This is a genomic window from Phycisphaerae bacterium, from assembly GCA_024102815.1.
GTDB lineage: Bacteria > Planctomycetota > Phycisphaerae > UBA1845 > UBA1845 > JAGFJJ01.
Genome location: JAGFJJ010000076.1, coordinates 57,672 through 283,375, shown reverse-complemented (window position 1 = coordinate 283,375; position 225,704 = coordinate 57,672). Strand labels below are relative to the sequence as shown.

Annotated in this window: 174 protein-coding genes, 3 tRNA genes and 1 pseudogene (1 of these 178 only partly in view); 107 read left to right on the top strand and 71 right to left on the bottom strand. The window is 63.3% G+C overall.

What is annotated here, in order from left to right:
• Positions 1-289: 289 nt before the first annotated feature.
• The 5 genes from J5J06_19755 (at position 290) to J5J06_19735 (ending at position 7,308) form a co-directional block, all read left to right on the top strand.
• Positions 290-676, top strand: a complete 387-nt coding sequence (locus tag J5J06_19755; GenBank protein MCO6439331.1) for a hypothetical protein — start codon at positions 290-292, stop codon at positions 674-676.
• A 234-nt stretch (positions 677-910) separates the two neighbouring features.
• Positions 911-2,506: a VWA domain-containing protein gene (locus tag J5J06_19750; GenBank protein ID MCO6439330.1), complete on the top strand. Its 1,596-nt coding sequence runs from the start codon at positions 911-913 to the stop codon at positions 2,504-2,506.
• A 110-nt stretch (positions 2,507-2,616) separates the two neighbouring features.
• A complete protein-coding gene (locus tag J5J06_19745) occupies positions 2,617-3,936 on the top strand; it encodes an MFS transporter (protein ID MCO6439329.1) in 1,320 nt (439 codons plus the stop codon).
• A 98-nt stretch (positions 3,937-4,034) separates the two neighbouring features.
• Positions 4,035-6,725 (top strand): pyruvate dehydrogenase (acetyl-transferring), homodimeric type, encoded by a 2,691-nt coding sequence (gene aceE, locus J5J06_19740; protein ID MCO6439328.1) that lies wholly within the window; start codon positions 4,035-4,037, stop codon positions 6,723-6,725.
• Between the two features lie 43 nt (positions 6,726-6,768).
• The gene (locus tag J5J06_19735; GenBank protein MCO6439327.1) at positions 6,769-7,308 is read left to right on the top strand and encodes a cob(I)yrinic acid a,c-diamide adenosyltransferase; all 540 of its coding nucleotides are present in this window, start codon (positions 6,769-6,771) and stop codon (positions 7,306-7,308) included.
• 66 nt (positions 7,309-7,374) lie between these two features.
• Here the strand turns inward: J5J06_19735 and J5J06_19730 are convergent, their stop codons facing one another.
• A complete protein-coding gene (locus tag J5J06_19730) occupies positions 7,375-8,349 on the bottom strand; it encodes an alpha/beta hydrolase (protein MCO6439326.1) in 975 nt (324 codons plus the stop codon).
• A 260-nt stretch (positions 8,350-8,609) separates the two neighbouring features.
• Between J5J06_19730 and J5J06_19725 the strand changes: the two genes are divergently transcribed.
• Positions 8,610-11,846, top strand: coding sequence for an O-antigen ligase family protein (locus tag J5J06_19725; protein ID MCO6439325.1), 3,237 nt, complete (start codon positions 8,610-8,612; stop codon positions 11,844-11,846).
• A gap of 2 nt (positions 11,847-11,848) precedes the next feature.
• Here the strand turns inward: J5J06_19725 and J5J06_19720 are convergent, their stop codons facing one another.
• From J5J06_19720 to J5J06_19700, 5 genes are all read right to left on the bottom strand, one after another.
• Positions 11,849-13,051 carry a tetratricopeptide repeat protein gene (locus J5J06_19720; protein MCO6439324.1) on the bottom strand — a complete coding sequence of 401 codons (1,203 nt, stop codon included), beginning with the start codon at positions 13,049-13,051 and terminating at the stop codon, positions 11,849-11,851.
• Positions 13,029-14,915 (bottom strand): hypothetical protein, encoded by a 1,887-nt coding sequence (locus tag J5J06_19715; protein ID MCO6439323.1) that lies wholly within the window; start codon positions 14,913-14,915, stop codon positions 13,029-13,031. The genes J5J06_19720 and J5J06_19715 overlap by 23 nt, the downstream gene beginning before the upstream one ends.
• Positions 14,916-15,066: 151 nt before the next feature.
• Complete coding sequence (locus J5J06_19710; protein MCO6439322.1) at positions 15,067-15,342, bottom strand: hypothetical protein; 276 nt, start codon at positions 15,340-15,342, stop codon at positions 15,067-15,069.
• 78 nt (positions 15,343-15,420) lie between these two features.
• Entirely contained in the window at positions 15,421-17,004 is a 1,584-nt protein-coding gene (locus tag J5J06_19705) for a hypothetical protein (protein MCO6439321.1), read from the bottom strand.
• Between the two features lie 138 nt (positions 17,005-17,142).
• Entirely contained in the window at positions 17,143-18,891 is a 1,749-nt protein-coding gene (locus J5J06_19700) for a glycosyltransferase family 39 protein (GenBank protein ID MCO6439320.1), read from the bottom strand.
• 106 nt (positions 18,892-18,997) lie between these two features.
• Between J5J06_19700 and J5J06_19695 the strand changes: the two genes are divergently transcribed.
• On the top strand, positions 18,998-19,759 hold the full coding sequence (locus tag J5J06_19695) for an MBL fold metallo-hydrolase (GenBank protein MCO6439319.1): 762 nt from the start codon (positions 18,998-19,000) through the stop codon (positions 19,757-19,759).
• A gap of 39 nt (positions 19,760-19,798) precedes the next feature.
• Here J5J06_19695 and J5J06_19690 read toward each other — a convergent pair whose 3' ends face one another.
• On the bottom strand, positions 19,799-20,107 hold the full coding sequence (locus J5J06_19690; GenBank protein MCO6439318.1) for a hypothetical protein: 309 nt from the start codon (positions 20,105-20,107) through the stop codon (positions 19,799-19,801).
• 547 nt (positions 20,108-20,654) lie between these two features.
• Between J5J06_19690 and rimO the strand changes: the two genes are divergently transcribed.
• From rimO to J5J06_19655, 7 genes and pseudogenes are all read left to right on the top strand, one after another.
• Positions 20,655-22,079 (top strand): 30S ribosomal protein S12 methylthiotransferase RimO, encoded by a 1,425-nt coding sequence (rimO, locus tag J5J06_19685; GenBank protein ID MCO6439317.1) that lies wholly within the window; start codon positions 20,655-20,657, stop codon positions 22,077-22,079.
• Positions 22,076-22,696, top strand: coding sequence for a CDP-diacylglycerol--glycerol-3-phosphate 3-phosphatidyltransferase (gene pgsA / locus J5J06_19680; protein MCO6439316.1), 621 nt, complete (start codon positions 22,076-22,078; stop codon positions 22,694-22,696). Before rimO ends, pgsA begins: the two co-directional genes overlap by 4 nt.
• On the top strand, positions 22,693-23,541 hold the full coding sequence (locus J5J06_19675) for an undecaprenyl-diphosphate phosphatase (GenBank protein ID MCO6439315.1): 849 nt from the start codon (positions 22,693-22,695) through the stop codon (positions 23,539-23,541). Before pgsA ends, J5J06_19675 begins: the two co-directional genes overlap by 4 nt.
• 134 nt (positions 23,542-23,675) lie before the next feature.
• Entirely contained in the window at positions 23,676-25,799 is a 2,124-nt protein-coding gene (locus J5J06_19670; GenBank protein MCO6439314.1) for a chloride channel protein, read from the top strand.
• Positions 25,800-25,927: 128 nt separating this feature from the next.
• A complete protein-coding gene (locus tag J5J06_19665) occupies positions 25,928-26,524 on the top strand; it encodes a SurA N-terminal domain-containing protein (GenBank protein MCO6439313.1) in 597 nt (198 codons plus the stop codon).
• A 6-nt stretch (positions 26,525-26,530) separates the two neighbouring features.
• Positions 26,531-26,959: pseudogene (locus tag J5J06_19660) on the top strand (thioredoxin domain-containing protein).
• A 196-nt stretch (positions 26,960-27,155) separates the two neighbouring features.
• Entirely contained in the window at positions 27,156-28,184 is a 1,029-nt protein-coding gene (locus tag J5J06_19655; GenBank protein MCO6439312.1) for a thioredoxin domain-containing protein, read from the top strand.
• A gap of 89 nt (positions 28,185-28,273) precedes the next feature.
• Here J5J06_19655 and J5J06_19650 read toward each other — a convergent pair whose 3' ends face one another.
• The 4 genes from J5J06_19650 to J5J06_19635 all read right to left on the bottom strand — a co-directional run bounded on the left by J5J06_19650 (position 28,274) and on the right by J5J06_19635 (position 32,928).
• Entirely contained in the window at positions 28,274-29,230 is a 957-nt protein-coding gene (locus J5J06_19650; protein ID MCO6439311.1) for a prepilin-type N-terminal cleavage/methylation domain-containing protein, read from the bottom strand.
• A 206-nt stretch (positions 29,231-29,436) separates the two neighbouring features.
• Positions 29,437-30,870, bottom strand: coding sequence for a hypothetical protein (locus J5J06_19645; GenBank protein MCO6439310.1), 1,434 nt, complete (start codon positions 30,868-30,870; stop codon positions 29,437-29,439).
• Positions 30,871-30,996: 126 nt separating this feature from the next.
• A complete protein-coding gene (locus J5J06_19640; protein ID MCO6439309.1) occupies positions 30,997-31,404 on the bottom strand; it encodes a helix-hairpin-helix domain-containing protein in 408 nt (135 codons plus the stop codon).
• 3 nt (positions 31,405-31,407) lie between these two features.
• Positions 31,408-32,928, bottom strand: coding sequence for an endo-1,4-beta-xylanase (locus J5J06_19635; GenBank protein MCO6439308.1), 1,521 nt, complete (start codon positions 32,926-32,928; stop codon positions 31,408-31,410).
• Between the two features lie 118 nt (positions 32,929-33,046).
• Between J5J06_19635 and J5J06_19630 the strand changes: the two genes are divergently transcribed.
• Both J5J06_19630 and J5J06_19625 read left to right on the top strand, forming a co-directional pair.
• Positions 33,047-34,114 (top strand): phosphoribosylaminoimidazolesuccinocarboxamide synthase, encoded by a 1,068-nt coding sequence (locus J5J06_19630; protein ID MCO6439307.1) that lies wholly within the window; start codon positions 33,047-33,049, stop codon positions 34,112-34,114.
• A 91-nt stretch (positions 34,115-34,205) separates the two neighbouring features.
• Positions 34,206-34,586 (top strand): CoA-binding protein, encoded by a 381-nt coding sequence (locus J5J06_19625; GenBank protein ID MCO6439306.1) that lies wholly within the window; start codon positions 34,206-34,208, stop codon positions 34,584-34,586.
• A gap of 37 nt (positions 34,587-34,623) precedes the next feature.
• On the opposite strand, the gene J5J06_19620 is transcribed toward J5J06_19625, so the two are convergent.
• The 10 genes from J5J06_19620 to J5J06_19575 form a co-directional block, all read right to left on the bottom strand.
• Positions 34,624-35,568, bottom strand: a complete 945-nt coding sequence (locus J5J06_19620; protein MCO6439305.1) for a PKD domain-containing protein — start codon at positions 35,566-35,568, stop codon at positions 34,624-34,626.
• Positions 35,569-35,663: 95 nt separating this feature from the next.
• Positions 35,664-38,066 (bottom strand): phenylalanine--tRNA ligase subunit beta, encoded by a 2,403-nt coding sequence (gene pheT, locus J5J06_19615; protein MCO6439304.1) that lies wholly within the window; start codon positions 38,064-38,066, stop codon positions 35,664-35,666.
• Positions 38,067-38,082: 16 nt separating this feature from the next.
• A complete protein-coding gene (pheS, locus tag J5J06_19610) occupies positions 38,083-39,222 on the bottom strand; it encodes a phenylalanine--tRNA ligase subunit alpha (protein ID MCO6439303.1) in 1,140 nt (379 codons plus the stop codon).
• 131 nt (positions 39,223-39,353) lie between these two features.
• Entirely contained in the window at positions 39,354-40,505 is a 1,152-nt protein-coding gene (locus J5J06_19605; GenBank protein MCO6439302.1) for an iron-containing alcohol dehydrogenase, read from the bottom strand.
• On the bottom strand, positions 40,502-41,923 hold the full coding sequence (locus J5J06_19600) for an aldehyde dehydrogenase (protein ID MCO6439301.1): 1,422 nt from the start codon (positions 41,921-41,923) through the stop codon (positions 40,502-40,504). Before J5J06_19600 ends, J5J06_19605 begins: the two co-directional genes overlap by 4 nt.
• 93 nt (positions 41,924-42,016) lie before the next feature.
• Entirely contained in the window at positions 42,017-43,087 is a 1,071-nt protein-coding gene (locus J5J06_19595; GenBank protein MCO6439300.1) for a hypothetical protein, read from the bottom strand.
• A 110-nt stretch (positions 43,088-43,197) separates the two neighbouring features.
• On the bottom strand, positions 43,198-44,667 hold the full coding sequence (locus J5J06_19590; protein ID MCO6439299.1) for a PQQ-binding-like beta-propeller repeat protein: 1,470 nt from the start codon (positions 44,665-44,667) through the stop codon (positions 43,198-43,200).
• Positions 44,664-46,925, bottom strand: a complete 2,262-nt coding sequence (locus tag J5J06_19585) for a PQQ-binding-like beta-propeller repeat protein (GenBank protein ID MCO6439298.1) — start codon at positions 46,923-46,925, stop codon at positions 44,664-44,666. Before J5J06_19585 ends, J5J06_19590 begins: the two co-directional genes overlap by 4 nt.
• A gap of 66 nt (positions 46,926-46,991) precedes the next feature.
• Positions 46,992-48,284 (bottom strand): AMP-binding protein, encoded by a 1,293-nt coding sequence (locus J5J06_19580; GenBank protein ID MCO6439297.1) that lies wholly within the window; start codon positions 48,282-48,284, stop codon positions 46,992-46,994.
• Positions 48,285-48,440: 156 nt separating this feature from the next.
• Complete coding sequence (locus J5J06_19575; protein MCO6439296.1) at positions 48,441-49,586, bottom strand: hypothetical protein; 1,146 nt, start codon at positions 49,584-49,586, stop codon at positions 48,441-48,443.
• Between the two features lie 500 nt (positions 49,587-50,086).
• Here J5J06_19575 and J5J06_19570 point away from each other — a divergent pair, with 500 nt between their 5' ends.
• A complete protein-coding gene (locus tag J5J06_19570) occupies positions 50,087-51,382 on the top strand; it encodes a glycosyltransferase family 4 protein (GenBank protein ID MCO6439295.1) in 1,296 nt (431 codons plus the stop codon).
• Positions 51,379-52,641, top strand: a complete 1,263-nt coding sequence (locus tag J5J06_19565) for a diguanylate cyclase (GenBank protein ID MCO6439294.1) — start codon at positions 51,379-51,381, stop codon at positions 52,639-52,641. The genes J5J06_19570 and J5J06_19565 overlap by 4 nt, the downstream gene beginning before the upstream one ends.
• A gap of 89 nt (positions 52,642-52,730) precedes the next feature.
• Here the strand turns inward: J5J06_19565 and J5J06_19560 are convergent, their stop codons facing one another.
• The gene (locus J5J06_19560; GenBank protein MCO6439293.1) at positions 52,731-54,218 is read right to left on the bottom strand and encodes a hypothetical protein; all 1,488 of its coding nucleotides are present in this window, start codon (positions 54,216-54,218) and stop codon (positions 52,731-52,733) included.
• Positions 54,219-54,721: 503 nt separating this feature from the next.
• On the opposite strand from J5J06_19560, the gene J5J06_19555 reads away from it, so the two are divergent.
• The 8 genes from J5J06_19555 to J5J06_19520 all read left to right on the top strand — a co-directional run bounded on the left by J5J06_19555 (position 54,722) and on the right by J5J06_19520 (position 59,530).
• The gene (locus J5J06_19555) at positions 54,722-55,336 is read left to right on the top strand and encodes a hypothetical protein (GenBank protein MCO6439292.1); all 615 of its coding nucleotides are present in this window, start codon (positions 54,722-54,724) and stop codon (positions 55,334-55,336) included.
• A gap of 95 nt (positions 55,337-55,431) precedes the next feature.
• The gene (gene rsgA, locus J5J06_19550) at positions 55,432-56,574 is read left to right on the top strand and encodes a ribosome small subunit-dependent GTPase A (GenBank protein ID MCO6439291.1); all 1,143 of its coding nucleotides are present in this window, start codon (positions 55,432-55,434) and stop codon (positions 56,572-56,574) included.
• Positions 56,575-57,154: 580 nt separating this feature from the next.
• Positions 57,155-57,979: a hypothetical protein gene (locus tag J5J06_19545; protein ID MCO6439290.1), complete on the top strand. Its 825-nt coding sequence runs from the start codon at positions 57,155-57,157 to the stop codon at positions 57,977-57,979.
• Positions 57,979-58,188 carry a hypothetical protein gene (locus J5J06_19540; protein ID MCO6439289.1) on the top strand — a complete coding sequence of 70 codons (210 nt, stop codon included), beginning with the start codon at positions 57,979-57,981 and terminating at the stop codon, positions 58,186-58,188. The genes J5J06_19545 and J5J06_19540 overlap by 1 nt, the downstream gene beginning before the upstream one ends.
• A gap of 70 nt (positions 58,189-58,258) precedes the next feature.
• Positions 58,259-58,331: transfer RNA gene (locus J5J06_19535), tRNA-Gln, on the top strand.
• A 96-nt stretch (positions 58,332-58,427) separates the two neighbouring features.
• The gene (locus J5J06_19530; protein ID MCO6439288.1) at positions 58,428-58,850 is read left to right on the top strand and encodes a hypothetical protein; all 423 of its coding nucleotides are present in this window, start codon (positions 58,428-58,430) and stop codon (positions 58,848-58,850) included.
• A complete protein-coding gene (locus J5J06_19525) occupies positions 58,851-59,213 on the top strand; it encodes a redoxin domain-containing protein (GenBank protein MCO6439287.1) in 363 nt (120 codons plus the stop codon). It begins immediately after the preceding gene.
• 230 nt (positions 59,214-59,443) lie between these two features.
• Positions 59,444-59,530: transfer RNA gene (locus J5J06_19520), tRNA-Ser, on the top strand.
• 90 nt (positions 59,531-59,620) lie between these two features.
• Here J5J06_19520 and J5J06_19515 read toward each other — a convergent pair.
• The 12 genes from J5J06_19515 to J5J06_19460 all read right to left on the bottom strand — a co-directional run bounded on the left by J5J06_19515 (position 59,621) and on the right by J5J06_19460 (position 72,840).
• Positions 59,621-60,316 carry a DNA alkylation repair protein gene (locus tag J5J06_19515; protein ID MCO6439286.1) on the bottom strand — a complete coding sequence of 232 codons (696 nt, stop codon included), beginning with the start codon at positions 60,314-60,316 and terminating at the stop codon, positions 59,621-59,623.
• A 62-nt stretch (positions 60,317-60,378) separates the two neighbouring features.
• Positions 60,379-61,428, bottom strand: coding sequence for a tRNA-dihydrouridine synthase (locus tag J5J06_19510; GenBank protein MCO6439285.1), 1,050 nt, complete (start codon positions 61,426-61,428; stop codon positions 60,379-60,381).
• A gap of 48 nt (positions 61,429-61,476) precedes the next feature.
• The gene (rpoN, locus tag J5J06_19505; GenBank protein MCO6439284.1) at positions 61,477-62,934 is read right to left on the bottom strand and encodes an RNA polymerase factor sigma-54; all 1,458 of its coding nucleotides are present in this window, start codon (positions 62,932-62,934) and stop codon (positions 61,477-61,479) included.
• 206 nt (positions 62,935-63,140) lie between these two features.
• Positions 63,141-63,743, bottom strand: coding sequence for a recombination protein RecR (recR, locus tag J5J06_19500; protein MCO6439283.1), 603 nt, complete (start codon positions 63,741-63,743; stop codon positions 63,141-63,143).
• A gap of 11 nt (positions 63,744-63,754) precedes the next feature.
• Positions 63,755-64,096 (bottom strand): YbaB/EbfC family nucleoid-associated protein, encoded by a 342-nt coding sequence (locus J5J06_19495; protein MCO6439282.1) that lies wholly within the window; start codon positions 64,094-64,096, stop codon positions 63,755-63,757.
• A 27-nt stretch (positions 64,097-64,123) separates the two neighbouring features.
• A complete protein-coding gene (dnaX, locus tag J5J06_19490; protein ID MCO6439281.1) occupies positions 64,124-65,659 on the bottom strand; it encodes a DNA polymerase III subunit gamma/tau in 1,536 nt (511 codons plus the stop codon).
• Positions 65,660-66,072: 413 nt separating this feature from the next.
• Entirely contained in the window at positions 66,073-67,725 is a 1,653-nt protein-coding gene (locus J5J06_19485) for an SPASM domain-containing protein (GenBank protein MCO6439280.1), read from the bottom strand.
• The gene (locus J5J06_19480) at positions 67,716-69,638 is read right to left on the bottom strand and encodes a motility associated factor glycosyltransferase family protein (GenBank protein MCO6439279.1); all 1,923 of its coding nucleotides are present in this window, start codon (positions 69,636-69,638) and stop codon (positions 67,716-67,718) included. Before J5J06_19480 ends, J5J06_19485 begins: the two co-directional genes overlap by 10 nt.
• A 3-nt stretch (positions 69,639-69,641) precedes the next feature.
• Positions 69,642-70,271, bottom strand: coding sequence for a leucyl/phenylalanyl-tRNA--protein transferase (locus tag J5J06_19475; protein ID MCO6439278.1), 630 nt, complete (start codon positions 70,269-70,271; stop codon positions 69,642-69,644).
• 15 nt (positions 70,272-70,286) lie between these two features.
• Entirely contained in the window at positions 70,287-71,342 is a 1,056-nt protein-coding gene (locus tag J5J06_19470; protein ID MCO6439277.1) for a radical SAM protein, read from the bottom strand.
• 306 nt (positions 71,343-71,648) lie between these two features.
• Positions 71,649-72,071, bottom strand: coding sequence for an NADPH-dependent 7-cyano-7-deazaguanine reductase QueF (gene queF, locus J5J06_19465; protein MCO6439276.1), 423 nt, complete (start codon positions 72,069-72,071; stop codon positions 71,649-71,651).
• Between the two features lie 157 nt (positions 72,072-72,228).
• A complete protein-coding gene (locus tag J5J06_19460) occupies positions 72,229-72,840 on the bottom strand; it encodes a hypothetical protein (protein ID MCO6439275.1) in 612 nt (203 codons plus the stop codon).
• A 327-nt stretch (positions 72,841-73,167) separates the two neighbouring features.
• Here J5J06_19460 and J5J06_19455 point away from each other — a divergent pair, with 327 nt between their 5' ends.
• Positions 73,168-74,154 (top strand): radical SAM protein, encoded by a 987-nt coding sequence (locus J5J06_19455; GenBank protein ID MCO6439274.1) that lies wholly within the window; start codon positions 73,168-73,170, stop codon positions 74,152-74,154.
• An 88-nt stretch (positions 74,155-74,242) separates the two neighbouring features.
• Here J5J06_19455 and xerD read toward each other — a convergent pair whose 3' ends face one another.
• On the bottom strand, positions 74,243-75,169 hold the full coding sequence (xerD, locus tag J5J06_19450; GenBank protein MCO6439273.1) for a site-specific tyrosine recombinase XerD: 927 nt from the start codon (positions 75,167-75,169) through the stop codon (positions 74,243-74,245).
• 567 nt (positions 75,170-75,736) lie between these two features.
• Here xerD and J5J06_19445 point away from each other — a divergent pair.
• The 6 genes from J5J06_19445 to paaJ all read left to right on the top strand — a co-directional run bounded on the left by J5J06_19445 (position 75,737) and on the right by paaJ (position 80,256).
• Entirely contained in the window at positions 75,737-76,324 is a 588-nt protein-coding gene (locus J5J06_19445; protein MCO6439272.1) for a TetR family transcriptional regulator, read from the top strand.
• Positions 76,325-76,416: 92 nt separating this feature from the next.
• Positions 76,417-77,385: a 1,2-phenylacetyl-CoA epoxidase subunit A gene (gene paaA, locus J5J06_19440; protein MCO6439271.1), complete on the top strand. Its 969-nt coding sequence runs from the start codon at positions 76,417-76,419 to the stop codon at positions 77,383-77,385.
• A 107-nt stretch (positions 77,386-77,492) separates the two neighbouring features.
• Positions 77,493-78,386: a retropepsin-like domain-containing protein gene (locus J5J06_19435; GenBank protein ID MCO6439270.1), complete on the top strand. Its 894-nt coding sequence runs from the start codon at positions 77,493-77,495 to the stop codon at positions 78,384-78,386.
• A gap of 72 nt (positions 78,387-78,458) precedes the next feature.
• A complete protein-coding gene (paaB, locus tag J5J06_19430; GenBank protein MCO6439269.1) occupies positions 78,459-78,842 on the top strand; it encodes a 1,2-phenylacetyl-CoA epoxidase subunit B in 384 nt (127 codons plus the stop codon).
• A 126-nt stretch (positions 78,843-78,968) separates the two neighbouring features.
• Positions 78,969-79,721 carry a phenylacetate-CoA oxygenase subunit PaaC gene (gene paaC, locus J5J06_19425; GenBank protein ID MCO6439268.1) on the top strand — a complete coding sequence of 251 codons (753 nt, stop codon included), beginning with the start codon at positions 78,969-78,971 and terminating at the stop codon, positions 79,719-79,721.
• Positions 79,722-79,725: 4 nt separating this feature from the next.
• A complete protein-coding gene (gene paaJ, locus J5J06_19420) occupies positions 79,726-80,256 on the top strand; it encodes a phenylacetate-CoA oxygenase subunit PaaJ (protein ID MCO6439267.1) in 531 nt (176 codons plus the stop codon).
• Between the two features lie 32 nt (positions 80,257-80,288).
• On the opposite strand, the gene J5J06_19415 is transcribed toward paaJ, so the two are convergent.
• The 3 genes from J5J06_19415 to J5J06_19405 form a co-directional block, all read right to left on the bottom strand.
• Positions 80,289-81,452, bottom strand: coding sequence for a hypothetical protein (locus J5J06_19415; protein ID MCO6439266.1), 1,164 nt, complete (start codon positions 81,450-81,452; stop codon positions 80,289-80,291).
• A gap of 77 nt (positions 81,453-81,529) precedes the next feature.
• Positions 81,530-82,201 carry a hypothetical protein gene (locus tag J5J06_19410; GenBank protein MCO6439265.1) on the bottom strand — a complete coding sequence of 224 codons (672 nt, stop codon included), beginning with the start codon at positions 82,199-82,201 and terminating at the stop codon, positions 81,530-81,532.
• Between the two features lie 257 nt (positions 82,202-82,458).
• The gene (locus J5J06_19405; GenBank protein ID MCO6439264.1) at positions 82,459-83,766 is read right to left on the bottom strand and encodes an AI-2E family transporter; all 1,308 of its coding nucleotides are present in this window, start codon (positions 83,764-83,766) and stop codon (positions 82,459-82,461) included.
• Between the two features lie 156 nt (positions 83,767-83,922).
• On the opposite strand from J5J06_19405, the gene J5J06_19400 reads away from it, so the two are divergent.
• The 6 genes from J5J06_19400 to J5J06_19375 all read left to right on the top strand — a co-directional run bounded on the left by J5J06_19400 (position 83,923) and on the right by J5J06_19375 (position 88,518).
• Positions 83,923-84,990, top strand: a complete 1,068-nt coding sequence (locus J5J06_19400) for a transglutaminase domain-containing protein (GenBank protein ID MCO6439263.1) — start codon at positions 83,923-83,925, stop codon at positions 84,988-84,990.
• Positions 84,991-85,185: 195 nt separating this feature from the next.
• Positions 85,186-86,988 (top strand): elongation factor 4, encoded by a 1,803-nt coding sequence (gene lepA, locus J5J06_19395; protein MCO6439262.1) that lies wholly within the window; start codon positions 85,186-85,188, stop codon positions 86,986-86,988.
• 71 nt (positions 86,989-87,059) lie between these two features.
• The gene (locus J5J06_19390; GenBank protein MCO6439261.1) at positions 87,060-87,467 is read left to right on the top strand and encodes a hypothetical protein; all 408 of its coding nucleotides are present in this window, start codon (positions 87,060-87,062) and stop codon (positions 87,465-87,467) included.
• Positions 87,468-87,510: 43 nt separating this feature from the next.
• Positions 87,511-87,735 (top strand): hypothetical protein, encoded by a 225-nt coding sequence (locus J5J06_19385; GenBank protein MCO6439260.1) that lies wholly within the window; start codon positions 87,511-87,513, stop codon positions 87,733-87,735.
• Positions 87,736-87,858: 123 nt separating this feature from the next.
• Positions 87,859-88,188 carry a hypothetical protein gene (locus J5J06_19380; GenBank protein MCO6439259.1) on the top strand — a complete coding sequence of 110 codons (330 nt, stop codon included), beginning with the start codon at positions 87,859-87,861 and terminating at the stop codon, positions 88,186-88,188.
• Positions 88,189-88,230: 42 nt separating this feature from the next.
• A complete protein-coding gene (locus J5J06_19375; GenBank protein ID MCO6439258.1) occupies positions 88,231-88,518 on the top strand; it encodes a hypothetical protein in 288 nt (95 codons plus the stop codon).
• 60 nt (positions 88,519-88,578) lie between these two features.
• Here J5J06_19375 and J5J06_19370 read toward each other — a convergent pair.
• The 4 genes from J5J06_19370 to J5J06_19355 form a co-directional block, all read right to left on the bottom strand.
• Positions 88,579-88,674 (bottom strand) — tRNA-Sec (locus tag J5J06_19370).
• Between the two features lie 229 nt (positions 88,675-88,903).
• A complete protein-coding gene (gene rpoD / locus J5J06_19365; GenBank protein ID MCO6439257.1) occupies positions 88,904-90,646 on the bottom strand; it encodes an RNA polymerase sigma factor RpoD in 1,743 nt (580 codons plus the stop codon).
• Complete coding sequence (dnaG, locus tag J5J06_19360; protein ID MCO6439256.1) at positions 90,643-92,532, bottom strand: DNA primase; 1,890 nt, start codon at positions 92,530-92,532, stop codon at positions 90,643-90,645. Before dnaG ends, rpoD begins: the two co-directional genes overlap by 4 nt.
• 220 nt (positions 92,533-92,752) lie before the next feature.
• On the bottom strand, positions 92,753-94,168 hold the full coding sequence (locus J5J06_19355; GenBank protein MCO6439255.1) for a hypothetical protein: 1,416 nt from the start codon (positions 94,166-94,168) through the stop codon (positions 92,753-92,755).
• 538 nt (positions 94,169-94,706) lie between these two features.
• On the opposite strand from J5J06_19355, the gene J5J06_19350 reads away from it, so the two are divergent.
• From J5J06_19350 to J5J06_19340, 3 genes are all read left to right on the top strand, one after another.
• The gene (locus J5J06_19350) at positions 94,707-95,405 is read left to right on the top strand and encodes a hypothetical protein (protein MCO6439254.1); all 699 of its coding nucleotides are present in this window, start codon (positions 94,707-94,709) and stop codon (positions 95,403-95,405) included.
• Positions 95,402-96,184, top strand: a complete 783-nt coding sequence (locus J5J06_19345) for a hypothetical protein (GenBank protein MCO6439253.1) — start codon at positions 95,402-95,404, stop codon at positions 96,182-96,184. The genes J5J06_19350 and J5J06_19345 overlap by 4 nt, the downstream gene beginning before the upstream one ends.
• Positions 96,185-96,350: 166 nt before the next feature.
• Positions 96,351-97,238: an SGNH/GDSL hydrolase family protein gene (locus J5J06_19340; protein ID MCO6439252.1), complete on the top strand. Its 888-nt coding sequence runs from the start codon at positions 96,351-96,353 to the stop codon at positions 97,236-97,238.
• A 98-nt stretch (positions 97,239-97,336) separates the two neighbouring features.
• Here the strand turns inward: J5J06_19340 and J5J06_19335 are convergent, their stop codons facing one another.
• From J5J06_19335 to J5J06_19320, 4 genes are read right to left on the bottom strand one after another with little or no spacing between them, the layout of a single operon-like run.
• Positions 97,337-98,233, bottom strand: coding sequence for an ATP-binding cassette domain-containing protein (locus J5J06_19335; GenBank protein MCO6439251.1), 897 nt, complete (start codon positions 98,231-98,233; stop codon positions 97,337-97,339).
• A gap of 59 nt (positions 98,234-98,292) precedes the next feature.
• Complete coding sequence (locus J5J06_19330; protein ID MCO6439250.1) at positions 98,293-99,162, bottom strand: ABC transporter permease; 870 nt, start codon at positions 99,160-99,162, stop codon at positions 98,293-98,295.
• The gene (locus J5J06_19325; protein MCO6439249.1) at positions 99,159-99,497 is read right to left on the bottom strand and encodes an STAS domain-containing protein; all 339 of its coding nucleotides are present in this window, start codon (positions 99,495-99,497) and stop codon (positions 99,159-99,161) included. The genes J5J06_19330 and J5J06_19325 overlap by 4 nt, the downstream gene beginning before the upstream one ends.
• Positions 99,498-99,528: 31 nt before the next feature.
• Positions 99,529-99,987: a HEAT repeat domain-containing protein gene (locus J5J06_19320; protein ID MCO6439248.1), complete on the bottom strand. Its 459-nt coding sequence runs from the start codon at positions 99,985-99,987 to the stop codon at positions 99,529-99,531.
• Between the two features lie 230 nt (positions 99,988-100,217).
• Between J5J06_19320 and tadA (J5J06_19315) the strand changes: the two genes are divergently transcribed.
• The 12 genes from tadA (J5J06_19315) (at position 100,218) to J5J06_19260 (ending at position 123,955) form a co-directional block, all read left to right on the top strand.
• Positions 100,218-101,933, top strand: coding sequence for a Flp pilus assembly complex ATPase component TadA (gene tadA, locus J5J06_19315; GenBank protein MCO6439247.1), 1,716 nt, complete (start codon positions 100,218-100,220; stop codon positions 101,931-101,933).
• A gap of 107 nt (positions 101,934-102,040) precedes the next feature.
• Positions 102,041-103,174: a type IV pilus twitching motility protein PilT gene (locus tag J5J06_19310; protein MCO6439246.1), complete on the top strand. Its 1,134-nt coding sequence runs from the start codon at positions 102,041-102,043 to the stop codon at positions 103,172-103,174.
• Positions 103,175-103,185: 11 nt separating this feature from the next.
• The gene (gene tadA, locus J5J06_19305) at positions 103,186-104,991 is read left to right on the top strand and encodes a Flp pilus assembly complex ATPase component TadA (GenBank protein ID MCO6439245.1); all 1,806 of its coding nucleotides are present in this window, start codon (positions 103,186-103,188) and stop codon (positions 104,989-104,991) included.
• Between the two features lie 58 nt (positions 104,992-105,049).
• Positions 105,050-106,294, top strand: coding sequence for a type II secretion system F family protein (locus J5J06_19300; protein MCO6439244.1), 1,245 nt, complete (start codon positions 105,050-105,052; stop codon positions 106,292-106,294).
• Positions 106,295-106,427: 133 nt separating this feature from the next.
• A complete protein-coding gene (locus J5J06_19295; protein ID MCO6439243.1) occupies positions 106,428-107,555 on the top strand; it encodes a prepilin-type N-terminal cleavage/methylation domain-containing protein in 1,128 nt (375 codons plus the stop codon).
• 45 nt (positions 107,556-107,600) lie between these two features.
• The gene (locus J5J06_19290) at positions 107,601-108,647 is read left to right on the top strand and encodes a prepilin-type N-terminal cleavage/methylation domain-containing protein (protein MCO6439242.1); all 1,047 of its coding nucleotides are present in this window, start codon (positions 107,601-107,603) and stop codon (positions 108,645-108,647) included.
• Between the two features lie 72 nt (positions 108,648-108,719).
• Complete coding sequence (locus J5J06_19285; GenBank protein ID MCO6439241.1) at positions 108,720-109,730, top strand: type II secretion system protein; 1,011 nt, start codon at positions 108,720-108,722, stop codon at positions 109,728-109,730.
• Positions 109,731-109,743: 13 nt separating this feature from the next.
• Entirely contained in the window at positions 109,744-110,769 is a 1,026-nt protein-coding gene (locus tag J5J06_19280; protein ID MCO6439240.1) for a prepilin-type N-terminal cleavage/methylation domain-containing protein, read from the top strand.
• A gap of 201 nt (positions 110,770-110,970) precedes the next feature.
• The gene (locus J5J06_19275) at positions 110,971-112,308 is read left to right on the top strand and encodes a hypothetical protein (GenBank protein ID MCO6439239.1); all 1,338 of its coding nucleotides are present in this window, start codon (positions 110,971-110,973) and stop codon (positions 112,306-112,308) included.
• A 195-nt stretch (positions 112,309-112,503) separates the two neighbouring features.
• Entirely contained in the window at positions 112,504-114,066 is a 1,563-nt protein-coding gene (locus J5J06_19270) for a prepilin-type N-terminal cleavage/methylation domain-containing protein (protein ID MCO6439238.1), read from the top strand.
• A 190-nt stretch (positions 114,067-114,256) separates the two neighbouring features.
• Positions 114,257-117,757, top strand: a complete 3,501-nt coding sequence (locus J5J06_19265) for a hypothetical protein (protein MCO6439237.1) — start codon at positions 114,257-114,259, stop codon at positions 117,755-117,757.
• 282 nt (positions 117,758-118,039) lie between these two features.
• Complete coding sequence (locus tag J5J06_19260; protein ID MCO6439236.1) at positions 118,040-123,955, top strand: hypothetical protein; 5,916 nt, start codon at positions 118,040-118,042, stop codon at positions 123,953-123,955.
• A gap of 239 nt (positions 123,956-124,194) precedes the next feature.
• On the opposite strand, the gene J5J06_19255 is transcribed toward J5J06_19260, so the two are convergent.
• The 8 genes from J5J06_19255 to J5J06_19220 form a co-directional block, all read right to left on the bottom strand.
• Positions 124,195-124,878, bottom strand: coding sequence for a DUF1579 domain-containing protein (locus J5J06_19255; GenBank protein MCO6439235.1), 684 nt, complete (start codon positions 124,876-124,878; stop codon positions 124,195-124,197).
• Between the two features lie 140 nt (positions 124,879-125,018).
• The gene (locus J5J06_19250) at positions 125,019-127,058 is read right to left on the bottom strand and encodes a S8 family serine peptidase (GenBank protein ID MCO6439234.1); all 2,040 of its coding nucleotides are present in this window, start codon (positions 127,056-127,058) and stop codon (positions 125,019-125,021) included.
• A 213-nt stretch (positions 127,059-127,271) separates the two neighbouring features.
• A complete protein-coding gene (locus tag J5J06_19245) occupies positions 127,272-127,859 on the bottom strand; it encodes a hypothetical protein (protein ID MCO6439233.1) in 588 nt (195 codons plus the stop codon).
• A 243-nt stretch (positions 127,860-128,102) separates the two neighbouring features.
• A complete protein-coding gene (locus J5J06_19240) occupies positions 128,103-128,909 on the bottom strand; it encodes an acetyl-CoA carboxylase carboxyltransferase subunit beta (protein ID MCO6439232.1) in 807 nt (268 codons plus the stop codon).
• Between the two features lie 39 nt (positions 128,910-128,948).
• Positions 128,949-129,641, bottom strand: a complete 693-nt coding sequence (rpe, locus tag J5J06_19235; GenBank protein MCO6439231.1) for a ribulose-phosphate 3-epimerase — start codon at positions 129,639-129,641, stop codon at positions 128,949-128,951.
• A gap of 94 nt (positions 129,642-129,735) precedes the next feature.
• On the bottom strand, positions 129,736-131,202 hold the full coding sequence (gcvPB, locus tag J5J06_19230; protein ID MCO6439230.1) for an aminomethyl-transferring glycine dehydrogenase subunit GcvPB: 1,467 nt from the start codon (positions 131,200-131,202) through the stop codon (positions 129,736-129,738).
• A gap of 80 nt (positions 131,203-131,282) precedes the next feature.
• Positions 131,283-132,623, bottom strand: a complete 1,341-nt coding sequence (gene gcvPA, locus J5J06_19225) for an aminomethyl-transferring glycine dehydrogenase subunit GcvPA (GenBank protein ID MCO6439229.1) — start codon at positions 132,621-132,623, stop codon at positions 131,283-131,285.
• 96 nt (positions 132,624-132,719) lie between these two features.
• On the bottom strand, positions 132,720-133,706 hold the full coding sequence (locus tag J5J06_19220) for an HD domain-containing protein (GenBank protein MCO6439228.1): 987 nt from the start codon (positions 133,704-133,706) through the stop codon (positions 132,720-132,722).
• 389 nt (positions 133,707-134,095) lie between these two features.
• Here J5J06_19220 and J5J06_19215 point away from each other — a divergent pair, with 389 nt between their 5' ends.
• From J5J06_19215 to J5J06_19205, 3 genes are all read left to right on the top strand, one after another.
• Positions 134,096-136,195, top strand: a complete 2,100-nt coding sequence (locus J5J06_19215) for a thioredoxin domain-containing protein (GenBank protein MCO6439227.1) — start codon at positions 134,096-134,098, stop codon at positions 136,193-136,195.
• A gap of 136 nt (positions 136,196-136,331) precedes the next feature.
• Entirely contained in the window at positions 136,332-137,429 is a 1,098-nt protein-coding gene (locus tag J5J06_19210; protein MCO6439226.1) for a hypothetical protein, read from the top strand.
• Positions 137,430-137,471: 42 nt separating this feature from the next.
• Entirely contained in the window at positions 137,472-137,813 is a 342-nt protein-coding gene (locus tag J5J06_19205) for an STAS domain-containing protein (GenBank protein ID MCO6439225.1), read from the top strand.
• Here J5J06_19205 and J5J06_19200 read toward each other — a convergent pair.
• Together J5J06_19200 and J5J06_19195 are read right to left on the bottom strand one after the other, a co-directional pair.
• On the bottom strand, positions 137,753-138,370 hold the full coding sequence (locus tag J5J06_19200; protein ID MCO6439224.1) for an NAD-binding protein: 618 nt from the start codon (positions 138,368-138,370) through the stop codon (positions 137,753-137,755). The genes J5J06_19205 and J5J06_19200 overlap by 61 nt on opposite strands.
• Positions 138,371-138,442: 72 nt before the next feature.
• Entirely contained in the window at positions 138,443-139,882 is a 1,440-nt protein-coding gene (locus tag J5J06_19195) for a bifunctional folylpolyglutamate synthase/dihydrofolate synthase (GenBank protein MCO6439223.1), read from the bottom strand.
• A gap of 272 nt (positions 139,883-140,154) precedes the next feature.
• Between J5J06_19195 and aroB the strand changes: the two genes are divergently transcribed.
• Together aroB and J5J06_19185 are read left to right on the top strand one after the other, a co-directional pair.
• Complete coding sequence (gene aroB, locus J5J06_19190; GenBank protein ID MCO6439222.1) at positions 140,155-141,255, top strand: 3-dehydroquinate synthase; 1,101 nt, start codon at positions 140,155-140,157, stop codon at positions 141,253-141,255.
• 210 nt (positions 141,256-141,465) lie between these two features.
• Complete coding sequence (locus J5J06_19185) at positions 141,466-143,343, top strand: glycosyltransferase family 39 protein (protein MCO6439221.1); 1,878 nt, start codon at positions 141,466-141,468, stop codon at positions 143,341-143,343.
• A 22-nt stretch (positions 143,344-143,365) separates the two neighbouring features.
• Here J5J06_19185 and J5J06_19180 read toward each other — a convergent pair whose 3' ends face one another.
• From J5J06_19180 to J5J06_19165, 4 genes are all read right to left on the bottom strand, one after another.
• Positions 143,366-144,493, bottom strand: coding sequence for a glycosyltransferase family 2 protein (locus J5J06_19180; protein ID MCO6439220.1), 1,128 nt, complete (start codon positions 144,491-144,493; stop codon positions 143,366-143,368).
• A gap of 45 nt (positions 144,494-144,538) precedes the next feature.
• A complete protein-coding gene (locus tag J5J06_19175; protein ID MCO6439219.1) occupies positions 144,539-145,621 on the bottom strand; it encodes a flippase-like domain-containing protein in 1,083 nt (360 codons plus the stop codon).
• 258 nt (positions 145,622-145,879) lie between these two features.
• Positions 145,880-148,483: an SMP-30/gluconolactonase/LRE family protein gene (locus J5J06_19170; protein ID MCO6439218.1), complete on the bottom strand. Its 2,604-nt coding sequence runs from the start codon at positions 148,481-148,483 to the stop codon at positions 145,880-145,882.
• 376 nt (positions 148,484-148,859) lie between these two features.
• Positions 148,860-149,726 (bottom strand): hypothetical protein, encoded by an 867-nt coding sequence (locus J5J06_19165; GenBank protein ID MCO6439217.1) that lies wholly within the window; start codon positions 149,724-149,726, stop codon positions 148,860-148,862.
• A gap of 337 nt (positions 149,727-150,063) precedes the next feature.
• Here J5J06_19165 and J5J06_19160 point away from each other — a divergent pair, with 337 nt between their 5' ends.
• Positions 150,064-150,852, top strand: coding sequence for a cytochrome c3 family protein (locus tag J5J06_19160; protein MCO6439216.1), 789 nt, complete (start codon positions 150,064-150,066; stop codon positions 150,850-150,852).
• 127 nt (positions 150,853-150,979) lie between these two features.
• On the opposite strand, the gene J5J06_19155 is transcribed toward J5J06_19160, so the two are convergent.
• Positions 150,980-151,183 carry a hypothetical protein gene (locus J5J06_19155; protein ID MCO6439215.1) on the bottom strand — a complete coding sequence of 68 codons (204 nt, stop codon included), beginning with the start codon at positions 151,181-151,183 and terminating at the stop codon, positions 150,980-150,982.
• A gap of 311 nt (positions 151,184-151,494) precedes the next feature.
• Here J5J06_19155 and J5J06_19150 point away from each other — a divergent pair, with 311 nt between their 5' ends.
• From J5J06_19150 to J5J06_19105, 10 genes are all read left to right on the top strand, one after another.
• Positions 151,495-152,982, top strand: a complete 1,488-nt coding sequence (locus J5J06_19150) for a hypothetical protein (GenBank protein MCO6439214.1) — start codon at positions 151,495-151,497, stop codon at positions 152,980-152,982.
• A gap of 5 nt (positions 152,983-152,987) precedes the next feature.
• A complete protein-coding gene (locus J5J06_19145; protein MCO6439213.1) occupies positions 152,988-154,373 on the top strand; it encodes a sigma-54-dependent Fis family transcriptional regulator in 1,386 nt (461 codons plus the stop codon).
• A gap of 32 nt (positions 154,374-154,405) precedes the next feature.
• Positions 154,406-155,587, top strand: a complete 1,182-nt coding sequence (locus J5J06_19140; protein MCO6439212.1) for a hypothetical protein — start codon at positions 154,406-154,408, stop codon at positions 155,585-155,587.
• A complete protein-coding gene (locus J5J06_19135; GenBank protein MCO6439211.1) occupies positions 155,584-156,933 on the top strand; it encodes a cytochrome c3 family protein in 1,350 nt (449 codons plus the stop codon). The genes J5J06_19140 and J5J06_19135 overlap by 4 nt, the downstream gene beginning before the upstream one ends.
• A gap of 347 nt (positions 156,934-157,280) precedes the next feature.
• Positions 157,281-157,928, top strand: a complete 648-nt coding sequence (locus J5J06_19130) for a hypothetical protein (GenBank protein ID MCO6439210.1) — start codon at positions 157,281-157,283, stop codon at positions 157,926-157,928.
• Positions 157,929-158,198: 270 nt separating this feature from the next.
• Complete coding sequence (locus J5J06_19125; GenBank protein ID MCO6439209.1) at positions 158,199-159,446, top strand: hypothetical protein; 1,248 nt, start codon at positions 158,199-158,201, stop codon at positions 159,444-159,446.
• Between the two features lie 20 nt (positions 159,447-159,466).
• Positions 159,467-160,060, top strand: a complete 594-nt coding sequence (locus tag J5J06_19120) for a hypothetical protein (GenBank protein MCO6439208.1) — start codon at positions 159,467-159,469, stop codon at positions 160,058-160,060.
• Between the two features lie 14 nt (positions 160,061-160,074).
• Positions 160,075-162,156, top strand: coding sequence for a hypothetical protein (locus J5J06_19115; GenBank protein ID MCO6439207.1), 2,082 nt, complete (start codon positions 160,075-160,077; stop codon positions 162,154-162,156).
• 2 nt (positions 162,157-162,158) lie between these two features.
• On the top strand, positions 162,159-163,253 hold the full coding sequence (locus J5J06_19110; GenBank protein MCO6439206.1) for a hypothetical protein: 1,095 nt from the start codon (positions 162,159-162,161) through the stop codon (positions 163,251-163,253).
• 35 nt (positions 163,254-163,288) lie between these two features.
• Positions 163,289-165,013: a hypothetical protein gene (locus J5J06_19105; GenBank protein ID MCO6439205.1), complete on the top strand. Its 1,725-nt coding sequence runs from the start codon at positions 163,289-163,291 to the stop codon at positions 165,011-165,013.
• 94 nt (positions 165,014-165,107) lie between these two features.
• Here the strand turns inward: J5J06_19105 and hcp are convergent, their stop codons facing one another.
• Positions 165,108-166,418, bottom strand: a complete 1,311-nt coding sequence (hcp, locus tag J5J06_19100; GenBank protein ID MCO6439204.1) for a hydroxylamine reductase — start codon at positions 166,416-166,418, stop codon at positions 165,108-165,110.
• A gap of 876 nt (positions 166,419-167,294) precedes the next feature.
• Positions 167,295-168,119: an abortive infection family protein gene (locus J5J06_19095; protein ID MCO6439203.1), complete on the bottom strand. Its 825-nt coding sequence runs from the start codon at positions 168,117-168,119 to the stop codon at positions 167,295-167,297.
• A gap of 165 nt (positions 168,120-168,284) precedes the next feature.
• Here J5J06_19095 and J5J06_19090 point away from each other — a divergent pair, with 165 nt between their 5' ends.
• The 4 genes from J5J06_19090 (at position 168,285) to J5J06_19075 (ending at position 174,544) form a co-directional block, all read left to right on the top strand.
• Complete coding sequence (locus tag J5J06_19090) at positions 168,285-169,472, top strand: hypothetical protein (protein MCO6439202.1); 1,188 nt, start codon at positions 168,285-168,287, stop codon at positions 169,470-169,472.
• Positions 169,473-169,658: 186 nt separating this feature from the next.
• Positions 169,659-170,891 (top strand): hypothetical protein, encoded by a 1,233-nt coding sequence (locus J5J06_19085; GenBank protein ID MCO6439201.1) that lies wholly within the window; start codon positions 169,659-169,661, stop codon positions 170,889-170,891.
• 118 nt (positions 170,892-171,009) lie between these two features.
• Complete coding sequence (locus tag J5J06_19080; protein MCO6439200.1) at positions 171,010-173,067, top strand: polysaccharide biosynthesis protein; 2,058 nt, start codon at positions 171,010-171,012, stop codon at positions 173,065-173,067.
• A 328-nt stretch (positions 173,068-173,395) separates the two neighbouring features.
• The gene (locus J5J06_19075; protein MCO6439199.1) at positions 173,396-174,544 is read left to right on the top strand and encodes a hypothetical protein; all 1,149 of its coding nucleotides are present in this window, start codon (positions 173,396-173,398) and stop codon (positions 174,542-174,544) included.
• A gap of 108 nt (positions 174,545-174,652) precedes the next feature.
• Here the strand turns inward: J5J06_19075 and J5J06_19070 are convergent, their stop codons facing one another.
• Positions 174,653-176,209: a VCBS repeat-containing protein gene (locus J5J06_19070; protein MCO6439198.1), complete on the bottom strand. Its 1,557-nt coding sequence runs from the start codon at positions 176,207-176,209 to the stop codon at positions 174,653-174,655.
• Positions 176,210-176,662: 453 nt separating this feature from the next.
• On the opposite strand from J5J06_19070, the gene J5J06_19065 reads away from it, so the two are divergent.
• Complete coding sequence (locus J5J06_19065) at positions 176,663-176,956, top strand: nucleotide pyrophosphohydrolase (protein MCO6439197.1); 294 nt, start codon at positions 176,663-176,665, stop codon at positions 176,954-176,956.
• A 606-nt stretch (positions 176,957-177,562) separates the two neighbouring features.
• Positions 177,563-178,108 carry a HEAT repeat domain-containing protein gene (locus J5J06_19060; GenBank protein ID MCO6439196.1) on the top strand — a complete coding sequence of 182 codons (546 nt, stop codon included), beginning with the start codon at positions 177,563-177,565 and terminating at the stop codon, positions 178,106-178,108.
• A gap of 604 nt (positions 178,109-178,712) precedes the next feature.
• On the opposite strand, the gene J5J06_19055 is transcribed toward J5J06_19060, so the two are convergent.
• Positions 178,713-179,240, bottom strand: coding sequence for a hypothetical protein (locus tag J5J06_19055; protein ID MCO6439195.1), 528 nt, complete (start codon positions 179,238-179,240; stop codon positions 178,713-178,715).
• A 207-nt stretch (positions 179,241-179,447) separates the two neighbouring features.
• Positions 179,448-180,404: a tRNA epoxyqueuosine(34) reductase QueG gene (gene queG, locus J5J06_19050; GenBank protein ID MCO6439194.1), complete on the bottom strand. Its 957-nt coding sequence runs from the start codon at positions 180,402-180,404 to the stop codon at positions 179,448-179,450.
• A gap of 195 nt (positions 180,405-180,599) precedes the next feature.
• On the opposite strand from queG, the gene J5J06_19045 reads away from it, so the two are divergent.
• From J5J06_19045 to J5J06_19000, 10 genes are all read left to right on the top strand, one after another.
• Positions 180,600-181,049 carry a hypothetical protein gene (locus J5J06_19045; GenBank protein MCO6439193.1) on the top strand — a complete coding sequence of 150 codons (450 nt, stop codon included), beginning with the start codon at positions 180,600-180,602 and terminating at the stop codon, positions 181,047-181,049.
• Between the two features lie 54 nt (positions 181,050-181,103).
• Positions 181,104-183,416: a primosomal protein N' gene (priA, locus tag J5J06_19040; protein ID MCO6439192.1), complete on the top strand. Its 2,313-nt coding sequence runs from the start codon at positions 181,104-181,106 to the stop codon at positions 183,414-183,416.
• Between the two features lie 79 nt (positions 183,417-183,495).
• Positions 183,496-184,686, top strand: coding sequence for a cofactor-independent phosphoglycerate mutase (locus J5J06_19035; GenBank protein ID MCO6439191.1), 1,191 nt, complete (start codon positions 183,496-183,498; stop codon positions 184,684-184,686).
• Between the two features lie 56 nt (positions 184,687-184,742).
• Positions 184,743-184,970, top strand: coding sequence for a hypothetical protein (locus tag J5J06_19030; protein MCO6439190.1), 228 nt, complete (start codon positions 184,743-184,745; stop codon positions 184,968-184,970).
• A gap of 83 nt (positions 184,971-185,053) precedes the next feature.
• A complete protein-coding gene (locus J5J06_19025; protein MCO6439189.1) occupies positions 185,054-185,362 on the top strand; it encodes a CPBP family intramembrane metalloprotease in 309 nt (102 codons plus the stop codon).
• Between the two features lie 206 nt (positions 185,363-185,568).
• Positions 185,569-186,189 (top strand): Fe(2+)-trafficking protein, encoded by a 621-nt coding sequence (locus tag J5J06_19020; GenBank protein ID MCO6439188.1) that lies wholly within the window; start codon positions 185,569-185,571, stop codon positions 186,187-186,189.
• A gap of 186 nt (positions 186,190-186,375) precedes the next feature.
• Positions 186,376-187,221, top strand: a complete 846-nt coding sequence (locus tag J5J06_19015; protein MCO6439187.1) for an FHA domain-containing protein — start codon at positions 186,376-186,378, stop codon at positions 187,219-187,221.
• A 207-nt stretch (positions 187,222-187,428) separates the two neighbouring features.
• Positions 187,429-189,105 carry a urocanate hydratase gene (gene hutU, locus J5J06_19010; GenBank protein ID MCO6439186.1) on the top strand — a complete coding sequence of 559 codons (1,677 nt, stop codon included), beginning with the start codon at positions 187,429-187,431 and terminating at the stop codon, positions 189,103-189,105.
• 86 nt (positions 189,106-189,191) lie between these two features.
• Positions 189,192-189,452: a DUF4160 domain-containing protein gene (locus J5J06_19005; protein ID MCO6439185.1), complete on the top strand. Its 261-nt coding sequence runs from the start codon at positions 189,192-189,194 to the stop codon at positions 189,450-189,452.
• A gap of 6 nt (positions 189,453-189,458) precedes the next feature.
• Positions 189,459-189,728, top strand: a complete 270-nt coding sequence (locus J5J06_19000; GenBank protein MCO6439184.1) for a DUF2442 domain-containing protein — start codon at positions 189,459-189,461, stop codon at positions 189,726-189,728.
• Positions 189,729-189,731: 3 nt separating this feature from the next.
• Here the strand turns inward: J5J06_19000 and J5J06_18995 are convergent, their stop codons facing one another.
• Together J5J06_18995 and J5J06_18990 are read right to left on the bottom strand one after the other, a co-directional pair.
• Complete coding sequence (locus J5J06_18995; GenBank protein ID MCO6439183.1) at positions 189,732-191,141, bottom strand: hypothetical protein; 1,410 nt, start codon at positions 191,139-191,141, stop codon at positions 189,732-189,734.
• A gap of 90 nt (positions 191,142-191,231) precedes the next feature.
• Complete coding sequence (locus J5J06_18990) at positions 191,232-192,632, bottom strand: hypothetical protein (GenBank protein ID MCO6439182.1); 1,401 nt, start codon at positions 192,630-192,632, stop codon at positions 191,232-191,234.
• A gap of 350 nt (positions 192,633-192,982) precedes the next feature.
• Between J5J06_18990 and J5J06_18985 the strand changes: the two genes are divergently transcribed.
• The 6 genes from J5J06_18985 to J5J06_18960 all read left to right on the top strand — a co-directional run bounded on the left by J5J06_18985 (position 192,983) and on the right by J5J06_18960 (position 200,451).
• The gene (locus J5J06_18985) at positions 192,983-194,380 is read left to right on the top strand and encodes a class II fumarate hydratase (protein ID MCO6439181.1); all 1,398 of its coding nucleotides are present in this window, start codon (positions 192,983-192,985) and stop codon (positions 194,378-194,380) included.
• A gap of 321 nt (positions 194,381-194,701) precedes the next feature.
• The gene (locus tag J5J06_18980; GenBank protein ID MCO6439180.1) at positions 194,702-196,126 is read left to right on the top strand and encodes a hypothetical protein; all 1,425 of its coding nucleotides are present in this window, start codon (positions 194,702-194,704) and stop codon (positions 196,124-196,126) included.
• Positions 196,127-196,162: 36 nt separating this feature from the next.
• Entirely contained in the window at positions 196,163-196,702 is a 540-nt protein-coding gene (locus tag J5J06_18975) for a ClbS/DfsB family four-helix bundle protein (protein ID MCO6439179.1), read from the top strand.
• 85 nt (positions 196,703-196,787) lie between these two features.
• Complete coding sequence (locus J5J06_18970) at positions 196,788-198,119, top strand: hypothetical protein (GenBank protein MCO6439178.1); 1,332 nt, start codon at positions 196,788-196,790, stop codon at positions 198,117-198,119.
• Positions 198,120-198,350: 231 nt separating this feature from the next.
• On the top strand, positions 198,351-199,226 hold the full coding sequence (locus J5J06_18965; protein ID MCO6439177.1) for a hypothetical protein: 876 nt from the start codon (positions 198,351-198,353) through the stop codon (positions 199,224-199,226).
• Between the two features lie 259 nt (positions 199,227-199,485).
• A complete protein-coding gene (locus J5J06_18960) occupies positions 199,486-200,451 on the top strand; it encodes a hypothetical protein (protein ID MCO6439176.1) in 966 nt (321 codons plus the stop codon).
• A 53-nt stretch (positions 200,452-200,504) separates the two neighbouring features.
• Here J5J06_18960 and mutS read toward each other — a convergent pair whose 3' ends face one another.
• On the bottom strand, positions 200,505-203,111 hold the full coding sequence (mutS, locus tag J5J06_18955; GenBank protein ID MCO6439175.1) for a DNA mismatch repair protein MutS: 2,607 nt from the start codon (positions 203,109-203,111) through the stop codon (positions 200,505-200,507).
• Between the two features lie 176 nt (positions 203,112-203,287).
• Here mutS and mnmA point away from each other — a divergent pair, with 176 nt between their 5' ends.
• The 11 genes from mnmA (at position 203,288) to J5J06_18900 (ending at position 220,259) form a co-directional block, all read left to right on the top strand.
• Positions 203,288-204,553: a tRNA 2-thiouridine(34) synthase MnmA gene (mnmA, locus tag J5J06_18950; protein MCO6439174.1), complete on the top strand. Its 1,266-nt coding sequence runs from the start codon at positions 203,288-203,290 to the stop codon at positions 204,551-204,553.
• A 240-nt stretch (positions 204,554-204,793) separates the two neighbouring features.
• Entirely contained in the window at positions 204,794-207,814 is a 3,021-nt protein-coding gene (locus J5J06_18945; GenBank protein MCO6439173.1) for a hypothetical protein, read from the top strand.
• Between the two features lie 64 nt (positions 207,815-207,878).
• Complete coding sequence (locus J5J06_18940; GenBank protein ID MCO6439172.1) at positions 207,879-209,801, top strand: peptide ABC transporter substrate-binding protein; 1,923 nt, start codon at positions 207,879-207,881, stop codon at positions 209,799-209,801.
• A gap of 8 nt (positions 209,802-209,809) precedes the next feature.
• The gene (locus J5J06_18935) at positions 209,810-210,718 is read left to right on the top strand and encodes an ABC transporter permease (protein MCO6439171.1); all 909 of its coding nucleotides are present in this window, start codon (positions 209,810-209,812) and stop codon (positions 210,716-210,718) included.
• Positions 210,718-211,722 carry an ABC transporter permease gene (locus J5J06_18930; GenBank protein ID MCO6439170.1) on the top strand — a complete coding sequence of 335 codons (1,005 nt, stop codon included), beginning with the start codon at positions 210,718-210,720 and terminating at the stop codon, positions 211,720-211,722. Before J5J06_18935 ends, J5J06_18930 begins: the two co-directional genes overlap by 1 nt.
• A gap of 196 nt (positions 211,723-211,918) precedes the next feature.
• Positions 211,919-212,260: a transposase gene (locus J5J06_18925; GenBank protein ID MCO6439169.1), complete on the top strand. Its 342-nt coding sequence runs from the start codon at positions 211,919-211,921 to the stop codon at positions 212,258-212,260.
• Positions 212,261-212,468: 208 nt separating this feature from the next.
• The gene (locus tag J5J06_18920) at positions 212,469-213,914 is read left to right on the top strand and encodes a hypothetical protein (GenBank protein ID MCO6439168.1); all 1,446 of its coding nucleotides are present in this window, start codon (positions 212,469-212,471) and stop codon (positions 213,912-213,914) included.
• A gap of 1,036 nt (positions 213,915-214,950) precedes the next feature.
• Positions 214,951-216,225 carry an ABC transporter ATP-binding protein gene (locus J5J06_18915; GenBank protein ID MCO6439167.1) on the top strand — a complete coding sequence of 425 codons (1,275 nt, stop codon included), beginning with the start codon at positions 214,951-214,953 and terminating at the stop codon, positions 216,223-216,225.
• 384 nt (positions 216,226-216,609) lie between these two features.
• A complete protein-coding gene (locus J5J06_18910; protein MCO6439166.1) occupies positions 216,610-218,040 on the top strand; it encodes an AAA family ATPase in 1,431 nt (476 codons plus the stop codon).
• 307 nt (positions 218,041-218,347) lie between these two features.
• Positions 218,348-219,565, top strand: coding sequence for a PQQ-binding-like beta-propeller repeat protein (locus J5J06_18905; protein ID MCO6439165.1), 1,218 nt, complete (start codon positions 218,348-218,350; stop codon positions 219,563-219,565).
• A 73-nt stretch (positions 219,566-219,638) separates the two neighbouring features.
• Positions 219,639-220,259 (top strand): hypothetical protein, encoded by a 621-nt coding sequence (locus tag J5J06_18900; protein MCO6439164.1) that lies wholly within the window; start codon positions 219,639-219,641, stop codon positions 220,257-220,259.
• A gap of 60 nt (positions 220,260-220,319) precedes the next feature.
• Here the strand turns inward: J5J06_18900 and J5J06_18895 are convergent, their stop codons facing one another.
• Both J5J06_18895 and J5J06_18890 read right to left on the bottom strand, forming a co-directional pair.
• The gene (locus tag J5J06_18895) at positions 220,320-222,122 is read right to left on the bottom strand and encodes an NF038122 family metalloprotease (GenBank protein MCO6439163.1); all 1,803 of its coding nucleotides are present in this window, start codon (positions 222,120-222,122) and stop codon (positions 220,320-220,322) included.
• A 192-nt stretch (positions 222,123-222,314) separates the two neighbouring features.
• Positions 222,315-222,929: a toxin-antitoxin system YwqK family antitoxin gene (locus J5J06_18890; GenBank protein MCO6439162.1), complete on the bottom strand. Its 615-nt coding sequence runs from the start codon at positions 222,927-222,929 to the stop codon at positions 222,315-222,317.
• 309 nt (positions 222,930-223,238) lie between these two features.
• Between J5J06_18890 and J5J06_18885 the strand changes: the two genes are divergently transcribed.
• The 4 genes from J5J06_18885 to J5J06_18870 form a co-directional block, all read left to right on the top strand.
• Positions 223,239-224,477 carry a DUF1015 domain-containing protein gene (locus J5J06_18885; protein MCO6439161.1) on the top strand — a complete coding sequence of 413 codons (1,239 nt, stop codon included), beginning with the start codon at positions 223,239-223,241 and terminating at the stop codon, positions 224,475-224,477.
• A 7-nt stretch (positions 224,478-224,484) separates the two neighbouring features.
• Positions 224,485-224,883, top strand: coding sequence for a nuclear transport factor 2 family protein (locus J5J06_18880; protein ID MCO6439160.1), 399 nt, complete (start codon positions 224,485-224,487; stop codon positions 224,881-224,883).
• A 134-nt stretch (positions 224,884-225,017) separates the two neighbouring features.
• The gene (locus J5J06_18875; protein MCO6439159.1) at positions 225,018-225,614 is read left to right on the top strand and encodes a TetR/AcrR family transcriptional regulator; all 597 of its coding nucleotides are present in this window, start codon (positions 225,018-225,020) and stop codon (positions 225,612-225,614) included.
• 71 nt (positions 225,615-225,685) lie between these two features.
• A protein-coding gene (locus J5J06_18870; GenBank protein MCO6439158.1) for a hypothetical protein crosses the window boundary here: on the top strand, positions 225,686-225,704 show its start. Its footprint extends 548 nt past the window's final position; only the first 19 of its 567 coding nucleotides appear in the window; its start codon is at positions 225,686-225,688; its stop codon lies off the right edge, out of view.

Sequence of the window (225,704 nt, the reverse complement as noted above, 5' to 3'; positions counted from 1 at the left end):
CCATCCGTAACCGACAATCGAAATCAGCACGGGGGAAAGGGGGCGGTGTGTCCCCGGCCCGCTCGCACGCCCGACCACAACGAATCAGCCCGTCTCATTCGACAACTCATGAAATATGGCGGCTAAGTTCAGGATCGTCTGGTCAATCGTCACATGGACAGTTGGAACTGGCCTCGCCATTTCTTCATGCGCGATGCTGGTCGCTTCTCATACGGGGTGGTTCGGTATGGGGTTTCACGTACCTGGAACCTGCAACACTCGCGCATCTGGCTCCAACGGAATACTCCTCTTGAGTTTCGAGTCGATGGAGCCTGCCGATCTGCTTGCGGTAGAATGGTCACTTATCAGGGCCCGCGCCCACAAGGGCAGATACTACTACTTCTCGTACGACCGTAGTATCACCACGCCCCCTGGATTGCCTAGATTCAGTTGGAACTACGGCAACCGCTTCATCCAATTCGGGCTTGGTCAATCTGGAAAGGTTCGCAGTTGGTCGGCAACCGTGCCGACCTGGCTACCTGCATTCCTCGGCGTGCTTCCGCTGCTCTTTCTCGCATTTAGTGCAATCCGCCGCCGCCGGATCCCCCCCGGCCACTGCCGCAAATGCCGCTACGACCTCACCGGCAACACGTCCGGCATCTGCCCGGAATGTGGCACGCCGATCCGGCCGGTTTAGGGGCGCTCACATTACGACGCCATTTGGCGCGATCACCCTGCGCGTTATTACCTATGGAGGGACCGGCAGCGCTTGCCGCCCCCGGACCCCGTTTGACCGTCGCACCCTCTGCCGTGGCACGGAACGCGACGGGAACCGCGTCTCTGGATCGGACAGTCTCAACGACGTAGCATTTTCCGGCGCGTCGTTCTTGCTGTGTGAGGATCATTCCATCCACAAATCGGGAGGCACTCCATGCTTGCGGCGAGAGGACGGTTCACTCTTCACCATGCCCAGCGCGATACGCACTGCTTTTTGAGCGGTTGTTCGATGCGGTATTTCGTCGCACCCGCGTCCCTGGTCGCGGTTTCGTGTTTTCTCATGTTCCTTTCGGGTTGTCCGGCCGCGCCGTTCAGCGACCTCGGCGTGACCGGCGGCGGACAGCAGGACCTCGCCTCGGCGCGGCTGGCCATCGAAGCAGGCGAGGTGCCCGATCCCGATGCCATTACCGTCGAGGGACTGATCTCCGAGCACAGCGTCCCGCTCGAACCGCCGGCCGACGCGGGCCTGCTCTACGCCACCGTGGGCACCGCCTGGAACCGCGACTTCGACGCCTTCACTCCGCTGGTCACCGTGCAGATCGGATTCGGCTCCACGCTCGACCTCGAGGACTTCCAGCGCCCGGACCTCAACCTCTGCATCGTGATCGACCGCAGCGGCTCGATGGGAGACGACATCGAGAGGCGCACCGACGCCACAAAGCTCGACGCCGTTAAGATTGCCATCGACCGGCTGCTCCCCCACCTGACCGCCGACGACCGCGTGAGCATCGTCGCGTTCGACACGGGATCGCGTCTGGCTCTGGAAGCCGCCCGCGGAAACGACTACGACGCGATCAAGGCCGCGCTCGACACCATTACCGCCGGTGGCGGTACGGACCTTGTCCCCGGTCTGGCCCGCGGCTACCAGACCGTTCTCGCCCACGCCAACGACTCCCGCAGCGACCGCGTCCTGCTCTTCACCGATGCCCAGTTGCGGTTCCGCCAGGAACTCGCCGCGCGGTCCTTCATCAACGAGATCAGCGACTATGCGGACCGCGGCATTGGCACGACGGTTTTCGGCGTGGGCAGCGACTTCGGTGATGAGATCGTCTACGACATTTCCCAGGTCCGCGGCGGCAACTACTTCTTCCTCGGAAGCTACGAGCGTATCGTCTCCGTGTTCGACGAGGACTTTGACCTGCTCGTCACACCCGTCGCCTACGACGTGGAGATGACCGTGACGATCCCGGCCGCGTTCGACCTGGCCGGCGTGTACGGACTCCCCGAAGAATTCCAGGCCGCCCGCGAATTGACGTTGAACCTGCCGACGTTGTTCTTCAGCCGCCGCCAGGGCGGGGGCATCGTGTTCGTCCGGCTTCGTGGTGGATCGCTGGTGGACTTCACGCAACCGATCACGGCCGCGACGGTCGCTCTCTCCTACAAGACACCGGATGGCAACACGGTCACGCCCGCGCCGCTCGCGGCCGAGTTACCTGGGGAACTGAGCGAGGACGCCGATCCGCCGTACTTTTCCAGCAGCGGCGTGCAGCGCGGTGTATTGCTCCTCAATACGGCCCTTGTGCTGAAGGGAGCTTGCGAGGACATCTGGGGCGACTACTACTCCGGCAGCTACTACTGGTACTACTACGGCGATCCCGACCGGGCGGCTGAACGAATCAGCGAATTCCTGCCCTATTTCGACACACTGGCCGAGGGGCTCGACGACCGCGCCGACGAAACCTCCCGGGGATTGTCCGATGAGCGTGCCCTGCTCGAGCGGCTGCTGCAGAACGTGAGTCGCTACCGCTGACGCGGACTTATGGAATTGGCAGCCGAATCCATGCAGCGATCGCAAGGCCACCTTGCGCGGTCGGCGCGAACGTTGCCACGAAACCGGCAGGCGACTATCACCCATGACATATGAACTTCGCCTTCGCATTCCGCGCCCTCCGGCATCGCAACTACCGCCTCTTCTTCGCCGGGCAGGCGATCTCCTTGATCGGCACGTGGATCACGCGCGTCGCCCTCGGATGGCTGGTGTATCGCCTCACGGGCTCGGCGTTCATGCTCGGACTGGTGAGCTTCGTGAGCCTCGTGCCCACACTCCTGTTTACCCCGGCGGGAGGCATTGCCGCCGATCGCTGGAACCGCCATCGCGTGCTGATCTGCACCCAGCTCGGCCTCATGACCACCTCGCTGGCGCTGGCCTTCTTCGCCCTTCGGGAGACGATCACCGTGTACCACATCGTGGTGCTCGGCGCACTCCAGGGGCTGGGCAACGCCTTCGACATTCCCGCCCGCCAGGCGTTTGTCGTGGAAATGGTCGAGGGGCGCGACGATCTGAGCAGCGCCATCGCCATGAACTCCATGATCTTCAACAGCGCCCGGTTGATCGGCCCCTCCATCGCCGGTGTGCTGGTCGCGCTGTTCGGCGAGGGTCTTTGCTTTCTGATCGACGGGATAAGCTTCCTCGCGGTGGTATCGGCGCTGGGAGCGATGCGCGTCCCGCCGCGGGAGGCGCCGGAAACGCACCCGCATGTTCTGCATGACCTGCGCGAAGGGCTCTCGGCCGCATTCGGTTTCGCCCCCATTCGGTCGATTCTGCTGCTCACCGCGCTGACCAGCCTGGTGGGCATGCCCTACGCGGTGCTGATGCCGGTTTTTGCCGACCGCATCCTGGGCGGTGGTGCCGTGACACTGGGATTTCTCATGGCGGCCTCGGGCGTTGGAGCGCTGCTCGGAGCGCTGGCGCTGGCCATGCGCAAGAGCGTGCTCGGATTGGGCCGAATCATCGCCGCCTGCTCCTGTCTGTTCGGTGTTTCGCTGATCCTGTTCGGGCTGTCGCGCGTTCTCTGGCTATCGCTGGCGCTACTGGTTCTGGCGGGATTCGGCATGATGGTGCAGACCGCAGCAAGCAACACGGTGGTGCAGACCATTGTCGATGACAAGATGCGCGGCCGTGTCATGGGGTTCTTTGCGATGGCGTTCATGGGCACGATGCCGTTCGGCAGCCTGATCGCCGGCACACTTGCCCGCCACTTCGGCGCACCGGCGACGGTTATGCTGGGGGGCGTGCTGTGCATCCTGGCGGGACTGCGCTTCGGAAGCCTCCTTGGACGTTTGAGGCCGCTGGTTCGACCCATTTACGCGGCGCAGGGGATTTTGCCGCCGCTGGCGGAGGGTGTGGGGAGCACGGCCGGTATCGCGGCGGAGCAGGCGCCTTCCGGCCAACCCGGATAAACAGAAATTGTCACTGCCTTATCAGCGTCTTAAGGTCGGCGCGTTGCAGTGCTGCTGACCGTAGCAAGAGAATAGGTCCTGGAGTAAGCTGCCCCGCTATGGCCGAACAACCGATTCAGGATATCGACAGCGTCGAAACCCGGGAGTGGATCGAGTCGCTGAAGTCCGTCGTCGAGACGTCGGGGCGACAGCGGGCCCGGTTCCTGCTGGGAAAGCTGATTGACTGGGGGAAGCACCACGATGTGATCGCCCCCTTTACCGCGAACACGCCCTACGTCAACACGATCCACGCTTCACGGCAGCCGGAGTATCCCGGCGATCGAGCCATCGAGCGACGGATCAAGAGCCTCATGCGCTGGAACGCGATGGCCATGGTCGTGCGCGCCAACCGCAAGTCGGCGGGGATCGGCGGGCACATCTCGACGTATGCGTCGAGCGCGACACTGTATGAAGTCGGCTTCAATCACTTTTTCCGGGCGAGCACCGAGGATCACGCCGGCGACCAGATCTTCTTCCAGGGTCATGCGTCGCCGGGCATTTACGCGCGGGCCTACCTGGAACGCCGGATATCAAAACACTACCTGCACAATTTCCGCCGGGAACGGGCCGAAGGCGGCGGGCTCTCCTCCTATCCGCACCCCTGGCTGATGCCGGATTTCTGGCAGTTTCCCACGGTCTCGATGGGACTGGGTCCGCTGACGGCCATCTACCAGGCGCGTTTCAACAAGTATCTTCAGGACCGCGGCCTGGCGGACACGAGCGGCTGCCACGTCTGGGCATTTCTCGGCGACGGCGAAATGGACGAACCGGAGGCGCTTGGTGCCATCACCCTGGCATCCCGCGCCCAGCTCGACAACCTCATCTTCGTGGTCAACTGCAATCTTCAGCGCCTGGACGGCCCCGTCCGCGGAAACGGAAACATCATCCAGGAACTGGAGGGAACGTTCCGCGGTGCGGGATGGAATGTCGTCAAGGTGCTCTGGGGGGAGGACTGGGACCCGCTGTTCGAGGCCGACACCGAAGGCGCGCTCGTCGACCGCATGAATGAGACGATCGACGGCGAATGGCAGAAATACACCGTCGAGCCGGGGGCCTACTCGCGAGAAAGGTTTTTCGGCAAGGATCCCCGCCTCACCAAGTTGGTCGAAGATTACACGGACGAGCAGATTCGCAAGATGCGCCTTGGCGGTCACGATCCGGTCAAGGTTCATGCCGCATATCGCGCGGCCGTGGACCACCAGGGAAGACCGACGGTCATCCTCGCCCGGACGATCAAAGGCTACGGGCTGGGCGAAGCGGGCGAGGGACGCAACGTTTCGCACCAGCAGAAGAAGCTGGACATCGAAGAACTGCGGCACTTCCGCGACCGCTTTGACATTCCCATTCCCGACGTGGAACTGGAGGAAGCGCCGTTCTATCGCCCGAAGGAGGACTCGGAGGAGACGCAGTACCTGCTGGAGCGGCGCGAGGCACTGGGTGGTTTTGTTCCGCGCAGGCGCGCGCCGGCCCCGCCGGTGACGGTGCCGGCGCCGGAGACCTTTGACGAGTTCCTGAAAGGCACCGGCGACCGCGAGGCGGCCACGACCATGGCCATGGTGCGGATGATCACGCGCCTGCTGGACGACAAGGAGATCGGCAAGCTCGTGGTCCCTATCGTTCCCGACGAAGCCCGCACCTTCGGCATGGACGCACTGTTCCGCAAGTACGGCATCTATTCGCACGTCGGGCAGCGCTACGAGCCGGTCGATTCCCACCTGTTTCTCTACTATCGCGAGAGTCAGGACGGGCAGATTCTGGAAGAGGGTATCACCGAGGCGGGGTCGATGGCCTCGATGAATGCGGCGGGGACGGCCAACGTCACCTTCGGCATCAACACCATTCCCTTCTTCCTGTTCTATTCCATGTTCGGCTTTCAACGGATCGGCGATTCGATCTGGGCGTTTGCGGATGCGCGCGGGCGGGGGTTCCTCATCGGCTGCACGTCCGGCCGGACGACGCTGGCGGGCGAGGGCTTACAGCACCAGGACGGGCACAGCCATGTTCTGGCGAGCACGGTGCCCAACGTGCAGTGCTATGACCCGGCGTGGGCGTACGAACTGGCGGTCATCGTGCGCGACGGCATCCGCCGCATGTACCATGAATGTGAGCCGGTGTTCTATTACATCACCGTGGGCAACGAGGTCTACACGCATCCGCCCATGCCTGAGGGCGTGGAGGAGGGCATTCTCAAGGGTCTCTACAAGTTTCGTCCGCACGAGAATCCCGGGGACAGGCCGCGCGTACATCTGTTCGGCAGCGGGGCGATCCTCCGCGAGGCACTGGCCGCACAGACCTTGCTGGATGAGAAATTCGGTGTCGCCGCGGACGTATGGAGCGCGACCAGCTACCATCAGTTGCGTCGCGATGCCCTGGCGTGCGAGCGGTGGAACCTGCTGCACCCGGACGAGCCCGCCAAGGTTCCGTACGTCATTCGTCTGTTGAGCGACGAGCCCTGGCCGGTCGTCGCCACAAGCGATTACCTGAAGCTTCAGCCGGACATGATCGCCCGATGGATACCGAGCGGGCTGCACTCGCTGGGAACGGACGGTTTCGGCCGCAGCGAAGCCCGCAAGGAACTGCGTGATCTCTTCGAGATTGACGCCCGCTATGTCGCCCTGGCGGCGCTTCAGGCGCTGGCGCGAAAGGGCAAGTATGACACGAACAAACTGAAGGAGGCGTTCAAGACGCTGGAGCTTGATCCGAACAAGGTCGATCCGCTCGAACCGCCCGGCCCGGCGATCCGGGAGTAGCCTGGAGTCGGTCCTTCCGCGGCGGAGGGCACGTTGGTCAGGAATGAAACTCTACACACGACAGGGTGACGACGGAACAACGGGCCTGTTCGGCGGCACGCGCGTGGGCAAGGATCATCACCGCGTGTGTGCGTACGGCGAGGTGGATGAGCTGAATTGCTCGCTGGGCCTGGCCGGGGCGGTCTGTCGCGACCCGCAGCTTCTGGAGAAGCTGCGGCGTTTGCAAGCCGACCTCTTCGTCGTGGGAAGCGAACTGGCCAATCCACAGGGGCAGGGCGCGACGGTGGCGATCACCGAAGCCGACATTCAGCAGCTCGAACGCTGGATCGATTCGTGCAGCGAGGCGGTCGAGCCGCTGCGCAGTTTCATCCTTCCGGGCGGAGGGGCGCTGGCGGCGCGATTGCACTATTCGCGCGCGACGTGCCGGCGCGCCGAGCGGGCCGTGGTCGTCCTGACTCACACCGAGCCCGTGCGCAAGGAAGTGCTCATCTACCTGAACCGGCTCGGCGATCTGCTCTTCGCGATGGCCCGCCTGGCCAACAAGCTCGAGTCGATCGGGGATATTCCCTGGCAGCCGCGATAGCAGGTCATCCATTCGCAAGACGCGCATAGGCACGTGGCACGCGGACGTTCTTGCATTCGACGTGGCTCAACTCGCTCCTCGGGCCGAAATCCAGTCGGCCAGCAATGCGATCTCGTCATCGCGGAAAAGGGCGTGTCCGTTTCGGCCGAAAACGAGGATCGTGTAGTTGGATTTCTCCGGATCGAGCCGCTGCTGAATCCGCTGTACGCTCTTGGCAACGCGGATCTGCGTGTCGTTGCCGCCGTAGATGAACATGACGGGGATGTGGAGGCGTTCCCAATAGGGCATGGGGTCGTAGTCTCCGATGGCGCGGAGGAAGCGCCAGGCAGACGAATCGGGATTGGACGGAAATCCCTCCACGACGCGTTTGCCCGCCAGCGGTCCGGATCGGGCGTCACGTAACGCGGAATCATAGGCGCTCCAGCCTTCGGAGGTCTTCGCGTAGCGAAAGCCGAGATCATTGATCTTCCTGACCAACGCCTGCTCTTCCGATGAGAGCCCCTCGCGCTCCGCCATGAGCATGACCTCGTCTTCGATCTGTTCGACGATGGGCACGGAGGAGCCGGAAACGCTCACCGCGAAGGCGATGCGCTTGGAGCGGGCGGCAGCAGCGGGGACGATGTGTCCTCCCTGGCTGAATCCCATGAGTCCAATGTTCGTCTTGTCCGTTTTGGCGTGTTTGGAAAGAACGTCGGCGGCCGCGACCGCATCGTCGGCAAGTTCCAGAAAGCTCGCGGTGTGCCAATCGCCACCCGAGTCGCCGGACCCGCGCTTGTCCGGGTGGAGAACGGCAATTCCTTTTGCAACCAACGCTTCGGCGTACGCGGAGGTCCAGGGATTGGAACGGTCGCTCGTGCCGGATCCATGCACGAGCACGACACCGGGAAATGGCCCGTCGCCGGGGGGCAGCAATATGGTCCCCGCCAGTTGGATCGAACCGCTCGCAAATGAGATGTTTTCGACGATCGGCTCCGCGGCAGCCGCGGCACCCGACACCCATCCGACAACCAAGCTGAGGAGGATCGCGTTCTCTCGCATCATGACCTGTTTCCCGTGGAATTGGACAAATCGATTTGCCCGATCCGGTTGACCGGCGGCCCGATGACCCGACGGTCCGTCATGGGCGACGCAGAGTCAATTCCACAAGTTTCGCAAGATGTCGGAAATTGCAGGCGTCTGGGCGTAATGGAGCCGGCCCAAGTGGATTTGATTTTGGTGAACCTTGGGCGATGATGAGGCGTCTGAGACCTCGCAGGGTGCGTTGCGGTGTCTGCTGCGGTAACCGGACCTGAGTCGAGCCCATGATGGAAGCCCCCAGACCCAACATTGACTCCGCGCGAAAACCACGTTTTCGCCCGTTGACACCGCTTTCGGTCGTGCTGATTGCACTGGTCCTGGCCGTGGTGGGCGGCGGCTCCTTCCTGCTCAGTGCGGCGGAGTCCACGACGCTCGTGGATGGCGCGGTTGCATGGAAGGTTACGTCTCCCCTCCGGGCCGTCGTGCAATTGCTTTGCCTGAATTACGCCGTGCCCACGCTCAACGCCGGCGACGTGAAGATGCTGATCCTCGGCGTGGGTGCGGGCGTGGCGGCACTGGTGCTTGCGGTCGGCGCGCTGGCGCGATCGAGTGAGAGCCTCAGTCCGGCGCTCCCGGTGGCGCAGCCGTCCGACCGTGCACGTGGCGGGCAGCCGTGGCTCGGTATCGCCCAGGGACTGGTCCTCGGTTACCTGGCGTGGTCGCTGCTGAGCGGTCGATGGTCGGACGCGCCGGAACTCGCCCTGGGGACGAGCCTGCTGCTCGCGATCCAGTTTCTGTGGGCGTTCGCGCTGGGATGGGGACTGAGTGCCCGCGGAGCCCGGATTGCGACCCGCCTGCTCGTTCCCATCGGGGTCATCACGGCGCTGCTGGCGGTGTGGTACTTCTACGGGCGGAATCCGAACCTTCGCGCCAAATTCCCGTTTGGCAATCCGACGTTCCTGGCGGCGTGCCTGATCCCCGGCATCGTGATCGGCCTGGCGGTGGCGATGGAAGGCGTGCAACGTGCCCGCCGGGTGCATGCCGCGGGCGGATTGGGAATGGCCATCGCTTCGCTGGCCGGCGTGGGCCTGATGCTGTGGGCTTTTTTATTGGCGCAATCGCGCGGGGCGATGCTCGGATTGGGCGCCGCACTGGCCGCGATTGTCGTATTCAGCGCGCGCGGCGCGTGGCGCTGGATCGCATCCGCAGGTGCGATCGGACTGGTGGTCGCCGGTGGATTGTACTTTGCCAGCGCAGGCGGCGATCTCCACGGCCGCAGCGCCTCGACCCGTCTTCGATTGCACGCGTGGGAGTACGCACTGGCGATGTTCGAAGAGCATCCCGTGCTCGGGTACGGCCAGGGGGGGTTTGTCCTGAAGGGCGACTCTTTCGTTCCGCAGGACATCCTGACGGATCCGGAGGCATTTCAGGGTCGTCTGGCCCATGTGCACAACGAGTGGCTGGAGGTTCTGGCCGATCTGGGAATCATCGGTTTGCTGCTGATCGGCATGTCGCTGGTGTTCAGCTTAATTGCGGGCCTGCGTACGGCGGATGCGTCGCGGCAAGGGAAGGCGACGAATCGCCGGTCGCCTCTTGCTGACAATACTGTGGCACCGGAGAGCCCCGACGCTGCTGCTGAGGCAGCTTCCGCGGGGGCCGCATCTACTGCCGCCGCCCGACACGTCGTGAATGGCCCGGCGTTGGACTGGCCGATGATCGCAGCGATGGCGGCGCTGGTGGGTCTGATCGTTGACGCCGCATTCGGCGTGGGCCTGCGCGTGTCCGGCGTGCCGGTCTGGTTCTACACGCTGCTGGGACTGATCTGGGGGATGAGCAGTGGCGGTTCCGCAACGATGCTCGATCGCCTTGCGTCGCGCAGCGGAGCGCGGCTGGCGACCGCGGCCGTCGGAGGTGTGGCGGGGCTCCTGGCGATGGTCCTGAGTCAGCAGGATTTCGCCGCCGCGCGGAAGAGCTATGAAGTCGAGCAGCGCCTTGACGAAGGCAACTTCGAGGAAGCCGTCGAGCTTGCCGCCGGGGCCGTGTATCGCCTCAATGCGCAGCGCGGATTGACGGCGCTCTACCGACTGGCGGAGGCGCACATGCTCGTGGCCCGCAAGCTCCAAGGGCGTGCCGTCGATCGGGAGTCCCGCGCTCAGGACGCGGGGGCGCTGGAGGCTTCGCGGCTGCTGCAACTGGCGGGCGGAGATCGGGACGCTGCGGCATTCCATTGCGCAGAGGCCAGCGCGGCGCTGATCGAGCTCGTGGCGCGGGCGCCGGGGTTCCTCAACCAGGGGCGGGTGGAGTATGAAATCAACCTGATCCTGGCCGACAACGCCGCAGCGCGAGGCGATCGCAAGCAATTCGCACTCGCGATGGAAAACGCGCATGCCGCCATCGAGCGCGAGCTGCGCCGCCAGCCTTTCAACCCCGAAGTGGCCTATGACTTCGTGCGCAGCAGCGATCAGGACACGCCGCCGCTGGAGGTAGCCGTCGTTCTGGCCCGCCCGCTTCGTTACAACATGATCGGTCCGGACCACGTCGACGCGATTAACGGGCTCAGCGGGCAGACCGAGTTTGAGAAGGAAATGACGGAATTGGCGGGGCGGGCGGTCACACACGTGGAGGAGTTGGTGCAAACGCCGTCCGGAGAGACCGTGCAGGAGTCGCCCGCGGAAACGGAGGCCCCCGACACGGAGGCTGGTGCGGAGGGATCGCGTCTGGCCCGGAGTTGGCCGCGGTGGACGCCGGAAATCCTGCGCTTCGTGGCGGCGATGAAGTTCTTCAAGGGTGAGTACGACGTCGCAGCCTCGCTCCAGCGATCCGCGTTGGAGGCGTATGCCAAGCTCGGTCTGACCACGCTCGGTCGCGCGGCCGGATTTGCCGAGCTGGCCGACAGCCTGTTCTTCAGCAACCCGCTCGAGATCGGTCCGGTGCTCGAGGCGGCGCAACAAGCGGAGGAGAGCGCTCCGCCGTCGCTGCCGGGACGAAACCTGGTCAAGGCTGTCGAGGAGCGACGTATCACGTACGAACTGGCGGGAGGCAACGAAGACCGGGGCATGGCCTCCCTTCGCGGACTGGCTCCGCCCGGCGTACCCGAGGCGGCCCTCAAGCAGGAACTGGGGCGGCGTTATCGGATGATGTGCGAGTCGATTCTGCGCCGGCGGGAGGCGGTGATGCTTCGCCGGCCTGCCAACGAGCTGATCCCGCGCATGAAACAGTGGATCGCGCGATCGCTCGAACTGTCACCGGACGATCCGGTCACGTATTACCTTGCGGCGGACCTGGCGTTTCATGAGGGCGAAGATGAGGTCGCGGCGGATAACCTCATGCGCAGCATGGATCGGGGGCTCGCGCCGGAAGCGGCACTGCAATTCATCGATGTTGCCCTGGAGCGGAAGCCCGACAGCGCTGCGATGAAGTCCCTGAAGGATGTTCTGGTGAAGCGGCTGTCCCCGCCCGAGGAGGAGCCGCTGCCCGAAGCGCAGAGGCCCGCGGCACCGAAACTGACGCCGCCTGGATGAGGCTATCCGAGCGAATGCAGGGCGTCGGCCGCCCAGACGCACCGGGGATCAAGTTCCAGTGCCTGCTCGAACTGCCGTCGCGCGGCATCGGTGTCGCCGAGCTTGATGAGCACTTCGCCGAGCAGGCAGCGGACGTCCACGTCCTCGGGCCTTTCCACGGCGAGGTCCTTCAGCAGGCGTGCGGCCGAGTCGTTCTCGCCGCGCTTCCAGCGCACCACGGCACGGACGAAGCGGACCTCGGGGCGATGGCCGTCGTAGCGCTCGGCGGTGGTCACGGCTTCGAGTGCCGTCACCATGTCATTTGTGGCCAGGGCCGCCTTGGCCAGAAGGAGCTGCGCGGCGGTGTCGGAGGGCTCCCCGCGAACCTGATCCTCGAGAACCTCCTTGGCCCGTGCCGGATCCTTCAGCTCCAGGTAGCAGGCAGCCAGCCCGCGCCGCGCCGACGATTGGAGAGACTCTTTCGGCCCGGCATCGAGCGCTTGCGTCAGATAGGGAATGGCCTCCGCACAGCGCCCGGCGCGAGCGAGCAGCAACCCGAAGTTCTCGGCCAGCAGGGCGTCGTCCTTCACGGAGATCCCCGCCCGGCGGTATCGATCCAGGGCCCCGTCACGATCACCGAGCAACAGGGCGATCTGCGCGGCGAGCGATCCCACGGCCGTGCGATCGTCCAGCTTGTCGATCGCGCTGTCGAGAGCGTCCAGAGCCTCGCGCTCCTGCCCGACGGCCACGAGGCATTCCGCCCAGGCAATGAGGTACTCCTCGTTATGCGGCTCCATCTGTGCCGCGGACTCATAGTGCGGTAGTGCCTCCTTGATGTCACCACGTTGTTCCAGGATGACGCCGCGCGTGTAGCTGAGCGCCGGCGACGCGAGCCCGGCGTTCTCCGCGATGGAGACGGTCCGCTCCGCCGAGACGAGCCGGCCGAGCTCCAGTTGTGCCCTGGCGAGCAGGACGTACGTGGCCACGTGGGACGGATCGAGGGCGAGCGACTCCGTCGCGGTGCGCTCCGCATCGGCGAAGCGGCCGCCGTCAAACTGCTTTTCGGCAAGCTGCAACTGGATGCGCCCGCGGACGCGGTCCCAGCGCTCCTCGGCCTTTGCGGCATTCTTGTTGAAGGCCGCGCAGCCGTGGAGTACGCCGAAGCATCCAATCAGCGAAAGAAGCACGAGTGCATGGCCGATGCTACGGCCCGACATCGCCGTCATGGCTTTCCTCCCTGGGGGTACCGGCGGTGACCGGGGGTCGGCCGAACATCGCCGGGGGTTCCCCGCGCTCGTCGCGAATCAGTTGGTAGAGGAAGCTGCGCGTGGCGGTTCCCTCGGCGTCCCAGTCGCGTTCACAAAGGATGCGTTCGCGCAATTCAATGGCGGGCAGGTATCGATTGCTATTGGAGAGGGAGAGATTCGCATACCAGAGGGCACGATCCTTCTTGCCTGCGTCGAAGGCCTCCACGGCGAGGTTATACCAGGCGTGTGCCATGCGATCGCGCCCGTGCCACATGAGCCCGCGGCGCTGGCCGATGCGCATGCGCTCGATGTCCTCTCCCTGGCGGCGTGAGGCCTCGGCGTACGCATCCTGGTCGTGAATAACGTTGATGGTCAGCAGGATGATGACCTCTTCCCGCGCGGAAGAATCGTTGTTGGAGCGAAAGAGCTGGCCCAGGATGGGAATACTGCCCAGGAGCGGCACCTGATTGCGGGCATCGGTGGTCACCTCGCGGAAGAGCCCGCCGATGAGGATGGTCTCCTTGTCGCGAACGAGAACGTTCGTGGTTACTTCGGTGGTCTGTTCGGTGGGCAGCCCCTGCGCGTTGACAAACCCGACACTGTCTTCGGGGTGGAGCTCGACGCGGATCCAGCCGTCGTCGCCGATAAAAGGCCGAAACACCAACTGCGTACCGGTCTCAAGGAACTCGACCGTCTGGATGGCTTGGGTTTGCGTGACCGTGGTGGTGAGGTAGCCGTCACGCCGTCCGACGATGACCTGGGCCTTCTGCTTGTTCAAGGCCAGCACCTTGGGATTGGCCAGAACGGTGGTGTCGGTGTACTGCTCGAGGGCCCTTACGAACACGGCCACCTGATCCTTCAGGATGCCCACGGAGATGCCGCCGGAGGGAACGTCGCCGGCGAAATCGGTGCTGACGTTGCTGTTGAATTTCTCGAATCGGGCCGTGGGCAGTTGCCCAAGGGTCAGGTTCTGAATCCCGCGAGACGTCGCGCCGAGCAGCTCGAGGTCGACGCCGCCGAGCATGGTAAAGTCGATGCCCAAGGCGTTCTCGTCACTGAGGTTGGCGCGCAGGATCGTCGCCTCCACGAGCACTTGCCGCGGGCGAACATCGAGCTGGTGGATCAGCGATTCGACCTGCTCCATCACGGAGGGCGGCGCGGTCACGACCACAAGGTCCGCTTCCGCCCAGGCGTTGCCCTCGGTGGAGCTGCCGCCGCCACCGGCCACGCCCGCGGAGGAGGGCGGCGAATTGACGACCGAGCCGGTTTTTTCCAGGAGGGGGTCCAGGTATGCCTTGGCGTCGGACGCGGATAGGTAGCTTAACCGGAAGACGCGGGTCACGGGCGGTTCTGTCCTGGCGGCGTTCATCGCCTCGAATTCGGACTTCGTGTAGACATAGACGAAGTTCCCGCGCGTGGCGTAGGTAGCGCCGTTCGGGCTGAGCACGGCCTCCAGGGCCTCGTCAAAGGTTACATCGAAGAGATTGGCCGTAACCGTCCCCTTGACGTTGGGTGAGGCGATGATGTTTCGACGGCTTTGCACGGAGAGCAGTTGAAGGACGGTGGAGAGCGGGACGCCGGCGACGTGGAGTTGAACATTGCCGCGATCGTTGATCGAGACCTCGGGAACCGATCCCGGAATGGGACTGTCGTCGTTCGACGCATGCCGGTCAGCCGCGGCGGAAACGCCCGGCTGAAGGATTGCCTGGAGCAAATCGCCGCTCAATCCAAGCGGGTTGTCCGGGCGATCCGTCTGGGCCGGGGCGGACGTCGCAGCCAGGACGACGGCCAGCGCGCAGGTCGAAAGCTGCCTGCGCGGCGGAAGGAACGGTAATCGGTGCACGTGCATGTTCGCCATGCTTGCTCAGCGGCGCCTCAAGACGAATCCCGACTCGCTGGCGACGAGGATCGCCGTGGCACGCTTCGGCTGCCACGAGGATCGGCTCGCGCCGGGACCTGCGGCAGCGGCGCCGTCGTAAGCATGGCGCATGCCGCTAGTTATCGGTACCGGTGTTATCGGCACCCGCAGCACGCACGTTGAACGTGTGCGTCAGGAGGATTTGTCGAATCTCGGTAAGGAGCTGGTTCGTCTTCCGGGTCTCCTCGAGGAGCTGCATGCGTTGGGCCCCGGCATCGGGAATCTGTGCCACGGCCGTGGGAGCCGAGATTATCGGTCCCAGCCAGACCCGGATTAGCGTGGCCAGGACGAATCCGACGAGTAACATCCGCGGCCACCCGCGCAGCGAGAAGGCATTCCGTCCGGTTTCCATTTCTTCTTCTCCAGAAAGGAATAATGCGTCGTGCGATGCCCCCAGTTCCATTAACCGGCCCGGTCCGGCGGTGCTCTCTCAAGCCCGGCGCCAGTGCAGGAGCCTGGCGCGGGCTCGCAGCGCTGCGATCCGCGCCGGCCAGGCGGACTCGGAGCGCACCAATGCTGCGATCACGCCCGCGATCGACATCAACATCACGGGAGGGAGCATGAGTTCCAGGCGCGTATTCGCCACGCGAGCCCAGAGCGGCTCCAGCACGCCAATCACCAGCGCGGTCAGAAGGAAACCCCGGACGAGCATTCGGCGATCGACGGCATCGGAGTGGGCCGCGCCCGAAAGGAAAGAGCGGCGCATTTGCAGGAGGTCGATGCCTGCCGCGGAGAGGCCTGCGGCAATCAGTGCAACGAGGGCGCCGGACATCGTGCCCGAGGCGTGAGCCGCCCGACCCGATATGAGCGCCGCGAGAATCGCCAGGGCCGCGCCCACTCCGCATCCCCACCCGCAACGCACCGGCGCGTTACCGATCGCGTCATCTCGCCCAAGCAAGACGAATTGGCAGGTCAGAACCGCAAGCAGCGCGGCGCCCACCGAGAGAATCAGGATCTCGCCGGGCACCGGCCAGCGCGTCATTGTGGCGATCATCCACACCGCGGCGCACGGGGGTCCGACGATTCCGACGGTCAGCCACCGGCGCCGTCCCTCGCTGTAGGCGGGCAGCGCGATCCGGGCAAACGTGGACTGTTTGTCGTTGGCTTCAAGGGCAGGTCCTGATGCCACGCCCGCGGATACGATGGCTCCAAGAAGCAGAACCGCCGCCGCGGCCAACGGGAAGATACCTGTATCGGCCGAGACCAGGGACATGGAAAGAACGCCCACAAGCGCCCCGACCAGGAACAGCCACAATGTTGCACCGCGGCGCTGATCCAACAAGCGATGCACGAGTGAAATGAGCGTTCCAACCAACAGGCCCTGCGGCAGCAGCATGACGATCGCCAGCACGATGTGAAGCATGTACAGCGGCAATGACGACCAGACGAAGTGCGTATGCAACGACGTGTAGACCGGCAGCGCCAGCCGGAGTTGCGAACGAACGAGCAGCATGCCCAAACCAGCAAGAAGCAGAACGACGGAAAGCGACGTCCACAACAAACGGGCATCGGGCGCGTTGACGCGAAGCATGAGTCGGGTCACGCCCCTGGACGCGCGATCCGGCGCCTGGGCCCTCCAGATGCGCCGAAATCCCCACAGGATCGTCCGCCCCGGGATGCGCATGCCCAGGGCCAGCGCAACCAGAATACCTACCGCAACCAGGCGCGGTGCAAACGGTCGAGGTGCCACCAGCGCGGGCAACAGACCGCCGGCGGCCAGAACCAGGCAGGCCGTCGCGGCGCCGACGAGCAAGGCGATCCCCATCGCAAGATAATCGTGCAGCGAAGCGATGCGCTGACCTGAGCGCGCGGCCGTGACCGCACGGAAATCTTCGGAAACTCGGGGCGGATCCGGCTCAAAGCGCCGCGGGGCAATGGTGCCAGTGCCGGGCGCCAGCCTTTCGGACGGTGCGGGGCTCCCCGCGCGTGGCGAGCCGGGAGCTCGACGCGGTCGATTCGGACGAACGCGGCGCTTTCGCCGGCCAGTGCTGCGCGTATTGGGGCGTCGGGACATGTCACGGGCCTCCTGCCCGTTCGCCGCAGGCGTCTCCAAAGACCATGGTTTGCGGGACCGGAGCGTACGCCTCCATGCCAAGCGGTTCAGAGGCGATTACAGGCGATCAAGGCGTCGCGGTCAAGATTGCCGGCAGAATCACTGCCGCGGAATTGGAGGAAGCTTGACGCACCAGCCGCCGATGCTGCGGCGGTCCCAGTTCCAGTCGATGTCGGCGATAGGCTCCGTGGGCAGCCCCCTGGGGGGCAATACGAGCATGATCACTTCGCCAGTGCAGTCGCCCAGATCGTAGCCAACGGGCTCGCCGTAATGCTCTTTCAGGAACTCGGGCCAGCCCGGTCCCGGGGCGAAATCGAACAGCAGGAGGATCAGGCGAGGTGGATCGGCCCGGAGTTCATCGAGGAGGATTCGCCAGCGGCCGGGGGCACCCTCGCGGTTGATGTCCAGTCCTGTGGCCATCGTGTAGCGCGAGGCACAGCGGCGGTCGGAATAGTAGTAGATGCACGCGTCGTTGCTGAAAACGAAGATCTTGTCATCGGGCAGTGTTGCCCGGGCCGCGTTTTCCCCCTGGGCCCGGCTCCAGAAATCCCGCGAGTTGTACCGCTTGAAGGTGATGCCGTAGAGCGACTGGCTTAGATAATGGTTGTATTGGGTGGTCAGCGCCCAGGCGGGAATCACCACGTAGAGCGCCATCGCGATCCGATGCCAGGGTCCCGCGAGCTTGCGCAGGGCGCTCTGAAGCGCAACGACCCCACGATCGGAGATCAGACCGGCCGCGATCGCCCCCACCGGAATCATCAGATAATAGTAATGGGGCCAGAACTTGCCGGGCATGCACACCGCCACAAAAGACGAAACTGCCAGCAACAACAACGCGCCGTAACCGCGCCTCCGGCCGGAGGCGACCGCGATCCCGATCCAGATGACTGCCGCCACCAGCGCGGCCCACACGGGTAAAGCGCTTTGAAAAGTGAATGGATGAGGGGGGTGGAAGAACGTCGCGAATCGCGAGAGGAGTCCGCCGCTGTCGTCGCTGTAACTGAGGTTGAATAGGAAAACGGCGTCGATGAATTCCTCCCACCGGCCGGTAAGACCAAAGTACGCTCCGGTGAGGATCCAGATGGCCAGGGGACCTAGACCGAAGAGCAGGATGGATGAGACGACGTTCGTGACGTTCGCGCCGTCGCGTTGTTCTCGGGTTCCGCGCCCGCGAAACGCGGCCACACCGCCGACCCAGAACGCCAATGCCAGCCATTGCGCCGCGACGACGGTCTTGATCGTGGACGCCAATCCGAGCGACACCCCTGCGGCAAGCAACAGCGCGGCACCACCCGCGTTCTTCGAGCCCCACCGCAGCGCCAGATACCATGCCGCGAGAATCAGGGCGTTCATGTAGATTTCGCGGTTGCAGCCCTCGCCGGCCGTCCCCGGGTCAGAAGAGACGATGGCGAACACCAGCGCCGCAATCACCGCCGCCCACGACGAAGCTACGCGGCGCGTCACGCCGAAAACCAGAACCATTGTCGCCAGGGAAAAAATCAGGGATAGCGATCGAAAGACCTCGGGATGATCGCCGAACAAAGCGATGGTGCCCGCCACCAGGGCGAACACGCCCCACGGCTGGTGGTCCCAGACATCGACGTATAACTGTTTGCCCTCCAGCAGGCGGGCGCCGATGTAAGCGTAATTGCATTCGTCAGCTTCGAGGGGGAGCAGCCAGGCGTGCAGGCGGAACGCAACCAGCACCGCTGCAACGACGACGAGGACGACGTACTCCCACCCCCGGACTCGCGGAGCACGCGGCTCGCAAAGCGGTACATCCGGTTCCTGCGGCGCGGGCTGCGCGGCGGTGGGCGGCAGGGCAGATGATGCGTCGGACGGATCCATTACGGATCATCGTATCGCTGATCGGGCTGCCGCGTCAGGTGCGGCAGAGCACGTCGATTCCCGCCGCGACTGGCAAGCACACGCCAAGGCCTTACAATGCCCGGCCGTGCTGACCTTCTCACTCCAATCGGGCTCCAACGGCAACGCCATCTACGTCGAGGCGGGCGGCGTGCGCCTGCTGTTCGATGCGGGCATCGCCGGGAATACGGCCGAGCGTCGCATGGCCGCCCACGGGCGGGACATCCGCGAAGTCGATGCCCTCATTATTTCCCACGATCATACGGATCACATCCGATGCGCGGGCATTTACCAGCGGAAATTCGGCCTGCCGATCTACATTACACCGCAGACGCAGCGCGCAACCTGGTGCAGATTGGGGCGGCTGTCCGACGTGCGTTACTTTCAATCGGGCGACGTGCTGGAGTTCGGTGACGTCCGCGTGCACACGATTCCCACCGCACACGATGCCGCCGACGGTGTCGCATTCGTCATCGAGCATGAGAACCGTCGTTTGGGAATCCTCACCGATCTGGGGCACGTGTTTCCGGGGCTTCAGGCGATCCTGGAGTCCGTACACGGCGCATACCTGGAAAGCAACTATGACTGGGACATGCTCGAATACGGGAGTTATCCGTGGGCGCTGAAGGAGCGCATTCGCGGAGGCCGCGGGCACTTGTCCAATGACCAGGCGGCCACGATGCTCCGTGCCTGCGGGCGGCGTCTTCCGGCGTGGGTGGCCGTCGCTCACCTCAGCGCCGACAACAATCACCCGGACCTGGCCATGGGCGCCCAGCACGCGGCCATCGGACGCTCGTACCCGGTGCATCACGCTTCACGCTACGAAGTCTCGCCGATATTCGACGTATGATAACGCGGCGGGCTGGGGCTTGGGGTTCTCCCGCAGTGCCTACACGCGAAAGGGATCATCCCGATCGTCCTCGTCATCGGGGTCGTCGGCGTCGTATTTCCACCGGTCGGCGTCCTCGGCGTCTTCGATCTCGCGTTCGACATGACGGAATAGCTTCTCTTGAAGCGGCGCGAATCGGCGATACATGGCCAGGGTGGCCTCGTGGGAATCGGCAATGGACTGCAGTCGAACAAGCTGCCATTTGGCAAGACATTCAGGTTCTTTGATGGTGGCGAATGGGTCGCACATCAGGCGCGGCTTGCCGTCCGCTCCGCGATGGAAATATTCACATGTTTCACACTGGATCACGGTCGGTGAACCTCCCGCCCTGCCGGGACGTAGAAGAAAATAGGGAGACGAGATGTCCTGGACATTTCACAGCCTAGGAGCCGGAAACGAACTCGGCAACATTTGATGCGCAGTTTTTGCCGAATGCGTTTTTTGCAAAGATTACACTTGATTCACGACGCAATCGCGGGCATGATCTCGTCTTAACAACCAACGTCCACTTACCGACCCGTCCCCCCATGGGTCGGTTTCCCCCAAGGCCCGGTCCACCCCACCGGGCCTGCTTTTTTGGGCGACACCGGGAAAGCTGATCAGGTGCGCAGGGCCGTTATCAGGTGCGGGAGTAATGCCACTGTCCTGTCACCGCGACGGGCGCACACCGGCCGGTCGTCGAATCGTGTGGTATCGCCCTCCGTTGCGGCACCGACCGTTTCCATGCTGAAAAAGGCGTTGGGCGTGGTCGCCATCGGAATCCGCAGTTGCCCCGCCGCCGGACGCCCGTTGCGCGCCTCCGGACGCGTTTCCCCCCGGAGGGGGCATCGGTTACACTGGTCGGCCGGGAAATTACATGGCGAAACACCGCAGAAAATCAGATCTTCCCCCCCGCGTGGCCTTTGTCTCGCTGGGTTGCGCCAAGAACCTCGTCGACTCCGAGAAGATGCTCGGGCAGCTCGTCGAGGCCGGCTGCCTGCTCACCGGCGACGAGAGCGAAGCGGACGTGCTCGTGGTGAACACCTGTGGATTCCTGGACGCCTCACGCGTCGAAGCCGACGAGGTCATTGCCGAGGCACTGGCCCGGAAAACCGATGGGAGCCTGCGGCGGGTGGTCGTCGCGGGGTGCCTAGTGCAGCGTGACCAGCAGGCAATCCTCGACCGGCTGCCGGGAGTCGATGCCCTCGTGGGCGTGAACAACCGGGATGACATCGTTCGGGCGGTTCTGGGGCATAATGCTGACGGCTCCCCCGGCAACGGGCGACGGCAGAAGCGGCGTGGCGCATCGACTCCCGACGTATTCCTGTCCGACTACCATCCGTTCGTGCAGTTGGATACCGCCCGGCTGCGACTCACCCCGCAACACTATGCGTATCTGCGGATCAGCGAGGGCTGCGACCAGAAATGCACCTTCTGCACGATCCCCGCCATCCGCGGGCGGATGCACTGCAAGCCGCCTGAAGTCGTCCTGCACGAAGCCCGGGAGCTGGTCAGCGACGGCGTCGTAGAAATCAGCCTGATCGGGCAGGACACCACCAGCTATGGTCTTGGCGAGGACGCCATCGAAGGAGGGTTGGCCGGGCTGCTACGGCGCCTGAACGACGTCGACGGGCTGGCCTGGATCCGCCTGATGTACGTGTACCCGTCGGTGTTCACGGACGAAATGATCGACGCCATCGCCGAATGCGAGCGCGTCTGCAAGTACATCGATATCCCCCTTCAGCACATCAACGATCGGGTACTCAAGGGGATGCACCGCCGGGTGGACCGGCGGACGACGGAATCACTGCTGGAGCGCATCCGCGAGCGGATTCCCGGGGTGTCCGTCCGTACGACCATGATCGCCGGATTCCCCGGGGAAACCGAGGCCGAGTTCCGGGAGCTCGTGGATTTCATCCGCGACTTCCGCTTCGATGCGTTGGGCGTCTTTCCGTATTCGCTGGAGCCGGACACACCGGCCGGTCGAATGAAGGAGCAGATATCGGACAGCGTCAAGCAGGATCGCGTCGAGGCGTTGATGCTCGCCCAGCAGGAGGTTGCATTCGCCCTCGCGGAGGAGAGAATCGGGCGGGAATTCCCCGTGCTGGTCGATGAGTGTTTGCCGGACGGGGCGTCGATCGCCCGGCATGAGGGTCAGGCACCCGGGGTGGACAGCATCACCCGCCTCGTGGACAGTGACGCCCGGCCCGGCGAGTTTGTCGAGGTTCGATGCCTGAGGCGAGCGGATTACGATCTGGTTGCCCGGCCGCTGCAGGTTAAATTGCCCGTCCTGAGCTCATGAGCGCTTCGCTGAACCTGCCCAATCGCATCACGCTCGCCCGCCTCGTGCTGGCCATCGTCTTCTTCATACTTCTGGCGCAATACAACCACCGTGAACCGAATCCGTGGATCCTCGACATCGCCACGGCGCTCTTCATCGTGGCCGCCGCGACCGATTTCCTTGATGGTTACCTCGCCCGCTCGCGCGGGGAGGTAACACCACTGGGTCGCGTGCTCGACCCCTTCGTGGACAAGGTGCTCATCTGCGGCGCGTTCATCTTCTTTATCGGGAGCAATTTCGTCGGGGTCGATGGCCGCAACGTGACGGAAATGGCACCGTGGATGGTCGTGGTCATCGTCGGTCGAGAACTGCTCGTCACCGGTTTGCGGGGCTTCAGCGAATCCATGGGCAAGTCCTTCGCCGCCTCGCTCCACGGCAAAATCAAGATGTGGATGCAGAGCATCGCCGCGCCGACCGTTCTCCTGCTGGTGGCTCATGAGCAGACGTGGTCCGCCGGCGAATGGGCCACATGGGTCAAGCGCATCGTGGTTTGGCTGACGGTGCTGGTTACGGCGCTGTCCACACTCCAATACCTCGCCCGGTCCCGCGAGTTTCTCACGCAGGGCCAGTCCCGGTGACCGAGCTCACCTTTACGCACGCGCTCATCCTGGGTGTCGTCCAGGGTCTGACCGAGTTTCTGCCGGTCAGCAGCAGCGCCCATCTGGCCATCACCCAGCGGTGGATGGGACTCGACCCGGATTCGCCCGGATTGCTCCTTTTTGACGTCCTGGCCCATCTGGGCACGCTCGCGGCCGTTCTGATTGTGTTTCGACGTCCCATCCGCCTGTTCCTCCGCGCTGCGATTTCGGGCAATTCGACGCCCGACACGCCCGATCGCCCCCGGCGTTCGAAGATTGCGTTGCGCCTGTTGACTCTGGGAATTGTTGCGTCGATTCCGACGGCGATCATCGGATTGGTTTTCAAGGACGATCTTGAAGCGGCGTTCGGCAAACCGTCCTGGATCGGCGGGGCGCTGCTGGCAACCGCAGTGTTGTTGGCGCTCACCGCAGTCGCTCCCCGTCCGCGCCGAGGATGGCGGTCCTTTCGCGGCTGGCAGGCGGGAGCAGTGGGTGTCGCCCAAGGGGTGGCCATTCTGCCGGGTATTTCCAGAAGCGGGGCAACGATCTGCACGGCGCTGTTGCTGGGCCTGCGTCCTCGCTGGGCTGCGGAGTTCAGCTTTCTGATCGCCGTGCCGGCCATTGCTGGGGCGTCGCTCATCAAATTCAAAGATACCGTCAGGTTACCGGCCGAGGAGCTCGAGGCCCTTGCATGGAATCCGATTCTGCTGGGCGCGGGCGTCTCATTTCTGGTCGGTCTGGGAGCGCTGCTCCTGCTCCTGGCGGTCGTCCGCCGGGCGAAGCTTCATTATTTCGCCCCGTACTGCTTTCTTCTGGGCTTGTTGATTCTGATGGGTATCCTCTAGCCGGCAGTCAGTGCCCCAGCGGCAGCGCCGGACTTCGCGTACCTGTTGCCTGAACTGCCTCATGGACCTACGGTTGCCGGGATGGACCGGCGCGACTGAACTTCCGGTCATTCCTGCTCGAAATTGCAAGAGTCATGGCCAGGGAATTCGCATTCTTGCAGGACCTGCTCGTGCGTCTGCCGACTCCTCTCGCACGATGGGGTCGGCTGCTGGGGCTCTCCGTCATCGTTGGGGCTCTCGCGGGTATCGCTGCGCGCCTGCTCGAGCTTGGCCTGCACTTCGGAAGCGAACTGCTGATCGGACGATTCGCGCATCCCGGGGGGGCTGACGTACTCAATTTCCGCCCTGAATTGCTCATTCTTCCAGCGCTGGGCGGCCTGGCGTCGGGGCTGATCGTTTACTGGCTCTGCCCCAGCGTCCGGGGGCAGGGCACGGACCTGCTGATTCGCGCGTTCCACCGCGAAGGCGGCGTGATGCGCATCCGCGGGCCGGTGGTCAAGGCGGCGGCTTCGATCGGGGTCATTTCGTGCGGCGGTTCGGCCGGTCCGGAGGGGCCGATCGCGGCGCTGGGCGCGGCCATCGGCTCGGCGCTGGGGCGCGTGTTTACGCTCACGCCGCGCGAACGGCGAATTATGCTGCTCGCCGGTTGCGGGGCCGGTGTGGGCGCCATTTTCCAGTGCCCGCTCGGCGGAGCCCTTTTCGCCACCGGCGTGCTGTACCGTGACCCGGATTTCGAGACCGATGCCATCGTGCCGGCGTTCGTCGCCTCGGTCATCGGTTACTCGATTTACGGGTATACCCTGAACCTCAAATTCGTCGGTTACGGACAACACCTGTTCGAAGAGGCCGACCTGCTGGTGTTCCGGTCCCCGATGGAGCTCATCCCGTATGCGGTCCTGGGTCCGCTCTGTGGGCTCTTTTGCGCTGTGTACCGTTACGCCCTCGTGGGCGTGGAGCGAATCGCCCTGCGATCCAGACTGCCGTCCTGGCTGACGCCGGCGCTGGGCGGTCTGGCCACGGGACTGGTTGCGTGCGCACTGCCGCAGGTCATGGACGGTCAGTACTACTTCATTCGAAACGCCATGGACGGCAATTTCACCGGCGGATTTCAGGCGGCGTCCTGGTGGTGGTGGGCACTGCTGTTCGGTGCCGTGGCACTGGCGAAATGCGTGGCAACGGGTCTGACCATCGGGTCGGGCGCGTCCGGCGGCGTACTGGGACCGGCCGTGTTCATCGGCGGAGCGACGGGCGCGGTGCTTGGCGCGCTGATTCAGGCGGTCGGTCCGGAGCTGTTCACATCCGATCCCGAGAATCTCCGCCGAGCGCTGATTCCGGTGGGCATGGCCGGCGTCCTTGCCGCCAGCATGCGCATACCGCTGGCGTCGCTCGTGATGGTGACGGAAATGACGGGCAGCTACGAGCTGATCGTTCCGCTCATGCTGGTCTGCGTAACATCGTACGTCGTGGGACGGCGCTGGGGACTGAATGACGAACAGGTCCGCAGCGCGGCCGATTCGCCCGTTCATGCTGGCGACGCCATCGTCCACATGCTCGAGCAGTGGCACGTCCAGGATCTGGTCCGGACCGACTGGGCGGAGACGGTGCGGCCTGATGCGACGCTGAGCGACATGGTGGCGCGTATCCGCCCGGGAACGCGACCGGTGTTCGCGGTCACGGACAATGGGCGCATCGCGGGGCTCATTTCGGTACCGGATATTGAGCGCATCATGGAAGAACCGGGCGCGGCCGAGGTCATCATCGCCGCGGATATGATGACGCACGAACTTACTACGGTATATCCGGACGACGACGCCTATCATGCGCTGGCGATGATGAGCCGGGAGAACCACATCGTGCTGCCGGTGGTTTCGCGCGATCGCGAGCGTCGCTTCCTGGGCATGATGACCCGGGCGGACGTGTACGAGGCGGTGCGCCGCGAGTTTGACGCCATGCGGGCCGCACTGCTCTCCGAGCATGCGGGACTGGGTGTAATCGAGCACGAAGAGAAGCTCGACCAGATCGTCATGGGGGTATCATCGCGCAAGCGGGAAAACATCCAGCGGTTGCTCGTCCCGTTACAGGCGGTGGGCAAGTCTTTGCGGGAGTCGGACTTCCGGCGGCAGTTCGGCATTCAGGTGATTGCCATCGAGCTTCCCGACGGCTCCATTCAGTGCCCGCCCGACGCCGATGCCCCCCTGCGTACGGAACAGCGCCTGGTCGCCATTGTCACGGAGGAGGGTCAGGACGGGCGGTCGTGACGAGGCTGTGACGCGGAGAACCCGCGATTGAGTGCCGATTCTCGCATCGAAGGACCAAGCAGGATTTGGCATCGCCGCTGGATCTGGTAAGCTCAACAAGTACGTCCAATTGAAAGGAGAGTGCGCGCATGCAAGAAGTTCGACGGTTATTGACCCGGACGGTTTTCGTGGGGTTGCTCGTGGCAACCTCAACGACCGCCGCCTGGGGTCTATCGGGGAATGCAGACCCGAACGTGGCCGCTGTGGTCGGCGGCGAGAAGATTACGTATGCAGAGCTTGATACACATATCGCGAAGACCAACGCCAAGCTCGCCCAGGATCTGTACAACGCCCGCAAGGATGCGTTGGACGACGTGATCCTGGAGACGCTGCTCAAACCGGAAGCAAAGGCGAAGGGCGTGCCGGTCGAGGCCTATGTCGAGCAGCGCATTGCGGAGAAGGCCGGCGATATCACCGACGCCGAGGTGGAGGCGTTCTACAACCAGAACCAGGCTCGAATGGGCGGGCGCACACTGGAGCAGATTGCGGGCCAGATCCGCCAGTACCTCCAGACGCAGCGGCAGGGTTCGGCCAAGAGCGCGCTGTTGGCGGAGCTCAAGGCCAATACGAACGTGCGTGTGAATCTCGAGCCGCCTCGTCTTCAGGTTGCGGTCGGCCCCAATGACCCGACGAGAGGACCTAAGGACGCACCGGTCACCATCGTCGAGTTTTCGGAGTTTCAGTGACCGTTCTGCTCCAGGGTCGGTCCGACCCTTCAGCAGGTCAAGGAGACGTACGGCGACAAGGTTCGCTTCGTCTTCCGCCACTTCCCGCTTCCGATGCACAACCGAGCAACGCCGGCAGCCCTGGCTGCCGACTGCGCCAACGAGCAGGGCAAGTTCTGGGAGTATCACGACAAGCTGTTTGAGAATCAGCGCGCTCTCGAGGACGACAATCTCAGGACCTATGCCCAAGACGTCGGTCTGGACATGGACAAATTCAACGAATGCTACAATTCGAAGAAATACCAGTCAGACATCGACACGGACGTAGCCGAAGGGCGGGCACTCGGCGTGACAGGCACGCCGGCGTTCTTCATCAACGGCCGGTTCCTGTCCGGAGCCCAGCCGTTCGATGCGTTCAAGGCCATCATCGACGAGGAGCTGGCTCGAGCCCAGTAGTCAGTCACTCGCCATCAGAGAATCACGGCACCCGATTCGCCGGTATCGACCAGCGGATCGGGTGCCGTTGTTTTTTGATCGTTGCACGCACGGGGGAGACCGGCTTGGGCGCCGCCGGGTGGAATTGCGGGGATCGGGCTTGTGCCCGGTTCTGTTGTCCTCCAATGGAATGCAAACCTGAAAGGAGAGTGTTTGGATGCGAATGACCCGAAGTCTGACGAACTGGACAGTCGCCGGAGCGATCATCGCGGCCGTGACGACGAGTGCCTCGGCTCAAACGGGGAAAGCAGATTCGAACGTGGCCGCTGTGGTCGGCGGCGAGAAGATTACGTATGCAGAGCTTGATACACACATCGCGAAGACCAACGCCAAGCTCGCCCAGGATCTGTACAGCGCCCGCAAGGATGCGTTGGACGACCTGATCCTGGAGACGCTGCTCAAGCCGGAAGCGAAGGCGAAGAACGTGCCGGTCGATACGTATGTCGAGCAGCGCATCGCGGAGAAGGCCGGCGATATCACCGACGCCGAGGTGGAGGCGTTCTACAACCAGAACCAGGCCCGAATGGGCGGGCGCACGCTGGAGCAGATCGCGGGCCAGATCCGCCAGTATCTCCAGACGCAGCGACAGGGTTCCGCGAAGAACGCGCTGCTGGCGGAGGTCAAGGCCAATGCGAGCGTTCGCGTGAATCTCGAGCCGCCCCGCCTCCAGGTGGCCGTGGGTCCGAACGACCCCGTCAAGGGCCCCAGCGACGCACCGGTCACCATCGTGGAATTTTCCGACTTCCAGTGCCCATTCTGTTCGCGCGTCGGTCCTACGCTCAAGCAGATTGAGGATACGTACGGCGACAAGGTCCGGATCTCCTTCCGCGATTTCATTCTGCCCATGCACAACCGGGCCATGCCCGCGGCGCTTGCCGCCCAGTGCGCCAACGAGCAGGGCAAATTCTGGGATTACCACGACAAGCTCTTTGGCAATCAGCGGGCGCTCGAGGATGAGAATCTCAAGAGCTACGCACAGGACATCGGTCTGGACATGAACAAGTTCAACGAGTGCTATAACTCGAAGGAATATCAGTCCGAGATCGAGAAGGACATGTCTCGGGGCCGGGAACTGGGCGTGACGGGTACGCCGGCGTTCTTCATCAACGGCCGGTTTCTTTCCGGAGCGCAGCCGTTCGATGCGTTCAAGGCCATCATCAATGAAGAACTGGAGCGAACGCAGTAGCCCCAGACTTCATACGGAGAAACAAGGCACCCGAGTCACCGATTTCGCGCGGTGGCTCGGGTGTTCTTCTGTAGTTTGCAGCAGTTCTGCTACTGGATTCCGTCGACGGTCCAGGCGACGTCTCGGCCCAAGCCCGACCACATCTTGTTGTTGCCCTCGAACCCGATGATCCCGTCCTCGGCTACGTCGTACCCCAGCGATTCCAGTGTCTGACCGCCGGCGTGTCCGTCCACCCAGAGCACGCTGCCCTTGTCGCCATGCCGGGGGTGAACGGCCGATCGAGCCGGTGGGCTGTGATCCAGGTCGGCCATTTCGCCGCGCTGATCATCCACCCGGGGTGGATCGAGATTGAAGCCTTCGTTCCCGTAGCGATCGACATCGCGGGCGTTGTCCTCGTATTGCCCCCGCTTGCGCAGCGGGAACGACGCGGCGGTTCCCATGCTGTCACCGGCGGCCACGGTGGAACTGGTGAAACCAATGCGCGAAAGCGGCACGGGCCAGTTCTTGTAGGATCGGAGGCGGTTCTCATCGCGAAGACGCGAGTTGCCCAGGAACTGGTAATTCCAGCCGTAAGCGCCATTACGCTCGTCTCGCCAGTCGGAGACGGCCGGGCACACGTACACATTGCTGCTATAGTTCTGGCGGCCGCCGCTCTCGCCGAAGCGGTCCACGTCATCGTTGCAGGTTTGGGGATCGTCAAATGCCGGGACCCCGACGGCGCTGCCGAGGATCGCCAGGAACGTGGGGCGGTATTTCTTGCCGCCCTCGATCTTCACGGTCACGTTGCAGTCATCGACCTTGGGCAAGCGGCCGGGTGGAAGCACGCCGGCGTTGTCGTTGGCGTAGAGGGAAATGCCCTGCCCGATTGTTCGCAGGTTCGTCAGGCACACCGTCGATTTGGCCTGCCCGCGTGCCCGCCCCAGCGCCGGCAGCAGGATACTGATGAGCAGACCGATGATCGCAATGACCACGAGCAGCTCGATGAGCGTGAAACCCCGGGACGGCAGTCGGAAGCCCAGTGTTGTTCTCCAGCCCTTCCTTGGCAATCCGGTGTCCAGGACCTGAACCACGCGTTCTTGCGCCAAGACAATGCTCCCCACGCGTTTCAGTTGATCCGCGCTCCTCACTCGGTCCGTTCCCTCGGCAAATTGACGCTGGCGATTCGTTTTCTTCAGGGTGACGAATAGCGGGAATGACCAAGTAGCGTCAGACTATCGAAAGCGCATACATCCTTCAAGATCTGTGTAGCAGGTCATGGTGGCGGCTGTTGGACCGGCGGGTCAAGAAGTCCCGCCAGAACGCTGGTCGTCACGGGTACGCCGGCATTCTCCCAACGCGAAATTTCCGCATGACCACACGTGAACACGCCACGATAAAGGCGTTGGCGGTCGACAAGCACATACCGCGCCGCATTTTGGACACAGGCCACGGCGATCAGCAGAGAAACGACCCAGGCGCGAACACGTCTACGCGCTCCCCACTCCAGGGCGGCCGCCAATCCCCAGGCAATAAGAACGAACGCGTGGGAATAGCGCCGGGAATATCCGGGAACGTACGCTGCACTGTAAATCCAAACGGACAATGCCATCGCCAGGAGCAGCGCGCAAGGAACAATTCGGTCTGCACGCCGCCATGCATCGTAGATCGTGGCGGCTATGGCCAACGCCATAATCGGGTAGACCACGAGAAGCCCGCTTCGCGGCTGGAGAATCTCGACGAAAACATGCGGCGAGAACCAATTGCCCGGCGCGTAATTCTGACCCACGCGCCCCAGGACGGTTCCATCCGTGGCGAGGTTGACCAGCACCTGTGGCGTGAGACAAGTGGCGGCAACAAGAACTGCAACCGCCGCCAGAATCATCGGCATGAACCGGCTGGGTCCTGCGTCTTGGTCACGGCGCGCAAGTATCCACAATCCCGGAAACAGCATCATCAGCGGTATAGAGACCCAGACGACATCATAGTAGCGCACCGCCACCATCATGCCGGTGGAGAGTCCCAGCGCAACCGCCCGCCACGGCGTCCAGCCGCAGCGGCGAATGGTGTCGGCCGCAAGCACCATTCCCGAGGCCAATGTAATTTCGACGGCGTGCGACATGGTGGGCTCGGCGCTGACGAAGTACAGCGCACTGGTCGAGAGCCAAGCGGCTGCCGTCGCCACCGCGGCGAGGTCCGAGGAAAAGTACCGCGACAGCAAGACATAGGTCAGCAGGACGCCGGCCACGCCGAACAGGCTGAGCCCGAGCGGAACGACAACGTGGTAGTATCTGCTGAAGCCATCTCGGGGCAACGGATGGAAGCCCATCGCGTTATGCGCCAGGGTCATGCCGTCGGCCAGTGCCAGGAAGGGGAGGGCAATCAGTGACACGCCGACCTGATGGGCCACCGAAACACGTCCCGCGGAGCTGACGAGGTCGAGGTATGTCTGACGCTGGTTCAACCCCGGCGCTTCAAGGAGGTTGTTTCGATAGTCGCAGTCGCCGTCAAGATACCATGAGTGGGCGTGCACGTAATACAGGTAGCCGTCCGTCGCAAAATGCATGCGCTCGTAACGGAGGCAGGCATGCATGCGCAGCAGCACTGCGGCGACGACAACGGCCGCCAGAACAAACGTGGCGGTCCGTCCCCGCAACGACGACACGGCCGGTGATTGACCCCAGATCATGCCGGTGGATGCGCTGGTCATCCGTACTTCGCCCCGTCGGTCCGCGGATCGGGCGGACTGATTCAAGGACGTCGTCCAATCACATTCGCTCCGCTACGACCGATAGTGTTGTTTCGGAGGAGGACGGCAACGGCTTGAGCGGCGAGGTCAGGCGCCCGGAGGAAACCGCAGATAAGGGCCGATGCGTTTCAGGGTCACCGGGCCAATGCCGGGAACGGCATCCAGATCGGACACGTTGCGGAAGACGGGGACGTCGGGACTTTCCATCCGGGTCCGCCGCTCCTCCCGGTAGTCCACGATCCGCCGCGAAAGACTCGGCCCGATGCGCGGCAAGACCGTCAGTTCCCACCATGGCGCCGTGTTGGGGTCGATCGACTGAGCAACCTTGCCATGGTCGGCGTGACTCGAAGCGATGCTTCGCCACGCCGCCCAGCTTGTGCCGACAAGAAAGATCACCAAGGTCAGCAAGAAGACGCGGCGAACGGCCGGAACGGAAGCCTCGTCAGTCGTGGATCGGATCGCATCCGGGACCGCTTCACTGTCGCATCGGTTCATCGATCACAACCCGCCGCGACGTCCGCGGCGCGACGAGAGGCGCTTGGAGCGCAGCTCGACGAGTTCCTGGTAGGCGCGCTTGGGGACCATGTCGCTGCGAATCAGTCCTCCCGAAGGTATGACGTCGCCGGATTGATCCACGAGGCTGTGCCAAGAAACGGACTCGACCATGGGCTTGCTCAGGGCCGTGGTCACGAATCGCCGGACCCACTCGGCCTGAATGTCTTCGTTCCAAGGCCCGTGCCAGAATCCACCGTCTGTTCCGCCACCCTTGGATGGCACCTGCGCAGCGGTTACGTGAATTGGCCTGCCCAGCTTGACGTAGGCATCCAACAGGGAAGAAATCTGGAACATGTCGCGGGCAATCATGCCATCGCGGGCCGCCCCGAAAGTCAGGCGCAAGCCGAATCCGTCGAAGGGGATTCCACTCTGCACGACCATGTCCGCGAACAGCAGTGGCGGAATCGTCCGCTGATTCCGTGCGTAGTACTCTCCCCAGGGCTCTACGATTTCGATCAACCCGGTGCTGCGTGGCGCAGTCTGCTTGACCACGGCCGCGGCCATTCGGGTTAGTTCCATGATCTGCTCGAAGTTGAAGGGGAAGCAGTTGGCACCATGGATTCCGCTGACGAGGTCCCAAGACTGGATATGCTGCCCGTAGCGGTGAATGACCCGTCGGACGTGCTCGAAAGCGAGATCGCGGATGGTATCGAAGTCGTGCTCCCACATGTAGAGCCAGTCGGGAACGTCGCCTTCGCGAAACGACAGCAAGGCCGATCCGCGTATGGGCACGCGATCGCGGGCAAGCCCCTCGACCCACGCATCCAGTTCCTTCCATTGGAACGTCTGCTCGTCGCGCTCGATGTCGCGCCAGGAGAGCGGAACCGTGACAAAATCGAAGGCGGGAGCGATATGCGGCCGCACCGTGTCGAACGGCTGGTCGAGGGGAACACGGCAACCCAGCGGACGGCGGGGCATTTCCACCGCCTGTCGCCGGGCCTCCAGCGATTTCTCGGCGACGTAGTCGCAGGCTAGTTCGCTGACCTGACCGGCGCGATCCAGGGACTGCTGCCCCAGAACAGCCGCCTTCTCGTCCGAATCCGCTTGCAATGCCTTGATGAGCAGGTCGCGGGCCTGGTTGAGGGGACCGAGGAGTTTCCGGTTGGCCTCCGGCTCCAGAAGGAGCCCCCAGTCCTCCAGTTTCTGGTTCACGCGGAGAAGCCGCCCCCGGGCAAGTTCTACTTGAAGAACGTACGGATGCTTTCGCTCCTGGAGGCGCACGGTCTCGGTCAGGATTCGGCCGGCTCCTTCCACATCCCAGCAGAGGGCCAGTCCTGCCGGCCCAGCGGCTCGCTTCGTGCACTGGAGGATGCCGTCGCGAAACGCGACCTCGGCGCGCAGGGGAACGTCGTCGCTGCCGATCACGAACGCACCGGTAAGGTCCACGGACTGGGCCGCGCGACCTTCCTGAAAAACCTGAAATGCCAGCATGCGATCCGTTTCGCCGAAGTTTGAACCGTCCACTCCGGCAGACCCACGTTCGAGGGCTTACCGGCAACCACCGTCGAAACCGCGCAGGCGCAGCCAGCCGACCGTACCATCGGCATGACACCCGGCGGATACCATCCCCTTTCCTCCCATTATGGCGGAGGAGAGCGTCTGCGTCGAGCCGCGGAGAATCCGGCATGATTGGCGGCCGGGGGGACTTCGCTTCGGTCGCGATCTGCCCTACATTCATTCAGGTGCATCGATCCGCGAGAATGTCGTTCGCCGGAAGGGACTCTGCGCGACACCACCCCGGAGTCAGACGTTGGGCGCCGAACCCCCTGCTATCGTAACGGAAACCGACCTTCCCGGCGTACCTCGCCGGCAGGGGAAGGTTCGAGACATTTACGATCTCGGAGCGGAGATCCTGCTCGTCGCCACGGACCGCATCAGCGCGTACGACGTGGTGCTGCCCACACCGATTCCCGGCAAGGGAGCGATGCTCACGCGAATTGCGGCGTTCTGGTTCGATTTCTTCGCCGACGTTCCACACCACTTGATCGAGGTCATCGAGGACCGTGCTCCGTCCGGTTTGGAGCAGCACCTTGGCATTCTCCGCGGGCGCACCATGCGCTGCCGCAAGACAAATGTTGTGCCCATCGAGTGCGTCGTGCGCGGATACCTTGCCGGGTCAGGCTGGAGTGATTACTGCCGCAATGGAGCTATCTGCGGCGTCTCCTTGCCGCCGGGGCTTCGCCAGTGTGAGAAATTGCCCGAGCCGATTTTTACTCCCGCGACCAAGGCCGTGGCCGGACACGACGAGAATATCTCCTTCGAACAGGCCTGCGAGGCTGTTGGTGGCGAAACCATGGTGCGCCTGCGAGAGCGGAGCATCGACCTGTACCGCCGCGCGGCCGACCACGCCGCAAGCCGCGGCATCCTCCTGGCGGATACGAAATTCGAATGGGGCGAAGCCGGCGGCGAATACCTGCTGATCGACGAAGTGCTCACGCCGGACTCCTCGCGATTCTGGCCGGCGGACCGCTACGAACCGGGCCGGGACCAGGAGAGCTTCGACAAGCAGTATGTGCGCAACTACCTCGCGACACTGGTCGAGGCGGGAAAGTGGAACAAGAATCCACCGGGTCCGGAACTTCCCGATGAGGTCGTACGCAACACGGTTTCGCGCTATCGCGAGGCGGCGCAACGCCTGACTGCACCGTGAGCGGCCTTCCGCGCGGTGCAACGCTTCTCTCGGGACGCGCATCAGAAGGAAAAGAACAGATCGAGAATCGACACTTGAAGGAGCCAGGAAGATGTCGCGCAAGACCGTTGCCGTACTGGGCGCCTCGGCCGATCGCAGCAAGTTCAGCAACAAGGCCGTCCGCGCATACATCGAGCAGGGATGGGAGGTTTACCCGGTAAATCCCAAGGGTGGGGAGATCGAAGGCCTGACCGCGTACGCGCGCTTGACAGAGATTCCCGTCAAGCTCGATCGAATCACCGTTTATCTGCCGCCGAAGGTCACGCTGGCGGCGTTGGACGACATCGCGAGGGTCCAGGCGGGAGAGGTGTTTATCAATCCCGGCGCGGAAAATGACGAGGTGATCGATAAGGCGAGGGAGCTGGGTGTTGAGCCCATTCTGGCTTGCAGCATTGTGGACATCGGCGTCACGCCGGGAAGGTATCCCGGGTAGCGCCGCGCCCGGATCCTCCGAATTGTCGCCTCGCGAATCACGGAACGCGAACTTCCACAGAACGGGTCAGCGGCTCGCCCCGCTGCGGCGTTACCGTGAGCTGAACGCGATACGTCCCGGCCGCGCCGTAGCGGTGCTCCGGCGCCGACACCGGTGACTGCTCGCCATCGCCAAACTCCCAGAGATAATGGGCGGGGTCGAAGCTGGCCCGCAGGCTGAACTTCCGCGAGAGCGGATCACCATCCGATGCCGGCGACGCGACGATCAATGCCCACGGATCCTTGCGGATGACCGACTCGAAGAAGGCGATCACGTCGTCCACATCTTCGGCCCGATGCCGACCGCCCGCTTCCCGGCGCACGTTGACCGCATGATCGAAGAGCCACTCGGCCAGCTTCTTTCCGTGCCGTCCGCGGATGGCGTCGTCCGTGGAATAGGCCACGAGCACGGGCTGATGCACGTTCACCTCGGCCACCGCCGGAGCGGGATAGTCATCATTGATTTTCGGCTGCACCAAAGCCACGGCACGAAAGACGTCCGCGTTTCGCAGCCCGGCGTACATTGCCGCCGACACACCGGAACCGTATCCGTAGATGAATATGCGATCCGGCGAAATCGTATGTGCCGCCTGGACGTGGCGGATCGTCTTGAGGATGTGTCGCTCGTCGGCAGCCAGTCGTTGAGATTCCTGATCGCCTGCCCCAAGCAGCGAGCCACGCCCGGATGCGAGCTTCGGCGCCACCACGAGGAAACCCTGCGACTCCGCCGCCGACGCCCAGTGACGAATCTGGGCCGCGGGAGAATCACCAAAACGTCCATGGCAGACGACAATCAGCGGCCAGGCCTGGTTGCGATCGTAGATGGAAGGCCGGTAGAGAAGATACTCCCCGCCGAGTTCGGGTTCCACCGCAGGGCGAATCGGTTCCGGTGCGTCGATGGAGAGCTCGTTCAGACACCCGCCGGAAAGTAGCGCAAGAAGCAACGGCAGACACCGCCGGAATGTTCGAGCTCGCCCCTCTCCTGGGTTCGTCCCAATCCCGGGAATTGCCGTTCGTGTCAAACGCGAATTCGTCCCGCTCATTTGCGAATCTCATATCCGAATCGGGCGAGGTGCTCCTCGAACTGGCGGACGAACGAGATGGTGTCATCCTCCACAAGCGTGCGTTCGTCATCACCGACGACCGCGCGAATGGTGATGCTTCGCCGTCCCGGTCCGATGCTCTCACCCTCGTAGCTGCCCACGAAGCGCACATACTTCAGCAGCGGGTGCTCAAACGCTGAAACGTGCTCCACCACGCGGGCGTAACGCTCACTGCCGGGAACCACGAAGGAGAAATCAAGTTCCACCCGGGGAAACGCCGGAATGCCCGCCAGGGGTTCCACACGGGGCGCGATCTCCACGAACGCGCTCAGGTCGATCTCGGCCCAGGCGATGCCCCAGGGCACGAGATGTTCATCCATCGCCTGACGAAGTGACAGATCGACGACACTGACCCGCCCCATGTCCCGTCCGTCAACGGTAACGCCGGCCGTCTGGTGAATGTGCTCCCAGGGGCACCGGCGATCCGCCTCCACCTTCCTGAAGTGAACCTGCCGGGCAAGGCGGTCCCAGACCCAGCCCTCCAACGCGCCCTTCAGACGATCGTACAGCTCGCGCTCCACGCGACGCCCTCGCCGAGCCAGGATCAGCCCGAGATGACGGATCTCGCGATCACCCTCCGCCGAGCGCTCGAACACGCTGCCCAGCTCCATGATGGAAAGTTTGGGAAAGTGAAAGCGGTTCAGAGCCACGGCCGCCAGCAATCCGGACTGCAGCGACCAGCGAAGTTGTTCCTGTCCCTCTGCCGGCGGATTGCGCAGCGTGATGCACGATCCCGTCTCGACGCCGAGTTGTGCTATCCAGGGAGCATTAAACCACAGATAGCTCTGAATCTCGTGGAAATCGTATGCCGTGGCGAAATACGCCAGGGTACGCTGCTCGAGCTCGTGCAGTGCGTTTGGCGCAAACCGGCGAATGCTGACCACAGGCATCTGCGGCTGAATTTCGTTATATCCCGCGCGACGGGCGAGCTCTTCGATCACGTCGGCTTCGATGGACACGTCGCCGGTTGCGCGGAACGTCGGCACGTCCACCGACCAGCGATCGCCCGCGGAGCGGACGCGAAAGGCCAACGGCTCGAGCAAACGACGCGCTTCGTCCACACCGACGCCCCGGCCCAAAGCGCGATCGACATGATCGGGCCGGACCGCCACGCGAAGCGGATCGCGCGGTTCCGGATAGTCATCCGACAGACGGCTTTCGATACCCAACCGGGAGTAAATCTGCGAAGCCAGGAACAGGAACCGGCGGATGCCCAGAACCGTATTCTCAGGATCGAGCGACTTTTCAAAACGGGCGCTCGCGTCCGTGCGCATTCCCAGCCGTTGCGCCGTCCGACGAATCGTCGCGGCGTCAAAGTTGGCTGATTCCAGCAGGAGGCGGGACGTTCGCTCGGATACCTCTGTTTCCAGTCCCCCCATCACCCCCGCCAGCGCAATCGACTCCCCCTTGCGCTTGATCATCAGCGTCTGTGAATCGAGCGTACGCTCCACGCCGTCCAGCGTCGTGAATGATTCGCCGTCCGCCGCCCAATCCACCTCGATGCGGTCCACGAGCTCGGCATCAAAGGCATGCATGGGCTGGCCGAGATCGGCCATGACGTAGTTCGTCAGATCGACCAGACCCGAGATCGGTCTCATCCCCACGTGCCCCAGGCGAAGCTGCATCCAGAGCGGCGCCGGTTGCGTGGGAACGCCGGACAGCACGATCGCGCTGTAACGCGGGCACGCCGCGGCATCGGCAATTGAAATGGCAACCGTGGGCAGGCCGCGGTCGTTGAGATCGTCGCTCGATACCACCGGATAGGGCTTCAAGGGCAGCCCCAGGAGCGCGGCGATCTCTCGAGCCACACCGTAGTGTCCCCACAGATCGGGACGATTGGTGATTGCCTTGTTGTCGATTTCCACGATCCAGTCATCGAAGGGCACCGTGGAAAGCGCCTGTCCGGGCCGCACGGAATCGTCCAGAAACACCGCCTCCTGCGCGGCCATGGCAATGCCCACGGATTCTCCGGGCAGGACCATGCCCGTGCTGGTTCGCCCCGCGACGTTTGCGGAGTTAATCGTTCCCAGACCCGCCACGGAGGCCCCCGGGGGCGCGTAAACGACGTTCGAGTGCACGTGTATCGCGGGAGCGGCCGACACCGTCTCCACCCGACGTCCGCCGCCGACATCCAATGTCACGAGCCGGAGGTTGCGCGTGCCAGGAAGATGCTCGGCTTTGAGCACGCAGGCGGCGATCAATCCTTGAGCACGTACCGAAATTGGACGGACGTCGTCGACCTCCGCGACCGAGACGGTAAAGCGCTCGCCGAGCTCCCGGGGATCGAGGTCGGGGGGCAGATCAACGTAGTCGCGGAGCCAATTGAGCGACAATTGCATGGCGTGATCCGTAGATTCAAATCGCGGAGATTTCGCGCCCCCCGTTGCGCGCCAGCAACGGCCCGCCCAGGCGCTCGGGCGAAATCAGTGCCCGAAGATCGCCCGAGTTGAGTACGCGAATGTCGCGTATGCCGAACTTCATCATCGCCAGCCGGGTCAGGCCGAGTCCGAATGCAAACCCGGAGTACTCCCCGGGGTCGATGCCCCCTGCGGTCAGCACGTTGGGATGAACCATGCCCGCAGGAAGGATCTCAATCCACCCCGAACGCTTGCAGGTCGGACAACCCTCGCCCCGGCAAATCTGGCAGTTCATGTCGATTTCAATCCCGGGCTCCACGAACGGGAAAAACCCGGGACGGACCCGCAATTGCACCTCGCGATGCATCACCTCGCTGAGCAGCGTACGCGCCATGGCGATCAGGTTGCCGATCGAGATGTCGCGGTCGATGAGCAGGCCCTCGACCTGGTGAAACGAATTCTCGTGCGAGGCGTCCAGCGTCTCGTAGCGAAAGCACCGCCCCGGAGCGATGATCCGAAGCGGCGCGCCGAACTTCTTCATCGCCCGGTGCTGCACCGGCGACGTATGCGTCCGCAGGACCATGTCATTGTCCAGCCAGAAGGTATCCTGCATGTCCCGCGCGGGATGCGAGGCGGGAATGTTGAGGGCCTCGAAGTTGTTGAACTCCGACTCCATCTCCGGACCGGCCTCGACCGTGAAGCCCAGCCGCTCGAATATCCGCTCGATTTCCCACTGCACGACGGTAACCGGATGAACGCTGCCCATCGGCTCGCGCTCACCGGGCAAGGTCGGATCGAACGACTCTGCCGCCCGAGCCTCAGCCGCTGCGGCTGCCGCATGGAGCTCCTCGAGCCGTGCGTCGATCAGCCCCTTGATCCGCTCCTTTGCCTCGTTGACCGTCTTGCCGACCTGCCCGCGCTCGGCGGAAGGATAGTCCTTGATGGCGCCGATCAGGGATCCCAGTGAACCGCTCTTGCCCAGAACGCGCGATTCCAGCCCGCGCAGGGCATCGGCGTGTTGCAGGCCCGGAATCGCCCCCCGGACCTCCTGCTCGATCGCCGCAATGCTGTTTCTCAATTCGTCCAAGGTCACGTGGAATCTACCGGGAACCCGCGCCGCGCCGGGGCCCTCCGCCATCGAACATACACCAGCCCAGGTGACGCAAACCGCGTCAGGCCAAGTACTTCAGCCGCCGCCGGGCGGGTCAGCTTAGAGGCGGGTGACGACCCACGCAAGCGGACCGCACGCCTGCGTTGATCGGCGACGCCCTACGCAACGGCGCGATAGATTCTCAGAAGATCCCTCGGCGCCGCCGGCCGAGGATTGAACCCCGCCGTCCACTGTTTGGCCGCGAGTTCCGCGAGACGCGGCAGGGATTCCTCTGGAATGCCGTACTCCCGAAGCCGGCGCGGAATGGATGCCGTATCAAGCAAGGCTTCAAGCCGCAGAGCGAGGCGCTCGGGATCGTCGCAGAGATCGGCGTAGGGATTCGCGCCCCGTTCGGCGTTGAACCGCACCACCGCCGGCAGCATTAGACCGACAGCCCGGCCGTGAGTCATGCCAAACTCCGAAGTTAGCGGATTCGCGCACGCATGGCCCGCTCCGAGCATGGCGTTCTCGATCGCTGCACCAGCCAGATGCGCTCCGAGGAGCATGGCCGCCCGTGCGTCGTCGTCGGCGGGATTGGTCATCGCCCGCTCGAAGGCCCCGTCCAGCAGACGCCAGGCTTCCCGGGAAAAAGCCCGCGAGACGTCATTCCGAGCCGTCGATCCGGACGACTCCAACGCGTGCGTTACGGCGTCGATTCCCGCGGCAGCGGCGACAGCAGGCGGCTGGCTCCGCGTGAGCTCCGGGTCGAGAATCGCCACGCGGGGCCGCAGGCCGCCCTTTCGCGGATGTCGGCGATCGCCGCAAGCCATTTTCTGGTGAGTCGTTGCATCGCTGATCAGGGCAAATGATTGCGCCTCGCTTCCTGTACCGGCCGTGGTCGGGATTGCGATCATCGGCCGCATCGGACGAACCGCCTTGTCGACGCCCCAATATTCCGCAACCTGGCCACCATTGGAGAGCAGCAGATTGATGCCCTTGGCGCAATCCATCGCGCTTCCCCCGCCGAGGGCGACGAGGAAATCGACATCGGCGTCGCGGGCGGCGCCCAGGCCATTCTCAACGTGAGCAGTCGTAGGGTTTTCGGACACGCGATCGAATACGGACGTCACCAGGCCCGCTTCGCACAGCGACGCTTCGGCGCGACCCACGTGGCCCGCTTCCCGAATGCCCGGATCCGTCACCAGCAGCACGCGCTGCGCGCCCTCCTCGCGAGCCAGCGCGCCGAGCTTTGTCAGGCCACAGGCGCCGAAAACGACGTGGACGGGGCTGTGCTCGAGGACAGCCGGCAGCGATGGACCCTTGTCCGTCATGCTGCGGGCTCTGTCTGAAATGCACGCTGGCGATAAAGCAACTCGAACAGGTTACCCTCGTGCGGCTGGTCCCACGCGATGCGCATGGTGGGGATGGGCCCCAGGTTGAGGCGATCGACGTTAGGGGAGTTCATCAGCGCCGTCTGAAGCGCCCGATCACCAGTGATCGCGCTGACCACCAGGGAAGGACCGATGGCCTCGGGCATTTTCGCCGTGGGGCACTCGACAATGGACGCAAACGGAAACAGGAACTCGCGATTGACCAGCGGATGCTCGCGATCGTCGCAGCGTACCACGGTGGGAAGCAACCAGGCCAGTCGCCCACGGCGCACGAGCCGATCCGTCCCTCGTCTGGATCGTGTCACATCAATGGCACCTTCAACGTGCAAACCGGCGTCGATCGACACCGAAATCGCCTCGGCCACCCTGGGGTTGGCAAACGCCGCCACCGATGCCTGTGGATCTTCCGCCGGAAGGGCCTCGATCTTGGCGAACCGCTCCGCCAGCGCCTCGGCGATTTCCCACCCATGGCGCGGAGTCCACACGCCGGAAGCGTTGATGCAGGATCGCCCGCCGTTGGCGGCAATCGACGCCTCGATCACATCCAGATACTTCTCCCAGTCTTCGGCCGTATCGTCGCCAAGAACAATCTTGCTGAAGCCCGGGCCGTGTACCTCGATCCGCGGATCGTTTACCCACGGACGAGTCGTGTTCGTATCACCGAAGACCATGCCGCGATCGACATTGCGCAAGAGCTCGCCGGAGCCGGCATGATCCGTGGGATAGAACCCGAACGCCTCGCGTGGAACACCGGCGGCGGAAAGTGCCTCGATCACCCGCAGCGGCGTCCACGGCTCCTCCCGGCCGGGTTTGAGTGCGACCGGCGCCTTCAGGGCGATCGCCGGGATCCATAGCGAGTGCACACCGGGCGAGTTGCTCGGCAGCACGACGCCGAAGCGCCGCCCGGCGCGGAAGTAGCTCAGCATTGAACCGGCGTTCTCGCCATAGCCGCGATCGAGGATGGAAAGATCGAACCCGCGCGTCAGTCCGCGAACGACCAGGTCGATCTCCGCGAGCACACGACGAACCTTCTCGGCATTGTTGCGGCAATAGGAGACGGGCATGCCCGTCGTGGCGGAGAGCAGGCGAATGTAATCATCGAAGGACTGCTGACTGTCCCCGCATGGCAAGTTTGCATTCGCAAACAATTCGGCGGCGCGCTGACAGAGGGCGAAGAGCTCGACGACGGAGAACCGCTCCAGAACGTCATCGGCCGTGCGGTGCAGGTCGCGGACAATAAGCCCGCTGTTCGCCTGGCTGACCAGTGCCACGACCTCGCCCGTGGCGTGATGAACGATCTCGGCCTTGTCGATGCTCTCGTAAGACTGGCCGAAGCGAAGGATGGGAAGGTGAAGCATCGATCGTGTCCCCTCGAATCGTTGCAGCCGGCAGAACGATCAGCGTTTCGGTGGAAGACAACAGACTCGCGATCCAACGATCAAGAAGCGGGCCTAATACACCCCCTCCACAATCGGTACGGCGAAGCCGGAGAACGGCCGGACGTCTCCTGCCCCATCCCACGGGTACGCTTCGCATGGAGGATGACGGATCGCTTCATCGCGCTCCAGAAAACGCGGCATGAAAAACTCCCGCGTGAGCGTGGTCAGTCGCACCCGGCCCAGCTCGCCGTACTCCACCACGCGCGCGGGCTCATCCGGGTCCACCACCTCGATACTTGCCCGGGGACTGGGGGGATAGTAGATCACGCTGTAATTGTCGCTCGGATCGAAGGGCTTGTGGCAGGCCAGACCCATCAACGTATTCCCGTACGTCGGCACGAAATCGATCTTGCCCTCGAGCAATTCCTCACGTGCGAAGCGGTGGAACTGGGCCGTCAGTTGCGTTCCGCCGCAGAACACACCCTTGATACCCGCCTTGACCAGCGAGACACGCTCGCAAATCGCTTCCAGGAGCTTGGGCGTGGTGAACAGGCAGCGGATGTTCTCGTGCGCCCGCAGAATGGTCAGCCCCTGGTTGACCACGTGATCCTTGTACTCGTGCATCAACTCCATCCGACCCGTCTTGATGAGCCTGGTCACCCAGCGCGGGTCCAGATCCACGCAGAAGCAGATGCCGCCTCGATGCTGGCAGAGGTGCTCCACGGCCAGGCGCAGACGTCGCGGTCCCGAAGGCCCGAGCATGAGCCAGTCAGCGCCCTTGGGAAACGCCTCGTCGGAGAGCGTTTCACTGAACAATTCGTAATCGATGCGGAAGTCTTCGCAGTTGATCCGCGACTTGGGAATGCCCGTGCTGCCGCCGGTCTCGAAGACGAACACGGGCTTGTCCGCCAGTCCCTTGGGCACCCATTGCCGCACGGGGCCGCCGCGCAGCCACTCGTCCTCGAAGAACTTGAAGCGATCAAGGTCCTCGTAGGACTGAATCGTCTCTCTCGGATCCCAGTCCAGCCGCGAAGCGACATCGAGCCAGAAGGGACATCCGGTGGCAGGATCGAAATGCCAGGCGACGGTCTCCCGCACGTGGGCGTCCAGACGCTGCTTGGCCCGGCGGACGCGATCAGCCAGTGGTGAACGGCTCTCCCCGTCTGTCGATGGCGCTGAGACTGACATGATGCTTCTCACAGCGCCGATCGGCGCTTTGCCGGACGACTCGTCGCGCAGATGCGCCGCCAAGCCTATTTTCCCTGTTCGATTGCGAAGAGCATCCGCCGATTCGTCACATAGAGAACACCGTGAGATGCAACCGGCGTCGTGTACACGGCATTGCCCATATCGTTGACCGCCAGCTTCTGCATCTTCTTGTCGTGCTTGAGCACGACCACTTCTCCGTCCTCGTCACCCAGGAAGACCTTGTCATCGACAACGTAGGGCGAGCCCCACACGGCCGAGAGCATGTCGTACTTCCAGTTCTGCTTGCCGGTCGCCAGATCCAGGCAATACAGGAATCCGCTGAGATCGGAAATGTACACCAGCCCGTCGGCGATCGCGGCCGTGGAGATCGTGCGGTTGAAATTCTCTCCTCCCACGTGCCAGATCTTCCCGCTCCCGGTGACGTCTCCAGTCTTGGTGGCGTCGATGGCATAGAAATGCCCGGGGCCTTCGCCATGCTCGGGGTCCTGTCCGACCGCCAGGAATACTTTGTTATCATAGATGACGGGCGTGGAAATGATGTTGTTTTTGGTACCCCGACCACCCAATTTCCATTCACTGCCCGGAGGGTTGAGGTTGAACTTCCAGATCAGCTCGCCTTTCCTGGGTTCCACGCCGTAGACCCACCCGTCGCCACCGCCAAAGATCACCTGCGGCTTGCCGTTCACTTCTCCGTAGGCGGGCGACGACCATTGCCCGTGCAGCGTATTCCGTCCGGGATCGTTCCGCGTCCAGACCAGTTCGCCGGTGTTCTTGTTCAGAGCGATAAACGCCGGCGCCATCGGCGATGGCAGATCGAGGTGCCCTTCGTCCACACCGTTGGAAGTAATCACGAAGAGCAGATCACCGCCGCCGACGGGCGAGGAGGTCGCCAGGTTGTGCGGAAACACACCCAACTCTTCGATCATGTCGAACTTCCAGATGAAGTCCCCGTCGAGCTCTTCGGTGTATTTCTCGTCCTTGAACGGGCCGTCGTTCTCCCCGTCGTGGAATCCTTCCATGTCCGCACAGACGACTTCCGCACGGTTGCTGACGTAATAGGCCCGGTTATTGTCCACGTACGCGGTCGAGCAGATGCCCTGTTCGGGCCAGTCGTTCACGCGCCCCGTAGGGAGTTTGTCGTGCGTTGCCTGCCAGACCAGTTTTCCCGTATCGCGATCCAGGCACAGCACGACGCCCTTGTCGCCCTTGATGTTGGGACGTAGCTCACCGCCGTTGTTCGTGCCGACAAGAATTCGGTTGCCCACGATCACCGGGTTGCCGTAAGTCTGCGAGCCAAGCGGGGCACGCCATTTGATGTTCTTGCCGGTTTCGACGTCCCATTCGGCCGGGATGCCTTTCTCCCCCGAAACCATGTTGCGGTCCGGAGTGCCGCCCCACATCGGCCAGTCGCCCTTCTTTGTGCCGTAGTCGGGCGTCGCGCCGGCGGCAACCGGCGCTCCAGCGCCGGCGACCATGATCAGAGCCGAAAAGACCGTCATCAGGTTCTTCTTCATTTTTTCATTCCATTGGGAATAACTTGAATGTTGTCGAAGTACACTTCCGTGCCGTCGCTCTTGGGCGTCGTCCCGTTCGAATAGGCAGACAGGCCCACGCTGCCCTCGCGGTTCGGCGTCGAGTCTTCCAGCTCCATGGTCCATGCCTCGGGCTCGGCACTGTCCCGCGGCCAGACTTTGCCGCGGAGGATCGCCTTGTCTCCCTTCAGTGCAACCTGGAACTTCATGCGATACCACTTCTCCGCTTCCCACCGGAAGGGCACATCCTTGCGGATGCGCGGAACCGCCGACCAGGATTCAATGCGTAAGGCCTGATCGCCCCCCAGCAGGGACATCGTGTACCGGGAGTTGATAATGCCCATGTCAGGAAGGAACTTCATGACCTTGTTTTCCTTCTCCGTCCCCAGGACATCGGCGATGACCGTATACCCGCCTTCGATGGGCAGCGTGAAATACGTCTGCAGCCGCATGAACGGCGGGCTGGGTCTCTCCTTCGAGGCCAGCTTGCGCAGCACTTTCGAACCATCACGCTCCACGACTTCGACGCGTCGCGATGCCGCGATCCACCCGGGAGGCGCCGAGCCCACTTTCATGGATTCGAAATCGATGGTGAACGGCGGATCGGGAATAACCCGAACGCGTGCCTTTGCTTCCAGTTTGGTCGCCGTTCGCGCGACGACATATCCTGCGGAAAAGCCCGCGTCCGGTTTGATCTTGAGGGTCCCATCCCTGGAAATCGTCCCCTCCACGCCTTCAAGATCCCACGTGACCTTCGGCCGCGTCAGGTGGATCGTATCTCCGGAATATTGCCAGGCGGCATATTCCTCCTGGCTCCCGGGCTTGAGCGTCACATCGGTCGGCCACACGACCGGGTCGGACACGGTTCGCCGCTGGGCGACGCGTTCCTGCGGCATCGGCGGAATCTGCACCTCCGGCATACGCAGGTCGGGTTTGCCCAGGCAATAAGTGTTGTAGCGGGTCATGAAGTACACGCGTCCGCCGGCCACCGCGGGCGAACCGAAAATCTCGTCGATCGCCCCGCCGGGCCCGGAGAACTCCTCGCGATCCAGGGAAACGCACGTTTCGCCCTGGTCCTTGAGAATGTGGAACACGCCGTTCTGTTCACCGACGTAAATCACGCCATCTGCGGTGACGACGGGCGATCCCTTCCCCACGCGCCCCAGGCTGAATTCCCAGTGCTTCTTTCCGGTCTGACCATCCAGGCAATGAAGATTGGCCTGATTGTCCACAACGTAGAGTCGACCGTTGGCGTAGGCCGGCGACGCGTAGCCTGCCTCGATACCGTCCTGCCGCCATATCTCTCCGCTCGTGGTGATGTCACCGCGCAGCACGCCATTAATGCACACCACCCGACCCATGACGGAGTTGTCGATGTTCTCCTCGCTGTGGGAAACATAGACGTAATTCCCTTCGACGACGGCACTGGCGTTGAGACCCCGCTTGCTCAGGTTGAACCACCACAGTGGTTCGCTGGTTCTCGCTTTCAGCCCGTACACGCGACCGTCGGCACCGGGCGCCACCAACGTGCGCAAACCTTGAATCACCGACACAACCGGCGTCGCATAGGTGGTGTCCAACGGCTGTTCGCCATGCGAGGACACCCATCGGAGCTCGCCGGTGCGACGGTGGAACGCAAAGTAGCGATGCAGCGGCTTGGCCTGGTCGCCCCAGCCGGAGCTGAGAAAACTCACGATCACCAGGTCCTGATCGAGGACCGGGTTCATCAGGCGGCCGCCGTAGCCGCTGACCCGCCCGTATTCCTCCGTCAGCGAATGCTTCCACTTGACCTCGCCCTCGGCATTCAGGCACACGAGTTCCCCGCCCGTCAGATGAGCGTAGACGTACCCGGTCGAATAATCGCCCACGAGGGACGTCCAACCCACGCGATTCTCCACGATGTCGGTGTGGAAAACGTTGAATCGTCGCTCCCAGATCAGCTCGCCGGTCGCGGCGTCCAGGCAGAAGATTCGCTCCTGGAGATTCTCTCCCTCCCCCACGGGTCCGATCAGGAAGACACGACCATGCATGACGATCGGCGTCGAACGACCTCCGTAGGGAACCTTCCATAAGAGGTTCTCGCCGTCCGTCGACCAGGAAGTGACCACGGCCGTCTCGCGCGTCGACCCATTCTGTTCGGGGCCGCGCCAGTACGGCCATTCCTGCGGCTGCCCTTGGGCGACACCACCGGCGGTCGCCACGGCCAAGCCAATCCAAAAACAAACCAAATGACGCTTCATGTTTCGTATCCTCAAAATCATCCGTCTTCCCAGGAAAATCGGTCGCATCGGAAGTATTCCGGCGCGTCAGGCGATCGGGGATTCTCTCACCAGCCTGCGGCTCTTGAGTTCGAAGCGCGGCAGCGTTCCCTTATCCACCAACTGGACCCGCGGCTGGAAATGCAACTGGTTCCGAATGCGCTCGCACAGTCGCCCGGGGATGCTCGCATCGCCCTCCCCGCCGCCGGTTTCCACCTCCAGAATCAGCTCATTCATACCGGATCGTTCCGTCACCCGCATGCGGAATTCGGCCACCTCCTCGAACTCCCGCACGATCGATTCGATCGCCGACGGAAACACGTTGTTGCCGCGAATCCAGAGCATATCATCGATGCGCCCGCGGATGCCACCGTCCACGCGGGCGAAGGATCGCCCGCATGCGCAGCGACCCCGGCGAAGCGATGCCTGGTCCCCCGTACGGTAACGGATCAGCGGACTCCCCGGGCGCCCCAGGTTCGTCAAAACCAACTCGCCGGACTCCCCTTCGGGAAGCACGTGCCCGCTCGAGGGATCGATCACCTCGGGGATGAAATCCGTTTCCATGACGTGCACGGTGCCCGGCGCTTCCGAACATTCGAAGCCCCAGGGCCCGACTTCCGTCATACCCACGTGATCAAATACACGGGCGCCCCAGGAACGCTCCAGCTTGGCTCGGACGGTCGGAATGCTGCCGCCCGGTTCGCCCGCGACAATCAGCGCCCGCACCGCCGACCCGGCCAGGTCCAGCCCGTGTTCCTCCGCGACCGCCGCCATCCTCAGCCCGTAGGTCGGCGTACAGCACACCACGCTGACGCCGTGCTTGAGCATATGCTCCAGCCGGGCAAGCGTGGTCATCCCCCCGCAAGGTAAGGACCTGTGCCCCAAGGCCACGGCCGACTCGAACGCGCCCCAGAATCCGATGAACGGACCGAAGGAAAACGGGAAGAGAAAACTGTCCCCCGCCCGCACGTCGGCCGCGCGGTAAATGATGCCCCAGCACCGCCGCCACCAACTCCACGATTCCGCATCGTCCAGCCAGATCAACGGCCTCCCGCCGCTTCCCGACGTCTGGTGCAGTCGAACAAACTGCACCACTTCATGGCTCAAGTTCGAGCCGTACGGCGGGTGCTCGAGCTGGTCACGCTCGATTTCGGCTCGCGTCGTCAACGGCAGCCGATCGAGCGGGTCACTCGCAGGATCAAACGAGACACCCCTGAGGCGCTCGCGATGGAACAAATTGTCCCGTCGAACGCGATCCAGCAGTTCACCCAGCCGCCGGCGCTGGAGCGACGCCAGCGCATTGCCGTCGAGCGTCTCCTCGGCGGGAACGAAATAGGCCATAGGACTTCTTATACCCTAAACACACGCCTCGCCCCATGTTTCAGGCGCGTAAGTAATGGCGCGGGGCCATCCCCGCGCAAGAACCCGCCCCGGCAGCCGCTGGGACGGCCGGGGCGGAAGAGTTCCTGCAGGAAAGGACGGGGCCCTCCGACCCGGTTACCCCTGGCAGGGCGACGCGCCAATCGAAACACCGTTCCACGGATCGAACGCGCCCGCTCCATTGAGAAGGTCGATCAACATCGTAATATCCGCCGGCCCGGCCGATCCGCTGCGGTCAATGTCGGTGGCGAAAAGCGGACGCTCCCCGCCGCCGACGCCGCTCAGGGCTTCGATCAGCGTGGCCACGTCCGAGGCATTGGCGGTCCCCGTCCCGTCCACATCGCCGGGGAGGAACCCCAGGCACGCGGTCGTGCCGCTCGGAACGTGCGTCAAGACCGTCCACGCGCCCGGAGCAACGGGACCGTTCAGGTCCAGTTCAAATGTCTTCGCATCCACGCCCGACGCATCGACTACCTGCACGTCCGCAGGAAGTTCATCCACCTCCGCGAGGAAGTCCGATGCGGCAACACCGACGGGCGGCGCGTTGAACGTCACCCGGTTACCGTCCCAGCCGTACTCGACGGCGGCGTCGTTTGGCTCGAAGGGAATACCGGCGTCAATTGCGTCGAAAGCCGGCTCGGCCGTGGCAACGAACGCCGTCGCATTGGTTGAATCAAACGTGCTGTCCACCGAGCAGGTGTATTCAAATGGAAACAGGCCGTTGAGCAGTTCGCCCTGGCCGTCCCAAGCCATCGCCGTCGTGCCCGCGGAAACGGACGAGAAACCCACCGTGCCCGAGGAACTGCCCGGAAGATAAAACGGGGACGTAATCCCGAATGCACTGAGGTCGCCGTCAAATTCGATCTGATAGACATCCTGCGTGGTGAACACACCGGTCCGCCGCGAGTACGTGCCCGACTCCGAGCTCAGGATCGTGATGGTCATGTTGCCGGTGCTCACCGATCCGCCCTGGCCGTCGGGAAGCAGAAGCGGGTCAACCTCCTGATAGTAATTCAGCAACTGGGCCGAACCGGTCGCCGGATCGATTTGCAGATCGAACGTCGTATAGGCGATCTCGGCGCTCGAAAGCGGGAAACCCGGTCCGAAATCGAGCGTGAACGAACTGACCTTGGCCGTATCCTGCTGGCTCTCCAGGACCATCGGCACGGCACCCGCCGGGACCACGGCCCCGAGGACCGCCACCAACGCCACTCCTGCGAACACCCCCCGTACCGCCCGAATGCTTCGTGGTTGCTTGATCACCGGAACTTCCTTTCAGAAAGGGTCTCGACTTCCCGAACATGTGGTTGTGCGGCGCCGCAAAGCGCCGCGCGGCGCGGGCCGTTGCGCGCCGGGCCCGAATTTCGGGCTAAGACTAGCAATTCAGAGCGGGAAGGCAACGCCTGACCAACGATCTGCCACCGATTTCGACAAGAGTACGCGCGAAGCAGGAAGCGGAGTTTTGTCCCGGTGCTGTAACAATCACGGGCAACGCACGATATCGCGGGCACAGCCGACGGCTGACCCGGCGGCTTGTTTCCACAGATTGATCCGGACTTGCAAGACAAAGCAGCACCATCGAGTATGATTTGTGCCGGACATGACGGGGCCCGATCCATCGCGGGCCCGGATTCATTGAGGACGCGGCTCATGGATTGCCGCAATGGAAAACGATAAGTAGGGTCCGACACGTTGGGGAAGTCCGATCCGATCATTCCAGCGAAGCCATCGGCTCAAACTCTGAACGACGGGGCAGCCTACGGATGAAAATCGCCTACCTTGTGGCCGGCGCCGGCGACATGTACTGCGGCAGCTGCATGCGCGACAACCGTCTCGCCGCCCGGCTCATGGCCCAGGGGCGCGACATCGTCCTGCTGCCCCTGTACACGCCCATCCGTACGGATGAGACGGACGTCAGCCGGCACGACGTCCACTTCGGCGGCATCAACGTGTACCTCCAGGAGCGCTGGAGCCTGTTCCGCCACACGCCGCGGTTCATCGACCGCATCCTGGACTGGACCGTGCTGCTTCGCCGTGTCGGGCGCCTGGCGGCTTCCACCAGCGCGAAGCAACTCGGAACGCTCACGGTATCCGTGCTGGATGGACCGCGCGGCCACTTGCGCAAGGAGCTTGACCGCCTGCTGCGCGATCTTGGCACCTTGGCGCCGTCAATCGTCCACCTGCCGAACCTGATGTTCTTGGGCATCGCCGCACCCATTCGAGAAGCGCTCGGCGTCCCCGTGGTCTGTTCTTTGGCGGGCGAGGACATCTTCCTGGACGCACTCGTCGAGCCGTACCGCATGCGCGCCCTGGAGCGCATTCGGCGTTGCGCAAGGGACGTGGACGCGTACCTCGCCCCCACGGAATACTACGGCGCCTATGCCGCACGACACTTTCATCTGCCGGACGAGCGTGTCACGTTCGCCTGCATGGGGATCAGTCCCTACGAATTCGAGGTGCCCGCGCATCCCCCCCAGGAACCGTTCACCATCGGCTACCTGGCGCGCATCTGCCCGCAGAAGGGCTTGCACCGGCTTGCCGAGGCTTTCATCCGGCTCCGCCAGAGCGGCCGCCTCTGCCGCTTGCGGATTGCCGGTTACCTCGGGGCGGCCGATCGCAAGTACTTCGACGGTCTTCTGGCCCAAGTTCGCAAAGCGGGATTCGGCGCGGACGTGGACGTCGTCGGCGAAGTCGATCGCCACCAGAAGATCGAATTTCTCAAGAGCCTGCACGCGTTTTCCGTACCCGCGACCTACGCCGAGGCGAAGGGCTTCTATGTGCTCGAGGCGATGGCCGCTGGCATCCCGGTCGTGCAGCCCGAGCATGGCTCATTCCCCGAACTCATCGAAGCCACCGGTGGCGGATTGCTCTATGACCCCGAAGATGACGCCGGTCTGCACGACGGTCTCACCCGCCTGATGGATGATCCGATGCTCCGGCTGCGACTGGGCGAGGAAGGGCGCACTTCGGTTCTCAACTCCTTCACCGACGATGTCATGGCCGAACAGACGTGGGCGGTCTACGAAGAGATTCTCCAGGAGGCTACCGTTGCCGCATGAGCGCGCGGAGCCGGGACCGCTTCCTTATCGGGCAGGGTTTCACTTCTTGGGGGATACCCCCCTTTGCCTCGGGAGATTTCAACCCCACCGGTCTCTTTAGTCGATTCAATGGTAGGAATGGCATTCTGTGTCGGGCGCAATGGGCCGTCGGGGAGCCGATTTCGCCAGGGGCGGGGATTTTCCGCGCATCGCCTGGGGGCTCAACCGTGACCAATGACAGCTCGTTGTGGAATCCGAATGAAGGCACCGCGGCCCTCTTCCCGGAGTTTCCCAAGTCTGCCCGCGTCGCCTCTCAACTGGCCAACCTCGATGCTTTTCTCGGACAGGTCGCGCTGGGATTCCATTGGGATCTGCTGGACCGGATCAATAGCGGCATCTATTTCGTCGACGGCGATCGTCGAATCCGATACTGGTCGCGCGGCGCCGAACGCATCACCGGATTTTCCGCCGAGACCGTGCTCGGGCGCTGCTGCCGGGACGGGATTCTTCGTCATATCGACAATAAGGGAACCTGCCTCTGCGACGATCACTGCCCACTGGAGGCCGTGATGCGTGACGGGAATCCCCGTTCGGCCGACGTGTTTCTTCACCACCGTCAAGGGCACCGCGTCCCCGTCCATGTACACGGCGTGCCCATTCGCGACCTTCAAGGGCGGATTATCGGCGCTTTGGAGACCTTCTCCGACACCACCGCCCGCTCGGCCGACCTGGAACGGATACAGGCCCTGGAAGTAGCGGCATTGATCGACCCCATCACGGGACTGGCAAATCGCCGGTTCTTTGAAACAGAACTCAGCACGCGGCTGACGCGATTGCGGGACGGCGGCCCCGGGTTCGCGCTGCTGATCATGGACATCGATCACTTCAAAGAAATTAACGACGGACTGGGCCATCCCGTAGGTGACGAGGTATTGAGCCTCGTCGGTAGGACGTTATCCCACGCCTGCCGCTCCCACGACTTCGCCGCACGCTTTGGCGGAGATGAGTTCGCCGCCCTCTGCACCGCAGCGCAAGAGTCCGACGTGCAGGAGCGCGGAGAGTTCTTTCGCCAACTCGTCGGCCACTCTCAAATTGTCTGCAATGGAAAGACCGTCAGCGCCACCCTGTCCGTTGGCGGCACGCTGGCCCGCGTGGACGATGATTCCGCCACGCTCCTCGCCCGCGCCGATCAGTTCCTTTACCTCAGCAAGCGCGGCGGGCGCAACCGAACCAGTTGTCAGTCGGATGACCTGTCGGAAGTTTCACGCGAATCAAAATAGCGTTGGACACGGCGGCGGGTTCTGTCCTGTAACGACGTGCCCAGCGCACATCAACCGCGGCCATGTTTGACCGCCGCCCGGAATTGGAATCAGTTCGCTTGGACGAGCGGAAGGACCGGCAGCGGACGGGGTGAATCGGACGCCAGCCGGGCGGTCCATTCGAACGAAGGCGGCGTCCGCACCGTCAGGTCAACCGAAGAAGCTTTCTGCGCATCTCGCGCGACGATGTCCATGCCGACGACCGCTCGCGTGATCGGTGAGACAATGAGTTGATCACCCGGCTTCAGTTCGCAAGGCTCGTCCGATTCGCGCCCGCGGTAATCCACGAGCACGGCCGAGCCCACCGAACGCAGCACGGGCACTTCGCGCCGACCCAGATGCCCTCGACGCCCCGTCGGATCGGACGGATCGGGCTCAAAAACATAGACCCAACCGTTCTCGTACAGCGCGTGGCGAGGAACCACGAGGGCATCTTCCAGCGGTTCGACGGGCAGGTCGGCCCGGCAGTGCATCCCGATCGACAGTTCCGGCGCCGCCGACGGGTCGGTTCCAGGCGGCGTAAAGGTCACCTCGAAATCCCTGATCTCCACCACGAGGCGCGCCGTTCGCGTGGTTTCGTCGACACGCTCGAATCGGCTGACGTGACCGACCCAGCCAAACGGCCGGCCGGGCAGCGACGAACTCACGCGCACCTCCGGGCCGGGAAGTACATCCCCATCGTTCTGCGAAAGCGCCGCGGGGCGGATCTGCGGCGCCAGCCAGCGCAGATCCCGGGGGTCGATGCCCACGGACAACTCGAAGGCTTCCATATCCGTCAGCGTGGCGATGGACAGATGCGCCGTAACCACCTGCGACCTGTAGGCGTTGGAACCCTCCACGCGCGCCCGGAAAGGACACTTTATTTTCGTGTTGTCCAGTTGGTACTGAGCCTGCGTCAGATTCGCCTGGGCCGCTTCCAGCTTGGCTTGAAGCTCCGACTCCACGTACGGGCCCAACGCCCGGCGGTTCTCCAGATCGGCCACCGCGTCCTTCTGCATCAGGTACTTCTGGTAGACGAGGTCAACCTGCGCCTGGGTGCCGGCACCATCCTCGAACAGGTTCTTGTCGGTCTGGTAGGTTCGCTCTTCGATGGCCAGAAGTTCATGGGCGGTCGCGATCCGGTCGTCCAGATCGCGGATCTCCTGCCGGTGGCGGGCGAGCGCGGCCTCGAGCCCGGCGACCTCTGCCTCGGCCTGCTTGACCCGGGCCTGATAGATGGTGTCGTCGATTTCGAAAAGGATCTCTCCGGCCGGAATGATGTTCCCCTGAGCCAACTCCTTGTGCGTGTGCACAAGCTGCCCGCTGACTTGAGGCACAATGCTCACCTGATTCTTGGGCCGAACGGTGCCGTATCCCACGACCGGCGCGGCCTCCACCTGGGGAACAACCGGCGTAACCGCCACGGCTTCGGATCGCGTGAATCCCGTGCGGATGGGAGGCTGCGGCTTGGTGCGTACCAGCCAGTACATCCCTCCGACACCCACGACCAGCAACACCACGGCGATGGAAGCGTTAATCAGTTTTCGAGTAAGGTCCATGCTTGTACGAAATCGCGTGTTTGATTCAGCAACCGGCATGTGCGGCACGGCAGGCTAGACCGCTGCCAAAGGTGTGTCGTTCCGGTTTTCGGACCCGAAGCGACAAGCTCCGGATCAAAGCAAGGTATTTCCATTCAGTTCGCCGGCCTCACGGGTCCGGACGCTGACCGCAAACGCGCCCCTCTCCCAGTCCGCCGAGCCGGGCATTGTTGGGGCAAAGCGCGCGACTGTCAACCGAATCGGACGACAATTGCGCGCTCCGAATCGAACAGCAACATTGCCGGACGGCCGTCTGCATTGCCATTATCGAACACGCCAACGGTCCGATAGGCCTTCCTCTCTTATCGGCTTTGGCAACGCGCACCCCGCAGTCCGGAATCGCGCCATCCCCCGGGCAAACCCGCTCTTCCAGTACTGAGATTTCGCCCAAGGCAATTTGGGCGCTTTCCGATGGAGAGGTTGAGTATTTCAACATTCGAATGGAAGTTTGGGAGGAACACAAAATGAACAAGTGGACCCGAGGCGTGGCGGTTGTCCTCTTTCCCGCGGTGGTCTGCGTTGGGCTGGCATCTCTTTCGGGATGTGGTCCGTCCAACAACGGCCTGCCCTCGCAACTGACTGTAACGCTTCCGGACGGAAGCGAAGCCCCGGTGACTCTGGGCAGCGGCGTAATTTCGCTGGCGGACACCCGCTGGACGTTCTACCAAGCGGCTCCCAACGGTCAGGGCGCGGCCTTCGTGACCATCCGATTCGGCTCCGAAGGTCAGCTCGAAGCCTTCGAGGACAACACGATCGCGGCGAATATCTTCGGCGACACGATCCTGTTCGACGGCGCCCGCTATCCGACGGCAATCCCGGGCGTGAGTTATGCCGCGGCGACCTACGGGGCGGAGTCGTCCGACGCGACCGGATTCGCCTTCGAAGGCCGCCTGACGGGATTTGCAGCGGGACTGGAAGCGGCCAGCGGCACGGCGTCCGCCGTCGGCGAGTTCGACGTCGACGATCCTGACACGATTCGCGGTACGTTCAGCTACAAGACTGAAGTCACGCTCATCAGCATCCCGGAAGGGAACCAGGAAGACGAGTTCAATTTTGTCGGCCGGCGGGTTGTGGAGTAGCCACCGGCTCAGAATAGACTGACTGATGACACACTTGGGCGGCGCTTCGGCGTCGCCCTTTCTTTTGCGCGTTGTGGGGTCGAAAATATGCTCGAATGCCCGACAAGAAGAAAAACAAAGGCGAGGGCAAGAAAGTGCGCGTGCCGTTCCGGCGGAATCGCCTCAAACCGGCGCGCGAAAAAGACTGGACGCAGCGCGCCCGCGAGGCCGAAGGGCACGAGGTTGACTCCCAGGCTCGGGAGAACGTCGTTGCCAAGGGCGATCTCTCCCGCCAGCGGACCATCATCGTCCGCGACGACGAAGCCGCCCCGCGCGAAACATGGCGTCGCGGCGTGGTCCTGTCCATGCGCGGGCTGTTCGCAGCAGTGGACGAAGGCGAGCGAATCGTCTCCTGCACAGTCCGCCGCGTACTTCGAACTCGGCTCATTGACGAGCGCCACCCCGTCGCCGTCGGCGACCGCGTCTTTTTCTCCGTCGGGGAGTCCGGCGATGTCGCCGTTCAGGAGGGCGTCATCGAAGCGGTCGAGTCGCGGAAGGGCGAGCTTCGCCGACTGGCCGGTCGCCGCGTGCAGACCATCGCCGCCAACGTGGATCAGGCCGTCATCGTCAGCTCGGCCGCCCAGCCCGCGCCCAAGCCGCATTTCGTCGACCGCTACATCGTCGCCGCCCACGCCGGCGACATCACCCCCGTCGTGTGCATGAACAAGATGGACCTGGACGAGGACGAGTACGGCGCGGCCGTGCTGGCGATGTACGCCGAACTCGGCTATCGCACGATCGCCACCAGCGCCGTCACCGGAGCGGGCATCGACGAGCTTCGCGCGCTGCTCACCGACAAGGAGTCGGTCATCGCCGGACAGAGCGGCGTGGGCAAGAGCTCGCTGCTCAACGCCGTCGATCCGGAGCTTGCGCTGAAGATCGGCGCGGTGATGGAGTCCACGGAGAAGGGGCGGCACACCACGACCACGGCCGAGCTCATCCGCCTCTCCTTCGGCGGGTACGTCGTGGACACGCCGGGCATCCGCTCGCTGGATTTGTCCATCGTACCGCGCAACGAATACGAGGCGTATTTCGTGGAGTTCGCCCCGCTGGTGCCCGCGTGCCACTTCCCCGACTGCACCCACACGCACGAAGAGCGCTGCGCGATCAAAGAGGCCGTGGAACGCGGGGACATTCGCATTGAGCGCTATGAGAGCTACCTGCACCTGTTCACTGAGCCGGGGGTGATGAGGGAATGAAGAACGGGGAAATGGTGGGATACGCGGGGCGGGCTGTGCTCCCTGACGATCCGCAAGCGGGAGGCACGGCGGGCAATGTGCGCCTACCAAGTATTTGCCGTGCTCCGTAGCGAACGGGACGAGTTATTCCTCCCTTCCGGGCAGCGTGCCAGTTATTTTCGGCCGACCTTGAGTTGGTTTGCCACGCCTTCTCGCTCCTTGCTTTGAGGCGCGATGAGCCGTAAAATGTGTTTTGCGGGGGCTGTGCGGCTCAATCGCACGGTTTCCAGCGCCGTCGGCGGTTGCCGCCGCTCTCGGTGCATCTTCTCAAAAACGGGGGCCGCCTTGCCCCACGGATTCAGCCTGCCAGCCCGTCCGTGGGACTTACTCCTTGCATCCTGGTCCCCGCCGACCGACGACCCGGCCTTCGGCGGGGACTGTTGCTCTCCTCAGCAAAATACACCTCCTAGCGCGGGCCGATCCGCGACCCACGCAATGAATATATCAACCAATCTGCATGGCGTCAATGAAAATCTCCTGGCTCTTCTGTTGCCTATCGCCGACTGATGTGATAGTCTATTAGAAGAAAGCGAGGTGGCCCATGTCGGTCAATTTAGAGGGCAGCAAGGGCAAGAAGGACAAGAAACCGCGACATCGAAGCCCCAATTATCCGAGCGTTACGTTGAAGCGTGCCGTTGAACTAACGGCCGCCCTTCATAAGGAAGACAAGACGCACCATGTCCCAATTGCGACGGCTCATAGTCGAATGGGGTACAGCGCCCACAGTAGCGCGGCCATGCAGGCCGAAGCGGCGTTGAAGGCCTTTGGATTGCTTGAAGTAGACGGCAAGGGGAAAAGCCGAAAGGTGGCGGTTTCGTCCGATGGCGACCATATAGTGCGCGAGGGCCCACGGAAAGAGGGGCTTCTTAAAAACGCAGCCCTACGCCCAAAGCTGCATCGAGAGCTTTGGAACAAATATGCCTCGACGGGGTTGCCGTCGGACGAGGTAATCAAGAACTACTTGGTTTGGGAGCGTGATGGCGGCACGTTCACAGATGATGCCGCAACTGATCTTATCAAGAATTTCCGAGAGACGATTGGGTTTACAAAGCTGTCGCCAAGTGATAAAATTGAGGACCAAGAAGACGAAGAATTCTCCGCGGAGCAGGAGGAAAATGGGGACGAGGGCCACGAAGGATCGAGTGGCCAAAACGCCCGAAAACTTCGTCAGCGGATATCGCGAGGCGGCACCATGAGTGAGAAACAAGAGGAAGTCTTTAACGTTCCCGAAGGCGGCGAAATTGTCCTTCAGTTTCCAAGCTCGTTGACTCCTGACACATTTCAAGACTTCCAGGACTGGCTCAAGATCGCCATTCGCAAGATCGGCCGTCGAGTTAGCGATTCAGGCCAAGAGGAACAACAGTAATGACGCAAGGCGATGGACAACTTTTTCTTCTGTGCCGCCCCGAGGACGGTTATCCTAGAACCGTCCGCAGGGCCAATCCGCCATTCTGCTACGCCCGGGGCAGCTACGACAGAGTACTATTCGACGGCGGCTGTGTTGACACTAGAACGGGCGAGAAGTTTGTGATCCGCCTTGACATCGACCGCATCGACGAAATCCCGCCAGATTAGGACATTGCCCCCTCCCACTCCAATCTTGACATCCGGGGGGGGGTGTGATTGAATCGCGCCGTCGGACGATTGGGCTGTGGTGCAATCGGTAGCACGTCTGACTCTGGATCAGAAGGTTCTAGGTTCGAGTCCTAGCAGCCCAGATTCGCAAGTCGAACAGGGACCGGCGGTTACGTCTCGGCGGGGAGGCGCGGCTGCCGGTGTTTTCGTTTCAAGTCCGTGAACCGGGTCGAGCGGCCATGAGCGAACGTGCGGATAATTCGAGGCCTGCTCCCCGGCGGTTCGCGCTGGCACTGTGCGGGCTGCTCCTTGCCCTGCTGAGCCCGATGTTCTGGGCGATGACCATCAACGACAGCTTCCTTCGCTGGACGGCGCTGGGGATGTGGCTGGCGATGGGCGCGGGACTGGTCGCGGCGATCGCGGCCGGTTGGCGGGACCGCCGCCTGCGGACGCGGATCACCTCGGGACTGACGCTCGCGTGGTGCGCGTTCGCCGTGGTGGGCTTCTTCGTCTTCACGCGACTGCCGGAGCCGACACAAGCCGGAAACGTGGAGGGCGCCTGGGACGTCGTCCTCCAAGACCAGCACGGGGAAGCAACGTCGCTGCGCGAGCTGCTCCGCGACGGGCCGGTGCTGCTGACGTTCTATCGCGGCTTCTGGTGAATGAGCTGCCTGTCGGAGCTCCGCGGGCTCGGAGCGATCAACGATGATCTGAAGGAAATGGGCGTGAGGCTTTTCGGCGTGAGCGTTGACCCGCCGGAGAAGTCACGCGAGGTCGCCGACCGGCTCAAGCTGCCGTTCCCGCTTCTTTCCGATTCGCAACACGAGCTCATTGCGGCGCTGGGGCTGGTTCACAAAGGCGGCGGACCGGACGGCGGCGACATCGCCCTGCCCGCGCAGGTGCTGGTCGATCCGTCGGGTCAGATTCTCTGGGAGTACGTCGCGGGGCGAATCCAGAGCCGCCTCAGCGAAGGCCAAGTTTTGGAGCAGGTGCGGGAAGCGCTGGCCTCTACTACGCGGCGTTGATTTGGCGGTGGGCAGTGCCCTGGGGTGAATCGGGCTGGATGCAGAAGAGGTTGTCCGACTGAGACGGTACGAACATTCTTGACGTTCAGGTCCGAGCGGCCTAGCGTCACTCGACGCGGGAGAGCGGGCGTCGCGGCGGCGTGACGATCGATTCGCGCGGATGCGTGCCAGCGGATCAAGAGCATCGAGCGGCGTTCCGACTCCGCAGAGAATCTCCGGATAAACGACTTGGAGGAGTGCCCGAGTGGCCGAAGGGGACGGTCTTGAAAACCGTTAGGCGGGTAACCGTCTCGGGGGTTCGAATCCCTCCTCCTCCGTTTTTCTGACCTGCCGGTCGATTTGTCCTGCGAACGCCGAGCGGAAGCACCCTGATCATGAAATGGCGTCCGCAGGATGGGACGCCCGCGTCACTCCGCCGATTTCTTCCGCGCCCACATCTTGGCGATGTAGTCCGGAGCGTGCGGCGTTTTGCAGCCCGTCTCGCCGTGATCGACCGCCACGCGCCCGACTTTGGTCGCAGTCGCCAGCGCCGCTTCCTTCAGCCGCTCGTTGCGGCTTCCGATCGCAATCATCGCCCCGTTCATGGAATGCCGCACCCGGTTCTTCCGGCCGTGGATTTCCTTCTCGATAACGCCGAGACAGCGCAGGAAGAAGTCGTCGGGAAGTTCGGCGTCCATCATCGCCAGTTGGCCCACGACGTTCCAACCGGCCGCGCCCGTCCATTCACCCTTGGATGCACACCACTTGTCCGACAGCGTACGCGCGAACGGCGACGCGGCGGCGAGCTGGGAAAACGCATCGACGATCACGTAGCTGTCGAGGTCCTTCGCCCAGGATTCCAGTTCCTTGCGCTTCATCGCGTCGGGATCGGCGATCTTGGTGGCGAGGATGCGGGCATCGTGGTTGCCCGTGGCCCAGAGTTCCAGCGCCAGGGCGTGGTCCCGCTTGATCTTCTTCTGCAACTTGCCGATGTTGGCGTAGCTCACGCCAAACATGGGCGTGGTCACGCCGTGCCGGGCATAGACCTTGCGATTCTGGGCCGTGCCCATGCTCTCCAACTCGCGCATCGCATCCCGGCAGGTCAAGGTCGTAGTCGATGTCATGGGTATGACACTCTAAACAGGCAGTTATCCGTACAGAAGCTCACCCGGCTCGCCGGGAGCAATCACGCGCAGGCACCGGCGGCGACGAGTTCCCCGGTTCCTATTCGGCGCGTGACCGGCGGCAGCCCCCGCGCCGGATCGTACCACTCATCGAGCACCTTTTGAAACGCCTCAGCCGAGGACGCGGTAATGAACGCGTTGCGCACGTCGATCGCCAGCGGGTGCAGCTCGGCGTATTTGATCCCGAACTTGCGCATGACCTTCCACGCCACGGCCGGTCCGTTCTGAGCCACCACCTCTCCCCAGTGATACTCGATTCCTTCGCGCTGATCGGCAATCGATGGCGGCGGCGGAAGCGACTCGCCCCGCCACATCGCCCGGCACTCGCGGAAGATCCACGGGTTGCCAATGCAGCCGCGGGCGATGGTTACCCCGTTCACGCCCGTCTCGCGGATCATCCGCACGCAGGCTCCCGCATCGAACAGGTCACCGCTGCCCAGGATCACGCGATCGCCGACGTGCCGTTTGACGCGCGCCAGAAACGGCCATCGACTCGGCCCGATATAGCGCTGCTGTACCGTCCGGCCATGCACCGTTACCGCGGCAGCACCAAGCGTGAAAGCTCCGTCGAGGATTTCGAAGAAGTTGCGCTCGCTCTCGGCCGAGTCGTCCATACCCCGCCGCATCTTCACCGTTACCGGGTGCGTTTGGCCCACGGCATCAATCACCCGCCGGATGATCTCCAGTGCGGCCTTGGGCTGGGAGAGGAGGAATCCCCCGCGGCATCGTCCCAGAACTTTCTTGACGGGGCAGCCGAAGTTGATGTCGATGATGTCGTAGCCTGCGGCCGCCATCGCCGCCGCGGCGGGCGCGAAGTCGTCGGGATTCGCACCCATGAGCTGTCCGCCGACGGGGTGGTCATCGGGGGTCACGGCCAGGATATTCCGTCGCTTCTTGCCCGGCTGATTGACCAGTTTGTCGAGCACCACCTCGTTGAGGGCGTAGGGTGCGCCGTAGCGTCGGGCGAGCCGTCGCATGGGCAGATCGCTGTAACCGGACAGCGCCGCCTGGACGAAAGGAACGTCGAACTCGAATCGGCCGATGCGAAGCATGATCGTCGGTGGAATTCGGTCCGGGCGGAAACACCGGACCGGAAGTGCTCAGAACTCTTTCCTCTGCCGCGCCGCGGGGATGTCCAGTTGCTGGCGATACTTGGCCACCGTGCGGCGGGAGAGTTCAATGCCCTCACGCTTGAGCTGCGCGGCGATCTGATCGTCCGACAGCGGATTCTTGCGATCCTCGGCCTCGATGATCTCGGACACGCGGTTCTTAACGCGGTCCCAGCCCATGCTCTCCCCGTCCTCGGATTCCGTGCCGCCGGTGAAGAAATAACGCAGCGGAAAAATGCCGCGTGGTGTCTGCATGTACTTGTCCGCCACGGTCCGGCTGACCGTGGAGGGGTCGCAACCCAGTTCCGTGGCCAGGTCGCTCATGCGAAAGACCTTCAGGCCCGTCGGACCCACGTCGAAGAAGTCCCGCTGCTTCTCGACGATCGCCTTGCTCACTTCGAGCAATCTCGAGTTCCGGAAGTTCACCGCATCGATGATGGCCGAAGCCGCCTCCACCTGCCGCCGCGCGAACTCCCGCGTTTCCTTTCCGTTCTTCTTGGTCTTGGCCATTCTGAGAACGTCGTCGGAGATGCGTAGTTCCGGCAGGTTTCCGCGGGTCAGACGGACGGTAAGTCCCGCGCCCGTGTGGGCATACTCCACAATGACGTCCGGGCGAATCGGTGGGACGGAACGATCGCCCACGAGATACCCCGGATGAAGATGCAGCGAGCGGCGCATGGCCTGGACCGCCGCCTGGATCTCGCCGAAACTGAATCCGGTGGCTCGGGCAATGGCTGGCAGACGATTGTGCGAGAGGTCCTCAAGGTGCTTTTCGATGAGCGTCCGCTCCACGCGATTGTCGCCGGGCAGCGCATCCAACTGCAGAAGGAGACACTCCGTGACCTCTCGCGCGCCGACGCCGACGGGATCAAGATGCTGCACTTCGGGAAGGGCGGCGGATAAATCGTCAACGGAAACCGGCGGCCGCGCCGCGGATGCCACGCGCTCCAGCGGCTGGCGCAGGTAGCCGTCCGGATCGAGATGATCGATGATTGCGCTTCCCGCGCGCCGAATCGAATCCGGCAGATCCAGGAGCGACCATTGATTGTGAAGGCATTCCTGGAGGCTGATCTCCCGTCCCGCGGTATTGGCCAGCGCGCCCATCTTGGCGTCGCGATCATCACCGCCGGCGCGGCGACCGATCAGTGGCGCTCGTTCGGCGCCGTCGTATTCGTAGTCGGAGGCGAAACGGTCGAAGCGGCCGAATCCCTCGTCGCGCGGACGCTCCTCGCGGCGCCGATGCTCATGATGCCGTTTGCCGTTCCCTCGCTCCGGCGCTTCCGGCTCGTCGATCTCCAGCGCCGGGTTTCGCTCCAGCGCCTCGTTGACGAACGTCTCCAGATCCGCGACCGGCTTCTGGAGAATGGTCATGGATTGGATGAGCTGCGGCGTGAGCTTCTGCTCGAGCCGCATCTGCTGCGTGAGCGATTGTGACAAAAACTGCGACATGACATCGGTAGCGACCGGTAATAAGACCCAGCGAATCACGGTACGCTGGGACCTCTGGCCGCCATGTTCCCCGGATCCGCGACGCTCCGGCAAACAAGGTGGGCGCCCGATCCCGCCGGATTATATCACAGGATGACGGCAGAATACATCGCGCGATACGTGATTTCGCCTCATGGGCACCGTTATTCGTTCGAATCTTCGGGCCACTACATGCTCGACCGTCCGCGAATGGCGGATTCGATCATTCCGGGCGTGGCGTATTCAAGCTGCGAGCCCACCGCCAACCCCCGGGCCGGACGCGTGATCCGCACGTCGCTGTCCGCCAGCAGACTCTGGATGTGCAAGGCCGTGCCATCACCCTCGATGGTGGGATTCATCGCCAGGACCACCTCGCGCACGCCGCCGTTCTTCACACGGTCGACGAGCGAGCCAATCGTCAGATGATCCGGATCGATTCCCTCCAACGGAGAGATGTGTCCCATCAGCACATGGTAGACGCCCCGTATGGCGCCCGAAGATTCCAGCACGATGACGTCCTTGGGCTGCTCCACGACCCATATCTCGCCATGATCGCGGGTCGGATCGGAACAGATGCGGCAGGGATCCGATTCAGTGAGGTTGAAGCAGACCCGGCAATGAATGATGCGGTCCTTCACGTCGAGCAGGGCCTGGGCAAGCGAGGCCGCGAAGTCGCGGGGCTCGCGGAGAACGTGGAAGGCCAGCCGCTCCGCACTGCGCGGCCCGATGCCCGGAAGCTGTTGGAGCTGGTTCTTGAGGCGGGCGAGAGATTCGATCGAATCTGCGTTCATGCGATATCGGCTTAAGGCTGGCTGCCGCCCAGCAGACCGCTCAGTCCGGGGATGTTCAGCCCGCCGGACATCTGGGCCATCTCTTCCTTCAGGGCATCCTGAGCTTTGATCACCGCCAGACCCACCGCCGACTTGACCAGGTCCTCCAGCAACTCCACATCCTTGGTCGCCTCCGGATCGATTTTGACGTCGACGAGTGAACAACGCCCATCGACCACGGCCCGGACCATCCCTCCGCCCGCGATGCCCTCGTACCGGCGCGTTCCCAGTTCTTCCTGCAGACGGGCCATTCCCGCCTGGATCTCCTTCGCCGATCGTAAGATATTGGTCAGGTTCCCGATTCCGCCGAACATGGCGACTCCTTCGTTGTTGACCGACCGTCAGGCCGATTCCGTATTACCTTCCTCCAGCGCAGTCTCTTCGACCTCTTCGGCACGTGCAACCACACCGTCTCCCACCCGCGGCACGGGCCGAATGTCCATGAGCGTTCCCTGAACCGCCTCACGAACGCGCTGCACGAACGGATCGCGGGCGGCGCGCTCCCAAAGTTCAGGGGACACGCTTCGATGCCGCCGGGCTTGCGACTCCTGAGACAATAATTCCGGCGAAGGATCCGCGGCGCCTGGCACGGCGCCTCGTTGGGCCGACGCCTCGTTAAGCAGCGACGCTCGGGGTGCTAGACGGTCAGGTTCTTTTTTTTTTGCCGCGGTTGACGGACCGGAAGAGGAAGCCGCCGCCGGCCCCGACGCGGTCGCCTTCGACCCTGTCGACGCGTTCGTCTCCCCGTCGAGCGATTCGAGCAGTTCACTCAGACTGCTGAACTGATGACTCATGGCCAGCCGGACGACCGTCGCGTCCGCCAACGCCCGCGCCGCCCCGCTGTAACGGACCGCGCGGCGAAGCTCTTCCAGGAGGGCAATCATGTACACGTACGTCGGCGCGTCGAACCCGCGACTCTGCTCGACCAGCGCCGGGCGCATCGGTCCCGACACGTCGACAAGCTCTGTCTCCGGTCCGCACACGTTGAGCAGCATCAGCGTGCGCAGGTGCTCCACAAGATGATCGCAGAAGCGATCCACCGTCCGGCCCGATTGCAGGGCGCGATCCAGCGACGCCAGCGCTGCGCCTGCGTCGCGCGCCGCCACGGCATCGATCACCGCCGCGGCCAACTCGTCGTGCGGCGGCGGCATCACTTCCTCGGCAATTTCCGACGTGATCCGCCCCGCCCCGTACGAGAGGAGCTTATCGAGCAGCGAAAGCGCATCGCGCATCGAGCCGTTGGCCAGTCGCGCCACACGTCGAATCACTGCATCATCCGCTTCAATTCCCTCCTTGGTCAGAATGTCGCCCAGATGCGCGGCGATTCGATCGGCATCGATCGCCCGAAAGTCGAACCGCTGGCAGCGGCTCTGTATGGTCAGCGGAACCTTCTCGGGTTCCGTTGTGGCCAGAATGAACTTGACGTGCTCGGGAGGCTCCTCCAGCGTTTTCAGCAGCGCATTAAACGCTCCTGTACTGAGCATGTGGACTTCGTCGATGATGTAGATTTTGAAGCGCGAACGGGCGGGCCGGAATGCCGCATTGTTCCGAAGATCCCGGATATTATCCACGCCGGTGTTGCTGGCCGCGTCAATCTCGACCACGTCCACGTCTTCGCCTTCGGCGATCGCCCGACACGACTCGCACTTCAAACAGGGATGAACGGTCGGCGCTTCAGAAGCGAGGCAGTTCAGGGCTTTGGCAAGCACACGGGCGGTCGATGTTTTGCCGACGCCGCGCGTTCCCGTAAAGAGGTAGCCGTGATGGATCCGTCCGGACGCCACCGCATTTGTCAGGGTGGTGGCGATGCCCTCCTGACCGACGATGTCGTCAAACCCGGTACTGCGATAAGTTCTCGCCAGAACGCGATAGGCCATCCTTCACCTCTAATGCCCCCGTCCGGCGCTTCTTGACGACCAGGTTGACCACGGCACCTGAGTGAACCGGGTGAGCTGCTCTGTCTCCAGCCTGACCCGTTGTCCGGCCCGCCCACTGCATGGGACCTGGCCGTCAAGAAACGCCGGACGTGTCCGATCGCAGCACAACCGAATCACGCGGCGCGCGTCAAATGGAATTGTATGACGGGACGTGTCTTGCGTGAATACCCCTATTGATCGGTGCGCTGCACAACGCCACAATGTCTTCTAGAGTAGAAGTTTGCCATTGATGGACATCCCTGTTACCATACCAATTGGTGACGGTGCAGGCGCAACAGTCAATCCCCGACCGCGCTTGTGCCGTCGCCACTTTTTTTTCATTTCTGATTCTATTCCTCCGTATGCCTCAGCGATTACGGCCTGTGCCATTCGCGGCATACTGAACATCGGTCATTCAGTTTCCCCGTCGAGCCATGAGCATTGCGTAATGTACCATAGTGCCCACCTTGCCATATCGAGCGCAAGTCCGCCGCTCCGATCGACCCCATCGACATTTCTCCAAGGAAATCCTCATCACAGGGAACCACACGGCCATCTGCCAGCACCACGCATCGCCTCGCCAGTCTTCGGCAAGAGGTCCGCTGGGGCGGGGTCATGTCCGCGACGCGGCGATCGTCGAGCTGTCCGGCCCGATCACTGTATCCGCGAACCACGACCGCCCCGAATCGTCTTATCCAACCGTCGAAGAACGTGTCCAACTCGTGGGCGTTCTCCCTTGCCTTGGTGAATTCGGGGACAATCACCGGCCGGGGCGAGCCGCGTTCGAACGCCGCCGCCTGCAGGCGTTCGAGTCGATCGCGCACGGCCGGCAGGCTCGCGTACGACGGGTTGCCAGGCGACCAGAGCCGACCGTAGAGCTCCGGTGACCAGGCATCGAGAACGACATTGAGCACATCCACCTCGCCCTGCATCAACACGCTGATGGCCTCATCCGAAAGGTCGACGCCCGTCGTACGAACGGCCAGACCGAAGAGCGTCCGACCGTCGCGTGGAGCACGACAGGCCTCCAGGACATCGCCAAGGTGCGGATGGCGCAGGGGGTCGCCGAATCCGCCAAGCACGACAAGCGCGTCGTCATGTGCCACGAGCTCGTCCACCAGGCGTCCTACCCATGACGGATCGATCGGGCCGCGACGCGGGACTCGCGCGCCGCGCGGATGCAGCAGCGCCTCGGGATAGGGATCTTCCGTGGTCAGCTCGATCTCCACTTCCAGCGGGAGGGTCTCGACCCGCTCGGCCTCTTCCTTCAGGAGAAACCGTGCCACGGTGGAAGCATCCGGCTCGGCGTGTGCGTCGAGCAGGCGAATCAACCTTTCGAACGAGCGATCGGTATCGGCCGCGCAGCGACCCGTCGCGTAACGAAGGTCCGCGGGAACTTCGCACAGACACGGCAGGAATAGCACGTCCTTCTGCGGGGCAGCCGGCTGGTAGGCAAATACCCAGCCGAGAGGCACGTTCTTTTCCGCGAGCTCGTGGACCAGGGACGCTCGCAGAACGACACCGGCCAATCCCGGCGGCGCCTGCGTGAAGACGACGTCAAGCGTGCCTTCGGCTTCGCCCATCTGCCGAATCATCCGGTCGGTCAGTTCCGGGGCGAGAACGGCCGACGCCGCATTGACACTGAGCAGCGCATCGGCCGGATGATCGATCAGCACGGCGGCCAGTGCCCGCGGATCGGCATGTTCATCGAACGAGGTTGTTCCGCCGATTCCGCCGCGCCAGCCGTCAAGCGACCACTTGCGCCCGACACGCACCAGATGCAGCCACGACGGCGGCGGCGCTTCATTCACCTGAACCGTGACACTCGATCCCGCCACCAACGCGCGCGTCGCGTCCAACTGTGCCGGGGGTGCGATCACCACGACTTTCTCAATGCACTGGCAGCGCCGGAGGCGATGCACGGTTCGGCGCAACACGGGAATGCCACCCAGCGGCTCTCCAAGCCGGCTTCGCGTGCCCAGCGGAGACTGCTCCAGATCGGCCTGTACCACGGCGATCACGCGCATGGGTGGTTCATCCTCTCCCGCACGCGCGATGCCGCGTCCTTGAGCACGCCGCGAACGTCAATCGCTCCCTCGCGCACGGCGCGGATGAACTCCCGGTCGCGCGCGATCTGCTGCCGGGCCCGTTCGACGCCGGTCGATTCCACGGCGCCGAGTTGCCGGTCCGCGGCATACCGGCGGAACTCCGCGGCCTGGGTAGCGGCATTAACGATGCGATAGCCTCGACTCTGGTGATGGATGCGGCTGCGCAGCTCGTCGATCCGCACAAGGCGACGATTGAACCGCAGCGGGTCGCTCGTAAGACCCTCCAGTTCGTCCAGCAGTACCAGAAGCTCGTCACAAACGGTGACCACGTCGTCGAGCTCGGCAACGCGCTCGTCGACTTCGCCAGCCGCCTCGGGCAGGCGCGTGCCATCGAACCAGTTCGCCTCCTCGCGGTAGGCAAATCGATCTTCGTCGATGGGCTCGCGGCAGAACCGGGCGGCCACCTCGTCAAGACGCATGGCCGATGTTCCGCGGATCATCGCTCCACCTTCCGTGGCGTTGATCACGCGGCGCGGCGTCCGGGCCACATCCTTCTCGAATTGCTCCAGGTAGGTGAACAACAGCTCGTCCGTGTAAAGCTCGCCGCCTTCCTGGCCGCGCACGCGGCGGAGAATGGGCCGGTTGCGCACGATGCGCTCCCACTCCTTCTGTTCGAGGGTCTGAAAGCGGTTGAACTCGCTGCGCCACGCATGGTGGATTTCCACGCCGGGGATGTAGAACACGTGGCCCGTATAGGCCAGGTCCTGTCCGACGAACACGATCGGATCGCAGCCCAAATACGCGGCCAGGTAGAACGCCAGGTGAGCCACGGTCGCACCGGCCCGCAGTCCGTCGCGTGCCCCGAGGGCGTCACCGAGCACCAGCCGTGCCCAGGCGTTGTCCAGCAGGGAAACCGGTCCGGGGTAGTCGTCGATGACATGCCACGTGGCCTTGGGCTCGGCCACGAGGTGGACGCCTTCCAACCCGTCCAGTCCCTCAAAGAACTTTCGGGACATCTCGTGAAAATCGAGGCTCGTGGCGAAGTCCGGGATGATCCCCCTTTCCAGGAGGGGGCGAAGGGTCGTCTGCACGGCAATGAGCACGGCTCGCCCCTTGAGCCCCGCGAGCTTGTCGATGTTCTTGCGCAGGGACGGTCCCGCGGCGATCACGACCGCGGGGTTCCCCGCGAAACGATCGCGGAGAAGGTCAATCGGAGGCGTCGAGACGTACGCAGCAAGGTTCATGGCGATGTTCTTGCACGTGATGCGCGCATTGCCCATCAACGTAGCCAGCGTCATCCGTGTGAACGTGACGAACTCCGTAAGCTGCTGCGTGATCGCCCGGTGATCGTCGGGCGCCAGTCGAATGGACGGTGCGTGGTTCACGAATTGCGCGCCCAGCATCATCAGGGCGTTGAACCGCTCCAATCGCTCGTGAAGGCGGGATTTGTCGTCCGACGTCAGGAAGATCAGCCGCCCGCTGCCGATCAACTCGGACAAGTCCGTGCAGGCCAATGCCGTGGCGATCATCCGCATGGACGGCTCCGCGCAGACCACGACGGCCTCCTTGCCCAGCCGACGCCACAAGGCGCAAATGTGATAGCCCAGGCCCAAGCCGCAAACGACGAACACGTATTTCTTTTCGAGGGAGATGGATGTCGCGAATCGCTCAGCTTCGCCAACCGGATCGTACCGGCTGTGGAGATACACACGCTGCCCGTCCCCCGCCGCCAGGGACAGGGTCCACGATCCGGATCGCGCCGCCTCCAGCGGGAATCGCTCTTCGTCATCAACGGCGTCGACCTCCATGGCCAGTCGCGGATCGACCTGCCACAGGGCGCGGAGGTTGCGCAGGAAGGTCTCATTACCGACGATGGGTGCGGCCTGGGTCATCGTCTATTCCTCATCGTCGCGCGATTGCTCCAAGGATGAATCCTGCATGTCGTCGACGAACGACCGCTTCAATTCGAGCGCCGCGCCCAGGCGCCGCTCGTATTCGCGGCCGGCAATCTCCTTCGTTCCGAACTGGCGGAGATGTTCGGTCATGAACTGCACATCGAGCAGGACGAAGCCACGCGCCCGAAGTCGTTCGACCAGGTGAAACAGGGCGACCTTCGAGGCGTCGGTGACGCGGTGGAACATCGACTCGCCGAAGAACGCCCCGCCCAGCGTAACGCCGTAGAGTCCGCCCACAAGTTCCTGGCGTTGCCGGCACTCCACGCTATGGGCGAAGCCAAGTCGATGAAGTTCTTCATAGGCGTTGATAATCTCCTCGGAAATCCAGGTTCCTTCGGGGCGGTCCGCGCAGGCCCGCATGACTTCGCCGAAGGAATTGTCCACGGCAACCTCAAATATGCCCTGTCGGACCTTGGCGCGCAGCGAACGCGTCGCGCGGAAATCATCGATCGGAATGACCGCGCGACGACGCGGGCGAACCCAGCGTACGACGCCTTCCTCGTCGGCCATGGGAAAGATGCCGCAGGCATAGGCGCTCAGGAGATTGACGGGACGAAGCTCCTCGAGCATGGGAATCGGTCGGAATTATCCGAACTCGAGGCGCAACTGTCCATCGCATGGCGCGGGCTTTGGCGCAAGCGTATCCTCCTCGAGGGAATCCTCGCACATTTCGCCGCCGACGTAGCCCTTCCCAAGCCCGTTGCGTTCGCGCTCGATCTGAAAGAGCTGGGTGATGCTGTCCCAATAGGGGCCGTCGCCGCGCATGCGCTCACCGAAGCGCGTGTTGTTGAGCTTTCCGCCGCGAATATCTCGGAGGCGATTGAGTATTCGCTCGGCGCGGAGGGGCATGACTTCGTGCAATCGCCGGATGAAAACATCCGCAACGCTGCCCGGCAGACGAAGGGCGGTAAAGCTGGCCCACTCCGCTCCAGCCTGCTTCGAGCGACGGAGAATCTCGGGGATCTCGCTGTCCGACAGGCCGGGGATGATCGGGGCCACCACCACGCCCACGGGAACGCCCGCTTCGCGCAGGCGCCGCACGATCTCGAACCGGCGATCCGGCGGCGGCGCCTGCGGCTCGATCAGCTTGCACGAATCCGCGTCGGCGAAGGGAATGCTTACCGCCGCTCTCGCCACGGCGACGCGATTCAACTCCGCCAGCAATTCCGCATCGCGCACGACGAGAAAGCCCTTGGTGATCACATAGGCCGGGTTGCGGAATTCCAGACACACTTCCAGGCAGGCGCGGGTCAGGCCGTAGGACGCTTCGATGGGCTGATAGCAGTCCGTCACCCCGGAGAAGTGCACCGACTCGCCCTTCCACGACCGCTTCGAGAACGCCTTTCGGAGCAACTCAGCCGCGTTGGGTTTGACGATGAGCTTCGTGTCGAAGTCCGTGCCCGCGCCCCAGCCGAGGTATTCGTGCGTGCGGCGGGCGTAGCAGTAGGCGCAGGCGTGCTGGCATCCGCGATAGGGATTGACCGACCAGCGGTAAGGCAGGTCGGGGCTGTCGTTGCAGGAGAGGATGGACCCGCCGGGCTCCTCGAATACCTCGACGCGCGCGGCCGGGGGCGGCTCGAGCCACTCGGAATGAGCGGATACGTAGGGATTCGGGGGATTGTCCACACGGCGGAGGTTCATGAGCCAGGCAACAGAAGGAGGCAATAGGCAATAGGCAACAGGAAACAGGAAACAGGAAACAGATAACAGAAGAAGGTAGTGGACTATGAGCGTTGGACAAGAGACGGCCGTACGGGCGGCGCAAGGACGCACGCCGGGTGGCGAAACGTTTCTCCGGCGCGGGTCGGGATCCGGGCGGACCGTCCACGTGCGGGCACTGGATTCCGGCATTCGCCGGGATGATGCACGACCCGCGTGAACACTTCCATTATATTCGGTATTTGTTAGGAAGTCAAGCTGAGTGCCCGATATTTTCCGGGGCGGCCGTTAGTCGAGGATGGTCAAGTCTTTAGGCCGCTTGCCGTGCTCGACGGTGATCACGCTGTGGATGCCGCCGCGCACCGTCCACGTGGTCCGCAGGCGCATCCACTTCGGCGCGCAGCACTCCGCGAGGTGGTCCAGAATCGCGTTGGTCACGTCCTCGTAGAAGATGCCCGTGTTGCGATAGCCCTGGAGGTAGAGCTTGAGGGACTTGAGCTCCACGCAGAGGGCGTCGGGCACGTAGCTGAGCGTCATGGTGGCGAAGTCGGGCTGGCCGGTCTTGGGACACAGGCTGGTGAACTCGTGCACGTGATGCTCGACGAGGTAGTCCCTCCCCGGGCGGGGGTTGGCGAAGGTTTCCAGCAATGAGCGATCAGGCACGGGGTGGGACTCCCTGGTATTGGCGGTACGGTGTATGGGAAGGAGCATCGGAAATCAAGGAACGTTCGCGCGGACCAAAGCCCGCGGCTCGCCAAGAGGTGCGTCGGAGGACGCGCCCAACAAGATGGTCCGCAGGGCGGACCCTACGGCCTTGGATTCCGGCGTTCGCCGGAATGACGAATTGCGAACGACACTCCCTGCGAGTTTATCGAAACAACCACCCTTGTTTCTCTGCCGGGGGATCTCCTCCGCCGGTCACCAAGTTACCGCTCACCGGCCTGCGGGCAGCGGTGCGTTTCACCCGGCGGTCGCGGGCGGCGGCGACGAAGCCTTCCACGTCCTGCACGTCCCACGCCTCGCGGGGGATCGGCTCGCCCTTCTCGTTGCGGACGGCGGCGCCGAAGCGATCGGCGAGGTAGCGCACGGCGAAGCGGTCGCACATGCCTTCCTTCTGCCGCGGATTGCGTCGGGCGCGCTTGACCAGCAGGTGATACAGCTCGTGGAGGAAGACGAAGAGTATGACCTCGTAGCCGTCCATCAGCTCGACGGAGTAGAGCGGGCGGAACCAGGACCGGCCGACGGTCCGCGCCTTGGCGATGTGCGTGCGCAGGCGATAGGGATACTTCAGGTGCCGGCCGAGGTTTACGAGGATGCGATGGTCGAGGTAGTAGCACTTGCCGGAGAAATCCGCCCCACGGCTGTAGCGGATGCGGATGTCCACGTGTCCCACGGCCCATCCGGCGAGGGCATCCATGCAAAGCCCGCGGAGGCGAGCGTCGTCGAGGTCGGTGCGATTGCTGAACTGAACGCGGCTCAAGCGTGATACCCCGAGTTTCGTTAATCGGTCCACGCGCGAATGATTGAATCCTCGGCGTCCGCCGGGCGAACACAAACTCTCAACATGCTACACCGCACATCGCACGCAAGCACGCCTCCCATGGTGGCGAAAAGGCGGGCGTCCACCCGTCGAAAATTGTCTCGATTCATGAGCGAGTTGTATCGGCATTGCGCCGGTGTGAGCGATACACGCGTTTCACGCGCGCAAGCCGGCGGCACGGTGCATCGTTGATTTGGATCGAGGGGCCCGATTCGATAGGATGGCCGATCCTGTTGAAGAGGCAGGCAGCAGAGCAAAGGGGCCATCGTGTCGGAAGCGCTTCGCGTTGTTCATCGATCGGGAATTGACCGCCTGGCGGAGATTGTCCAGCACAGCAACAGTCCCACGTGTCCGCGGGGGATGCTGGAGATCAACCCGGCGTTCGGCTGTCAGTTTCGCTGCGCCTATTGCGGAATCTACGCGCTCGAAAAGGAATACTTCGGGGACGTCATCGTCTACGACGACTACCCGGCGTACCTGGATCGCTGGCTGCACGAGCACGCCGCCGACGTCGGCCGCCATTACTTCTACTTCTCGGCCAAGACCGAGTGCCTCCAGCCGGCGCTCGTGGAAAGCGGCATCACGCTGGAAATTCTGCGGATCCTCCGCGAACACGGCGCTCGGTACTTCCTGGTGACCAAGGCGGGTTTGCCGCCGGCGGATATTCGTGCACCCCTGACGAATGCGCGGGATATCAACCAGGTCATTATCAGCGCGACATTTCCCGACGAGGCGTGGCGAGGCTTGTTCGAGCCCGGTGCCGATTCGATCGACGCGCGACTGGCATTCGCCGAGTGGTGCGTCCGGGAGAACATCTTTGTTACGGCGAGCTGCTGCCCGGTGCTGCCCATCGACGATCGCAGCTATCTGAAGGAGACCATCTCGCGATTCGCGGCGGCCGGCGTGAAGCACTTCTATTTCGACTTTGCCCGTCTGACGCGCGATGCCATCAGCAACTTTGTCCAATTGCTCCCCGAGCACCAGGGCGCCATTGAACTGCACTATTTCGCCAAGGACGCCCAGGTCACCCAATGGCACATGCCGCATCGCGACAAGACCGTCGACAAGTTCCAGCCGCCGCTACCCTACATGCTGACGTCGTTTGAGGAACTTGCGGCCATTGTCAGGGAGATTGCGCCGGAAGCGACCGTCAGTGTCTGCAACCATTTCGCTACGCCGCATACGCTGCCGGGTTACAACGAGGGTGCCCGCGCCGAGTGCATCTCCTGCATCGGCCACCGGTTTGCGGGCTAATTTCTTCGACGCGACCACGGAACATGCCGTCCCCACAGGGGCTTGTTCGCCTGGCATTGTGGAAGTCTGCTGGAATCGAATGTTGCTGCTATTGCCGGGGGTGGTACATGCGGTGGACGTTCTTGAGCTGGGACTCATCGACGTGCGTGTAGACCTGCGTCGTCGTGACGCTGGCGTGGCCGAGAAGCTCCTGCACGATGCGAAGATCGGCTCCGCCTGCCAGCAGATGCGTGGCAAAGGAATGGCGGAGGATGTGGGGGGAGACGCGGCCCTGCGTGAGTCCTGCGGCGCGGGCGTACTTGCGAACGACACGCCAGACATTGGTTCGATCGAGGGGTCGGCCGGTGCGGGAAAGGAAAAGTGCGGAGGTGGGTCGGTCGTTCGTCAGGCGGGGGCGAAGGACTTCCAGATAGTCCGTGACGGCTTCAATGGCCGCCTGCCCCATGGGAACGATCCGCTCCTTGCGGCCCTTCCCAAAACAGCGCACGTAGCCCAGCTTGAGATTGATTTCCTCGATACGCAGCGCGGCCAGTTCGCTGACGCGCATACCCGTGGCGTAGAGAAGTTCCAATAACGCGCGATCGCGGTAATAGAATTCGTCGGCCAGGCGGGGCGCGGAAAGCAGCGCGTCGATCTGGTCGTATCCGAGCGCATCGGGAATGTTCCGCCAGCGGCGCGGCGATTCCATGAGGGACGCAACGTCGCGGCGCAGAATGCGCTCGGCGTGAAGGTAGCGGAGAAAGACCTTGATGGCAGCAAAATGGCGGGAGACGGAGGCGAGAGACAGGCCTCGCTCATGAAGGCGCATCAGGTGACGTTGTACGTCCTCGATCGTGATTTCGGACGGTTCGACGTCATGATCGACGAGATCGTTCCAGAATTCCCTGAGGTCGCGCTTGTATGCCGTGACGGTTTCACCCGACAGCCCGCACTCCAGGAAGATGTAATCAAGAAAACGCTTGACCAACGGGGCCGGTACATTGGCCGGCTTGGGGGGCGGAGCTGCTAAAAGCATGATCCCGTTCTCGCAGGTTATTAGAATCCCGTCGCATGCCACCGCGCGGCACTGGCGTCGCCGTCGCGCACGGGCACCAGTCATCAGTCCGAACGAAAACGGCATTGTACTGAATGCGCAGGCGCAATCCAAGCTTTTTGGTGGATTCGGCGAGCGCGGCGCGGCGTCCGCCTCGAGTCCGAACCGCGTTCAGAATTCGCCGATAATATCGGACGAAGGCGCGTCCTGGGGCGCGGGAGGATCGGCACGCCCCTTTCGGGCTCCCAACATCCAACTCGTTCCGCCCGATCGACATCGCACGTCGGCTGCCATCGCGAGTGCCAATAACATGGCACTCCGGTCTGAAGCGGGGCGAGCTTGCGGGGGACGATACGAGCGATCCGGACGCGGGAACTTGGCCGGTCCGGACTCCCTTCGCGCGGCTCCGATAGCCTCCGCGGCTCAGGCGGACCGTCGGAGTCCATCGGCCGCCCAACCGGCTTTGACGAACCAAGAGCCTGTCGTTATACTCAAACAAGCGCTCGTTTGTTTTGGCGCGTCCGATAATGACCATGGGGCGAAAGATCCATGTCCGAGGCGACGATCCAGCGCAGGGAAGAGGTTCTGGCGGCAGCCGAGCGCCTTTTCGCCGAACACGGGTTCCAGGCCACAAGTGTCCGCGACATCGCCGAAACGCTGAATCTCCAGCCCGGCAGTCTCTACGCCCACATCGAGAGTAAGGACGACTTGCTTTGGGAAACGCTGAACAGCGCGGCCGATCGCTTCTTCAAGGCGGTTGACCCCATCGTGAAGTCGCCGCTCGTCCCCCTGGAGAAGCTGCGGAAGGTCATGGTGGCGCACGTGAAGGTCGTGACGGGGAACCTGTCGGCCGCGGCGGTCTACTCGACCGAATGGCGGCACCTGAGCCCGGATCGGCGCCGCGCCTTCGCCGAGAGGCGCGACGCGTATGAGGAAATCGTGCGGGGCCTCGTGCGCGATTGCATCCACGAGGGCACGTTCGCCGCGGTGGACGAGAAGTTCGCCACACTGCTCATCCTCTCGTCCATCAATTGGGTGTACCAGTGGTATCGGCCCGAGGGTCCGATGTCGCCGGAAGAGATCGCCCGGACGCTGACGGAAATGATCTTCAACGGGTTGCGGCGGGGGCAGACGTAGTGAGCAGGCAATGGGCAACGGGCAACGGGCTACAAGGAAGAAAAGGCCGAATGCGCATGTCGAGTTGACAAACGGGAGTCTTGCCGATGGTGATGGAAACTGCAAAGGCCGGCGAGCTCGGATTGGAGAACGACCGCCGCCTGGCCGAGTTCGAGGCGCGGATCAATCGCGGGGAGAAGATCGAGCCGAAGGATTGGATGCCGGAGGCCTATCGCGACCAACTTATCCGTTTGATCCACGTCCACGCCAACAGCGAAATCTGCGGAGCGCTGCCCGAGGGAAAGTGGATTCCGCACGCGCCGACGTTCAAGCGAAAGCTCGCCCTTTGCGCAAAAGTGCAGGACGAGGTTGGCCACGCGCAGCTCCTCTACCGCGCGGCCGAGACGCTTGGACCTTCGCGCGAGCAGATGGTCGAGGAGCTGATCTCTGGGAAGTCAAAGTTCTCCAACGTATTCCACTATCCGGCGGAGACGTGGGCGGACGTCGCCGTGATCGCCTGGCTGATCGATGCTGCGGCGATCATCAACCAGACGATGATGGCCGAGGGCTCGTACGGGCCTTATGCCCGGGCGCTGAAGCGGATCTGCTACGAAGAGGCCTTCCACATGAAGCACGGCTACGAGATGTGCGTTGTGCTGGCGGGCGGAACGGCGAAGCAGAAGGCGATGTTGCAGGACGCGTTGAATCGCTGGTGGGCGCCGATCATGATGTTCCACGGGCCTTCGGACAAGGAATCGAAGCACACGACGCTGCTGGTCCGCTGGAAGATCAAACTCAAGACCAACGACGAGCAGCGTCAGCAGTTTCTGCGGCAGTTCGTGCCCAAGATCTTCGACCTGGGGCTGACCGTTCCCGACCCGAACCTGCGCTACGACGAAGCAACGGCGAGCTGGCTCTACACCGAGCCGGACTGGAGCGAGTTCAAGCGCGTGGTGAACGGCGGCGGACCCGTGACGCACGAGCGGATCGCGGTTCGCCGCATGGCCCATGAGGACGGGCAATGGGTGCGCGAGGCGCTGGCGGCCGCGGCGGCAAAACGGGCGGTACCGATGCCGAGTTGAATTCAAGGCGATTTGGATAATGTCCTATCAGGCCAAGGCGGCGGGAAAGCCGATGGGGCTTCCCTCGGCGAAACACAGGGCGAGCGGGGAAAAAGGAGAGGTGTCGTATGATGACAACGCTCGCTCTGACGTTTGTCTCACTTGGAGTATCATTCACAACGGGATCCGACGCCGTCGGCTCTGGAACCTTCGACTACAATAATGGCCTTGTTTTCGTGAGGGGCCAAGCAAACGGCAGTAACGGTGCACTTTGCCTGCTCGATACCGGTGCGAATGTGTCGGCGATCGACACAGAGTTGGCTGAGAAGCTCGGACTCGAGGCGATTCGAAATACCGAGGTAGTCGGTACAGCCGGGTCAGTTCCCGCGGTATTGGTTGGTCTGGAGTCGCTCGAGATCCTCGGTGCTCGAGTCGGACCATTGGAGATCACGAGGAGGGACATCCACCATGGCGCAACGCCGGGCGGAACGCGGCTGGGAATGATCGTCGGGTACGATTTCCTGAAGCACTTCGCTGCGACCATCGACTTTCGCCGGCAGAGAATTGCACTCCTCGATGAACCACCTCGGTGTGATACATGGGTACCGATGGATTGCGGCGAAGGCATCCCGAAACTAAATGTGACGCTGCACGGCAAGGTCAAGTCGGCCCTGCGTATGGACACCGGAGCCAGCCTCTTTGCCACGGATGACGTGTACATCAACATTACGGAGGGCAACTGGAAGGAGATTCAGGGGGTCGATCCCGGGCTTCATCCGAAGGGAACCCTTACTGCGTCCGGCGTGGGCGGCGAGTTACGACTACAGGTCGTGCCTCTGGCGGCACTGGAACTTGACTCTTTGCGGATCGAGAAACCATTTGCCATTGTTCAACCTCGTCAGGGTTACTTCGCCCGTCCCGATGCAGTAGGTTTCTTTGGCAACAACTTACTTGAGAAATTCGACCCGATTACGTTGGACTACCGGAGCAACCGTCTCGGCCTGCATTGCGCCAAGCCATGACATCTGGCAACGTTCGAAACTCGAGAAAGGGGACTCCTGGAGTCGTGTGGGCACAAACTGGATTTGCAAGCTATGACTGATTCTCAATGGCCCGTATTTGAAGTCTTCCACCAGCAGGTGCGGGGCGAGCCGCACATTCACGTCGGCTCGGTTCACGCCCCCGATGCGGAGATGGCACTGGTCGTTGCCAAGGAGCAGTACGCCCGACGGCAAGCGTGTGTGAACCTCTGGGTTGTTCCGGCCGAGGCGATTTACGCCAGCAACTACGAGGACGCCGACATGTTCGAGCACGTGACGGACAAGAGCTATCGCGAATCGTGGGGATACAAGACACCGAAGACCATAAGCAGGCACGAAGGCACGAAGGCGCGGAGGCACGAAGGAGAAGACCAGGCAAGTGGAGATGCGATCCGGCAACAGGCAACGGGCAACAGTCAACGGGAAGAAGCGACGTAGCCACGAGGCCACGCAGCGACGAAGAGATAAGAAAAGAACCGCGTGATACTTGGCCTCGAGGCCGCATCGAATCGCATGGAGTTCAAAGTGGCAAAGTTATTTGAAACGAGCGCTTCGCTGACCGGCATGAATCGCTCGGCGGTGATCGATCTTCTCTACCGCCTGGCCGACGATGCCCTCATCATCGGTCATCGCGATTCGGAGTGGACCGGGCTCGCGCCCATTCTGGAAGAGGACATCGCGTTTTCGTCGATGGCGCAGGACGAGATGGGGCACGCCCTCATGTACTACCAGTTGCTCCACGAGCTGGGCGAGCCCGAACCGGATACACTGGCGTTCAACCGCCGGGCGCGGGATTTCAAGTGCTGTGGTCTGGTTTGTCTGCCGAATAAGCGGGATTGGGCATTCTGCACGGTCCGCAAGTTTCTCTTCGATGCGGCCGAGTCCGTTCGACTGGCGGCGCTGTCAGAAAGTGCTTATGCCCCCCTGGCGCAACTGGCTCGGAAGCTCCGCTCGGAAAAAAAATACCACCTGATGCACGATCGTGCATGGGTGGTCAAACTGGGCGAATCAACGGAGGACGGACGACAGCGGATGCAGAAGGCCCTCGACTTCGCCTATCCCCACGCCCTGGGCATGTTCGAGCCCACCGAAAGTGACGAACCCCTGGCACAGGCGGGCATCTGCCCGCGGGAGCGCGAGTTGTGCAGCCAGTGGGCGTCGGCCGTCGCCCCGGTACTCAAGAAAGCCGGGCTGCGCGTCAACGAGAACGCCCGTCCCGTTTACGGTGGGCGCGTGGGACGCCACCCGGAAGCGCTGGCCGAATTGCTCGAAAGCATGCAAATGGTTTACCAGATCGACCCTTCAGCCAATTGGTAGGATCATGGGCGAAGCAGGCAGGACATCATCGCCGACAACCGGGACAGGAAATTCTCCGCGTGTCATCCGCGCGTGGCAGGCCCTGGAGACGGTCGCCGACCCCGAGATTCCCGTCATCAACGTAGTCGAGATGGGGATGATCGCCGACGTGCGCGAATCCGACGCCGGCATCGTCGTCGATCTTACGCCGACGTTTGCGGGGTGCCCGGCGATCGATTTGATCCGCACCGAAATCCGCCGGGCGGTTCGGGACGCGGGCGAATCCGATGTCACGGTTTGCGTGGTGTTCGATCCTCCGTGGACGTCGGACCGGATCACCGAGGAGGGGCGGCAGAAGCTGAAAGACTTCGGTCTGGCCCCGCCCTCTGCCAAGTCCTGCGGCGGCCCGCAGGCGTCGGCGCTCGAGGCCGTCCCGTGTCCGCACTGCGGATCGGTCGAGACGGAGATGGAGTCACTCTTCGGCCCGACGCTCTGCCGCTCGATCCACTACTGCCAAGAATGCCGGCAATCGTTCGAGCATTTCAAGGAAGTCTAAGACCCGCACAACGTCGTACGCGCTTCCCCTTCCTAGCGCACCAGGGTCACCGGCTGATACACGAAATAACTCGAACCGGAGCCCGGGGCGGTGATTGCGGCATCGTCCACTACGAACGCAGGCTGGATGACCACCTGCTTTTTGCTCATGGGTCCGGTGAGCTTGACATCGAGGATGACGATTCCCGCAAAGCCCACCACCCGGAACTGAGAGTTGTTGCCGTTGCCGCTGACCTGGTCGAACAGCGGGATCGCCCGGGGCTGGCCGATGATCGAGGACAGGTCGTCTTTGATGCCGGCGCTGAGCCCGGTATCGCCGTTGACCATGACGTATCCGTCCGGGCCCAGTTTGAACTCCCCGCCGAACCAGGCCAGGTCCGCCTCGTTCGCGCCGGTGCGGATCTGCCGCGACAAATCGGACGTGCTGTTGTTCGGGGAACCGATGTCCACCGTGCCGAAGTTTCCGGGCGGAAGTTGGGTGCCGCCGCTTCCCGGGTAGAGGTTTAGCTCGAAGATGCCATCGCCCCCGGCCGCGACCGTTTCCGCTTCGGCGTCATGGGAGAAGTTGTCGCCCGTATTGAATGTTCCGTTGAGCAGGTCCAGCCAGACCTCCACGCGAAGCGCCAGCGGAAGGAGCCCGGCATTCCCCGTCGTGGGATCGACGCGCCAACCGACGACGCCGTCCTTGAACGTGGCCGTGGCCGTCGCAGTGACGTCGCCCGTGAGTCGCCCGAGGACCGGGGCGAAGAACAGGCTGATGGGGCCATTGACCGACGAATCGCGGCGCACGCGAACTTCAACGGAATTGAACTGGCTGGGATCGCCGAAGGAAATGGCCTCGTTGAGATTCAGCGGATTGAAAAGGTATCCGACGCGGACGTCCGATTCCCCCAACAGCGGGCTGACATTCACAACGTGATTGCGCGCCGCAAAGCTCGCCGCCTCGGTCTCGGCATGCGCGATCTCCTCGGTCATGTGCGGCGCACCCGCCAGCTTGTCGCGATCCAGGAGCTGGAGCGCGCCCGCAATCGCCGCGGCGTCGGCGGCATTCTGTGCTTCCGCCCGCCCCCGGTACAACAGACCGATGTCCACTGTAAACGCCGCAAATGCAAGCAGCGTAACCATGCAGACCGCAACAAAGACGCCGGCCGCACCGCGCCGACGATAATCCTGCGGACGACCATTTCCGCTGAACATCGCGCCAACCCTCCCGGAATGAGGACGACGCGGAGCCTTTGCATTTCCGACCCCGCGCGCCACCGAACTCATGCGACCTAGTCGCCGCCGTTTTCAAACACAACGGAATCGACATGAACGACCAGGACAGCACCGCTCTGCGTGATTCGCCGAACTTCCTTCAGGACGAGCCGGTCCACGCGATTTCCACCGAACGTCACGACGGAGTTGGCCTGCGAAACGCTGGTTCGATAGCCGTTAAGGTTCGGCAGAGATTCCGCGTAGCGCACCTGCATGTTGTGCGACGGATAACCGAAGGAACCCCACGTAGTGGACGTGCCGTCTGTGATCGTGAAGACGAGCTCACCGCCGTCGAGTTCGAGATTCTGCGTCCAGCGGATCGTCTCGGCCTCCGTGCTGAGGCTGACCGAGGCGAAGCTGCGCTCGTACACGTAGTCGTCGCCTTCCCAGATCTGCATTTCCACGCCGCCCGCGTCGAACTCGGGAAGCTCCCGATAATTCCACGTGACCTGCGTGTAGACGGAATCCAGATCGCCGACCGGCGACATGACCGTATGGAACTGCGGCGTGGTCAACGAACCGTCCGGCTCGTTGAGCACCAGCTCCCAGTCCTCCTCGACCCGCACGACCGGATCGGGAGCGGTCGCCTGGGTTGGAACCGGACCGACGGTCAAGGTCGCCAGAACCAAGGCCGCCAGTAACCCCCTGCATGCATAACGCCTGACTACTTTTTGATAGACTCTCTCCATGGCTTCTTTCTCCCCTGTTGAAATGACCAGTGACACGCGCCGGGTTCAGGTCGACGCCGCCCGCGCGTGGAGATCGCGCAAGCACCCTCCTCAGGAACGCCGACGAACAAGATGGCATGTGCCAAGTATGAGGTACGATATGCCGATCGGCAGGGCAAAAAAAACATGAGACAAGGTGAAAACGTATTGTCGCCCGCCCGGCGAGACGGAACACTCAAGTCACGCGTTTCCCCGCCCATACCGGGCGAAGGGCCATTTCAGGCATGTGCAGGGCTGCCTCTGGCACCCCCGCTCAGCGGACCGCTTTGCCTCAGCACGATCCGCCGATAATAGGCGATGAACAGGCAGGTGAACGGAATCGCCAGCAGCAGCCCCAGGAATCCCAGCAGCTTCCCCCAGACAAACAGGCCCAGCAGGATTGCCACCGGGCGCAGGCCCGTCGTCTTGCCCAGGATGCGCGGTGTGAGCACGGCATCCTGAAGCATCTGGACCACCGCGAAAACGGCCAACAGGAGGAGAACGGAGACCAGGAAGCTCGATTCATGCTCGATGGAACGCAGGACGGCCAGGATCAGTCCGGGAACAATGGCCACCGTTTGCAGGTATGGGACCATGTTCAGCAGCCCCACGAAGAGTCCAAACAATACGGCCATGGGAAGCCCGATAATCGAAAACCCCACGGCGAACAGCACACCCACCGTGGCCGCCACAACCGCCTGACCGCGGAAGTACTTGCCCATTACGTCGCGAAATTCCCCGGTGAACTCCACGATCGAATCGCGATAGCCCGGCGGCAGAAACGCCTCCCAGTCCCGGGCATATCCGGGGTAATCCAACAGGAGGAAGACCAGGTAGATGAGCACGATGACGATCCCGGTCGCCGCCAGGAGGATCTCCACGCCGAAGTTCAGCACCGTTATCCCGCCGGAAACAACCCGCCGGGCCATCTCCAAGACGAGTTGGCTGAACTCCGCCGAACCGGTGTATCGGATGCCCGCCTCCAAAGCATGTCCGATGACGGTTCCGCTGATCGCTTTCTGCAATTCGGCGAGTCGTTCCGGCCGCGGCTTCTCCCCCGCCGATGCCCGGTATTCGTGCCAGCCGGTGAGCAGCTCTTTCCAACCCAGCGTCGTTTTGGCTTGGGTTTGATCCACGCCTTCGCCAGCCGGTCCGCGTTGACCGCCGGGCACGGATTCCTCCCCCGAGACCGTCGCTGCCGACGCGGCGGCGGGGAGTGACGCCGCGAAGTCGTCCCGGAGTTTGACCAGGTCCCGCTGGAATCGCGAGAATTGCTGCAACCCCAGGGGCACCACGACCGCCAGCACCGTGCAGACCGCCACGGCCACAATGGCCAGCGTCAACGCCACCGACAATCCCCGCCCCGCCCGGCGTTCGAAGAGGTTCACCACCGGATTGAGCAGGTATGCCAGGATCACCGCCAGTGCAAAGGGAATCAGTACGTCGGATAAGTAGCGCAACAGAAAGAACAGTCCGGCCAGAACCAGCCCGGAAATGACCAAACGGACAACGCGATCGAATGTGTACGGTTTCGATTCCGAGGTCACGGCACGCTCCCGGTCCGCCGAACGGGCCCATTGCACACGGATCGAGGCTGTTTGGCAATCGTTGGCGGTGGTTGACCGGATCGCCACTGCATGTATAGATCGCAAAATCGGAGCCGGAACCCGCAAGCCCACGCCAGCAGAAGGCGAAGTCACGTCATGAAACGCCATTTCACAATCCGGGCGTGCACGAAGTGGATCGTTTTCCTTTGCCCCTTGGCGACGCAAGGCCGCGCACAAGCCGGGTTCGATCCCTCGGGCGATTACCGAATCTCGCTGACCCGGGTCCGGCGTATCGAAGCCAGGCTGTCCACGGCGATTCGCACGCCGAACCTGCAACCGGCCGAGTGGATCATTGAAGCTACCATTCCTCCTGAATTGCCTATCCAGCGTAACATCGACCTGAATGTGGCTGCATACGGCAAAGAGCTGACCGAGCAGCCCATCGAAGAACTCAGTGACCTGCACCGACGCGTTCTACTCGTACGAGTCCCTCAACCGGAGAGTGGTGAACCTGCACTTCATGTAACGCACTCGTACACCGCTACGCTTTTCAAGCGACAGCTCGTCCGGGGCCGACCACTCGCGCCTGTATCCGATCTTGATGAGGAAACACGCAAGTTATTCCTCCGGTCTACGCCCACGACAGATTGGGACGTCCCCGCTTTCCTGTCGTGGCTGGATCGCGCCGGACTGAGAGCCAGGAAGGACGAGCGGGATTTGGCCTTTGCCTACCGTGCTTTCCGCACCTTGGCCCGCGATGGCCGGTATCAACCGGATCCCCCGCACCGCCGCCCGTCTGAAGTCTGCCAGTCTGGCAAGACCGACTGCGGAGGCTTTTCCCTGCTCCTGACGGCCGTGCTCCGAGCGAACGGCGTTCCCTCACGAACGCTCTGGGGCCGGTGGGCCAAGTCGCAAGACGGTAGCTACGGCCAATGGCACGTGACCATGGAATTCTTCGCCCGGGGAATCGGCTGGGTCCCGGTGGAACTTACCGGGGCGATTACCTGGAAGGGAATCGACATCGATAGTTGTTTCGGTCGGGACGGCGGCGAATTCATTGCGTTTCACGTCGACCCGGACCTGATCATCGACACCGGTCCCTTCGGGCGCCAGCCCGTTCCCTGGCAGCAAGGACCCGTCTGGTGGGTCCGAGGCAAAGGAACCACGGCCGGGGCTGCTCTCGAAGACCGCTGGGTCGTGCACGACGTTCCCTCCAAACCGTAGCGAGCGTCCAACTGCAACGCGCACGCAAGAACGCCCGGAGCCGACACATACCGTTTTCGTTCCACCACCCTTTCAACTATAATACCGGTCGGACTGCGCCACCCTTCCGCGGCGAGGCTCCGCGAAGCCGGGTGGGACGTTCACTCGCAGGGCCCCGCCGTGGGTGTAACCGGGCGGGTTTCTCCGGCATTTTCCATGATCGATCGTTCTCTGATTCGCAATTTCAGCATCGTGGCCCACATCGACCACGGGAAGAGCACCCTGGCCGACCGCATCCTCGAACACACCGGTGCGGTCACCAAGCGGGAGATGCGCGCCCAGTTCCTCGACGACATGGATCTCGAGCGGGAAATGGGCATTACCATCAAGGCCAACCGTGCCACCGTCGAGTACAAGCACGGCGGCAAGGCCTACATGCTCAACCTGCTGGACACGCCGGGCCACGTCGACTTCCACTACGAGGTCTCCCGGGCGCTGGCCGCCTGCGAGGGCGTGCTCGTGCTCGTCGACGCCACCCAGGGCGTGCAGGCCCAGACCGTGGCCAACGCCTACCTGGCCCTCGAAGCCGACCTCGAAATCGTCGTGGTCATCAACAAGATCGACCTGCCGGGCGCCTCCCCGGAGGATGTCGCCCTCGAGGTCGAGCAGGTGCTCGGCCTTGACGCCTCACAGGCCATTTTCACGAGCGCCAAGACCGGGCAGGGCATTGATGAACTCCTCCAGGCGGTCATCCACCGCATCCCCCCACCCAGGGGTGACCGCAAGGCCCCCCTTCGGGCCCTCATCTACGATGCCAAACCCGACGTCCATCGCGGGGTCATCTGTCACATGCGTATTTTCGACGGCACGTTCAAGCGTGGCGATCACGTCCGGCTGATGGGGGTCGAGCGGGAGTACATCGTCACAGAAGTCGGCAAGTTCGCCCCGAAGGCCAAAGCCGTGGACTCGCTCAGCGCCGGAGAGGTCGGCTACATGGTCGCGGGGATCAAGACGCTCGCCGACGTGAACATCGGCGACACACTGACCCACGTGTCCCGCCCCACCGATCACGCCCTGCCCGGCTACCAGCCGCCGCAGCAGATGGTCTTCTGCGATTTCTACCCCGGCGTTGGCAGCACCACCGAGCAGCTTCGCGAAGCGATGGAGAAGCTCTGGCTGAGCGACAGCTCGTTCACCTACCAGACCGTCGGCTCGGACGCCCTGGGCATCGGTTTCCGCTGCGGTTTCCTCGGCCTGCTGCACATGAAGATCATCCAGGAGCGGTTGGAACGCGAGAGCGACGTGGCCGTAGTCCAGACCGCCCCCACCGTCACCTACGAAATCCTCATGACGGATGGCGAGGTCATTCGAATCGAGTCTCCGGCCGATCTGCCCGAGATGACCCGCGTCGAGGAAATCCGCGAGCCGCACATGCGTGTGCAAATGATCGTCCCAGCCGACTGTGTGGGGACGGTCATGCAGCTCAGCCTGGAGCGCCGCGGACGGCAGGTGAAGACGGAATACCTGTCCACGACACGGGTCATGCTGACCTATGACATGCCCCTGGGCGAGATCATCTACGACTTCTATGACAAGCTGAAATCCTGCACGAAGGGCTACGGCACGGCCGACTACGAACTCGTCGGCTTCGAGGCCGGCGACATGGTCCGCATGGACATCCTCGTCAACGGCATGCCCGTAGACGCCCTGTCGGTCATCGTCCATCGCGATAAGGCCGTGCACCGCGGTCGCAAGCTCATCGCCAGGCTCAAGAAGGAGATCGACCGCCACCAGTTCGAAATTCCGCTCCAGGCGGCTGTCGGGGCGAAAATCATCGCCCGGGAGACCATCCGCGCCTTCCGCAAGGACGTCACCGCCAAGTGCTACGGCGGCGACATCACCCGCAAGCGCAAGCTGCTGGAGAAACAGAAGGAAGGCAAGAAACGCATGAAGATGGTGGGCAACGTCTCGATCCCGCAGGAGGCGTTCATGTCGATCCTGAGCCCGGATGACGACTAGAGCTGGCGAGCCGCCGGCGCTGGTTGGCGCGATGTGTTCCTGGCTTCAGGTCGAGCGAGGCGAGGTTGGCCATGAAAGCGAAGGTCCCACCGCCGCCCGACGTATTCGCCTGCCTCGAGCATCTCGCCGACGAATACAAGTCCATGCCGTACGATGACCTGGATCGGCTGGCCGAGCAGCACGCCGCTGATGGCTCAGAACTGCATCGCGATGTCAACTTCCAAGGTCAGACGTACGACGCCCACATCCAATTCGGCCAACTCGGCCTTCCATTGCCCCGGCGCATCGGCGTCGAAATCGTCGTCTGGGGCGAAGGCGGGGGGAACTGGACAACAACGCCGTGCATCTATTTTGAACGCCACGCCTCTGGTCGGATTCGGGACTTTCGAGGTGAGAAATGGAAGTTGTATGCGATGATGCTGCTTGCCGTTATCGCTGCGATCTCCGCGATGGTCACTAAGCTCGTCGGGTTTTGGTGAGACGAGAGGTTGTCGCGGCGACTAATCGAACTCGCCCCAACTCATGGATGACAATTCCAAAAGGACGCTTCCCACGCCTCGCCCGCTCAACGTCATCCTCTACGCCCTCGACAGCCTCCGCGCGGACCACGTCCACGCCTTTGGGTACCCACGGACCGTGTCGCCCAACCTCGACCGCTCCGCAGCCCGCCTCGACGAAACGACGCTCGACGCCGAAACCGAGCGCAAGGTGATGCAGCATCTTCGAGCGCTGGGCTACATCGAGTAGCGCGGAATCCAAGCGCCGCCTTGCGATTTGAATCTCCCGTCCCGATTTCGTAAGCTGAGCGCCGGCTCCATAGGGTGATCAGTCGATTCCCGAAGGAGCTCGACACGGGCCGGAGGACAAATCATGCCACTTCAGAAGTGTGCGCAGTTATCGGCGATCGGTCTGATCGCGCTGTGGGGAGCTTGTACACCGAGTCTGCCTCCCGATATCGGCAGCAACACTAACTCGAATTTCAACACCAACGACAACACCAATGCCAACGACGGGATGACCGATCCCAACCAGAACGACAACGATTCGATGACGCCGGACGAACCGCAGCCCGCGCCCGACGCCCTGCCGGATTTCTCCCTCACGGACGTCAACCCGGCCTCCGCGCGCACGCAGCAGCCCGTCTCGCCGCGCGACTACCTCGGTCAGGTCTCCGCGTGGTACTTCGGCCACTCGACGTGAGGGTACTGCCGAAGCCAGTTTGGCTTCCTCAACCAGATGCAGATGGAACTCGACGCGATCGACACGGCCATCCCCATCAACATCCTCGGCGTCAACGAGCGCGGCCTCGAATCCGGCAACGCCGGCATGGTCGAAGGGCGAACGCTCCCCTGGCTCCAACCGCCCGCCGATCAGGACGTCTGGACATTATGGCAGGTGGAATACCGCGACGTGGTCATCCTCGGACCGGGCAACGAGCACATCACCTCGTATAACCTGACGGTTTACGACCTGGCCGATCCGGCCAATTGCGAAGAATTGAAGGGGCTGCTCCTGGAGGCGGTAGAGTAAGCTGGCCTCGCACGGCTCATGAAGGACGGTCAGCGTGCCCGAGCTTTCCTGGCGTGAACACGGGAGTGGATGGGAATCGAACCCACCAGATGCCACGTTAATGACACCTCAACGGCTTTGAAGGCCGCGGGACCCACCAGGCGTCCGGACACTCCCTCGGACCGGGAACTGTAACCGACGCACCCGCCGTCGCCAACGAGCCGCACCGCGCGCCCGTCGGCTGCCACCAGAGGCCGAGCCGCCCGAAGGGCACTTCAAGAACCACCCCCGGCCGCGTCAACAAGAAAGCCCTTCACGCCACCAAAGCGCAAAGGGCTGTTGTTCATTTCATCGACATCGCGGAATCCGGGATTCCGCCCGAGTCGTCGCCCTGTCGACGTTCGCTTCAGGGCACGCTCATCGGCGAGAGGTTGTCGAGGAAGCCCTCCAGCTTCCGTGCCCGGACCGGGTGCTGGAGCTTGCGGATGGCCTTGGCTTCGACCTGGCGGACGCGCTCGCGCGTGACCTTGAAGATCTTGCCGACTTCCTCCAGCGTGTACGTGTAGCCGTCGCCGATGCCGTAGCGGAGCTTGATGATCTCCCGCTCGCGGTAGGTCAGCGTCTTGAGCACTTCCTCGACGCGGTCCTTGAGCATTTCCCCGCCGGCCTGACCCACCGGGTTCTCGGCCGAGCCGTCCTCGATGAAGTCGCCGAAGTACGAATCCTCGCTCTCGCCCACCGGACGATCCAGCGAGATCGGATGGCGCGAAATCTTCAAGACGCGCCGCGCTTCGGAAACGGGCATCTTCGCCCGCCTGGCGATTTCGTCGATGGTCGGCTCGCGGCCCAGGTCCTGAAGCAGCTCCTTGCTGATGTTCCGCAGCCGGCTCATCGTCTCGATCATGTGCACGGGAATGCGGATGGTTCGCGCGTGGTCGGCAATCGCCCGCGTGATCGCCTGGCGAATCCACCACGTGGCATACGTGCTGAACTTGTACCCGCGCTTGTACTCGTATTTGTCCACCGCCCGCATGAGACCCGTGTTGCCTTCCTGGATGATATCCAGGAAGCTCAGGCCGCGGTTTCGATACTTCTTCGCGATGCTCACCACGAGCCGCAGGTTGCCCCCGGAGAGCTTCCGCTTGGCATCCTCGTACTCGGAGAACACGCGCTCAATGGACTTCAGCCGCTTGCCGAGGCTCTCCGACTTCTCCAGGCAGAGGCTCTCGATACCCGCCAGCTCGTCCTTCATTGCGTGGAAGTCCTCGTCGGACAGCGTGCGCTTCTTCTGCTGATTGGCGAGCCGATGCTCGATCTCCACCATCTTGCGGTGCAGGCCGCGAAGTTTCTTCATCAGGGGCTGAATGCGGCTCGTGCGCAAGGAGAGCTCCTCGAGCAGCTTGGAGACCTTCCGCCGCGTGGAGCGCATTTCCGCCTCGACGGCGCGGCGCTCGCCCACCTTTCGGGTCTGCAACACACGCTGCCAGGCCTCCTCATTGCGCTTCATGAGCACGCGCACGGTCTCGAGGTTGACCGGAATCCGCGCCCCGATGCGCGACTTGGCCGCGTGTTCCGAAGTTGAGATCTTCATCGTGCGATCGAACGGCAGCCGCCCTTCATGCACCTGCTGGAGAATGTCCACCGCCAGCGTCGCACAGTAATCGCTCTCCAGGACCTTCTGCCGGAATGCCATGCGCGTCAGCTCGATTTTCTTGGCCAGGCGGATTTCCTCCTCCCGCGTGAGCAGGGGAATCTCGCCCATCTGCGTCAGGTACATCCGCACCGGATCGTCGATGCGCTTGGCCCCGACTTCCGCCACGACGGCTTCGATATTGAGGTTCTCTTCGTCGTCGTCGCCGGATGCCGAATCGGCGGACTGCGGCTCTCCTTCCGCGCTGCCGCGAGCCTCGGCCCGGGCCTCGGCGCGCTTGCGCTCAAAGCGCCGAGCGTCCGCATCGTCCAGCGTCTCGATCTTCTCGTCCTCGAGGCGCATAAGGATCAACTCGAGCTGCGTGGGATCAACGGCCTCGTCGGGGAGGATACGGTTCATCTCCTCCCAGGTGACGAAGCCCCGTTTCTTTCCCAGGCGCATCAGCTCGGCCACCGCCGCCTCGATGGGGCTTTCAATCTGCCCGACTGCCTCAATCATGCCTGCTCCACCACTTTGGAATCCGGCGCAGCGGGATCAATCCGATCCGGGCCGGGTACTCGCGGGTGCGATGACGCCAGCCGCATTCCTGCGAAATGCCGCCGCGATCGCAATCCCTCGCTCAGGTTCGTCAACCGAACGCGCTCCTCGTCCGCGTTCCCATTTCCGTTCAGCAGCTCACGCTTGTCCGCCTGGATCGCCAGGCGCCGGCGCTCGTCGTTGATCTTGTCCAGCGCCACGCGCAGCCGCGCCGCATAATTCGCTTTTTCCAGGCCTCGCTCGGCCAGTTCCGCCAATCGCACGACGTCCGCCGGATCGTCGCAGCGAATCAGCACGTCCTGAAGTCGAAACTCTCCCAGGTCCGTCGCCGCTCCTCGGATTGCCGAGAGCAAGCGTCCAAACTGGACGTCCTGCGGCGCGGCCGTAGAGAGAAAACACTCGATCTCCGAAAACAAGCCGGGCTCCGCGAGGACCACTTCCAGAAGCTGCACCCAGCCGTTGCTATCATCGCTTCTATCCCCATCGCGGACGGATCCCGCGTCCCTGTGAACGGAAGCAACGTCTCCACCCGCCGCCGCTCGCCGCGAGTGGCGACTCAGCAACGCCGAGACCTCGCCCGCATCGATTTTCAGGAGATGGCTGACCTGGTTGACGATCAGCCCTCGTTGAATGGCATCAACGGCCCCCCCGGACCAAACCTCCCCGACCGTCTGCAGAAAACGCTCCAGAGCCTCGCGACGCCCGGCGTCCGACGCGTTACCGTCGAATCGCGCATGCGTCGCCGACCATTTGAATCTTAGCGCCTCGACCGCACCGTTCAACACGTCCGAAAAGCGCTCCGCACCGCACGACAGCACGAAATCCGCAGGGTCCTTGCCTTCCGGCACCTGTGCCAGCGACACGCCCAGGCAGCGCGGCAGCGCCACGCCGATGGCGCGGTCGGCGGCGGTCTCGCCCGCCGCGTCCGAGTCGAAGACAATCACCGCCTGCTCGCCGAAACGCCGGAGCAGATCAACCTGCCAGGGCGTCAGCGCCGTTCCCAGCGTCGCCACTGTTTCCGTGAAACCCGCCTGGTGAAGCAGCATGCAATCGGTGTAGCCTTCGACCAGTACGGCCCGCCCCTTCGTGCGGATGCTCTCCCGTGCAAGATCAATGCCATAAAGCCCCCGTCCTTTGTCGAACAGGAGCGTCTGTCTCGTATTGATGTACTTGGCGGGATCATCCCCCAGCGTCCGGCCGCCGAATCCCAGCACGCGCCCCCCCGCGTCGCGAATGGGAAACATCAGACGATTGCGGAACGTCGCATATACACGGCCTTGCTCGCTGGTGCGAAGCAGGTCCGCCGCCAACAGCAGCTTCTGCGAGAACCCGGCCTTGAGTGCCGCATCAATCAATCGCTGGCCATCGTCGACCGAGAGCCCCAGTGAAAACGACTGCGCCGTTTCGCGCACGATGCCGCGGCGTTCCACGTATTCACGTGCCGAACGACCGATATCGCTCGACCATAGCTGGCGCGAGAAAAGCTGCTGCGCCCAGGCATTAACGCGAATCAACTCCGGACGGCCGATCTCGCTGCTGCCACTGCGGCGCGACTCTTCTTCGATGCGCACGCCCGTACGGTCTGCGAGCAGGCGCATCGCATCGACGAAGGAAACCTGTTCGCGCTCCATGACGAACGAGAAGAGGTCGCCGCTCTTCCCGCAGCCGAAGCACTTGAAGATGCCCAAGTCCGGATTGACCGTGAAAGAGGGTGTTTTCTCGTTGTGGAAAGGGCAGAGCCCGACCCAACGTCGCCCGCTGCGACGCAGAGACACGTGCTCCCCCACCACGTCGATCAACGACGCGCGGTCGAGGATTGCCTGTTTTGCTCGTGCCAGACCGCGCAAGTGCGAAACACCCAACCCGACCGCTACGCCGGCCGGAACCAATTGCCGAACGACGTTCGATCAGACGGACGATAAACTGTAAAGCGAAAAAATCAACTGGGAATTTGCCAGCATGATGAAGAATCCGGGTGAATTATAACCCATGATTCCCGGACGGTCAAATAATCGACCGCGGGACGGACTCCATATCTGCATCCCGACCCGCCTCTGTGAAATGCACTTAGTAGCCCACCGCGAGGCGCTGCCCGCCGCTGTACCCGAGGAAGTTCAGGAAAACCTCCTGCGGCAGTACTGGGATCGCCAGGTTGTTGGCCGTTGTTACGACCCGCTCATAGCGATCCACGGCCTCCTGCATCCGCCGCGCCCGCTCCGCCTCTTCCGCCGACGGGTTGATGGTCGTTCGCGGCTTGCGCGGCTCAGCACCAAGAACCACGAAGTCGGTCAGCGCCGTTGGCTCGCTCACGAGCTTTCCGCCCCAGTTTTCGATCAGTGCCTCGATGATATCCGCGCCATTCGGATCGGGTGTGCCGTCGTGGTCCAGATCGAACGCCCCGGCCACGGCGAAGCTTAACGCTCGATCCGCGTCGTACACCGGATTGGCGATCAGATCTCCCTCCAGAACTACCTGCCGCGGGTCGACCCAGACCTTGCGACACTCGGCCGAGGTGTCCTCCATCGAGACGACCTCGATTCGCGCCTTGCCCCGACCGCTCGCAGGAATCCCGTCCTCCGCCGTGTAGACAGTGAATTGCAGTCCCAGCGTCAGGCGGTCCTTCCGGCCGAGGTTGATGTAGACGACTTCGTCTCCCGGAATCGCTGTCAGCACCATTCCGTCGGGCTTTCGCGCCGTTCCCAGCTCTTCCGGCCGGACGAGGAGCTCGCTGAACTTCGCCTGCTGCGCCCGAAAACGCTCCTGAAGCTCCCGATTCTCTTCCTCCAGTGTCGCGCGAGACTGGCGAACCTGGGCCAGGACCGTGTCGTTCTGCTGCAGCCGCTGCTCGAAGTCGCGCTGAAGCTTGTCCTTGGCTTCCTGCTGCTCGCGGCGGAACGCCGCTCGGCTCGTTTCCACTTCCTCTACCTGCCCGGCCATTTCCTGGGCGCGCTTTTCGAACTCGGTCTTCTGCGCCAGGTTGGTCTGGATCTGCTGGTCGACCTGCCCTTCAAGCTCCGCCACGCGATTTTCAGCCGCGGTGCGGGCGAGCTGGCTCGACTTCAACGATTCATAGAGCTTGCGGCTGACCTGAAGCAGGGACAGCCCGGCGTACTCGCCGCTGTCGGGCGTGACCCTGTCGCGCTCGATCATCTTGACCAGCTCGTCGCGCTTAGTGCGAACGGTGGCCACGTTGTCGCCACCCTCGCCGCCTGTCGCGATCTCGGCCGTCTGGCGGCGGGCGTCCTCGAGCAGGCCCGCCAGCGTGGGACCGCCGGGCTTGGCCTCCTGGAACTGCGGTATGGCGTTGCGCTGGCTGCTGGTGATCAGGCGATCAACGTCATCGCTGAGCCGCTGATTCTCGTTCTTGAGCTCTTCCTGGCCGGTGTACAGGACGACCAGAAACACCGTGGACGTAAGCCACAGGGCCACGAACACGATCATCCACACCGTAATGGCGCCAACGCCCTGCTGCACCTTGGCCATTCGAATGCGCCTCCGCTACGTCGTTGGGGGGAAACAACCGTCCCTGGGCATGCCGCATGCGCGTTCGGTGCACGGACCATCCATCGCGGCGGGTGCTCGCGCCCGCCGGCCGACCGGACGCCACTCCCACGGGAAGCGGATTCCCGGGCAAGACGCCGGCCACACGAAGTACCGAACGCTCCAACCCGCGAATTGTGGGCAGGAAAGAGGGCGTGTCAAGGTTCCGTCTGGGGGCTGGGAGGACGCATGAGCCCGCTCCCAGAGCGGATTCTGCTCGACGGGGTGGGCAACCTGAATTCATTGGTTGAAGCCGGGGCGATGCGATGGTCCACGATTGCCCCGGCCGGTCGCACTACCGGGAGCATAGATTTCACAGAGTCCCTTCCGCAAAGCGCGAGCGCCCTGCGCACCATGGGCATATGTCCAATTGGTAAAGGCCCGAGGGCTCCGCGCCAACGTGGCGCGGGGCAAAACATGTCCACTTATGAGAGGAAGGACAATGAGGACAAAGATCTTGAGGAAAGGGGCGAGTTTGCTCATGGTCACGCTAACAGTGCTGCCGCAGCAGCTCGGCTGCATGGGCCCCATGCGGAGAATCGAGATCGGACCCGATCAGGTGGTGATCGAGTTCTACCAAGACGAGCCCACGGTCCCGCCGCAGGAGCCGCAGCCCCAACCGCCGCAGCCCCAGCCGCCTCAGCCAGAGACGCCGGGGCAGCCGGAAAAGCTGACCGAAGTCGGTGACGATCTACCATACATCGACGCGGTGCTGGCCGAGCGTGGCATCGTCGATTATGACATGGTGGCTGAGGCACCCAGCGACCCACTGGTAACAGCCTACGAGCGCGGCGGTTTCAGGGCTTCGGTACGCTTCGTGTCGCCGACCCTCCAGCAAATTTTCGACCGTGAGGAAGGCCTGCCGGAGAAGGCAGTGATCGCGGTTGCCATGCCGGCCGAGGTAACGTTGCCGGCGGGCGACGGCGTCAAGTTCGGCGTCCTCGATACCGGCATAAGCACCAGCGACGGCAGGCCCATCAAACAGGTTCTTCTCATGGGCCGTCTGGACGATCTTCGGGTCTTTCTGACCACGGCGCTGGGGGCCAAGACCCTCTGGGCCGAGGGTACCGATCGGGATACCCGTGAAGCCAAAACCATCAGCGTCGACCTTGCGACGATGCGCGTTATGGAAGTCGTGGATACGGTAGACTTGGCGGCGGAGGCACAGTTGGAGCGATGACCAAGCGGGCACTACTGCTGCTGGTACCGGCTTTACTCACGGCTGGGTGCGCCAGCCTCTCGGTGACGCCGTGTCGCATCACGACTGACAGCCTTCCCGTCGCGCGATTGGTGAGGGCCGAAGACTCTCCAACAGGGCGAGGCATTGGTTTCACCGCGTTTGCCGTGGGGACAACGCCAACAGGCACACTGATCATGAGCGCGCATCACTACCAGCATGATCATGACGGTGCATGGCTTGGTGACACACGGGTCAAGCTTGTCGCTCAAAGCCGCTCGGCGGGAGAAGACGTTGCGTTCTCTGACTGGGCGAGCTTCGAGCAAAGCCGCTCAGCGGGAGACGTTGCATTCTCTGACTGGGCGTGCTTCGAGTATCCCGGAAAGGCGCCGATTGTTCCTGTTCGCGTGGACCCGGACCTGGCTCTCGCGCCCGGTGACACGTTCTTTGTCGCCGGGTTCCCCAAGTGGGGTGGGTGTGTGATGGTTCGCTGCAGGGTCGTGGCGCCGTGGGCGCCGAACCTCCCTTTGGGGGTAGTGTACGCCGTGACAAGCTATAGAGGTCCCTTGGAGGGTATGTCCGGCGGACCGGCAGCGGTAAAGGGTCCCGATGGGCAATGGACCGTCTTTGGCAACCACATGGCTACAGTGAAAACACCCAGGTATGGAGGCAAAGGCGGTGAATGGCTGGCCTCGTTGCCACTCGTTGGCAAGCTGTTTTTCGAGAGGAAAGCGCTCATGATCGGGAGATTTCCCACGCCTGCGGAGTTGGGATTTCCTTAGTGCCGCCGTTTGAGGATTGCGCCTTCGCGTGGCGGGGCTGGTCGAGGGCTCACGGGCCTTGGTTTCGAATACCATGCCCCGCCACGTGCGGCGATTTGCTTATCCTGCGGCTTAAGTCCGGTTGTCGCGGAGTGCAATTCATGCTGGGTTCTGAAAGGTGTCTGTCATGGATCGACATCTTGTCGCCGTCGTCATCGGCGCCGTTTTTTGCATGCAGGCAAGGACTGGAGATGTTCCGCAGAAAACGGGCGCCGGTCCCGCAGGAAACCACGACCTCACTCGGTCCATCGCCGTCGTCGGAGCGAGCGTTTCCGCCGGTTACGGCTTGCCCGCAGAAAGTTCGACTACGCTGGCCGAAGTTGTTGGGGCATACGTTGGGCACAGGGTTCAGGATTTCTCGACGGCAGCGATGTTTCTCGACCCCGCGGGGTGTCGAGTTCGGCAACTCGGGCAGGTTGCGGACGCAGCGCCGGCCCTGGTGATTGGCGCCGACTTCCTTTTTTGGGATGCCTACGGAGACGCGCAGGGAGAAGGCGAAACCAACCTCACCCTACTCGACTCGGCACTGAACGAGCTCGACATGCTGCTTAAGCGCTTCGGTAAGCGGGCTCCGACATTTCTACTTGGGGATATTCCGGATGTCGGCCCGCAGTCCGGGCTGGACAGACGGTTTATTCCTACCAAGGAAACCTTGCGGCTCGCGAATGACCGGATTAGAGAATTCGCTGAAACGCACCCAAGAGTGCAGATTATCCCGGTTGCGCGAGTATATGCGGTGGCCCAATCCCCCACAGGCAGGCTATCGATCGGCGGTCATACCTGGGAGGGATCACAACTAAGTGAGCTCTTTCTACCCGATGCCCTTCACCTTTCGCGTGAGGGGTTGATCGTCATTGGATTCCTCTCGTTACAGCAGCTCATCGAGGACGACCTTATCCGGGAAGACCAAGTCTTGGCTTCTCTGGAGGAACTGCGGGCGAAGCTGAGTTGTTTTAGTCCACCCCACACGAACCGCGTGCCTGAGAAACGTGGATTCCGGCTTTCGCCGGAATGACGAAGTCGAACCGCAGCACCATCACCAGGCACGCAAACGCGGCCCGCCACTCGCCAGGATTGTCCGCACGGCGGACCCTACTCCCTATTGCCCGTTGCCTACTGCCTGTTGCCTTCCCCCACAATCAGCTTCTCGAACTCGCTCAACCCTTCGGCATCGGTCAGCGGGCCGGTGTCGAAGCCGTTGAGGAACTGGTTCAGCAGGCGGTCGGCGTCGCCGGTCAAGTCTTCGGGGCGGGCGTCGCGCAGGGACTCGAATTCCGCGCGCGGGCCGATCCGCATCACCCGGCCCTTGTCGAGCATGACCATGCGGTCCGCGATGCGAAACGCCGAGTCCATCTCGTGCGTCACCACCACGCTCGTCACGTGCAGCTTCTTCGACAGGTCCATAATGAGCCCGTCGATGGCCGTGGAGGTCACCGGGTCGAGCCCGGCCGAGGGCTCGTCGTAGAAGAGAATCTCCGGGTCGAGCGCCGTCGCCCGGGCGAGCCCCGCCCGCTTCTTCTGCCCGCCGGAAAGCTGCGCGGGGCTCTTGTCGCGGTGGGGCAGCATCTTCACCTGCTGCAGCTTCAGCGCCACGACCATGTCCACCACGTCGGGATCGACTTCGGAATGCTCCAGCAGCGGTAAGGCCACGTTCTCCGCCACGGTGAGCGAGTTGAACAGGGCCCCGCTCTGGAAGAGGATGCCGAACCGCTTGCGGATTTCGTTGAGCTGCGGCTCGTCCATCTCGCAGATGGACGCACGCTCGGGGATGCCCTTGAGGCGGTAGCGGATCGATCCGCCGTCGGTCGGCAGTTCGCCGATCAGGCAGTTGAGCAGCGTGCTCTTGCCGCTGCCGCTGCCGCCCATAATGACCAGCGTCTCCCCGCGATGGACGTCGAAACTCACATCGGCGAGCACCACGGCCCGCCCGCCCGACGCCGTGGGAAACTCCTTCCGCACGTTGCGGACCTCGATGACCACGTCCGAAGGTGACGACTTGGTGTCACTCATGCCTGCCGGCGCTCTTCATTCACAGTTCCACATTCCGCATTCACAATACTGCCTTCCGCCTACAGTCCGAACGCATAGAACACGGCCGTGAACACCGCGTCCATGCCGATGATCGCCACAATCGATTTCACTACGGTTGCCGTCGTCGCCCGCCCGACGCCCACCGCACCGCCGCTGACGGTCATGCCTTCGTGGCAGGCGATCAGGCAGATGAGCCCGCCGAACACGCCGGCCTTGATCAGACCCGTGACGTAGTCCTTCACCACCAGTCCTTCGCGGGTCAGGTCGAGATAGGTCTGCGGGGCGATGTCCAGCACGAGCCACGAGGTGAGGAACCCGCCCAGCACGCCGACAATATTGGCGATGACCGCCAGCCCGACGATCATCACCACCGTCGCCACGAAGCGGGGCACGACCAGGAAGTGCACGGGGTTGAGCGCATGGGCCCGAAGCGCTTTGATCTCCTCCGACTCGACCATCGCCCCGAGCTCGGCCGCGATGGACGCCCCGGCGAACCCGCTGAGCACGATCGCCGTCAGCAGCGGGCCCAGCTCGCGCACCATGGCAATGGCCACGATCTGCGCCACGCGATCGAGCTGCCCGAATCGCTGAAGTGTCGGGGCCATTTGCAGTGCGAGAATGCAGCCCATGAACGACGCCACGAGCACCACGATCCCGATGCTCTTGACGCCCACGCGAACCATCTGCTCGGCGATCGCCGCCCGGCGCAGCTTCACGCCGGGAACGAACAGGCCTCGCGCCAACCACGAGATTGTCTCAGCCAGAAGGAGCGTCATGCCTCCTACGCGGCGGAACTGGTCCGAAGTCGAATTGAGGAAGTTCTCGGCGGCCGCGCCTATGGAGTAGAAAAACCGGCCTGCGGCGTGTGAAGGGCGATCCTCATCCGGCGTGAGCGGGCGATCGCTCATCCGCGCAGGGCCTCCTCCTCGGTGGCGTAGATCTTGAAGAACTGATCCATGCGCGTGACCTCAAAGACGCCCTGCACCGGCTCGACAACACCCACGAGGTCCAGCCGCCCACCCTCGCGCCGCATCCGCTTGTAGATTTCCAGGAGGGTACCCAGACCGGATGAATCCATGAACGTGACCGCGGAGAGGTCGACAATCATCCGTTGCGGGCGTTCCGCGGCAAGCTCGACCAGCGCGGCATGAAACTCCGGCGACTGGTCCCGGGCGATGTCCCCACCCGCCCGGACCACCACCGTGTTTCCCTTTCGATCGATAGAGCGTACCGCGTCGGTCATGGGGCGCTTGCGCCAATAGAAAAAGAGCAGTTTATGGGGCCGAATTCTTCGCATGACGGGCATTGGATGCCCCGGTCCCGCCGGAGGATTCAGCCTGACCCCGGCGTTGGTCGTTCTCCTTCAGGTACGTACGCCACGCCGCGACCGCCGCCTGCCGCTCGGACCGGTCCGACTCCGGGCGGTAGGCGAACCGCTGCCCGGTCATTCTCTCCAACGCCACGATGGCAAACAGCCGCACCGCCGGGTCGTCGTCCTCCAGCCGATTGACCAGCGAGGGAAGAAGATCACGGCGCTCGCGGTCGACCGCTTCGCGCATCGCCCGAATTCGGACGGCCGGGTCGTCATCTGCCATGCGGACTCCCAGCTCCCGGCGGTCCCCGCAAGACGGGATAAGCAATAGCGCCGTCGCGAGGCCGAAGACGACAAGGATGCCGCGTTGCACACCGCGCCGGCGATCATCCGCGCGAATCCGATCGATCGCCTCGGTCATGCCCGACAATATACGCAACGCCGTCGCCGGCGAACATGGGCGCTCGTCCCCTGGCAACACTGGGAGCTGCGATGAACGCCTGTTAATCGTGAGCAGGCTCGGTTGAACTGCCGCCGGACGGCCACTAGAATCGGTGCCCGGTTGTCCGCGATCCGACCGACCCCGGATCGCAGCCGTCGCCGGACGGCACCTGAGCCCACGGTTTTCAGCAGACCCGCGACTACGCACGCATGGCCAAGCTACGCAAGAAACTCGGTGAAATCCTGGTTGGGTGGGGCGTTGTGACGGAATCGACCGTCACGGAGGCCCTGCAATACGGCATGGAGCACGGCAAACGCATCGGCGAGGCCCTGCTCGAGCTAAACGCCTGCGGTGAGGACGACGTTTACAAGGCCCTGGCCTCGCAGTTCGGCTGGGAGTTCATTGACCTCGACAAGCGTAAGGTGGACAAGGGTTCCCTCGAGCTCATTCCCGCCAAGATCATTGAAGACTGCATGGTCCTGCCGCTGGAAATCGAGGGCGACCGCCTCAAGGTCATCATGACCGATCCGCTTGATCTTGAGACAATTGATCTTCTGAAGTTTCGCTTGAACAAAGAGATTGTCCCGACGCTCGCCCCGTTTTCCAAAGTCAAGCGCTTCGTGGACAAGTTCGTCAGCGTGGACGGCGACGTGCTTTCCAAGACGATGGCCAGCATCGACCAGGAAGCTCCGCAGTCCGCCGAGGATGCGCTCAAGAAGCGAGAGGATGACGAAGACGCCGACGCGCCCATCATTCGCCTGGCCAATCTGATCATCACCGAGGCGGTGCACTCCCGGGCCAGCGACATCCATATCGAGCCCATGGGCGACCGCGTTCGCGTGCGCTACCGCATCGACGGCGTCTGCCACGTGCGCGATGACATCCCCAAGAACATGCAGGCCGCGGTGATGACCCGCCTGAAGATCATGTCGGGCATGGATATCGCCGAGCGCCGCGTCCCGCAGGACGGGCGAATCAAGATGATCATCGGCGGGGGCAAAATCGACTTCCGCGTCAGCGCCTGCCCTGCCTACCACGGCGAGAGCGTCGTCCTGCGTATTCTGCGCCCGGAATCAGTGCAGATCGGTATTCCGGCGCTGGGCTTCGCCGAGGATGACTACCAGCGATTTCTCGACATCATCAAGCGTCCCAACGGCATTTTCCTGGTCACCGGGCCGACGGGGTCGGGAAAGACGACGACGCTGTACGCAGCCCTCCAGGAACTGAACAAGTCCGACCGCAAGATCATCACGGCCGAGGATCCGGTGGAGTACAACTTCACGGGCATGAACCAGTGCCAGGTGCGCGATGAAATCGGACTGACCTTCGCACGCGTGCTGCGGGCCATGCTCCGCCAGGCACCCAACATCATCCTCGTGGGCGAGATTCGAGATAAGGAAGTTGGGGACGTAGCCATCCAGGCGGCGCTTACCGGCCACCTCGTCTTCAGCACGCTGCACACCAACGACGCGCCTTCGGCAATCACGCGTCTGATCGACATGGGCATCAAGCCGTTCCTGGTGGCCAGCGCCATTCAGGCGATCATGGCCCAGCGTCTCGTCCGCGTGATCTGCTCGGAGTGCAAGACGGTCGATCCCAATCCGGACCCGCGCACCCTCAAGGTGCTCGGATTCAAGGACGAGGAACTGGCCGGCAAGACGATCTACAAGGGCGCCGGTTGCAAGCGCTGCCGGGGCTCGGGCTATCGCGGCCGACTGGGCATCTTCGAGATGCTCCTGATGAACAATGAAATACGCGACCTGGCCTTCAAGAAGTCCACGGCCAGCCAACTGCGCAGCGCGGCGCGGGCGTCGGGCATGCGAACGCTCCTCGAAGACGGCAAGCTGAAGATTCTCTCGGGCGTCACCACGCCGGACGAGCTTGTCCGCACGACCCAGGCGGAAGGCGTCGTGGTCGCGGCATAGCGAAGCGGGATGGAAGGGCGCCGCCGATGGCCGCGCCGTTGGATTCGCATTCACCGGTCCGATCGGATCGCACCGATTCTTCGATCGCGGTCGGCTGAGGATGGACTATGGCAACGTTGCATATCGACCGGCTCCTGGAGACGGTGGTCAAACAGGGCGCATCGGACCTGCACATCACCGTGGGGCGCCCACCCACGATTCGTCTGCACGGCCACATGCGCTCGCTGGAGACCAAGACACTCACGCCGGAAGATACCGTGGCGTTGATGAAGGCCATCACCCCGGACCGCAATCAGCAGGAGCTCCAGGAAGACGGCAGCACCGACTTCGGCTTCGCGTTCGGCGACCAGGGTCGATTCCGCGTGGCCGTGTTCAAGCAGAAGGGCAACGTGGCCATGGTGCTGCGTCTGATCCCCACGAAGCTCCTTACGTTCGAGCAGATCGGCCTGCCCAACATCTGCCGCAGCCTCTGCCGCCGTCCGCGCGGGCTCTTCCTGGTCACCGGACCTACCGGCTCCGGAAAGACGACGACGCTGGCCACGATGATCGACTACGTCAACACGAACCTCGACCGCCACATCGTGACCATGGAAGACCCCATCGAGTATTACCACAAGCACAAGAAGTCGATCGTGAATCAACGCGAGATCGGCGTGGACGTGCCCAGTTTCGCCGAGTCGCTCCGCCGCGTGTTGCGACAGGACCCGGACGTGATCCTCGTCGGTGAGTTCCGCGATCTCGAGACCATCGAATCCGGCATCCGCGCCGCCGAGACCGGCCACTTGGTGTTCGCCACACTGCACACCACCGGCTGCCAGGGAACCATCAACCGAATCATCGACGCTTTCCCCCAGGCGCAGCAGGAGCAGATCCGTGTTCAGCTCTCGACGAACCTGATCGCCTCTTTGTCGCAGGCGCTGCTGCCCAAGATTCCCAAGGGCATGATCGCGGCCTATGAGTTCATGGTCATCACGCCGGCCATCGCCAACCTGATCCGCGAGAACAAGACCTACCGTATCGACTCGGCCATTCAGACCGGGAAGAAGTACGGCATGCAGCTCCTCGACGAGCACCTGTGGCAGTTATATGAACAGGGGTTGGTCACGGCCGAGGATTGCGTGGACCGCTCGCGGCATCCCGGCCCGATGCAGGACAAGATCGACACGCACCGCCGCGGCCTGGATGATCGATCCGGCAGCGGCGAGACCAAGAGTTCCGAGGCAGGAAGTGAAAGTTCGTAGGTTCATCGCCCATGGCTGACTCGACCTCAACAAGCAAAACATCAACGACTCCGGCTGCCAAGTCCGCTAAGGGCGGCAAGAGCCTGCCGGTGGAGCAGCTCCGCGGACGGCAACTGGGCCGCGTCCTGATCAAGATGGGCAAGCTTCGCCGCCAGCAGGTCGAAGAGGCCCTGGAAATCCAGAAGCAGCAGCGCGGACCGCTCGGACAGATTCTGGTCGAGTTGGGCTACATCAGTGAAGACGATCTGGCGATCGCCCTCGCTGCGCAGAGCGGCATGGAGCCCGTCGATCTTTCCAAGATGGAGGTTCCCGCCGAGGTCATCTCCCTGATGACCGTGCAGATGGCTCAGACCTACCGCGCCGTCCCCTTCGAGAAGCTGATCGATCGCAACGAAGTCCATCTCGCCATGGACAACCCGGACAACTTCGTGGCGACCGACGATCTCAAGACGCTCTTGGGTTGCAACATCAAGGCTTATATCTGCCGGCCGGACGACCTCCAGAAGGCCCTGGACCGTTACTACCCCGAGGGCGAGCAGGAATCGATCACCGGCCTGATCGACGAGCTCAACACGGACGAGGACCTGGCTAAGCTCCAGGGCCGTGGCGACAGCATCGATCTCGCCGAGCTCCGCCAGCTCTCCGACCTCAACCCCGTCAAGAAACTGCTCAACCTCGTCCTGCTCCAGGCCATCAAGGAAAAGGCCAGCGACGTCCACTTCGAGCCGTTCGAGGACGAGTTCAAGATGCGCTACCGTATTGACGGCGTACTCTACGAAATGGTACCGCCGCCGCGATTCATCGCCATGGCGCTGGCGTCTCGTATCAAGGTCATGGCCAACCTCGACATTGCCGAACGCCGACTTCCGCAGGACGGGCGCATCGAGTTGTTCCTGAAAGGCAATCCCATCGACCTGCGCGTTTCCGTACTGCCGACCATGTTCGGCGAGAGCATCGTGCTTCGTGTGCTCGACCGCGCCAACGTCCAGTTGAGCCTGGACAAGGTCGGCATGCGCCCGGAGGAGCTGGCGATCTTCCGGCAACTGATCGAAAAGCCCAACGGCATCATTATCAACACCGGGCCGACCGGCTCCGGCAAGACGACCACGCTCTACGCGGCGCTCAACGAGCTGAACACGCCCGATGTGAAGATTCTCACTTCGGAAGACCCGGTCGAATATGACATCGACGGCCTGGTCCAGGTGCAGGTCCGTCCGGACGTGGGCCTGACCTTCGCCCGGGCACTGCGCAGCTTCCTGCGACAGGACCCGGATATCATCCTCGTGGGTGAGGTCCGTGACCTGGAAACGGCACAGATCAGCGTACAGGCCTCATTGACCGGACACCTGGTATTCACCACGCTGCACACAAACGACGCGCCGTCGGCCATCGCCCGTCTGCTCGACCTGGGCATGGAGGCGTTCCTCATCACCGCGACGCTCGAGGCGGTCGTTGCCCAGCGGCTGGTCCGCCGCATCTGCACCACCTGTCGAGAGGCGTACCGACCGACTGAGCAGCAGTTGTTCCAGATCGGGCTCAAGCCAGACGACATCGGCGACAAGCTCTTCTACTATGGAAAGGGCTGCGACTACTGCAACAACACCGGCTATCGTGGTCGAATGGGTATTTTCGAGATCATGGTCCTGGACGATCAATTGCGGGAACTGATTATGCAACAGGGATCGACGGCGCTGCTGCGTCGCGCGGCCATTCAGCGGGGTATGCGAACGTTGCGCGAAGCGGGTCTGGCGGCGATTCTCGAGGGGCATACCTCGCTCGACGAAGTGGTCAAGGAGACCATCGCCGAGGAAATCTGATTCGGTTCGTGGTTTGCCCCGCGTACCGTCGTCCGATTGGGCCATTGGGGTAATCGTCATGGCGAGCTTTGCTTACGAGGCGATGAATCAGGCCGGGCAGGAAGTTAAGGACGAGATCGAAGCGGTCTCGGCCGAGGACGCCCTCGCCAAAATACGGAACCTGGGCTACTTCCCCACGCGCATTCGGGAAAAGGGCGGCCGGGCGAAGACGGCAGGACCTGCCAAGAAGCGCACCAGCGGCGGAACCGGACGTCTCGGCCCCAAGCAGCTCACGCAGTTCACCCGCCAGCTTTCCACACTGCAGGATGCGGGGCTGCCCATTCTGCGCAGCCTGCACATTCTTGAGGAACAGCAGAAGCCCGGCGCGATGAAGCGCGTGCTCAAGACTGTTGCCGAGGACATCGAGGGCGGCTCGACGCTCTCCGAGGCGTTTGCCAAGCATCCCAAGGCCTTTGATCGTCTATACGTCAACATGGTCGCCGCGGGAGAGACCGGCGGTGTGCTGGACGTCATTCTCAACCGATTGGCCGAGTTCCAGGAAAAGGGGCAGAAGCTGAAGCGCAAGGTCATCGGGGCCATGATCTACCCCATGGCCGTCGTGCTGTTCGCCGCAGTCATCGTCGCCGGTATCATGATCTTCGTCATCCCGAAGTTCCGGACCATCTTCCAGGACTTCGGGACAAAGCTGCCCGGCGTCACGGTGGTCCTGCTTTCGTCCTCCGACTGGTTCGTGCGGGGCAGACCCATTCCCGGCTGGCTGGTGCTGATCGGGACACCGTTCGCGGTGATGGCCCTGTTCAAGCTCATCCGCTCATCCAGCGGCGGGCGATACGTCACGGACTTGATCGCACTGAATATTCCGGGCGTCGGGGCACTGGTCAAGAAAACATCCGTAGCGCGGTTCACGCGTACGCTGGGAACGTTGATCCAGGCCGGCGTACCCATTCTCGAAGCCATCAACATCACGCGCGAGACATCCGGAAACGAAGTCTACGCGCGGGCCATGGTCCGCGTGCACGACGCCATTCGCGAGGGTGAGAGCTTCGCCGCCCCCCTGCGCCAGGGCAGGATCTGCGACGCCCTGGTCACCAACATGATTGACGTCGGGGAGGAGACCGGCGAGCTCGACAAGATGCTCCTGAAGATCGCGGACAACTACGAAGAGGAAGTGGACGTCGCCGTGGCCGGTCTGATCTCACTCATGGAGCCGGCCATGGTTATCTGCCTCGGCGGTATTGTGGGCTTCATCGTGATCGCCCTGTTCATGCCGCTGGTGTCGCTGATGCAGTCCGTGCAGGGATAGGATCGGCGTCATGTCGGCGGGTCGTGACCCGCCGGCGAAAACCCGGAATCAACGCGGCCTGCATGCGGGCCGTCGAACGGCGCGGCGGCGGCAACTCGTCCGCCGTCGCTTGTTTGGAGGAACCGAGGAAATCATGCGATTTGCCCCCTTATCCCCCCGGCGAAACGGCAAGGGCGGCGCCAACACACGTTGCGCGCGTTCGGGATTCTCGCTGGTCGAGCTGCTCACGGTCATGTTCATTATCGCCGTGCTCATCGCCATCCTTGTTCCATCGCTGAACGCGGCGCGCAACGCCGCCAAGAAGACGTCCACTTCGGCGCTCCTTCGCACCATCGGAGCGGGCCTCGAACAGTTCAAGACGGACAACGGCCGGGAGTTCAGCCAGACCAATGGCTATCCGCCGTCTTTTGCCCATCCGCCGATCGTCGACGACGGCAAGGAGATTTTCACCCGCAAGGACGCACTGGAGGGCAAGTTCCCCTTCCTCGACAGCAGCTTCCCGCGCGTCTACGGCGCCCAGTGGCTTCCGGCCATGCTCGTGGGCGTGGACGGCAACGGCTACATTTCCCGCCAGAGCGTGCCCAAGCGGGACAATCTCGGGTCGGAGCCCTGGAAATGGTACACGGACGACCCCTTGAGCACCGGCAAAAGGCTCGATCGTCGCCCACTTTATATCGACACGTCCAAGGTGCGCATGCTCGCGACGGAGAAGCTCCCCGGCCGGCGCAACGACAAGCTCTTTCCCGACTGGGACAAGATGAAGGAACTGCCGGTCATCGTCGACGCGTTCGACCAGCCCATCCTCTACTACGCCGCCAACCGAAACGGCACACCCACCAACATGGTCGCCGACGAGCGCGAGGAAGATAATTCCTACACCGGCGACGACCAGGAGAAAGGTCCAGCATACTACTATCACGACGACAACCACGGCTTTACCGGCGACGAGGCTGAGGTCGGTTGGCTGTTCGGCCGCAATCCCCATCCCATCGCCGTGGCGGGGGAAAAGTACACGGCCGATCAGTTGGTCACGCCGCCGCCGGATGACGAACCCGATCCGCAGAAGTCCTTCGCGGGCTTCATCATCAACCGCAAGCAGCTCGTCGAGCTTCGCTCGCTGTACCAGGACGGAAAACCGGTGGATCCCAAGACCCCGCTGCATCCCGTCAACCCGGACAGTTACCTGCTCATCAGCGCCGGGGCGGACGGCGAATGGGGCACAAACGACGACGTAACCAACTTCCCCAGGGAGACGGAATAACCGCAGCCTGCCGCGAACCACGGCGGCGGAACGAGGACGCGCACGATGCAACGACGAATTCACTCCGGGAGCACGCGAGGATTTACCCTCGTGGAACTGCTCGTGACGATCTCCATCATTGCCCTGCTCATCGCCATCCTCATCCCGGCCGTGAGCACCATTCGCAATTCGGCGAACGTCACTGCGCAGAAATCCATGTTCACCGCCATCGACTCCGGCCTGCAACTGTATCGCAACGAACAGGCCCTCGGTGGCGGTCTGCCGCCGTCCTCCGGCGACTTCTCCGGCATGGATCGATGGAAAATCGCCAACCCCAATTCGGAAAGCTCCATCGCTACGCCCGATACGCCCGTGGCCGGGGCGCACCTCCTGCTCCAGGCGCTGGCCGGGCAGGACCTGCTGGGCACACCGGGCTTCCGCGATCTCGATCGTGACGGCTACTGGGCCGATGACACCACCAAGCAACCCAAGACCGCCACCGAGCGCGGCGGACTCTACGCCCTCGACCCCAGCACGCTGGAACCCCAGCAGCCCCGCTACCCCGAACCCAACGGGTCCTATGTCGATCAGAAGATGATTTCCGGCAACGCCCGCACGCTGGAGCAGCTCGAGAATCTGGGAATCATCATTGCCTGGGACCAGCGCGACGATAAGACCGCCAAGCTCAACCTGTTCGTGGACAAGTGGGATCGCCCCATTCTCTATTACCGTGCCAATCGCGGTGGGAAGTTCATGATTCAGGATGAGGGAAAGCCCGGCGTCTATCGCCAGGAAGACAACGGGATCATCACCGGCAGCCGGAACGGCGACCTGACAACGAAGGGCATCGACTTCGGTGGCTCGGCCCAGGCCGGCGGCGAGTCTTATTCACGTATTGCCGACGCCCAGGCGCCGGAGCGCGATGCAACCAAGGATGATGTCGCGAACGCGGCCGTGTGGGACAACACGTTTGCCCGCTTCATTCGCGATCCGCAGCAGGCGCAGATCAACCTGCCCATACGCAGTGACAGCTACCTGCTCGTCAGCGCGGGGCCCGACGGCGTCTACGGCACCAATGACGACGTGGTCAACTGGACGCGGGAGGACGAGTAAGTGCCCGCGCGACCCGTTCGCAATCCGCGAATCGCAATTCATGATGGACGCAACGGCCGCGCCTATTGCCGATTGCCTGATGCCCGTTGTCCTCAATGGAGTCCGCGCAGGCTGAAGCCTGCGGCTCGCTCGGCTTTCACTCTCCTCGAGCTCCTCGTGGTCATCGGGCTCATCGGCGTGCTGGTTTCCGCGATACTCGTGGCCGCGCCCGCCCTCATCGACCGCCACCGCGGGAACAGTACGGAACTCATGCTCACGGCCGTGCGCGACATGGTCGACCAGTTCGCCCGCGAGCAACAGAGCAATCCGACACTCACACGTAAGACGGAGTACCAGAAGCGTTACGGCTTCTACCCGCCGGATGAACTCGAGGTCTTCACGGAAGTCGGCGTTCCGCAGAAACCGCCGGCCAATCGCGGTCCGCTGACAGTCGGCGGCGCCAAAGTAATTCCGGGAGCGACATCCGGCGGCTACACCCCCATGACATTCCGCCTCGACCTCAAGGATCCGCAGCAGCGGGCGCTGGAGCATCGCGACAACGCCGCCCTCGTCCTGGCCATCCAGATGTTCGGGCGCGAATCGAAGGATATGCTCGAGTCGATGAGCGACGCGAACCTTCGCACCCTAGGCTCGGACCAGACCGGTCCGCCGCTGATTTTCCTCGATCGCCCGGACGAACAAGGAAAGCTGAACGACAAGTGGGACCCGGAGATCGACCAGCCCCTCCGCATCATCGTCGACGCCTGGGGTGTTCCTATTCAGTACTTTTCCGAACGCAACTTTTCGACGAGCTCCGATGCGAGGAACGTTTCGCCAAACTACCCCGGCTGGAACGAGGCCTCGACGCAGATGGTCCGCCGCAATGGCAACAAGCCGCTCATCGTCTCGTACGGCCCCAACGGAAAAGACCAGTTGACGGAGGACCTGCTCAGCAGCGCCACGGAAACGACCTCCATGGTCGGCGACTGGATGAACGACGGCCTGGACTCCAGGAAGGGGCGCATCGATGACGCCCTGAACGCCGACAACATCTATCCCGACCCGCGGCTGCGCGACCGACTGGCCGGAACCACGTCGCGATAGGAGCAAGCGCGGAATGCAGAATGCGGTACGGACAACGCAAGGCGCGGGACACGGTGTGGCATCGCCCCTCCGCGCGCGTTCGTCCGCGCGGGGAGGGGCCCGCGGCTCGCAGGAACAGCGTCGGGCCTTCACGCTGGTCGAGCTGGTCATCGTCCTGGCCATTGTCTCGCTGCTGCTCGCCCTGATCGTTCCCGCGACCAACGCCATGTTCCGCGATCGCAAGTTCGCCGACGCGGAGACACTGCTCCAGGGTATGCTCAAGACCGCCCGGGCCGACGCGCTCCGTGCCGAAGGCGTGGAGACGGGGCTTCTCTTCTACCTGGATGCGGGCGGCCGGCAGCGTGTCGTCGGCCTGCGCAAGGAAACCAGGCATATCGGCGAGCCCGCCTGGGAGAACGTATTCGTCATCACGCCCGAGCGGACCTTCGCCCTGCCCGCACCCATCCGCGTCGTTCCCCGTTACGCCGTGGAGCCCCCTGACCCTGATGATGACGCCCATACATTCAGCGATGTCGAACTGGCCAACAACAGCTTTCTCGACCCGACGCCGCCCTACAACGCCAATCAGCGGCATCGCAACGTATTCTCCATGACCTACGCCGGCGACGGACAACTCTTCGTAGACCGAAGCGTGCTGGTAATGGACCAGGACGCCGATGGCGACGGTTATGGCGACGTGACCGACATGTTTGGCGCGGGGAAAGATGACCCGGCGGACCATTACTTCGACCGCGAGGGCGAGCGACAGGAATTCCCACCGTTGAACGGCCTGCCGAGCACCGTCCCTGACAAGAAAAAGCCCGGCGTGCAGGAAGACGAATTCCCGCTCGTGATCGTCGACCCGGCCGAACCCAAGACGGCATTGAACTTCCCCTCGGTGGACGGACTCTTGGTGTACGACGACGATACGTTCAGGGAGCAAACGGATGCCGCCGCGAAGCGGGCGTATCTGCTGGAAACGGCCCGGCCGTACTACGTCAACCGCTACTCGGGAGAAGTCATCCCCGGCCCGCGGGGCGAGGGCACGTTGAGCCCGTAGGGACCGTTGTGCGGACCGGTCGCAGAGGGCGTCCCCGACGCACCGATTTGCTTCTGAGCCGCAGGTTAGAGCCTGCACGAACAAATGAAAAACGACTCACCCATTCGGCTTCCCTCTTTCCGCATTCGGCGCTCTCACTTCGTGCCTTCGTGCCTTCGTGCCTCCGTGCCTTCCTCCCGTGCCTTTTCCCTCCTCGAGCTCATGATCGCGATCGTCATCCTGGGCATCGGTCTGATCATGGTCGCGGCCATGTTCCCCATCGCCTGGAATCGGGCGCGGAACCTGGCGGAATTCACCACGCAGCAGACGTTGACGGCGACGGCCGAGGAATTGTGCAAGCTGCTGCTCCGTGTGGATGGTGAGCAGAGGGACGTCGGGGGTTTTGCAGGGGACTTGAGCGAACACACGACTTTCGGCGGCGGCGACTTTGTCGCCTGCCGGGATACCCGTGTGCATCTGCTGCACATGCAGAACGTCTCCGCGTCGACCTACGAATACGTCCCTGCGCCGGCTCGCAGCGGAAATCGTGACAAGCCGGTGGCTCCTCCTTGGCGCATCGAGGGCATGTCGCAAAACACGGGTAGCTTCAACCTGAACCCGCAATTGGATTTGAACTGGCCCAACGACGCCTTTTTCACTCACGGGTTCGGGGCGCCGCAGATCCGCTTCGAGCAGCGTGTTTATCCGCCGATGCAGCCGTACGATTCGAAGAAACTCGAAGACAACACCGGCCAGCCCGATCCCAACGCGCCCGACATCAATTGGGAAAATAATCTGGACGCCCGGCGCTATGCGTTCGCCGTCTTTCACAAACTGAATACCCCTTTGGATCCGGCGATTTGCAATCCCGCACCGCCGGCCGACGAAATTGAGGAAGGGTTGGAAGAAGAGCGCGAGTTTACCATGTACTACGCGACCTTGCGTCGCACGAGACCGACGCTGCGCTTTGCTGTGCAGGATCCGTCCAAGGTGCCCGATCCGCAGGATCCCGCAAGGCCCGTGGAGGTCGAACCGCTGCCTTCCGACGATGACGTGCTCTTCCCTGAGCCCTGGCGCGTGCAGGTGTACTTCCAACCGGCCGAGGATGAGACCAAACCGGTCGGCTTCGAGATCTGGGGAAGCGACGATCCCGCAATTCTCGGACTGAAGTACGAAGAAGGCTCGGGCTTGCCCACCGTGGCGCAGATCAACCACCCGGACTACCCGACAGGCCCGTTGACCATCGACTTCTTCGAGCGCGGGACGGTGATGATCGACGAACGCAACGGGCAGCTTTATGAAGTGACCGAAGTTCGTCGCGTGGGATCCGGCCAGCAGGAACTGGGGCTGCTCACGCTCGACCGTGAGATCGTCGTCAAGGACCTTGATGACAGCCCGTTCAACGGCTCCAACGGTTTTCTCGACCAGGACGAAGCCCTTCGCACCGTCTGGGTCTTTCCTCCCCCAATCGAGCGTGACGGCCAGTCCTACGCGTTCACCGGTGGGTCGCCCGTCGTGGGCATCGACATCGGCTCGCTCTTTGTCGCACCGGGGGACTGATCCGCTCCGTTCCTGCGCGCGGGGCCACCTTCCTATTGCCTATTTCCTCTCCTCCCTTCGTGCCTCAGTGCCTTTGTGCCTGCTCCCCACTGGACCGACACGTGGTTGCGGCGATAATACGGGGGTGCTGCCGGGGGCTGTTGCTTCCGCCCGTCCGGCCAACATTCTCGGTCGTCCCAAGGCGCTCCGAACTTCATGAATAGCAAGATCTTACGTACAGCGTACCGGCCTCGGGCACGAACGCGGCGCAGAGCGTTTTCTCTCGTCGAGCTCGTCGTCGCCCTGGGCATCCTGCTGCTCATGCTCAGCCTGGCCGGGCAGGTCATGAATCTGACCGTGAAATCCACCGGTCAGGCGACCGCCCTGACCGAAATCAACCAGCGCCTCCGCACGCTGGAGGAATCCCTCCGCGAGGATCTTCGCCAGGTGGATCCCAAGCGCTCGGTGATGGTCATCGTGGGCAACCCCGTCAACGCCTACTGGACCCGCAACGGCAAGGAGGCCGACGACGACGGCGACCCGCTGACGGGCTATCCCAACAACTTCGGAGCCATCTACCAGACGCCGGTGGACGCCACCGTGCCCGATCCGATGTATGTCCCCACGCCGCCGCGCGCCGACGTGCTCATGTTCTTCACGTCGCGCAAGGCGCGGAACTTCGTTCAATATCAGTATCAGGACCCGGAGCTTGTCGGCAAGCCGGTCACCTCCAACATCCAGCAGGTCGTTTACGGACACGCGGTCCCCGGCGATTGGGTTCCCGATACCGCCGGAACCACGTGGGAGTTCGACCCGCGGGTCGACCCCCAGGATGCCTTTCCGCATCTGCCCGAATACAACGCCGCGATGCCTCCCGCACAGGAATGGCACCTGGCCCGGCGCAGTGTGCTGGTCGTTCCCACGGAAGCCCCGGCGCCGGTCCAGAATGATCCGCGAAAGTGGACGACGTACGACGGGTCCGTCGGCACCTTCGGCGCCGACGATATTCTCAGGGGCATCAGCGATGTGATGGCTTTCCCGCCTCCCCCTGTGGGGACGCTGACGTTCGAGGATGTCGCTCTCAAGCCGAACGCCAATCCCTCCGGGACGCTGATCGGTGTCGGACAGCCTCCGCTCTATTGGCCCGCGATCTTCGATAACGGCCTCAATCCCGCGGCCCGGAGCCAGCTCGATCTCGACCCGCCGCCGCTCGTCGCGGATCGCCTCAGCGCGTTCTTCCTTCCCAACTGCGCTTCGTTCAAGGTCGAATGGGCGTTCGATCCCGGCAGCGAGGCCGTCGGCGGACGCCTCGACCTGGAGTCTGAAGTTCAATGGATCGATCCCGGTAACACGGGCGAGAAACTGCTGGACGACAACGACGACGACCCCCTGGCCGCACTGGAAGCCTCGCTAGGGGAAGCTGAGGATGCCAGCCTGACCTCCAATTTCCAAGCGGACCGGGCAATCAGATTGAAGGACCTACTCGAGGGTTGTGTCTGGGGTACGAGCGACCCGGACTGGAACGGCTGTCCCGGCGGAGCCTCGGGGTACACGACCAAGCAACGGTTCCAATACGACCCGGCTTGGCCCAATTCCTTGAACACCGGCCCGCGTACCAACGTCCACGTCTTCACCGCGTCGCGGGGACAAGACGGCCTGTTGCCCGAAGGTATCTTCCCCAAGGCTCTGCGGATCACCGTCGATTTATGGGACGCAAACGGCCGGCTCGATCGACCCGTGCGGCACGTCATGGTTATTCCCGTCGGGGGCGAGGATTAGGCGCCGTGCGATGATGGGTCACGTGGGCAAAGCACGGGGCCCTTGAACGGACATTGCCAGTTTACGAATACTGACATGGTGCCGGACATGGGTCCGAGAAATCGATGATTGTCGCCTGAAAATGCGGAAGAACGCCTTCAATCTCGCTTCAAGTCAGTCCGGTAACGGCAGGCGCCGACCGGCAACGGTCATGATCCTCGTTCTGACCGTCCTCGGCCTGCTCTTCGTGACCGGTGTGGCCTTCATGGCCACCATGAACTTCGAAGCATCGATCATCGGTGCGAACAGGGAAGACAAGAAGGCCAGGAACGATGTCGCCCGCGTCGTGGACGAGGCGCAGGATCTGGTGGGCGACACGCTGGCGTCTCCCTCGGCCGGTGCGCTGACGGCAAGCCTGACGGGACAGGGTGCATCGCCTGCCGCGTATGTCGAGCTGCCCGGCGTGCACAATCTCTCTGCGCCCATCGAGCCGTATCCTGACCCCAACACCGGTCTGATGATTTTTCCCTGGTCCACGGACCCGCGGGCACTGCTCGAAACCAATCGCGCGGGTCAAAGCGGGTTCACCGGATCACTCATGCAGGGCGTGACGAACAACGACCCCGACACGGACCCGATCAACACGCTGGTTCCCCCGGGCAGCCAGCCCGATCCCAACGGCTTTCCAAACAAGCAGAACCTGATGTACCTCGACGCCGACGGAGACGGCATCTCCGACAGTCTCGGCTTCGAGATCACCCCCGGCTCGCTGCCCGATCTGAGCCGCCGCCAGTTGCGGGAGATCGCCCGCCTGGTCAACGCCCCGACGAATCCGGAAGGCAAGGTGTTCCTCGGCCTGCGCGTGCTCTCCCACGGCGGCATGGTCAATGTCAACGCCTCGTCACCGCTGACGGTCAGAAACATCCTCTTCCCGCAGGTGGGGGGCGGAAACGAACTCACCAAGCAGTACTTGAAGCTCGGCAACTACTCGACGCTCATCGAGGAGCCGCCGCTGCGCCGCCGCTTCATGCTCCTGCCGGCCGAGGTGCCCCCCACGCGGCTGATCGGCAACCCCTTCAGCAAGGACGCGCAGCTTGGGCAGGGCGACTTCAACGCCGTGCTGGTGAAGAATCCGATCGGCCCGGACAAGTTGGAAACCCTGCGCAACCCGCGCTACTGGACGTACGGCCCCAACGAGTACGGTGCAGATGGCAGCACGCCGATGTGGCAGTACCTCATGTACGCCGACGGCGCCAATCCGAGCGATCCCTCGGCCGACCAGTATGACCGCCGCCATCTCATCACGACCGTCAGCCACGACGACCTGCTCGCCCGGCCGACGATCGTGCGCGACTTCGTGAGGGACAACGTCAACAACGCCTATACCGACAAGCAGATCAATCTGGTGGACTACCTGCTCGAAGAACAGCGCAAGGACCTTCAGACGAAGCAATCTTTCGGTCAACCGCTGACCTGCGACATCCTCGATCGTTTCCCGATCCTCAAGTATCCGTTCGCGCCGAACGCATTCAAGACGCCACCGCCTTCGACGCCGGCACCGCAGGACGAACTGTGCGAATGCCTCATCGCCCAACTGCGCGGCCAGGACGAGTGCAGAATCAACCCGCGTAACGGCCGCCTCAAGCTCAGCCTGCCGTGGCTCCAGCAGTACTGGTCGAGCGGCGTCATCGACCTGCTTCCGCCGCAAAACGGCAGCCGCGTCTCGGTCGCCGGATTGCTGCAAAGCAACTTCACCATGTTGCTCTACAACGCTCGTGGCGGCGCGTGGGACTTCGATCCGAGCACGCCGGAAAACGAATACAGCTTCGCGGACATCAGCGACACGGCCGCAGCGCTGACGGCCAACTTCATCGACTACTTCGACGGCAACGACGAGCCGACGGAGATTTCCACGCGCCGTGCGGACTATCGAACGCGCGGGGCGCTGCAACCGCGGTCGGAAATCGGCCGCGTCGAGAGCGACTCATTCTTCGGCCTCGAACGTCAGCCGTACATCACCGAAGTGGCGGCGGAACTGGTGGACGGGGATGACAATTATAATATTGATGGCGGTACTGACGAAGACGGCTATCTCATTACTGTGGAGTTATTTCATCCACAGGGCCTTAGCATTCTTGAGGGCTATAGACTGAAGATTGGGGATTTCAGCGTCGACCTGCCCACCAGCCAATTTGCTGTTGATGCGTTTCGCGTCGTGGAGATCAAGAAAGACTCGACGGCGGACGCATTCACATGGAGCCCGCTCCCAAGCAGTTTTGAAACTGGCCTTGAGAGCGGTGAACTGTCCCTCACCCAATCCGTTTTTGGCGGACTACAGGGCGGCGGATATTCGATCGATGTTGAGCTGATCCATCGTTTGAGTGGTGCCGTCGTGGACAAGTTCAATATCGTCGTCCCACAGACCCAAGTGGTCTACCGTGCCGAGCGGCTTACGAACACCGGGGACCTCAACCGCTGGTATGCTTCGCTTCCGGTTCCGACCACCGTATTGCAGACAGATGGCAACGAACTCAAGAGGACACTCGGCTATGGCGCGCCCTTTAGCGTGGGCCAGTACGGCGGCGTCAACCCCGTCGAAGCCATCCAGGCCAACATTGCCGAGGACGACATCACCAAGGCCTTCCCCACCACCGGCTCCCTGCTGGCCCTGATGCGCGTGGCCAATTCGACCAGCGAGCCGTTCAACGCCCTGCTCGATTCGTCGGTCGGCACCGGGGGCTACTCCATCGACAACGGGCGCCTGCCCATTTACGACGTGGCCGCGCAGCACCATCTCGACCCGGCCAATTGGACGAACGGACAACCGGGCGAGCCCGGTACGCCCGGCGGGCTGGACTACCTGCCCTGGGGGCAGTTGATCTTCGACTACTTCACGGCCTTGCCGCTTTCGAGTTCCAACCCTTATGCGGATTTCGCCGTGAACCTGGACGTCGCCCAGCTCGAAGCGGCCAAGCCGCAGGTGCAAGACATGGGCATGCGCGTCAACGGGCGGATCAACCTCAACATCGCCCCGTGGAAGGTGATGGAGGGCCTGACGTTCCAGCCCTACGACAAGTTCCCCACGGCCGTCTCCGGCGCCGTCAAGACGGGGCTCGAAACCGTCTTCGGCCCTACGTCGAACTTGCTGCCGGGGCAGACAGTCCCGATCGGCGAGAAGCTGGCCAAGGCCATCGTCTCCTACCGCGAGCTGCGCGAGTTGTCGGTGGCAGCCGGCCAGTCGTTGGCCTACACGGGCGACCCGACGTCGCTGCGGGGATGGCAGACGCTGTCGCCCACCATGCGCCGCGGCACAGGGTTCATGAGCATCGGCGAGCTGGCCAACGTCCGCTATACCAATACAGGCCTGCCGCAGGACCAGGAATTCCGCTTTGACGGCGGCGCCGTGAAGCAGGGCCAATACGGCCAGAGCTTCCTCGAATCGACCGCTCCGCTGATGGCCCTTTCCGAATGGGCCACGCTGCGTTCCCACGTATTTACGGTCTACGGCGTGCTCCGCGGCGAGCTCGATCCGACGCTCGTCAAGGACAACATGACGCCGGATGAACTTCGTGCGGCGATGCGCGACGCCGACAGCCGCGCATTGCGTTTTCAGGAAACGGTCGACCGGCTCCCCCTTCTGTTGGGCAAGGAGCAGACGGATCGCATCGGCGACCGCACGATCGGCCGATATGTCGATGTCCGCGGGAACTGACCGCGGTCTCGGATCCCATGCCTTCCCACAGGCACGCCGATCGGACTCGCGCGGCCAAATCGCCCGTTGAACGCAAGTTATGGGCCGTGCGTTTCGGCCCGGATATCGCCGCATTCCGGTTGGTATCGAGGTTTTTGTGCGGCTATAATGCGGGGGAAACCTTGGGGGGGAAGTCCGTGACGGCCGCGTCCGTTGCGGTCGAAGTGGACGCATCCTGAACCTGCTCGCCCTGCGGGTCGGCTCCCACCTCCCTCAACATCGCGACAATACGGAGCAAAGGGAATGCAACTGCGCAAGTGGAACACTGCGAGCGTCGCGCTGCTGTTCAGTGCGATCGCCGGGGCCGCGGCCACCGCCCAATCCATCGACGATCGAACCGACGCCCCTCGATCGGTCAAGACCGGGGACATCGTCCGCGAGTGGGACTACACCGCGGAAGAATTCTCGCCCCTGGCGGATGCGGGGCTTTCGCCGCTGGCGGCCGGATCGTGCCAGCTCATCGGCGGCGCCGATCAGAACCTGCCGCTGCTCCAGCTTCAATATCGCGGCAACGTCTTTCGCATCGAACGCACCTCCGAGCTCCAGGAGATTCGCTTCCAGTTGGCCTTCTGCGGACTGGCCGATCTGTCCTTCTCCGTCCACCGCTCGGATCTCGGCGCCAATCAGTACGTTCATGTGTACACCGGACCGCTCACGACCGTGGCCGCTCCGAACTGCGGATCATGCCCCTGCACCGGTACGTTTACGTCCGGTCTGCTGACGCCTCCCGTGATTCTTCAAGAGGGCTTCGACTACGCTATCGGCGTAACGTGGAGCACGACGCCCATCCGCGTCTTCCGCGATGTCGAAACCTATCCGATGGATTTTCCCGACGGCAGCGTGCGCGGTTCGATCGGCTTCGGATTCAACCCCGGCCCGCCCCTCGGTGAGGACATTACCATCCGCGTGGCGCCGTTCACCGGTGGCGCCTGGCAGATGCAGGTGTGCATCAAGCCGAAGCCGGGTGCCTGCTGCCTCCCGGGCGGAGCTTGTCAGGACGACATGACCGAAAGCGCCTGCCTCCAGGCGGGTGGCAAGTTCACGGAAGAGACCCTGACCTGCGCCGACTTGGCCAACCCGCCGGACGGCGGACTTCCCCTGGGTTGCCCGCTGGCTCTGGGCGCCTGCTGTCTCGATACGAACTGCGCCAACAACGTCGACAAGTTCTCCTGCGAGGATCAGGGCGGACTCTGGAAGCGCGGCCTGACGTGTACCATCGATACCTGCCTGCCCACGGGTGCGTGCTGCCTTCCCGATGGAACCTGCGCGGAACGCTCGCGGATTGACTGCGAAACGCCGCCGTCGGGCGTACTGGCAGGTATTTTCCAGGGCGATGATACGAACTGTGCCGAGGTCGACCCGGCCTGTGGTCTCGGCGCGTGCTGCACCGACTCGATCTGCCTCGATGTCTCCCGCGCCGCGTGCGCCAGCGTTCCCGGCGTGTGGGGCGGCAACGGCTCCAACTGCGACGCCGGCGTGTGCGACCCGGTCGGCGCCTGCTGTCTGGGCACGACCTGCCAAGACGACCTCAGCCTAGCCGACTGCGTGGACCTGGGCGGCATCTACCAGGGCGACTGGTCCCTCTGCAACGCCCTGCCTTCGCCTTGCGGCAAGGGCGCCTGCTGCCGCGCCTCCGGTTGCACCGAGACGACGCAGTCTGCTTGCGAAGGACTTCTCAACGGCGAGTTCCAGGGCGAGAACACGAGCTGCGCGACGCTCGACCCGCCTTGCGAGGGCATCTGCTGTTTTGAGGGCGAGTGCATCGACTTCGCCGTGCCCGACGCCTGCGGAGAAGTCGGCGGCACATTCGTGAACTACGGCCAGTCGTGTCGGACTAATCCCAGTCCCTGCGCGCCTGCCGGCGGCTTCGCGTCAGAGGGCGCGTGCTGCCTGAACGACGAAACTTGTGTCCACGTTGCAGGAACCGCCGCGGGTAGCGTTGCGGGATCGGCCGAATACTTGTGTCTCACCAAACTGTCGGGGAAGGCCTTCACTCCCGATGCCATGGACTGCGATGGCGTCACCTGCCCTGCTCCGCCGCTCGAAGGTGCCTGCTGTTTGCCGAATGGCGAATGCTACGAAGTCACGGAATCGGCTTGTACGGGTGCAGGCGGAACGTTCCAGGTCGGCATGACCTGTTCGCTCCAGCTCTGCGCCCGCGGCGCATGCTGCAACCCGGACGGCACTTGCGACGATGACGTGTCGATCTCCGCATGTTCCACCAACGACACCAGCTTCTTCGATGGCGCCGCGTGCAGCGAAGTCTCTTGCACGACCGGCGCATGCTGCCTGCCGACCGGTGCGTGCGGACTGTTCACCGAACGCGGCTGTGCCGCCCAGGGTGGACAATACGCCGGCAACAACACGACCTGCGACGTCGGCATCTGCGATACCGGCGCCTGCTGCATCGAGGACGGCAGTTGCCTCAACGGCAGCATCGCGGCCGCGTGCAACAACGTGGGAGGAACGTTCAACCTCGGCGCCACATGCCAAGCGGCCATGTGCCCCCAGGGCGGAGCCTGCTGCGTGCAGGGCAAGTGTCGCCAGCTTACCGAGGAAGCCTGTGCCAACCGCGGCGGGTTCCTCTTTGGCATCGGCCAGGCATGTACGACCGGACTGTGTCCGTTCGGTGCCTGCTGCGAGCCCAACGGCGATTGCGTGGACACTCCCGCCTTCGCCTGCAACGACACCGATCAGACCTACCGCGCGGGATTCTCCTGCAACAGCCCCGGCGTATGTCCGGGAACCGGCGCCTGCTGCGTGCCGGGCGACGGCTGCCAGGTGCGAACACAGTTGGGCTGCCAGCAGCTCGGCGGCGTGTTCAACGGCCTCGGTTCGACGTGTTCACCGATCGATCCCTGCGAATCCGGCGCCTGTTGCTTTGACAACGGGCAGTGCGTCACCAACCGCCGCTACCAGTGCGATCAGGCCGGCGGCGATCTCCAGCCCGGTGAGACCTGTGCGACGAGTCCCTGCCCGCCGGCCCGGGCCTGCTGCGGCGCCAACGAAAGCTGCACGCTCCTGACCCGCGCCGCATGCGAGGCGACACTCGGCAACGTCTTCCTGCCCGTTCAGCTCACCTGCAACTCGACCGTCTGCGACGTCGGCGCGTGCTGCCTGTCCGACGGCTGCTGCGTGCCCAGCGTCATTCAATACGAGTGTCTTGTCGGCCTCGACGGCGCCTCGTATGCGCCGGGCACGGCCTGCATGGCCGCCGACTGCCAGCCGGTCCCGCCCACCGGCGCCTGCTGCGATGGCGGCAGCTGTACGCTCCAGACCGAAGCCGACTGCAACACTGCGGGCGGTGTCTACCAGGGCGATGACTCCGCCTGCAATATGGCCATCTGCCGGACCGGCGGATGCTGCGCGTACGATGGCACGTGCTCGAACGGCCTCGTTCGATCTGAGTGCGACGAGATCGCTGGCATCTTCTCGCCGGGGCTTACATGCGGACCGGGCGGAGGATTCCAGTGTCCGGTGCTCGGCGCCTGCTGCGAGAACGACGTCTGCACCGACGGCATCACGCTCGGCCAGTGCAACGGCGCCTACGGCGGAGCGGGCTCGCGATGCTCGGCCGACTCGTGCGATGTCGGCGCATGCTGCCTTCCGGTGGGCACACTCGGCCTGGCTTCCTGCCAGAGCTACGCTCGGCTCGTGTGCGATGAACAGAGCGGCTATTTCCGCGGCGCCGGGATCACCTGCGAGAGCGACACCGACCCCGTCTGCGCGACGGGCTCCTGTTGCGCGTCTGACGGCACGTGTACGGAAGGTGTCGTCGAGGAGCAGTGCGATCCGTTCGAGGACGCGTTCATGCTGGGCGTGCCCTGCGACACCCGTGACTGCGTGAAACGTGGTGCGTGCTGCTACGAAGACATGGGCGAAATCTGCGAGGTACTTGAACAAGCCGACTGTACCGCAGCGCCAAGGAACGGTTTGTACACGGGCGACGCAACATCGTGTGACCCGGCCGATCTCTGCCTCACCGGCGCCTGCTGTCTGCCCGACGACACGTGTGACGACCAGAATTACACGCGCTACAAATGCGAACAGGCCGGCGGACTCTACGAAGGCGCAGGCGTCGCGTGCGGGCCGGGTGTCTGCACGCTCGGAGCCTGCTGCCTCGCGGACGGCTCGTGCGAACCCGCCACACTCCAGGTCGAATGCGAATCCGATCTGTCCGGCGTGTGGCACACGGGCGTGGGCTGCTCGGCGGGCGTCTGTCCGCCCGTGGGTCCGTGCTTCATCCTCGGCGAGGATTGCCGACTGACCACCGCCGCCGCATGCACTTCGGCCGGCGGCGTCTACGCCGGTGACGGACAGACCTGCCCGGTGCTCTCCTGTCAGCCCGGCGCGTGCCACGAGGGTGGCACCTGCCTGCTGGTCAACGAGAGCGACTGCATCGCGCTCGGCGGCGTGTTCGACGGCCCGGGCGTCCTGTGCCCGCGCGGCGGATGCTGCAACGCCGGCTTCTGCTCCGACCGGTCCCAACAGGAATGCGACACGCTCGGCGGAAGCTACCTGGGCAATGGCGTGGATTGCTTCGACGGCCCGTGTGACGAAGGCGGTTGCTGCCTGACCGACGGCACCTGCGCGGATACCTACCGCGCGGACTGCGCCGATCGCGGCGGCCAGTTCAATGACGGCATGGCCTGCGGCAGCCTCGCCTGTCCGCAAATCGGCGCGTGCTGCGCTCCAGGCGGATGCCAGGAAATCACCGAATTCGGCTGCACGGCCATCGGTGGAACGTACGAAGGCGACGGGACGACCTGTTTGCCCAATCCGTGCGTGACCGGCGCGTGCTGCCTCAACGATGGCTCCTGCGCAGATACGCTCGAGGCCGACTGCCAGGCACAGGGCGGCCTGTTCAACGCCGGCGAGGCATGCGGGGCGTTTACCTGCCCGGCGACCGGCGCCTGCTGCAAGGACGACGGAAGCTGCGCGGTCCTCTTCGAAGCGACATGCATCGGCACGCTGGGCAATGTGTACCTGGGCGATGACGTCGCTTGCGATGTCGACGCCTGCACGGCCGGGGCGTGCTGCAAGAACGACGGTTCCTGCACGGAGTTGCTGCCATCGGAGTGCACCGCTCAAGGTGGTGACTTCATGTCCGGCACGGATTGCGCGTCCAATCCCTGCCCGCCGGGCGGGGCGTGCTGCGGCGCGGGCGGCTGCGAAATCCTAACCGAGGACACGTGCACGCAGATCGGCGGCTCGTATCAAGGCGATGGAGTGAGCTGCACCTCGCCGGATCCCTGCGCGACCGGCGCCTGCTGCGTACCCGGAGCAGGTTGCCTTGAGGATCTTACCGTAGCCGAGTGCCAGGCCATGCCGGGCGGAAACTATATCGGCGACAATACGACCTGCTCGCCTGATCCCTGTACGGTCGGGGCCTGCTGCGACGCCGGATCGTGCTCCGTCATGTCCGAGGCGGATTGCCTCGGCATCAGCGGGGCGATGTACGAGGGCGACGCTACGACGTGCACGCCGAACCCCTGCAACTTGGGTGCCTGCTGCGTGGGCAGCAACTGCGTCGAGCTCTCCGAGGCTGCCTGTATCGCGTCACCGGGCGTGTTCCAGGGTGAAGGTGTGGCCTGCACGGTCGACACCTGCGCGGGCATCCTCAACATTGTTTCCTCCGATCCTGCGTCCGGAACGTTAGATGCCCGCGAGCCGCACCCGGCCGGCGATGCAGCAACGGAGCAAGGCTACTCGTCCGTGACGATCAGTTTCGACGGCGACGCGACCGGATTGGGCATGGGAGATTTCGCGGTTACGGAATCACCCGATGGAACGCCGCCCGTGCTCGGCGCGGTTCAAGGTGTGCTCGGTGATCCCAACGCGGTGACCCTGACTCTTGTCGACCCGATCGATCCGGGCAATTGGACGGTGATCGAGTACCTGGGCAGCGCTCAGAAGATCTGCATTGGCTTCCTGCCGGGCGACGTGGACGGAAACCGGACTTCAGAGTCGGGCGACATTGACGCCCTGATCGCGCACCTGAACGGCTCAACGCCGCTTGGTGTGCCATCGACCGACATCAACCGCTCCGGAACGACGAACGTTCTGGATCTCATGGCGTTGATCGACGTGCTCAACGGAGCCGAGATGTACGATCCCTGGCTGGGCGCGACCCTGCCCCCGTCGCCGTGCGGTCCGTAGGCGTTAAGCCGAACCGGCTCGCCCGACGCCCGGCGAACCGGAATTGCACAAATCGAACCAGGCGCAAACAACAAGCCCGCGGCGGAGTCAATCTCCGTCGCGGGCTTGATCGTCAGGCGGCCCTTCAACTTCTCGTCAGGGCGAGGTCACGTTGAATTCCGCGATCCGCCGTCGGCGCACCGGCGCCAGAATCACTCTTCTTCCATTCCACATTCCGAATTCGCCGTCCCGCACGCACATTACCCGCGCGTATACGTGATCTCCAGCGTCTTGAATTCCGGCGCGCCTTCCATCGACTCGTACATCTCGAAAACGTGCTTGTCGTTGTTGATGACCTTCAGCACGTTGCGAAACTTCTTCATCTTCTTCATCATCGGGTCCATGTACGCGCCGTGGTACTCGAACTTCTTGCCCGAGGCGTCGCAGGTACCCGTGGCATAGATGAGCGACGTCGACATCGAGTCCATCCACGTCGCCTGGAACTGACCGGCCGCCTTGTCGTATGAGGTAAAGCCCAAACCCTGGAACGACATGCCCGGACCGACTTCCCCCTCCGATTCCTCGCGCAGATACCGCCCGTCAAGGACCATCTTCTTCACCGATTTGCCCGTGCTCATCGACGGCTCGGACTCCGGGCTCATCCACCACTTCGACTCCGTCTTCCACACGCCTTCCATGGCCGCGAGGTGTTGATGATGCTCGTCGGGGGCGTTGAGCGCCATCCACTGCTTCATCATCTCCTCCTCAGACATCTGCCCCGGATCGCCATGGTCGTGACCTTCATGCCCGTGGCCGGCATGCTCACCATGACCCTGCCCGTGCGCTCCACCCGATTTCTCTTTCGACTGGGCAAGCACCGACCCACTCAGCCAAACCGCCACCGCAGCGCAAAGAAATCCCCCAAGCACCATTCGCGTACGCATGATCTTCTCTCCTGGTTACAAAGAACGGCTTCCTCGGACCGGCCCGTGTCGTCCGAAAGGAAGGCGCACAATCATAGGACAGACGGCGTCCGCTCACAATGCCCTGGTTTCAGTCACACAAGAACGGGCAATTTTTCCGGTCAGGGGTCGAAGGACTCGCCGAAAGCCGCCACGTCGCGCAGGTTGACGTGATCGTCATTGTCGAAGTCGACCCGGCGGCAATCCGTGTTGGCATAAGGAAATACGGGCCCGAGCAGGCATTCGGAAAGCCCGAGGTAGTCCGTCAGGCTCACGAAGCCGTCGAGGTTGTAATCCCCGCCGATGGGCGTGCAGGAAAGGGCTCGCACCGAGAAGTCGTCGATCGCCGCCTCGGTCAGCGAATCGCTCGGATCGTCACTCGTGCTGAAGCGCATGCGGAGAAGCTGACCGCTGATCTGCGGGAAGTCACTCAGCCGCAGGCTCCTGGGTACCCACACCGGCTCATGCTGCACGGATTCGACGAGCACCCACGTATTCCCGCCGTCGCGCGAAAGCTCCACGGTGAGGCGGTCCGGAATCCCGCCCGTACTGTGGAAGTAGCGGGCGTAGTTGATCTCCGCATCGGGGGCCTGAAGCTCGATAACTGGCGACAACAGCCGCACCGGGCCGAAGTCCACGTCATTCGTGCCGATCGAGCCGCCCGAATGTCGCTCGGTGAAATAGCAATGGGTTCCGGGCGGAACGGTGTAGTCGTAGGGCGGATCAGCGGGCGTCAGATTGAACATGCCCCGGGGATCGCCGCGCTCCCAGACACCGTGCGTTTGCGACGGGTTGATCGTAATGACCGCCCATCCGCGGTCGGATTCGAAATCGTCAGCAAAGAGCACACGATCGAATCGCGCCGTGGAGTGCCATGTGTTCGCCGGTGCGCCTGCTGGCTCCGTGGCGACCGCACCGCCGTCGCCTTCCACGCGAACGTAGTAATCGACTTCGGCTCCGCAGGATTGGGACGGCAGGTCGGCCTGATAAATCCCGCCGCCCAGCGGAACCAGCGGCGTGGAAACATAGATCCCCCCGTCGGCACGATACCACAGCCGGGCGGAACCCGGCGCGATCGACTCCGCAGCTTCCTCGATACCGATGGTCAGTGCCGTGACCCGTCCCGGGCGCACGAAGTCGGGTACGGGCTCCATCGGCACAAGGCGCAAACCCGGAGGCGGGGCAGCCTCGAGTGCCCGCCGCGCATTGATCCGGCCCGCGCCGAAATGTTGATCCCAGCCGGGCGTTCCCAGGTCGTCGGCGGTGTCCAGCAGAATCTGCCGAATCTGCGCATTCGTCAGCGCAGGGTTGTACGAACGAAGCAGGGCGGCCACCCCGGCCACATGGGCGATCGCGGCCGACGTCGAGAACTCGAAAGACTGGTATCCCCCGCTTCCGTCGGTGGAAATCACGTTCACCCCGGGTGCGGCCACATCCATCTCCGGTCCGTAGTTGCCGGACGTGCTATCGGAGGCATCGGTCGAGCTCACCGCCAGGCAATGGGCGTAGGCAGCCGGAAAGCGAACGAAGGGCTCGCCGACGTTTCCGGCAGGGGCGAGAACCAGGACGCCCGCGTTGTCGGCGCCTTCAACCGCCGCTTCGACGATGCTGCTGCTCGTTCCCGATGCGACGGGGATGATGATGATCTCTGCGCCCTGTCCGACCGCCCATTCGATACCTTCAACGAGGTCTTGGTTGGCGATCGCGCAGCCAGTCTGGATGCGGACCGGCAGTATTCGCACGTGATCCTGAATGCCGGCGATCCCGGCACCATTGTTCACCTCGGCCGCAATGATTCCCGCGGCAAAAGCTCCCTGGTCCGTACAATCATCACTCCAGTCACGGGGATCACCTGCGGTGGCAAAGCCGGGCAGCAATCGGTCGGCGAACTCCATATGAGGATTGACGCCGGGGCCGACAATGGCCACCACCACCGGGCGGGTCCCGCGGTGAATGTCCCACGCGTCGAGCAAGTCGATATCCGCGCCGACCAGACCGGCGTGACCCGCAACGTCTTGTCCGGTGTTGTGTAATCCCCATTGTTGCTCAAAAAGGGGATCATTCGGAGGCGTGCCCGCCTCAAGATCGGCTACGCTTGTTCCCAGTACTGAGACAGTCGCTACGCAGAATGTGAGAGCATGATTGCCTTTGTGGTGCAACATACACGGCATCCCCAATGACAGCGCATTGAGCGAATCTCAAGCCTCCGCTGCTACAAGGCAGGTTCCCAATATACCGGCCGGGAGATGCCAAGTTAAGAAGCTCAACCGGATGTCGCCGGCGCGAGATTGGACTGCACCCTCGGAGACATGGGGAGTCGGGGGCTAAGTTCCTTATCCTGGGGAAGTTGGAAGAAGGGGCCCGCCGAGCTCGGACTATGGCAGATCCCTGCCGACAGACGCGACGGCAAGGGGAGGCAGGTACACGGCTTCGGACTCATCCAATCCGTAGGCCTGGAAAAGACCCTCCGGAAGACGGACGGGAATACCCATCTCGTCGACCGGGCAGCGCCTGGCCAGTTGCGTGAGCAAGGCACGCAGGCTCAGCCACTGCGCAGCCGAAAAAGGCTCCACATCATTCTGGCGAACCATGGTGACACGAATCGCCGACCCGCCATGGAGCGTCGGAATCTGGCGGCGCCAGCGCTCGCTGGCTCGCGTCCGCCCGTCGCGATCAATTCGAAAGTGCCAGTCGTCAGACCCCGCCGCCTCCGCCATCAGCAACGTCCCGGACGCGGGCGAGATCGAAGACTCGACCACGACCTGTACGCCGGTCCAATGCTGCCGCGCCGACGACTCCGCCGGGGAAGTCAGCGACGCGTGCTGCTCCATGAGATCCTGAAGATCGAGCGAGACGGTCGGGGTGTACGACTGCGGGGAGATCCACGCCAGAAACACCGTCGTGGTGGTCATGGCCAGCGCCAGACCGGAAAGCGTGATCAGCATCCTTGCTCGATTGTTCACTTCGTTGGTTCGTCGGGGGGCAAGAGTCTTCGTCGATCGCGAGCCCTGCGATCTTCTCGAGGAAGTTCATCGGCTCTGCAACCTAGATTACTTTCGCGATTCTTGTTGTCAACGCGGCACGATCAGTGAATCACGCCAAATGGATAAGCAGTCGTCGAATCGCCCGCGCTGGGATATGCACGCGCGCTGCCGACTTCGACGCGCGAGAAGCACGAAAAGGCGAGATTTCCCAGCGGGGATCGGCTACTTCCCGCAGTAGTCGATAATCCGCGCGATTTCACGGCGCAAGTCGCGGCGATGCACGATGCGATCGACGAAGCCATGCTCGCGCATGAACTCGGCCGTCTGAAATCCCTCGGGAAGCTCGGCATTGATGGTGTTGGCGATGACCCGCGGACCGGCAAAGCCGATCATCGACTTCGGTTCGGCGATAATGATGTCCCCCAGGCTCGCAAAGCTGGCCGCCACCCCTGCGGTCGTGGGATCGGTCGCCACGATGATCGAGAGTCCCTTGGCGTCATCCAGTTGAGCCAGCGCGGCCGAGGTCTTGGCCATCTGCACCAGCGAGACCATCCCTTCCTGCATTCGCGCGCCGCCGGACGCCGTCACGATGACCACCGGCACGTTCTCGTCCCGAGCCTGCTCAATGGCCCGTGTGATCTTCTCACCCACCACGGCCCCCATCGAAGCCATGATGAACTTCGGATTCATCACCGCGAGTATGACTGCACGGCCGCGGATGAACGCCCGCCCGACGACCACGGCCTCCTTCTCCCCCGTTTTCTCCTCTTCCTGGATCAGGCGCTCCTTGTACGGAAGGCGATCCTGAAAACCCAGGGGATCGGTGGAACGCAGGTCCACCGCAAACTCCTCGAACGAGCCGGGATCGACGATCTGCTCGATGCGCGTGCGGGCGTCGATCCGGCGGTGGTGATCGCACTCCGGACAGACGAAGAGCGCCTCCGCCACTTCCTTCTCGTAGACCATGTGCCCGCAGGACTCGCACCGGGCCCAAAGCCCCGCCGGAACCCCCGCCCGCTCCTCGCTCATCGCAGAATCTCCACCCGCCAATTGCACCTGATCCATATTCTATTCGATCTCCTTTGTCCGGGCTTCCTCCGCCAGACGTCGCAATTCAAGCATGGCTGCAAGCGGCTCCGGCTTTCCGAACACCGCCGTACCGGCAACGAACGTATCCGCTCCCGCAGCCGAAGCCTGTGCGATCGTTCGAGCGTCAATTCCGCCGTCGATTTCCAGCCGCTGGTCCGGCCGAAGCCGCTTCCGCAGCGCCTCGACCTTGGGCACAACCTCGGCCATGAACGACTGCCCCCCGAACCCCGGCCAGACGCTCATCACCAGGACCAAATCGACTTTCTCGACAATGGCGGCAATGGCCTCGGCCGGCGTCGTCGGGTTGAGCGATACTCCGACGTATCGACCCAGCCCGCGGATGTGCTCCACGACTTCCCCCGGGTTGCTGGTCACCTCGATGTGGAACGTAATGAGATCGCACCCGGCCTTGGCGAAGGCCTCGGCGTAACGCTGCGGCTCGGTAATCATCAGGTGGGCGTCGAAGAACAGCTTCGACCGGCTCCGCAGGGACTTGATCACCGGCACACCGAAGCTGATGTTGGGCACGAAATGCCCGTCCATCACGTCAAGATGGAGGACATCCGTGTCGTGCTCGATCAGGGCCACCTGCTCCTCCAGCCGCGCAAAATCGGCCGCCAGAAGCGACGGGGCGATGCGGACCTTCGGATCAGCGAGGGGAAATCGGCTCACGGAGAGTATTCATGCAGAATCGGGCGGATTCCGCAAGATGCTGAGGGTTCCCACGCAATCGAATCGGGAGGGAGACGCGTCGGCCCAATCCCTCCTACTCCCCCTTCCACCGCACGTTCGGCTTCCTACTGGCCGTGACCTCGTCCAATCGGCGGACGGGCATGGTGTGCGGAGCCGAGCGCACCGTCTCCGAATCGCGCTCGATTTCGTCGGCAATGTCCAGCATCGCGGTGACGAACTGATCCAGCGTCGACAACGATTCCGTCTCCGTCGGCTCGATCATCAGACAATGGTGGATCGGCCAGCTCATCGTCGGCGGGTGAATGCCGTGGTCGATGAGCCGCTTGGCGATGTCGTGCTCGGTAACATCACTCCCCGGGAACTCCGGCACAAGGATGAACTCGTGGGCGTACGGCGGCGGGAAGGGCAGCTTGTAACGATTCTTCAGCCGGGCGGCGAGGTAATTGGCCGCCAGCACGGCCCGTTCGGCCACGTCCTTGAGCCCGTCGTGACCGAGACTGCGGATATACGTATACGCCCGGACGAGCACGCCGATCTGACCGTAGAACGAGCGTACCTTGCCGATGGACGCCGGCCGGTCGGCATCCCAACCGAAGGTGCCGTCGGACTTCTTGACCACTTGCGGAACGGGCAGGAACGGTCGCAGATGCTCCGCCACCGCTACCGGACCCGCGCCGGGACCACCGCCCCCGTGCGGCGTGCTGAAGGTCTTGTGCGTGTTGAAGTGCATCACGTCCACGCCGAAATCGCCGGGGCGGGTCATGCCCAGCACGGCGTTCATGTTGGCCCCGTCGAAGTAAAGCTGGGCGCCTTTGGCGTGGAGAATCTTGGCGATGTCCGCGATCTGCTCGTCAAACACGCCGCAGGTGTTGGGGTTGGTGATCATCATCGCCACGGTGTTCTCGTCGACCTGGGCGCGGAGGTCGTCGAGATCGACCCGGCCGTTGGGCTTGGAGCGAACCGTGCAGGCGTCCCGTCCGCAAACGGCGCACGATGCGGGGTTGGTGCCATGAGCCGTGTCGGGGGCGAGAACCTTCTGGCGATGCTCGCCCCGGCTGCGGTGATAGGCGTTGATGATCATCAGCCCGGTCATTTCGCCGTGAGCCCCGGCCGCGGGCTGGAGTGTAACCTCGGCCAGACCGGCGATTTCGGCCAGGTCGCAGCGCAGGCGGTAGAGCAGTTCGAGGGTTCCCTGAACGTCGGCGTCTTCCTGGCAGGGATGCAAGTGGGCGAATCCGGACATGGCCGCGACACGCTCGTTGATCCGCGGGTTGTACTTCATCGTGCAACTGCCCAACGGGTAGAAGTTGGCGTCGACGCTGAAGTTGCGGTGGGCGAGGCGCTTGTAGTGGCGGACGACGGCCAGCTCGCCGACTTCGGGCAGGGCCGGGGGGGCCTCGGCGCGAAGCTCCGTGGGGAGGTCTGAGGGCTTGGCCGCGGGAACATCGGAAGCAGGCAGCCACGCGGAATTCAAACCCGAGCCGCCAAGCTCAAACAGCAGCGGATGATCCACCTGACGTGTTCCGGGAACTCTGGACATTGCAGGATCGACGACTTCGGCCATGAAAGAAACTTCCGTTGAATAGGCATGTGGGGCGGGCTGAGCCCGCCGTTATGCAATCACGCCGCCTTGAGCGCCGCGACCAATTGGTCGATTTCCTGTCGCGTGCGCTTCTCCGTCACCGCCACCAGGAACGTGTCGCTGTAGCGCTCTCCAAAGCGGGCCAGCGGCACGCCCGCGAGAATGCCGCGCTCTCGGCATTTCTCGATCACGTTTTTGACGTTCTTCGTTGTCCTGACGGCGAACTCCTTAAAGAACGGTGCTTGGGGGAACCGCAAAGAGAAGCCGTCCAACTTGGCGATTTCCGCGGCCGCGTAGTGTGCCTTGTCGAAACTCTGCCTGGCCACCTCGGCAATGCCCTGCCGCCCCATCGCCGCGAGGTAGATCGACGCCCGCACGGCCAGTAGCCCCTGGTTCGTACACACGTTGCTCGTGGCCCGCTCGCGCTTGATGTGCTGCTCGCGGGTCTGGAGCGCCAAGCAGAAACCCCGCCGACCTTCCGAATCGCGGGTCATGCCCACGATTCGCCCCGGCATCTTCCTCAGGTGCGCCTCGCGCGTGGCCATGAGCCCCAGCCACGGCCCGCCGTATTGCAGCGGAACGCCCAGCGCCTGCCCCTCGGCCACGACGATGTCCGCGCCCAGTGCCCCCGGCGACTTGAGCACGCCCGACGAAATCGGGTCCATGGAAACTACCGCCAGCGCCCCGCAGGCCTGAATCTTCGGTATCATCCGGTCGAGCTGCTCCACGCAGCCGAAGAAGTTTGGCGATTGCACCAGCACCGCAGCCGTACTGTCATCGAGCAGGTCGCCCAGCGCGGACTCGTCTACCAGGCCATCCTTCGATGGTGCGATGACCATCTCCTGCTCCCGCTCCCGTTCGTAGGTGCGAAGCACGGAGAGGATGTCCGGATGAACGTTATCGGGGACGATCAGGCGATTGCGCCGGGTGATGCTCGAGGCCATCATCATGGCCTCGGCCGCCGCGGTCGCTCCCTCATATAGCGAGGCGTTGGCCACGTCCATGCCCGTGATCTGGCAGACCATGGTCTGGAATTCGTAGAAGAGTTGCAGGATGCCCTGTGACGCCTCTGCCTGGTACGGCGTGTAGGCCGTAACGAACTCCGTTTGCGCCGCAAGCGCATCGACAACGGTGGGGATGAAGTGGTCGTAGGCACCGGCGCCGAGGAAGCACACGGCCTCCGAGCACGGGTGATTTCGACTCGCCAGTGACTCGACATCGCGCAGGAGTTCGAGCTCGCTGACGCCCGCGGGAATCTTCAGCGACGTCTTCAGGCGCAAGGCCGAGGGGATCGTCGAAAAGAGCTCCTCAATCGAGCGCGCTCCGATGTCCTCGAGCATCGCCCGTTCCTGTTTCTCGGTGATCTGCGTATATCGCATGGGAGTTTCTCGGTGTACGCCCCTTCGGCGAGTCCGGAACAATCCAGGGAATTTTGCCCGCGGAAGAGGGAACGGCTTGCAACATCCAGACGGCCGTCAAACGCGACGCCGACCGTCCACGTCCAGCTTGTACACCTTCGTTTCCAGTGCCTTATTATAGTTCGTCCAGTGCGTTACGGCATCCGGATCATGCTCGATCTCGCCAACCAGCATGGCCACCTTGGCGTCCAGATTATCCAGATGGTGCACGGCAATCGCCTCGGGCATCGCCGGGAGCTTGGGGCTGCCGAACTCGTACCGCCCGTGATGGCTGAGCACGATGTGCTGCAAGGCGGCGCGAACCGCATCGGGGAACGGCTTGCCCCGTCGGGCGGCGATACGATCCGCCTTCTGCTGGATCCAGTTGGCGGCGATCATGATGTGCCCCAACAACTGCCCCTCGTCGGTGTATCCGATCCCCGTCTCGAAACTCAACTCGGCCGACTTGCCGATGTCGTGCAGAAACACGCCGGCCAAGACCAGATCCATATTGAGCTGCGGATAGCGCGGCACGATCAGCAGGGCGAGCTCCAGCACGTTCAGCGTGTGCTCCAGCAACCCGCCGAGATACGCATGGTGCATGACCGCCGCCGCCGGAGCCCGGCAGAACGCGGCCATGAGCCCCTCGTCCGCCAGGAACTCCCCGATCAGCGCCTTCAGCTCGTCGTGCTTGATCCCCTGCAAGATCGCTTCCAGCCGGCTCTGCATCTGGGCGACGTCCTTCGTGGACGCCGGTAGGAAATCGCCGAGCTCGAATCCGCCGTCTTCGACCGGCTGCATCGCATCGATGATAAACTGTGGATTACCCTTGTAGCTCTCTACCCGGCCCTTGAAGCGGAGGAACCCCCCCTCTGGCATGGCCCGGAACCCGTCCTCGGTGGCCTGCCACTGGCGGGCGACGATCTGCCCGGATCGGTCGGTGAGCACGGCGTGGATGTACAGCCCGCCCTGCGTCGTCGTGCGGAGGTCCTTCGAGCGAATTTGAAACACCTCGCCCGGCAGTTGGTCGCCCGCCCGAAGTTCGTTGATGAAACGTTTGGCCACGCCCTGCTCCACGGGATGCGCCCGTCACCGAGACGGCAAGTCATCAAGGATTCGTACACTATCCCTCGTCGGGGGCTCGAGCAAGGTTAGAGCACTCGCTGTCGCGGACGCCGGACCGCCAATGAAGGGCGTTTGACCACCGCCAGCGCATCCCTAAAATCCCCCGACCCCCGTTGGTCTGTCGATTTCCTGTCAGAATACCGCACCCTCTTCGACTGCCGGCGCGGAATCCGAAGCGAATGAGCCCCATGCGTCACGAACGGCGGCAAACCACGCCACACCGGAACCGTCTCCTTCGCCGCAGACTCCTCGCGGCCGCTACCGCCCTTTGGGGAACTTGTCCGCAGTTGATTGCCGAACCGCCTTCCACGGAAAGTAAGATACCGAGCATGAGCCAGACATCCGACCAGGCCCCGGCCAACAGACTGATCCATGCCACCAGCCCGTATCTCCTCCAGCATGCCCACAACCCCGTGGATTGGTACGAGTGGTCACCGGAGGCGCTCGAAAAGGCCCGCGAGGAGAACAAGCCGATCTTCCTGAGCATCGGCTACGCGGCCTGCCACTGGTGCCATGTCATGGAGCACGAGTGCTTCGAAGATGCGGAAGTCGCCGCCGCCCTCAACAAAGGCTTTGTCAGCGTCAAGGTCGACCGCGAGGAGCGCCCCGACCTCGACGAGCTTTACATGAACTACACCCAGTCGACGACGGGTCACGGCGGCTGGCCCATGAGCGTCTGGCTCCTGCCCGACGGAAGGCCTTTTTTTGCCGGAACCTACTTCCCCAAGCCCCAGTTCATGAACGCCCTGGAGCAGATCGCGACCGTGTGGAAGAACGAACCGGAGCGCATCCGCAAGGCCGCCGAACAGGGCGAGCTCGTCATCGGCCAGATGGCTGCCTCACCCCCGCCGGCGGAGGGCGTCGTTCCGAGAGAAACCATCGATCGCGCGGCCGGCACGATCGGCGGCTACTTCGACCGCTCACGCGGCGGCATCAGCGGCGGTGGAACCAACAAGTTCCCGCCCAGCATGGCCATGGACCTGATGCTCCGCGTCTATCGCCTCACGCAAAAGAGCGATCTCTTCGACGCGGTCAAAGTCACATTGGACAACATGGCCCGCGGCGGCATCTACGATCACCTCGGAGGGGGCATCTGCCGCTACAGCACGGACGTGGAATGGCTCGTCCCCCACTTCGAGAAGATGCTCTACGACCAGGCGCTGGTGAGCTCCATCTACCTGGACGCCTACCAGCTCAACCACGATCCGCTCTACGGCTACATCGCCGCCGACATCTTCGATTATGTCCTCGCGGATCTGACCTCGCCCGAGGGTGGCTTCTATTCCAGTCGCGATGCCGACAGCGACGGTCTGGAAGGAAAGTTCTACATCTGGACGGCGGAAGAATTCGAAGAGGCCCTGGGCAAGGAGGACGCCCGGCTGTTCTGTGCGTACTACGATGTGACGCCGACGGGCAACTGGTTTGAGCGTTTCGGCCACGCCCCGCCGGGCCCGAAGAACATTCTGCATATCACCAAGCCGCTCGAAGTCTTCGCTCGCATGCACAACCTGAGCGTCGAGGAGCTGGAAGCGAAACTCGGATCGTGGCGGGAGAAGCTGCTCGAGATTCGCGCCCGGCGCACCCCGCCCGCGCTCGACGACAAGGTCCTCACCAGTTGGAACGGGCTGATGATCGCGGCACTGGCCAAAGGTGCGGTGGTCCTCGACCAACCGAAATACGCCCAGGCCGCCGAACGCGCCGCCACGTTCATTCTGACCAACCTACAGAAAGACGGCCGCCTCCTGCGTACATGGCGGAAGGGACAGGCGCGGCTGACGGGCTACCTGAGCGACTACGCGTACTTCATCGAGGGCTTGCTCAACCTCTACGAGGCGACATTCGATCGGAAGTGGTTGGACGAAGCCGTCCGGCTCACGGACACGGCCGTCCGCCATTATTACGATGAATCGGCGGGCGGATTCTACTTCACCGCCGACGACGCCGAGAAACTCATCGCCCGCTCCAAGCATCCCTTCGACGCCGCCATTCCGTCGGGCAATTCGGTCATGGCCAAGAACCTGCTGCGACTCGCGATTCTGCTCGACCGCAAGGACTACCGCGGGAAGGCCGAGGGAATCCTCCGGCTTTGGGCTTCGCAGGTGGACGGCGCCCCCACCGCCTTCGAGAACCTGCTCTGCGCGGCCGACTTCTACCACGATCGCGTCAAGGAGATTGCCATCGTCGGCGATCCGAAGGACGCCGAGACGAAGGCCCTGCTCCGAGTGGTGTTCGACCGTTACTTGCCCAACAAAGTGGTCGTCCTCACGCCCGACGCCGACCCCAGCGAGAAGCTCCCGCTCCTGGCGCGGAAGACGAAGATGAACGGAAAACCCACCGCCTATGTGTGCGAGCAGTACAACTGCCAGCGACCGGTGAACTCGGCCGAGGAACTGGCCAAGCAGTTGGAATCGACGTCGCCGCCGGAGTGAATTGACGCACAACACCTATTGCTGCGGATGTTATCGGACGGCTCTGGACGCAAGACCTCGCGATGCCGATACTCTCATTCGGGCGATTCTTTTTCCGCTACCGACCGCGGTTCGGTATTCGCCTTGGATCCAGACAATGTGGAACAGAGTCGGACAGCGTAACTGCCTGAAAACCGCCTTGCTCCTGAAGGCGGCATTTGCCGGCGTACTTCTGGCGGCCGTGGCATCCTCCACCACCCTCGCTCAGGATGGTCGACAGCACCAATCCTCGACCGTCGTCCCTCAGACAGACCCGACTCCCCTGCCGCCACCGCGACCACTTTCGCCACAGGACGAGGCTCGCCGGCAGTCCGCCGTCCGCCTGCTCGAAACGGTTCGTGATCGCCGGCCGCAGGAAGATTGGATCCCCTCCGCCCGGATGGTCTCGCGCCAGGCCGAGGATCTGCCCTACCTTCTGCCGGAGGGCACGCGCGTCGTGGATCGAACGGGCAGCTTGCGGCAGGCGGGTGACTGGTGGGCGTTTGTGCCCGCATCCGACGATCCGCCGCTCCCGCCGCTGCGCCTTCTTCCCAACGCCATGCTCGAGGCGGCCGTTCGGACGCTGCTCTACAGCAACCAGGACCTCGTCTTCGCCTTATCCGGCGAGATCACGCTGTTCAAGAACGAGAACTACCTGCTTCTTCGCCTCGCGGTGCGCCATCGAACACCACCCGCGGAGCCGCAGGCCCCGGTTGCAAGGGAAGATGCTCCGCCGAACGGTGCCGACGCCGCAAGCGCGAACCAAGCGCCGGCGGAATCCGACGAGGCGAATAACCAAGCCAAGCCGATGGACCCCGATGCGGTCATCAAGCTGCTCCAGGAGCAGCAGCCCAGCCGGGAGGTGATTCCTGCTCCCGAAAGAGTCCCCGCGGCGGAGGCCGAAACCGCCTTGCAACCGTCGGCCGGCGCCGCCCCACTGCCGGATAACGTGCCCGTCATTCGGCGCCCCGGGCGCCTGACGCGCGACGGCCAATGGTGGAGCTTCAACTTCGAGGCCGGGGAGAACGGAACGACCGACGTTCCCCTGCGCCTCTTGCCGTGCCAGGCGCTGGAACGAATGGTCGAGGCCCAGGAAAGCGCCCCGCCCGACCCGATCTTCGTGGTATCGGGGGAAATCACGGCCTATGACGGGGTCAATTACCTGCTGGTCCGTTCGGCGACGCGCCGCTTGGAGATGGGAAACCTCAAGAAATAAGACGGCCGCGGTTCGGGCACGAGATGGCTGCGAGTGCTCCCTATGGAACTTAACATTGAAAAGGCAGACCGTGTGACCATCGCCCGCGCCCAGGGCGACCTGAGTGCCTCCGAAGCGGATAGCGTCGCCGAGGAATTGCAGGACCTGGTCGGCGGGGATCAGGCGCGATTGATCGTCGATCTTGCCGGCGTCAAAATCGTGGATTCCACCGGTCTGGCGCTGCTGATGCAACTGGTCACGCGAGCCCGGCTCAGCGGCGGGAGGGTCGTTCTGGCGGCGCCCCCGCCCTTCGTGCAAGGCGTGCTGGAAGTCACCCGTCTGGATCAGTGGTTCGAGGTTTTTCCCACGCCGGAGGCGGCGCTGGCGTCACTCCGCTCCTCATGACTGGAGCCGCCCGAGAGCACGTTGCGCAGCCGCTCGTAAAATTGAAACGCCACGGCCTGTTCCGCCTTGATCACCTCGTCGGCACCAAGCTGCAACGCCTGCATCCCCTTCGACGCGTACGTGGTCCGGGCGATGATGTAGACCCCGGGATGAATGCGCCGGGCAAGGGCGGTGGCCTCCAGTACCGCGTCCTCGTCGGGCACGGTCAGGGCCAGGATGGATGCATTGCCCAGTCCGGCCTGGGTCAGCGTTGCGGCGTTGGTTACATCACCCTTCAGGACCCGGCGCCCCAGTGAGCGCTGCGTCTCCACGGTGTCCGGGTTTCTCTCGATGATGACATAGGGCACTTCCGATTTGTCGAGAAGCTCGGCCACACACCGCCCGCACAATCCGAATCCGGCAATGATGACGTGCCCTTTGGCCAGGAACGCCGGCTGAGAATCGGGGGAGATTTGGAGGCGGACGCGGGCGCCATCCGGCCAGTTGATCGGCGAGTCGAGCAGGAGCTGCCCATCCTGATAGGTTGCGAGTACCCCCGAGGGCTCCGAGCACTGCATGGCCGATTCCTTTGCGCTGTCGCTACGAAGGGCGAAAGCGGCAGTATACGATCGGAAAGGCCCGGCGGCGAATCAAGCAATCGGAACGGGGACCGGCTGGGTTGCCTTGGTGTACTTCCGCATGGCCTCCGCGACGAGGTAGAACGAGCCGGTTATGCAGATCAGGTCCTCTCGCGAAATGGCGCTGGTGGCGATGCGCATGGCCGTGTCCAGATCGGGCGCGACCTGCGCCGTTTTTCCGGAAACTTCGGTGTATACGGCGGCAAGCTCGGCGGGATCGGCCGATCGCGGCGAAGGAATACCCGTGAAGATCATCTTGTCCGCGCCGTATTGAATCTGCCGCACGATGCCGTTGATGTCCTTGTCGCGGCTGCAACCGAGGATGACCACCATCGAGTCATAGCTGATGTGCTGCCCGATCGCGCGAACCAGCATCTCGATGCTCGCCGCATTGTGCGCCCCGTCGACAAGGACGCGCGGTGTCTCGCTGATGAGCTGCATACGCCCCGGGAGATCCACGCGGGCCAGACCCTGCATCGCGGCCTGCTCGTCCAAAGGGAAACCCTGCGTCTTGAGCACGTCCAGAACGGCCAGTGCCACGCTGCAATTGATGGCCTGATGCTCCCCATACAGGGGCACGTGAACGTGCTCGAAGCGGCTCGTCGGCGTGGTCAGGCAGATGCGCGAATGACGCCCGAGCGCCCGGGAAAACTCGAAACGGTAGCTGAAATCGACACCTTCGTTGGAATAGCGTATTGGAGAACCCACGCCGGCGGCCACGGACTCCAACGCCGTGCGAACCTTGGGCACCTGCGGGGCGCTCACCACAGGAACACCCTTCTTGAAGATGCCGGCCTTCTCCGTGGCAATGGACGTCAGCGACGTGCCGAGCTGTGCCATGTGGTCGTAGCTGATGCTCGTAACGGCCGTGACCATCGGTTGAATGACGTTGGTCGCATCCAGACGCCCGCCCAGACCTGTCTCGACCACCGCAACATCCACGCCCGATTCGGCAAAGTGGTGGAAGGCAGCAACGGTCAAGACTTCAAAATAGGTAGGCTTGGGGACGCGCGCCCGCGTCGTGATGCTGGCGACGGCACTGACCGCGCGGGCGAACTCGGCCTCGGAGATCGGCTCGCCGTTGACCATGATCCGCTCGCGGATATGCAGCAGATGGGGTGACGTATAGAGCCCGACCTTGTATCCGCAGGCCTGGAGCATGCTCGCCAACATGGCGCAGGTGCTCCCCTTGCCCTTGGTCCCTGCGACGTGCACGGATTTGAAGGAGCGGTGCGGGTTACCCAAGGCCGCCAGAAGCCGAGTCGATCGAGCCAGACCGAAATTGTTACTGTCGTACGAAACCCGCGAGAGCCGCTCGTGATTCGTCAATGAATCAAGAAAATTCAGTGCGGATCGAAAGGTGCGGATTTGTCGAACGGTTGGCTTATCGGACTTTCCTGGCTTGGTTTTCTTGGGAGAACGCTTGATTTTCTCGGTCGTCGTCTTACCCATGAGCCGCCATTCTAACGAGGGATGTACTTTCCGTCAACGTATTCTAAACCTCACAGACGATACAAACGAACCGAAACAGGAGGTTCCACGAGAGCGCAAGCCTTTAACAAACATGTTTTTACAATCCAACGAATCCACCTCGTGGTCCGTCGCGTCGCACTGCTTCATCTCTCATTCATACGCGGGAGAGCTCGGACGGGTGCGGGGATGTCCGCTATCGGACATTTCAATGCCCTAGGAGCTCGGCCACCGTCTGCCGTAGAATCCCGGCCATGCCCGGAATGGTCCTGCATATCGAAGGTAAGGAGAGTGTGGTCGAAGTCGAGACGGGGCTTCTCGGGCGCGTCGGCGAACGGATCGCCCGGCTTCGTTCGGGTCCGGCCTCACGGGCGAATGTCCAGATTGTCACCGACGAAAACGTGGCGGCCTCTTACCTCGAGCCCGTTGCGAAATCTCTGCGCGCGTCGGGCTGCGCCGTCGGGGATTCGATTCTGAAGCCGGGAGAGGCCACCAAGTCCGTTGGCACGGCCGAGAGGCTCTTCGAGGACTTGGCCCGCCGTCCGATCGGGCGGGATGGCCTGATTCTGGCACTGGGGGGCGGCGTGGTCAGTGACGTGGCGGGGTTCGCGGCTGCGACCTGGATGCGGGGCATCCGCTGGATAACCTGCCCGACGACGCTGGAGGCGATGATCGACGCCTCGATCGGTGGCAAGACAGGAGTGAATCTCGCCGCGGGCAAGAATCTCGTCGGTGCGTTTCATCCGCCCGAATTGGTGCTCATCGATCCTTCCTGCCTGAAGACTCTCGACACACGAGACATACGCGCAGGGCTGGCGGAGTCGGTCAAGCACGCCCTTATCGAAGACGAGGCCTTCCTGGCGTTTCACGAGGAGCATCTCGAAGATATTTTGCACTTGGCCGAGCCGGTTCTGGCGGAGTTGATTCTCAAGAATGTTACGATCAAGGGCGCCGTGGTCGAGGCCGATCCGCGGGAGACGACCGGCCAGCGGGCGGCGCTCAATCTCGGACATACCATCGGACACGCCGTCGAGCAGCATTGCGGATACACGCTTCGTCACGGCGAATGCGTTTCAATTGGACTGGTGGCCGCATGCAGACTATCGCAGGCCTGCGGATTGCTGGAGGCACGTACCGTTGATCGCGTCGAACGGTTGCTGTTGCGGTTGAGGCTACCGGTGCGGATCGATCCGGTTCTTGACGTGGAAGCACTTCTGGAAACGATGCGGCTCGACAAGAAGGCTGCGGGCGGCGCGGTGCGCTTCGTTCTGCTGGAGGGAATCGGCAGGCCGGTACTTCAGGATGACATCGATGTGGCAGCAGTGCGCGGAGTGCTGCGCTCGATGGTGGCGTGAATGAAATTCTGCCCGCAACGACAGTCTGTACAGCGGAACCAACGCTTTGCGCGGTCGAGGTATGTGAATCGCGTGTCTCACCGGATTCAAATGGATTTGTAGAGGTCGAAACGGCCTCGCGAGCTGAAGCTCGTGCCTCGCCAAGGACACTGCCTAAGAGCAGGGGCGCACAACCTATCCGCAGAATGCGCGCATTCCAATGATGACATCATGACGACACGCGATCCGACAACCCATGTCTCGCCGCCTTCTCTTCACTCGGCGGAACAAACAGAGAAGCCGCTTTCGACGACGCGCGCGATCGTGGAGCCCCTGATCGTGCTCGTCGCCGCGAGCGTTTGGTTCTTCTGGGGAACAGGCGTCGGCGAACTGATCAACACCGAGACGCTGCGAGCACAGGTCGCCCGGGAAATGTTCGAAGGTAAGTCCGGATGGGTGACGACCATTCACAGCCGGACGTACCTGCGGAAGCTGCCGCTCCACGCCTGGACCACGGCCGCGCTGGCGCACGTGGTCGGGCGGTTCGATGAGCAAGTCGCGCGATGGCCCTCGGCCGCGCTCGGCGTTCTTTATGTGCTGGCGATGTACTTCGCAAGCCGGGGGATGATCGACCCTCGCGCCGGACCGGCGGCGGCGCTGCTTGCGGGTGGGAACCTGGAAGTACTGGACTACGGACTTCGCGCCGACCTCGACATGGGTGTGCTGGCGTTCACGACGGTGGCGGTGCTGCTGCTGGGATGGGCGTGGCGTGCGCAGGGACGAACGCGTTCGCTTGCGCTGGCAGGATGCTATTTCGCGGCACTGCTGGGAAGCTTCTGGAAGGCCCCGCACGTACTGGTGACGGTGTGGTTGACGGTGCTCGGGCTGGCGTGGGTGGATCGGGGGCAGGGTCGGCCGTGGAAGCGCTTCGCATTGCACCCCCTGCAGTGGGCGGGGTCGCTGGTGTGCCTGGCCTGTTTCGCGGCGTGGTTCGGCGTACTGTCTTCCGAGGTAAGCACGGAAAAGGCCGGAGGGTTCGTGCTGATCGAGTTTCTGGCGCGCGTCGTCCCACACTCGCTGGTCTACATTGCTGACACGCTCCTGGCACCATTTCAATTTCTGGCTATCGCGTTTCCGGCGTGCGTGTTCGCATTGATGGTGCTGAATCGTGAGACCCGCGCGGCCCTCGACGAGTCGTCCAGTTTCGAGAATCCGCGCGAGCTGAAGCCTTCGGCTCATCAGGAAGACGAAGACGCAGGCAGAGCCCGCCCCACGGTGCCGGAGCCCCGTTCAAGAGCAGTGGCACATCGATCCACGCTTGCATTCTTGCTGGCGTGGCTCGTCCCGACCGCAATCTTCCTGTTGATCGTTCCTGCCAAGGCCGGACGCTATTGGCTGATTTGCCTGGGAGCCGCAACGCTCATGGCGGCGATGGTCTGGCGGGGCTACGTTCGCCGGAGAGTTCCTGCCGCGGCGCAGCAGGCGTGTTCCATGGCCGTGGCGGGTCTGTCCGCGCTTGGCATTCTGGTCGGGACGGGAGTCGCGGCGTTCGGCGCGCTCGTGCTTGCTGACGCCCTGCCGTCAGCGTGGGTTCCGCTGAGTGAGACGGCATCACGCGCGGCCGGCTGGTCCGCGCTGACTTGCGGCGTGTTGATGATCGGCGCGGCATCGATGGCGGTTCGGTTCTGGCGCCTGGAGCGGCGATCCGCGGCTGGCGTTGCACTGGCGATGGTGATCCTGGCGCTCAAGCCGGTGCAAGTGTTCGCGTTCATTCCGATACGCTCCGAATTCCTGAGCGTCGCACCGGAAGCACGAAGAATGGACGATCTCGTTCCGCCGGGGACGGAGCTGTATGTCCTGTCCGACAAGGTGGGCAGTGATCGGGCGGGCGAACTGGCTGACTTCGGTTTCTATTCGCGTAACGCGATTCGCTGGCCGAAGAGTGCCGAGGACGGCATGGAGCACTGCCAGGGGCCGGTCTGCTACTTCCTCGCACGCCAGGTGGCTCGCGATCGGCTGGAAGAGCAGTTCGGGGCGCGGTTTCGGGAAGTGGCCCGACTATGCGGCGATGACAAGCGGATTTACCTCGTGACCATCAACGCCGAATGAGGGACGCTTCGCATCGTTTCCACTATGGCTTCACGCCCGCCGGTTCCCGTGTTTCCGACGCCACCCGCGAAGCGCTCGCCGAGGCCTCCAGTCGAGCGCCGCCGCGGATCACGCGTCGCACGCGGTAGATGGGCATCTCGCGGATGTCGTGATAGATCCGCACGAGCAATTCGCTGACCACGCCGAAGAGCACGCATTGCACGGTGCAGAAGACCAGCAAGGCCGAAAGCGAGACGAGCACGTTGCGGTTCAGGTTGAGTCCGTCGGGCTGTCCCATGTAGCCGAATTTCTGCCCAATGGCCACGATCAGCAGGACCAACGCCAGGCCAAACGCGGCCATGCCGATCTTGCCAAAGAAGTAGAGCGGGCGCGTCATGTAGCTGCCGAGGAACTTCACGGTCACGAGATCGAGCAGGACGCGGACGGTACGGTCGAGGCCGTACTTGGTTTTGCCTCGCGTGCGCGGGCGGTGGTTCACGACCATTTCGGCGATGTTCGCACCGTGCCATTGCGCGAGGGCGGGCAGGAAGCGGTGAAGGTCGCTGCCCAGGCTCACGTGTTCGAGCACTTCACGGCGATAGGCCTTGAGCGTGCAGCCGAAGTCGTGGATGGGGACGTTGGTGAAGCGGCGGATGATGGCGTTGGCCATCCTCGAGGGCAGTTTGCGGGTTAGCCACTTGTCATGGCGCTTGTGCCGCCAGCCGCTGACGATGTCGTAGGCTGGAGGACCCTCGAGCTTGGCGAGCAGCGCGGGGATGTCCCCGGGGTCGTTCTGCATGTCGCCGTCAATGGGCACGAGGACGCGCCCGCGACTGTGCTCGATGCCGGCGGCCATGGCGGCGGTCTGGCCGAAGTTGCGGCGCAGCTCAACAAGGATGACGCGGGAGTTACCCTCGGCCGCGGCAAGAAGCAGTTCGACGGTGCGATCGCGGCTGCCGTCGTCAACGCAGATCACTTCATAGTCCAAGCCGGTCGCTTCCAGCACGGGAACAAGCTCGCCCAACATGGCCTGGACGTTCTCTTCCTCATTATAAAGGGGGACGATGACGGAAAGGTCGCAGAACACGCGCGCCGCGGCGCCGTCGCCATGATCGGGGCGCAGCGAGGATCGCACTTGGCGCTGCTGTGCGTCGGGAGAGGTCAGGGACATGAGCGCGTTTCTCGTGAACCAACAGGACCGTGCCAAAGTCGTATCTTAGCGATCCGAGCCGCCCGCGGGAAACGGAGGCACTTCCCGCGGCGATGCCGGATCGGACGTCGCCTCGCGGTTTTCGGACGGCCGTCGCGGCTTGTGCCAGAGGTAAAGTCCGTATAAACCGCCCGCCAAGGCGATTTCCGTGAGCGTCCAGACGGTTCGGAGGATGAGCGAGGCAAGGACGGCGCGGCCGTGGCCGAAAGGCTGCTCCAGCAGATGGATGATGATCAGCTCGCGCACGCCGACTCCCGCCGGAAGTACGACGACGATAAACCCGGCCGTGGTGGCGAGGGCTGCCGTTCCGACGGCGAGAAGGAAATCCACGCCGAGCAGACGTTCCACACCAAGCGAGAGCAGCACGGCGAATAGACTGGCGCCCGAGAGCACCCAGGCGATCGCCGAGATCCAACCGAGCTTCCAATAGGCCGTGTACCAGCCGGCGGTGGATAGCTCGTTGCCCTCGCGGCGGAAGGGCAGAGCGATGAGGCGGGCAAAACGCCCGAAGAAGACCGGGTGCAGAACGGCGCTCAGGCCGATTCCGGCGGCGGCGGCCCCGGCCCAGACAAGGACATCGTCGGAACGAACAATGAAGAGGCACACGGCGGCGAGCAATCCGCCGACCGACATCATGACGAAGGTCTCGTAAACGGCGGACAATCCGACCCAGACCCGCCCGACGTTGGGAATCGTGATCATGCCCGTGCGAATCAGCACCACGAGGGCCTTGCCGGGTACGTACTTGCCCATCGTGCCGATGCCGTAGGCCTGAAGCACCGGACTGAACCGGCGATGAAGCCCGAGGCGCACGAGCAGCCGCCACCAGAATGCCGCAAAGCACACCTGGCCGACTCCGTAGGTTAGCGCCGCGACAATAAGCCATCCGGGGCGGATGGGCGTGTCGCGGAGAACGGACTCGTGGGCCCGCCAGTCGGCAATGAGCTTGCGTACGTGGCTGCCAAGCGCGACGAGGACGACGGCGAGCAAAGCGTACTTGAGGATGCGGAACAGCCAGCGGCGCCACGGAGAGGATCGCGCCGGTTCGGAAGCGACGTCCGCGGATTCGATGACCGGTTCCGTCGGCATGTGTGCAGGTTCGCGGAGCGGACACGGGAGAACAACGGCAAACGTGCGATTGCGACGCAACCGCACCCGGCGCAACACCCTATCACGGCCGGGGCGCGGGCGGAAGGACGGAAGAGGCACACACGCATTCCGGCGATACGCTGCGCCGCTGTGGCTGCGAACCCGATACGTCGAGGGGAAAAAAAGACGTGCCGCCGACCTGTTTCGTCGACGGCACGCCAATAGACTCGCCGAAGTTCCTTGTCCTACGTCACATTCCTACGGCACGTACCGAAGGACTGCCGGAGGCGCCAGCGGCGCGCCGGTAAGTTGCTCGTAGGTGAGCTGCAGCACGCCCACGGCGTAGGAGGTGTTCTTCACGCCGAGGTCGCCGCTGTTCGTCACGTACTGCCAGTTCCAGATGCAGTTCTTCACGAGGATCCTCTCGCCCGAAGGTACGGGGTTAAGATCCCAATACGGGTAGCTCGGCAGCTTGATCGCGCCCCGGGCGGTAATCTCAGCAAAGACCAGGTCGAGCAGGCCCTGCGTCTCCACCATGACGCCTTCGGCAACGCCGTCGCCGTCATAGTCGGGCGACGGGCGATTGAGCGTCGTCAGCCCGGGGTGGCATCCGCCACAAGCGCTGACCGCGTTCTCGAAGCCGAAGTCCGGGTCAGCCGGATCGTGGACGGCGAGGTGCCAGGTGTGCCCACCAACCTTGCCTGCTCCTGGACCCGAAGCCGGTCCGGGGGCCATGTGACAATCAACGCAGGAGGCGAGCGTCGTGTGCGGTGAATTCGTCAGCGACGTATTGCCGAATTCCACGGCGTTGATGCCTTCGAGCATCACACCACCCAGGGCATAGTGCGGCGTGGAGACCGGTGTGGGGTTGGAGTTCTGCGTCGGCGGCGCCGTACGGCCGTTGTGGCAGGTCATGCACGTCGCGCTGCCTTCCTTGTTGGTCAGCATCAGACCGCCCGGGAAGTTGACCGGATCGGCCGGCAGGGTCACGTCGTCATAGACGCGGAGCAGCGAATCCGCCTGGGCCTCGCCGTGGGTGGCGTGGCAGGTGAGGCAGTCGATAACGCGGAACGTGCCGCGCTGATCGGCGGGCGCCATTCCCTTTGACGCGTCGATGAAGCCGTCGCCGGAGTGGCACACGCGGCAGGCCGAACGATTGCTCAGGCTCCACTGATAGTGCGAGAACGGATCGGCCAGCTCGTCCGAGTGACCGGCGTGCTGCCATTCGTGATACTCCTCGTGGCACTCGCCGCAAAGCGCGTTGCTGTTGCCGTTGGCGCGGAGGTATTCGAGATTGCACTGCCCGTCCACTTCGCAGAGCTGCCCGTTCTTGGGGCCGTCCATGCAGCGGCCGATGTGCGGCTGCGGCGTGGGCATGCCATTGGCCGGAACCTGGCAGGTACCCTGGTATGCAGCGTGGGGCTCGTGGCACGTTCCGCAACGAACATCACCGCCGTCGAGGTGATCGAGAAGATCACTGCCCATCGCCGGCCCCATGACTCCACCGCTGTCCGCGGCGACGCCCGTGGGGTGGTGCATGGTCTTGTCCGCGAAGGTCAGAGCGCCTTCCAGAGCGACGCCCGCGCCGACGTGGCACGAACCGCACAGGTTGGCCTGACCCCAGTCGGAGGTGATGCCGCCGGGCTGCCCGTTCATGCTGTGGCAGCGACCGCACTGATTGGGAATATCAATCATGTGCGGCGGAACGACGCCCCAGGTGAAGTCGGCGGCCAACGGCGAATTCATCGCCAGGAAATCGTCGCTGGTGGCAGCCCCGAAGGACGCCACAGCGATATCCAGGTCGCGGGTGTTGACCCGGCGATCCTGGTTGAGGTCCAGCGAAGCGTCATACTGGCCGTTCCGCATGGCCTGGACGATATCGAACGGATTGTCCGGGCCGACCGCCGTGCGCGTCGAGCGTCCCTTGCGGGCCAGGGCCACCTCGTCGTTCGTTGCGGGATCGCCAATGGAATCGCCGCGCGGCATGGAGCAGGTCAGGTCATAGACGTCGACCTCGGCCGTGCCGTTGTTGGCCAGGTAGAGCTTGCCGCCGGCGATGATCATGTCCGTCAGGAAGCTTGCCTGCGAGGAAGTCGCCGGCACGGAAATCAGGGGGGTGGTGTAATCGATTTCGACGCCGCTGGAATTGAACACGCGGACCGTGCCCATGAGGGCGTCGGCAAGGTAGATGTTGCTGCAGGTATCGACCGCGATGCCGCTGGTGCGGGCCAGCCACGCCACCTGCGTGCTGCCCACGTACAAAGTCTTGTAGCCGAACTTGCCGAGCAGGGTGCCGGCAGTGTCATACTCCTGCACGCGGAAGTTGTCGGTATCAGCGACAAGCACGCGGCCGAGCGAAGCGTCAATGGCGAGCGAAACCGAGGACATATGCTGTCCGAGGCCCGATCCTTCCATACCCCAGGCACGCTGGAGCACACCGGCCGCATCGAACACCATGATGGCATCCGCGCCCATGTCGGCGACATAGACCTCGCCCGAAACCGGGTGGACCGCCACGCCGTTGGGCTGGACGAAGGTCATCGGACTCGGATCGAGAGCGCCGGTCGACGCGAACGTTGCGTCATAGATACCGACCGTGCCGTCCATGAGGGAGACGTAGATCTGTCCGCCCGGTCCGGTGGCGATGCCGATCGGACCCTCGGGGATCGGGAAGCGGGCGACCTCTGTACCGGCCGCATTGAACTCGACCACTTCCGCGGCCAGTTGGTCGGTCACGTACACGCCGCCGCCGGCGGTCGCCGCGAGGCGGGTCGGATGGTCGACGCCGGTCAGGGTCGCCGCGGGCGTTACACTCTGCCCGAAGGTGACCGATGCCATGGCTACCAGATACGCAGCAATCATTGTTCGCTCCTCCGCGTTAACGAAAACCGTGAAATCGTGAACCTCGGTTTCCCAGGACAATTCGGCCCGAGAGCGGGGGCAATGGCGCCCGCGTATGTCCTGATCGGGCAAGGCCTATGCCACCCATTCCCCGGCGGTACCCGCCGGAATGACGGCGGGATCAGGCGAGGTCTTAGGCGTTGTGATTGCCGGAGTTATGGACGGTGGAGCAGCAACGCCGGACTTCGCGCGGCCGCGTTGCGTTTCTCGATCTTGAGAATGCCCCGGGGCAAGCTCTCGTTTGTGAGAGGCTGCGGAATCAACAACGCACGGTGGCGCTTCAACGGCCGGAAGGCAAAACAGCCCGCATGGGCCAATCGGAACGTCAAGTCTGTGGTCAGCGGGTCGAGCCGAACTGCATCAGGAAGGCGGCGGCGTCCGCGAGATCGACGTCGTTGTCGAGGTTCTGGTCGGGAAGTGTGCAGCCGATGGGCGGCGTCTGGCCCGGACCGGCGATGCACGCGGCCAGCGTGGGAAGATCATCCAGTCCGACGACGTCGTTTTCGTTGAAGTCGCCGGGCATGCGGTCGTAGATGGTCAGGATGGGCTTGGTGGTTGGGTCGCTGTCCAGAGCGTCGATGAATGCCTGCATGCTCGTGTCGCTTCCGACATCCTCGATCTGGAATCGAAACGCCACGCCCGGGGCGCCGTCTTGACGTGCTTTGTTGACGAGGTCGCTGACGTTGATGCGGAAGGAAGTCGTGGGCGGGGGATAAGGGCGCGGGACGAGAACAGCACCTTGAAGCACCGCTGGTCCGGCTTGAAAGTCGCTCAACGATTCCACGAGATCGGCGGGGTATGAAACCACCTGCACCGGTATTGGCGGTGGGGTCGGCTTGACGTAGATGGCTGCAGGTCGCAGGCTGAATTGAAGCCGGGCGACGACCGGCGGCACGAAATTCACGGCGCCCAGGTTGTATTCCCAGACAACGCGATATTCCCTTGGCGGCTCGCCAAAGAAAAGTGAAATCGCCCCCTCGAGAAATGCGGAGTCGTTGAAGGTCCAGTCGGCGGCGTCCGCAACACCGTCAAACACGCCGTATTCACCACCGTCCACGAGTGTGCCGTCTTTGACGGGGTTCAGAGCGACGCTGGCCGCACCAAGGGAATCCGCCATGCCGAATGCAAGCAGCGCCAACCACGCAAGAAGCACGCGGCGGACGCGCCGCGCGGCGGCTCGCATGGCTGAATTACGGCTGGACATGTACCCCGCTCCGGTCCGACTCTGTTGAGGGTCCCCGGGTCCACCCTGCATCCGACATGCCATTCTAGGCACGGACGGTCGGCCGCCCGGTCCCCGGGCCCCGGATTTCCTGCGCCGGTCCGGTAAAAGTTTTCACGTCCGTCGCGCACCGGCGCACCAGTTCGAGCGCGGCGATATCGTACGTTTGCGTGGGAGCCGCCGGGCAATCCCCAGCGGCAGGAACCTCGAAAACACCACACCCGAAGCGGGGGAAAGACCAGCCGGAAGAGGCCCGGTCGGATAGGACGGCAACGTCCGGATTCGCCGGCGCGAAGAGTGCGCCGGACGAACTCGACGAGTGCGTCCACACCGCGCTTCGCCGTCGGCCGATCCCATGAAAAACCTGCCCTCGCACGCTCCCCTGCGGCGTGCACCGCGCGCACGTCGGACATTCCTGTTCCTGTTGCCCTTCGCGATAATTACGGCGGCCGGAACCTCCGGCGGGGAAAGTGGAGACTGGACGCGATCCCTTCGAAACGGCCCCGGTGACATCAACCACCCCGTGGGTGTCGTACCGTCCGAGAAAGTGCGGATACCCGAAGGATGGCCATTGGACGCCGGCGGGACCATCACGTGCCGCACGTGCCACGAGGGTATTCCTTCCTTGGCGCGGGGCGCAGCGGTGAACCTCCGCGGCCAGGAACGCGGCGCGGCATTCTGCGCGCACTGCCACGAAGGCAATGCTTCGCTGGGCCATTGGCAGGCAATGGACCGGGCGCACGTCCGCGCGAGCATGTCGGCCACCGTATCTTCGGGCGTCGGTTTGGATATCGAATCGCGGCGTTGCATGTCATGCCACGACGGCGTTAGCGCGCCGGACTCGACCGGAATCATGGGGCACCGCGTCGGCGGGTATCCCGGCGACCGGGACTCCAACCATCCGGTGGGCATTGCCTATTCGCGTAGCAAGGGGCGCCCGGGAACCACAAGGATGCGTCCTGCCGGTCTGCTGCCCAAGGAAGTGCGGCTGCCCGGCGGAGCGGTCAGTTGCGTGTCCTGCCACAATCTCTATTCGAGCGACCCGGCAAAACTCACCGTGCCGATCGAAGGCTCGAAACTTTGCCTATCTTGCCACGACATGGACTAAATGGGTGGTATTCCGCGCAAGATGTGCGCCAATTCCCCCAGCTAGGCGCAACCTTCAATCCAATCGCCGCGACGGTGTTTGTTAAAGCGGGAAACCTGATCCGGTTATTCCGGGGATCGACGCCCCGCTAGCCGTTGTCGTTGGTACGCAACGCGTCGAAATAGGCCGTGAGCAATGCGTCGAGAACGCCGCGCGTCGCGGATTCGACGGCCGTAACGGACTGATTGCGGAACTCCTGGCAGCCGCCCATCAGCAGGGGCGTCGACACGAACAGGAAGCCCACGACAACGATCTTCCCCATTCTCCCTCGAAAAGTGCTGTTATTTCGCACGATTTCCGGCTCCTTATTGGCCCGAACGCTCACTGTTCGCCACGGCAGGGCTTGCGGCGCGCGGCGACACCGCGGGTGCTGTTTCATTCGTAGTCAGCAAGATGCATGCCGACGTCCGATTTGTCTACCGACTACGAGGGGAATTCCTGGCGAAACGGCACGGCAGTTGCCCTATGATTCTCAACGGTGAGAGGCGGGCACCAACGGAGAGGGAAAGTGTCTTTCCGCTGCCCGTTCCCGGGCTTGGGCCGTCAGGAATTATTCGTCAATTCTTCCCCCGGGACACCCGCCCACCGACGTGAGTCCGCCCCATGGAGGTGCGCTCCAATCCCAGCCCCCGCGTGGACCCTGCGCCCGGCCGGCCAAAGGTCGAGCTCGGCGTCCCAACCGCGGACGCTTCGCCGCAGCGCGTCACACAGCGCGGTTCGGCCAAGCCCATTTCGGATGGGGATTTTTCCGCAGAATCGAATGTCTCGGTGGCGGACTACCGTTCTCCCGGCGGGGCAGCCGCCGGCGGGTCCTCGGCGCACATCCCATTGGCGCGTGTCGGCCGACCCTTGCTGCTGATCCCCCTCGGCGTCCTGTTCGTACTCGCCGCCTTGTTCGTCCTGTGGGCGGTGACACTGCGACGGCTTCTCCCGACGCTGTCGATCGGCTGGGAGCACGGCTTGCTCACGGCCTGGGCGGGAGTTGTCACGGCCGTGACGAGTTCCGGCGTGTACCTGGTGATGGACCGGCAGCATCGCCTGCTGGCGGCAACGGCGGACCATCTCGCCCGACTTCTCGAAGGCTACAAGACAGACGGCTCGCTGCGTTCGCGCTTTGAGAATCCGCATCTGGTGCACTGCCGGGACGCATTGCACTGCACCCGCACGGAGTGCCCGATGTACTCGTCGCCGGGTCAGCGCTGCTGGCAGGTTGTGGCGCTGGGCGGAGCGTGCCGGGGCAAGGACGCACCGGAGATCGAGCTCCAGCAATGCCACGACTGCGCCGTTTTCCGGCGATCGTGCCCTGACAAACTCACGGAACTCGGCGAGAGCTTCAACAACCTGATGTTCCTGCTGGAACAGGAGAATCGCCAGCTCGGCCGGATGCGCTCCAAGCTTGTCGAAAAGGAGAAAATGGTCGCGGTCGGGCAGATGGCCGCGGGCGTGGCGCACGAGATCGGCAATCCCCTTTCGAGCATTTCCTCGATCGTGCAAATGGTCAAACGCGCGTCGCGATCGTCGTCGGAGCCGATCAGCGATCAGCTCGATCTCATTCAGACGCACATTCAACGAATTTCGGGAACGGTGCGACAGATGGTGAGCCTGGCACGTCCCAGCGCCGCGACCTGGGAACTGGTTGACATCGACAGCCTGTTGAAGGAGGTCGTGGCGCTGGTCTCGTTCAACCGCAAGGCGCGGAGCGTGAAGATTGATCTGTCCGTGCACGACGACGTTCCGACGACGTATGGGCTCCGCGGCGAACTTCAACAGGTGTTTCTCAATCTGGCGCTCAACGCGCTGGACGCGATGTCCGAAGGCGGAACGCTGACGATTCGCGCCTCGCGGCGGCGGGGCGACATCGCGGTGGAGGTTTGCGACACGGGCTGCGGGATTGCGCCGGATGTGGGCCGGCGCGTTTTCGAGCCCTTCTTTACGACCAAGGAGCCGGGCCAGGGGACGGGGCTCGGGCTCTCGGTGAGTTACGGGATCGTCCAGAAGCACGGGGGAACGATCGAGTTCGACTCGATCGTGGGGGAGGGGACGCGATTTACGGTCCTTTTGCCGATTCTCCGGAAACCACCGGAAGGCTGAATCACATGAGTACGCACTGCATTCTACTGGCGGACGACGAGGAGACGCTGCGCAAGAACCTTGCGCAGGTGCTGGAGGATGAAGGGTTCGAGGTGATCGCCTGCGCCGACGGCGCGGCCGCGCTCCGCGCGCTCAAGCAACGGGCCATCGATGCCATGATCACCGATCTGCGCATGCCGCGGATCAACGGAATGGACCTGATCCGCCACGCCAAGGAGCACGCCCCGGATGCGAGCATCATCGTCATTACGGCATTCGGCGAGGTCGAAACGGCCGTGGAGGCGATGAAGAACGGGGCACGCGACTATCTCTGCAAGCCGCTGATCTTCGACGAGTTGATTTTCAAGCTGAAGCGCCTGCTCGCCCAGGACGATCTCGAACGGCAGAACGAGGTGCTGCGCAAGCAGTTGCGACAGGCCCACGCCGTGACGGAGATCGTCGGCGACTCTCAGGCGATGCACTTCATCCGCCGGTCGATCGAGCGGATCAACGGCACAATGAGCAATGTGCTCGTCTGCGGCGAGAGCGGCACGGGCAAGGAGGTTATCGCCCGGGCGCTGCACTACTCGGGCGTTACGCGGGACCGGGCCTTCGTCGCGGTGAACTGCGGCGGACTGGTGGACACGTTGGTGGAGAGCGAGCTGTTCGGCTATCGCAAGGGGGCGTTTACCGGCGCCAATTCGGATCACATCGGCTATTTCGAAGCGGCCGACGGGGGCACGCTGTTTCTCGACGAAATCGGCAATCTGCCGCTGAAGAGCCAGGCCGTGCTGCTGCGAGCCATCGAAGACCGGGCGATCACGCGCGTGGGCGATCATCGGCCTCGGCCGGTCAACATCCGCATCGTGGCCGCCACCAACTCCGATCTGGAAAAGGCGATTGCCAAGGGACAGTTCCGCGAGGATCTGTACTACCGCCTCAATGTGTTGCGCCTGGATATTCCGCCGCTGCGGCAGCGCTCGGAGGACATCCCCCCGCTGCTGGATCATTTCGTGGCGAAGTACAACGCGGAGTTGAACACGGATTGTCCGGGGTTCTCACCGGAAGCCGTGCAGCTTCTCTGCCGGCATTCATGGCGCGGAAACGTGCGGGAGTTCGAGAACGTCGTCGAACGGGCGCTGATTTTCGCCGATGGGGCCGAGGTGGGCGCCGATGACCTGATCTTCCTCGCCGGCGCCGGTCCGCGCGGCGACGCCGATTGCCTGAATCTCCGCGCCGCCAACGCGGAATTCGAGCGCCAGCACCTGCTGAAAGTGCTGGCGATGTTCGAGAACAACAAGGCTGCGGCCGCCGATGCGCTGGGTATCGGATTGTCCAGCCTTTACCGCAAGCTCGATGAGCACGGTTTGTCCAAGTATGGCAAGAGCGGTCCGGAAGCCGCGGTGGCCTGATTCGACAATCGCCGAGAAAAGGAAGGTCTTCATTGATACGCCGAACATCGATGTTCACGGCGGCGCTGGTCTTCACAACGGCGCTCTCGGCGGGGGCGCTCGCGACGCCGCCGGGACACGGATTCCATCCGCCGATGCCGGGCCAGACGTTTTACCTCCAATGGAAATTCGCGGACGATCCCCACTCCGACTGGCATGACGTGGCTATCGATCTTGCGGACACGTCCATCCCGGCACGTCTGGACCAGAAGGTGTCCATTTCGTCAAAGGGAGACGGCGCCGCCATCACGATGACGCAGTTCATACCCAACGCGTCATTCGATCAGCAGGTCGTCCCGATCGAAGAAGGCGGCACACCGGGATTGCTGCTGGCCATCGTGGGCGCCAAGCAGTCCTATCGCCGGTGGCTGATGGCGGATGATCCGGCGCGGAATCGGCTCACCAGCCTGATCGGCACGTGGCGGTACATGTCCGTGCCGGACGTTGACCAGCGGGACGTACTTTTCGATCAGTTCAAGCACGAGTTTGAGCGAGCGCCGATGCTGGAGATCGCACCGCCGTCGGGCGAACCGGGGCGCATCGAAGCCGCGCCGGGGAAAAAGCTGACCTTTGACGGTGGATTGTCCGTCGAAGTGCTCAGGTTCCATCCACACTTCGGATACGACGAGAAAACGAAGGAGCCGAAGAATCTCTCGGATGCGCGGATCAACCCGGGCGTGCTCGTCCGACTGAAGAAAGGCGAGAAGGCCGAGGAACGCTGGGTATTCAGCAAGTTCCCGGGGTTCAGCCAGGCGGGCGACGGCGGCGTGGCCTGCGGATTGCGGCTCGATTGCCCGGCGGAGCGTGAGCGGCCGAGCCCCGACTACGTGCTGGTCACCATCGCGAGAAAGAACACCGAGTCGTGGCTGCGCTACGAGGGCAAGGTCGAAGTCGCAAAACTGGAGCTCGGCGAGGCCAATCCCATCCCGAGCTCGCGATATACCTTCTCGATGGAACAGTTCGTGCCTGCCGGGAAACTGGTGGAGAGTTACAAGGCGGCACCCGGTTCCGGCTCGGTCACGGCCTTGCAGGTGCGGTTCCCGGGAGCCTCCGGATCGGATGAAGAGGCCTGGCTGGAGATCGGCAAGGCTCGTGTCTTGGAGACCCCGGCGGGGCCGATCGCGATTTCGTTCGGTCCGCAAGCCGGAAGCAAAGGGATGGGAGGTCATCCTTGAATTCAGGGTCAACTCGGTCGGCGCTGGCTGCTCTGGTTTTGCTCCCCCTGCTCCTGGCGACTTCGGTACTGGCCGCGCCGCCGGACTACAGCAAGGGATGCTCATCGACCGGGTGTCACGACGGCTTCGCCAAGCGGGCCGTCATTCACGATCCCCTGGAAAGTTGCGACATCTGTCACGAATTGACGGATGAGGCGGCCCATCGCTTCACCTTCACGACCGAAGGCAACGGCCTCTGCCTGGATTGCCACGACGCTTTCGAGGGGGACGTCAAACATGATGCCGTCACCGACGGGGCGTGTACCGATTGCCATGATCCGCACGGCTCGGCGCAGAAAGGGCTGCTCTTGCAGCCGCAGGCGGCGCTCTGCGGTGATTGCCACGACGATGTCGTGGACGGGCTGAAGTATCAGCACGGTCCGGTGGCGGCGGGGTCATGCACGGTCTGCCACGCGCCGCATGCCTCCTCGCATAAGCACTTGCTCGTCGAGGAGGGGAAACCCCTGTGCCTGAAGTGCCACGCGGCCATGAAGGACCGGCTGGATCATGCCAAGGTTGTTCATGAGGCGGTGTCCGACGACTGCACGTCATGCCATCGTCCGCATAGCGCCGACAACGCCAAATTCCTGACCCAGGGCCTGCCGACGCTCTGCATGGATTGCCACGACGACATCGGCGAACAGGCAACCGAGGCGAAGGTCAAGCACAGCGTGGTCACGGTCGGCCGGGCCTGCGCCAACTGCCACGACGCGCACGCCTCCGCGCAGAAAGCGCTGCTTCCCGAGACGTCCATGAAGCTCTGCCTGAGCTGCCACGACCGGGAAGTAACCACCACGGACGGCCGAAAACTGAAGAACATCGCCCAGATCATTGAGAAGCCGGTCAAGCACGGGCCGATCGAGGACGGCGACTGCGTGACCTGCCATGCGGCGCACGGCTCGTCGTTCGTCGCCCTTGCCAGCGAGGCCTATCCGGCCAGCTTCTATGCTCCGTACGATGCGAAGACTTATGCACTTTGCCTGGATTGCCACGACGGGGAGGCGATGGCCGAGGCGGAAACGGAGAGCGCCACCGGCTTCCGCAACGGCAAGCAAAACCTGCACTATCTCCACGTCCACCGGTCGCCCAAGGGGCGTACCTGCCGGGCGTGTCACGATGTTCACGCCACCGAGCGCCCCAAGCTGATCGCCGACAGCGTTCCCTTCGGAGCCTGGGACATCCCCATCAAGTTTCGCGAGAGTCCCGCGGGAGGGAGCTGTGCGCCGGGGTGTCACCGGCCCTTCCGCTACAACCGCGAAACGCCGGTCATCAACATGCCCGACGATACGGCATCGGCATCGAATTAGCCCCTGAGCCCAAGCCCGTAGCTTCCCAAGATTTGGAACCGGCACCGGATCATTCTCAAGATTGGGAACGACGCGTGCGGCGTCGCGTTGGGGGGTTCCAGGCTCATCGGTTCCCAGCTCGCCTATAAGACCATGTTTTCAAGGGAGTTAGATTCGGCGAGGTGATACGGGCGGGGGCGATGGCAGATTCGCTGAACGGTGGTACGGAAGGTGCCTTCTGAGAGGTGATGGAGGGTCCGGCAACGGCAAGGTGGGCCGGGCGGGGCTCGAACCCGATCGGGGTGGTCGTCATCCGGATCGGTTTCTTTGGTGATTTCGTTCAACCCTCAGGTTGGGAGCAGTAAGCGATGAGAGCGTTTCTTCGAGTTCTACCGGTCGTAGTTGTGGTGATGTTTGCTTCGACGGCGCTGGGGCAGGGGATCATCCCGGGGGATGAGACAACGTATCCCTCCGTGAGCGTGGTGAACTCGCCCCACAATCTCGCCCTGTATCCCGGCGTGACCATTCCCGGCAACCAGGTCTGCCTGCCCTGCCACACGCCGCACAACGCCTTGAAGCCCGGCGACGAGAACGTCCTGTGGAACCATGCGGAGACACAGGAGACATTCGTCATGTACAAGAGCACGGCCAACCAGCCCGAGGGCGCCAGCAAGCTCTGCCTGAGCTGCCATGACGGCGTCACGGCCATCGACAATTACGGTGGAAACGGCGGAACCGGCATCGTGATCACCGGCGACGCCAACCTCGGCACCGACCTGTCGGACGACCACCCCATCGGCGTGGAGTATCCGACCAGCTCCCCGGCCGAGTACAACGACCCCGCCAGTTTCGATCCCGGCATCAACGGTGGACCGGGCGTGCACCTGGTGGAGATCAGCGGCGCCCAGCGCGTGGAGTGCACCTCGTGCCACAATGTGCATAACAACGGCCTGGGCAACTTCCTGCTGGTACCGATCCAGGAAAGCTATCTCTGCCTGCAGTGCCACATTAAGTAACGGATTCAGCCTGCGGGGGCGGCGGGGGCCCTCCTGACCCCCGATCCCACGGAGAGAATCCCGCCGCCTCGCTTTTTCGCGAAAACTGGCGCACGTGCGCGGCTGTCCCGACGCACGTGCGTCTTTTCATGCGCAGCCACTGCGCGGCACGGGTTGTGCTTGGTACTGCTGGCAGGAGAGAGGAATCCGAGTCCCGTCTGCGCGAATTCCCTCTTGCACCCGGGCTTCGCGTCCGCATGATTCCACGAAGCCACAAGGAGGTCGCCGACCATGCTGCCGTTACATCCTCGCTTCAGTAATGGAGTCCGAAATTGCCGCCCGAACCGGATCGCGCCCGGCCTCGCGGCGACCCTGCTGCTCGTCGCCGGCTGCGCCAGCACGCCCAAGTCAACCACCAAGCCCCTGTTCTTTCCTGCGCCGCCGGCCGCGCCGCGCATTCAGTTTCTGACGTGGGCCAGTGGGGCCGACCAGGTCGAGGAACAGCGCGGCGCCTTCGAGTCGTTCATCCTCGGCGAGGAGCAGGTTTCCCGACGGGCGATCAACAAGCCGTACGGTATCGCGGCGCGGGACGGCGCCGTTTACGTCTGTGACACCAAGGGGCTGGCCCTGTGCAAGCTCGATTTCAAGAACGGCGTGTTCACGCAATTGGGCATTCGCGGCCAGGGCCGATTGAAAAAGCCCATCAACGTGGAAATCGATCCGCTGGGCTACAAGTTTGTCGTGGACACCAGCCGCAAGCAGGTGGTCGTCTTCGGCCCGGATGACCAATATGTCGCCGCGCACAACGTGCCCGAGCCCTGCCGCCCCGTGGACATTGCCCTGCACGGCAACGAACTGTACGTGCTCGACAACGACGACACGCCGCAGATCGTGGTCATGAACCGCAGTGACGGAACGGTGCTCCGCACCCTGGGCAGCGGCGGCGGTGAACCCGGACAGTTCCGCATCCCCAACAGCCTGGACATCGACAAGGACGGCAACATCTACGTGAGCGACACGCACAACTGGCGCATTCAGAAACTGGCACCGGACGGCACGGCCATCTGGACCAAGGGCACGCCCGGCTATCAACTCGGACAGTTCGGGCGCCCGCGCGGCATCCGCGTCGGTCCCGACGGCATCATTTACGTCGTGGACGGCGCGACGGAAATCGTGCAGATGTTCGATAGCGACGGCCAGACGCTGATGCGTTTCGGCGGACCGGGAGATCAGCCCGGGGCGCTGGCCCTGCCCTCCACGCTGGCAATCGACGCCACGTCGATCCCCTACTTCAAAAAGTACGTGCACAAATCGTTCAACGTGGAGTACCTGTTGTTCGTGGTGAGCCAATACGGGGCGAGGCTGGTGAACGTGTACGCGTTCGGCTCGTTCCCGGAAGGCTACGAGCTCTCGGAGAGCGACGTTCGCACCATCGAGCCGCTGCCCATCGAACAAGGCATCGGGCCGGTGGAGGGTGAGGACATGGAGCTTCAGCCGGAGGAGATCCGTCGGCAGAAGGCGGAAGAGAACGGTGGGTAGGTGATCTCGGAGCGGCACAATTGAAGTGGCCGAAGCGGGCATTGGTTCTGGTCGGTGCCGCCGCGCTGGCGGGGTGCGTGGTCGTGGCATGTGCCGAACCGCTGCGGTACCGCGTGCTCTCCACCTTTTTCGACGGCGTGCCGCTTCCGGGAGCGCGTCCGGTCAAGGAGCTCGGTTACGAGCCTCCGCCGGATCGATACGGATATGGCAGCAAGCCGCAGGTTGCGACCGGAACGGGACCGGCTCGATTGTTCGCCCACCAGCCGTACCGCCAGGATCGCTGCGGGGCCTGCCACAATCCGACGACGGGAAATCTCTTCCGCACGCCGCAGGAAGGGCTCTGCCGCGAGTGCCATGCCGACATCACCCGCGGGCCGAAGTACCTGCACGGACCGGTCGCGGTGGAGGACTGCCTGTTCTGCCATCACCCGCACGGAAGCGCGTACGAAGGGCTGTTGCTAATGCCCCCCGATGAAACCTGTTTTCGCTGCCACGCGCGCGAGGACCTCACGTCGGGTGCGCACCACGCCACGATCGGGGAGCAGGCCTGCATCGCCTGCCACGATCCCCACGGCGGCGAGGACCGTTTCTTTCTGATGCCCCGCGGGCTGTAACGGCGGGAGAGATCTTGAGCGCCAAGCCAACGCCATCGATCGAACCGCCCCGCGATGAATACCATCGTCATGTCACCGGCGCGAAGGCGCCCGACCTCGCCGACCGGCGGTACCGGGTCGCCCTTCTCATTCTGCTGCTGGTTCTGGGGGGATGTCGGACGGGACCGGAGGCGCGATCCGGGCGGGCCGGCGGCGTCGGCGTGAATCGCGTCGGGGGTTACCTGGAGTTCGTCGCCCGCGACCGCCGCTACGATCAGGACTCCAAAACGGGCAGCGGAGACACGTCCTCCAAGGAGACCATCTTCGAGGAAAATCTCCAACTGGAGATGGACGGCTACGTCTATCACCCCAACCTGCTGGACTTCTCGCTGGCGGGGCTCTTCGGGCTGGTGCAGTCGGATTTCGAAGAGATCTTCGCCGGACGCCGCACCATGAGCAACGACGAAGGGGATGTGCTCGAGTTCAACGCCGAAGGCCGCTTTCTCCAGAAGAAATCGTATCCCGGGTCGCTGTACGCCCGCCGCTATCGATCGATCGAGCCGCGCGCGTTCCAGCCCAGCCTCGAGGTGACGACGAAGAACTACGGCGGCACCTGGCAGTGGATCAACGAGAAATCGCCCACCTCACTTCAGTTCAGCTATACGGACGTGGAGCTCAAGCCCACCAGCGGAAACGAATCGACCGGGTCTCACAAGAACATGCTCGCCCTGTTCGAAACCGGCTACCGCTTCTCGCCGCAGAGCACGCTGTCGTTCACCTATCGGTTCGAGTCGATCGAGGAGCAGCCCTTCGAGCTGGACTACGACACACACGAGCTCACGCTCAGCCACGCTCAGATTTTCGGGACCGGCCGCCAGCACCGCCTCGACTCGGAACTCAACTACGAGTACCAGCGCGGCACGTTCAACATCGACCGCTTCCGCTGGCGGGAGACCATGCGCCTCCAGCACACGGAAGATCTCAAGTCATGGTATGTGTTCGAGCTGCTGGACCGCACGCAAGGCAACCTCGCCGGCGTGGCCCCCATCAAGGAACGCTCCTACCTGGGCACGGCCACGATCGAGCACCAGCTCTACGACAGCCTGACGTCGCAAGCGTACCTGTTCGGCCACTACCAGGACTTTCAGGACGGCCTGCAAATCTGTCGCTACGGCGGGCAGGTGAGTTTCGACTACCGCAAGAACAACCGCTGGGGACGTCTGCTCGGCAACTATCGCGCGCGCTACCAGAAGGAGGATCGCACGGGCGGAAACCAGCAGGTGGACGTGCTCGACGAGCGGGGCACGTTCCGCGATCCCGAACCGGTCGTGCTGGTCAACACGAACGTCATTCCGGGGACGATCCTGATCACGGCCGAGGATCGCGTCACCCGCTACCAGATCGGACGGGACTACCGCATACGCCAGGTCGGAGACCGGATTGAACTCGAGCGCCTCCCGGGCGGACTCATCACCAACGGCGAGACCGTGCTGATCGATTACGTGTTCGAAATCACGGGGAACTTCGAACTGGATACGATCGACCAGGCGTTCGCCGTCCGCCAGCAATTCGAAATGGGGCTCGAGCCCTACTACCGGTTCCGCAAGCAGGATCAGGGCATCACGCCGAAAGATGCCACCGGCGTGACCGCGGAAGACATCATCGATCACATCGTAGGGCTGGAGTACCGCAAGGGCGTGCTTCACCTGCAGGCGGAGTACGAGAGCTACGATTCGAACATCACTCCCCAGCGCGCCATCCGACTCAATGGCGGTATCACCAAGCGTTTCAGTACCGGCGCCGTAGGGGATGTGAAAGCCCGCTGGTCGCGGATCGACCGCCTGCCGCCTGACGACCGCCAGACGCGCTTCTTCACCATCGAAGGCCGGTACCGCCACCCCATTACGCGCGATTTCCTGGTTGAAAGCGCCGTGCTGTATCGCAACGAGAAAGACTCGCTCACCGGTCGGGACGAAGGCATCGACGTCGACCTATCCCTGGAATGGAGCGTGAGGGATACGGACGTGCGCGTGACCTACGAATACGGCCGGTTTGACGACAACTTCACGAACAACGAGAACTCGGCTTTGTATGTGCAGGTGCGGCGGAGATTCTGAGCGTGAACAAGCTGCAAGCGACATTACAACGAACAGCTGAGGCGTATGCGACGCGGGCAAGGGTGTTGTTGCTGTCGATCGCCGTTGCCTGCGCGCCGGCCGGGTGTGCCGCATCGCGCAAGCCGATCTTTCCGGAACCCGAACAGCGCCTCGTCTGGCCCCTGCCGCCCGCGCCGCCGCGCGTGGAATACGTCGGAAGCCTGCGCAGCGACAAGGACCTCAAGGCCCCACCCAAGTTGTTTGAAGGTCTGACGACGCTGCTCGCGGGGAAGAAGCCCCCGCAGGAACTTTTCGGCCCGCGCTCCGTCGTGGTAACGCCGGACGGGCAACGCGTGTGGGTCGCCGACCCCGGCGGACGCTGCCTGCACGGCTTCGACCTCGAGAAACGCGTGTACCGCAAGGTCGATCAGGTGGGCGAAGCGGCGCTGCTGACGCCCGTACACGTATCCCCAGGCCCGGCGGGCTCTCTCTACCTTTGCGACTCCGAAGCCGTGGCGGTGCATCGGCTGCGGGACACGGACGGGACATGGATCGAGTCGCTGCGCCTGCCGGAGGATCTGGTTCGCCCCGCGGCGGTCGCGTTCGATGGGGAACAGAACGACCTGTTCGTCGCCGACGTCAGCGCCCATGACGTAAAAGTCCTTGCCCGGGATGGGTCCCTGCTTCGTATTCTGGGGCGCCGCGGAACCGAACCCGGAGAATTCAACTACCCCACGAACGTCGAGCTGCACGACGGCTTCCTATGGGTCGTCGATACCGGCAATTATCGGGTACAGAAGCTGACCCGCGCGGGCGAGCCGGTGTGGTCGATCGGCGGCGCAGGGGATGCGCCCGGCGATCTGGCCATGCCCAAGGGTCTGGCATTCGACGTGGATGGACATCTGTACGTCGTCGATGGGCGCTTCGAAAACGTGCAGGTGTTCGATATGTCCGGCAGTTTGCTGCTCGTGTTCGGGCAGGAAGGCACCCAGCCGGGCGAATTCTGGCTGCCCGCAGGCATGTTCATTGACACGGAAAATCGCATCTGGATCTGCGATTCCTACAATCGGCGGCTGCAGGTCATGCGCTATCTGCCCGCGAACGATACAGACGAGTAGGACACCGCAAGGGGGAAGCGATCGGGGACGCCACCATGAATCACGACAACGGAATCTCCCGCAACCGTCTGGAGCAAGGAAGAAGCCTTCTCTTAGCCATCGGGCTTATCGGCATCGCTTCCTCGGCCTGGGCTCAGAATCGCGTCGTGGACACGGTGCATAATCTCTCCGCCGGCGGGCCTGGACAGGTTCGCGCCGTGTCGGAACGCCAAGTCTGCATTTTCTGCCACGCCCCCCACAACACCAGCGGCCTGCGCCCCTTGTGGAACCGTGAGCTGCCCACGTCGAACTACCTCATCTACCAGTCCAGCACGCTCGACGCCCAGCCCGGCCAGCCCACCGGGGCAAGCAAGCTCTGCCTGAGTTGCCACGACGGAACGATCGCCTTGGGACAGGTGCTCTCGCGAACCGACCGCATCCGCATGGTCGGCGGCGAGTTCATTCCGGCCGGCCTGAGCAACCTGGGCACCGACCTCTCGGACGATCACCCCATCAGCTTCGTCTACACCAGCGGACTGGCCGCATCCGACCGACAACTCGTCGATCCGTCCACACTGCCCGATGAAGTGCCGCTCGACGCCGCCGGCGAGTTGCAATGCACCTCGTGCCACGACCCCCACAACAACACGCACGGAGACTTCCTGGTCCTGCGGCAACAATACGGCGAACTCTGCCGCGCCTGTCACGACATGACCGGCTGGCAGGACGCCTCGCACCGCACGTCGTCGGCACAAGTCGGCGGCTCGCAGACAACGGACTGGCCCTACTCTTCCGTCGGCGAAAACGCCTGCCGAGCGTGCCATCGCTCGCACACCGCGGCCGGCAAGGAGCGCCTGCTCATCCACGAGAACGAGGAGGACAACTGCCTCGATTGCCACGGCGGACAGGGCGCCGGCAAGAACGTGCTGACCGACATCAACAAGATCAGCGCCCACGATCCGCGCCGCTATCTGCACAAGCACGACCCGGCCGAGGAACCCCTGATCTCCGAAGCCCACGTCGAATGCAGCGACTGCCACAATCCGCACGCGGCCGCCTCACAGCCCCCGCAACACGTCTACATTCCCATCGGCGATACCATGCGCGACGTACGCGGCGTCTCCATCGGGGGAGTGGGCGTCGATCGAGCGACCTACGAGTACGAAGTGTGCTTCCGCTGCCACGGGGACACGGCCGTCGAGGTTCCCAGAAGGATCTACCGGCAGTCGGAGACGGCCAACCTGCGACTCAAATTCAGCCCGAGCAACCCCAGCTACCACCCCGTGGCCCAGGCCTCGCCAAGCTTCTTCTCCCCGAGCCTCGTGCCCGGACTCGCCGAAGGCTCGCTGATCCGCTGCACCGACTGCCACAACAGTGACACCGGCCGCCAGGGAGGTGGTGCCAACGGCCCCCACGGCTCGATCTACGACTTCCTCCTCGAACGGAACTACTCCACGCGCGACAACACCACGGAATCTTCTTTCGAATACGCCATGTGCTACAAGTGCCACGAGCGGAGCAGCATTCTCTCCGACGAGAGCTTTCCGCTTCACTCATTGCATCTCGAGGAGAACACGCCCTGCTCCGCGTGCCACGATCCGCACGGCATCACCCTCACCCGGCCCACGCCGTCCGACCACACGCACCTGATCAACTTCGACGTCCTCATCGTCCGGCCTTACAACGGGCAGATGATCTACCGCGACGACGGCATGGGCGCAGGAAGCTGCACGCTCACCTGCCACGGCGAGGAGCACGACAACCTTACGTACCGACGATGATCGAACAACGCGCAAACGCGCAGCGCCTGGGGTGCATCTCGATGCATCAACTTGACGGCGCAGCACCCATCCTCGCGCACCAACGGGAACCACATCAATTCCGCGTCGCCATCGCCGCCTTCAGATCCGCGATCGGATCGCTGTTGGTCAGCCGCAGATCGAACTTGTCCTGAAGCACGCGCAGGACGTTCGGCGACAGGAACGCCGGTGCGGCCGGTCCGATCCGAATCCCCTTCACCCCCAGGTGCAGCAGCGTGAGCAACACCGCCACCGCCTTCTGCTCGAACCAGCTCAGCACGATCGTCAGCGGCAGATCGTTAACCCCGCACCCCAGCGCCCCCGCCAGCTTGGCGGCCACCTGGATCGCACCGTAGCTGTCGTTGCACTGCCCCATGTCCAGAATGCGCGGCAGTTCGCCCACGCCGTCGAGCTGGATCGTGCCGACCTCCTCGTTGCGAATGCGGTACTTGCCGCAGCCCATGGTGAGAATGATCGAATCCGCCGGTGTGGCCGCCGCGAAACGGGCGAAGTAGTTCCGGCCCGACTCGGCGCCGTCACATCCGCCGATGACGAAAAACCGGCTGATCTTGCCCGCCTGCACGGCCGCCAGAATCCGATCGGCGACGCCCGTCAACACGCTGTGATGGAAGCCGATCGTCGTCTCCCGCACCTTGTGCTCGACGAGCGGCTCGCTGTGCTGGGCGCACTCGATAAGCGAGGAATAGTCGTTCGTCTTGAGACGCTTCCCGCCGGGGACGGCCGTCACCCGCGTCGTAAACAGCCGGTCCTTGTAGACCTCGCGCGGGATGAGCACGCAGTTGGTCGTCGCCAGCACCGGCCCGGTGAACTCCGTGAAATCCAGCTTCTGCTTCTGCCAGGCGTCGCCGAAGTGCCCCACAAGATGGTCATACTTCTTCAACCCCGGATACATGTGCGCGGGGAGCATCTCGCCGTGGGTGTAGACGTTGATGCCCTTCCCCTTGGTCTGCTCGAGCACGTCGTGCAGGTCGACCATGTCGTGCCCCGTAACGAGGATGCCCTTGCCGGCCTTGGTACCTTCGTACACGCTGGTCGGCTGGGGTGTGCCGAAGTGCTTGGTGTGGCCTTCGTCGAGCATCTGCATGACGCGCAGATTCCACTTGCCGCATTCCAGAACCAGCTCGAACAGACTCTCCATGTCGAAGTTGACGTTGGTCACCGTGGAGAAAAGCGCCTCCTCGATGAAGGCATTGACGCCTTCGTCCACCATGCCCAGCCGGCGGGCATGATGGGCATACGCGGCCATGCCCTTCACGCCGTACAGAAGCGTCTCCTGAAGCGACTGCATGTCCGGGTCCTTGCCGCAAACGCCGAGGTCCACGCAGGCTTGTCCGTGAGCGGTCTGCTCGCACTGATTGCAAAACATCTACTTCTCCTCATCTCTGGTTGCATTCGAACCGACTTACAGCGCACTTCGTTGCACCGATTGACCGGCAGGGGTGCATCTCGATGCACCAGCCGGTAGGGCATGCGGTTCGCGTGTCGCCAGACACGCGGTTCGCATGCCTTCACCATTTGAGCCGGCCGCACCAATTGACGGCTTCGGCTCAACTTGATGCCCCGACTGGACTCGGCGGTCGCCGCCACGCTGCGAATCGACCGCCCCTTCTTCCGGATGACCCCGGATTCATCCAACCGCGCCGGTTCCTTCTGCGAGGATTGTCGGCCGACCGACCCCAAACCGCCTTGATCTGCGTCAACCCGACGACGTGATTCGTCGGAAATCGTCGCCTCCGGGTAGGGTGCGTCCCCCGACGCACCGCTTCAACGGATGCCATGTCCACGCCTCGTGGACATGCGCTTCAAGCCGCGACCACGCACCGCACCTCTTCCCAGCCGCATGGCTTTAGCCCGCGCGAACGAGCGCCGGAGAATGACGCCCGCAATGTGATGCCCCTACGTCACGACCCGCTCTTCGCTCCGAAGGGGCAGAGAAATCATCGCACAAACGCATTTCGGGCGGGCGCACCTTGATGCACCAATCCGACGGGTGATAATCCTCAACCATGTCCACCCGCAACCGGCGGAAGAACGTCGGTGTGGCGTTGTTCTTCACGGTCGCGGGCGACGAGGTTGGCGGGAGCGACGGAGTGGATATGCCGGAATGAATCTAGAGGTGCTTTGAGCATGCCACTTCACTCCGAGGCTCCCAGCACCGCAATTGGGTTACAACTTTGAGCGCAGCTGGACGTCGGTAGCTCGCGCTCCCGGCCTCTATTGTCCTGCCACAGCCAATCAACATCTAGAATGGGATGTCATCATCGCACGGGGCGGTGACCGTCTGAGCCTTCCGTACCCTGATTTCCTTGTCCTTGCGGTGCTTTGCGAGCTTTGCGTCAAGGTAGTGCAGGATTGTCCGTGCCGCGTTTATCGCGAGCATTGCCTCTGGTTCATCGAGAAGGACTTCGTTCGGGTGTGCGACGCTTGCATTATTCCGCAACGGATTCAGAGCGTCCATGATGGAACTGATAGCCCGCATGACTTGCGTGATGTCCTGCGCGCGTGGTCCATCCACCTTCAAGGCGGGATGATCTGCCCGAAGCTTCTTGAACAGCGCGGTGATGGTGGCCCCGGGCTCATATGGGACGGTCGCGTCGTCGCATGCCTTGCGGAGGTAGCCGTGAAGTGCCGTGTGAACGCGATCGACGCCACTTGCGGGCCCGCAAGTTCGTATGAGTGTCTCAGCATCATTGATTGCCCGCTCCACTATCTCACAGGTGAAGACAGGCGCAGTGAAATCAATCGTTGCTGTCTTCTCTAATCGCTCGGCCAGCGCGATGAAGCCTTCGGCCAGTTGGCTCTTGTCTGCATCGCCGCCATTGGGTGGATACTTTTCGATGATTCCGCGAATGATTTTGGCTTGCACTTGTGGCGGCGAAGTTTCCAAGATCCTCTCGAAACGCTCTCGGGTTGTTCCACTGAACTGATACGGATCGATTTCAAGCCCGCAGTACTCAACGTAGAAATCGGCATGCGTTCGGTACGTGAAGTCGCCAAGGTACCCGCCGGAGACGCCAATATAACGATTAACGAGCTTCTTGATGTCCATCCGGCTCATTCCGGCCATGACTGCCTCCCATGGACCAGCCCATTCTAGCCGGCACCCGAATGTCATGATACAGCACTCTGTGTCCTTGCCCGTATACCGTTACCAGCTCCGCCAGACGGGCGGCCCGCATTCGCCACGTCCATGCGGTCAATCCGGCGGAAATCGCGTACAATATACGTACCGATGTCTCCGCTTCGGCCCATCATCCCGCAACTCGGTGCTCGACGGCGTCGCGTTATCGGTTCCGCCCTGGCGCGCATCGCCGGGCGCGTTGCCATCGGCCTGCTCCTGTCCGCCGGTGTCGCCTTCGCTCAACAGCCCGCCGCGAGCCCGCCCGACGAGGCGAGCCTCGAAAGGCTGCGGGAGCGGGAAGCCGAGCTGAGCAAGAGCCTGCAACAACTCGATTGGAAGTCCGAATACGCCACGGTCGCCCACGCGGTTCGCAACGTCTTCGAGCAGAACCGCTGGAACTCGCCCTCGGACAAGTACGCCCTCGAACTCACCCTCGAGGTCGCCGAAATCCCCCCGTGGCGGTTCGCGGACCGCATGCGCCTGTTCATGGACCGCGTATCGCAGCGCTACGATTTGACGACCGAACAGCGCGACCTCCTCCAGCAGGGCATTTTCCGCGAAATGACCTCCACGGTTCTCGCTCACGGCAAGACCATGTTCGCCCACGCCGGCGAGGCGTTGGAAACGCGACTGGCCGGCAAGCCGTTCACGTCCGACCAGGTAGCGCGATGGGTGAAAGAAAGTGACACCCTCTTCGCGTCAGTACGCGCCTCCGCCGATCGGCTCAAGAACGAGCTGGCCGCCACGATGACGCCGGAGCAAATGAAGACCTATCAGCAGGACGTCGCCGCCTTCGACCGACGCTTGCAGCGCATTTCGGACATGCGTGACATGTGGAGACTGGGCAAGTGGCAACCCGACGATTGGGGACTCGCGGACGATCCCATCCATCGCAACGCGGCCGGGGCGATGAACGAGCCCTCTGCGCAATCGGCCCCGTCGATTCCGCCTCCCTCAAAACCCGCGATGATCGGCAACACCGGAAGTATGGTCACCGTGGAATTGCCCAAACGCTGGCTTCCCTATGATCCCGACACGTGGGTGGCCTATGTCGTGGAGCAGCGCGAACGATTCCAGTTCGACGCCGCCCAGATTGATGCGGCCGAGTCCATCCATCTGGAGCTCCGCGACCGGGCGAAGGACTACCTGAAGGGCCATGAGGACGAAGCACAGGCGGTGCCGCTTTCAGAGCGGGCATCGCACCCCGCCTATGAGCCCGTCCGCACGCTGTTTGCGGAGCTTCAGGAGCGCCTGGAGAGCATTCCCACAACGGCCCAGCGGGCCAAGGCTGAGCAGTAAAATGATATATGGCAATAGATTACAGCCACTCCGCGATCGAGCGCATTGTCCGTGCCGCCTTGATTCGGGCTACGGGCGGCCGTACGATGGACCGATAGATTGGTTAGACACGGTGCGCTCGTAACGTGCGGTGTGCAGCGCGTTTGCGCGCCTGAGCGCCCCCCGGAACGGGGATTGGATCAATTCATGACCGGCGTGATTCACAGCCTTACCTTGGCAGTTTTTGCCGCCGCTTGGCTGGCTTCCGCACAGGAAGCCGGAGCCCAGGCTATCAACCCTGCCGGATTCGTTTCGCGTGTCGACCAGTTCGGAAACGCCCGCTATTGGTACACCGATCGGCGTTACGTTGGCGTGTTCCAGTCTCCGGCGCAGCGGATCGCAGCGCAGGGCTACCAGGATTACGGCCGTCGTCCGGAGCGACGCGTGCTCAACTTCCAGGGCGGCGTTCCCCAGGACGTGGCCGACATCGGGCGCTTTCGGCGGGCGCTGCTTCCGCTTTCAACCGGTTTAGGGACAACGCCTTACGGTTACCGGGGGCTCTCCTTCGGATCCGGATTCATCGGCTCGACGCCCGGGCTGATCAGCCGTCCCGGCGACATCGATCAGGTCCTCTCCCGTCGATACGATTTGCTCGAGCAAACGGCACTTTACAACCCTGCGGAGGAGATCAGCGAGCAGCAACGACTCGCGGCCGGCCTGCCCGAAAGCCGCAGAAGCATCCCGTTCCGGAGGTTGGTGAACTCGATTCCGTCGAGTGCGAGCGCATTGCAGACGGGCGCGACCAATCCGACCGGAATCGAGGCGCCTGGGCCATCTTTTGACAAGAATATTTTTCAAGAAAGCGCAGGCGACGGAACCGGGCCGGGTCTTCCGCTGCCGCTTTACGGCACCGAAGGCGCCGGGGAAACGTCCGCTTATGCGACAGTATCACTGGGGCGACGACTGCTGGAGATCAGCGAAAGCCAATACGAGCCCGCGTTGGAGAGAGGCTGGGCCGAATTCGGCGACCGCCGCTACCAGAGGGCATTGCGCCAGTTCGAACGGGCGAGGATTCTGCGCTCTGAGGCGGCCGAGCCTGTCCTTGGGCAATTGTTCAGCCTGCTTGCCAATGGTTCGATAAAAAGTGCGGCGGCGTTGCTGCGTGTCGAATCGGATCGTGGAGAATCGTTGTTCGCCACCGCCGTCGATCTGGGGAGCCGTTTCAGCGAGCCGCGGGAGGCGAACAGTCTGCGTTTATCGCTGGGGTCGCTGGTCCAACGGGAACGCGATGTGGCGGAGGTCGCAGCACTGAACGTCCTGCTGCTCTGGCATCTCGGTGATCGAACGGCGGCGATCCAGGACGCCCGACGACTTGCCCAGGAGCACCCCACTTCGGCTTATGCCGGCTGGCCGGAGATCATGGAGCGCGTCAACCCGTAGCGCAGGCGCCGAACGCGAATTGGCGTATGGCGTGCCATAGCGATCCTGGCAAAGGCCGACGTAGCGCAGCGTCGCGGATCTCCGCTTCCATGCTCCTTGCACAAAGCACGGTTCCACGTTGAGCACCGCACCGTCCAACCACTCCGCCGCGACGCTTCCGCCGCTGATGGTGAAGTATCGCATGACGCTGGTCGTGACGGCGCACGCGGCGCTGTTCGCCGCCGCCCTTCTGGCCGCGTTTCTCCTGGCCTATAACTTCCGCTGGACGTTCAACATCTACAGCGTGCCACATCCGTGGTTCACTCCGATGTTCCTGCCGCTGCTGGCGATCGCCCTGCCCATCAAGCTGATGGTGTTCTGGTGGATGCGGCAGTACCAGGGCACGTGGCGCTACGTCGGCCTGCGCGACCTGTACGGCGTGATCAGCGCATCGTTTATCAGCTCGTTCCTGCTCATCCTGGCGTACTTGGGGGTCGAGAACCTCTACGACCATTTCTTCGGACGGCTGCTGATCGATCATCCGCGGGACGTAGCCTTGCGGGAATCGTCGGTGTTTCTGAGCGACTGGGCGGCGACGATCGTATTCGTATCGGCCGCGCGGGTGCTGGTGCGATTCTATTACGAGGACGTGCAGCCGGTGCGCGGGGGCGAGCCGCGGAAGCGGGTGCTGATCGTCGGCGCGGGAGATGCGGGCGAGGCGCTTGTGCGGGAACTGCGGCGGATGCGGCCGGCGGGCTACGAGTGCGTGGGATTCCTGGATGATGACGTGGTCCGGCTTCACGGCCGGATTCACGACGTGGAAGTTCTGGGGCGCACGTCGATGCTCGGAGAGATCTGCCGCGCCAAGCAGATCGACGAGGTGATGATCGCGGAGCCGGAAGCGGGTCCGCGGCGCATGCGCGGCCTGGTGGAGCAGTGCGAGGGCATCGGCGTACGGTTCCGCACGATCCCGGCCGTTTCGGAAGTCATCACGGGGCGCGTGCAGATCAGCCAGATTCGCGACGTGGAGATCACTGACCTGCTGGGGCGCGAGCCGGTGCAGCTCGATATCGAGCGGATCGGTGAGATTCTTCACGATCGCGTGACGCTGGTCACGGGCGCGGGCGGGAGCATCGGATCGGAGCTCTGCCGGCAGATCGCCGCATTCGAGCCCGCGCGTTTGGTTCTCGTGGAACAAGCGGAGAACAACCTGTTCGAGATTGACCGCGAATTGCGCGGAGCCTTCCCGAACCTGACCATCGTGCCGTGCGTTGCGGACATCACGGATGAGCGGCGGGTTCGCTCGATCTTTCTGCGCGAACGACCGGCCGCGGTGTTTCACGCGGCGGCGCACAAGCACGTGCCCATGATGGAGTTGAACGTCGGCGAGGCGATCAAGAACAACATCCGCGGGACGATGACGGTGGCCAACGCCGCGGTGGAGGCGGGCGTCGAAAAAATGGTGATGATCTCGACGGACAAGGCGGTGAACCCCACGAGCATCATGGGATGCTCGAAGCGGGTGGCGGAGTTGTACGTCCAAGGGCTCAACGCACGAAGAGCGACGCAGTTCGTAACGGTCCGCTTCGGCAACGTGCTGGGCAGCAGCGGGAGCGTCGTGCCCATTTTCCGGGAGCAGATTCGCGCGGGCGGTCCGGTGACGGTCACCCACCCGGACATGGTGCGTTTCTTCATGACGATTCCCGAAGCGGCGCAGCTCGTGCTCCAGGCCGGAACGATGGGTAACGGCGGGGAGATCTACGTGCTGCACATGGGTGATCCGGTGCGTATCGTCGATCTGGCACGGGATATGATCACGCTGAGCGGACTGCGGCCGGGGACCGATATCGAGATTGTCTTTGCCGGACGGCGGCCGGGCGAAAAGCTGTACGAAGAGCTGTCCAACGTCGGGGAGCACATCGGCGATACGGCCCATCCCAAGATCGGCATCTGGAAGCACCGCCGGGAGGACCATGAGGCCGTTCAGCGGGGGATCGAGCGGTTGCTGTCCCTGGCGGACGGTAGCGATGAGGAAGCGATCCGCGGGACATTCAAGGAGCTTGTTCCGGAGTTTCAGCCGGACGCCGAGGAGCGAAGAAGCCACGAAGCCACGAAGCCACGGAGCCACGAAGGCACGAAGGTGAAAATCAGAAGAGGTGCGTCAGGGGAGGCACCCTACGGGCTTTCGCCGGAATGAAGAAGAAATAGCCACGAAGGCACGGAGGGGAAGATCAGAAGAGGTGCGTCCCAACGGTCAGTTCGTGCAGTGGTCAAGGCATGCGAACCGCGTGTCTGTGGACACGCGAACCGCATGCCCTGCAAACTCTCCTCTTGTGCCGGCTACCCAAGTCAAGAAAATCCGGTAGGCTGAATTGAAGAAGGCACGCAGCCACGGAGCCATGAAGGGGAAGATCGGAGGAGGTGCGTCAGGGGGCGCACCCTGCCGATGGTGGTCGGCGCGGTAGTTGTTGCGCACTGCTCAAGAGCAGTGGCACACGGGCGGAGGTCTCTGCGGAGGCGAGAGAATGCCCCGATTCTATATCACGGTTCATCCCTGGGACCTGGTCGATGAGGGTATCGATCCGGTGCTGGATCGGTTACGTGGGGAGATCGGTGTCAGCGGCGTGACACTTTCCATGGGGGTATCGCCGATGACGCAGTTGCGCCGCAGGGCGATCGCCCCTCGGGTCATGCGGTCACAGGGTGGGCTGCTGTTTTCTCCCCGAGAAGAATTCTACGAAACGACGCGGCTTCGCCCCGGCGTATCTACGGCGCTGCGCCGCAAGGTCACACCGGTCGAGATGGCGGAGCGCTGTCTCGAGCGGTCATTGGCGGTACGCGCATCCATCCACGCTACGACGCTGGGGCGAGTGTTGTCCAAATACCCGGACGCCGGATGCCGCAACGCGCTGGATGATCGATCGGCGCTGAGCCTTTGCCCGGCCAACCCGGACGTGCAGGCGTTGCTCAGCGGTCTGGTTGCGGATGTCGGCTCTCAATGGCCCTGCGACGGAATCGTCCTTCATGACTTCCGGATGTGCTGGGCGGAGGCCGATCAACCCGGTGCGCTGGGCGGTGGAAATCCGGATCCGACGATACGGACGTTGCTGGGCCAGTGTTTCTGCGAGTCGTGCCTACGGAGCGCGGGCGAGGCCGGCGTTGATGCGCTTTCCGCGCGGCGCCTGGTGCAGACGTTGATTGATAAGGTTTGGCAGTCGCCGGGGAAGCCGGTACCGCCCTTCCAGGAATTGGTGGCCGGGTACGAGATCCTGCACGGGATGGAGGCGTGGCGGACACAAGCGCTGGGAACGCTTGCGGAGAAGCTTGCGTCGGCCGCTTCTTGTCCCTTGGTGTTCGTCGTGAATGAGCGCAATGCGAATCCACCGGGTGTGGAAGCGAACGGGGCTTTCCGGGCGGTGAGCAGCCTGCACGGGGGCGAAGAACCGAAGGGCGAGGCCGATCCGGGCGAGGAGTTGATGCTCGAAGACGACTACGCGATGCAGGTCGTGTCTGCGGATGTCGTGGCTGTCGTTCAGCGTGCGACGCGAGCGGGATACGCGGCGATCCATCTCGGAAATTGGGGCAGCCTGAGCGATGCGGCACTGACGGGGATCAAGCAGGCGATCCGGTATGCGCGGCGGAGTCCGGGGGATTCGTCGCTCCCCCACCGCTGAAGCGGTGGGCCACCCGGGGGGCATCTCAAAAAAAAGAGGCACGCACGGCGCGTGCCTCTTTGCATTTCACCCAACAATTCACTTGCGCTTCGGGTCGGTTGTCCGGCCTCAGCGCGTGTTGCGGAACCAGACGATGAGGTCGCTGGAGAGTCCGCTCAGTCCGCTGCGGTCGAACGGCACGATCATGTCGTTCCGCCCGTCCTGGTCGAGATCGACGATCAGGATGGAGTTCATCAAGGTCGTGACCACGAGGGTGTCCTGACCGGGTTCGATGTTGGGATCGGTCACATCGGGCGGCGGAGCGTTCTGGTCCGCCGGGCTGTCGTCGACGAGGAGCGTTTCGATCCACTGCTCGTAGATGCCGTCGCCGGTGGTGGCATTGAAGAGGGAGAGTCCGCCCTCGGCCGAAGCGGCGAGCTCGACCTGGCCATCGCCGTCGAGGTCGCCCACGGCGATGCTCTCCGGGGTCCGGTCGGTGTATTCGGCAATCGTGTAGACCTGCCAGGGAAGCTGGCGCAGGGGAGCGGTGGTCGGGGCTTCGGGCCGCTTGAACCACTGAATTACGCCGCCGCCGCTGGAGCGGACGACGACATCCACCAGTCCGTCGCCGTCGATGTCTGAGACGGTGGCGACGTCGGCGCTGCCGAGCTCGTCGAATCCTGCCCGGGGCTTCACGTGGCCGACGGCGCCGGTCTGCCAGGTGCCGTCGGAGATGTGGTAATCATCCACGACGTCGCGAGCGGGGTTGCGGTACCAGCGGACGTTGGCCGTGGTGGCGTCGGGGAAGGTGGCGACAATGTCGAGATCGCCGTCGCTGTCGATGTCGGCGATCGTCGCGGTCTTGATACGACTGCCGCGCGTCGATTCGAGGCTGTCGGGAATGGTCTGCGCGACCCAAGTGCCGTCGCGGACGCGGGCCGGTCCCTGATTCTGGAAGACGACGATTTCGGGTCCGCCGCAGCCGCCGTTCCAGGCGGTGATCAGGTCCATGTCGCCGTCGACGTCGATATCGCCGACGGAAAGCTGGGTGTAGCCGCCCTCTTCGGGTGCACCCGCGGCATTGCCGGCACCGGCCAGTCGCGATACGCCGACGGGAATCTCCCGCCAGGCGAGGGCGCGGTTGGCCAGATCGGGGTTGTCCGGACCCATGTAGAGGATGATCACGCCGCTGAGCGTGGCGTCGTCGGGGCTGGCGTTGTCCAGACAGCCGGGCGCGTCGAGCAGGGACTGCTTGATGAGTACGGCGATATCGAGATGGCCGTCCGCGTCGAAGTCGGCGACGGCGAGTCCGGCAACGGAAACGACGGGCACGCTGCCGGCGATGGTGACGGTTTCGAAGGCCAGTTCGTTGCGGGCGTTGCGGCGCTGGAAGTGGACCTGCACCGGCTCGGACTGGTTCCAGGCGGAGACGAGGTCGATCAGGCCGTCGTTGTCGAGATCATCCGCGACAACGAATTGCGGGCCGGAGGAGTCCTCGCTTTGCGGATCGACCTGGATGGCGAAGAAGTCGCCGAAGGTCCGCCCGACGACGAGGGTGCCGCCCTGGCCGTCGCCACCGCCGGGCGCGAAATTCACGCTGCACCCGGAGAGGAACATAAGTGCCGGTCCGATCGCCAGTAACGAGGCTCCGAGGAGCCCTGAAGTTGTGCTCAGCCGTGCCTTCATGGACGCGGTTCCTTAAGTGTCCAGCCGTAGTAGCGGCGCGGCCCATCCACGCGCCAAGACTTCTCTGTGGTTATCGGTTCGGCGGGTGGCGACCTTTGGAAGGGAGGAAAGGAAAGAACGGGCCGTGGGTCCGATAAAGGGAGGAGGGCAATAGGCAATAGGCAATAGGCAATAGGCAATAGGCACAAGATACGAAAACGCGGGGTACTCGGTTCATGCCGGGGGGCAATTACCGAGCCGCGCGGCCTGAAGCCCGCGCGGTTGCTCGCGAAGGACTCACGGCAAAGCGGATTCCTGCGGCATCCCCACGCACACAGTCGGAGCGAGGCCGGGGCGGTGTGCCAGTGCTATGGAGCAGGTTCCTTCTCGCAGCGTTGACATTCCCCGAACCACGGCAAGGATGGTGCTCAAGACTCAAGACAACCCTCTAGAGAACGGAGCGACCGCGACACCATGCAACTCGCCGACCTGCAAGCCCTTATCAACCGTATGTACAGCGACAAGGATCGCGAGCGGGGAACGCCGGCGACGTTTCTTTGGCTGGTGGCGGAAATCGGGGAACTGGCCGAGGCCCTTCGCGAGGGCACGCCGGAGGAGAAGGCGGCCGAGTTCGCCGACGTCGTGGCGTGGCTGGTCACGCTGGCGAACGTCAACGATGTCGATCTGACGAAAGCCCTTCACGAAAAATACGGCACCGGCTGCCCGGGCTGCGGGAAGATGGTGTGCACGTGCGAATCGAAGCCGTGAAGAGAGGCAATAGGCAACGGGAAGAAGTAGGCAAGAAGGGACGGAGGCACGAAGGCACGAAGCAGAATAGAAGAGTGGTCAATTGCTCGCACGGGCTTTAAGGGCCCGGGGCGGGAGTCAGTCCGATGGGGATGATCGTTCGCATGTCGAAAAGCCGAGGACTTCGAGCCGCATTCGTGCACGGCTTGGCTCTCGCTGCGACGATCGTGCTGTCGTTGGGGTGCCGGGCGGCAACTCCCGTGCCGCAGTTTCGGACGTTTTACGCCGACATCCGCCAAGTCACTTCCGACGGCTGCGTCGTGCTCGAATCGGGTGAACGGATTCGTCTGGCAGGCATCCGCATGCGCCCGGTTGAAGAAACACAGGAACCGGAACTCGCCGAAGTGGTGAGCAACCTCGTGCGGCTGCACAGCAGCCGGGTGCGCGTCGTGGAGGATCGCGCGACCAAGACGGCCGTGGTCTACTACCGGCAAGTCATTCATTACCGGCCGCACTACGTAATTCCGTTCACGATAGCGATGCGGGTCATACACCCTACGACCAGCGCTACGATCAACGAGTTGCTCATTATCATGGCGGGCGCGATACGATCCGAGCTTGGGGTGCATGTCGGAGGATGCCGCGCACGCGTGCAAGCGAGCCGCGGAGAGAGCAGACCGGACGCTGGCTTACTACCCGCTCCAGAAGTACAAGAACGGGGGCGGGGTGTACGAGAACAACACTGGATTCTGCCCTCGCATTGCCCAGGGCGACATCGCCCAACGGGACCGTTATCTGCGGGAATGCTGGGAGAAAACGCAAGCGCTGGGTCGCATGGACGTTCCGGAAGGGCAGGACTCGATTCCCACACCCACGATCGATGACGTGCCCAAGCTCGTGGCGGCGCTCGCCGACGACAGCCGTTGCGTGCGGCGGTTCGCAGTAAATGCACTAGGAAAATTGGGGCCGGCGGGTCTCGGCACACCGGCCGTCGCCGCGCTGATCAAAGCACTCACTGACGAGGACGAGTGGGTCCGCGCCTTCGCCGCCCAGGCGCTCGGCGAGACCGGTGCGCCCGAAGCAACGGCGGCGTTGACCAAAGCCACATCGGACGACTCGGAAGCGGTTCGAAAAGCGGCGACAGGCGCACTGCGTAAGCTCCGTGGATCGTGACGGACGAGGAATCGTCAGCCCTTTGGAGGCAGTGTCCTGCGGCGAGTTTTCTCTACGTCCGTAGTGCCGTTGGGGCGGCGGCGTCGGGTGGCAGTTGGCCGATCGTCGTGATGATTACGGATTCTCGGCTGCGCGGGCGGATCGGGCGTCGGTATCGTATTGGGGCGAATCCTGGGGCCGGGGGCCGGGGTCGCGGTCGGGCGGACGGGACGATCCTGGGCCGAGGGCGTTGCAGATGGAGCTTCAGAGGAACTCCGGCCGAGCAACATGTATCCCGCTCCCAAGGTGGCGAAGGCCGCGACGGCGACGATGGCATGTTTGCGATTCAGTGATGGCATGGACGTACCTCCTCTGCGGCCCTCGACGCCGGTCCGAGGGTCAAGACGTTGTCACCTCATTCGTTCGTTGCGATCGACGGAGAATTGGACGCGGGGAGCGGAAGGAAGTTCCCGGAATATTGAAATGGTGAAGGCATGCGAACCGCGTGCCCTCCGACATGCGAACCGCATGCCAAGCGATTCCACGCTTTCCCATTTGTGCATCGAGATGCACCCTGCCCGCCTAACCGCCTGAGGTTTCACGGGGATTCGGCATCCGCATGGGGCTAGAAAAGGGTGTTCAGGAACCTCTCGACCGAATCCACGTCCGCACCCTCCAGACGCGCCCGATCGCAATCGATCAGCACCAATTCAAGCTCGTCCCAGCGGAAGAACGCTTCGTGAATCAGTCCAATCGACGTTGGAATGTCGCAGAACGGCCACGGATGCCGGTTGATCGCTAGCTCGCGAGAAAGCTCAAGAAAGCGCTGCGCTTCCTCCATTGTCATCGCGCGCTGGGGGAGCTCGGTTCGCGTGGGTGGATCAACTGTGCAAAGCGTCAACTGCAGGAGGTACTCACCCGAAGACTCATGATTAATGATCGCCTCGCACACGAAAGTGATTTCGAAGCCTAGCTCCGAGGCCGAAGAGGAGTAGACGCGCGACGGGTAGTCAACGCGAAACTCAAATTCCTCGAAATCCGAGGCATCGTAGGTTTCGGGATAGGTGGCAGTAAGACATCCGGCGCCAAAGAGGGCGGTAGAAGCCAAGAAAGTAATGCCCGCGATTTTCAACGAGTTACGCAGCATTTTCATGTGACGAGCCTTTCAGAGTGTTCCTCGTTCAGTATCAGCGGGCGGATTATCCCGGTCAATTGGTGCGTCGAGGGGTAGCGTACCGCCTGAACGGTGGGCCATGAAGAGATCGCTCCCCCACCGCTGAAGCGGTGGGCCACCAGCAGCCCCCACCGCTGAAGCGGTGGGCCACCAGCAGGCGTTCGCCGGAATGACGTCTTGTCGGAGCTATGCGCCCGAATTGTCGAGGGCGATGCGGGCGTTGCGCTGAAGCATGTCGAGCTTGGCGCGTTTCATCGCCCGGCCGCGCAGATGGCGGCGGTAGTCGTCGGGCGTCCAGGCAAGCACTTCTTGAAGGTCGACATCCGGCGCGGGATGACGGGCGGCGAGTTGCGGGTCGATCGTTGCGGGTGCTTCGCGGTTGTACGGGCAGACCTCCTGGCAGACGTCACAACCGAAGAGCCAGTCGCCGGTGAGTGCCGCGAGGCTGTCATCGATCGCGCCGCGATGCTCGATGGTCAGATAGCTGATGCAGCGCGAGGCGTCCATTTCATACGGCGCGGGGAATGCAGCGGTCGGGCAGGCGTCGAGGCAGGCCGTACAGGCGCCGCAGTGATCGGAGGCAGGCTCATCCGCGGCGATGTCCAGATCGGTAAGGACTTCGCCAATGAAGAAATAGCTGCCCAGACGGCGGCTCAGCACCATGGTGTTCTTTCCGATCCAACCCAGGCCGGCGCGGGCGGCGAGCTCGCGTTCGATGATTGGCGCGGTGTCCACGCAGACGCGAAATCGGAACGGCGAGGGCAGCGCCTGTTCAAGGGAGTGAACCAAGTCGAACAGGCGATCCTTGAGGATGCGGTGGTAGTCCTCGCCCCAGGCGTAGCGGGCAACGCGCCCCCTGGGACGAGCGTCGGTTGAGTCGTTCGGGTTGAACGCGGCCTGCGGCTGGTGGTAGTTCATGGCCGTAACGATCACGCTGCGGGCGCCGTCGAGGAGTTCTCGGGGGTCGAGCCGGGATTCGAGATTGCGATGGAGGTAGTCCATCGATCCCGCGCGGCCGGCGGCCAGCCAGGCGCGGAGGTAGTCGCCACGGGCGTGCGGCTCGGCCGGCGCGATGCCGCAGAGGTCGAATCCCGCGCGGGCGGCGAGGCGGAGAACGGTTGTACGCAATTCCTGCGGCCCCATTCTGCTGATCCTAGCCGGGGGATTGGTCGAGACAATGGATAAGCGCTCGCGTAGCGGCGGGCGCCCGTGTTTGACGCTGCGCGCCGCCGCGGCTAGGTTGCCGTGACGCATTGAGCAGTCGCTCTCCGCGGGAGGCGGGTGTGACCGGTGTGACGGCGACCGGCTTGCCGTGGGGCGGCTGATTGTGGCCTCGAGATGTCTGAGGGTAGCTCCAAGATGTTCAATTACGACTGGTTTCACGGGCCGGCCTTTGAGGACCAAAGGTACGAGGCCCGGCGGCGGTGCGTCGCCCGGCGGTTTCCCGACGTGGATCCCGATCAATGGGAGAATCGCCAGGACATCCAGGACTTCGAGGCGCAGGTGGAAGTCCGGACGCTGATCTACCTCCGGGACGGCTTCAGCTACGAGGTGAAGGATCTTGCGGAGGTGCCCAGCAAGTCGCATCTGGTGTTCGAGTGCGAGCCGGTGGACGAGCGGTATCGCGTGGGAGCGTTCGTGGTGACGGTTCCCTTTGACGAGCTGGTGCGTGTGGAGGTGTTCGCGGTTCATGCCTCGGAGAAGCCGGACGATCTGCCGCAGATCACGGGATTCCGGCAGGGACAGGAAGCGCCGGAATCCAAGCCGCCCAAACAGGGGCGATCCTGAGCGAAGACATTCCAGAATTGCGTCCGGGCACGATTGACGTACGCTCGGGTCTGCATGGCCCGAAGCAAGAGACAAGGTGACGGTGAACTTCTCTGGCGCGATGAGGGAACGCGGCGGGCAGGACCCGTCGCCGAGGTCGCGCCGATCCTGCGGATCAGCAAGGCGTATTCATTCGCCATCCCCGAGGAACTTGCCGATTCGCTTTCCGTCGGCCAGCGCGTGACGGTACCGCTGGGGCGGCGCGGGCGGCCGACGCCGGCGTTCGTCACGCGGATTGACCACGGACCCTGGGACGCGACGCTGCGTCCCATTCACGGGCTGATTGACGACGCCAGCTTTCTTACCCCCGAGCTGATCGAGCTCGGCCGGGAAATTTCACGCCATTATCTCTGCCCGCTGGGAATCACGCTCAAAGCCATGACGCCGGAGGCGGTGCGGCAGGAGCGAGGGCTGCGCACGGTGCGCTACGTGCGCGCGGCCGTGACGGCGGAGAAGATCGAAGCGGAGGGGCATCGATTGACCGAAGCGCGTCGTGCCATTCTTTTGGCACTGGGAAGCGCGGGCGAGGCAATATCACAGGATGCGTTGCTCGAGGCTGCGGGGGCGTCGGTCGGGGTGCTGCGCGAGATGGCCCGACGGGGCTGGGTGGAGATCGAGCGGCGCCGCGAGTTACCGGAAGAAGACGCCGACGCTGGGGGCGATTCGCCGGGCGAACTGATCGATGAACCCGAATTCGAACTGAACGAGGAGCAGGTCGAGGCGCTGCGGCGCATGCGGGAGACGATCGGCGCGGGTGCGTTCAAGGTGACCCTGCTGCTGGGGGTGAGCGGATCGGGCAAGACGGAGGTCTACATCCGGGCGATGCGCTCGGTGATGGAGAGCGGACGGCAGGCGATGCTGCTCGTGCCGGAGATCGCCCTGACGACGCAGCTCGTGGCGCGGCTGTCGCGGCGACTTCCTGGCGTGGCGGTGAATCACAGCGGACTCAGCGAGGGGCAGCGCTCGCGGCTCTGGCGGCGGATTGCCGCGGGCGAGACGAACGTGGTGGTCGGTACGCGCAGCGCGGTGTTCGCCCCATGTCCGAAGCTCGGCCTGATCTGTGTGGACGAGGAGCAGGAGCCGAGCTTCAAGAATCTTCAGGCGCCGCGGTTTCACGTCCGCGATGCGGCGATCATGCGGGCAGCCCGGCTGGGGATTCCGGTCGTGCTGGGATCGGCCACGCCGTCGCTGGAGTCGTACTACCTGAGCGAGCGTCGCAGCGACTGGCAGCGCGTGTATCTGCGGCGGCGGGTGATGGAGCTTCCGCTGCCCAAGGTTCATGTGGTGGACATGCGCGACGAGGTGGCGGAGCTGCGCCGGGACGTGGTGCTCTCGCGGGCACTGGAAAACCTGCTCAGGGAGACGTTGGAGCGCGGCGAGCAGGCCATCATCCTGCTCAACCGCCGCGGGTTCGCGACGAAGGTCATCTGTGAGCGCTGCGGAACGCGGGTGACCTGCCCCAACTGCAATATGGCCATGGTCGTGCATGCCGCGAGCGGGCAGTGCGTTTGTCATTATTGCCGGCTGCGAATTCCCATTCCCGAAACATGTCCGAACCTCGGCTGCGGTGGAGCGATGGTGCAGCGCGGCCGGGGCACGCAGCGGATCGAGCAGTTGCTGTCGGAGCGGTTCCCGCAGGCACGAATTCGCCGGGCGGATAGTGACACCATGACGCACCGGCGGCATTACGAAGAGGCCGTGCGCGACTTCGAGCGTCACGAGGTGGACGTGCTCGTGGGCACGCAGATGATTGCCAAGGGGCTGGATTTCCCGAAAGTGTCCCTGGTGGGGGTGATCGACGCGGATGCCTCGGCGCCGGGCGGGGATTTTCGCGCCGGGGAGAGGCTGTTCCAGCTTATCACCCAGGTGGCCGGTCGAGCGGGACGGGCGAGCACCGGCGGGCGTGTGGTGGTGCAGACCACGAGTCCGGAGCTGCCGGCACTGCGTTTCGCCCTGACGCACGACTTTGAGGCCTTTGCGACGAGCGAGCTGGAGGTTCGCCGGAAGACGCTGCTGCCGCCGTTCCGGCGTCTGGCACGGTTCGTGCTCGCCCATGAACGGGAGCAGACGGCACGGTCCGAGGCGGCTGCGCTCGGGGAGCGGGTCCGGGAGGCGATTGCGGCGCTGAAACTCGAACGGGCGGACGTTCTGGGCCCGAATCCGTGTGCGTTGAGCCGGCTGCGGGGGCAGTATCGGTATGATCTGCTGGCGCGGACACTCAGCGCGGGGCAGCTTCGCGAATTGCTCGCGGCGCTGGAGAACACGAAGGCCCTGCGAACAAGGGCGAAGTCACTGGTGGTGGATGTCGATCCGGTGACGATGAGTTGAAGAGGCAACGGGCAATAGGCAATAGTTAGGAAGAGACAAGACGCCGAGTTCACAATTCGAACAAGCGGGGACGAATCCCATGAAATACGCCATCATTCTACCCGACGGCGCGGCCGACTTGCCCGTGCCCGAGCTCGACGGCCGCACGCCGCTGGAGGCGGCGCGCAAACCCAACATGGATTGGATCGCCGCCAGCGGGCGGCAGGGTCGCGTGGTCACCGTGCCCGAGGGGTACACGCCGGGCAGTGATGTCGCCACGCTGACACTCTTCGGCTACGACCCGGCGAAGTACTACAGCGGGCGGGCACCGCTCGAAGCGGCGGCGCAGGGACTCCCCGTCGGCGAGGATGAACTTGTCTTTCGCTGTAACCTCGTAACCATCGTCGATGGGGTCATGGCGGACTTCACGGCCGGGCACATCGGGCAGAAGGAGGCGGAACGGATCCTCGCCGATTTGAACACGCTGCTCGGTGGGGAGCGGTGCCGGTTCCACGTGGGGGTGTCGTATCGCAACCTGATGATCGCGGCGCGGGCGTCGGAGATCGACGTGCAGTGCACGCCGCCGCACGACATTCCCGACAAGGCCGTGGACCGATATCTTCCGCGTGGCCGCGGGGCGGAATGGCTGCGCGGACTGATGGACCAGGCGCGGGCGCTGCTTTCCGAGCACGATGTGAACGTCGTTCGGCGCGATCTGGGCGAGAACCCGGTCACGGATATCTGGCTATGGGGGCAGGGGCGACCGATGGTGCTGCCGACGCTCCACGAGCGTTTCGGCCTGCGCGGGGCGCTGATCGCCGCCGTTGACCTGATCCGCGGCATCGCCCGCTTGGCCGGTATGGACGTCATCGATGTTCCTGGAGCAACCGGATATCTCGACACCGACTACGCCGCCAAGGGTCGCTACGCTGTTGAGGCACTGGACAAATACGACGTGGTTGTCGTTCACGTGGAAGCGCCGGACGAGGCGGGCCATCTGGGCAACGTGCGCGAGAAAGTCGCGGCGATCGAACGCGTCGACGCGCATGTCGTGGGACGGGTGCTCAATCGGCTGCGGCAGGAGCCGGAGTGGCGGATTCTCGTCGCTCCAGATCATCCGACCCCGGTGAGTACGCGGGTGCACTCGGCCGAGCCGCCGCCGTTCTGCCTGGCGGGGACGCGCTTTCACGGCATCGTGCAGCGGGCTTTTTGCGAATCCGCGGCGAGCAAGAGCGATCTTTTCATCGATCCGGGGCATGAATTGCTGGAGTATTTCCTGCGGGGATCGTAGAACAGTGTTGCGGAAATGGCGGGGTGCTGGAGGCTTGGTGTACCGTGCAAAGGAGAATGGAAAGCGCGGTGCTCGGGCTCGTACTGGTTGCGGCGTTTCACGCGATCCCCGGGTGGCTCCTTAGCTTCGTCCCTGCGCAGCGGTTATACCATCAAATCGGCGCAAAAGGCTTCTGGACGCTGTACGATGGATTGACCGGCGTCATGCCGTTGCTGCTCTGTCTCTCCGCGCCGCAGCGCAGCGGTCTGACCCTGGGGCGATGGGGGGGCGAACCAAGAAGGTAGCATTCATCTGCCTCTTACCCGTTGTCCTTACGGGCATTGTGTATCCCCTGACTTCCCGGCCTTTCAGCGGAGACCGCATCGGCATGTGGCTCATATCCCCCCTTGCGCAAGACCTGCTGTTTGCCGGCTACATTTATGGCCTCTTCGACACGGTCTTCGCCGGATACGCGCATTCCCGCGTACGCATTCGGTGGGCCGTTCTTATCACCGCTGCGTACTTCGGCCTATGGCACGTTCCAAACTTCGCGGGGATGGACACCGGATACGTTCTCTTTCAGCTTCTGTACACAACGGTAGGTGGAGCTTGGATCCTGCTGGCGAGACAATATACCGGGAGCATTCTGCCCGGGGTGCTCACACACATGGCATGCAACTTTATCGGGTGGCTCTGATTCCTTGACGGCATCCGCCCGCGAATGACGCGCTGTTCCAACTGGCGCAAAATCAAATGGCTTGCACTGAGCATCCTCGCCGTTGGTACGCCAGCGGACATCTTGTTGATAAGGGTGGAGCAAGGCAGGGGCCCAGGACGTTGGACGCTTGGCCCGGATCGGCACTATGATCCAGCCAGACACCGCAGAAGAGGAGTTCGACATTCATGAGCAACGACCAACGTATTCAGCAGTTCCGTCAGATGACCGAAGCCGACCCGGAGAACGAGCTGGGGCACTTCAGCCTCGGCCGGGCGCTTCTTGAAGCCGGTCGTGCGGAGGAGGCCGCGGCGTCCTTCGAACGGGTCATTGCGCTCAAGCCGGAGATGTCCAAGGCGTATCAGCTACTTGGCGAGGCACTGGAGCGGGCGGGTCAGCGCGAGCCGGCCGTCGAAGTGCTGACCCGCGGCGTGACGGTGGCTGACAAGCAGGGCGATCGCATGCCGCGTGACGCCATGGTGTCACTCCTGAAGGATTGGGGGGCGCCGGTACCCGCGTTGGCGGCATCGGCCGGAGCCGCGGCGGCCGAGTCCGGTCCGGGCGGAATGAGCCGTGAAGGATTTCAATGCGTGCGATGCGGCAGGCCGAGCGGACAGATGCCCAAACCACCCTTCAAGGGAGAATTGGGGCAGCGGATTCACGACCACGTCTGCCAGCCCTGCTTCCGGGAGTGGATCCCCATGGGCACCAAGGTCATCAACGAACTGGGCCTGCAACTCAGCACGCCCGCCGGACAGGAGACGTACGACCAGTACATGATCGAGTTTCTCCAGCTCGACCAGGTCTGATCCGCCTGTCATCCCCCGATGGCACGCCTCCTGTCACTTCGGCGCTGCATGCGTCAGATTCGATGGAATCGCCCCGTCGAGAAAGCTATACTTTGGTAATGTAGCCGATGGATGAACCTGCGGAATCAGGTCATCGGCTCCATGTGCGGGCGGCATGCCGATTGATGTCTGCGGAGTTGCGTGTCCATGACGATGTCTTCGACCGGTGAATCGGCTCCGTTGGTGGCAGCTTCGGCACCGCGCGTACGACTCGTCCCCGACGCCGGCAAGGATGAGGATCAAGCCATTGAGTGCCGTCGCGTTGTCACGCTGATCGGTTCACGCCCGGGCTGCAAGATCCATCTCAAGCACCGCAGCGTAAGTGCACTGCACGCCGCGATCGTCAACGACGGGGCCAACATCCACGTGCTGGACCTCAACAGCGATCAGGGCACGCTACTCAACAGCCTGAAGCTGGAAAGCGAGCGGGCCCAGGACGGCGATCTCCTGAGCATTGGGCCCTGGATGTTTCGAATCGATGTTCAGAAGGAAGCCGCGGGCTCCGAGGCGGGTGCGCCCAGAGACCTTTTCGGCGTAAGCCTTGATCCCACGCCGCGGGTCGTCGCTCTCGAGCATATTCCCACCGGGCGCATCCTCCATCCGCGGCGCGACGTGTGCACGCTGGGGCGGCGCTCCGGTTGCGACATCGTGATCGAGGACTTCCGCGTTTCGCGGGTTCACGCCCTGCTGCTGCGTTACTTCGGCCACCCGGCGGTCTTCGACGTGCTCAGCCACAACGGCACGCGCGTCAACGGGCAGGAGGTCGGATTCCACCTGCTCAGCGATGGGGACATCATTGCCGTGGGCGAGGCGCAGTTCCGCGTGCGGCTGATCGTGTCGAGCGTTTCCTTGGCGGCGTCGGGCAAGCCCGACGCGCCGCCGGCACGCATCCCGGCGACGCCACGGGCCGATGAAGTGGATCTGGCCGACATCGAGCGGGCGGAGACCTGGAAGGACCGTCATAACGGCGACGGTACGATGAACGGCTCATAGCGCCCGATCCCGCCGGCGTCATATCCCGATCGACCACGATTTCTTATAATGGCGGCTTGCAGGAGTGGGTTTTCCGCGGCCTGATTGGCGGCGAATCGCGGCAGCGCGGGCGAGGTCGTTTCTGCTCGTCTGGCTGAAGTCCTACGACTCGCTGCGACGGACCGCTTCCCACGACAGAAATACGTTCGCCGAGCAGGAGCAATCCCCATGACCCCATCTTCTACCGCCGCAGCGCCGAAGTCCCAGCGCGTCGTCCGTGCCCCCCGCGGCACGACGATCACTTGCAAGGGTTGGCTCCAGGAAGCCGCCATGCGCATGCTCATGAACAATCTCGACCCCGAAGTGGCCGAGCTTCCCGAGCAGCTCATCGTTTACGGCGGCAGCGGCAAGGCGGCGCGCTCCTGGAAGGACTTCGAACGCATCGTCGCGGCGCTGCGCGAACTCGAAAACGACGAGACGCTGCTGGTGCAATCGGGTCGGGCCGTGGGCATCGCCCGCACACACCCCGATGCCCCGCGCGTGCTGATCGCCAACTCGCTGCTGGTACCGGCGTGGGCGACATGGGATGAGTTCCGCCGCCTGGAGGCGAAGGGCTTGACCATGTACGGCCAGATGACCGCGGGAAGCTGGATCTACATCGGCACGCAGGGCATCCTCCAGGGAACCTACGAGACCTTCGGCGCCGCGGCGAAGGAGCACTTCGGCGGCTCACTCAAGGGACGACTGGTCGTCACCGGAGGGCTCGGGGGCATGGGCGGGGCCCAGCCGCTCGCCGCGACGATGAACGGCGGCGTCTGCCTGTGCGTCGAAGTGGATCAGGCGCGTATCGAGCGGCGCATTCGCACCCGTTACCTCGACCGCTGGACGGCCGACCTCGATGAGGCGCTGAATTGGTGCAATGACGCGAAGAATAAAGGCGAGGCACATTCCGTCGGCCTGCTGGGCAACTGCGCCGATGTGCTGCCGGAGTTGATCCACCGCGGCGTCACGCCCGACCTGCTCACCGACCAGACCTCGGCCCACGACGCACTTAACGGTTACGTGCCCAACGGCATGCGCTACGCTGATGCGACCGCACTTCGCGAACGCGACCCGGAGCGCTACATCGGCGAGTCCATGAAGGCGATGGGCGTTCACGTCCAGGCGATGATCGAGTTGCAGAAGCGCGGAGCGCTCACCTTCGATTACGGCAACAACATCCGCGGGCAGGCCAAGCTCGTCGGCGTGGAGAACGCCTTCGACATCCAGGGTTTCGTGCCGCTGTTCATCCGCCCGCTGTTTTGCGAGGGACAAGGGCCGTTCCGCTGGGCGGCGCTCTCCGGCGATCCCAAGGACCTCGCCCGAACCGATCGCGCCGTGCTCGAGACGTTCCCCGAGAATGAGCACCTCTGTCGCTGGATTCGACTGGCCGGCGAGCGCGTGGCGTTCCAGGGTTTGCCCGCGCGAATCTGCTGGCTGGGCTATGGCGAGCGGGCGAAGATGGGGCTGGTGTTCAACGAGCTTGTTCGCAAGGGTGAGGTTTCCGCGCCCATCGTCATCGGGCGGGACCACCTCGACTGCGGCAGCGTCGCCTCGCCGAACCGCGAGACCGAGGGCATGAAGGACGGGTCGGACGCGATCGCCGACTGGCCGGTGCTCAATGCCCTGCTCAACACCGCCTGCGGAGCGAGCTGGGTCAGCGTGCATCACGGCGGCGGCGTGGGCATCGGCTACGCCTTGCACGCCGGGCAGGTGATCGTGGCCGACGGCACCAAGGAAGCGGCCGCTCGACTCGAACGCGTGCTCACGGCCGACCCTGCGACGGGCGTCTTCCGCCACGTAGACGCGGGGTATGAGAAGGCGGCGCAGATCGCGAAGGAGCGAGGGGTGAAGGTGCCAAAGTAAGCCCCGAGGACTGCCTCGGCCCGCTGTGCTACGAGGAGTTATGGCTGTACCTGACTTGATTCTGGTCTCTATGGGATGGCCAAGAAATGCCGGAACTCAGCCGTTTCTTCGGGATAGTCATTGCAATGTACTACAATGATCATGACCCACCGCACTTCCACGCACGATATGGATCGCGAAAGGCAACGTTTGCGATTGACGATCTGAGACTGCTGGACGGGGATATCGGGCCGCGTGCGCACGGCTTGGTGGTTGAATGGGGTCGCCTGCACAAAGAGGAGTTAGCGGAAGCATGGGAACTATCACGTGAACATAAACCGCTCGCTGCAATTCCTCCGCTGGAGTAAGCCAACATGCGCGACGTAACGGAGGTCAAATGCCTCGGCGGTCATCGCCTCGAGCTCCGCTTCGACAACGACGAGCGACGTGAAATCGACATCGGCGAATTTGTGTCCTTCGACGGCGTGTTTGAATTGCTCCGCGATCCCACTTATTTCCGTCGCGTGGCCGTGAACGCCGACCTCGGAACGATCGTCTGGCCCAACGGCGCCGACCTCTGCCCGGACGTGCTCTACGCGAAATCTACCCCGGTCAAGGGAAACGGCAGCCGTTCCGGGTCGTAAAGATCATTCGATCGTCGGCAATGCCCGCTTCTCCGGCGGCAGGAGGCGGAAGCCGACGTCCGGAGCGCGACCACGGCCTTGTGGCGGATCGATCGACCCGTCGTCGTCCGTCTCGTTCGCTCCAATCGAATAGATCACCAGCGCGCCGTCGTCTTCGTGCTTAAGGCGCAGCGGCTTGTCGTCGAACGGATCGGCCGGGACGCCGTCCAGAAAAGCCGGCACGAGGTCGCTCAATTCTGCGGGGAAGGCGCCGTTGGCGAGTCGGTATCGCTCCGAAGCGAGAATGGCGATCACGCAGCGGGATTCGGCAAGGCTGCGAAGATGAAGTTCAATAGCGCGGGTGACCACTGGCGCTGCGAAGCCCGCAGACATGTTGAGCGGATTCCGGCTCTGAAGCCTTTTCTCTTCACTCTGGGCAGTCGACCAAAGGTCTTTCGGCAGACGGTCAGTTGCCTCGATGAGAATAGAATAATATTCGGCGAGATTCATCCGATTGCAATTCAAGAAGTAAGCGCGGAGGCCGACGACGGAAGTCCACCATGGCGGCGATGTCAGGACGCCTGGTTGCGAAGGCGCGAATCCGTAAGTCGGTGTCATCATGTTCAGGTCGCCTGCCCTCTCGCCAAGCAAGACCATTCGGAACCCATGCATCTTCTCGCTCCGTTCCCACGCGACCTGTAGCCGTTTCAGAATTGGGGCGTCCGTTTCCGGAAGCTGAAGTGATTCGGTTGTGAGCCGAGCCGCCATGGACTCGACGGCCATGGCAATGAGGTTCGCAATGAGCGTCGGCTCTTCGTGTATTGCCCCCGCCAGCCGCAACAGCAGTGTCGTGTCCCGAGCAGCGCGATCATGGTCACCATCGGCGCTCGCGACGGCGGCATCGATATACAGAATCTTGCACAAGTCGCGCAATTTCGAGAATACATGCGATGAACTCGACATTGCCCCGATCACATCGCTGGCGTATTCAATGCGCAGTCGCGCGTCGGGATACTCCAGCAGCTCTGTAAGCTGGTCGAGCACTCCCGCATGCGATTTCAAATACTCCCGCGTGTGTTCCAGGCATTTCGCGTCGAGTCGTTCCGGAAACTCAAACTCGCATTTGTCGTCCAGCATGAGGACGCCCTCATAAGGGACGTCCACTTTCTTCAGTTCGCTTAGCGCTGCGTAGATGATCGGCCCGCCGTCCTCCTCCGGCGGGATCGCTGGGCGACTGGCCAGGACCTCGTCCAGCGTCAGCGGCTGGCCCGAGGCGCGGATCTCGGCCGCCAGCTTCTCCCAGCGGGACTCGGCGACCTTGCCCATCACGGCCAGCACGCAGACAGCCAGCAGGGCGAGCACGACGAGGGCGAGAAACCCCCGGAGGAGCCAGCGTCCCCAGCCTCGTTTTCTCGCCGGTTTCCGGCCCGACATCAGTATCGCTCCTGCAGCAGTGTCATTCCGCTTTACGGCCCCGTCTATGATGCTGCTCCTGAAATCCGCACTCGCCTGCGACCCGCCTGACTACTCCACCAAGACCGCGGATCGCCGCTCCGGTGGCAGGAGGCGGAAGCCGACGTCCGGAGCGCGACCGCGGCCTTGAGGCGGATTGATCGACCCGCCGTCGTCCGTCTCGTTCTCACCAATCGAATAGATCACCAGCGCGCCGTCGTCTTCGTGCTTAAGGCGCAGCGGCTTGCCGTCGAACGGATCGGCCGGGAGGGCGTCCAGAAACGCCGGCACCAAGTCGCTCAAATCCTGCGGGAAGGCGCCGTTGGCGAGGCGGTAGCGCTCCGAAGCGAGAATGGCGATCACGCAGCGGGATTCGGCAAGGCTGCGGAGATGAAGCCGAACGGCGTTGGAAATGCTTGGGGCGGTGATACTGACAAAAGTGGAAAGGAATCTCCACTTCTTTGACCTCTTTTCTTCCGCTCTCGCTTTTGCCAGCAACGCATGGGGTGACGTCTCCGCCGCCGCGATCAGGCGCGAATAATAGAGCATGATATCAACGCGACTCTGGCTCAAGTACCACGCACTGTACCACGGGACGAGCGTATCCCATGACAACAGTGGCGCCTTGCCGGACATGCTTCTGATAGCGCTCAGAAAGTTCAAGGCGTGCGCACGCTCGCCAAGTAGAGCCATGCGCATCGAACGGCTGGCAATCTGCCTGTCAATTACGTCCTGCAATTCAGCCAGCGCGCTGTCCGGGAACACTCTTATTTGCAGAAGGTCCGGAACGAGCCGAACCGCCATGGCGTCAATGGCGGTGCCTACAAGGTGCGTCAGCAGTACGGGCTCGTCGTACAGCGATTGACTCAAGCGAAGCATGACCCGCACGTCGCGAACCATGTGCTGATCATCTCCATCCATTCCGGCCAGCGCCCCATCCAGGTAGACGGCCTTCGACAGAAATCGCAACCGGCTGATCAAGGGCAGAACAGGTCCCGATATGTCCATCGGATCCTTGTATGGAATGTGAAGATACGCGAGGGGTTTCTCAAGCAACTGATCCAGCAAAGAAAACACGGGGGCGTTAGCGCCAAGATACTCCCGCGTGGACTTCAGGCATCTTGCGTTAAGTCGCTCGGGAAACTCGAACCTGCACTCGACTTCGACTCCCAGGATGAACACGTCTTTTTGCGAGACTTCAAGTTCCTGGATCTTCTCCAGCGCCGCATGGATGATGGGGCCACCGTCTTCCTCCGGCGCAATCGACGGGCGACTGGCCAGGACTTCCTCCAGCGTCAGCGGCTGGCCCGAGGCGCGGATCTCGGCCGCCAGCTTCTCCCAGCGGGACTCGGCGACTTTGCCCATCACGGCCAGCACGCAGACGGCCAGCAGGGCGAGCACGACGAGGGCGAGAAATCCCCGGAGGAGCCAGCGGAAAGGGCGTTTGGGACGGGAGCTGGGTTGATCGGCCATGGCGGGTGCTCCAGCGCATCAGATGTCGGGGCATTTCACATTCTTCAGTCTACCGGCTCCCACGCCCGCCTGGGTTACAAATCGAGGGGTTCTTCGGAATCACCGGCACCGGGGAAGGGAAAATACGGAGGTCGCTCCCCACTCGCCGCCCAGCTTTCCGCATTCCGAATTCACCATCCCGCATTTTTCTCCCGGCACGCGGCGTGCTACCCCCTTCTCGATCGGCGCGATACGATGCAGGGTAGATCGATCCGCAGGGCGCCGCCCGTGCCGATTCGACACCCCGCCTTACGGATCATTCAGTCGAACAAGCACCGGCCGAGGTACCGCCGCAGAACAGGAGCTTCCGCATGACCACCGACCAGGCACGCATCGAGAAGGACAGCATGGGCGAGATGACCGTTCCCGACTGGGCCCTGTGGGGCGCACAGACGCAGCGGGCGGTGGAGAACTTCCCCATCAGCGGGTACCGCTTCGGGCGGCGGTTCATCCGGGCCATGGGGCTGATCAAGCAGGCGGCGGCCAAGGTCAACCTCGAACTGGGCAAGCTCGATCCGGAGCGGACGCATTTCATCGCCACGGCCGCGCAGGATGTCATCGACGGCAAGCTCGACAAGCACTTCGTCCTGGACATCTACCAGACCGGCTCGGGCACCTCCACCAACATGAACGCCAACGAGGTGATCTCCAACCGGGCGATCCAACTCGCCGGCGGCAAGGTCGGCTCGCGCGAGCCGGTGCATCCCAACGACCACGTCAACATGGGGCAGTCGTCCAACGACGTGATTCCCGGCGCGATTCACGTCGCCCTGGCCGAGGCGCTGAAGTACGACCTCATCCCCGCGCTGGAGCATCTTCACCAGCAGCTTCACAAGAAGGCGACGGCATTCGACGCCATCGTCAAGATCGGGCGCACGCACCTTCAGGACGCCACGCCGGTTCGGCTCGGACAGGAATTCGCGGGGTATGCCCGGCAGGCGCAGCTCGCCGCGCAGCGCGCCACCCGCGCCGTGGAAGCCCTGCGCGAACTGCCCATCGGCGGCACAGCCGTCGGCACGGGCATCAACACGCATCCGGAATTCGGGCGGCGCATCGCCGCGGAACTGACCAAGGCGACGAACATTCCGTTTACCGAGGCCGAGGACCACTTCGAAGCCCAAGCCGCCAAGGACGCCGTGGCGGAGGCTAGCGGTTTGCTGAAGGCGACCGCCGTCGGCATGGCCAAGGTCGCCAACGACATCCGCCTGCTGGGCTCAGGTCCGCGCTGCGGCATCGGGGAGCTCAAGCTGCCCGCGACGCAGCCCGGAAGCAGCATCATGCCCGGCAAGGTGAACCCGGTAATGAGCGAGATGCTCGTGCAGGTCTGCGGGCAGGTCATCGCTGCGGACGTGGCGACGACGCTAGCTTGCCGTGAGAGCTTTTTCGAGCTCAACGTGGGCATGCCCCTGATGGCCCACAACCTGCTCGAGGGCATCCGCCTGCTGACCAACGGTGTGCGTACGTTTGCGGATCGCTGCGTGGCGGGGATCGAGGCCGACACCGAGCGCTGCGCCGCGCTGATCGAGGGCTCGCTGGCCATGTGCACGTCGCTGGCTCCCAAGATCGGTTACGACCAGGCCGCGGCCATCGCCAAGGAAGCGTACGCCTCTGGCAAGACCGTCCGCCAAGTCGCCCGGGAGAAGAAGGTTCTCTCCGACGCCGATCTCGATCACACGCTCGATCCGATGTCGATGACGAAGCCGGGGTAGCGCCGGACGCAGAATGGTGAAATCGGATTGCAGAAGTGAAGAATCAGGGCGCGCGGTCCGTGATCGTCATTTCGGCCGACGCCGGAGTCCAGCATTATGGTCCAGGTGGTTCGCGTGCCTTCGATTCTTGGCGCTCGTGTGTCGGCGCTATCGAGCAATGTCCTCGCGCACGTCGGTTAGAAGCCGCGTTTCAATCCGCGAGCGCGCGAGCTTGAACCATGACTTTGCGCCGGTGCGCGCTTCTTTCGCCCCTGCGGCCGCCCTGATAGAGTAACCCTCCGTTTCAACCCGGGGTGAGATTGCGTTCGTGGAGGCTGGGGGGTGTCGCCGCGTTCGAAGGGATTCGTTATCGCCACCGTAGCATGGCTTGCCGCGGCCGCGCCAATTGCCGCGCAGGCGCAAGCGGACCGGTCGACATCGGCGCAGCTCGCCCAAGGCGACTGCAACAACAACGGCGTTCCCGACGAATTCGAAGACTGCAACAACAACGGGCTGGCCGACGCGTGCGACCTGCAATCCGGGACGAGCGGCGACTGCGACGGCAACGGCATCCCCGACGAATGCGACGTGGGCCCGGTGATCATTCTCCGCAGTGGCAACGGTATTCCGGGCGAATCCGATTCGAAAGTCACGATGTTCGCGGGTCCGCCCAACAGCGGATTCGCGGGGATATTCAACCCTCTCGCCTTCCTCGCCGCTCGACGCGGACCATTCCCCTTTGTCGTCGCTCCGCTTGACAACTGGATTCGCACGGTGCCATCGGACCCCATCGCCCAATGGGTGTCGCCTCTGCCCAATGCGGATGACGCGGCCGGCAGCGCCCTCTATGCCATAAACTTCAACTGGAATCCGCCGACGGACGAGCTTGTGTACCTCAATCTATCATGGGCCGTGGATGACCGGCTGGGGGATGAACTCAATGCCGGCGCCTACCTGAACGAAGCGGCAATCCCCGGAGGACTCTCCGGCGGAAGCCATCGGTTTACGTCCAAGGTCACGAACATCGACATTACGAACCTTCTCCTGCCCGGGCCCAATGCGCTCTATCTTTACGGGCGGGATCTCGGCGGACCGGCGGGGATCCTTTTCAGCGCCACGATCCGCACGGTTCATGGCGTCGATCCCGACTGCAACCGCAACGGCCTGCCGGACGCATGCGACCTCGCGAGCAATGACTGCGACGCGAACGGCCTCCCCGACGAGTGCGATCCCGACTGCAACCAGAATGATCGACCCGACGCGTGCGACATCGCCGACGGTGACAGCTACGATTTCGACGGGAATGGCGTGCCGGACGAATGCCAGCCGGATTGCAACGAAAACGGATTCCCGGATTTCCTCGACATCGCCTTCGGCATCGACTTCGATTGCAACGACAACCAGGTGCCCGACCTGTGTGACCTCTCCGATGGGATCGAGCAGGACTGCAACGGCAACCTCGTGCCGGACGCTTGCGATATCAGCGACGGTTTCAGCGGCGACTGTAACGCCAACGGCCTGCCCGACGATTGCGAAGCGGACTCCGACGGAGACGGTTTTCCCGATGCGTGCGATCAGCCGTGCGACTTCGACCACGACGCGGACGTCGATCTGCTGGACTACGCCGCGTATACGTTCTGCCTCGGGTTTTCCGGTCCGGCGCACACGCCGCCCTACTTCTTCTGCCGCGACATCTACGACGTGCAGGATTCGCACACAGTCGATCTGGCGGATTTCGCCTATTTGCAGGAGGTGTTCGGGCCGTAGAATGAAAGGTGCGAATTCCGGAGCACCGCACCCGCCATGAAATTCGCCTCCAAACAGGCTTTCCTTGAAGACGTTGAGAATTCATGGGAGGCGCTCGCCGTCCTCTTGAAGCAAATCACCGATGAAAGCCTCGCCCGGCCGGGGCTCTATGCCGAAGTCCGTGGCGGCGTGGACGTGCTCACGCACGTGCACGAATGGCACAACATGTGCCTGCGCTGGTACCGGGACGGGCTGAAAGGCATGCCGGAGATGCCCGCGCCGGGATTCACGTGGGGGCAGTGCCCGGCGCTCAACGAACACATTTACGAGCAATACAAAGATGTCTCGCCGGACGAGGCTCGCCGCAAGCTGCGCGCGTCGCACCGGAAGGTGCTTAAGCTGCTGGAAGCCCGGTCCGAACGAGAGCTGTTGGAGCCGGGTTACTACGCGTGGTGCGGCAAGGCCCGCAAGCTCCCGCTGACGAGTTATTTCCATCCCAACACCAGCGGACACTACCGCTGGGCGCAGAAGAAGCTGAAGCGGCTTGTGCAGCAGGGTCAGCCGACGGGGCAACGCTCAACGCGCCGACGCCTGTAACGCTGCTGAGGGCGTGGAGTCGCTTCGCAATTCGCTCTATGATGGTGGTCCGGAAAAGCAGATCAAATGCCGCCAGAGACGTGCCATGTACATTGCACTTGGACTGCTCGCAGTTGCTTGCATCGCCCTTGTCGCCTTCGGCTGGCGAGGTGTCCGTCAAGGCGACACGCCGCACTGCCGCCGCTGTGACTACAACCTCACCGGAAATGAGACCGGCCAGTGCCCGGAATGCGGCCGTCCGGTGGAACAGGGCGTGGTCTTCGGCGAACGCCGGAGGCGGAGGATACCCATTGTCATCGGTTTGATCGGGATGCTGGTCGTCGGTGGGATGGGGTATGTTCAATTCCGAAACGTCTCGATCTTGAAGTCGCTGCCGAATTCGGCTGTGTCATTTCTAGCTCGTTGGGGCTCGAAGGACGCGTTTGACGAAGCCATGGATCGCCTCGAAGGCAAGTTGACGGACGTCGACGAGGCGTTGCTTCTCGAAGCGTTCCGCCGCGCACGAGAGTGCCCGTCACCGGCGACCGGCAAATGCGCCGATTGGTGCAAACTTCTTGTCCGCGCGTGGTATTCCGGCAATCTCTCCGGGCACGAGGCTCAATACTGCGAGTTCTTTTTGGACTCGCCAACCCTGATCGTGGAACCGATGTTCGCTGGCGATAAAGCCGTACGTGCATCGGTCGAGTTTAGCCTACCCTGTGCGGCTGCGAGTGAGGCGGAGGATCTCCGCCTTTGGATCACGACTCAGGACGAACGCATGCGTATCCAATCGAGATGCGGAGGCGACCCCGTTGATTACTCAGTGACGGGCCACGGGTACTTGATTGATTTGATGGGTTTGACCTTTCGCAGCAACAAAGAAATTCATTGCGCAATCCACGCAGGTGATTACATGATTGATTATTCAGGTCGCACCTGCCTGCGCACGACTCGAGGCACGGGTACGGCATGCTGCCGCGAGTTTACCCTTCAAGAACGCGCAACCGCGTCGCCGCTGGAATTCGGTTCCGGCGATTTACCCGATATGGCCGCTACAATCCGGGAATCGCTGGAGATTGGCCCCGCGCTCGTTTCGCATGACAACGCCAATGGAGCGTGGTTTATGTTCCACACGATAACGATCAGGGCGAGGAAACCGGCCCCAACGTCGATGGCCTTTGAGGTCTTTGCCGTCTCGGAAGGTGCACAAGCCGCAATAGGAACGCTATGTACCAGCGAAGGCGACTCGAGAGCTGAATTCGAGGATCCTGAGAATGGAGTCGACCTTGACGGCCAGGAATTCAACATCCTCCTTCGCTTCTCCCCCGACGTTGCTCGCGAATGCAAAATTCAGAACGCCTGGGTCGGCGAGGTCGATCTGGGTCCGTACTATCTTGAGCCGCTCCCGCCCAAGTTTCGCCGATCCGGCGGTCAGTAATGAATTGATGTTCACCGGGCGAATCGATCTCTCCCCCCCGCGTTCCGTGGCAACCTCATTGCGAACTCGGCCTCCTCAGCCGCTCCTTCCACTCCTGAATGCGCCGCAGGGCTTCCAGCGGCGTGATCCGGTCGGGATCGACCGCGGCTTCTCGGCGCGCTGGCCATCGGACTTGGCTTTGGCGTCGCGTTTCATTTCGCCCCCGCGATTCTCCTGGTATGGCTGGGCTGCGTGGCCTTTGATCTCTATTGGATGCGGCGCGAGCGATTCCGATCGGGGGCCGCGGTGATGATCCTCAGCGCGATTCTGGTATGCGTTCCCTGGACCTGGCGGAACTACTCCGTCCTCGGCGAGTTCTTCTTCATGCGCAGCAACTTCGGACTGGAACTGCGCATGGGCAACCACGAGGGCGCCGTGGCCGACGTGGAGGCAATGGATCGTCGGGAGGGCGACGGCATGCCGCACCCGGGCATCAACCTGACCGAAGCCCAACTGTGTCGCGATCTTGGCGAAGCCGAATACATGAGGAGGGCACGAACGAAAGCCTTCTCATGGATTCGAGCCCACCCGGACGAGTTCCTCCGCCTCACCGGATGCCGCATCCTGCACACCTGGTTCGGCCCCTGGTACACGGCGGCGTCGGTGGCTGCCTTCATCACGCTTCTGACGATTTTAGGAGCCATCGGCCTGTGGCGAGCCTGGCCTGCGATGTCCGTTCCCCAGCGCGTGGCCGTGCTATCGCCGATCCTGTTTTTCCCATTGGTGTACTACGTCGTGGTCTACATGCCGCGATACCGGGTGCCGATCGACTGGGTCGTGTTTCTGGCTGCGGGCGCGGCGATCTGGCCCGCGAGGCGGAGCGCTTCCGGCAGAGAGAAAATCCCGGAGACCAGTAACTCGTCCCTGTTGGTCACCTGTCGGATTCTGCATTGGGTTTGCGCCTTCGGCTGGGGTAACATAACGCCGTGCCGAAGCCAAATCCAATTGCTGCGATGCAAGCACCATGTATGCAGTTCTGATCCTGCTGACGCTCGGCTTTTTCGCCCTTATCGCCTTCGGCTGGCGAGGTGTCCGCCGGGGCGACACGCCGCATTGCCAGCGCTGTGACTACAACCTCACCGGAAACGAGACCGGCCAGTGCCCGGAATGCGGCCGTCCGGTGGAACAGGGCATGGTCTTCGGCGAGCGCCGCAGGCGGAAGTTGCCCATCGTGGTCGGGTTGGTCGGGATGCTGGTCGTCGGTGGGATGGGGTATGTTCAATTCCGAGACGTCTCGATCTTGAAGTCGATGCCGAATTCGGCGGTGTCATTTCTTGCGCGACATGGGTCGAAGCAGGCCCTCGAAGAAGCGGTGAATCGAGTGGACATGCGGGCGATCGTTGTGGATGAGCCGTTGCTGATCTGGGCCCTGGATGAACTTAGGGATCGCACGGCGACCGCTGCGAAGATACGTGCCAATTTGCGAAAGCTATTGGAATATGCATGGGGGAGCAATACGCTCTATGGTCATGAGTCGGATTATTGCGATGTTCTCGTTGAAGACGCCAGCATTGAGACCGAATACATTCTCGATGGCGATGTCGCTCTGCATGCTACAGTTCTAGTGAGGATTCCCTTCAGCGCGCATGTGTTCGCCGGCATGAAGCATTTCCCACTTCAATTTGAGGACGAATCCATTCGCATCGAAACTGATGACGGAAGAGATACGAAAACGAGAGGCGTGGCACGCTTCCACCGTTTTGGGGCGTGGAGCGGAGATCGTTACCATAACAGATTTGGCGTTCCCTATGTGTTTCATCAAGGCGACTATGACATTACCTACACAGCGGCGGTCGCGGCTACCCTTGTGCGACCCGACGGTGTGTCCGTGGATTGCTCGCACCCAATCGAACTTCACGCGAATGTAAGTGCGGTCCCTCTTGATCACGACAACCCCAATTCAAAAAGCATCGCCGAATTCGTGAGGCGAGAATTCAATATCACTCAAACAAAGAGCAGTTTCGGCATCGGGCTGCAGAACTACCGGAGCATGGCATTCTCGGCAAAGCGCGGAATCCCAGCATCCATAGCGTTCGAAGTGATTGCTTTCTCCGGCGAGAAGGAGACGCTGATCGGGCTCCTCTGCGCTGCCAAGGGAACCGCAACATTGAATTTCGCCGCGTCGACTGAAATTGTGGGACTTGAAGACCGGGAGTTTGACCTCCAACTGCGCTTTTCGCGCGACGCCGCCCGGGAGTGCAAAGTCCCGAATCCTTGGGTCGGCGAAGTCGACCTCGGGCCGTTCTATCTTGAGCCGCTCCCGCCCGAGTTTCGCCGATCCGGCGGGCAATAACGGAGTAGGGTCCGCCGTGCGAGTCGATCCCTTCGCCGTATCCTGCGGCAACCTCATTGCGAACTCGGCCTCCTCAGCCGCTCCTTCCACTCCTGAATGCGCCGCAGGGCTTCCAGCGGCGTGATCCGGTCGGGATCGACCGCGTCGAGTTCCCTGGCGAGCTCCTCGGCCGGGTCGCGAAAGAGCATCATCTGATCGTCCTCGCGCGATCGTCCACGGGAAAGCTGAGGCGTGCGCGACTCGCGCTCAAACCCGCGCTGGAGTTCGTCGAGCACTTCCCGACCGCGCGAGACGACCTCGCGGGGAATGCCGGCCAGACGAGCGACGTGCAGCCCGTAGCTCTGGCTGGCGCCGCCTTCGACGATGCGATGAAGGAAGACGATGCCGGACTCCCGGCCGCGCTCCGCGGGCAGCTCGCGAACGGCAACGTTGTAGTTCTTCACGCCGGAGAGCAGCTCGGCAAGCTCGGTCATTTCGTGGTAGTGCGTGGCGATGAGGCACCGGCAGCGGACGGCGTTGGCCAGGTGCTCCGTAATGGCCCAGGCGAGGGCGAGCCCGTCGAAGGTGCTTGTGCCCCGGCCGAGTTCGTCGAGCACCACCAGCGAACGCGACGTGGCGTGGTGCAGGATGTTGGCGGCCTCGGTCATCTCGACCATGAACGTGGACTGCCCGCGCATGATCTCGTCGGAGGCGCCGACGCGTGCGAAGAGACGATCGGCCAGCGAGAAACGCATGGATCGCGCCGGGACAAAGGCGCCGATCTGGGCGAGCAGCGTGAGCAGCGCGACCTGGCGGATGTAGGTGCTCTTGCCGGCCATGTTCGGTCCGGTGATGACGAAGAGGCGGGCGTCGGGATCGGCCAGTAGCGTGTCGTTGGGCACGAAGGCGTCGCCGAGGGTCTGATCGAGAACGGGGTGGCGTCCGTCGCGAATGTCCAACGTGTTGCCTTCGACGATTTCCGGTTGAACGCACCGGCGCTGGGAAGCGAACTCCGCCATCCCCGCGAGTACATCGAGCCTTCCCAGCGCGTCGGCCAGGGCCAGCAGCGGCTGCATCCTCTCCGCAACACGAGCGATGACCTGCTCGAACAGAATCGCTTCGCGCTCGACCGCTCGCTCGGCGGCGGTGAGCACTTCCTGCTCGTGATTCTTGAGTTCCTCGGTGATGTAGCGCTCGGCGTTCTTGATGGTCTGCTTGCGGATGTACTCGGCCGGCACCTCCGCCCGGGCGGCGTGCGAGACCTCGATATAGTAGCCGAACACGCGGTTGAACCCGACCTTGAGCTGCGGGATGCCCGTGCGCTGGACTTCCCTCCGTTGGAAGTCGGTGAGCCAGCTCTGGCCGTCGCGCCCGATGGAACGGAGGCGGTCGAGCTCGGCGTCGAAGCCGTCGGCGATGTAGCCGCCTTCGCGTGCGTGCGGCGGCGGATCGTCGAGCACGGCGCCGGCCAGGTATTCCGCGAGATCACCCAATCCGGTCAGGTCGGCGGCGATCGCCGCAAGCAAGGCCACGCGACTGTCAGTCAGCGGCTCGGCCAGTGACGGCAACGTCCGCAGGGTTCGACCCAGCGCGGCCAAGTCGCGCGGTGACGCCCGGCGCAAGGCCACGCGGGAGGCGATGCGCTCCACGTCGGACATCTGGCGGAGCCGCTCGCGGAGTCGCCGCCGGACGAGGTTCTGATCGAGCAAAAAGGCGACGGCATCCTGCCGGGCGACGATGGCGTCGGCGTCGATCAGCGGGGCGCGAAGCCAGTGCCGCAGGCGGCGTGTACCGGCTGGGTGAACGGTGCGGTCGATGGCGTGCAGCAGCGTGCCCTCACGCGAACCGGAGCGGAGCGTGCGGTCGATCTCCAGCGAACGCCAGGTGGCGTGGTCGATCTGAAGGGCGTCGTTGCTGCCCCGGCGGCGCAGAGCGGTGATGTGGGTCAGCGCCGTGCGCTGCGTCTCGCGGAGGTATTGCACAAGCACGCCCGCAGCGCAAACACCCGCGCCCGATTCCTCGAAGCCGAATCCGGCGAGCGTCGCCACGCCGAGGTGATCCAAGAGAACGCGCTCGGCGGTGGAGGCGGCAAATTCGTGGGCCGGGCGGCGCGAGAGCATGGTGTCGCAGGCGTGGCGGAGTTGTTCGCCGAGCTTGGCGGCGTCGCCCTGGCGATCGTCGTCAATCAACAACTCGGCCGGGGCGGCGCGGACAAGTTCGTCCAGCAGCGTGTCGCGGGTCAAGTCGACCACTTCGAACCGCCCGCTCGCCAGTTCAACCAGTGCCAGACCTGTGTCATCGCCGCGCAGGCAGATGGCTGCCAGCACGCAGTCTTCGCTGCCGGGCAGCAGGGCGTCGTCGGTGAGCGTGCCCGCGGTGACGATACGGACCACGTCGCGCTTGACCACGCCCTTGGCCTGTTTGGGGTTCTCGAGCTGCTCGGAGATGGCCACGCGATGGCCCGCGGCGACGAGCTTCTTGAGGTAGCTCTCCAGGGCGTGGTGCGGAATGCCCGCCAGCGGCACGGGATTCGGGCTGTTGCGGTCGCGGGTGGTCAGGGCGATGCCCAGCACCTTCGAGCAGAGCACGGCGTCGTCGTAGAAGGTCTCGTAGAAGTCGCCCATGCGGAAGAGCAGCACGGCGTCGCCCACGCGGGCTTTCTGCTCCACATATTGGCGCATAGCCGGCGTGAGGGCGTCCGACGGCGCCGGCACGGAGGGGGAGGTGGTTGTCGCAGGATCAGATGCCAAGGTGTATCAGGGATCTTTGGTGCTCAGAATCAGGTATTTCCAGTCCGACATCGTACCGGTTGTCCGGGATTCTGACAGTCCGCGGTATGCGACTATAATGCCGAGCAATGGGCCAGAACCGCGAAAAAGTCGTCGTCGCCATGAGCGGCGGGGTGGATTCCAGCGTGGCCGCCGCCCTGCTCGTCGAGCAGGGCTACGAGGTCGTCGGGCTCTTCATGCGCGTAGGGAGCCACGCCGGGGAGAGGCAACAGGCAAGGGGCAACGGGCAACAGGAAAGAACTTGCGACGTTCGGATCGAGAACGACTCGACGGCGCCAATCAGCTTGGCCCCCTCGACTACGAATATCGAGGACGTGCGTCAGGGGACGCACCCTACGAAGAATGCCGCTCAGGAAACTCCCGCCGGACGCGAGCGCCGCGGCTGCTGTAGCGCGGCCGACGCCGGCGACGCGCGATTCGTCGCCGGCAAGCTCGGCGTGCCCTTCTACGCCCTGAACTTCGAGGCTGACTTCGCCAGGATCATCGATCACTTCGCGGCCGAGTACGCGGCCGGACGCACGCCCAACCCCTGCGTCACCTGCAACGACCAGCTCAAGTTCGGCAAGCTGCTGGACTACGCCGACGCCGTGGGTGCGAAGTACGTCGCCACCGGCCACTACGCCCGCATCGGCGAGCGCGCCGGCCGGCGGGTCCTCTGCCGCGCCCGCGACGCCCGCAAGGATCAATCCTATGTGCTGTTCGGCGTCCGCCGGCCCGTGCTCGACAGGGTGATCTTCCCGCTGGGCGATCTCATCAAGGACGACGTCCGCCGCATCGCCGCGGAGCACGGCTTCCCCAACGCGGACAAGCCCGATTCGGTCGAGATCTGCTTCGTACCCAACGACGACTACACCGAAGTCGTTCGCGCCCGCCGTCCCGAAGCGTTCGTGCCCGGGGAGGTGGTCGATCCCACGGGCAAGGTCATCGGCCGGCACGAGGGCATTGGCAATTACACCATCGGCCAGCGCCGCGGGCTGGGCATCGCCGCGGGACGCCCGGTCTACGTTACGGCGCTCAACGTGCTCAGCAACACCGTCACGCTGGGCGATGCCGAGCACCTGCACAGTCCGTCGCTCATCGCCGAGCGCTGCAACTTTCTTGTTGATATCCACGACCTGCAAGACTTCCCGCGCGACGCAAACGGGGGATTCCGCGCGGCGGTGAAAATCCGCTACCTGCACACGGCCGCGCCCGCGACGGTACATCCACTCGAAGGCGGCCGGGCACGCGTGGTGTTCGATGAGCCTCAGCGGGCCGTCACGCCCGGACAGGCCGCGGTGTTCTACGACGGTGACGTGGTGCTCGGCGGAGGATGGATCGAGCGCGAGGAATGATGGCGGTTCGGTGATTGCCAAACGCGAAATATCGGTCCCGCCCACGGCGCCGCGAACAATTCAAGCCTGCCGGAAAACACTCGGGGAAACAAATCCAGATTGGCTTCGTTGAATCGCGGTCGCTGATTCCGTTATGATGGGTTGCGATTTCTCGCGGAAACACGGATCGATGGCGCGCGGCTGTGGACGTGCAGATGTCCCCGCCAGCCGCCGTGCAGCATCCCGCATGGAAGGAATCTCATGGTCCCCCGAATTCTCCTCACGAATCTCCTTGTACTTCTCTCCGCCGGCCCGGTTGTCCATGCGGAGCAGGCGCCTGCGGACAGCCCGCCGGCGGCCAAGCGCTTCGATGACTACATCGTGGCAAGGGTGAATATCACCTCAAAACAGCAATATGCCGAGGTCGAGAAGATCATCGAGACGTTCTGGTCGGAGCATCCGGGAATCGGCTCCGTCGAGGTCGTGGTTCGTCGCACCGACCTCCCACGTCTTCGGGCACTGGGCCTCGATCCCCAGACGCTCATCGAAAACCTCCAGGCGCTGATCGACGCCGAGCGCCCGGTCAGAAAAACTCAACTGGCCTGGTTCGACGATTACCACGACTACAACGCCATCGTGACGTACCTGAACCAACTGGCGGCGGCCCACCCCACGCTCGCCCAGGTCATTCCGGTGGGTACCACATGGGAAGGCCGAACGATCTGGGGAATACGCATTGCGGGAGCCAACCAGAGCCCCTTCGCCCCGTCGGTGATCTACTTCTCATCGGTCCATGCGCGGGAGTGGATTGCGGCTACGGTTCCGCAGTATGTCGCCACGTACCTGCTGGACAACTACGGCATCAACGCAACCGTCACCGATCTCGTGGACAATGTGGAGTGGATCCTCATCCCGGTGGGCAACCCCGACGGCTACGTGTACACCTGGACCAGTTACCGGCTCTGGCGCAAGAACCGGCGCAACAACGGCGACGGCAGCTTCGGCGTGGATATCAACCGCAATTGGGGCTACGAGTGGGGCGGAGCCGGCACGAGTCCCACCCCCAGCGACGACACCTATCGGGGACCCTCCGCGTTTTCCGAGCCGGAAACGCAGGCGCTGCGCGACCTGTTTCTGGCCAATCCGCAGACCCGCGCCCAGCTCGACATACACAGCTACTCGCAACTGATCCTCTGGCCGTGGGGATTCACATCCGAACTTCCACCGGATCAGGTGGTATACTCGGCCGTAGGCTTGGCCATGCAGCAGCTCATCCAGGGCGTGCACGGCGTTCTTTACACGGCCGGTCCGATCTACACGACCATCTACCCCGCCAGTGGGGGATCCCTTGACTGGACCTATGCGATTCGCAACGTGCTGTCTTTCAGTTACGAGCTGCGGCCGGCGTCGTCTAACCCCGGGTTCGTCCTCCCGCCGGATCAAATCATTCCCAACAACGAAGAGATCCTGCCGGCGATCCTGCACCTCACGGGATCGGATTGGGTGCGCAACACGGTTTTCAATTTTCACGATGGGCTGCCGACAACGCTCCAGGCGGGTTCGGACATTCCCGTCGCCGCAACGGTCACTTCCGCCGACGAGAATCTGAACGCGTCATCAGCCACGATGTATTACCGTTATGATCCCGATGCCGCGTACACGGCCGTGCCCATGATTTATCTCGGCGGACCTTCGTTTACGGCGACGCTTCCCGCAACCAACTGCCTGTCTCAGCCGCAGTACTACTTCTCGATCGACGGCGACAATGGCACAACGACCGATCCGGCTTCGGCCCCGGCAGTGGTTCACACGGCCTCGATGACGACAGGGAACGTGGTTTTCTACACCGAAAATCTCGACACGAATCCCGGCTGGTCGACGCAAGGGCAATGGGCATATGGCACGCCCACCGGCGGCGGCGGCGAATACGGCTCGCCCGATCCGACGAGCGGTCATACTGGACCGTCCGTGTACGGATACAACCTGTCGGGAGATTACACCAACAATATGGGCGAGCAGCATCTCACCTCCGCGCCTATCAATTGCTCCGGAAGATCGGGCGTGCGTCTGCGGTTCTGGCGCTGGCTCGGGGTCGAAACTTCGGAATACGACGAGGCAAGTGTTCGCGTGAGCACGAACGGCTCGAGTTGGACTACGGTTTGGCAAAACTCAGGCGAAATCGCGGACTCCGTTTGGACGCCTCAGGAAATTGACATTTCCGCGATCGCCGACAATCAGCCGACGGTCTACCTGCGCTGGACGATGGGACCAACCGACGTCGGCTGGCACTTCTGCGGATGGAACATCGACGACATATCCCTCACCTATGCCGAATGCACCGTGGTGTATGGAGATTCCAACGGCGACCAGCAGGTCAACCAGTCGGATTACAATGCATTCGCTCCCTGCTATACGGGAGATGGCGTTTCTCCGGTCCCGCCCGGCTGTGCCATTTTCGACTTCAACGCCGACAATGACGTGGACTGCGGCGATTTTGCCTCGTTCGCCGGGGCGTGGACCGAAGGCGGCGATCCGCCGACGTTCGCACCCTGCTCCGGCGGCCTGCTGCCCCCCAAGGCCGCAACCGCCTATCCCCACGGCGCGCTCAAGAACCGCTACGTGTCCTTCGTTGCGGATCCCCTCATGGCCGGAACGCCCCACGGTTACCGCGTTCGCCACGTCCCGTCGGGTATCGGCTGGTTTATCAGCACGCCGCGGACGACACCGGCGGCCATCGCGGGAGAAGGTCTGACCTATCTCGTCGCGGACGCCGCGCCGCCGATGTTCGACTTCGCCACGATGCCGACGATCCACGTCGGCGGTTGCATGATTGCTCCGGGATCGGGCTACGAGATCGCCACGACGCTGGACGGCGTGATCTTCTCGGCCCCGCTTGACGTGGCCACGGCACCCGTGCCCTCCAACGGGCGCTGGTGGGCGGACGTCACCGGTACCTTCTCCGCGACCGGCGACAACACGACCACGCCGCCGACACCCGCTGGCGCTTGGACGCCGCCCAACGGACAAATGAGCGGGCTGGACATCACAGCACTGGTGCAGACCTTCGCTTCACCCGGCGAGGGATTGCACATCACCTGGGGTGATCTGAACGGCGAACAGCTCGACCGCACGGTCAACGGACCAGACATTCTCCAGGCGGTGAATGCCTTCTCCACCGGCAGCGGGCGGGAGTTCTATCCGTTCTCGTGGCCGGGCGGTTCCGGTCCGCAAGGCCAGCCCGCCTGCCCCGACCCGCCGTTCCTGGCGGATCTCACTCCGTAGACCGCCCGTTCGCGTCCCTCGGGCCCGGGCAGCAGCCATCGCACGATGCGGTACAATCGGCCGCATGTTCCGCGCGCTCGTTATCGCTCCCGGTTTGCTGGCGGCGATGGTCCTGGGTTTCTTTGCCTTCGGCACCAGCCGGCCCAAGGCCGACCTCACCTACGTCAACCCCTCCGGCATCCACACCCTCGACCCCGCGCGGATGAGCTGGACCCAGGATTTCCGCGTCGCCCTGAATATCTGGGAAGGTCTGACCACATCCGACTCGCCGACAACGGAGCCGGTTGCCGGCGCGGCCGAATTCCCCCCATCCGTGAGCGCAGACGGACTTTCGTGGACATTCACGATCCGCAGTGACGCCCGTTGGTCGAACGGCGATCCGGTCACCGCAATGGACTTCCTCCGCGGGTGGCGCCGCGGCATGGAACCCGGCACCGCCACGGACTACGTCTTCCTCTTCGCGGACCACATCGCGGGAGCCGACGAGTACATCCGCTGGCGACAGCATGGTGTTGCGGTTTTGACTGCCCTCTCCCGGGCAGCCGCAGGGTGGAAACTCTCGCCCGAACAAGCCGAAGCGCTGGCGCATGACGAAACGCTGCCGGAAATTCGAGCCGCCCTGCACGGCGCCGATGCCGACGCCCCGGGAGAGCAGATCGCCAAAGCTTTGCACGACAGCGATCTGGACTGGTCGGCGTTTCACTCCCGCCACTTCGAGCTTCACGCAAGCGAATTGGAAACCCGCTTCTCGGCCGTGGGCATTCGCGCCCTCGATGCGCGCACGCTGGAAGTCCGTCTGAAGGAGCCCTGCCCGTATTTGCTCGACCTGACCGCCTTCCCCTCGTTCCTGCCATGCCATGAGAGCATCGAGCGACTGCGGCAGCGATTTCGGGGTGCGCCCATCACCGGGCAAGGCCTGGTGGTCTACGACCCGCAGTGGACCAAGCCCGACTACCACCAGAATGACTACCCGGGCCTCATTACCAACGGTCCGTATCGGCTCGCCGCGTGGGACTTCAAACGCCGCGCCCGGCTGGAGGTCAACCCGTTCTATCGCGACGCCGCGGCAACTACCTGCCGCACCGTCGACATGCTCGTCTACGAAAACCTCAGCGCCGCGCTCATGGCCTACGAAGCGGGCGAGGTAGACTTCCTGCCCGCAATGGACGTGCCCTACGATCACGAGATCGCGCGACTCGCCCAAAGCGGCCAGCGCCCCGATTTCAAGCTGTGCCACGTGCTGGCCACGTACTTCTTCAACTTCAATTGCGCCAGCCCGACGGTCAACGGCCGCGCAAATCCGTTCGTCGACGCCCGCGTCCGTCGTGCGTTCGCCCTGGCCGTGGACAAGGACGCCCTTGTCGAGCACGTGCTGCGCCGCGGCGATCGCGTCGCGCACTCCCTCGTTCCGCCGCATTCGATCGCCGGATACGAACCGCCACCTGGCCTGGGCTACGATGTGGATCGCGCCCGCGCCCTGCTCGCCGAAGCCGGCTATCCCGGCGGCGCGGGTCTGCCGCCGGTCGAACTCCTCTACGTCCCCGCCGACGAACGCGTCTGCCAGGCCGTGGCCCGCATGTGGGAGCGCGACCTCGGCGTGCGCATCGAGCGACGCGCCTTGGAATCACGCACCTTCGCCGAGGAAAAAGCCAACCAACGCTTCATGATCGCCCGCGGAAACTGGTACGCCGATTACTACGACCCCACGACATTCCTCGACTGCTACGCCAACGGCAACGGCAACAACGACAGCGCCTTCAGCAACCCCGAGTACGACGCCCTGCTCGATCGCGCCGCGCACCTCCGCGACCCCGTCAAGCGCATGCGCGCCCTGGCCGACGCCGAAGCGCTCCTCGTCGAAGAGGAGCTCCCCCTGCTGCCCATCCTGCACTACGCCCAGCCGATCGCCGTCCAGCCCTGGGTCCACGGCATCGAACCCAATCCTCGCTTGCGTTTCTTCTTCCGCCATGTGACCGTACATCGATGATCCGCCTCGTGCTTCGACGACTCCTGGCCGGCGCCGCAACCGTCGCCTGCGTCTACGCCCTCACCTTCGTGATGGTCGTGGCCCTGCCCGGCAACCCCTTCCAGCAAGGCCAGCGAAAACTCGCTCCGGAAGTCGTCGAAGCCCTCCGCGCCCGCTACAGCATGGACAATACCTGGCTCTACTTCTGGCAATACCTCTCCGGTGCCCTGCACCTCGACTTCGGCCCGACCTTCATGTACCCCGACTGGACCTGCAACGAGATCATCGCCCAGGCCCTGCCCGTCTCCGCCACGCTGGGACTGCTGGCCGTCATCATCGCCGTGCAGGTCGGCGTGCCGCTCGGCGTATGGAGCGCCGTCCGCCGCCACGGCTGGCCCGATGCCATGACCACGGCACTCGTCCTCCTGGGCATTTCCATCCCCACGTTCGTCACCGGATCAATGCTCCTGATCATCTTCGGCGTGTACCTCAAGATCGCTCCCGTCGGCGGATGGGGCACGCTCGCCCACCTGCCCCTCCCCGCGATCACCCTCGCCCTGCCCTTCATCGCCTACATCGCCCGCCTCACCCGCGTGGGCATGCTCGACGTGCTCGCCTCCGACTACATCCGCACGGCCGTCGCCAAGGGCTGCACACCGCGCACCGTGATCTGGGACCACGCTCTGCGCGCCGCGCTTCTGCCCGTGCTCAGCTACCTCGGCCCCGCAACGGCCCAGGCCATGACCGGCTCGTTCGTCGTCGAGAAGGTCTTCGGCGTCCCCGGACTCGGACAGCACTTCGTCAACGCCGCCCTCAACCGCGACACCGGCCTCATCCTCGCCACGGTGCTGGTCTTCTCCACCCTGCTCGTCCTGCTCAACCTGCTGATCGACCTGCTCTATGCCCGGCTCGATCCGCGCATCAAGGAGGCCGTGTGATGGCCTCCGCGACGACGGCAAGCCTCACCCCCCGACACGCCTGGCGGCGCTTCCTCCGCCACCGCGCCGCCTGCATCGGCCTGGTTCTGCTCGCGCTGCTCGCGGCTATTTCCCTGCTCACCCTGCCGGTGACATGGTCCTGGCACGACGTCCAGGCGTTGACTTCGGCGATCCGCCACCCGCCGGCCCTGAGCCCGGCCGTCGATCGAGAAACGTACCTCAACGCCGGCGACGGCCACCAAGGTTGGGAGCGCGACATCCTCTACCACACCGTCTCCTGGCTCGGCCACGACGACCTCGGCCGCAGCCTGCTCATGCGCCTGATGCCCGCGTTTCTCGTCAGCCTCGGCATCGGACTCGGTGCCGCGATCATGGCACTCATCATCGGAACCGCGTGGGGAGCCACGGCCGGTCTGATCGGCGGGCGCGTCGACGCCGCCCTCATGCGCATCGTCGATGTGCTCTTCGGCCTGCCCTACATCCTCATGGTGATCCTGCTCAAGGTCGCACTCACCCGCCCGCTGACCGCGCTCCTCGGCGAAAGCGCCACGCTCGCCAATCTCGTGATCCTGCTTGCGGCCATCGGCGGCGTGAGCTGGCTCACCCTCGCCCGCGTCGTCCGCGGACAGGTGCTCGCCCTGCGCGAGCTGACCTTCGTCGAAGCCGCCCGCGCCGCCGGCGCCGGTCCGCTCTACATCTTCCGCCGACACATCCTCCCCCACCTCCTCGGACCCATCGTCGTCTACACCGCCCTCGTCGTCCCCCAGGCCATCCTCCAGGAGTCCTTCCTCAGCTTCCTCGGCATCGGCGTGCAGCAGCCCACACCCTCCCTCGGACGACTCGCGGCCGACGGCGTCGAAGCGGTCAACACCTTCGTCGATTTCTGGTGGCTGCTCGTCTACCCCTGCGCGACCCTGGTGATCACCCTTCTCGCCCTGAACTTCATCAGCGACGGCCTCCGCGACGCCCTCGATCCGCGATCGAGAGAGGCGACGTTGGTGTAGGTAAACCGGCCCAGTGAATTTGGGTGCCATGCCCACGCTTCGTGGGCATGCTCTTTGGACTTGATTCGGCTATCATGCCCCCATGCAATCATCCTCGCCGAACCGAGCTATTTTGCATCGCAAGACCTGCCGGCGATTCGATGATCCTGGACATGCCCACTCGCTTACGTTCTCGTGCTTCCATCGTCTCCCACTGTTGAAAATCGATCGTACCCGGCAATGGACGATCGAGGCTGTAGAATTTGCCAGGGGGAAGCACGGCTTTCACCTCTGGGCCTATGTGATCATGCCGGAACATGTTCATCTTCTCATTTATCCGCAGACACCCGAATATCGAATCAGGTCGATTCTCACCTCCCTGAAACAGCCGCTGGCCAAACGGGCAATCAACTACATGCGCATGTATGAGCCCTCGTTCCTTGAAAGGCTGTCTGACCGGCAACCCAACGGGCGGACATCCATCCGTTTCTGGCAGCGCGGAGGCGGCTACGACCGCAACCTCTGGTCGCAGCGGCTCGTTTGGGAGACCATCGACTAAATTCACACCAACCCTGTCCGCAGGGGGCTGTGCGATGGGCCTTCTGCCTGGTTCTGGTCAAGTGCATCGTTGTATGAAGGTACGCGTGACGGGCCGCTGGCGGTTGATTTCGACACGCTGCCGCCGCGCCCCTGACGTCGCGGCGTCCGTTGGGCTTCCCACATGGCCACGAAACGTGGCCATGGCACCCGGCGCAGGGCGCATTCTGATGCAAAATCCTCATCAACATGCAACCTACCCGGCTTCACACACCCCGGCCTACGATGACGCCGGCTACCTCGTCGACGACGGGCAGTACATCTACCGCTACGACGCCTGGAACCGCCTGGTCAAGGTCCGCGCCAAGCACGACGATGTTACAATCCAAACCGCCGCCTACGATGGAACCGAGCGCAGAATCAAGAAAGTGGTGTCAAAACGGGGTGACCTCGACGCCACGGAAGTGTATTATTATGACGGTTGGAAGATCGTGGAAATCCGCAACGGCAGCGACGCCATGGACCGCCAGTTCATCCACGGGACGCAGTACATCGACGAGCACATCATGATGCGGGCCGCGGGCAAGGGTGACCTGTACATCCACCAGGGTGAGCGCAGCGAACGGGAGCGGGCCGCCATCGGTAAAGCGGGCAGGGATGCCCGCGTCAGGCCCGCGACCTGCCCGCAGGTTGCGAGCACGAAGCGAGCGGCCGGAGGGGCCAACTGGAACGTCATCGCCACGACCAACCTCGGCGGCAACCTGATGGAGCACTACGTCTATGAACCCTATGGAAGTTTGACCGTCAACCAGTCCACCTCCTGGGGCGACCGCGACGGCGACGGCGACGTGGATTCCACCGACAAGGGCACCGTCGGCGTCACCTGCACCGGCACCGTCTCCGGAGCATGCCGGATCCTCGATCTGGATTTCGACGGGGACTACGACAACGACGATGCGGGGAGATTTGATAACCTGGCGCAAGGGGTGGCAAGAAAGGCAGCTAGCTTACATTCAAGAGTTGGACAGCCAATGGCCCATCATGGTCTCCGTTTAGAGCCAGAGAGTTCAGACTATCAGAGTCGCCGGCGGCAATACGATCCATCCAAGGGGCGATTCCCTCAGGCAGATCCGGCGATGTACAAAGATAGCCTCTCGCTATTCACATATGCCCGATCAAATCCTTGCAAATATGTCGACCCCACCGGCCTCACGAGTTGTTGCGTGTCCTCAGGTGGCGGCAACTCTCCCACGCCGGAAGGGGATGCAATGGGAGGCTGGGTGTGCTGTACCTGCATTCCCGGCGGCTGTCAACTCGAGATCTGTATCGATCCCGACTTCGAGCAGGAAACAGACTCCGACCTTGTTGGCTGTGTTGTGGAACACGAAATGGATCACGCCCGACGAGGCCGGTGTGAACTGGAAAGCGGTGGTGGCTGTGCCTTTCGATCCACTGTTTCGGAGACGCAGGACGAGTGTTTTGCGTACCGCGCGGAAGAACGGTGCTTGGAGGACCTACCAACCAACAGCGATGATCGCTACGACCAATGTAATCATGTGAAATGTATGGTAGACCGCATATGTGGTCATGGCCAGAATCCGTATGGTGGATCACAGAGCGCCCAGCATTGGTGTGAGACTAATAGGCCGGATTACGGTGGCTGCGCGAACTCTTGAATCTCTGCGGCGGTTGCTCGATTCCATCGGACCGTTATACGCCAGCGTACTGACTATCCTAATCCTGGCAGCTATTATTGCGCTCTCGGTCAGCTTCTGGACGTGCGCATCTTGGACCGTGCCTTTGAGCAATGGTACCGTCAAGGCTCTATTTGCCGACGGCCACATTGAGTTGCGCTGGCACTGGGATAGTCAAGGCCGTGGACCGGAGAGTTATGTCGCCAGTCAAGACCTCCGACGACGAGAGTATGTGCTGTTCCGGATTGAGAGCTGGCGCGAGACTGTGCGCCATAGCGGGTGGAAGGTGGGTTCTTGGTGGATTCGAGATGTTGATCCGGCGAATCCACCTAACGATGCGCGTTTAGTTACGCCGATTCATCGACATGCGGGCACCGTCGATGTTCGACTCTGGTTACTAGTAACGGTTTCCCTCGTGGGTCTGGGCCTTTGGTGTTTGACCCAAGTCGCGAGGATGAGATATCGAATCGCTCGCGGACGGTGCATAAGATGCCGGTATGACTTGACTGGCAACAGTTCAGGTGTATGCCCGGAATGTGGCACAACGATTCCGGAAGTCAGTCAAGCTTCGTAGGGTGCGTCCCCCGACGCACCTCTTCAACGTGTGCCATGTGCGCGCCTCGTGGACATGTTCTTCATGCCGTGATCACGCGCGCCTCATCTCTTCCGAGCCGCCCAGCGGGTGGCATTGCCAAGCCTGTACTATGCGGCGCCCCGTTGCCCTATCCCCGCTTCGTGACCATGCACTTCGTAGTTGGGGATGAAACCCCGTCTGCCCCCCAACCGCCAATGCCACGCCCTTGGCACTCCAATCCCTAACCCATTCCTCCGCCCCCACTTACGGCCGTGATCACCGGCCGGCACCTCCCCGAGCGCGCGCCCCGCGCGTTATTACCTATGGACGGGACGCTCCCGTCCCCGGAATTGACCCCGGCCACCTGCCGGCACATTGGACGCCCGCAGGCAGCCATGTATAACCGCATTCACCGAAGCCACCCTCCGCTCCAACGGTTCCGCCATGCAGGACACAACCCATCAATCTACGATCCCGCCGACCGAAGTGACCCTCCTCCTCTCCGTCCACGACCTCACCGTCGAATTCGCCACCGACCTCGGGCGGATTCGCGTCGTGGACGGCGTCTCGTTCGACGTTCCCCGTCGGGGGAAGGTCGCCATCGTCGGGGAGAGCGGCTGCGGCAAGAGCGTGACCGTCATGTCCCTGCTCGGACTGATCCCTTCCCCCCCGGCAAAGGTCGTCGCGGGGCGGGCGATTCTCCATTCTGCCCACGACAACGACGATCCAACCGGCGGCGCGTGCCATGCCCACCTCCCGCGGTGGGCACGCTCTGAGCTCGATAGGGTGCATCTTGATGCACCAAATGCACGCCGAACCCTCTCCGGTCCGGGCCGGACCGGCGCCGTCGATCTGCTGTCGCTGGACCAATCCAGCCTTCGCCGCATCCGCGGCGGGCGGATCGCCATGATCTTCCAGGACCCCTCGGCCGCGCTGCACCCGCTCATGACCATTGGCCGCCAAATCGTCGAGGCCATCGAGCTCCACCGCCCCGAGCGTGGCCGATCCGCTCGCGCTCTGGCCGCGGACCTCCTTGCCCGCGTCGGCTTCCACGATCCCCGCCGCCAACTCGATACTTACCCTCACCAGCTCTCCGGCGGCATGCGCCAGCGGGCCATGATCGCCATGGCGCTGGCCGGCGGATCCGAATTGCTCATCGCCGACGAACCCACCACGGCCCTCGACCCCACCCTCCAGCGGCAGATCCTCGACCTGCTGCTGGAGCTCAGCGAGTCGCAGGATCTGGCCATTCTCCTCATCTCCCACGACCTTTCCGTCGTGGCCCGCTTCGCGGAGTCGGTGTACGTCATGTACGCGGGCCGAATCGTCGAATCCGGCCCGACGGCCGCCGTACTCGGCTCACCATTGCACCCCTACACGGCCGCGCTGCTGGAATGTCTGCCGAGGGCGGAGAAGAGCACCGGCCCCCTGCCCGTCATTCCTGGGAATGTCCCGGACCCGGCCGATTTCCCCCCCGGCTGCCGTTTCCACCCCCGCTGCGCGCTGACCCGCGATCGGGCGCTTGCAGGCTCCCGCGAGACGATTCCCCTCGTCACGAGCGGAGGCGCCGAGCCCGTCATGATACTGCGGCGCTGTGTCGAGGAGTTCGCGGGGGAGACTTCCGGAAATCCGCCGCTGCGGGAGATTCGTCCCGGCCGGGCCTGCGCCTGTTGGGAAGCCGAATCGCCGGGCCCCGGCATTGCGAAGCCACCCGGTTGAACGACGGGTACACGAAAGGCGATCATGCGGCATACGACGACCGCAATCTCAGCATCAGCAATAGCTTCGGGGCGAGTGGCGAAATGCCGGCGGATGGCTCTGCCATTCCGCGGGCCGGTCCCGTGTTTCCTGCCAGCATTGCTATGGAGGACCGATGAGCGTAAGTCGTGATTACGTCCAATAATAACCTCAAGCATGCCAACGCTGGCGGCCGATATCCACGCTCAGGCATGCGCAGGACTTGCCGACCGGGCAGGTTCCCAGCGGCGCGGGATGCGTCGGGCGCGGCGTGCCTCGTCAGGCCCTTCGACCGGCGGCAGGAGGCGGCCCATCGAAGCGGCTGAATCATCCGCCTCCCCCGCGAAACGCCATAAGGAACTCTCCGTGAGAACGATCACGATCGCCAATCAGAAGGGCGGATGTGGCAAGACCACCGTCGCCATCAACCTCGCGGCAACGCTGGCCCAGGAGGGGCGGCGCGTGCTGCTGATCGACCTCGATCCTCAGGGCCACTGCGCCCTGGGAACGGCCGTTCCCGAGGATCAGGTGGAACTGTCCGTTCTGGAGTTGGTCTCGCAGCATCTGGAAGGCGACCCCGTGGAGCTGTCCCGGGTTACCTGGCAGATCGCTGACAACCTCGACCTGGCGCCGGCGCGAGCCAATCTGGCCACACTGGAGCCGCGACTCGGACAGCGTGAGGATGCCGACATCGCCCTGCGGGACATCCTGGCTGCCAATGTCAACCGTTACGACTACGCGGTGATCGACTGCCCCCCGCACCTGGGAATGCTCATGCGCAGCGGACTATTCGCCGCGGACGAGGTCATCATCCCCGTTGATACCGGCTACTTCGCGCTGCACGGCCTCACGCGGCAGTTGACAACCATCGAGGAGCTCTGCGAGCGGCGCGGACTGCGCCCCGGCGTGCGGATTCTCGCCAACCAGTACGACGTGCGTACCAAGCTGGCGCGGGAGGTCCTGGCCGAGCTGCGTTCGCGGTTCAAAGGCACCGTGTATGACACGATTGTCAATTTCAACACGAAGCTCAAGGAAGGCGTAAGCTACGGACAACCGATTACCGAATTCGCTCCGCACAGCATGGGCGCGCGGGATTTCCAGAAGCTGGCGCGGGAGATCATCGCGGCCGAGCCCACCAAGGCTCCGAGCAGCGATCTGCTCCAGCATGTCGAGCGCCTGGCAGCGGACGCTGAGCGACTGCTTGCCACCACCACGACCCTTGTGGACGGCCGTCACGGCGAAGAATCGCCCCGATCCGAGCAGAAAGAACCCGGCACCGCGGCGCCCAGGGAGGCGGTTACGTCGGGAACGCCCTCTCCGGCGGATATCGTCGCGGCCACGAGCGCCCGTGTTTTGACCACTCCGGCTCCGAGCATTCCCGCGTCGCCCCTGATTCACCGCAGGACGGAATCGGAAAAGTCCGGACGGGAGCTGCCCGCGAAGGCCGGCCGTCCGGCGCCGTCGCGCGACAACGGCGACCTGTATCACGAGAAGATTGCGCGGAAGATCGAAGACGTCTACGGCGTCCGCCAGGAAGGGGAGGTGCTGGTGTTCCGTACGCGCCAGCCCGAGGCCTCCGAGGTGCAACTGGCCGGTGACTTCAACGACTGGATGCCGCACACGACGCCCATGCAGCGCCTCCACAACGGGGACTTCGAGGTCCGCCTGCGGCTCCCCAGGGGGCACTATCGCTACCGGCTGGTGGTGGATGGGCGCTGGTCGCACGATACCCAAAACCCGGCCAACGAGACGAACGAATACGGCGAGCTCAACTCGCTGGTGGATGTTCGGATGTAGAACAGTCCTGGCACAATCGGGCGGACATCGCCCCTCGGCTCAAGAAGAAGGATAGCCCTGCTCCCGAGCGCCAAACGGCATTGGAGCAGGGCTGTCTTGCTCTTGTTCACGTCGAAGTCCCACGCGCGAGGACGACCCAACCCGCGTCCCAGGATCATCAGGACGGAATGACCGCGATCCGCCGGTCCGCGTTCCTTGTCGGGCGGGCTGCCGCCCGATACCCTCCCCTGACGCGGCGGGCCGGAACTCACAGATCGTCCCGGATGGCGATCCCGCGCGCTTGAACTTCGACAAGGGATCCGGACGCATGAGATCTTCCTTGAGACAACTCGCGGGCGTGGCATTGGTGGCGGTTGGATGGGCGGCATCGGCCCACGCCGATTGGCCCAATTTCCGGGGACCCAACTACGACGGCATCTCGCCGGAGACGGGGTTCAAGAAGGATTGGGACCAACCGATCCCGGTCCTGTGGTCGCGCGAGATCGGCTCGGGATTCAGTTCTTTTGCGACCGTGGGCGATCGCCTTTACACCGCCGGCACGAAGGAGAAGCAGCAGGTGGTCTACTGCCTCAATGCGAACACCGGCGAGACCATCTGGGAGAAGCCCTTCGAACCCCAATACAAGGAGGCGGTGGGCGGCGACGGGCCGCGGGCGACGCCGACGGTAGACGAGAACCGTGTGTACATGCTCGGCGCCCTGGGCACGCTGATCTGTCTGGACAGTGAGTCGGGCGCGGAAATCTGGCAAACGAAGTTCAATCACGTTCCGCAGTGGGGATACAGCGGCTCCGTCCTGATCGAGGGCGATCTGGCCATCTCGTCGGGCGGCAAAGATGACGGTGCACTCGTCGCGTTCGACAAGCGCACCGGCAAGCAGGTCTGGAAGACCGGCGACGACCCGGCCGGCTACGCCACACCGTATCCCTTCTCATTCGAGGGAACCCGCTACATCGTCGGATTCACCGGTGATTCGGCCATCATTGTCGAGGCGTCCACGGGCCGCGAAGTATGGCGAACGGAGTGGAAAACGGACTGGGACGTCAACGCCGCGGCGCCCGTTTACCACGACGGCCATCTGTTTCTGAGCTCCGGCTACAAGACCGGTTGCGCGCTTTTCAAGCTCACCAAGACGGGCCACGGGCTGTCCGCCAACGAAGTTTGGCGCAGCAAGGACTTCATGAACAAGTTCCAGTCCTGCATCCTGTTCAAAGGGAACCTCTACACGAGTGACCAGAACGCCCTGCACTGTGCCGATTTCCTGACCGGAAAGGAACGGTGGCGGGAGAAGCGGCTGGAAGGCAAGCGAACCAAGCACGGAACACTGATCCTGGCCGACGAACACCTGATTTACCTCATGGAAAACGGCACGCTGCTCATCGGCAAGGCCGACCCCAAGGCATTCGAGGCCCGGACGAAAACGGATATTCTTGACGGGCGCTGCTGGACGGTGCCCGTGCTGCACCGCGACAAGCTGTATGCCCGCAACCTCGAACGACTGGTCTGCCTCGATCTGCGGGGATCCTGACCTGCGGCCGCCTGCGGGAAAGATTCCATGGCCTCCGCCGTTCGCGGACCCCAAGTTCACGGGAGGATTCGTCGTGCCAAGGTACCCATGCAGCCGTACATTTCCGCGCCGTCCTTACCTTCTGCCCGGGATCCTGTTGCTTGTTTCCGTGGTCGGCGTCTCGGCCACTCCGCCGGAGCCCGCGGCCGTGGAAGCACGGAAGCGCGCGGAGGCGGACGCCGAGCAGGCCAAGCGCGACAAGTCCTTTGCGGAATCAATGAAGGGGGTCACACTCGAAGGCGTATGGCAGATGACCGCGGAAGGCGGTCTGAATTCCAGGGAGCCGCTCACCGAACCGAAGGCAGAGCGCTATGAGATTGCCGAGGCGACGAAGGTCGTCGATGACCAGTGGATCATCAACGCCCGCATCGAGGTCGGAGACAAGGATGTGACCATTCCCGTTCCGGTGCGGATTGTCTGGGCGGGCGATACGCCCATCATTACGGTCGACCGCGTTCCCGTGCCGACCATGGGTACCTATTCCGCGCGGGTCATGATCTTTCGCGGATTCTACAGCGGGACGTGGGTGAACGACGAGAAGCAATACGGCGGCGTCATGGCCGGGCGCGTCTTGCGACAAACCGACACGGCCGGCAAGACCGACGCCGCCGACACGAAAACGAAGTCTTCGAAGGAACCCGCCGGGAGTCGCTGACCGATCGTGCCAGCGGTTCGCTTCGACACCATCCCCAAGCATACCTGACGGACGCCGGGTTTACGGGCAATCGCTCGGCGCAACGAACGGATAAGGCTTCAGGCTGAAGGCGTTGACGACCTGGAGAATGTCGGGCCCGTTGGCCGCGCCGTCGGGAACCTGCGGATGAATGTCGACCCACGTAAGGGGCGGGGCCGACGGCTTGACCTGGAATCGCTGGAGAACCGCAACAATATCCTGACCGGTCACGTTCTGGTCGGGGCCCGTCCACTCCTGGGCGATGCTGTCGAACGACCCGACCACATCGCCCCAGAACCGGCCGTCCGAGGGCGCAAGAACGGTCTGAAGCGGCAGGTCATTGGAGAACAGCACCAGATCAGGCGTTGAACGAAGCAAGTAGGTGGCGGCCGGCACGATCTCGCAGTCGGCGACTTGCACCACGGTTTCCGTCCAATTGCGGATCACCGGCGCATCCACGACGCGGGAGATGCCGGAGGCATCGGGAGCATCAATCCATCCCAGTACGCCGGGTAGTCCGGGACCCGTCACCAGCTCCAACTGGAATGCCACCGGCTCGACCTGGTTGCCCGGGGCAAAAGTCAGGTAGCGGTTCTTGAAGGTTCCTTCCGGCGGAGGCACGGTAATCGGCGCGGGGATGATGATCTTCGGATAGTCCCAGCCGATGGCATCGAACATGTCGGTGTCGGCCTCGCGATAGAACTCGGGATAGAACGTCTGCCCGAAAGCCAGGTTGGGATCCATGATCGCAGGCCAACCGCTGCGGAAGTGGCTCGCCTGATCCGGCGAACCGTCGGCCATGCGGTGTTCGGCCACGATGATATCTGAAATGGCGTCGTCGTTCGGGGAGTTGAAGCTAGCCGTGCGCGTCGTCGTCTGGAACTCGCCGGTGTTATCGGGGTTGTAGTCGTCCGCACCATCCGTCCATTGGAACCGGTACAAGTCGAGAACTTCGATATCGTTGAAGCGGAAATCCACACCCGAGGTGAAGCCGAGGGCGTGACCGACCTCGTGGGCCGCGACGGACTGGAAGCACATCCGATTCCCCGGCACGCCGTTCGATGGGTCATAATCGAAAGCGAAGCCCGTGTTGAACTGCATCGACGCCGCGGACCCCCCGGTGGTTCCCATGCCCGCGTTGAAATTCGCTCGGGTCGCAAAGACGCGGGTTTCAGCGGTCACCGTGGTGCTGGCGCCATCGTAGCGAACGGGAACGGTGGTACCCAGGGGCAAGAATGCCTGGATCTCGTCATTGCCGTCCATGTCGGCGACAAGTCCGTCACGCGCATCGGGATACGTTACCGTGACGTAATTGCTGCCTGTCGAACCGATCACGTTGGGATTGCCGAAATCGAACATGGAAATGTTGATGGTGACCGTTACATCGTCGGAGAACTTGCTCTCGATGTACTGCGCCACCGTTTCCAGCGCCGTGGCCGCCTCGGTCGGTATCGAACCCTGGACGCTCCAGACAATGTCCAAACCGGTACCGGCAGCCAGCGGGGACCGCCCGAGGCTCAGCAAGCGCGTCGGCGGTTGCGTGTCCGCGGTCACACTCGCCTGGATAGCGATGTCGCGGAGTTCTTGCAGATCCGCATCGTCGGGAGCGCTTCCGCACATGTAGTGCCAGAGCGTCTGGGATTCCAAATCGACCTGTCGGCCGGTAGCACGGAGGACCGCGGGTGCGTCGGGCCGCGACTCGACAACAACACCCAGATCCGGGGCAATGACGAATCGCTGTGCGGTTTCAGCGGGAACGGTATCGCCACCGAAGGCCACGTTCGCGGCGGAAAAAAGTCCTGCCAACAAGGCCGTCGGGACCAACCGCCGTTTCAGGTCAAACATCGAAATGTCCTCGGAGGGGTCGAGATCTGCTTTCCCCGGCGCGCACTCCCCACTTGCGGCCAGGAGAGCCATCGAAGCAATGAATTTACAGGGATTTTATCTGATCCTACGTATTCTTACAAGGTGCACCGGCCCCGATCAACCGGGATGAAGGCCCCCAGTGAATTTCAGATCATCCGATAACTACGGGTATCACGGCGTTGGTTGCGGTACGTTGTCCACGTAGTCGACGTGGCTGATGAGGCGCCCCTCTTCGTCCCACACGTCCTGCGGACCCTGCCTCAGTCCGTCCACGAACAGGACCGTCATTCGCTTCTTGCCGTCGGGGAACCAAAGCTCGTACAGCCCATCCCATGTGCCACGGCGTACGGTGAACTCCCGGCTCTTATTGCCGTCCGGGTACCACATCGTCCAGGTTCCATCCTCCTGGCCGTGGTAGTAAGCGCCCTTGGTCCAGGGTTGGCCGTTCTGATACCAGGTCAGCCGCGGCCCGTGGCGGACACCGCAAATAAAGTGAAACTCCCCCCGGGCCGCACCGTCGGGCCAGTAATGTAACGTGGCGCCGTGATCGATGTATTCGCCGTCTTCCGTCTCCACGACCTCGCGGCTGACGGAAACCGCCCCGTCCGGATACTTCTCCTGAATGACAAGGACCGGCTTGCCGTCGCAGGCCGAGGTGTCGGGAGGCTGGGCCTCGGGAACTTTGCCGCCGATTCCGGGAGGTAACTGTCCCAGCGCGACCGTCCAGCTCGCTCCCATGATCATTGCCGATACCAAGGCACGTTGGAGAACCAATGTTCGTTTCATACGATGAGCCTTCCGTCACTTCATCCTCGCGGGCGACCGGGAACCCTTCGCCGCCCCATTCACCGGAAACTTCCGACGCAAACTCTGCTGCCGGAGCACGCGTGCGTCAAGAATACGCAGTTGGCGCGATGCCGCCGACGCACTCCCGGGCAGGCCGAATCATGCGTAGCTTGCCACAAAGTGGGCCTTTCGGTACGTTTCATTCCCGTATCAAGTTCGATCGCACGGGCCACATCGCCGCTCGCGCAATATTTGTCGAACCGGCGTTCCGGGCGAGTCGCGCCAGTCTTCCCCGAAGAGGAGCCAGCCATGCTCGAAGTCAATCCGTTTCCAGCCATCCGTTATAACTTCGAGCGCTTCAACCGCGATCTCTCCGCCCTGCTCGCTCCGCCCTACGACGTTCTCGACAAGGAGGACAAGAACGCCCTTATCAACAAGAGCGAGTACAATATCGTCACGGTCGATCTGCCGCACATTCCCCCGAAATCCGCCGGCCCGCCCGACGCCTACGCTTTCTCCGCCAAGCTCCTCCAGGGGTGGATCGAGGAGGGCGTCATGGTTCGCGAAAATGAACCCGCCCTGTACGTCTATCACCAGGAGTTCGAACACGGCGGGCAGAAGCACACGCGGCGGATGTTGATCGCCCGCGTACGATTGCAGCCGTTTTCCGAAGGTGTGATCCTGCCGCACGAGCAGACCTTCGGCGGCCCGAAGGAAGATCGCCTCGCCCTCACCAAGGCCACCCACTGCAACGTCTCCCCCATCTTCGGGCTCTACGCCGATCCGGAAGACAAGATCGGCCAGGCCTTTGCCGCGGCCTCGGGCGAAAAACCCCACGCCACGGGCACCCTCGACAATGTGGAGAACCGGCTGTGGATCGTCACCGACAAGGGCACGATCAAGGCTGTGTCGAAGTTCTTCGCCGACAAGCGTATCTACATCGCCGACGGCCACCATCGCTACGGCACGGCGCTGAACTTCCGCGAGTGGCTGACGACGGAGCAGCGATCCCTCGCCAAGGACCACCCGGCCAACTACGTCATGTTCGTGCTGGCGAGCATGGACGACCCCGGCTGCCTGATCCTCCCCTACAACCGTGTGCTCGGCGGCGTCGACCTCAAGTCGGTGTCCGAGGCCTGGAAAGAGGGAACGGAAGTCGCCGACGGCGGGCTATCCGACCTGACGCTGCACGAGGGTGCGACCGATCAGGAGATTCATCTGCGCTTTACGGCACGGGATAAGCTTCGCGAACTGGAGAAGGACCAGGTCGAGGCGTGGTACGAGCTCGACGCGGCCTACCTGCACCGCTATCTCATTGACGAATTGCTGCGAGCACACCTCGGCGAGGCGGCCAAGGTCCACTACGTAAAGTCGGCCGAGGACGCCCGCAAGACCGCCCGCGAGGAGAACGGCGTCGCCCTGCTCATGAACGCCACGCCCATGGCCCACCTGCGGGCGGTGAGCGAACAGGGCGGCCTGATGCCGCAAAAGAGCACATACTTCTACCCCAAACTGGCGACAGGATTGACGATCAATCCGCTGGGGTAGCGCGTAGTTGGACCGTGGATCAGTGGTCCCCAATCTGGCTATCGAGATCCAACGATTTATCGAATCCTTCGACCGTTGCTGGGTCGAGGGGCGCACGGGCGATCTGCGCGAATTTCTTCATCCTGACGTCGTCTTCACCGGGCCGAATTTCCAACGTTTGGCCGCCGGCGCTGATGCCTGCATCAAGAGCTACGAAGATTTCCTTGCCTACGCCAAGGTGCACACCTTCGAATCTCGCGACTTCGCCATCCACATCACCGGCACCACGGCCGTCGTCACCTATGCGTGGACCATTGACTACGAGCCGCCCGACGGCCGCCGCCGCGAGACCGGCCGCGACCTCCTCGTCCTGACGCGGGAATCGGGCTCGTGGCTCATCACTTGGCGCTGCCAGCAGCCGGACTAGACGCGGGCCACAAGCCGAATTCCTGCGAATTTCCACGGCGTAACCGTGGCCGACAATTTCCGACTTGGCAACAGGCACGAATCTGATGTATATTGTATGTATACGCTTACTAAACGACGGAGGGTGCCTTCGCGATGCCGCGACCCAGCCAGATTGACGATCAACGCCGCCGGCTCACGCCCATCGTGGCCGGTGCGTTCGCAAAGCTGGGCTATCGGCGGACGACGACCGCCGAGCTCGCCCGGCGGTGCGGCGTGCGGGAAAACATCCTCTACCGCCTCTGGGAAGACAAGCGGACCATGTTCGTGGCCTCGATCGAATACGTATACGCGCTCTCGGCCGAAGTCTGGGGTCGACTGCTCGCAGAGGCTGACGACGGGCGACATCCCGCACAGCGACTGCTGGAATACGAGGCCGCTCACCACGGCGAATCCGGCTTGCAGCGCCTGATCTTCGCCGGACTCAGCGAGTCGGACGACCCCGTGATCCGCGATGCCCTGGCCGCGATGTACCGTCGCTTTCACCGATTCATCAGCGGGCAGGTGGCGGACTATCGCGGGGCGAAGGGAAGCGAGCGCGGGCCGGACGCCGCAACAACCGCCTGGGCCGTCATCGGACTCGGAACGCTGTCCAACATCGCCCAGGAACTGAACCTCCTGCCGCCGGTGCGTAGGAAGCGCTTCATCGCCGAGACGGGGAAGCTCCTGATCGAGGGCCGGCCGACGGGCTGATGCGGCGTTCTTTTTTTGCATGTAATGTAAGCGATTGCTTACTCAACCGAGATCAGGAAAGGAGATTCGCCATGAATGCCCGCACCTCAA

Coding starts and splice junctions, on each gene's coding strand:
- J5J06_19750 (MCO6439330.1), top strand. CDS start 911: ATGCTTGCGGCGAGAGGACGGTTCACTCTTCACCATGCCCAGCGCGAT.
- J5J06_19745 (MCO6439329.1), top strand. CDS start 2,617: ATGAACTTCGCCTTCGCATTCCGCGCCCTCCGGCATCGCAACTACCGC.
- aceE (MCO6439328.1), top strand. CDS start 4,035: ATGGCCGAACAACCGATTCAGGATATCGACAGCGTCGAAACCCGGGAG.
- J5J06_19735 (MCO6439327.1), top strand. CDS start 6,769: ATGAAACTCTACACACGACAGGGTGACGACGGAACAACGGGCCTGTTC.
- J5J06_19730 (MCO6439326.1), bottom strand. CDS start 8,349: ATGATGCGAGAGAACGCGATCCTCCTCAGCTTGGTTGTCGGATGGGTG.
- J5J06_19725 (MCO6439325.1), top strand. CDS start 8,610: ATGATGGAAGCCCCCAGACCCAACATTGACTCCGCGCGAAAACCACGT.
- J5J06_19720 (MCO6439324.1), bottom strand. CDS start 13,051: ATGACGGCGATGTCGGGCCGTAGCATCGGCCATGCACTCGTGCTTCTT.
- J5J06_19710 (MCO6439322.1), bottom strand. CDS start 15,342: ATGGAAACCGGACGGAATGCCTTCTCGCTGCGCGGGTGGCCGCGGATG.
- J5J06_19705 (MCO6439321.1), bottom strand. CDS start 17,004: ATGTCCCGACGCCCCAATACGCGCAGCACTGGCCGGCGAAAGCGCCGC.
- J5J06_19700 (MCO6439320.1), bottom strand. CDS start 18,891: ATGGATCCGTCCGACGCATCATCTGCCCTGCCGCCCACCGCCGCGCAG.
- rimO (MCO6439317.1), top strand. CDS start 20,655: ATGGCGAAACACCGCAGAAAATCAGATCTTCCCCCCCGCGTGGCCTTT.
- pgsA (MCO6439316.1), top strand. CDS start 22,076: ATGAGCGCTTCGCTGAACCTGCCCAATCGCATCACGCTCGCCCGCCTC.
- J5J06_19670 (MCO6439314.1), top strand. CDS start 23,676: ATGGCCAGGGAATTCGCATTCTTGCAGGACCTGCTCGTGCGTCTGCCG.
- J5J06_19665 (MCO6439313.1), top strand. CDS start 25,928: ATGCAAGAAGTTCGACGGTTATTGACCCGGACGGTTTTCGTGGGGTTG.
- J5J06_19655 (MCO6439312.1), top strand. CDS start 27,156: ATGCGAATGACCCGAAGTCTGACGAACTGGACAGTCGCCGGAGCGATC.
- J5J06_19645 (MCO6439310.1), bottom strand. CDS start 30,870: ATGACCAGCGCATCCACCGGCATGATCTGGGGTCAATCACCGGCCGTG.
- J5J06_19640 (MCO6439309.1), bottom strand. CDS start 31,404: ATGAACCGATGCGACAGTGAAGCGGTCCCGGATGCGATCCGATCCACG.
- J5J06_19630 (MCO6439307.1), top strand. CDS start 33,047: ATGGCGGAGGAGAGCGTCTGCGTCGAGCCGCGGAGAATCCGGCATGAT.
- J5J06_19625 (MCO6439306.1), top strand. CDS start 34,206: ATGTCGCGCAAGACCGTTGCCGTACTGGGCGCCTCGGCCGATCGCAGC.
- pheT (MCO6439304.1), bottom strand. CDS start 38,066: ATGCAATTGTCGCTCAATTGGCTCCGCGACTACGTTGATCTGCCCCCC.
- pheS (MCO6439303.1), bottom strand. CDS start 39,222: ATGGCGGAGGGCCCCGGCGCGGCGCGGGTTCCCGGTAGATTCCACGTG.
- J5J06_19605 (MCO6439302.1), bottom strand. CDS start 40,505: ATGACGGACAAGGGTCCATCGCTGCCGGCTGTCCTCGAGCACAGCCCC.
- J5J06_19600 (MCO6439301.1), bottom strand. CDS start 41,923: ATGCTTCACCTTCCCATCCTTCGCTTCGGCCAGTCTTACGAGAGCATC.
- J5J06_19590 (MCO6439299.1), bottom strand. CDS start 44,667: ATGAAGAAGAACCTGATGACGGTCTTTTCGGCTCTGATCATGGTCGCC.
- J5J06_19585 (MCO6439298.1), bottom strand. CDS start 46,925: ATGAAGCGTCATTTGGTTTGTTTTTGGATTGGCTTGGCCGTGGCGACC.
- J5J06_19580 (MCO6439297.1), bottom strand. CDS start 48,284: ATGGCCTATTTCGTTCCCGCCGAGGAGACGCTCGACGGCAATGCGCTG.
- J5J06_19570 (MCO6439295.1), top strand. CDS start 50,087: ATGAAAATCGCCTACCTTGTGGCCGGCGCCGGCGACATGTACTGCGGC.
- J5J06_19565 (MCO6439294.1), top strand. CDS start 51,379: ATGAGCGCGCGGAGCCGGGACCGCTTCCTTATCGGGCAGGGTTTCACT.
- J5J06_19560 (MCO6439293.1), bottom strand. CDS start 54,218: ATGGACCTTACTCGAAAACTGATTAACGCTTCCATCGCCGTGGTGTTG.
- J5J06_19555 (MCO6439292.1), top strand. CDS start 54,722: ATGAACAAGTGGACCCGAGGCGTGGCGGTTGTCCTCTTTCCCGCGGTG.
- rsgA (MCO6439291.1), top strand. CDS start 55,432: ATGCCCGACAAGAAGAAAAACAAAGGCGAGGGCAAGAAAGTGCGCGTG.
- J5J06_19545 (MCO6439290.1), top strand. CDS start 57,155: ATGTCGGTCAATTTAGAGGGCAGCAAGGGCAAGAAGGACAAGAAACCG.
- J5J06_19540 (MCO6439289.1), top strand. CDS start 57,979: ATGACGCAAGGCGATGGACAACTTTTTCTTCTGTGCCGCCCCGAGGAC.
- J5J06_19530 (MCO6439288.1), top strand. CDS start 58,428: ATGAGCGAACGTGCGGATAATTCGAGGCCTGCTCCCCGGCGGTTCGCG.
- J5J06_19525 (MCO6439287.1), top strand. CDS start 58,851: ATGAGCTGCCTGTCGGAGCTCCGCGGGCTCGGAGCGATCAACGATGAT.
- J5J06_19515 (MCO6439286.1), bottom strand. CDS start 60,316: ATGACATCGACTACGACCTTGACCTGCCGGGATGCGATGCGCGAGTTG.
- J5J06_19510 (MCO6439285.1), bottom strand. CDS start 61,428: ATGCTTCGCATCGGCCGATTCGAGTTCGACGTTCCTTTCGTCCAGGCG.
- rpoN (MCO6439284.1), bottom strand. CDS start 62,934: ATGTCGCAGTTTTTGTCACAATCGCTCACGCAGCAGATGCGGCTCGAG.
- recR (MCO6439283.1), bottom strand. CDS start 63,743: ATGAACGCAGATTCGATCGAATCTCTCGCCCGCCTCAAGAACCAGCTC.
- J5J06_19495 (MCO6439282.1), bottom strand. CDS start 64,096: ATGTTCGGCGGAATCGGGAACCTGACCAATATCTTACGATCGGCGAAG.
- dnaX (MCO6439281.1), bottom strand. CDS start 65,659: ATGGCCTATCGCGTTCTGGCGAGAACTTATCGCAGTACCGGGTTTGAC.
- J5J06_19485 (MCO6439280.1), bottom strand. CDS start 67,725: ATGCGCGTGATCGCCGTGGTACAGGCCGATCTGGAGCAGTCTCCGCTG.
- J5J06_19480 (MCO6439279.1), bottom strand. CDS start 69,638: ATGACCCAGGCCGCACCCATCGTCGGTAATGAGACCTTCCTGCGCAAC.
- J5J06_19475 (MCO6439278.1), bottom strand. CDS start 70,271: ATGCTCGAGGAGCTTCGTCCCGTCAATCTCCTGAGCGCCTATGCCTGC.
- J5J06_19470 (MCO6439277.1), bottom strand. CDS start 71,342: ATGAACCTCCGCCGTGTGGACAATCCCCCGAATCCCTACGTATCCGCT.
- queF (MCO6439276.1), bottom strand. CDS start 72,071: ATGCTCCTTCCCATACACCGTACCGCCAATACCAGGGAGTCCCACCCC.
- xerD (MCO6439273.1), bottom strand. CDS start 75,169: ATGCTTTTAGCAGCTCCGCCCCCCAAGCCGGCCAATGTACCGGCCCCG.
- J5J06_19445 (MCO6439272.1), top strand. CDS start 75,737: ATGTCCGAGGCGACGATCCAGCGCAGGGAAGAGGTTCTGGCGGCAGCC.
- paaA (MCO6439271.1), top strand. CDS start 76,417: ATGGAAACTGCAAAGGCCGGCGAGCTCGGATTGGAGAACGACCGCCGC.
- J5J06_19435 (MCO6439270.1), top strand. CDS start 77,493: ATGATGACAACGCTCGCTCTGACGTTTGTCTCACTTGGAGTATCATTC.
- paaB (MCO6439269.1), top strand. CDS start 78,459: ATGACTGATTCTCAATGGCCCGTATTTGAAGTCTTCCACCAGCAGGTG.
- paaC (MCO6439268.1), top strand. CDS start 78,969: ATGAATCGCTCGGCGGTGATCGATCTTCTCTACCGCCTGGCCGACGAT.
- paaJ (MCO6439267.1), top strand. CDS start 79,726: ATGGGCGAAGCAGGCAGGACATCATCGCCGACAACCGGGACAGGAAAT.
- J5J06_19415 (MCO6439266.1), bottom strand. CDS start 81,452: ATGTTCAGCGGAAATGGTCGTCCGCAGGATTATCGTCGGCGCGGTGCG.
- J5J06_19410 (MCO6439265.1), bottom strand. CDS start 82,201: ATGGAGAGAGTCTATCAAAAAGTAGTCAGGCGTTATGCATGCAGGGGG.
- J5J06_19400 (MCO6439263.1), top strand. CDS start 83,923: ATGAAACGCCATTTCACAATCCGGGCGTGCACGAAGTGGATCGTTTTC.
- lepA (MCO6439262.1), top strand. CDS start 85,186: ATGATCGATCGTTCTCTGATTCGCAATTTCAGCATCGTGGCCCACATC.
- J5J06_19390 (MCO6439261.1), top strand. CDS start 87,060: ATGAAAGCGAAGGTCCCACCGCCGCCCGACGTATTCGCCTGCCTCGAG.
- J5J06_19385 (MCO6439260.1), top strand. CDS start 87,511: ATGGATGACAATTCCAAAAGGACGCTTCCCACGCCTCGCCCGCTCAAC.
- J5J06_19380 (MCO6439259.1), top strand. CDS start 87,859: ATGCCACTTCAGAAGTGTGCGCAGTTATCGGCGATCGGTCTGATCGCG.
- J5J06_19375 (MCO6439258.1), top strand. CDS start 88,231: ATGGAACTCGACGCGATCGACACGGCCATCCCCATCAACATCCTCGGC.
- rpoD (MCO6439257.1), bottom strand. CDS start 90,646: ATGATTGAGGCAGTCGGGCAGATTGAAAGCCCCATCGAGGCGGCGGTG.
- J5J06_19355 (MCO6439255.1), bottom strand. CDS start 94,168: ATGGCCAAGGTGCAGCAGGGCGTTGGCGCCATTACGGTGTGGATGATC.
- J5J06_19350 (MCO6439254.1), top strand. CDS start 94,707: ATGGTCACGCTAACAGTGCTGCCGCAGCAGCTCGGCTGCATGGGCCCC.
- J5J06_19345 (MCO6439253.1), top strand. CDS start 95,402: ATGACCAAGCGGGCACTACTGCTGCTGGTACCGGCTTTACTCACGGCT.
- J5J06_19340 (MCO6439252.1), top strand. CDS start 96,351: ATGGATCGACATCTTGTCGCCGTCGTCATCGGCGCCGTTTTTTGCATG.
- J5J06_19335 (MCO6439251.1), bottom strand. CDS start 98,233: ATGAGTGACACCAAGTCGTCACCTTCGGACGTGGTCATCGAGGTCCGC.
- J5J06_19330 (MCO6439250.1), bottom strand. CDS start 99,162: ATGAGCGATCGCCCGCTCACGCCGGATGAGGATCGCCCTTCACACGCC.
- J5J06_19325 (MCO6439249.1), bottom strand. CDS start 99,497: ATGACCGACGCGGTACGCTCTATCGATCGAAAGGGAAACACGGTGGTG.
- J5J06_19320 (MCO6439248.1), bottom strand. CDS start 99,987: ATGACCGAGGCGATCGATCGGATTCGCGCGGATGATCGCCGGCGCGGT.
- tadA (MCO6439247.1), top strand. CDS start 100,218: ATGGCCAAGCTACGCAAGAAACTCGGTGAAATCCTGGTTGGGTGGGGC.
- J5J06_19310 (MCO6439246.1), top strand. CDS start 102,041: ATGGCAACGTTGCATATCGACCGGCTCCTGGAGACGGTGGTCAAACAG.
- tadA (MCO6439245.1), top strand. CDS start 103,186: ATGGCTGACTCGACCTCAACAAGCAAAACATCAACGACTCCGGCTGCC.
- J5J06_19300 (MCO6439244.1), top strand. CDS start 105,050: ATGGCGAGCTTTGCTTACGAGGCGATGAATCAGGCCGGGCAGGAAGTT.
- J5J06_19295 (MCO6439243.1), top strand. CDS start 106,428: ATGCGATTTGCCCCCTTATCCCCCCGGCGAAACGGCAAGGGCGGCGCC.
- J5J06_19290 (MCO6439242.1), top strand. CDS start 107,601: ATGCAACGACGAATTCACTCCGGGAGCACGCGAGGATTTACCCTCGTG.
- J5J06_19280 (MCO6439240.1), top strand. CDS start 109,744: ATGCAGAATGCGGTACGGACAACGCAAGGCGCGGGACACGGTGTGGCA.
- J5J06_19275 (MCO6439239.1), top strand. CDS start 110,971: ATGATCGCGATCGTCATCCTGGGCATCGGTCTGATCATGGTCGCGGCC.
- J5J06_19270 (MCO6439238.1), top strand. CDS start 112,504: ATGAATAGCAAGATCTTACGTACAGCGTACCGGCCTCGGGCACGAACG.
- J5J06_19265 (MCO6439237.1), top strand. CDS start 114,257: ATGATCCTCGTTCTGACCGTCCTCGGCCTGCTCTTCGTGACCGGTGTG.
- J5J06_19260 (MCO6439236.1), top strand. CDS start 118,040: ATGCAACTGCGCAAGTGGAACACTGCGAGCGTCGCGCTGCTGTTCAGT.
- J5J06_19255 (MCO6439235.1), bottom strand. CDS start 124,878: ATGCGTACGCGAATGGTGCTTGGGGGATTTCTTTGCGCTGCGGTGGCG.
- J5J06_19250 (MCO6439234.1), bottom strand. CDS start 127,058: ATGTTGCACCACAAAGGCAATCATGCTCTCACATTCTGCGTAGCGACT.
- J5J06_19240 (MCO6439232.1), bottom strand. CDS start 128,909: ATGAGCGAGGAGCGGGCGGGGGTTCCGGCGGGGCTTTGGGCCCGGTGC.
- gcvPB (MCO6439230.1), bottom strand. CDS start 131,202: ATGTCCAGAGTTCCCGGAACACGTCAGGTGGATCATCCGCTGCTGTTT.
- gcvPA (MCO6439229.1), bottom strand. CDS start 132,623: ATGCGATATACGCAGATCACCGAGAAACAGGAACGGGCGATGCTCGAG.
- J5J06_19215 (MCO6439227.1), top strand. CDS start 134,096: ATGAGCCAGACATCCGACCAGGCCCCGGCCAACAGACTGATCCATGCC.
- J5J06_19210 (MCO6439226.1), top strand. CDS start 136,332: ATGTGGAACAGAGTCGGACAGCGTAACTGCCTGAAAACCGCCTTGCTC.
- J5J06_19205 (MCO6439225.1), top strand. CDS start 137,472: ATGGAACTTAACATTGAAAAGGCAGACCGTGTGACCATCGCCCGCGCC.
- J5J06_19200 (MCO6439224.1), bottom strand. CDS start 138,370: ATGCAGTGCTCGGAGCCCTCGGGGGTACTCGCAACCTATCAGGATGGG.
- J5J06_19195 (MCO6439223.1), bottom strand. CDS start 139,882: ATGGGTAAGACGACGACCGAGAAAATCAAGCGTTCTCCCAAGAAAACC.
- aroB (MCO6439222.1), top strand. CDS start 140,155: ATGCCCGGAATGGTCCTGCATATCGAAGGTAAGGAGAGTGTGGTCGAA.
- J5J06_19185 (MCO6439221.1), top strand. CDS start 141,466: ATGACGACACGCGATCCGACAACCCATGTCTCGCCGCCTTCTCTTCAC.
- J5J06_19180 (MCO6439220.1), bottom strand. CDS start 144,493: ATGTCCCTGACCTCTCCCGACGCACAGCAGCGCCAAGTGCGATCCTCG.
- J5J06_19175 (MCO6439219.1), bottom strand. CDS start 145,621: ATGCCGACGGAACCGGTCATCGAATCCGCGGACGTCGCTTCCGAACCG.
- J5J06_19170 (MCO6439218.1), bottom strand. CDS start 148,483: ATGATTGCTGCGTATCTGGTAGCCATGGCATCGGTCACCTTCGGGCAG.
- J5J06_19165 (MCO6439217.1), bottom strand. CDS start 149,726: ATGTCCAGCCGTAATTCAGCCATGCGAGCCGCCGCGCGGCGCGTCCGC.
- J5J06_19150 (MCO6439214.1), top strand. CDS start 151,495: ATGGAGGTGCGCTCCAATCCCAGCCCCCGCGTGGACCCTGCGCCCGGC.
- J5J06_19145 (MCO6439213.1), top strand. CDS start 152,988: ATGAGTACGCACTGCATTCTACTGGCGGACGACGAGGAGACGCTGCGC.
- J5J06_19130 (MCO6439210.1), top strand. CDS start 157,281: ATGAGAGCGTTTCTTCGAGTTCTACCGGTCGTAGTTGTGGTGATGTTT.
- J5J06_19125 (MCO6439209.1), top strand. CDS start 158,199: ATGCTGCCGTTACATCCTCGCTTCAGTAATGGAGTCCGAAATTGCCGC.
- J5J06_19105 (MCO6439205.1), top strand. CDS start 163,289: ATGAATCACGACAACGGAATCTCCCGCAACCGTCTGGAGCAAGGAAGA.
- hcp (MCO6439204.1), bottom strand. CDS start 166,418: ATGTTTTGCAATCAGTGCGAGCAGACCGCTCACGGACAAGCCTGCGTG.
- J5J06_19095 (MCO6439203.1), bottom strand. CDS start 168,119: ATGGCCGGAATGAGCCGGATGGACATCAAGAAGCTCGTTAATCGTTAT.
- J5J06_19090 (MCO6439202.1), top strand. CDS start 168,285: ATGTCTCCGCTTCGGCCCATCATCCCGCAACTCGGTGCTCGACGGCGT.
- J5J06_19085 (MCO6439201.1), top strand. CDS start 169,659: ATGACCGGCGTGATTCACAGCCTTACCTTGGCAGTTTTTGCCGCCGCT.
- J5J06_19075 (MCO6439199.1), top strand. CDS start 173,396: ATGCCCCGATTCTATATCACGGTTCATCCCTGGGACCTGGTCGATGAG.
- J5J06_19070 (MCO6439198.1), bottom strand. CDS start 176,209: ATGAAGGCACGGCTGAGCACAACTTCAGGGCTCCTCGGAGCCTCGTTA.
- J5J06_19065 (MCO6439197.1), top strand. CDS start 176,663: ATGCAACTCGCCGACCTGCAAGCCCTTATCAACCGTATGTACAGCGAC.
- J5J06_19060 (MCO6439196.1), top strand. CDS start 177,563: ATGTCGGAGGATGCCGCGCACGCGTGCAAGCGAGCCGCGGAGAGAGCA.
- J5J06_19055 (MCO6439195.1), bottom strand. CDS start 179,240: ATGAAAATGCTGCGTAACTCGTTGAAAATCGCGGGCATTACTTTCTTG.
- queG (MCO6439194.1), bottom strand. CDS start 180,404: ATGGGGCCGCAGGAATTGCGTACAACCGTTCTCCGCCTCGCCGCCCGC.
- J5J06_19045 (MCO6439193.1), top strand. CDS start 180,600: ATGTCTGAGGGTAGCTCCAAGATGTTCAATTACGACTGGTTTCACGGG.
- priA (MCO6439192.1), top strand. CDS start 181,104: ATGGCCCGAAGCAAGAGACAAGGTGACGGTGAACTTCTCTGGCGCGAT.
- J5J06_19035 (MCO6439191.1), top strand. CDS start 183,496: ATGAAATACGCCATCATTCTACCCGACGGCGCGGCCGACTTGCCCGTG.
- J5J06_19030 (MCO6439190.1), top strand. CDS start 184,743: ATGGAAAGCGCGGTGCTCGGGCTCGTACTGGTTGCGGCGTTTCACGCG.
- J5J06_19025 (MCO6439189.1), top strand. CDS start 185,054: ATGTGGCTCATATCCCCCCTTGCGCAAGACCTGCTGTTTGCCGGCTAC.
- J5J06_19020 (MCO6439188.1), top strand. CDS start 185,569: ATGAGCAACGACCAACGTATTCAGCAGTTCCGTCAGATGACCGAAGCC.
- J5J06_19015 (MCO6439187.1), top strand. CDS start 186,376: ATGACGATGTCTTCGACCGGTGAATCGGCTCCGTTGGTGGCAGCTTCG.
- hutU (MCO6439186.1), top strand. CDS start 187,429: ATGACCCCATCTTCTACCGCCGCAGCGCCGAAGTCCCAGCGCGTCGTC.
- J5J06_19005 (MCO6439185.1), top strand. CDS start 189,192: ATGCCGGAACTCAGCCGTTTCTTCGGGATAGTCATTGCAATGTACTAC.
- J5J06_19000 (MCO6439184.1), top strand. CDS start 189,459: ATGCGCGACGTAACGGAGGTCAAATGCCTCGGCGGTCATCGCCTCGAG.
- J5J06_18995 (MCO6439183.1), bottom strand. CDS start 191,141: ATGTCGGGCCGGAAACCGGCGAGAAAACGAGGCTGGGGACGCTGGCTC.
- J5J06_18990 (MCO6439182.1), bottom strand. CDS start 192,632: ATGGCCGATCAACCCAGCTCCCGTCCCAAACGCCCTTTCCGCTGGCTC.
- J5J06_18985 (MCO6439181.1), top strand. CDS start 192,983: ATGACCACCGACCAGGCACGCATCGAGAAGGACAGCATGGGCGAGATG.
- J5J06_18975 (MCO6439179.1), top strand. CDS start 196,163: ATGAAATTCGCCTCCAAACAGGCTTTCCTTGAAGACGTTGAGAATTCA.
- J5J06_18970 (MCO6439178.1), top strand. CDS start 196,788: ATGTACATTGCACTTGGACTGCTCGCAGTTGCTTGCATCGCCCTTGTC.
- J5J06_18960 (MCO6439176.1), top strand. CDS start 199,486: ATGCGGGCGATCGTTGTGGATGAGCCGTTGCTGATCTGGGCCCTGGAT.
- mutS (MCO6439175.1), bottom strand. CDS start 203,111: ATGCGCCAATATGTGGAGCAGAAAGCCCGCGTGGGCGACGCCGTGCTG.
- mnmA (MCO6439174.1), top strand. CDS start 203,288: ATGGGCCAGAACCGCGAAAAAGTCGTCGTCGCCATGAGCGGCGGGGTG.
- J5J06_18945 (MCO6439173.1), top strand. CDS start 204,794: ATGGTCCCCCGAATTCTCCTCACGAATCTCCTTGTACTTCTCTCCGCC.
- J5J06_18940 (MCO6439172.1), top strand. CDS start 207,879: ATGTTCCGCGCGCTCGTTATCGCTCCCGGTTTGCTGGCGGCGATGGTC.
- J5J06_18930 (MCO6439170.1), top strand. CDS start 210,718: ATGGCCTCCGCGACGACGGCAAGCCTCACCCCCCGACACGCCTGGCGG.
- J5J06_18920 (MCO6439168.1), top strand. CDS start 212,469: ATGCAAAATCCTCATCAACATGCAACCTACCCGGCTTCACACACCCCG.
- J5J06_18915 (MCO6439167.1), top strand. CDS start 214,951: ATGCAGGACACAACCCATCAATCTACGATCCCGCCGACCGAAGTGACC.
- J5J06_18905 (MCO6439165.1), top strand. CDS start 218,348: ATGAGATCTTCCTTGAGACAACTCGCGGGCGTGGCATTGGTGGCGGTT.
- J5J06_18895 (MCO6439163.1), bottom strand. CDS start 222,122: ATGTTTGACCTGAAACGGCGGTTGGTCCCGACGGCCTTGTTGGCAGGA.
- J5J06_18890 (MCO6439162.1), bottom strand. CDS start 222,929: ATGAAACGAACATTGGTTCTCCAACGTGCCTTGGTATCGGCAATGATC.
- J5J06_18885 (MCO6439161.1), top strand. CDS start 223,239: ATGCTCGAAGTCAATCCGTTTCCAGCCATCCGTTATAACTTCGAGCGC.
- J5J06_18875 (MCO6439159.1), top strand. CDS start 225,018: ATGCCGCGACCCAGCCAGATTGACGATCAACGCCGCCGGCTCACGCCC.